Source organism: Arenibacter sp. P308M17 (genome assembly GCF_003426735.1).
Taxonomy (GTDB): domain Bacteria; phylum Bacteroidota; class Bacteroidia; order Flavobacteriales; family Flavobacteriaceae; genus Arenibacter.
On the sequence record NZ_QVON01000001.1, the window covers coordinates 1 to 230,686 of the forward strand.

The 230,686-nt window shown below is 40.3% G+C and carries 199 protein-coding genes and 1 tRNA gene (1 of these 200 cut by a window edge); 111 read left to right on the forward strand and 89 right to left on the reverse strand.

The window, feature by feature from the left end; translation table 11 throughout:
* The 14 genes from D0S24_RS00005 to D0S24_RS00070 form a co-directional block, all read right to left on the reverse strand.
* Window positions 1-888, reverse strand: an 888-nt coding sequence (locus D0S24_RS00005) for a glycosyltransferase (RefSeq protein ID WP_147321411.1), incomplete at its 3' end; no start/stop codon positions are given.
* Window positions 885-2,171: an O-antigen ligase family protein gene (locus D0S24_RS00010; RefSeq protein WP_117017813.1), complete on the reverse strand. Its 1,287-nt coding sequence runs from the start codon at window positions 2,169-2,171 to the stop codon at window positions 885-887. The genes D0S24_RS00010 and D0S24_RS00005, both read right to left, overlap by 4 nt.
* Window positions 2,172-2,174: 3 nt before the next feature.
* Window positions 2,175-3,248: a polysaccharide pyruvyl transferase family protein gene (locus D0S24_RS00015; RefSeq protein WP_117017814.1), complete on the reverse strand. Its 1,074-nt coding sequence runs from the start codon at window positions 3,246-3,248 to the stop codon at window positions 2,175-2,177.
* Window positions 3,249-3,262: 14 nt separating this feature from the next.
* Window positions 3,263-4,399, reverse strand: a complete 1,137-nt coding sequence (gene murB, locus D0S24_RS00020) for a UDP-N-acetylmuramate dehydrogenase (RefSeq protein ID WP_117017815.1) — start codon at window positions 4,397-4,399, stop codon at window positions 3,263-3,265.
* Complete coding sequence (locus D0S24_RS00025; RefSeq protein ID WP_117017816.1) at window positions 4,377-5,720, reverse strand: flippase; 1,344 nt, start codon at window positions 5,718-5,720, stop codon at window positions 4,377-4,379. The genes murB and D0S24_RS00025 overlap by 23 nt, the downstream gene beginning before the upstream one ends.
* A 53-nt stretch (window positions 5,721-5,773) precedes the next feature.
* A complete protein-coding gene (locus D0S24_RS00030) occupies window positions 5,774-6,301 on the reverse strand; it encodes a hypothetical protein (RefSeq protein WP_117017817.1) in 528 nt (175 codons plus the stop codon).
* Window positions 6,298-7,149: a dTDP-4-dehydrorhamnose reductase gene (gene rfbD, locus D0S24_RS00035; protein ID WP_251795663.1), complete on the reverse strand. Its 852-nt coding sequence runs from the start codon at window positions 7,147-7,149 to the stop codon at window positions 6,298-6,300. The genes D0S24_RS00030 and rfbD overlap by 4 nt, the downstream gene beginning before the upstream one ends.
* Before the next feature lie 23 nt (window positions 7,150-7,172).
* Window positions 7,173-7,718 carry a dTDP-4-dehydrorhamnose 3,5-epimerase gene (gene rfbC, locus D0S24_RS00040; protein ID WP_117017819.1) on the reverse strand — a complete coding sequence of 182 codons (546 nt, stop codon included), beginning with the start codon at window positions 7,716-7,718 and terminating at the stop codon, window positions 7,173-7,175.
* Window positions 7,718-8,584 (reverse strand): glucose-1-phosphate thymidylyltransferase RfbA, encoded by an 867-nt coding sequence (rfbA, locus tag D0S24_RS00045; protein ID WP_117017820.1) that lies wholly within the window; start codon window positions 8,582-8,584, stop codon window positions 7,718-7,720. The genes rfbC and rfbA overlap by 1 nt, the downstream gene beginning before the upstream one ends.
* Window positions 8,585-8,740: 156 nt before the next feature.
* Window positions 8,741-9,784 (reverse strand): dTDP-glucose 4,6-dehydratase, encoded by a 1,044-nt coding sequence (gene rfbB, locus D0S24_RS00050; protein ID WP_117017821.1) that lies wholly within the window; start codon window positions 9,782-9,784, stop codon window positions 8,741-8,743.
* A 3-nt stretch (window positions 9,785-9,787) separates the two neighbouring features.
* Window positions 9,788-10,846, reverse strand: a complete 1,059-nt coding sequence (locus tag D0S24_RS00055) for a hypothetical protein (RefSeq protein WP_117017822.1) — start codon at window positions 10,844-10,846, stop codon at window positions 9,788-9,790.
* Window positions 10,847-10,849: 3 nt separating this feature from the next.
* A complete protein-coding gene (locus D0S24_RS00060; RefSeq protein ID WP_117017823.1) occupies window positions 10,850-12,535 on the reverse strand; it encodes a DUF6909 family protein in 1,686 nt (561 codons plus the stop codon).
* A 355-nt stretch (window positions 12,536-12,890) separates the two neighbouring features.
* Window positions 12,891-14,387: a GH3 auxin-responsive promoter family protein gene (locus tag D0S24_RS00065; protein ID WP_117017824.1), complete on the reverse strand. Its 1,497-nt coding sequence runs from the start codon at window positions 14,385-14,387 to the stop codon at window positions 12,891-12,893.
* Between the two features lie 6 nt (window positions 14,388-14,393).
* On the reverse strand, window positions 14,394-15,263 hold the full coding sequence (locus D0S24_RS00070) for a M23 family metallopeptidase (RefSeq protein WP_117017825.1): 870 nt from the start codon (window positions 15,261-15,263) through the stop codon (window positions 14,394-14,396).
* Window positions 15,264-15,462: 199 nt separating this feature from the next.
* Here D0S24_RS00070 and D0S24_RS00075 point away from each other — a divergent pair, with 199 nt between their 5' ends.
* Window positions 15,463-15,648 (forward strand): twin-arginine translocase TatA/TatE family subunit, encoded by a 186-nt coding sequence (locus D0S24_RS00075; RefSeq protein ID WP_117017826.1) that lies wholly within the window; start codon window positions 15,463-15,465, stop codon window positions 15,646-15,648.
* A 577-nt stretch (window positions 15,649-16,225) separates the two neighbouring features.
* Window positions 16,226-18,874, forward strand: coding sequence for an OmpA family protein (locus D0S24_RS00080; RefSeq protein ID WP_117017827.1), 2,649 nt, complete (start codon window positions 16,226-16,228; stop codon window positions 18,872-18,874).
* Between the two features lie 438 nt (window positions 18,875-19,312).
* On the opposite strand, the gene D0S24_RS00085 is transcribed toward D0S24_RS00080, so the two are convergent.
* The 3 genes from D0S24_RS00085 to D0S24_RS00095 form a co-directional block, all read right to left on the reverse strand.
* Window positions 19,313-20,305, reverse strand: a complete 993-nt coding sequence (locus D0S24_RS00085) for a DUF4837 family protein (RefSeq protein WP_117017828.1) — start codon at window positions 20,303-20,305, stop codon at window positions 19,313-19,315.
* A gap of 12 nt (window positions 20,306-20,317) precedes the next feature.
* Window positions 20,318-21,955, reverse strand: a complete 1,638-nt coding sequence (locus D0S24_RS00090; RefSeq protein ID WP_251795664.1) for a lytic transglycosylase domain-containing protein — start codon at window positions 21,953-21,955, stop codon at window positions 20,318-20,320.
* Between the two features lie 115 nt (window positions 21,956-22,070).
* Window positions 22,071-23,261 (reverse strand): phosphoglycerate kinase, encoded by a 1,191-nt coding sequence (locus D0S24_RS00095; protein WP_117017829.1) that lies wholly within the window; start codon window positions 23,259-23,261, stop codon window positions 22,071-22,073.
* A 231-nt stretch (window positions 23,262-23,492) separates the two neighbouring features.
* On the opposite strand from D0S24_RS00095, the gene D0S24_RS00100 reads away from it, so the two are divergent.
* From D0S24_RS00100 to D0S24_RS00110, 3 genes are all read left to right on the forward strand, one after another.
* Window positions 23,493-24,644: an ATP-binding protein gene (locus tag D0S24_RS00100; RefSeq protein ID WP_117017830.1), complete on the forward strand. Its 1,152-nt coding sequence runs from the start codon at window positions 23,493-23,495 to the stop codon at window positions 24,642-24,644.
* A gap of 29 nt (window positions 24,645-24,673) precedes the next feature.
* Window positions 24,674-25,069 (forward strand): DoxX family protein, encoded by a 396-nt coding sequence (locus D0S24_RS00105; RefSeq protein WP_117018532.1) that lies wholly within the window; start codon window positions 24,674-24,676, stop codon window positions 25,067-25,069.
* A 378-nt stretch (window positions 25,070-25,447) separates the two neighbouring features.
* Complete coding sequence (locus tag D0S24_RS00110; protein ID WP_117017831.1) at window positions 25,448-26,233, forward strand: patatin-like phospholipase family protein; 786 nt, start codon at window positions 25,448-25,450, stop codon at window positions 26,231-26,233.
* A gap of 139 nt (window positions 26,234-26,372) precedes the next feature.
* On the opposite strand, the gene D0S24_RS00115 is transcribed toward D0S24_RS00110, so the two are convergent.
* Window positions 26,373-27,422: a ferredoxin--NADP reductase gene (locus D0S24_RS00115; protein WP_117018533.1), complete on the reverse strand. Its 1,050-nt coding sequence runs from the start codon at window positions 27,420-27,422 to the stop codon at window positions 26,373-26,375.
* Window positions 27,423-27,634: 212 nt separating this feature from the next.
* Here D0S24_RS00115 and D0S24_RS00120 point away from each other — a divergent pair, with 212 nt between their 5' ends.
* The 18 genes from D0S24_RS00120 (at window position 27,635) to D0S24_RS00205 (ending at window position 44,985) form a co-directional block, all read left to right on the forward strand.
* Window positions 27,635-29,023: a DUF5687 family protein gene (locus tag D0S24_RS00120; protein WP_309545086.1), complete on the forward strand. Its 1,389-nt coding sequence runs from the start codon at window positions 27,635-27,637 to the stop codon at window positions 29,021-29,023.
* Window positions 29,024-29,034: 11 nt separating this feature from the next.
* The gene (locus D0S24_RS00125) at window positions 29,035-29,730 is read left to right on the forward strand and encodes an ABC transporter ATP-binding protein (RefSeq protein ID WP_117017832.1); all 696 of its coding nucleotides are present in this window, start codon (window positions 29,035-29,037) and stop codon (window positions 29,728-29,730) included.
* 233 nt (window positions 29,731-29,963) lie between these two features.
* Window positions 29,964-32,507, forward strand: coding sequence for a hypothetical protein (locus D0S24_RS00130; RefSeq protein WP_117017833.1), 2,544 nt, complete (start codon window positions 29,964-29,966; stop codon window positions 32,505-32,507).
* Between the two features lie 19 nt (window positions 32,508-32,526).
* A complete protein-coding gene (locus tag D0S24_RS00135) occupies window positions 32,527-32,958 on the forward strand; it encodes a polymer-forming cytoskeletal protein (protein ID WP_117017834.1) in 432 nt (143 codons plus the stop codon).
* Window positions 32,936-33,166 carry an AtpZ/AtpI family protein gene (locus D0S24_RS00140; protein ID WP_117017835.1) on the forward strand — a complete coding sequence of 77 codons (231 nt, stop codon included), beginning with the start codon at window positions 32,936-32,938 and terminating at the stop codon, window positions 33,164-33,166. The genes D0S24_RS00135 and D0S24_RS00140 overlap by 23 nt, the downstream gene beginning before the upstream one ends.
* On the forward strand, window positions 33,166-33,561 hold the full coding sequence (locus D0S24_RS00145) for a DUF6168 family protein (RefSeq protein ID WP_117017836.1): 396 nt from the start codon (window positions 33,166-33,168) through the stop codon (window positions 33,559-33,561). Before D0S24_RS00140 ends, D0S24_RS00145 begins: the two co-directional genes overlap by 1 nt.
* A 123-nt stretch (window positions 33,562-33,684) precedes the next feature.
* Window positions 33,685-34,761, forward strand: coding sequence for a F0F1 ATP synthase subunit A (atpB, locus tag D0S24_RS00150; RefSeq protein WP_117018534.1), 1,077 nt, complete (start codon window positions 33,685-33,687; stop codon window positions 34,759-34,761).
* Window positions 34,762-34,794: 33 nt separating this feature from the next.
* The gene (atpE, locus tag D0S24_RS00155; RefSeq protein WP_031446173.1) at window positions 34,795-34,986 is read left to right on the forward strand and encodes an ATP synthase F0 subunit C; all 192 of its coding nucleotides are present in this window, start codon (window positions 34,795-34,797) and stop codon (window positions 34,984-34,986) included.
* Between the two features lie 89 nt (window positions 34,987-35,075).
* The gene (locus tag D0S24_RS00160; RefSeq protein WP_117017837.1) at window positions 35,076-35,576 is read left to right on the forward strand and encodes a F0F1 ATP synthase subunit B; all 501 of its coding nucleotides are present in this window, start codon (window positions 35,076-35,078) and stop codon (window positions 35,574-35,576) included.
* A gap of 10 nt (window positions 35,577-35,586) precedes the next feature.
* Window positions 35,587-36,126: an ATP synthase F1 subunit delta gene (atpH, locus tag D0S24_RS00165; protein WP_117017838.1), complete on the forward strand. Its 540-nt coding sequence runs from the start codon at window positions 35,587-35,589 to the stop codon at window positions 36,124-36,126.
* Window positions 36,127-36,184: 58 nt separating this feature from the next.
* Complete coding sequence (atpA, locus tag D0S24_RS00170; protein ID WP_117017839.1) at window positions 36,185-37,759, forward strand: F0F1 ATP synthase subunit alpha; 1,575 nt, start codon at window positions 36,185-36,187, stop codon at window positions 37,757-37,759.
* Between the two features lie 105 nt (window positions 37,760-37,864).
* The gene (gene atpG / locus D0S24_RS00175) at window positions 37,865-38,725 is read left to right on the forward strand and encodes an ATP synthase F1 subunit gamma (RefSeq protein ID WP_117017840.1); all 861 of its coding nucleotides are present in this window, start codon (window positions 37,865-37,867) and stop codon (window positions 38,723-38,725) included.
* A 384-nt stretch (window positions 38,726-39,109) separates the two neighbouring features.
* On the forward strand, window positions 39,110-40,573 hold the full coding sequence (locus D0S24_RS00180; RefSeq protein ID WP_117017841.1) for a lipopolysaccharide biosynthesis protein: 1,464 nt from the start codon (window positions 39,110-39,112) through the stop codon (window positions 40,571-40,573).
* Window positions 40,570-41,004: a dUTP diphosphatase gene (dut, locus tag D0S24_RS00185; protein WP_117017842.1), complete on the forward strand. Its 435-nt coding sequence runs from the start codon at window positions 40,570-40,572 to the stop codon at window positions 41,002-41,004. The genes D0S24_RS00180 and dut overlap by 4 nt, the downstream gene beginning before the upstream one ends.
* Before the next feature lie 172 nt (window positions 41,005-41,176).
* Window positions 41,177-42,100 carry a lipopolysaccharide assembly protein LapB gene (locus D0S24_RS00190; RefSeq protein ID WP_117017843.1) on the forward strand — a complete coding sequence of 308 codons (924 nt, stop codon included), beginning with the start codon at window positions 41,177-41,179 and terminating at the stop codon, window positions 42,098-42,100.
* 4 nt (window positions 42,101-42,104) lie between these two features.
* Window positions 42,105-42,890 (forward strand): DUF4292 domain-containing protein, encoded by a 786-nt coding sequence (locus D0S24_RS00195; RefSeq protein ID WP_117017844.1) that lies wholly within the window; start codon window positions 42,105-42,107, stop codon window positions 42,888-42,890.
* 70 nt (window positions 42,891-42,960) lie between these two features.
* A complete protein-coding gene (locus D0S24_RS00200; protein ID WP_251795665.1) occupies window positions 42,961-44,136 on the forward strand; it encodes a murein hydrolase activator EnvC in 1,176 nt (391 codons plus the stop codon).
* A 12-nt stretch (window positions 44,137-44,148) separates the two neighbouring features.
* Complete coding sequence (locus tag D0S24_RS00205; RefSeq protein ID WP_309545087.1) at window positions 44,149-44,985, forward strand: aldo/keto reductase; 837 nt, start codon at window positions 44,149-44,151, stop codon at window positions 44,983-44,985.
* Here the strand turns inward: D0S24_RS00205 and D0S24_RS00210 are convergent.
* Together D0S24_RS00210 and D0S24_RS00215 are read right to left on the reverse strand one after the other, a co-directional pair.
* Entirely contained in the window at window positions 44,982-45,494 is a 513-nt protein-coding gene (locus tag D0S24_RS00210) for an acyl-CoA thioesterase (protein ID WP_117017846.1), read from the reverse strand. The two genes, D0S24_RS00205 and D0S24_RS00210, sit on opposite strands and share 4 nt — an antisense overlap.
* Window positions 45,495-45,789: 295 nt before the next feature.
* Window positions 45,790-46,737, reverse strand: a complete 948-nt coding sequence (locus tag D0S24_RS00215; RefSeq protein WP_117017847.1) for an SPOR domain-containing protein — start codon at window positions 46,735-46,737, stop codon at window positions 45,790-45,792.
* 104 nt (window positions 46,738-46,841) lie between these two features.
* Here D0S24_RS00215 and dprA point away from each other — a divergent pair, with 104 nt between their 5' ends.
* Window positions 46,842-47,945, forward strand: coding sequence for a DNA-processing protein DprA (gene dprA, locus D0S24_RS00220; protein ID WP_117017848.1), 1,104 nt, complete (start codon window positions 46,842-46,844; stop codon window positions 47,943-47,945).
* A gap of 159 nt (window positions 47,946-48,104) precedes the next feature.
* Here dprA and trpS read toward each other — a convergent pair whose 3' ends face one another.
* Complete coding sequence (gene trpS / locus D0S24_RS00225) at window positions 48,105-49,073, reverse strand: tryptophan--tRNA ligase (RefSeq protein ID WP_117017849.1); 969 nt, start codon at window positions 49,071-49,073, stop codon at window positions 48,105-48,107.
* 254 nt (window positions 49,074-49,327) lie between these two features.
* On the opposite strand from trpS, the gene D0S24_RS00230 reads away from it, so the two are divergent.
* Window positions 49,328-50,065: a 1-acyl-sn-glycerol-3-phosphate acyltransferase gene (locus tag D0S24_RS00230; protein ID WP_117018536.1), complete on the forward strand. Its 738-nt coding sequence runs from the start codon at window positions 49,328-49,330 to the stop codon at window positions 50,063-50,065.
* Window positions 50,066-50,118: 53 nt separating this feature from the next.
* Here D0S24_RS00230 and D0S24_RS00235 read toward each other — a convergent pair whose 3' ends face one another.
* From D0S24_RS00235 to recA, 4 genes are all read right to left on the reverse strand, one after another.
* Window positions 50,119-51,618, reverse strand: coding sequence for an outer membrane beta-barrel protein (locus D0S24_RS00235; protein WP_117017850.1), 1,500 nt, complete (start codon window positions 51,616-51,618; stop codon window positions 50,119-50,121).
* A gap of 38 nt (window positions 51,619-51,656) precedes the next feature.
* Entirely contained in the window at window positions 51,657-52,199 is a 543-nt protein-coding gene (locus D0S24_RS00240) for an RNA polymerase sigma factor (RefSeq protein ID WP_117017851.1), read from the reverse strand.
* Between the two features lie 195 nt (window positions 52,200-52,394).
* Complete coding sequence (locus D0S24_RS00245; RefSeq protein WP_117017852.1) at window positions 52,395-52,868, reverse strand: hypothetical protein; 474 nt, start codon at window positions 52,866-52,868, stop codon at window positions 52,395-52,397.
* Between the two features lie 193 nt (window positions 52,869-53,061).
* Entirely contained in the window at window positions 53,062-54,069 is a 1,008-nt protein-coding gene (recA, locus tag D0S24_RS00250; RefSeq protein WP_117018537.1) for a recombinase RecA, read from the reverse strand.
* Between the two features lie 554 nt (window positions 54,070-54,623).
* On the opposite strand from recA, the gene D0S24_RS00255 reads away from it, so the two are divergent.
* From D0S24_RS00255 to D0S24_RS00295, 9 genes are all read left to right on the forward strand, one after another.
* Entirely contained in the window at window positions 54,624-55,655 is a 1,032-nt protein-coding gene (locus tag D0S24_RS00255) for a rhodanese-related sulfurtransferase (RefSeq protein WP_117017853.1), read from the forward strand.
* A 331-nt stretch (window positions 55,656-55,986) separates the two neighbouring features.
* Window positions 55,987-57,156, forward strand: a complete 1,170-nt coding sequence (locus D0S24_RS00260) for a regulatory iron-sulfur-containing complex subunit RicT (protein WP_117017854.1) — start codon at window positions 55,987-55,989, stop codon at window positions 57,154-57,156.
* Complete coding sequence (locus tag D0S24_RS00265; protein ID WP_117017855.1) at window positions 57,149-57,634, forward strand: gliding motility lipoprotein GldH; 486 nt, start codon at window positions 57,149-57,151, stop codon at window positions 57,632-57,634. The genes D0S24_RS00260 and D0S24_RS00265 overlap by 8 nt, the downstream gene beginning before the upstream one ends.
* 4 nt (window positions 57,635-57,638) lie before the next feature.
* The gene (locus D0S24_RS00270; RefSeq protein WP_117017856.1) at window positions 57,639-59,975 is read left to right on the forward strand and encodes a penicillin-binding protein 1A; all 2,337 of its coding nucleotides are present in this window, start codon (window positions 57,639-57,641) and stop codon (window positions 59,973-59,975) included.
* Window positions 59,976-60,098: 123 nt separating this feature from the next.
* The gene (locus tag D0S24_RS00275) at window positions 60,099-60,800 is read left to right on the forward strand and encodes a CoA transferase subunit A (RefSeq protein WP_117017857.1); all 702 of its coding nucleotides are present in this window, start codon (window positions 60,099-60,101) and stop codon (window positions 60,798-60,800) included.
* A gap of 162 nt (window positions 60,801-60,962) precedes the next feature.
* Window positions 60,963-61,313, forward strand: coding sequence for a four helix bundle protein (locus D0S24_RS00280; protein ID WP_117017858.1), 351 nt, complete (start codon window positions 60,963-60,965; stop codon window positions 61,311-61,313).
* 104 nt (window positions 61,314-61,417) lie between these two features.
* Window positions 61,418-62,071: a 3-oxoacid CoA-transferase subunit B gene (locus tag D0S24_RS00285; RefSeq protein WP_117017859.1), complete on the forward strand. Its 654-nt coding sequence runs from the start codon at window positions 61,418-61,420 to the stop codon at window positions 62,069-62,071.
* A 1,316-nt stretch (window positions 62,072-63,387) separates the two neighbouring features.
* Window positions 63,388-63,684 (forward strand): type II toxin-antitoxin system HigB family toxin, encoded by a 297-nt coding sequence (locus D0S24_RS00290; protein ID WP_117017860.1) that lies wholly within the window; start codon window positions 63,388-63,390, stop codon window positions 63,682-63,684.
* A 2-nt stretch (window positions 63,685-63,686) separates the two neighbouring features.
* Complete coding sequence (locus tag D0S24_RS00295) at window positions 63,687-64,046, forward strand: type II toxin-antitoxin system HigA family antitoxin (RefSeq protein WP_117017861.1); 360 nt, start codon at window positions 63,687-63,689, stop codon at window positions 64,044-64,046.
* Between the two features lie 140 nt (window positions 64,047-64,186).
* Here D0S24_RS00295 and D0S24_RS00300 read toward each other — a convergent pair whose 3' ends face one another.
* From D0S24_RS00300 to D0S24_RS00320, 5 genes are all read right to left on the reverse strand, one after another.
* Window positions 64,187-65,344, reverse strand: coding sequence for a methionine aminotransferase (locus D0S24_RS00300; RefSeq protein WP_117017862.1), 1,158 nt, complete (start codon window positions 65,342-65,344; stop codon window positions 64,187-64,189).
* A 31-nt stretch (window positions 65,345-65,375) separates the two neighbouring features.
* Window positions 65,376-65,849, reverse strand: a complete 474-nt coding sequence (locus tag D0S24_RS00305) for a very short patch repair endonuclease (protein WP_117017863.1) — start codon at window positions 65,847-65,849, stop codon at window positions 65,376-65,378.
* A 102-nt stretch (window positions 65,850-65,951) separates the two neighbouring features.
* Entirely contained in the window at window positions 65,952-66,698 is a 747-nt protein-coding gene (locus D0S24_RS00310) for a succinate dehydrogenase/fumarate reductase iron-sulfur subunit (RefSeq protein WP_117017864.1), read from the reverse strand.
* Between the two features lie 56 nt (window positions 66,699-66,754).
* The gene (locus D0S24_RS00315; RefSeq protein WP_117017865.1) at window positions 66,755-68,758 is read right to left on the reverse strand and encodes a fumarate reductase/succinate dehydrogenase flavoprotein subunit; all 2,004 of its coding nucleotides are present in this window, start codon (window positions 68,756-68,758) and stop codon (window positions 66,755-66,757) included.
* A 2-nt stretch (window positions 68,759-68,760) separates the two neighbouring features.
* Complete coding sequence (locus D0S24_RS00320; RefSeq protein ID WP_117017866.1) at window positions 68,761-69,429, reverse strand: succinate dehydrogenase cytochrome b subunit; 669 nt, start codon at window positions 69,427-69,429, stop codon at window positions 68,761-68,763.
* 409 nt (window positions 69,430-69,838) lie between these two features.
* Here D0S24_RS00320 and D0S24_RS00325 point away from each other — a divergent pair, with 409 nt between their 5' ends.
* Window positions 69,839-70,204, forward strand: a complete 366-nt coding sequence (locus D0S24_RS00325; protein WP_117017867.1) for a hypothetical protein — start codon at window positions 69,839-69,841, stop codon at window positions 70,202-70,204.
* 305 nt (window positions 70,205-70,509) lie between these two features.
* The gene (locus D0S24_RS00330) at window positions 70,510-70,725 is read left to right on the forward strand and encodes a hypothetical protein (RefSeq protein ID WP_117017868.1); all 216 of its coding nucleotides are present in this window, start codon (window positions 70,510-70,512) and stop codon (window positions 70,723-70,725) included.
* Between the two features lie 184 nt (window positions 70,726-70,909).
* On the opposite strand, the gene D0S24_RS00335 is transcribed toward D0S24_RS00330, so the two are convergent.
* Complete coding sequence (locus tag D0S24_RS00335) at window positions 70,910-72,631, reverse strand: M28 family peptidase (protein ID WP_117017869.1); 1,722 nt, start codon at window positions 72,629-72,631, stop codon at window positions 70,910-70,912.
* Between the two features lie 393 nt (window positions 72,632-73,024).
* On the opposite strand from D0S24_RS00335, the gene D0S24_RS00340 reads away from it, so the two are divergent.
* Together D0S24_RS00340 and D0S24_RS00345 are read left to right on the forward strand one after the other, a co-directional pair.
* Complete coding sequence (locus D0S24_RS00340) at window positions 73,025-74,323, forward strand: aminopeptidase P family protein (protein WP_117017870.1); 1,299 nt, start codon at window positions 73,025-73,027, stop codon at window positions 74,321-74,323.
* Window positions 74,324-74,939: 616 nt separating this feature from the next.
* Window positions 74,940-75,191 carry a hypothetical protein gene (locus D0S24_RS00345; protein WP_117017871.1) on the forward strand — a complete coding sequence of 84 codons (252 nt, stop codon included), beginning with the start codon at window positions 74,940-74,942 and terminating at the stop codon, window positions 75,189-75,191.
* 181 nt (window positions 75,192-75,372) lie between these two features.
* Here the strand turns inward: D0S24_RS00345 and thiL are convergent, their stop codons facing one another.
* Together thiL and D0S24_RS00355 are read right to left on the reverse strand one after the other, a co-directional pair.
* Window positions 75,373-76,416: a thiamine-phosphate kinase gene (thiL, locus tag D0S24_RS00350; protein ID WP_117018538.1), complete on the reverse strand. Its 1,044-nt coding sequence runs from the start codon at window positions 76,414-76,416 to the stop codon at window positions 75,373-75,375.
* 538 nt (window positions 76,417-76,954) lie between these two features.
* Complete coding sequence (locus tag D0S24_RS00355; RefSeq protein ID WP_117017872.1) at window positions 76,955-78,412, reverse strand: Gfo/Idh/MocA family protein; 1,458 nt, start codon at window positions 78,410-78,412, stop codon at window positions 76,955-76,957.
* 339 nt (window positions 78,413-78,751) lie between these two features.
* On the opposite strand from D0S24_RS00355, the gene D0S24_RS00360 reads away from it, so the two are divergent.
* The 10 genes from D0S24_RS00360 (at window position 78,752) to D0S24_RS00405 (ending at window position 90,046) form a co-directional block, all read left to right on the forward strand.
* On the forward strand, window positions 78,752-81,685 hold the full coding sequence (locus D0S24_RS00360; RefSeq protein WP_117017873.1) for a PA14 domain-containing protein: 2,934 nt from the start codon (window positions 78,752-78,754) through the stop codon (window positions 81,683-81,685).
* A gap of 365 nt (window positions 81,686-82,050) precedes the next feature.
* Complete coding sequence (locus tag D0S24_RS00365) at window positions 82,051-82,380, forward strand: iron-sulfur cluster assembly accessory protein (protein WP_111622857.1); 330 nt, start codon at window positions 82,051-82,053, stop codon at window positions 82,378-82,380.
* A gap of 65 nt (window positions 82,381-82,445) precedes the next feature.
* Window positions 82,446-83,891, forward strand: coding sequence for a Fe-S cluster assembly protein SufB (gene sufB / locus D0S24_RS00370; RefSeq protein WP_117018539.1), 1,446 nt, complete (start codon window positions 82,446-82,448; stop codon window positions 83,889-83,891).
* A 128-nt stretch (window positions 83,892-84,019) separates the two neighbouring features.
* Window positions 84,020-84,772 (forward strand): Fe-S cluster assembly ATPase SufC, encoded by a 753-nt coding sequence (sufC, locus tag D0S24_RS00375; RefSeq protein ID WP_117017874.1) that lies wholly within the window; start codon window positions 84,020-84,022, stop codon window positions 84,770-84,772.
* Between the two features lie 72 nt (window positions 84,773-84,844).
* Window positions 84,845-86,161: a Fe-S cluster assembly protein SufD gene (sufD, locus tag D0S24_RS00380; protein ID WP_117017875.1), complete on the forward strand. Its 1,317-nt coding sequence runs from the start codon at window positions 84,845-84,847 to the stop codon at window positions 86,159-86,161.
* Window positions 86,162-86,199: 38 nt separating this feature from the next.
* Window positions 86,200-87,426, forward strand: a complete 1,227-nt coding sequence (locus D0S24_RS00385) for an aminotransferase class V-fold PLP-dependent enzyme (RefSeq protein WP_117018540.1) — start codon at window positions 86,200-86,202, stop codon at window positions 87,424-87,426.
* Between the two features lie 106 nt (window positions 87,427-87,532).
* Window positions 87,533-87,955 (forward strand): SufE family protein, encoded by a 423-nt coding sequence (locus D0S24_RS00390; RefSeq protein WP_117017876.1) that lies wholly within the window; start codon window positions 87,533-87,535, stop codon window positions 87,953-87,955.
* Between the two features lie 61 nt (window positions 87,956-88,016).
* The gene (locus tag D0S24_RS00395; RefSeq protein WP_117017877.1) at window positions 88,017-88,349 is read left to right on the forward strand and encodes an SUF system Fe-S cluster assembly protein; all 333 of its coding nucleotides are present in this window, start codon (window positions 88,017-88,019) and stop codon (window positions 88,347-88,349) included.
* Between the two features lie 188 nt (window positions 88,350-88,537).
* Entirely contained in the window at window positions 88,538-89,041 is a 504-nt protein-coding gene (locus D0S24_RS00400) for a DUF2480 family protein (protein ID WP_117017879.1), read from the forward strand.
* A 72-nt stretch (window positions 89,042-89,113) separates the two neighbouring features.
* The gene (locus D0S24_RS00405) at window positions 89,114-90,046 is read left to right on the forward strand and encodes a DUF3078 domain-containing protein (protein WP_117017880.1); all 933 of its coding nucleotides are present in this window, start codon (window positions 89,114-89,116) and stop codon (window positions 90,044-90,046) included.
* A gap of 59 nt (window positions 90,047-90,105) precedes the next feature.
* Here the strand turns inward: D0S24_RS00405 and hflX are convergent, their stop codons facing one another.
* Entirely contained in the window at window positions 90,106-91,317 is a 1,212-nt protein-coding gene (gene hflX / locus D0S24_RS00410; RefSeq protein WP_117017882.1) for a GTPase HflX, read from the reverse strand.
* Between the two features lie 77 nt (window positions 91,318-91,394).
* Here hflX and D0S24_RS00415 point away from each other — a divergent pair, with 77 nt between their 5' ends.
* Both D0S24_RS00415 and D0S24_RS00420 read left to right on the forward strand, forming a co-directional pair.
* A complete protein-coding gene (locus D0S24_RS00415; RefSeq protein ID WP_117017883.1) occupies window positions 91,395-92,369 on the forward strand; it encodes an endonuclease/exonuclease/phosphatase family protein in 975 nt (324 codons plus the stop codon).
* A gap of 151 nt (window positions 92,370-92,520) precedes the next feature.
* The gene (locus D0S24_RS00420; protein ID WP_117017884.1) at window positions 92,521-94,725 is read left to right on the forward strand and encodes a S8 family serine peptidase; all 2,205 of its coding nucleotides are present in this window, start codon (window positions 92,521-92,523) and stop codon (window positions 94,723-94,725) included.
* 26 nt (window positions 94,726-94,751) lie between these two features.
* Here D0S24_RS00420 and D0S24_RS00425 read toward each other — a convergent pair whose 3' ends face one another.
* The 15 genes from D0S24_RS00425 to hemA form a co-directional block, all read right to left on the reverse strand.
* Window positions 94,752-95,465 carry a 3'-5' exonuclease gene (locus tag D0S24_RS00425; protein ID WP_117017885.1) on the reverse strand — a complete coding sequence of 238 codons (714 nt, stop codon included), beginning with the start codon at window positions 95,463-95,465 and terminating at the stop codon, window positions 94,752-94,754.
* Between the two features lie 491 nt (window positions 95,466-95,956).
* Window positions 95,957-96,430: a methylated-DNA--[protein]-cysteine S-methyltransferase gene (locus D0S24_RS00435; protein ID WP_117017887.1), complete on the reverse strand. Its 474-nt coding sequence runs from the start codon at window positions 96,428-96,430 to the stop codon at window positions 95,957-95,959.
* Window positions 96,431-97,552, reverse strand: a complete 1,122-nt coding sequence (locus D0S24_RS00440; protein WP_117017889.1) for a CNNM domain-containing protein — start codon at window positions 97,550-97,552, stop codon at window positions 96,431-96,433.
* Window positions 97,553-97,599: 47 nt separating this feature from the next.
* Window positions 97,600-98,919 (reverse strand): serine hydrolase, encoded by a 1,320-nt coding sequence (locus tag D0S24_RS00445; protein ID WP_117017891.1) that lies wholly within the window; start codon window positions 98,917-98,919, stop codon window positions 97,600-97,602.
* Window positions 98,920-99,046: 127 nt separating this feature from the next.
* Window positions 99,047-99,559, reverse strand: a complete 513-nt coding sequence (locus tag D0S24_RS00450; protein WP_117017892.1) for a DinB family protein — start codon at window positions 99,557-99,559, stop codon at window positions 99,047-99,049.
* A 54-nt stretch (window positions 99,560-99,613) separates the two neighbouring features.
* Window positions 99,614-100,588, reverse strand: coding sequence for a porphobilinogen synthase (gene hemB, locus D0S24_RS00455; protein ID WP_117017893.1), 975 nt, complete (start codon window positions 100,586-100,588; stop codon window positions 99,614-99,616).
* Between the two features lie 74 nt (window positions 100,589-100,662).
* Window positions 100,663-101,073, reverse strand: coding sequence for a YchJ family protein (locus D0S24_RS00460; RefSeq protein ID WP_117017895.1), 411 nt, complete (start codon window positions 101,071-101,073; stop codon window positions 100,663-100,665).
* Between the two features lie 33 nt (window positions 101,074-101,106).
* Window positions 101,107-101,274, reverse strand: a complete 168-nt coding sequence (locus tag D0S24_RS20965; RefSeq protein WP_181937996.1) for a hypothetical protein — start codon at window positions 101,272-101,274, stop codon at window positions 101,107-101,109.
* A 16-nt stretch (window positions 101,275-101,290) separates the two neighbouring features.
* The gene (hemF, locus tag D0S24_RS00465; protein WP_117017896.1) at window positions 101,291-102,196 is read right to left on the reverse strand and encodes an oxygen-dependent coproporphyrinogen oxidase; all 906 of its coding nucleotides are present in this window, start codon (window positions 102,194-102,196) and stop codon (window positions 101,291-101,293) included.
* Window positions 102,197-102,288: 92 nt separating this feature from the next.
* Window positions 102,289-102,879 (reverse strand): transposase, encoded by a 591-nt coding sequence (locus tag D0S24_RS00470; protein WP_117017897.1) that lies wholly within the window; start codon window positions 102,877-102,879, stop codon window positions 102,289-102,291.
* Between the two features lie 152 nt (window positions 102,880-103,031).
* On the reverse strand, window positions 103,032-103,781 hold the full coding sequence (locus tag D0S24_RS00475; RefSeq protein WP_117017898.1) for an EI24 domain-containing protein: 750 nt from the start codon (window positions 103,779-103,781) through the stop codon (window positions 103,032-103,034).
* A gap of 158 nt (window positions 103,782-103,939) precedes the next feature.
* The gene (gene hemE / locus D0S24_RS00480) at window positions 103,940-104,971 is read right to left on the reverse strand and encodes a uroporphyrinogen decarboxylase (RefSeq protein WP_117017900.1); all 1,032 of its coding nucleotides are present in this window, start codon (window positions 104,969-104,971) and stop codon (window positions 103,940-103,942) included.
* A gap of 82 nt (window positions 104,972-105,053) precedes the next feature.
* The gene (locus tag D0S24_RS00485; protein ID WP_117018541.1) at window positions 105,054-105,725 is read right to left on the reverse strand and encodes a uroporphyrinogen-III synthase; all 672 of its coding nucleotides are present in this window, start codon (window positions 105,723-105,725) and stop codon (window positions 105,054-105,056) included.
* Between the two features lie 38 nt (window positions 105,726-105,763).
* Window positions 105,764-106,675: a hydroxymethylbilane synthase gene (gene hemC / locus D0S24_RS00490; protein WP_117017901.1), complete on the reverse strand. Its 912-nt coding sequence runs from the start codon at window positions 106,673-106,675 to the stop codon at window positions 105,764-105,766.
* Window positions 106,672-107,928, reverse strand: a complete 1,257-nt coding sequence (gene hemA / locus D0S24_RS00495) for a glutamyl-tRNA reductase (RefSeq protein ID WP_117017903.1) — start codon at window positions 107,926-107,928, stop codon at window positions 106,672-106,674. Before hemA ends, hemC begins: the two co-directional genes overlap by 4 nt.
* Before the next feature lie 204 nt (window positions 107,929-108,132).
* Between hemA and D0S24_RS00500 the strand changes: the two genes are divergently transcribed.
* From D0S24_RS00500 to D0S24_RS00535, 8 genes are all read left to right on the forward strand, one after another.
* Window positions 108,133-109,023 (forward strand): helix-turn-helix transcriptional regulator, encoded by an 891-nt coding sequence (locus D0S24_RS00500; protein WP_117017904.1) that lies wholly within the window; start codon window positions 108,133-108,135, stop codon window positions 109,021-109,023.
* A gap of 206 nt (window positions 109,024-109,229) precedes the next feature.
* A complete protein-coding gene (locus D0S24_RS00505) occupies window positions 109,230-110,039 on the forward strand; it encodes a ThuA domain-containing protein (protein ID WP_251795666.1) in 810 nt (269 codons plus the stop codon).
* 142 nt (window positions 110,040-110,181) lie between these two features.
* Window positions 110,182-110,502: a glycoside hydrolase family 16 protein gene (locus D0S24_RS00510; protein WP_117017907.1), complete on the forward strand. Its 321-nt coding sequence runs from the start codon at window positions 110,182-110,184 to the stop codon at window positions 110,500-110,502.
* Window positions 110,503-110,572: 70 nt separating this feature from the next.
* A complete protein-coding gene (locus tag D0S24_RS00515) occupies window positions 110,573-111,019 on the forward strand; it encodes a GNAT family N-acetyltransferase (RefSeq protein ID WP_117017908.1) in 447 nt (148 codons plus the stop codon).
* A gap of 497 nt (window positions 111,020-111,516) precedes the next feature.
* Complete coding sequence (locus D0S24_RS00520) at window positions 111,517-112,983, forward strand: Gfo/Idh/MocA family protein (RefSeq protein WP_117017910.1); 1,467 nt, start codon at window positions 111,517-111,519, stop codon at window positions 112,981-112,983.
* Window positions 112,984-113,142: 159 nt separating this feature from the next.
* The gene (locus tag D0S24_RS00525) at window positions 113,143-113,604 is read left to right on the forward strand and encodes an FKBP-type peptidyl-prolyl cis-trans isomerase (RefSeq protein ID WP_117017911.1); all 462 of its coding nucleotides are present in this window, start codon (window positions 113,143-113,145) and stop codon (window positions 113,602-113,604) included.
* A 362-nt stretch (window positions 113,605-113,966) separates the two neighbouring features.
* A complete protein-coding gene (locus D0S24_RS00530) occupies window positions 113,967-115,232 on the forward strand; it encodes a chloride channel protein (protein ID WP_117017912.1) in 1,266 nt (421 codons plus the stop codon).
* An 87-nt stretch (window positions 115,233-115,319) separates the two neighbouring features.
* Window positions 115,320-117,107: an SGNH/GDSL hydrolase family protein gene (locus D0S24_RS00535; RefSeq protein ID WP_117017913.1), complete on the forward strand. Its 1,788-nt coding sequence runs from the start codon at window positions 115,320-115,322 to the stop codon at window positions 117,105-117,107.
* 140 nt (window positions 117,108-117,247) lie between these two features.
* Here D0S24_RS00535 and D0S24_RS00540 read toward each other — a convergent pair whose 3' ends face one another.
* Both D0S24_RS00540 and D0S24_RS00545 read right to left on the reverse strand, forming a co-directional pair.
* The gene (locus D0S24_RS00540) at window positions 117,248-118,090 is read right to left on the reverse strand and encodes an N-acetylmuramoyl-L-alanine amidase-like domain-containing protein (protein ID WP_117017915.1); all 843 of its coding nucleotides are present in this window, start codon (window positions 118,088-118,090) and stop codon (window positions 117,248-117,250) included.
* 221 nt (window positions 118,091-118,311) lie between these two features.
* Window positions 118,312-121,848, reverse strand: coding sequence for a TraB/GumN family protein (locus tag D0S24_RS00545; RefSeq protein WP_117017916.1), 3,537 nt, complete (start codon window positions 121,846-121,848; stop codon window positions 118,312-118,314).
* 433 nt (window positions 121,849-122,281) lie between these two features.
* On the opposite strand from D0S24_RS00545, the gene hemH reads away from it, so the two are divergent.
* From hemH to D0S24_RS00590, 8 genes are all read left to right on the forward strand, one after another.
* Window positions 122,282-123,313 (forward strand): ferrochelatase, encoded by a 1,032-nt coding sequence (hemH, locus tag D0S24_RS00550; RefSeq protein WP_117017917.1) that lies wholly within the window; start codon window positions 122,282-122,284, stop codon window positions 123,311-123,313.
* Window positions 123,313-124,695 carry an MATE family efflux transporter gene (locus D0S24_RS00555; protein WP_117017919.1) on the forward strand — a complete coding sequence of 461 codons (1,383 nt, stop codon included), beginning with the start codon at window positions 123,313-123,315 and terminating at the stop codon, window positions 124,693-124,695. Before hemH ends, D0S24_RS00555 begins: the two co-directional genes overlap by 1 nt.
* Window positions 124,696-124,840: 145 nt before the next feature.
* The gene (locus D0S24_RS00560) at window positions 124,841-125,392 is read left to right on the forward strand and encodes a CopD family protein (protein ID WP_117017920.1); all 552 of its coding nucleotides are present in this window, start codon (window positions 124,841-124,843) and stop codon (window positions 125,390-125,392) included.
* A gap of 116 nt (window positions 125,393-125,508) precedes the next feature.
* The gene (locus D0S24_RS00565) at window positions 125,509-126,933 is read left to right on the forward strand and encodes an ATP-binding protein (RefSeq protein ID WP_117017922.1); all 1,425 of its coding nucleotides are present in this window, start codon (window positions 125,509-125,511) and stop codon (window positions 126,931-126,933) included.
* Window positions 126,934-126,999: 66 nt separating this feature from the next.
* Window positions 127,000-127,782 (forward strand): enoyl-CoA hydratase/isomerase family protein, encoded by a 783-nt coding sequence (locus tag D0S24_RS00570; RefSeq protein WP_117017924.1) that lies wholly within the window; start codon window positions 127,000-127,002, stop codon window positions 127,780-127,782.
* A 23-nt stretch (window positions 127,783-127,805) separates the two neighbouring features.
* Window positions 127,806-129,377 carry a hypothetical protein gene (locus D0S24_RS00575; RefSeq protein ID WP_251795668.1) on the forward strand — a complete coding sequence of 524 codons (1,572 nt, stop codon included), beginning with the start codon at window positions 127,806-127,808 and terminating at the stop codon, window positions 129,375-129,377.
* A gap of 477 nt (window positions 129,378-129,854) precedes the next feature.
* Entirely contained in the window at window positions 129,855-130,928 is a 1,074-nt protein-coding gene (locus D0S24_RS00585; protein WP_117017928.1) for a PA0069 family radical SAM protein, read from the forward strand.
* 119 nt (window positions 130,929-131,047) lie between these two features.
* Window positions 131,048-131,251: a hypothetical protein gene (locus D0S24_RS00590; protein WP_117017929.1), complete on the forward strand. Its 204-nt coding sequence runs from the start codon at window positions 131,048-131,050 to the stop codon at window positions 131,249-131,251.
* A 114-nt stretch (window positions 131,252-131,365) separates the two neighbouring features.
* On the opposite strand, the gene D0S24_RS00595 is transcribed toward D0S24_RS00590, so the two are convergent.
* The 3 genes from D0S24_RS00595 to D0S24_RS00605 all read right to left on the reverse strand — a co-directional run bounded on the left by D0S24_RS00595 (window position 131,366) and on the right by D0S24_RS00605 (window position 133,248).
* Window positions 131,366-132,022: an HD domain-containing protein gene (locus tag D0S24_RS00595; protein WP_117017930.1), complete on the reverse strand. Its 657-nt coding sequence runs from the start codon at window positions 132,020-132,022 to the stop codon at window positions 131,366-131,368.
* Window positions 132,019-132,756, reverse strand: coding sequence for a 1-acyl-sn-glycerol-3-phosphate acyltransferase (locus D0S24_RS00600; RefSeq protein WP_117017931.1), 738 nt, complete (start codon window positions 132,754-132,756; stop codon window positions 132,019-132,021). Before D0S24_RS00600 ends, D0S24_RS00595 begins: the two co-directional genes overlap by 4 nt.
* Window positions 132,757-132,837: 81 nt before the next feature.
* Window positions 132,838-133,248: a BrxA/BrxB family bacilliredoxin gene (locus tag D0S24_RS00605; RefSeq protein ID WP_117017932.1), complete on the reverse strand. Its 411-nt coding sequence runs from the start codon at window positions 133,246-133,248 to the stop codon at window positions 132,838-132,840.
* Window positions 133,249-133,384: 136 nt separating this feature from the next.
* On the opposite strand from D0S24_RS00605, the gene D0S24_RS00610 reads away from it, so the two are divergent.
* The 4 genes from D0S24_RS00610 (at window position 133,385) to D0S24_RS00625 (ending at window position 137,015) form a co-directional block, all read left to right on the forward strand.
* Entirely contained in the window at window positions 133,385-134,122 is a 738-nt protein-coding gene (locus D0S24_RS00610; protein ID WP_117017933.1) for a TerB family tellurite resistance protein, read from the forward strand.
* A 36-nt stretch (window positions 134,123-134,158) separates the two neighbouring features.
* Window positions 134,159-134,743 (forward strand): HupE/UreJ family protein, encoded by a 585-nt coding sequence (locus D0S24_RS00615; protein WP_117017934.1) that lies wholly within the window; start codon window positions 134,159-134,161, stop codon window positions 134,741-134,743.
* A 193-nt stretch (window positions 134,744-134,936) separates the two neighbouring features.
* Window positions 134,937-135,371 carry a dCMP deaminase family protein gene (locus tag D0S24_RS00620; RefSeq protein ID WP_117018543.1) on the forward strand — a complete coding sequence of 145 codons (435 nt, stop codon included), beginning with the start codon at window positions 134,937-134,939 and terminating at the stop codon, window positions 135,369-135,371.
* A gap of 18 nt (window positions 135,372-135,389) precedes the next feature.
* A complete protein-coding gene (locus D0S24_RS00625; protein WP_117017935.1) occupies window positions 135,390-137,015 on the forward strand; it encodes a S41 family peptidase in 1,626 nt (541 codons plus the stop codon).
* A gap of 27 nt (window positions 137,016-137,042) precedes the next feature.
* Here D0S24_RS00625 and D0S24_RS00630 read toward each other — a convergent pair whose 3' ends face one another.
* The gene (locus D0S24_RS00630; RefSeq protein WP_117017936.1) at window positions 137,043-137,246 is read right to left on the reverse strand and encodes a hypothetical protein; all 204 of its coding nucleotides are present in this window, start codon (window positions 137,244-137,246) and stop codon (window positions 137,043-137,045) included.
* Between the two features lie 12 nt (window positions 137,247-137,258).
* A complete protein-coding gene (locus D0S24_RS00635; RefSeq protein ID WP_117017937.1) occupies window positions 137,259-137,837 on the reverse strand; it encodes a MarC family protein in 579 nt (192 codons plus the stop codon).
* A 150-nt stretch (window positions 137,838-137,987) separates the two neighbouring features.
* Between D0S24_RS00635 and D0S24_RS00640 the strand changes: the two genes are divergently transcribed.
* Window positions 137,988-138,560 carry a DUF3109 family protein gene (locus D0S24_RS00640; RefSeq protein WP_117017938.1) on the forward strand — a complete coding sequence of 191 codons (573 nt, stop codon included), beginning with the start codon at window positions 137,988-137,990 and terminating at the stop codon, window positions 138,558-138,560.
* Here the strand turns inward: D0S24_RS00640 and D0S24_RS00645 are convergent.
* From D0S24_RS00645 to D0S24_RS00660, 3 genes are all read right to left on the reverse strand, one after another.
* On the reverse strand, window positions 138,550-140,529 hold the full coding sequence (locus D0S24_RS00645; RefSeq protein WP_117017939.1) for a tetratricopeptide repeat protein: 1,980 nt from the start codon (window positions 140,527-140,529) through the stop codon (window positions 138,550-138,552). The genes D0S24_RS00640 and D0S24_RS00645 overlap by 11 nt on opposite strands.
* 9 nt (window positions 140,530-140,538) lie before the next feature.
* On the reverse strand, window positions 140,539-141,273 hold the full coding sequence (locus D0S24_RS00650) for a LytTR family DNA-binding domain-containing protein (RefSeq protein WP_072859978.1): 735 nt from the start codon (window positions 141,271-141,273) through the stop codon (window positions 140,539-140,541).
* Window positions 141,274-141,620: 347 nt separating this feature from the next.
* The gene (locus tag D0S24_RS00660; RefSeq protein ID WP_117017941.1) at window positions 141,621-142,331 is read right to left on the reverse strand and encodes an endonuclease/exonuclease/phosphatase family protein; all 711 of its coding nucleotides are present in this window, start codon (window positions 142,329-142,331) and stop codon (window positions 141,621-141,623) included.
* 506 nt (window positions 142,332-142,837) lie between these two features.
* On the opposite strand from D0S24_RS00660, the gene D0S24_RS20970 reads away from it, so the two are divergent.
* The 3 genes from D0S24_RS20970 (at window position 142,838) to D0S24_RS00670 (ending at window position 147,228) form a co-directional block, all read left to right on the forward strand.
* The gene (locus D0S24_RS20970; RefSeq protein WP_181937997.1) at window positions 142,838-143,005 is read left to right on the forward strand and encodes a hypothetical protein; all 168 of its coding nucleotides are present in this window, start codon (window positions 142,838-142,840) and stop codon (window positions 143,003-143,005) included.
* Window positions 143,006-143,633: 628 nt separating this feature from the next.
* The gene (locus D0S24_RS00665) at window positions 143,634-144,623 is read left to right on the forward strand and encodes a ribonucleotide-diphosphate reductase subunit beta (protein WP_117018544.1); all 990 of its coding nucleotides are present in this window, start codon (window positions 143,634-143,636) and stop codon (window positions 144,621-144,623) included.
* A 133-nt stretch (window positions 144,624-144,756) separates the two neighbouring features.
* Window positions 144,757-147,228 (forward strand): ribonucleoside-diphosphate reductase subunit alpha, encoded by a 2,472-nt coding sequence (locus D0S24_RS00670; RefSeq protein ID WP_117017942.1) that lies wholly within the window; start codon window positions 144,757-144,759, stop codon window positions 147,226-147,228.
* A gap of 610 nt (window positions 147,229-147,838) precedes the next feature.
* Here the strand turns inward: D0S24_RS00670 and D0S24_RS00675 are convergent.
* The 3 genes from D0S24_RS00675 to D0S24_RS00685 all read right to left on the reverse strand — a co-directional run bounded on the left by D0S24_RS00675 (window position 147,839) and on the right by D0S24_RS00685 (window position 151,222).
* A complete protein-coding gene (locus D0S24_RS00675) occupies window positions 147,839-148,756 on the reverse strand; it encodes a hydroxypyruvate isomerase family protein (RefSeq protein ID WP_117017943.1) in 918 nt (305 codons plus the stop codon).
* A 106-nt stretch (window positions 148,757-148,862) separates the two neighbouring features.
* Entirely contained in the window at window positions 148,863-149,510 is a 648-nt protein-coding gene (locus tag D0S24_RS00680) for a gluconate 2-dehydrogenase subunit 3 family protein (RefSeq protein ID WP_117017944.1), read from the reverse strand.
* Window positions 149,510-151,222 (reverse strand): GMC oxidoreductase, encoded by a 1,713-nt coding sequence (locus D0S24_RS00685; RefSeq protein WP_117017945.1) that lies wholly within the window; start codon window positions 151,220-151,222, stop codon window positions 149,510-149,512. Before D0S24_RS00685 ends, D0S24_RS00680 begins: the two co-directional genes overlap by 1 nt.
* Window positions 151,223-151,358: 136 nt before the next feature.
* Here D0S24_RS00685 and D0S24_RS00690 point away from each other — a divergent pair, with 136 nt between their 5' ends.
* The 4 genes from D0S24_RS00690 to D0S24_RS00705 are packed head-to-tail and all read left to right on the forward strand — an operon-like array spanning window position 151,359 to window position 155,202.
* On the forward strand, window positions 151,359-152,348 hold the full coding sequence (locus D0S24_RS00690; RefSeq protein ID WP_117017946.1) for a sugar phosphate isomerase/epimerase: 990 nt from the start codon (window positions 151,359-151,361) through the stop codon (window positions 152,346-152,348).
* An 11-nt stretch (window positions 152,349-152,359) separates the two neighbouring features.
* Entirely contained in the window at window positions 152,360-152,803 is a 444-nt protein-coding gene (locus tag D0S24_RS00695; protein WP_117017947.1) for a DinB family protein, read from the forward strand.
* A 16-nt stretch (window positions 152,804-152,819) separates the two neighbouring features.
* Window positions 152,820-154,049: a nucleoside permease gene (locus D0S24_RS00700; RefSeq protein WP_117017948.1), complete on the forward strand. Its 1,230-nt coding sequence runs from the start codon at window positions 152,820-152,822 to the stop codon at window positions 154,047-154,049.
* Between the two features lie 16 nt (window positions 154,050-154,065).
* Window positions 154,066-155,202: a Gfo/Idh/MocA family protein gene (locus tag D0S24_RS00705; RefSeq protein ID WP_117017949.1), complete on the forward strand. Its 1,137-nt coding sequence runs from the start codon at window positions 154,066-154,068 to the stop codon at window positions 155,200-155,202.
* A gap of 70 nt (window positions 155,203-155,272) precedes the next feature.
* On the opposite strand, the gene D0S24_RS00710 is transcribed toward D0S24_RS00705, so the two are convergent.
* Complete coding sequence (locus tag D0S24_RS00710) at window positions 155,273-155,734, reverse strand: ASCH domain-containing protein (protein WP_117017950.1); 462 nt, start codon at window positions 155,732-155,734, stop codon at window positions 155,273-155,275.
* The gene (locus D0S24_RS00715) at window positions 155,734-156,030 is read right to left on the reverse strand and encodes a hypothetical protein (RefSeq protein WP_117017951.1); all 297 of its coding nucleotides are present in this window, start codon (window positions 156,028-156,030) and stop codon (window positions 155,734-155,736) included. Before D0S24_RS00715 ends, D0S24_RS00710 begins: the two co-directional genes overlap by 1 nt.
* 236 nt (window positions 156,031-156,266) lie before the next feature.
* Here D0S24_RS00715 and D0S24_RS00720 point away from each other — a divergent pair, with 236 nt between their 5' ends.
* From D0S24_RS00720 to nadD, 6 genes are all read left to right on the forward strand, one after another.
* Complete coding sequence (locus tag D0S24_RS00720; protein ID WP_117017952.1) at window positions 156,267-157,319, forward strand: sugar phosphate isomerase/epimerase; 1,053 nt, start codon at window positions 156,267-156,269, stop codon at window positions 157,317-157,319.
* Between the two features lie 16 nt (window positions 157,320-157,335).
* Entirely contained in the window at window positions 157,336-158,112 is a 777-nt protein-coding gene (locus D0S24_RS00725; protein WP_117017953.1) for a DUF1080 domain-containing protein, read from the forward strand.
* Between the two features lie 23 nt (window positions 158,113-158,135).
* Window positions 158,136-158,960 (forward strand): DUF1080 domain-containing protein, encoded by an 825-nt coding sequence (locus D0S24_RS00730; protein ID WP_117018545.1) that lies wholly within the window; start codon window positions 158,136-158,138, stop codon window positions 158,958-158,960.
* Between the two features lie 48 nt (window positions 158,961-159,008).
* Window positions 159,009-159,866 carry a YicC/YloC family endoribonuclease gene (locus D0S24_RS00735; protein ID WP_117017954.1) on the forward strand — a complete coding sequence of 286 codons (858 nt, stop codon included), beginning with the start codon at window positions 159,009-159,011 and terminating at the stop codon, window positions 159,864-159,866.
* Window positions 159,866-160,456, forward strand: a complete 591-nt coding sequence (gene gmk / locus D0S24_RS00740) for a guanylate kinase (protein WP_117017955.1) — start codon at window positions 159,866-159,868, stop codon at window positions 160,454-160,456. The genes D0S24_RS00735 and gmk overlap by 1 nt, the downstream gene beginning before the upstream one ends.
* An 82-nt stretch (window positions 160,457-160,538) precedes the next feature.
* On the forward strand, window positions 160,539-161,126 hold the full coding sequence (gene nadD / locus D0S24_RS00745; protein WP_117017956.1) for a nicotinate (nicotinamide) nucleotide adenylyltransferase: 588 nt from the start codon (window positions 160,539-160,541) through the stop codon (window positions 161,124-161,126).
* Between the two features lie 206 nt (window positions 161,127-161,332).
* On the opposite strand, the gene D0S24_RS00750 is transcribed toward nadD, so the two are convergent.
* Window positions 161,333-163,603 (reverse strand): inorganic phosphate transporter, encoded by a 2,271-nt coding sequence (locus tag D0S24_RS00750; RefSeq protein WP_117017957.1) that lies wholly within the window; start codon window positions 163,601-163,603, stop codon window positions 161,333-161,335.
* 73 nt (window positions 163,604-163,676) lie between these two features.
* A complete protein-coding gene (locus tag D0S24_RS00755; RefSeq protein WP_117017958.1) occupies window positions 163,677-164,882 on the reverse strand; it encodes a porin in 1,206 nt (401 codons plus the stop codon).
* A 320-nt stretch (window positions 164,883-165,202) separates the two neighbouring features.
* On the opposite strand from D0S24_RS00755, the gene dgt reads away from it, so the two are divergent.
* Window positions 165,203-166,546, forward strand: a complete 1,344-nt coding sequence (dgt, locus tag D0S24_RS00760) for a dGTP triphosphohydrolase (protein ID WP_117017959.1) — start codon at window positions 165,203-165,205, stop codon at window positions 166,544-166,546.
* Here dgt and D0S24_RS00765 read toward each other — a convergent pair.
* Window positions 166,543-167,670, reverse strand: a complete 1,128-nt coding sequence (locus D0S24_RS00765; RefSeq protein WP_117017960.1) for a DUF3078 domain-containing protein — start codon at window positions 167,668-167,670, stop codon at window positions 166,543-166,545. The genes dgt and D0S24_RS00765 overlap by 4 nt on opposite strands.
* Window positions 167,660-169,450, reverse strand: a complete 1,791-nt coding sequence (locus tag D0S24_RS00770) for a 1-deoxy-D-xylulose-5-phosphate synthase (protein WP_117017961.1) — start codon at window positions 169,448-169,450, stop codon at window positions 167,660-167,662. Before D0S24_RS00770 ends, D0S24_RS00765 begins: the two co-directional genes overlap by 11 nt.
* A 150-nt stretch (window positions 169,451-169,600) precedes the next feature.
* Here D0S24_RS00770 and D0S24_RS00775 point away from each other — a divergent pair, with 150 nt between their 5' ends.
* Complete coding sequence (locus D0S24_RS00775; protein WP_117017962.1) at window positions 169,601-170,050, forward strand: nucleoside deaminase; 450 nt, start codon at window positions 169,601-169,603, stop codon at window positions 170,048-170,050.
* A 232-nt stretch (window positions 170,051-170,282) separates the two neighbouring features.
* The gene (locus tag D0S24_RS00780) at window positions 170,283-170,702 is read left to right on the forward strand and encodes a hypothetical protein (RefSeq protein WP_117017963.1); all 420 of its coding nucleotides are present in this window, start codon (window positions 170,283-170,285) and stop codon (window positions 170,700-170,702) included.
* A gap of 85 nt (window positions 170,703-170,787) precedes the next feature.
* Here the strand turns inward: D0S24_RS00780 and D0S24_RS00785 are convergent, their stop codons facing one another.
* The 3 genes from D0S24_RS00785 to D0S24_RS00795 form a co-directional block, all read right to left on the reverse strand.
* The gene (locus tag D0S24_RS00785; protein ID WP_031441862.1) at window positions 170,788-170,982 is read right to left on the reverse strand and encodes a cold-shock protein; all 195 of its coding nucleotides are present in this window, start codon (window positions 170,980-170,982) and stop codon (window positions 170,788-170,790) included.
* A gap of 74 nt (window positions 170,983-171,056) precedes the next feature.
* The gene (locus D0S24_RS00790; protein ID WP_117017964.1) at window positions 171,057-171,311 is read right to left on the reverse strand and encodes a hypothetical protein; all 255 of its coding nucleotides are present in this window, start codon (window positions 171,309-171,311) and stop codon (window positions 171,057-171,059) included.
* Between the two features lie 15 nt (window positions 171,312-171,326).
* Complete coding sequence (locus D0S24_RS00795; RefSeq protein ID WP_117017965.1) at window positions 171,327-173,120, reverse strand: chloride channel protein; 1,794 nt, start codon at window positions 173,118-173,120, stop codon at window positions 171,327-171,329.
* A 28-nt stretch (window positions 173,121-173,148) separates the two neighbouring features.
* On the opposite strand from D0S24_RS00795, the gene D0S24_RS20975 reads away from it, so the two are divergent.
* Window positions 173,149-173,295 carry a hypothetical protein gene (locus D0S24_RS20975; RefSeq protein WP_181937998.1) on the forward strand — a complete coding sequence of 49 codons (147 nt, stop codon included), beginning with the start codon at window positions 173,149-173,151 and terminating at the stop codon, window positions 173,293-173,295.
* A gap of 85 nt (window positions 173,296-173,380) precedes the next feature.
* On the opposite strand, the gene aspS is transcribed toward D0S24_RS20975, so the two are convergent.
* On the reverse strand, window positions 173,381-175,129 hold the full coding sequence (aspS, locus tag D0S24_RS00800; protein WP_117017966.1) for an aspartate--tRNA ligase: 1,749 nt from the start codon (window positions 175,127-175,129) through the stop codon (window positions 173,381-173,383).
* Window positions 175,130-175,488: 359 nt separating this feature from the next.
* Here aspS and D0S24_RS00805 point away from each other — a divergent pair, with 359 nt between their 5' ends.
* Complete coding sequence (locus D0S24_RS00805; RefSeq protein WP_117017967.1) at window positions 175,489-175,839, forward strand: toxin-antitoxin system YwqK family antitoxin; 351 nt, start codon at window positions 175,489-175,491, stop codon at window positions 175,837-175,839.
* 544 nt (window positions 175,840-176,383) lie between these two features.
* Here the strand turns inward: D0S24_RS00805 and D0S24_RS00815 are convergent.
* The 4 genes from D0S24_RS00815 to D0S24_RS00830 form a co-directional block, all read right to left on the reverse strand.
* Complete coding sequence (locus tag D0S24_RS00815; protein ID WP_117017969.1) at window positions 176,384-179,872, reverse strand: efflux RND transporter permease subunit; 3,489 nt, start codon at window positions 179,870-179,872, stop codon at window positions 176,384-176,386.
* Between the two features lie 7 nt (window positions 179,873-179,879).
* A complete protein-coding gene (locus tag D0S24_RS00820; protein ID WP_117017970.1) occupies window positions 179,880-181,049 on the reverse strand; it encodes an efflux RND transporter periplasmic adaptor subunit in 1,170 nt (389 codons plus the stop codon).
* A 74-nt stretch (window positions 181,050-181,123) separates the two neighbouring features.
* Entirely contained in the window at window positions 181,124-182,461 is a 1,338-nt protein-coding gene (locus D0S24_RS00825) for a TolC family protein (protein WP_117018546.1), read from the reverse strand.
* Between the two features lie 44 nt (window positions 182,462-182,505).
* Entirely contained in the window at window positions 182,506-183,111 is a 606-nt protein-coding gene (locus D0S24_RS00830; protein WP_117017971.1) for a TetR/AcrR family transcriptional regulator, read from the reverse strand.
* Between the two features lie 150 nt (window positions 183,112-183,261).
* Here D0S24_RS00830 and D0S24_RS00835 point away from each other — a divergent pair, with 150 nt between their 5' ends.
* On the forward strand, window positions 183,262-184,236 hold the full coding sequence (locus D0S24_RS00835) for a polyprenyl synthetase family protein (RefSeq protein WP_117017972.1): 975 nt from the start codon (window positions 183,262-183,264) through the stop codon (window positions 184,234-184,236).
* 43 nt (window positions 184,237-184,279) lie between these two features.
* Here D0S24_RS00835 and D0S24_RS00840 read toward each other — a convergent pair whose 3' ends face one another.
* From D0S24_RS00840 to D0S24_RS00865, 6 genes are all read right to left on the reverse strand, one after another.
* The gene (locus D0S24_RS00840; protein WP_117017973.1) at window positions 184,280-187,690 is read right to left on the reverse strand and encodes a HEAT repeat domain-containing protein; all 3,411 of its coding nucleotides are present in this window, start codon (window positions 187,688-187,690) and stop codon (window positions 184,280-184,282) included.
* A gap of 67 nt (window positions 187,691-187,757) precedes the next feature.
* Window positions 187,758-188,903, reverse strand: a complete 1,146-nt coding sequence (locus tag D0S24_RS00845) for a lycopene cyclase family protein (protein WP_117017974.1) — start codon at window positions 188,901-188,903, stop codon at window positions 187,758-187,760.
* 176 nt (window positions 188,904-189,079) lie between these two features.
* Window positions 189,080-192,304 carry a VCBS repeat-containing protein gene (locus D0S24_RS00850; protein WP_251795670.1) on the reverse strand — a complete coding sequence of 1,075 codons (3,225 nt, stop codon included), beginning with the start codon at window positions 192,302-192,304 and terminating at the stop codon, window positions 189,080-189,082.
* A gap of 197 nt (window positions 192,305-192,501) precedes the next feature.
* Complete coding sequence (locus D0S24_RS00855; RefSeq protein ID WP_117017976.1) at window positions 192,502-194,355, reverse strand: RagB/SusD family nutrient uptake outer membrane protein; 1,854 nt, start codon at window positions 194,353-194,355, stop codon at window positions 192,502-192,504.
* An 11-nt stretch (window positions 194,356-194,366) separates the two neighbouring features.
* The gene (locus tag D0S24_RS00860; RefSeq protein WP_117017977.1) at window positions 194,367-197,549 is read right to left on the reverse strand and encodes a TonB-dependent receptor; all 3,183 of its coding nucleotides are present in this window, start codon (window positions 197,547-197,549) and stop codon (window positions 194,367-194,369) included.
* 369 nt (window positions 197,550-197,918) lie between these two features.
* Window positions 197,919-200,204, reverse strand: a complete 2,286-nt coding sequence (locus D0S24_RS00865) for a TonB-dependent receptor (RefSeq protein ID WP_408912539.1) — start codon at window positions 200,202-200,204, stop codon at window positions 197,919-197,921.
* 82 nt (window positions 200,205-200,286) lie between these two features.
* Between D0S24_RS00865 and D0S24_RS00870 the strand changes: the two genes are divergently transcribed.
* Genes D0S24_RS00870 through D0S24_RS00885 form a run of 4 tightly spaced genes read left to right on the forward strand, consistent with a single transcriptional unit; the run spans window position 200,287 to window position 202,637 of the window.
* A complete protein-coding gene (locus tag D0S24_RS00870; RefSeq protein WP_117017978.1) occupies window positions 200,287-200,946 on the forward strand; it encodes a metal-dependent transcriptional regulator in 660 nt (219 codons plus the stop codon).
* A gap of 4 nt (window positions 200,947-200,950) precedes the next feature.
* Complete coding sequence (locus D0S24_RS00875) at window positions 200,951-201,772, forward strand: ZIP family metal transporter (protein WP_117017979.1); 822 nt, start codon at window positions 200,951-200,953, stop codon at window positions 201,770-201,772.
* A 42-nt stretch (window positions 201,773-201,814) separates the two neighbouring features.
* Window positions 201,815-202,246: a hypothetical protein gene (locus tag D0S24_RS00880; protein WP_117017980.1), complete on the forward strand. Its 432-nt coding sequence runs from the start codon at window positions 201,815-201,817 to the stop codon at window positions 202,244-202,246.
* Between the two features lie 4 nt (window positions 202,247-202,250).
* Window positions 202,251-202,637, forward strand: a complete 387-nt coding sequence (locus tag D0S24_RS00885) for a DUF423 domain-containing protein (RefSeq protein WP_117017981.1) — start codon at window positions 202,251-202,253, stop codon at window positions 202,635-202,637.
* Window positions 202,638-202,640: 3 nt separating this feature from the next.
* On the opposite strand, the gene D0S24_RS00890 is transcribed toward D0S24_RS00885, so the two are convergent.
* The 5 genes from D0S24_RS00890 to D0S24_RS00905 form a co-directional block, all read right to left on the reverse strand.
* Window positions 202,641-204,170, reverse strand: a complete 1,530-nt coding sequence (locus D0S24_RS00890) for a carboxypeptidase-like regulatory domain-containing protein (RefSeq protein WP_117017982.1) — start codon at window positions 204,168-204,170, stop codon at window positions 202,641-202,643.
* A 418-nt stretch (window positions 204,171-204,588) separates the two neighbouring features.
* Window positions 204,589-204,738, reverse strand: coding sequence for a hypothetical protein (locus D0S24_RS20980; RefSeq protein WP_181937999.1), 150 nt, complete (start codon window positions 204,736-204,738; stop codon window positions 204,589-204,591).
* 78 nt (window positions 204,739-204,816) lie between these two features.
* Window positions 204,817-207,054, reverse strand: coding sequence for a ferrous iron transport protein B (gene feoB, locus D0S24_RS00895; protein ID WP_117017983.1), 2,238 nt, complete (start codon window positions 207,052-207,054; stop codon window positions 204,817-204,819).
* Window positions 207,051-207,293: a FeoA family protein gene (locus D0S24_RS00900; RefSeq protein WP_117017984.1), complete on the reverse strand. Its 243-nt coding sequence runs from the start codon at window positions 207,291-207,293 to the stop codon at window positions 207,051-207,053. The genes feoB and D0S24_RS00900 overlap by 4 nt, the downstream gene beginning before the upstream one ends.
* 371 nt (window positions 207,294-207,664) lie before the next feature.
* The gene (locus D0S24_RS00905) at window positions 207,665-208,339 is read right to left on the reverse strand and encodes an SCO family protein (RefSeq protein ID WP_117018548.1); all 675 of its coding nucleotides are present in this window, start codon (window positions 208,337-208,339) and stop codon (window positions 207,665-207,667) included.
* Between the two features lie 161 nt (window positions 208,340-208,500).
* On the opposite strand from D0S24_RS00905, the gene rseP reads away from it, so the two are divergent.
* The 3 genes from rseP (at window position 208,501) to D0S24_RS00920 (ending at window position 211,480) form a co-directional block, all read left to right on the forward strand.
* Window positions 208,501-209,817: an RIP metalloprotease RseP gene (gene rseP / locus D0S24_RS00910; protein WP_117017985.1), complete on the forward strand. Its 1,317-nt coding sequence runs from the start codon at window positions 208,501-208,503 to the stop codon at window positions 209,815-209,817.
* 146 nt (window positions 209,818-209,963) lie between these two features.
* Window positions 209,964-210,037: transfer RNA gene (locus D0S24_RS00915), tRNA-Asn, on the forward strand.
* Window positions 210,038-210,268: 231 nt separating this feature from the next.
* Window positions 210,269-211,480 (forward strand): site-specific integrase, encoded by a 1,212-nt coding sequence (locus D0S24_RS00920; RefSeq protein WP_117017986.1) that lies wholly within the window; start codon window positions 210,269-210,271, stop codon window positions 211,478-211,480.
* Window positions 211,481-211,668: 188 nt separating this feature from the next.
* Here the strand turns inward: D0S24_RS00920 and D0S24_RS00925 are convergent, their stop codons facing one another.
* On the reverse strand, window positions 211,669-213,417 hold the full coding sequence (locus tag D0S24_RS00925) for an ATP-dependent endonuclease (protein ID WP_117017987.1): 1,749 nt from the start codon (window positions 213,415-213,417) through the stop codon (window positions 211,669-211,671).
* Between the two features lie 407 nt (window positions 213,418-213,824).
* Window positions 213,825-214,049, reverse strand: coding sequence for a helix-turn-helix domain-containing protein (locus tag D0S24_RS20985; RefSeq protein WP_258922812.1), 225 nt, complete (start codon window positions 214,047-214,049; stop codon window positions 213,825-213,827).
* A gap of 81 nt (window positions 214,050-214,130) precedes the next feature.
* Here D0S24_RS20985 and D0S24_RS00935 point away from each other — a divergent pair, with 81 nt between their 5' ends.
* From D0S24_RS00935 to D0S24_RS01010, 14 genes are all read left to right on the forward strand, one after another.
* Entirely contained in the window at window positions 214,131-214,616 is a 486-nt protein-coding gene (locus D0S24_RS00935; protein WP_117017989.1) for a hypothetical protein, read from the forward strand.
* 272 nt (window positions 214,617-214,888) lie between these two features.
* Window positions 214,889-215,365: a hypothetical protein gene (locus tag D0S24_RS00945; RefSeq protein ID WP_117017991.1), complete on the forward strand. Its 477-nt coding sequence runs from the start codon at window positions 214,889-214,891 to the stop codon at window positions 215,363-215,365.
* A gap of 152 nt (window positions 215,366-215,517) precedes the next feature.
* Entirely contained in the window at window positions 215,518-215,862 is a 345-nt protein-coding gene (locus D0S24_RS00950) for a hypothetical protein (protein ID WP_117017992.1), read from the forward strand.
* A gap of 169 nt (window positions 215,863-216,031) precedes the next feature.
* Entirely contained in the window at window positions 216,032-216,922 is an 891-nt protein-coding gene (locus tag D0S24_RS00955) for an AAA family ATPase (protein ID WP_117017993.1), read from the forward strand.
* The gene (locus D0S24_RS00960; RefSeq protein WP_117017994.1) at window positions 216,906-217,886 is read left to right on the forward strand and encodes a DUF3871 family protein; all 981 of its coding nucleotides are present in this window, start codon (window positions 216,906-216,908) and stop codon (window positions 217,884-217,886) included. The genes D0S24_RS00955 and D0S24_RS00960 overlap by 17 nt, the downstream gene beginning before the upstream one ends.
* A 736-nt stretch (window positions 217,887-218,622) precedes the next feature.
* Window positions 218,623-219,708 (forward strand): AAA family ATPase, encoded by a 1,086-nt coding sequence (locus tag D0S24_RS00970; RefSeq protein WP_117017996.1) that lies wholly within the window; start codon window positions 218,623-218,625, stop codon window positions 219,706-219,708.
* Window positions 219,692-220,354 carry an NUMOD1 domain-containing DNA-binding protein gene (locus D0S24_RS00975; protein ID WP_117018549.1) on the forward strand — a complete coding sequence of 221 codons (663 nt, stop codon included), beginning with the start codon at window positions 219,692-219,694 and terminating at the stop codon, window positions 220,352-220,354. The genes D0S24_RS00970 and D0S24_RS00975 overlap by 17 nt, the downstream gene beginning before the upstream one ends.
* 166 nt (window positions 220,355-220,520) lie before the next feature.
* Entirely contained in the window at window positions 220,521-221,975 is a 1,455-nt protein-coding gene (locus tag D0S24_RS00980; RefSeq protein WP_117017997.1) for an N-6 DNA methylase, read from the forward strand.
* Window positions 221,976-223,187, forward strand: coding sequence for a restriction endonuclease subunit S (locus tag D0S24_RS00985; protein WP_117017998.1), 1,212 nt, complete (start codon window positions 221,976-221,978; stop codon window positions 223,185-223,187). It begins immediately after the preceding gene.
* Entirely contained in the window at window positions 223,184-224,584 is a 1,401-nt protein-coding gene (locus D0S24_RS00990; RefSeq protein ID WP_117017999.1) for a P-loop NTPase fold protein, read from the forward strand. Before D0S24_RS00985 ends, D0S24_RS00990 begins: the two co-directional genes overlap by 4 nt.
* Before the next feature lie 3 nt (window positions 224,585-224,587).
* The gene (gene hsdR, locus D0S24_RS00995) at window positions 224,588-226,972 is read left to right on the forward strand and encodes an EcoAI/FtnUII family type I restriction enzme subunit R (protein WP_117018000.1); all 2,385 of its coding nucleotides are present in this window, start codon (window positions 224,588-224,590) and stop codon (window positions 226,970-226,972) included.
* Between the two features lie 98 nt (window positions 226,973-227,070).
* Complete coding sequence (locus tag D0S24_RS01000; protein ID WP_117018001.1) at window positions 227,071-227,649, forward strand: hypothetical protein; 579 nt, start codon at window positions 227,071-227,073, stop codon at window positions 227,647-227,649.
* A complete protein-coding gene (locus D0S24_RS01005) occupies window positions 227,642-228,469 on the forward strand; it encodes a hypothetical protein (RefSeq protein WP_147321412.1) in 828 nt (275 codons plus the stop codon). Before D0S24_RS01000 ends, D0S24_RS01005 begins: the two co-directional genes overlap by 8 nt.
* 1,516 nt (window positions 228,470-229,985) lie before the next feature.
* Window positions 229,986-230,686, forward strand: the beginning of a protein-coding gene (locus D0S24_RS01010) for a Fic family protein (RefSeq protein WP_117018003.1). 862 nt of this gene lie beyond the right edge of the window; only the first 701 of its 1,563 coding nucleotides appear in the window; it begins with the start codon at window positions 229,986-229,988; its stop codon lies beyond the right edge, outside the window.

Consider the following 230,686-nt stretch of genomic DNA (forward strand, 5'->3'; position numbering starts at 1 on the left):
CTTATTAAAACTCTTAAATTCAGTAATAGGCAAGCCCCAACTCTCCAGTTTTGAGGGAAATACAAGTCCATCCATCTCCTTATAATATTCATAAACTTGGGCTCTAGATAGAAGGCCAATGAATTTTAGACCTTCAAGATATTTATATTTATTAATAATATAGGACGCATATGAGTTCAAATTTTCATCTAATGTGAGATAAATAATTAATCTATTCTGATATTCTTTTGGCAATATACTATAGGCTTCACATATAACCTCAAAATTTTTAAAAGACCTTGGAAAGCTTGGAAAGAAAATTTTTTTTATTTCACTTTTTATACTTGTCTGTTTATTGTCACCAAGTGGTACATTGGTGATTTTTGGATATGCGACTATTATTTTATCTAAATTGAATCTATTTTTAAATTTTTCCCTTAACCATTCTTGTTGGACAATTACGCCTTTATTTTTTCTAATGTTTATTTTATACAGGTAAATATAAAGAAGGCTAAATAGTGATGCTCGACTACCATAACGCCAATCTTTCCATGTAGGAGTATAATAGGGTGTAGCATTATGGCAATATACGTATTGATTTTCACAAATAATATTAGGAGTGATATCATGCATGGATATCCAATAATCCGGTTTTATTTTTTTAGAAAATTTTTTAAAATAGATGTACTCATAATATATACGATTTAACCAATTCTTTTTTGACTTAGGAAATTCATAATATTCAATATTATCAATATTAAATAATTGACTAGAATTTACAAGTGCTATAATTTTTAAAGAACCATTATTAAACCCAGACAATTCCTTTAAAAAATCTTTCATTATTGATAGTGGACCAGCATCAATGATATTTATACCAGAAATCACAAATATTTTTTGTTTTTTCATATTCCTAAATTATCCTTTATTAGAAGGTCTGCTTTCTTTTTAGTTTGATAAAATACCATTAGCATTAAAATGAAACCTAACATTGTATAATGACCTTGCCGTAATAATCGTAAAATTATCAAAATGAAAATCCCATTGTTTATTATCCATAGATTTTGATATAAATCTTTTGCTTTTGGAATAAATCTCATTTTATTACTATATATAAAATAAAATACTACCAATAAACCCATTAATCCAATTTCTACACTTAGTCTAAAAAAAAGGCTATTGGCATCTTGCCGATTTATACTAAAATTATCTCTCCAATTACTTTTTGGAATGACCTTTTTCAAATAATTGTCATAATTTAATTCATATGTTCCCAATCCAGAACCAAAAAATGGGTTCTTTTTAAAAGATGCTTCGGTTATTTTATAATTGCTATAAAGAGCATACGTGCTTAAATTAGTTTTTGAAATTTCTTTGGAGGTAACATTCTCGGAAGAAAAGAGCTTATAAGTTTCGTTTACCCTCATATTTACCGCAGGAATATGGTAAATAAATAATCCACTAATTATAAATGCAATAAAAGTAGATGTTAGTAAAACAGGTTTTTTATGAAGGGGATAAACAGTTATCCCAATTAATATTAAACTAAGCAGCAATCCAAAAAGACCAATAGAAGATTTAGTCATTATTAAGACAAATATAATAAACACCCCTCTACGAAATGATATTAAATTTCCTATTCCAAAAATTTTTGCTACGCTAATAAATACTACAGGGATAAAAGCATATGCCATAAATGAGGGCTCATAAAACCAAGAATGAAAACGACCCCTGGAAGCATTAAGTAATATGCCTCCGGTATCAAATCCCAAATATGAATAATCAATAAAGGGATTGAAATTAATTTTCATTCCGATATATTGAACAATTACCAATACAGCGGCTATGGTGACTATCCATATATAATCCTTAAAAAACTTTATTACATTGAAGCTATAACTTTTAAGAAACAAAAAGCTAAAAATAAAAGTTATTGTAATAAGTGTTAATTGTTTTAAAACAAGCGAAAAAGATATTGCAGTTAAAATTGTTATAAGTAAAAACAGGAATGATAATATTAATAGGATGAATATTTCTTTTATAGGTATTGATATTTTTTTAGTTTTAAATAAATAAAGTATTATAAACAAAAGCATGACCAGATAATTAAGCCTAAATTCAAATCCTATGTTGAAGGGCAGGAAAATATTATCCCAAAGAATAAAAAGTAAAATTATTCTGTTTAAAGTCATTGTCTATTTTAAAGAATCTAACAGAAATTTTCGTGAATTCTCCACAAGACTATCTATTTCTGATTGGATTTTTTCATATCCCATCTCCTTTAAATGATTTAAAGGATTAAAATCTTCCAGTTTATTTATAAATCTGTCTTCAAGACCAATACTTGAAAGTAATGTTAATTGCCTTCGGTTCAAATCTTTCATTGTTTGTCTGCCAAAAACAGTGAAATTCCTTTTCAAAATAATTGAAAAAGCGGTTCCGTGGAAAGAATTGGTACAAACATAAGTCGCTTTAGAAAACAGACCTAACCATTTTGACGGATGAATATTGGTATAACTAATAGAATCTATTCCTGTATGATAATGACCTAAATTGATTACACGTATACCCAAATTTTCCTGTACTAATTTCACATACTTTCTAAATATATTACTGTTTTCTGTAGTATATACGACCATGTAGGGCTCTTTTGGCACTAAAGTTAAATCGAGCACTTCGGAATAATCACTTAAAATTAAGGTTGGGTCAAGAACGACTTCTGGCTCTAATTTATTCTCGGTTATATCTTCTACTTCATTTTTAGCAAAATCTTCTCTTACCGAAATTTTATGAAACGTAGCAAGTCTACTAGCAATATCTTCCTTATGGTCTAAATTAAACTTAGTGTGGCCAATACTTGCAGCGTAAGCTATTTTTCTACCACTTAAAGGAACAAAATCTAAGAAATATCCTGGATCAATCTTATCATTTGTTAACTTCGCATTCCATACTTGATCACTCCCACACACAAATGCATCTCTCGATATATTGAAATGTTTTTTCAATCCCTTTTCTGAATAGAAAATCTTATCGGTAAGATTAAAATGTTTTTTTCTGAATTTATAAAAATTAATGTTCATAACTATTTTCCTATAGGTTTTCGTGAAACCTTTTGCGGGCCTATATGTTTGAAAAACAAAGTAATATGGTCTATAATCAATTATTTTGGCATCAAATCCCTGATTAATCAAATACTTTGATAATGCATAAGCTTGTAAAACGGCACCATAATTTAGAACATGATGAAAATTAATTATATATACTTTCATAATATCACTTTTGTTTATACTATTACAACTTCTTTCTCCAAAATAATATCAAATTTAGAAAGAACTCCTTTTTCAACTTTATCTGCCAAATTAAGAATATCATTACTCGTGGCTTTTCCATAGTTGACAATCGTTAACGGTAAGTGTTTCAATGTGGCAGCATCCCCAATCCTTTCGCCGCTTAAACCACACTGATCAATAAGCCAGGCGGCCGAAACTTTCATGTAACCCTCAACATAAGGAAACAAAATTACATTTGGGTAATCTCGTTTTAATTTTTCAGATTTTTCTATGGTAATAATTGGGTTTTTAAAAAAGCTTCCTACATTTCCAAGTTTTTCAATATCAGGTAATTTTGATGTTCTTGTTTTAATAACAATACGTCTTTTCAAATCTAAAGATAATAGTCCTGAATCTTCCAATAAGTTCTTTAAAAACCTATAATCTAAAATAGATTTTTTACCAACTGATTTAATATTTACACTTCGGCTTAAATGGTGAATGAATTCCTTCCAAAAAAAGTATTGCTTTTTAAATCCATTGCCTTTATACGAATTAATTTTGGCTTGATATTTCGATATTTTGGAAAGTTTGTACACGATAGAAGTAATAAGCACCCTGTTCTTATATGAATCAGTTTTGAATATAGAATTTCTATATTCAAATTTACAATCTGAATTATGAAGTATTATTTCTTTATTTTCATATAAATCAAATGCCTTTACGTATATAATCAAATCCTTTGCCTCTGTTCCATAGGCTCCGGCATTTTGTACTGCGGTCGCACCAACATTCCCAGGGATAAGAGACATGTTTTCGGTACCATAATATCTATTTTTTACACAATATTTGACAAATGTATCCCAGTTCACGCCTGATCCAACTTCAATAAATATTTCAATATCATTTTCTTCTATCTTTTTGATAAAGTCAATATTTGGATGAAGCACCAATCCAGAATAATTCTTTGAGAAAAGAATATTACTGCCACCTCCTAATATTAGGATTTCATTCAAATCAATTTTGGGATCTTGTATAAAATCTTTAAGTTCATCTATATTTGTAAAGGAAAAATATCTATCTGCTTTTACATCAAGTCCAAAGGTATTTAGCGATTTTAAACTAAAATCATGTTTTATCATTTTTATCATTAATTTTTTTTAAATTATAATAAATATTTAATAGACCATGAGTCAAACTCTTGCTTTGAATAAAAAATATATAGCGATATCTTTTTATAAAATAATGTATTATATATGATGAAATGCCATACGCTAAAAGGGATGCAAATACAGCTCCCATAATCCCATATTTTGGAATCCAAAATATATTTAAAACAATATTTAAAATCCCACCGGAAATACTTTTTAAATATGCAATTTGATGTGTGTTATCTATAATCATTATTTGTGCTGAAACAGCACCCATTGCTATTAAAACTCCCTGCCATGCAAAAACTTTCATGATAGCTATGGATTCATAATATTTAGGCCCGTAAACTATTTGTATAATTATTGGAGAAAGCAGCATTATTATAAAACTAAGAACAATACTTCCCCAAATAATATAATCTGAAAATATCTGTAATCTAATTTTATAATCTTCTGCATTTTTTATAATCTTCATTTGTATTAAATATGGACTAACTGCCTCTGTAATCACGATAGGGATAAATACAATTAAACTAATTATCGAAACTGAAGCACTATATTGACCTACCGAGTACTCGTCTAAGATTTGTTTAATCATTATTTTATCGAACTGTTGAAAAACTACGAGCGCCAAACTAGAGATGACAAGAGGGAAAGAATTTTTGATTAAACCCCAACTAAAATCCCGACTAAATTTCCATTCAAATAAATTCTTATAAATCAGTTGGTAAAAAAATAAAAATAAAATAGAAACTAAAAAGACATCAAAGATCCTCAACAAAATGAATAATAAAACTGAGCCTTTACCAAATCCAAAAAGCAAAGCTAATATAATTACTACAATGCCTACGGTAGTTTCAATCTTAAATATTATATTGTTTTTAAGCTTTGCAATAAATAAAGCTCTTAAAAATCTTAGAGTTTGAAAAAAATAACTTATCCCGAATAGTAAAATAAACCATTGTAAATTTTTGTCCGATTCGAATACGTAAACTAACATTGTTAAGGAAATGTAGCCTAATATCGAAAACATAATACAAGATATAAAAGTCGAGCCTAAGATTAATTCTGTTTTAGCATTTTGCTCAGAAATTTCTCTAATTAGTATATTGTGAAACCTAAACTCTGCAAGTACGGATAGCAATGTTACAAAACTTATTACATAATTGTAGGATCCGAAATCTTCGGGGCCCAAACTTCTTGCTACAATTACTCCAATAACTACAAGTTTAACACCTGAGATTAATTTAGACACTACTGCCCAAAATGTATTAGCAAACTTCTTGCTTTTCCAAATATTATTAATAAATATACTGTTCAACTTATTTAATGAAATTAAAATTTATAAAAGAAAATTACTACTTAAAGTAATTATTAACCACTAAATAAGTCAGAAATAATTTTCGACAAATCTGTACTTAAAAGATATGGATCATATTTTTCATTTATTTTAATCCTGAAATAAATATTGGAATCTGGTTCATTTATTATATAATTATTGATTCTGAAATATTTTTTCAACTCCTTTCCGTGAAATATCTTGAAGTTTTTTCCGGTTGATAATTTTATTTGTTCAATTTCTATTGGCGTTTCATTGTTATTAGCTCCAAGGTCAATTCTTAATTTTAAAGGATAAGTTCTATTAGGTAATTTAAAAACAATATGTTGAAAATCTTCATTTCCTGTTATTGTTGATTTTATTTTATTTTTTGCGGTATAATTGTCTTTAATGTTTTCGGCAAAAAATATTTCAAATATATCATCCTCAAGAATCTTTATTTTTAATATAACCTCCAAATAATTATTAATCATTTCCGTATCATTTTGCATCTTTCTGTTTTTATTTATATTCTTACAGCCAAGAACCAAAATAATTATAGATATAAAAACTATTTTTTTCATATTTCTTTAAGTAAGAATTTCTTTAAACTATAATGCCAATTGCGAGTATTTATGTCAATTATTTGTTTTATTTTTATATTGTTCATCACACTAAAAGCGGGCCTCTTCGCTGGTGTCGGATATGTTTCCGATGGAATCGGATTTACTTTTATGGTCATCCCTTTCATCTCAAATATAGCTTTTGCAAAATCATACCAACTTATAGCCCCTTCGTTACTATAATGGTAGATTCCATAAGTGGTTACTTTAGAACGGATAATTTTCATAATCGCTTCGGCTAAATCTCCAGCATAGGTAGGCGTACCCACTTGATCGTTTACTACGTTAATTTCGTTCCTTTCCGAACCTAGGCGCAACATGGTCTTTATAAAATTATGCCCATATTTAGAATACACCCAAGAGGTACGTATGATAAAATAATCCTCCAACATTTCTTGAACATACTGCTCTCCTTTTAATTTAGATGCTCCATACACATTTATGGGGTTTGGAATATCTTCCTCTGTATAAGGTGTTGTTTTGGTGCCATCAAATACAAAATCCGTAGAGATGTGTATCAAGATTGTATTGGTAGTTTTGCAGGCTTCTGCCAAATACCGCACAGCTTCAGCATTCACTAGAAATGCCTTTTCCTGATCCGTTTCTGCCTTGTCCACTGAAGTATAAGCCGCACAATTAACGCAAAAGTCGAACTTTTCTTGAGCAAATAGACGTTCAATCTCCTTTTTTTTAGTAACATTTAATTTTATGGAAGTTTTAAAATGGAAATCATATTCTTGGTAGGACTTCGCAACATCCTGTAGACATCTTCCCAATTGTCCGTTGGCCCCTGTGATTAACAGTTTCAATTTTTTGTTTTTCACTTTCCCCATTAAAAAAGTGCATTTTCTAAAACAGGCAGCTCCAAATCCTTTTTGGAGACTTTAATTTCATCAACTGCTAATTGCCAATCTATGCTCAAACCTGGATCATTATAGATAATTCCTCCTTCCGAATCTTTGTTATAAAAATTATCACATTTATAAAAGAATTCAGCTGTATCACTTAGAACCGAAAAACCATGTCCGAAGCCTCTTGGAATAAAAAGTTGAATTTTATTTTCGGCTGATAATTCTTGGGTCACATACTGTCCGAATGTGGGAGAGTTTTTTCTTAAGTCTACGGCGACATCCAATACCCTTCCACTTAGGACACGCACCAATTTAGCCTGTGCAAATTCGCCTGTTTGATAATGTATGGCCCGTATCACTCCCCTATATGAATAAGATTGATTGTCTTGTACAAAGTTTATATTTTTTCCTATGGCTTCGTTCAGTTTTTTGGTATTAAAGCTTTCATAAAAAAAACCTCTATCATCTTCAAATACTGCCGGTTCTATAATAAAACAGCCTTTTAGCTTCGTCTCTGTAACTTTCATTAATCCTTATTCAATATTCCCAACAAATTTTTTCCGTAACCACTTTTCATTAGAGGTTCTGCCAAGGTTTTAAACTGATCCTTGCTAATATAACCCATTTCATACGCAGCTCCTTCTATGGCGCCTATTTTAAGTCCCTGTCGCTCTTCTATGACCTCCACAAACTGACTGGCTTGCATCAAGGAGGCAAAAGTACCAGTATCTAACCAAGCAGTTCCCCTATCCAAAATACTTACATTTAATTTATTGCGTTTTAGGTATTCTTTATTTACGTCGGTGATTTCAATTTCTCCTCGGTGACTAGGTGCAATATTTTTAGCTATCTCTACTACATCGTTGTCATAAAAATAAATTCCGGGTACCGCGTAGTTGGATTTAGGGTCTTCTGGTTTTTCCTCTATACTTATGGCCTTTCCTTCCTTATTGAATTCCACCACTCCATAGCGTTCTGGATCATGAACACGGTAGGCATAGATAATTCCACCTTCTGGATCGTTATTGGCCTGTAGTAATTTTGCCAAGCCGGAGCCATAGAAAATATTATCGCCCAATATCAGTGCTACTTTATCTTTTCCAATAAATTTTTCTCCGATAATAAATGCTTCTGCAAGCCCATTTGGTTCTGCTTGTACGGCATATTCAAAACTACAGCCATATTTTTTGCCATCCCCTAATAGTTCCTCAAATAAAGGCAGGTCCTTGGGAGTGGAAATAATCAATATTTCCCTAATACCTGCATACATTAAAGTAGACAGTGGATAATAAATCATAGGCTTGTCATAGATGGGCATCAGTTGTTTGCTTACCGACAAGGTGAGAGGGTGTAAACGAGTTCCAGAGCCTCCTGCGAGAATTATTCCTTTCATAATTGTAGTTAGGTTGTTATCCAGTTATCTTGTAAACGAGTTTCATTTTGATTTCTTCTTAACTAAGTAACTTCATCACTTCATCACTTCGTAACTGAGTTATGCGGTTATCGAGTTATCCAGTTCAATTTTTCTTTACTGTGAAACCCAATCGCATTATTTATACTGCCTCTCATAATACTCCCGATAATCCCCGGAGGTTACATGGGCCAACCATTCTTCATTGGCCAAATACCAGTCAATGGTCCTTGCCAAACCTTCTTCAAAGGTAACGGATGGTTCCCAACCCAATTCGGTATTAATTTTAGTGGCATCTATGGCATAACGCAGGTCGTGCCCTGGCCTGTCTTTGACGTACGTAATTAGTTTTTCACTTTCGCCCGTGGATCTTCCCAATTTTTCGTCCATTTGTTGGCAAAGTAATTTTACAAGGTCTATGTTCTTCCATTCATTGAATCCTCCAATATTATAGGTTTCTGCATTTATCCCCTTATGGAATAATAGGTCTATGGCCCTTGCATGGTCTTCCACATATAACCAATCCCTGGTATAATTTCCATCCCCATATACCGGCAAGGGTTTATTGTGAATAATGTTATTTATGAATAGGGGAATTAATTTTTCCGGAAAGTGGTTGGGACCGTAATTGTTGGAACAATTACTGATTACATACGGCAAGCCATAGGTTTCGCCATAGGCCCTTACAAAATGGTCGGAACTGGCTTTGGATGCCGAATAGGGGGAGTTGGGGTCGTAGGCCGTGGTTTCCGTAAACAATCCTGTTTTCCCTAAGGAACCATAGACCTCATCGGTACTTACATGATAAAACCGTTTGCTATTGTATTTCCCTTTCCATAACTGTTTAAAGGCATTTAACAGGTTTACGGTACCTATTACATTGGTTTTTACAAAAGCCAATGGATCGGTTATAGATCTGTCTACATGGGATTCCGCGGCCAAATGGATTACACCGTCAAATGTGTACTTTAAGAAAAGGGAATCAATACATTCGGCATTCGTAATATCCCCTTTTATAAACGTATAATTTTTAGCATCTTCAATATCCCTAAGATTCTCCAAATTGCCAGCATAGGTCAGGGCATCCAAATTAAAGATGTGATAATTGGGATATGCGTTTACTAGTCTTCTGACAACATGGGAACCAATAAACCCGGCCCCACCCGTAATCAATATTTTCATGTTCTATTCTTTTTTATAGTTCTTTAAATACTTATTTAAATCCAACATGCTCAAAACCAACAACGCAATCCCGATAAATCCTAGTGGGATCCAAAATTTATAACTGCTCAATATTCCTTTTACTTCCACCCCCCTTCTAGGGAAAGCTGAGATGACATTTAATATGCTCGACTTATTGGCACGTTCTTCGTTTAAGAGTACCAAGTTCTCTTTTAGTCGATCTACTTGGTTGATCAAGGCCAATTCCTTGTTTTCCTGGCCTTCGCCTTCACCTAGGTTGATATTGGTGCCCTGCATGGGTTTTTCGGCCTCCTTTACCATGACCCGTTTGTACAACTGTTGCAGGGAGTCCACCTCCATTAACTGCTTTTTGTATAGACTGTCCTGCAAATTTATATTTTGGTCACTGATACTCTGCTGCAACTGGAAATACTCATTTCGGGAAATCGAAATAATAATGGAGGGCTGAATCTTTTTGGCCACGGTATTATTGGACGCAGTCACCGAAATGGTATGGAACCTGGCATCCATGGAGTTGAAGTTCTTTAAATAGTTCTCCATGTCGATGGCTTTTTTGGTGGTAGAATCCAGACTGCGCACAAACTTATCGAACAATTGTACCTTCTGGTTTTCATCCGAATAGGACTCCACTACAAATTCTTTCAGCTTTGATGCTTCAGAAACGCTTACATCCAAGGCTTCTGCCAAGGCGGTAGAATCTTCCGCTTCTGCCAACTCATTGTAAAAATTAACGTTGTTGTACAATTGCTGCACACTGTTAAAATTGGGTTCCACTACCATAGTGGAAATATAAATTGGCTCTTTTACCATATCCAAGTAAATACCCAAGGCCAAACCTACCACGGCAGCAACCACAAATTTTATAAAATGCTTTTGTATAAAAAGCAGGAACAGGATAATGATATGGAAAATACTTTTGAAAATATTCCCTATAAAACGGAAAAATTTCTTGAATCCGTTTCCTATTAATTGAAACAGTTGCCCCAAATCTACTTCTTCTGAAGAAGATGGACTGCTATTTGTTGGTTGTTGATTAGCCATAAACTAGGAATTAAATATTTGTGTTAGTATTTTGTCCGTAATTAAATAAGTGGGTTTTACCCCTGTGGTGCCCAAACCCCCGGAGGCTAATGTGCTACCGGTCTCCAAAGGATTATCGGAGGCGTAGTAGGCATAGCGCACTTTAACGTCTTCCCGTATACTTTTTCTTATTTTGGAAGCAGATTGTATGGCCTTCTGATAATGAACCCCCTCCATTTCCAAGCCAATCACATTCCAAGTGGATTCATGGAAGAATTTTAAGATGTCCCTATTTTGCAATGAAGTTCCCAATACCGTTACCATAGCTCCTTGCAAAACCTTAAGTCCGTTGCCTTCAAAATCCTCTTTTTTTAATTCATTGTTAAAAGGATAATTATCGGCCGTGCCCTCAAAAATATGGGCATCCGGAATCATGATGTCCCCTTTCCCCCCTTCCAGAATACCTGCCTTTCCCATGATATTTATCGATGCCACATTCAAAAATACCTCTTGGTTTTTTTTGATTCGATAAGGCTTTAACAATTCATCTATGGTTTCATAGGCCTGCTCCCCAAAAGCATAATCCATTACAAAGATAACTGGTTTTTCATTTTCCGAAGGGTTTGTTGGCCATTGGTAACAACAGGCGTCTTTCCCCAATTTGGCCATGTCAAAAATTTGTACATCTATATTGGTGCCGGAAACGTCATCAATGGCGATCATCCCGTTCTTTTTGGCTTGGGCAATTACCTTTTCCCTTAAACTGAAATTTTTGGGGATGCTCAAAGCTTCGTAAATTTCCAATTTTGTTTTGCCCGCAAAGGTTTTGGACAATGCTTTTTTGGCGAACAATGAATTCATTACACTGTGCATATTGGCACTAATAATATGGATGGGACGTTCCAATAGACCATGCTCTTGCATTACTTCCTTAATTTTATTTGCCCAGCGCTCCCCATGAATATGATGCCCCAAACGCTCCCGTAACATGGGACTGAAGGTAATGGCCCTTTTGTTCCCTGTGGTTTCTTCTTCAATGGCCAATTTGCCCAACCAAAAGACAATTTTTAAAAAACGTTCTGGCTCGGAAGTAGTCGATAATTTATGGTGGACTCCCATGACCTCAATGAACGGCCTTCCCAAAATATTGGCCACATGGATTAGAGCCACTTCCCTTTCCCTTTGGCCAAGTTCCTCTTTAATGACCGCTTCTTCCAATTTTACCCAATCCCTAATTGTTTTATCCGAATCTTCTAGGAGGACTTTTTTACTAATTTTTTCCGATTCAATGAACAAAAAAGTGAGATGGGTTAGAATATCGTATATATCGGATCTGCCACGGGTGATCTCAATGTTCATCTGTTCCTCGTCTATCCTGTAACAGTTTCTTCTTCTTTTAGGCGGGATTATTGGCTTAAATTGGGACCCGGCATAACCTTCATCGGAAGTGAGGTTAATAAACCTGCACTGTTCTATGCCTTCCGGTAATCTTTCCAATACATACATCAGCCCATTAAGCTCTGCTTTTTCCTCGGCAACGGAACCGTATATTTCCGGGCGCAGTTGCAAAAGGGATTGTCTTAAGGTGGCTCCGGAAACACCAGACGGCTTGTAAAATCCACGGTTAAAAAGATGTCGCATTGTTATGTACAAGCGTTCAATGGCATTGGTGGAATCTTGTGCCCTAGTCGTGTTAACGGATTTGCTCATAAGCAGATTTCGTGCAAAACTACAATTTATATTGTTTATTTTAATTTCTAGGATTTTTTTCTACAATCCTTCAATTGAAGATACAGAAAAGCTGACCCTTACTTCATTTGCTCCTAAAAAGAAAACAAAATCCACCTTCCCTAGCCAAGGAAGGAGTCCACATGGCAGTTTTTGTTAACGAGTTTCATTTTGTTTTCTTCATAACTAGTAACTCCATCAGTTCGTAACTGAGTTATGTTGTTATCTAGTTATGCTGTTATCGAGTTTTCTTTTGTTTTCTTCATCAATATGTAACTCCATCACTTCGCTACCAAGTAGCTCACTTGAACCGTATTAAGTTCAAAACAGTAGGAAACTATACCATAAATTTCCTCAAGGCATCGGCTACTTGCCGGTCATTGGACAAACGCTGCACTTTGTTCTGACCTCCCAGCCTTCCGATAGACTTCATATATTCTTGGAACCCGTCTTTTTTTATCGGCGTAATTTTTAAAGTTTGAAGAATTTTACCTTCTATTAAATCAAAATAATAGGTATTTTGTTCTTGTAATGTCTTATCCAGAATTTTCACGAATTTTATGATGTCAGATGGGGGATGTTCAAATTCGATCAGCCATTCGTGATAGGGAAGTTCCTTTTCTTCCGGATTAATTTGCGGGGCTACCGTAAATTCGTTTATACGGGCATCGGTACCTTCTATGGCCCGTTTCATGGCTTCTTCTACCTCTTTGCCTATTACATGCTCCCCAAAGGCAGAGATAAAATGTTTAATTCTTCCGGAAACAATTATTTTATAAGGCTTCAATGAAATAAACTGAATGGTATCCCCTATATTATATCCCCATAGACCGGCATTGGTAGATATGATCATGACGTAATTTACTCCCATCTCTACATCTATAAGGGTAATTCGCTTGGGGCTTTCACTAAAGAACTCATCTGCCCTGACAAATTCATAAAAGATGCCGGAATTCAATAATAAGAGCATTCCTTTTTCCTTTTGTGAATTTTGATAGGCAAAGAAACCTTCACTGGCCGGGAAGAGTTCTATACTATCTACTCTTCGCCCTATGAGATTTTCAAATTTGGCCCTATAGGGCTCGTAGTTTACCCCACCATAAATGAAGAGTTGAAGATTTTTGAACAGATCTCCTATTTTTTTGTCGGTCCTAATGTTCAGCTTTTCAAAATACATTTGAACCCAGGAAGGGATTCCTGCTATGACCGTCATGTTCTCGTTCACCGTTTCCTCCACAATTTTATTTACCTTGGTGTCCCAATCCTCCAAACAATTGGTCTCCCAGCTTGGCAATCGGTTTTTTTGGAGGTAATTGGGAACATAGTGGGCGGAGATCCCGGATAATCTTCCAATTTTAATCCCATTTTTTTCTTTCATTTCGGGACTTCCCTGAAGAAAAATCATTTTTCCGTTCACAAAATCTGCATTTCCGGTTTCATGAATATAATTCAAAATGGCGTTTCGGGAGGCCTCCACCTGGTATTTAATGGATTCGTGGGTAATGGGAATGTATTTAACACCAGAGGTGGTCCCGGAAGTTTTGGCAAAATAGGCAGGTTTGCCCGGCCACAATACATCTCTCTGGCCGGCTACCACCTTCTCCACATATCCCTTTAATTCTTCATAGTCCCTTATAGGCACGTTTTCAACAAATTGGGAATGGGTTTTTATCTGCGAAAAATTATGGTCCTTGCCAAAGTCGGTGTATTGGGCAATGGATATCAAGGATTGGAATACCTCTTCCTGGGTTTGATGGGGATTATTTACCCATTTGGCAGTTTTCTTCGCGATTTTCTTGGCAAATATTTTTGCTGCAAATGATTTTAAACTCATTGGTAATTATTTAAAATCTATAAAATTTAGCGGATCTATCGGGCTACCATTGCTCCATAGCTCAAAGTGAAGGTGCGGTCCTGTGGTCAATTCCCCAGTATTCCCTACAGAAGCAATTACCTCTCCGGATCGTACCACATCGCCCTGTCCTTTGTTTAAGGACCCATTGTGCTTGTAAACGCTTATTAGGCCGTCCATATGCTCTAAGATGATTACATATCCTGTTTCTGCCGTCCATTCGGCAAAGATTACGGTGCCGTTGGCTACTGCTTTAATGGGACTGTCCGTGGGAGCAACAATATCTACGGCAAAGTGCTCGTTTTCGGCATCAAATTCCTGTGATATAGTGCCGGATAAGGGAGAAAAAAGGACCTGTCCTGTACTATTGATATTTCTTTCGAACAAGTTGTATTTATCCTCCAACGCTACCTGGGCCCTCAGTAAGGAATCCTCCTTGGTGGGGGTTAGATCTATGGTGGAAGGGTCCAATGTGTATTGGTCGAACAGGGAATCCCTATTAATTTCATTATTTTCTATATCGCCCCGAAGTACTTTTCGTATATTATCTAAATACCTATTGGTATAATTTAATGTTGCTACCAATGAATCCGTTCTATAGGTAAGTTCGGTGGCCTGTCGCTTCAGTTTAGTGGAAGAATAGCCTGGAATATATTCCCGCAAGGGGGTAAACGCTATTAATAATATGGTGAACCCGATCAATCCAATAATGAAAAGGGAACCCGTTACAAAAACATTCATTCTGCTAAGTTTAAATGAAATTTTTTCTTCAAAGGTACTTTCATTTAAAATTACCAGACGATATTTATGTAGCAGTTTCTGCTTAATTTCCTTTCTTTTCTTTACCTTTTTAGCCATATTGAACAAAGATAAGCTTAGTATTTCACTTTAATTCCTTTCTTGCAGAATTTGATTTTCCATAATAGTTTCATTGCAAAAATGCCTAAAAGAAAAATAAATTCTAATATTAGAATAATTAAAATATATTATAGCCGTTAAAATTAACAGCAATCTAACATCTTTTTTAGTACATTTGTTGTTCTTAAATTATTATATCATGATAACTTTAAATACATTCTTAGCCATTGGACCAATGCAAATCGCCTTGGTTGTTGCCATTGTCCTACTATTATTTGGAGGAAAAAAAATTCCGGAATTGATGCGTGGACTGGGAAGCGGCATTAAAGAATTTAAAGATGCTTCCAAGGATGAGGATAAATTGGAAGAAAAAAAGGAAAAATAGGTCATTATTTAAATATTTATAAAGAACATCTGCCATTGCGTGGGTGTTTTTTTGTTTAAACAGGGCCACCATTCCCTATAAAAGAAGGTATTGAAGAACCTAATAAGTGCTTGATGTGAGGACCGATATTTCTGCCAAGATGGATAGCTGATCTATGTTGAAAGGAATATTTCTTTTTATAACCACAAAGCACCAATCGAAATATTAATTTTGTTTCCAAGCTATATTTGTAGAAATTGATGGTCATCTATTGTATTTAATATTGCGCCGACAATTGATGAAAATGGAATTGATACAGCACTTACGGCATTATACTCCTATCTGCATTACGGTAATCCTTTCTCCTTTATTGCTGAATAAATTTCTTTAAATGGCCATTACACCAATGAAAAGAAAGTATTCACAACAAATAATTTTTTTGAGGCACTATCCACTTTAGTTTTAGCGTTGAAAATTAAATATATAAGTTATCGGTAATTTCCAAGTAAATAATGAATTTTACCTATGCCATTATATTTTATAAATATTGGACCCTCAAGGTATTGAAGTTTAAATCACTTCATTTAATAAAATAAACATGAAACAACTTCTTACAGCCTGCTTGCTATTCTTTACTTTTATTGGCAGTGCCCAAGGAATTAGTAATAAAGTTGCTTCCAGCATTGACAAGCAGTTTGCGTATGTAGATATAAACACCAATAGGGCATCCAATGTATCTGTTGGTAGGGTTACCCCTGAAATGTTTGGAAAGAGGGCTACGGCAAACCACATTAAAAGCAGAACGTTTAAAAATATTAAAGGGGCCGATGAAGGCTTTTATATCATTGCTGGCGTATTTGCCAATTTGGACAATGCCCAAGATCTGGTACATAAATTAAAGGGAAAGGGTTTTGCTGCGGGAAATATTAGTTATTCAGGGAATGGGCTCAATTATGTTTATTTGAGCAGGTTTGATACATTGGATAACGCTATTGTAGCTTGTAACTCCAAATTGGATGGCAGCTATACCAATCCATTTTGGTTAATGAACATAGATAATGGCGGTAAATCGAAGAAATTGGAAATAAACGGGAACGGCACGGTTTCAAATTTGCCTTTACCCAAAAGCGTATTGGACAGTACTTTGGATCAAGAGGTACGGGATTATCCAAAAACATTTAAAGCTCCTGATCAAGAAGAAAAACCTGGGACGAAGACAAAGAATGCCCCGCCCAAGGTGGGATTATCCGTGGAAGAGGTTACTTATGATATGCTGAGTCCCGTTGGGAAAAATGATCTACCTAAGACAGGGGAAAAGGCAAGTAATACCAATAATAACATCAACGCCAATGCTGCTAGACTTATTAAGAAAGCAGATGAATATTTTAATAAAATGTGGTACGCTGAGGCTGCAGAGCTGTATGAAGAAGCCTTAAAAAAGGATGTCAACAATTATTCCTTAGAAATTCTTCAAAAGGCTGGAGATGCCCACTATTATAATACGAATATGGCGAAAGCCTATTATTATTACAATATCATATTTGAAAGATATGAAGAGGAAGTGTCGGCAGATCAAATTTTTAAATATGCCCATACTTTGAAGGGCAACGGCAAGTATGCCAAGTCCAAGAGAATGATGCGCCTATACGACAAAGAGGTTCAAAAAGGTAATGTAGGCTTTACATCGGATATTAATGCCACCCAAAAAGAAGCCGTCCTGGACAATATTATAAATACGGAACTCAAATACGGCCTTAAAAACCTGGCCATAAACACCAAGTATTCCGAGTTTTCACCCATGTTCTACAACGAGGACGAGATTGTATTTGCATCGGCCAAAGATTCTTCCATTTTTAATACCAGAAGGTATAAATGGAACAATCAACCTTATTTGGACCTATATGTGTCTAAAATAAATAAGGAATCCCAAGACCTTAAGGAGGCAATTAAGTTTTCAAAAAAGATAAATTCCAAGTACCATGAAGCATCGGTAAGCTTTACGCCCGATAATACTACCATGTATTTCACCAGAAATAATTTTGGTAAAAAACTGAGAAGGGACAAGAATGGGATTAACCATTTAAAAATATACACATCCAAAAAAATTGATGGGGAATGGACGGAGGCCGAAGAGGTTCCCTTCAACAGTGATGACTATTCTACGGGACATCCTGCTTTGAGTCCGGATGGGAAAAAACTTTATTTTGTTTCGGATATGCCGGGGACCATAGGGGACACCGATATTTTTGTGGTAGATGTATTGGACAATGGAAGATATTCAGAGCCCAAAAATTTGGGCCCTGGAATAAATACCAAACAGAAGGAAATGTTTCCCTTTATCAATGATGAGAAGTTATATTTCGCTTCCAATGGCCACGTTGGACTTGGGGGACTGGATGTTTACGAAGTTGCTTATGATGGGGAGGGTTTTAAAGAGGTAATCAATATGGGGCAGCCCATAAACAGTAATAAGGACGATTTTTCCTATATCGTTGAAGAAGGGAGCCAAAAAGGATATTTTGCATCCAACAGACGTGGCGGTAAGGGGGATGACGATATTTATTCCTTTGAAAAACTCCAGCTAGAAGAAGTGGTGAAGAATGCCATTTCCGGGGTGGTTACCGAGTTGATTACCGGCGATGTAATGCCCAAGGCCCTGGTTGCCCTCTTGGATGGGAATAATATTAAATTAAAGGAAATGGTTACGGAAGATGACGGTTCCTTTGTCTTTGAAGATTTGGATTCCAATACCAAATACACGATTAAAACAACTAGGAGCGAATTCTTTGAAAATGTGGTTACAGCGGAAACCAAGAAAAATGAGGTGGTAAATGTGGATATTTCCATGAAAAGGCTAAAGGAGCTCATAGTCATAGAAGACGGGATAAAAAAGCTAAAGACCGATATGATTTTCTTCGATTTTGATGCATCCTACATTAGAAAGGATGCATCGCTGGAACTTGATAAATTGGTGGAGGTGATGACCGAGTATAAGGATATGGTGATTAAGATTGAATCCCATACCGATTCCCGGGGGCCGGATGCCTATAATAAATACCTATCGGACAAAAGAGCCAAGTCCACAAGGGCCTATCTTATTTCCAAAGGTATTTCGGCAGACCGTATTGAAAGTGCCATTGGCTACGGGGAGGAACGTTTGATCAATGAATGTGGAAATGGGGTTCGCTGTAGCAGGGAGAAACACGAGCTTAATAGGCGTTCGGAATTTATCATAGTAAAGATGTAATATTTGGACATACACCTTGTCAATAGGGTTATAGGCCGTCTTTCTTTTATGGAATAGGCGATTTATTATGCTTCCAATCCAATAAATATACTGTTTAGTATTGTTATTGATCTACCCAAGTTCCTATCCTGGTGCGAGCGTCATGCTCGTGCCTTTAAATTACGCATCAAAACTTTACTTATTCAGCCCAACAGAAAAAAAGCAGCTTAACATTCGTTGGGAAATCGAAGTATTTTTTGTTCACAGTAGGAGCCTAGCTATCGGCTCACAGACTTATTGCTGAGAATTGTATTAGGGCACGAGCATGACGCTCGCGCCAGCGATTATATTGATGCGTTTTAAGGACATTTGTATTAATTTTCAAGCCGGAATGGGCAAAAAAAAAATAGGGCCTATAAAAGGGCCCCTTTGCAGTTATCTTAATTCATGTCCAAGTAATTATTTTTGGTCCGAGAATTTTACCGTTTTTAAAATGGCTTCCAGTTGGAACATATCGTCCCTTTTTTCTGTAGCCGGAGCAAAAACAAGACCTTCAATGACCACTTTCCTGTTATTTTTGTCATCGTTGATGATATAGGTCAGAAAGGGTCCGGCCATAGGATATCCGCTTATCTCCCATATTCCCCTAACTTCGGCAGCTTTTCTACCAGCAACTTCCACAGGGAAAACATAGGGGGCAAAGGCTTTTTCGGTAATCATATAGGTTATTTTTCCTGGTACATCGGGTCCTGGAATATATCTCTTGCCTATAGAATCCCGCATGGCCACAATATCCTTGACAAAGGTGGAATCGTTTTTAAAATAATCATTGGGAATATCATATGCGATAATATTCATACTCCCTTTTTGAATCTGCCTATCGATCCATATAAAGTTGTTTTCCTGTTTGCCCACCTTATAAATCGAGGGTAGGGACAGGGTAATTCCCAATTTGTCGTTCAAAACCGTTTCCTTGCTAAGTGATTTTAAGAAACGTTTTTGCGATTCTTGTATTTCAACCTCCTTGAATGCCTTGATAATCCCATCGGCTTTGGCATCCAAATTTGAAATAATTTCCTCATCCGTTCTTCCTTTGATGACACCAACTTTTTGGGGAGTGGCATAAACATTTGTTTTAATATGGGCAAGGCTCAACGTATCCTTGGCCACAAAAAGCACCGAACGGGTTTGAATAATGGTACCAGAGAACACTTTTGGGGGCATTTGGTTGATGGTGAATAGGGGTTCTTCCCAAGGAAGGCCCAGAACGGGTGCCGCAAAATGCTGTCTTACATGGTCCCCAACCTGTCCTTGCCATAGTTCGTTCTCTATTACAACGGCCAAAGAATTTATGGCACCCACGGATTCCGGCAGATATTTCTTTTTTTCTTTTTCCCCACAAGAGATAATGATCAAAGAAAGTAATACTACTACTGCACCAATTTTTTTCATATTGTTATTTATTTACGAAGAACAATCGCACAATTTTAACTTTGTGCCCGGTTTTATGTCATTACCACTAATACCGTTCCATTTTCGTAAATTATCTATACTAATTCCAGGATATTTTTTGGAAATAGTCCAGAGGGAGTCCCCACTTTTAACCGTATGTACCTTGACACCCGCCGTCGCCACTGTATTTTCTGAACTTTTAGCTGTGTTTGATGAGCTTATTGATGAAGGAATTTTTCTTGGGTAAATAGTCAATCTTTGCCCTATTCTAAGGTTATTGCTTCGCAGACCGTTCCAATTTTTAATTTGGCTAACACCCACCCCGTATCTTTCTGCAATTTTTCCCAAGAAATCGCCACTACGTACCTTATAGGTTATTTGATCTTGCGATTGTATTATTTGTGGCAAGGGCTCTTCTTTGGATTTCAGTTGATTCTGTACATGGGCATAGATGGCCTCCTCGTTGGCTACAAATTTCCCCAACGCATCCACTGGGAGCCTTAGGGCATAATTTTTGTCCTTGACATAGGGGATTACCTTTAATTTGTATGAAGGATTTAAAAATACCAATTCCTCTTCACTAACGTCTACCAATTCCGAGATTTGATTAAAGGTAATAGTGCTCTTTACATGAACGGTGTCGGTCTCAAAATAGGGACGATCCGTGACCTGCCTTGTAAAACCATGTTCTTCCGCATATTCAAAAATATACATGGTAGCCAAAAATGCAGGTACGTAGCCCGCAGTTTCCCGGGGCAGGTTTCTTCTTATGTTCCAGTAATTTTTATAACCCCCAGATCTTCTTATCGCCTTGTTTACGTTTCCGGGCCCTGAATTATATGCCGCCAGGGCCAAATCCCAATCATTAAAGATATCGTGAAGCTTTTTAAGGTACAAACTTGCCGCTTTGGTTGAATTAATGGGATCGCTTCGCTCATCTACATAACTGCTTACGTCCAAATCGTACATTTTTCCGGTCCCATACATAAATTGCCACAATCCAGTAGCACCTACTCTAGAACGTGCCCTCGGATTAAGTGCAGATTCCACAATGGCCAAATATTTAAGTTCCAAGGGTACATCTTGATTGTCCAATTCCTGTTCGAACAAGGGGAAATAAAACTGGCTAATGGTCAACATTCTGCTCATCATATCCCGTTTACGGGTAAGAAAGTAGCGTATTACATTTTCCAGAGAGGGGTTGTAGACAATATTAAAGGGCGTTTTTTGATTTAGGAGCTTCAATCTGGCCTTTAAGGTGTCCGTGTCTACATTGAAGTGATATACAGAATCTATTTCCAGGGTAGTAATGTCCTGATAAATGGAATCGAATAAGGAGGAGCTGTCGTATAGTTCCTTCATCCAGAGGCTATCGAATTTTGCAGTTTCCGGACGATCCTTTAAATTGTACTTTTTTTGACCTTTCACCAAAAGCAATGGATTGTCCTGAATCCCATCCTTGGCCTCCATTGTTTCCATCTGCTCGACACCTTCCATATCCATGGCGGCAGTATCCACTACAATTTCTTTTGATTTTAAGATTTTATGATCCTGCTTTGCAGTGGGTATGGAATCAAATTCCTGTGCTACGCCTGTAACCCAGAAACCCATAGACAAGACGCCCAATAAGATATATTTGGAAGTATTCATAAGGTTTGTTTTTTTAAGCGGGGCAGACTAAAATCGTGATTTTTTTCTGAACTTTAAAATTTAATTTTTAAAAGTAGATCAAAAACCGTAAGACCCTTTTTAAATAACGGTGTATTTAAGCCAATATTGCTGCTATACCAGGAAGGGTTTTACCTTCTAGGCTTTCCAACATGGCCCCTCCCCCTGTAGACACATAACTTACCTTGTCCTCAAAACCAAACTGCTTTACCGCGGCCACAGAATCTCCGCCACCCACCAATGAAAACGCACCTTTTTTGGTTGCTTCATCAATGAAATTACCAATGGCAATGGTGCCCTTGGCAAAGCTTTCCATTTCAAAAACCCCTATTGGACCATTCCATAGAATGGTTTTCGATTTCAAGATTACTTCCTTGAATATTTCCAAGGTTTTTGGGCCTGCGTCCAAACCTTGCCAGCCATCAGGGATCTCGTTGGAGTTGACCACCTTGGTTTTGGCACTGTTGTTAAAGTCGTCCGCAGCCAAAACGTCTAAAGGAATATGGACTTCTACTCCTTTTTGCTTGGCCTTTTCAAGGATTTCCAAGGCCAATTCCATTTTATCGTCCTCACAGATAGAATCTCCTACCTTTCCTCCTTTGGCCTTAACAAAGGTGTAGGTCATTCCACCACCAATAATCAGATGATCTACTTTATCAAGTATGTTTTCGATGATCGTAATTTTGGAAGATACCTTTGCCCCTCCCAAAATAGCGGTCACTGGCTTTTCCCCAGTTCTCATTACTTTTTCTATGGCTTCAATTTCTTTGGACAACAAAAATCCAAAACATTTTTTGTCAGGAAAAAATTGCGCCACTATCGTGGTCGAGGCATGGGCCCTATGGGCAGTTCCAAAGGCATCATTTACATAAATATCCCCTAATTCGGATAATTTTTCCGCGAAGTTTTTATCCCCTTTTTCCTCTTCAGCATGAAATCGAAGGTTTTCCAATAAAAGAACTTCCCCACTTTTTAATTCGGCAACCGCTTTTTCAGCTATGGGACCAATGCTTTCAGTAGAGAATTTTACCGTTACACCAAGTACTTCGGATACCTTGTTGCAGATGTGTTTTAGGGATAGATCTGGATTTGCTTTTCCATCCGGCCTTCCCAAATGGCTCATTAGTACGGCACTTCCGCCATCTTCCAATATTTTTATTATAGTGGGTTTTGCCGCTTCGATCCTATTGGCGTCGGTTACCTTAAAGTCCGCGTCCAATGGAACATTAAAATCTACCCTTATTAATGCTTTTTTACCTTTAAAATTATAATCGTTGATGGTTTTCATTTGCCATTTATTTTTAGAGAGTGACAAATGTAAAGATTTATGGGTAGTGTATAAAGAGACTATTCCATTTATTTGCGTGGCTTATTGTTCAATGTTGATTATAAAATTGCAATTGGTTGCAAGTCAGACAGCATGTGGACTTGTGTTTTGAAAAGAATAGATGGTTGTCCTTAAAATTTCCAGACATCCGGAAGCAAGTAATTTTAGGATAAAAACTGCTATATTTGAACCATGTTATTCAAGGATATTTTAGGACTTTCCCATATAAAAAAGCATCTGGTATCCAGTGCCGATGCAGGCCGTATACCGCATGCCCAATTATTTGTTGGGCCGGAGGGCTGTGGCACCTTGCCAATAGCGTTGTGTTATGTGCAGTACCTGATCTGTGGCAATAGTGAGGGGGAAAATAACAACGGCAATAATGCCTGCAACACTAAATTTAATGCCTTGGCACATCCGGACGTGCATTTTGCCTTTCCGGTATCCAATTCGGAAAAAGTAAAAAGTCATGCCGTTAGTGACCATTATTTGGAGGAATGGCGCCAGTTTATAAAGGAGCAGCCCTATGGAAATTTATTTGATTGGTATAAATTAATCGGGATAGAAAATAAACAGGGACAGATCGGTGTGGACGAGGCCCAGGATGTGGTAAAGAAACTTTCCCTGAAATCCTACGAAGGGGGATATAAGGCCCTGATTATTTGGATGGCCGACAAAATGAATACCGCTACCGCCAACAAATTGCTGAAATTGATTGAGGAACCGCCGGACAAAACGGTATTGATTTTGATCGCAGAAGATGAAGAACAAATAATTCAGACGATCCGATCTAGGTGCCAAATATTGCATTTTCCTCGGCTGGCTGAAGAAGCTATTTCCCAAGCCCTCATTGAAAGGGGAGTTTCCGAGGAGGACGCCCATAGAATATCGCATGAAGCCAATGGTAATTTTAATAAGGCGCTCGATTTCATGAACAACGATTCCGAGGATTTGGTTTTCGAGAAGTGGTTTGTGCAATGGGTTAGAAGCGCCTTTAAGGCCAAGGGCAACAAAGCGGCGATCCACGATCTTATCTCTTGGAGCGAGGTGGTGGCAAAGACCGGTAGGGAGACCCAGAAAAAGTTCTTGAATTATTGTATGTCCGTAATGAGGCAGGCCCTTATGATCAATTACAACACCCGTGAATTAGCTTTTATGCGGATTCATGTAGAGGGGTTTCAATTGGAAAAGTTTGCCCCATTTGTTCATGAAAACAATATTGTTCACATAGTACAGGAATTGGAGGATGCCATTTATCACATTGAAAGAAATGGGAATTCCAAACTGATCCTCATGGATCTATCCATAAAATTAACCCGATTGCTGCACAAAAAAGCCGCGTAAAGGAATTGTAAAATCTTAAAGTCATGACCATGGACAACCTATTGACCTATCCTACAGAATTACTTCTTCTTCTATTTATGACCATTACCTTTCTTCAAAGTGCAATGGATAAGATCTTGGATTGGAAGGGCAATTTGTCTTGGTTAAAAAGCCATTTTTCCCAAACACCATTTAAAAATATGGTTCCCTTGTTGTTGGGGACGGTTATGGTAACCGAAATTGTGACAGGAGTGTTCTGTACCATAGGATTTTATATGCTCATCGTTCAAGCAGATGGTTCAATGGCCTTTGCCGGTGCTATTCTTGCCTGTCTGGCCTTGTTGATGTTACTACTTGGCCAGCGGGTGGCGAAGGATTACGATGGGGCAAGGACCATAGCCATTTATTTTATACCGGCTATTTTCTTGGTGTATTTATTGCACTAGAATTATTGGCCATTGCGATTTCTTTTTGGCCCAGATCAACAAAAGCATATCAATTGAGAGGGAGCTGTATTCCCTTTCGCTTACGTAAAAGTAAGCAATGGTAACTTTTTAGCCGAACATACTGTACGGTCGGTTTTTTACACACAAACCCGGAAGGGATCAAATTAAAAATCCGATTTATGGAACTAATGGGCCGATTATCGGTTAAAATCTGTCAAAAGTGGCTTGGCCGGAGTCGGCCTACCAACCATGTAGTTTGTAGCTGCCTGTTTATTTCTAATCGGATATTTTAAAGTTAAAGGGGATATTGGTAATTTAGGGCTAGTGTTTGGCGGTTATTTTCTTGCTGTAAGGCAGCTATAATATACTAGGGCTGAAATGGATTTATCGGAAATAAAATCAAAATCGGTTGGATTGGTGTTGTCCGGTGGGGGTGTTAAAGGTATGGCGCATATAGGAATGATCCAGGCCCTTAACGAATTTGGAATTAATACTAGGACCGTTTCTGGTACCAGTGTAGGGGCTTTGATAGGAGCATTATATGCCAACGGCAATCCTGTTTCGGAAATGCTTCAATTCTTTAAGGAAACGCCACTTTTCCGCTATCATTTTATGACGATATTAAAACCAGGCCTTTTGGATACGGACCGGTATTTTGATCTTTTGGCGAGATATTTTCCGGAAAATTCCTTTGAATCCTTGCAGCGCAAGCTTTATGTAGTAGCTACCGACTTGCAGAAAGGGGATGAAAAAGTATTTTCCAAGGGGGAATTGATTAAGCCCTTGTTGGCTTCTGCGGCATTGCCGCCAGTCTTTAGTCCGGTGGCTATCAATGGACGCCTATATGCAGATGGGGGTATTATGAACAATTTTCCCTATGATGAGGTTGCCGTTTCATCAGATTTTGTCATTGGGAGCAATGTCTCCGGAATCAAGGAAATTCCCAAAGAAAAAATAAGATCGTCCTTGCAGTTGGCGAATAGGACTACCTCTTTAATGGTTTATGCCATTAACAGAAACAAAGTCAATAAATGTGACCTATTATTTGAGCCCAAGGCTTTGGAACTTATCGGGATACTGGACAAAAAAGGAATTGAAAAAGCCTATGCCATTGGTTACGAACATGCTGTAAGGCTAATGCAACAAACTTTTAGCACCTCTTAAATTTAAAGGTACTTCTCTATTTTAGGAAAAATAAGTTTATGGGGAGATAAAAAGAAGGGGTTTTAAACCTGATTTACCAATATAAAACCTTACTTATTTTTTTGTTTAGGTTTTATTTTCATTTTTTGTCTACTGCCATTTACACATCATCATAATCCACCGTAAGCGTTGGGGTTGTGGGATGTGCCTGGCAGGTAAGGATCAATCCTTCCGCTATTTCGCTATCCGTTAAAATTTGGTTTTTTACCATGTTGGCCTTTCCTTCCTTGATTCGGGCAATGCAACTGCTGCATACGCCACCTTGACAGGAATAGGGGGCATCTATATTCTCTTTTAGAACGGCATCCAATACCAAGCCACCCTTGTCCATGGATAGGGAAAACTCCTCATCGTCCAAAATAACCGTAAGTTGGGTCTTGCCTTCCAATCTTTCAGGAAGCTCATCCTTTATCTCCGTAGCGGTAAACAATTCAAAATGGATCTTATCTTCGGAAATGCCCTTGTCCTTAAGGTTTTCGGTCACCAACTGTATCATTGCCTCGGGGCCACATAGATAGTAATCGTTAAATTCTAGATTTTTATGTTTGTTTTTAAGTATATAGTTCACCGTTGAGGTCTCTATACGGCCAAAAATGGATTCGTCCTCTTGGGTCTGACTCAATATAAAATAGATATGAAACCTATTGGTATATTCTAGCTGGAGCTTTACCAAATCGGTATAGAACATGGTTTCCTTATATGATTTATTCCCATAAACCAGCACAAAATTGTTTTTGGCATTGGATTCCAATACGGTTTTGGCGATACTCATAATTGGGGTAATACCGCTGCCTGCCGCAAAGGCAGCTATGTTTTTTGGGCTTGGGGAAGGTTTAAAAATAAACCGGCCCTCCGGGGGCATTACTTCCAATACATCACCTTCCTTAAGTTTGTTATGTGCAAAATCCGAGAATCCACCCTTGTCCACTTTCTTGACGCCAATGGTAATGCCCGCACATTTAGGGGAGGAACTAATAGAATAGGCCCTGCGCAATTCCTTGCCCTTTATTTCCTTTTTAATGGTGATGTACTGACCTGCCGTAAAGGAAAATGTCTGGATCAGTTCTTTGGGAATGGCAAAGGTTATCGCCACTGAGTTTGGGGTAAGTGGTTTAATTTTTTGAACGGTAAGCGAATGAAAGTGGGCCATATTAAATCTTTGGTGCAAAATTAAGCAAAGCAGGGAGGATTTAAAACGGGAAATTAAAAAAATACCGGCAGTTTGTAACAAATACCCTAAATTGGGCACTAATCTATCAGGTTTAACTCTCCAATGCATGTTAAAGCAATTTCTTACACTAGAATGGAAATCCTTTTATAGATCTGCCTCGTTTAAAGCCAATCTCGCCATTAAAGATTTTTATGGTCTTGGGAGTATTCTATTTTATGGCCGTATTTCTGGGCCTTGGAATAGGGGCTTTTTATATCATTGAAAAGCAAGGTTGGGGAGATCCGCTCTTGGTAGTGAATCGGTTCATAGTCTATTATTTGGTGGGTGACCTTTATGTGAGGTATATGCTTCAGAAAATGCCCATTACCAATATAAAGCCTTTGCTCTACATTCCTATTGACAAAAGTAGGATAGTGTGGTATTCCTTGGGGAAAACGGTAGTCTCATTTTTTAATTGGTCACATGCCTTTTTCTTTATACCCTTTTCCATAGTACTATTGATGGAGGGCTACCCACCTTTGGGGGTCATTGGTTGGCATTTGGGAATCATGGCACTGTTTTTCTGCAATAATTTTATAAACGTACTGGTAAATAATAAGGACAATGTTTTTTACGTATTGCTAGGCCTATTTACGGTTCTGGGTATTTGTCAGTATTCTGAACTATTTAATATAACGGTCTATAGCGCACCATTTTTTAATGCACTTTACGAGTTACCCTGGATGGCTCTTTTAATATGTGGATTGCTAATAGCATTGGTATTTTCCGCTTTTTCCTATTTTAAAAGGCATATGTATCTGGATGCGGGGTTAATAGGAAAGAAATCGATGGCAAAAACGGAGGACTATGCCTGGTTGAACCGTTTTGGGAATTTGGGTACTTTTTTAAAGAACGATATAAAATTGATAAGGAGGAACAAGAGATCAAAAACCGCCGTAATAATGAGTTTTTTCTTTATTTTTTATGGACTGTTCTTCTTTACCGGTGCCGTAGAGGCATATGACGGTCCTGTTTGGAAAATATTTGCCGGGATTTTTATTTCCGGAGGCTTCTTGTTCAGTTTTGGTCAGTTCGTGCCCAGTTGGGACAGTTCGTACTATCCCTTAATGATGAGTCAGAATATTAGGTATAGGGAATATTTAACTTCCAAATGGTATTTGATAATTATAGCTACGGTAGTAAGTACCATTCTTGCCTCCTTCTATATATACTTTGGCTGGGATACCTATTTGGCGGTTATAGTAGGGGCCATTTATAATATTGGTATCAATTCCTATATGGTACTATGGGCCGGTGCCTATATTAAGACACCCATTGAACTAACATCCAATAAAAAGGCATTTGGGGATAAGCAGGCCTTTAATGCAAAAACCCTGTTATTGACGTTGCCCAAACTAATTTTACCCTTGGGAGTCTATGCCCTGGGACATTATTCTATTGGCCCGACCGCGGGCTATATTTTTGTAGGTATGGCCGGGGTTATCGGATTCGGCTTTAGAAATAAGGCATTTGCCATGATTGAGTCCATCTACAAAAAGGAAAAGTATAAGACGCTTGCGGCCTACAAACAAAAAGCATAAAAGGAATATATATGATTTCAGTCCAAAATTTAACAAAAAAGTATGGGGAATCCATTGTTTTGAATATTGAAAATTTGGAAATCCCGAAAGGACAGAGTTTTGGTCTGGTGGGCAATAATGGAGCAGGAAAGACTACCTTTTTTAGTTTGATGCTGGATTTAATCCAGCCCACTACCGGACATATCGCAAATAATGGTGTTCAAGTAGATTCCAGTGAGGCATGGAAACCATTTACTTCGGCATTTATTGATGAAACTTTTTTAATAGGATACTTAACTCCGGAGGAATACTTCTATTTTATCGGGGAACTGAGGGGCCGTAACAAGGCCGATATAGATAACCTCTTGGACGGGTTCGAAGATTTTTTTCACGATGAAATTTTGGGCCAGAAAAAATACTTGAGGGATTTGTCCAAAGGAAATCAGAAGAAGGCAGGTATTGTTGCTTCCTTCATTGGGGATCCCGAAGTAATTATTTTGGACGAACCATTTGCCAACTTGGACCCAACTACACAAATAAAACTTAAAGGGATTATCAAGGATTTGGCGGCCAATAAGGGAGTTACCGTTTTGGTTTCCAGTCATGATCTTATTCATGTTACCGAGGTTTGTGAGCGGATCGTTGTACTCAATAAGGGCGAGTTGGTAAAGGATATCAGTACCTCTACGGAGACGCTTAAGGAATTGGAAGTTTTTTTCGGAGGATAAATTGTCCTGTAGCCAATAATGGCATTGTCATCCAAGGATATTTTCGCCCGCTCCCTTCAATGTGGTTTTGTATCCTTTAAAGGATAGGTAATGGTAAGTTTCATTTTTTGCTGCGGATATGGTCCCTTATCATTTTCTTTGTCCAATCACTAAAAATAATGCTGTTTTTGTCGACCAACTACATAATAATCCGGCCGTTTTTAAGTTAAGGTTAGGTACGAATACATAGAATTTTGAAGCTTCGCAATACACTTATACTTTCAATTGTTTTTGGAGGATTGGCCTTTAATGCCTGTTCTACCAAGAAAGACGCCCTTTTAAACCGTAATTGGCATGCATTAAATACCAAGTACAATACCTTGTACAATGGTAATATTGCCTTCGAGGCAGGGCGTGAAGGTCTCAATGCCGTATATCAGGACAACTATTGGGAAGTATTGCCAGTGGAAAGACTGGAGGTCACCGAAGACATAAAATTGGATTCCGAAGACAACAACCCCAGTTTCCTTCTTGCCGAGGAAAAGGCTACCAAGGCCATACAAAAGCACAGTATGGACATACAGGACGAGGAGCGAAACCCCCAGACCGATGAGGCCTTTTTACTTTTGGGCAAGGCCCGGTATTTTGATCAGCGGTATATGCCCGCTTTGGAATCTTTCAACTATATCCTAAATAAATATACCCAGAGCGATAAACTTAATGAAGCAACCATTTGGAGGGAAAAGGTGAATATTCGTTTAGAAAATGAAGAGCTTGCCCTGAAGAATTTAAAGCGTTTAATAAAACAGGAATATTTAAGTGATCAGGAATATGCCGATGCCCGTTCCATGATGGGTCAGGCCTACATCAATCTAAAAATTCCGGATACGGCCATCCAGCAATTAAAGATTGCCTCGGTCTATACCAAAAAGAATCCTGAAAAAGGGCGCTACTTATACATTATTGGCCAATTGTACAATCAATTGGGTTATAGGGACAGCGCCAATTATGCCTTTGATAAGGTGATCGATCTCAACAGGAAATCGCCCAGGGTATATATGATCAATGCGCATTTGCAAAAAATTCAGAATACCGAACTTACGGATGACAACAGGGAGGAATTGTACGGGTATCTTACGGAATTGGAGGAAGACCGGGAAAATAGGCCCTTCCTGAACAAGATATACCGTCAGATAGCGGAATTCCATTTAGCAAATAAATCCGATAGTTTGGCGCTGTTATATTATAACAAATCCTTAAGGGCCACCCAAAATATGCCCCAATTGAACGCCCTCAACTATGAAAATTTGGCGATCTATAATTTTGACCGGAATGAATACAAACCTTCCGGGGCCTATTATGACAGTGTATTGCAGAACCTCAATGAAAACACCAAGAAATACAGGGAGGTTAAAAAGAAACTGGACAATTTGGAGGATGTTATTAAGTATGAGGAGGTGGTACAGTATACGGATAGTGTAATTACCTTATACGAGCTTCCAATTAAAGATAGGATAAGCTATTTCGAGGGCCATATTGCCCAATTAAAGGAGGTGGCCGAAAAGGACAGAAAGAAAGAGGAAAGTATGGCCAATGCCGGTTTTGCCGCCTTTGGTAAAACCAAGGGGGGAAAGGAGAACAAGGGCAAGTTTTATTTTTATAACATTACTACCTTGGGTTATGGCAAGAACGATTTTAAGACCAGATGGGGGAAGAGGAGCCTAGAGGACGATTGGCGTTGGTCCAATAAATCAAAAGGGCAAAATCAGGAGGTTAATGGAGAAAACCCGTCCAATACGTCATCGAATTATGTTGCAGCAATAGGGGAAGAGGAAAAATACAATGTTGACTTCTACTTGGGTAAAATACCTACGGACCCAAAGCTGGTAGATAGCTTAAGGACCGAGCGCAATTTTGCCAATTATCAATTAGGGTTGATCTATAAGGAAAAATTTAAGGAAAACCTTTTGGCCGCGGGCAAATTGGAGAGCGTTCTAAAATCCAATCCGGAGGAAAGGTTGATAATCCCATCCAAATACAACCTATACAAGATATACGAAGAGTCCGGAAGTGCGTTGGCAACGGATATGAAATATGATATCATTAAAAACCATCCCGAATCCAGATATGCGGAAATTCTTTTAAATCCACAGGCCATTTTAACGGGAAGTGCAGATAGTCCGGATGCCAAATATCAACGCCTGTACAAGCTGTTCCAAAATCAGGGGTTTTTACAAGTAATTACAGGGGCCGAAGAAAATATAAGTAAATATACCGGGGACCCTATTGTTCCAAAATTTGAAATGTTAAAGGCCAACGCCATTGGTAGGTTACAAGGGTTTGAAGAGTACAGGGAGGCATTGAATTATGTGGCCCTAAATTATCCCAATAGTCCGGAAGGGAAAAAAGCACAGAGCATGGTGGCGGAACAATTACCAAAGTTGGAACCTAAAGATTTTTCCAACGAAACAGAATCTACAGGTTCCGGTAATTGGAAGTTGGTATTTCCGCTTAAAATTAAGGATGATAAAAAGGCCCTAAGGCTCAAGGAACTTTTGGAAAAATCCATTAAGGAACTGAACTATAAGAATATGGTCTCAAAGGATATCTATAATCTTGAGGATCAATTTGTAGTGGTTCACGGTTTTAAATCCAAGGACTTTGCCCTTGGCTACGCAGAATTGATAAAAAACAATAAGGATTACCGGATCGATGATGAGAATTTCGTAATTTTATCCAACAACTATAAAATAATTCAAGTACATAAGAACATAGCAGATTATAGAGCCCAGCAATAAACCCCAAAACCTTAGCAAAATGTTTTCAGATAACAAAAAACCCCGTGTTATGACAGAATTAGGCGGACAACCAAATAGAATTGAGAAAAACACCAAAATCAAAGGGGATATTGTCTCCGAGGCCGATTTTAGGATCGATGGAAAATTGGATGGCAATGTAAAGACCTCAGGAAAAGTGGTCATAGGAATAGATGGTTATATCCATGGTAAAGTGGAGTGTGTCAATGCCGATATTGAAGGTAATTTTAACGGAGAGCTAATTGTGTCCGATCTCTTGACCTTAAAGTCTTCCGCTGTAATTGAGGGTACCGTTATAGTGTCCAAATTGGCGGTCGATCCAGGTGCTACCTTCAATGCGTCCTGTACCATGAAGGGCAGGGAGGGGAAAGGTGCAGTAAATAGCCCAATGAAACAGTCAGCAACCACCAATGAGCCAGCCAAAGCGTCCTAAAGATAACAATGGTTTAAAAAATGCGGCAATCCTTACAGGGATTGCCATAGAAATGGGAGGCATCATTTTTTTGGCCGCCCAGGGAGGAAAGTGGTTGGATGGATATTTTGAAATGGAATCCAAAACCTTTGTTATTATACTTACCCTACTGGGAGTGGCTGTTGCCATTTATTTGGTTTTGCAGCAATTGAAACGCATAAAGTATTAATGTCCAATAATAACCGGAATCCACTTTTATTTACTTTTTACCTTTGCTTGGTATTGTTGAGCCTTTTGGTTTTTTGCCTGCATCTTCTCATACTTTATTTATTCGGATTTCCTTTGTTGGACCATATGATCGTTTTGGCGTATCTGCTCAATGTGGTGTTGGCCCTGATCATATTTTCGGTGCTTTACTTGTTTCGGGAGAAATGGAGGGATCAGATCGGATTTCTTTTTTTAGGGGGCAGTATGCTCAAGTTTTTATTTTTCTTTCTCGTTTTTTATCCTTTCTACAACACAGATGGGAATATGGAATCTTTGGAGTTTACTACTTTTTTTATTCCCTATTTGCTGTGCCTACTTTTGGAGACGTTCTTTACTGCCAGAATGCTAAATAGTTAGCTTCAATTTTGTTTTCCAAATTACTTTTAAGTAAGGTCCAAAATAAACCGATTAATGCTTTTTTCTTTTTGAGATAAAAGCGTACATTTGCACGGATTTTTTGAGACCGATATTTTAAGCGATATGCAAAAACCATTTTACGTCAAATTTCTTTTTGTTGCTACACTTCTTCTGGGTATCAATGCTTTCGCACAAGAAAAGGGCCACTCGTCCAGTGGGGAAAAAGGAAGCCTAAAAACCGAAATCAAGGAATTTATTGGACATCACTTGTTGGATTCCCATGATTTTACCCTTTTTACCATAGATGAGGAAAAAAATGAACATGTGGGTTTTCCACTGCCCGTAATTTTGTGGGATAACGGTCTAAAGGTGTTCTCATCGTCCAAATTTCACCATGGGGAATCTGTGGCGGAAGTGGATGGGAATTATTACGCCCTTTACCATGGAAAAATAGTGAAGACCGATGCCGAGGGGACCATCAACTACGATGAGGACCATCATGCGACCAATGTAAAACCGTTGGATTTTTCCATTACCAAAAATGTTGTTTTTATATTTTTGGTATCGGCCTTGATGCTGTTTATGTTTGGCAGAATGGCCAAATCCTACAAAACCAGTGCCATGCCAAAAGGCATAGGTCGCTTATTGGAGCCAATTATTCTTTATATAAGGGACGACATTGCTATTCCCAATATTGGAAAGAAGCATTACAAGAAATATATGGGTTATTTGTTAACGGTATTTTTCTTTATATGGATTATAAACCTTTTGGGACTTACGCCATTGGGGGTAAATGTTACCAATAATATTGCGGTAACTTTTGCTTTGGCCATCCTGACCTATTTGATCACTACGTTTACCGCCAATAAGAATTACTGGAAGCATATTTTTTGGATGCCGGATGTACCCGTCTTTATGAAAGTTGTTTTGGCCCCGATCGAGCTTTTGGGAACCATTATCAAGCCTTTCTCCTTAATGATTCGTTTGTATGCGAACATTACCGCGGGCCACGTGGTCTTAATGAGTATATTGGGAATGATGTTTATTTTCAAAAACTGGATAGGGAGTCCATTGTCCTTTGGTTTGGCCTTTGCACTTTCTTTACTGGAGTTGTTGGTAGCGGCCTTGCAGGCCTACATATTTACGATGTTGTCCGCCCTGTATTTCGGTTCGGCCGTTGAGGAGCATCACGATCACTAAAAGTAGAATGTTTAATAATTAATTTTATATATTATGGAAATCCCAACTATTGTAGGAGCTGGATTGATCGTTATCGGTGCTGGTTTAGGTATTGGTAAAATTGGTGGTTCCGCTATGGATGCCATCGCTCGTCAGCCAGAGGCTTCAGGTAAGATTCAAACAGCAATGTTGATTGCTGCTGCACTTATCGAAGGTATTGGTTTTGCTGCGCTTTTCGCATCTTAGTCAAACAAATTAAAGAACAGTTATAACGGTTGGTTATAGCTGTTCTTTTACAATTAAAAATTAAACGTTTACATTTCATAAATTAGGACATGGAAAAATTAATAGAGCAGTTTTCATTTGGATTGTTTTTTTGGCAATTGTTATTGTTTATAGCAGTGCTTATCTTGTTGCGTAAATTTGCGTGGAAACCCATACTGGATGCCGTTGAGGATCGTGAATCCGGTATTAAGGACGCATTGGCCGCAGCAGAAAACGCCAAAAAGGAAATGCAAAATGTTACTGCCGATAGCGAACGTCTTTTACAGGAAGCGAGGGTAGAACGTGAGGCTATGATAAAAGAGGCGCGTGAAATGAAGGAGAAAATCGTTGCCGATGCCAAGGAATTGGCACAGGCGGAGGCCGATAAAATGATCAAGCAGGCGCAACTTGCTATTGAAAGTGAAAAGAAAGCGGCCGTTGCCGATATAAAGAACGAAGTGGCCACCCTATCCTTGGAGATTGCCGAAAAGGTCATAAGGGAACAGTTTTCCGATAAGGCCAAGCAAATGAAGTTGGTAGAGGAAATGATTGGGGATATCAAGCTAAATTAGGAACAGGGATATGAACGAAGCTAGAGCAGCCGTACGTTACGCAAAAGCAATATTGGATCTGGCGGTAGAGAACAAGGCTACCGAACAGGTGGAGAAGGATTTTCGTAAGATATTATCCACTATAGTTGATAGTACCGAACTTCAGGAGATGTTGGGAAGTCCCGTATTAAAGAGTGAGCTTAAGAAGAACGCATTATTGGAAATCTTCAAGGGTTGCGACGCTGTTACGAATGGACTAATTTCCACTTTGGTGGACAATAAACGTATTTCAATTTTGGGCGATGTTGCCGAGAAGTTCATTATTTTAAATGAAGCCCGTAAAGGTCAGGGTGTAGCATATGTAACCACTGCGGTTCCTTTAAGCACCGATTTGGAGAAACAGATATTGAGCAAAGTAGTCGAGCTTACAGGTAATGAAACCACTATAGAGAACAAAGTGGACGAGCGTATTATAGGAGGTTTTATTCTGCGCGTTGGAGATTTGCAATATGACGCAAGTATTGCCAATAAATTAAGTAATTTGAAAAGAGAGTTTACAAATAGTCTATAAATAATTTTTTTGGACGGACTTGGGTTTCAAGGGTGTCCTAATCTTATATCTATAACAAATGGCAGGAGTAAAAGCCGCTGAAGTATCAGCAATATTAAAGAAGCAGTTGTCGGGATTTGAAGCATCAGCTTCATTAAACGAGGTAGGTACCGTTCTACAAGTTGGTGATGGTATCGCTAGGGTTTATGGATTATCTAATGTCCAATATGGGGAATTGGTTGAATTTGAAGGGGGACTTCAGGGGATCGTTCTTAACTTGGAAGAAGATAACGTTGGTGTTGTATTGTTGAGCCCCTCAAGAAATGTAAAGGAAGGTTCTGTTGTAAAACGCACCCAGACCATTGCCTCCATTAAAGTAGGTGAAGGCATTGTGGGCCGTGTTGTAGATACACTGGGATCTCCCATTGATGGCAAGGGACCGATAACCGGGGATTTATATGAGCTGCCATTGGAGCGTAAGGCACCAGGGGTTATTTTCCGTCAGCCGGTGAATGAGCCATTGCAGACCGGGATTAAGGCCATAGATGCCATGATTCCTGTGGGCAGGGGCCAACGTGAGTTGGTTATCGGCGACCGTCAGACCGGTAAGACAACCGTTTGTGTGGATACCATCTTAAATCAGAAAGAGTTTTACGAAGCAGGTAAACCTGTATATTGTATCTATGTTGCCATAGGGCAAAAAGCCTCTACGGTGGCAAATATTGCCAAAACATTGGAAGACGCCGGGGCTTTGGCCTATACCACAATTGTGGCGGCAAATGCTTCCGATCCTGCTTCCATGCAGGTGTATGCACCATTTGCCGGCGCGGCAATTGGAGAATATTTCAGGGACACCGGCAGACCCGCTTTGATTATATACGATGATTTGTCAAAACAGGCAGTTGCCTACCGTGAGATATCGTTATTGTTAAGACGCCCACCAGGACGTGAGGCCTATCCCGGGGATGTATTTTACCTTCACTCCAGATTATTGGAGCGTGCCGCAAAGGTTATCGCGGACGATAAGATTGCCGCAAACATGAACGATTTACCGGACGTACTTAAACCAATGGTAAAAGGTGGGGGATCATTAACGGCTTTGCCCATTATTGAAACCCAGGCAGGGGATGTTTCGGCCTATATTCCTACCAACGTAATCTCTATTACGGACGGACAGATTTTCTTGACCCAGGATCTTTTCAACCAAGGGGTACGTCCGGCGATCAACGTAGGAATTTCAGTATCACGTGTTGGAGGTAACGCCCAAATAAAATCAATGAAAAAGGTGGCCGGTACCTTAAAATTGGATCAGGCACAGTTCCGTGAGTTGGAAGCTTTCGCCAAATTTGGTTCGGATCTGGATGGCGCTACCTTGAATGTTATTGAAAAAGGACGTAGAAATGTTGAGATTCTTAAACAAGCACAGAACGATCCCTTTACAGTAGAAGATCAGGTAGCTATAATTTATGCCGGTTCCAAGAACTTGTTGAGCAAAGTTCCTGTGGAGAAGGTAAAGGAGTTTGAGAGGGACTATCTGGAGTTTTTGAATGCTAAGCACAGGGATGTTCTGGATCAGCTTAAGGCAGGAAAGTTGACAGATGAGGTGATAGATGTTTTAACTTCTGTGGCCAAAGATCTATCCGCTAAATATTAAGAGAGTATTTCTTTCCGTCTTCTTGGACAAAGTAAGATAGGAAAAAGTGAATAAATGAATGTCTAACACAGTATTCCTCTCCTTGGGAGAGCTTAAGTGGAGCCTATGGCCAATTTAAAAGAAATACGTAATAGGATTGCTTCGGTATCTTCAACGATGCAGATTACCAGTGCCATGAAAATGGTATCTGCTGCCAAGTTGAAGAAGGCCCAGGATGCCATTACCGCAATGCGCCCATATTCCGATAAATTATCGGAACTTTTGCAAAACCTTAGTGCTAGTTTGGATGCGGATTCCGGGAGCAAGTTTGCCGATAATCGTCCAGTGAAAAAGGTTTTGATCGTGGCCATAACCTCTAACCGGGGTTTATGCGGTGCATTTAACACGAATATCCTAAAGCAAAGTGCGCTGCTGGCAAGGGAGACCTATGCGGACAAACAGGTAGATTTTGTTGCCATTGGAAAGAAGGCCAACGATATTTTAAAGAAAAAGAACAAGGTTATCGCCAACCACAGTTCAGTTTATGACGACCTAACGTTCGATAATGTGGCGGTCATTGCCGAGGAGTTGATGGATCTGTTTACCACAGGGGCATATGACAAGATCGAAATTGTTTATAACAAATTCAAGAATGCGGCCACACAAATCGTTATGACAGAGCAATTCTTGCCCATAGTTCCTGTAGAGGGGGAGGCCAATTTGGCAGCTGATTATATTTTTGAGCCCTCTAAGGCGGGGATTGTAGAACAATTGATTCCAAAATCATTAAAGACCCAGTTGTATAAAGGAGTGCGCGATTCGTTTGCCAGTGAACATGGGGCACGTATGACCGCTATGCACAAGGCAACGGACAATGCGACCGATTTAAGAAATCAGTTGAAACTTACCTATAACAAAGCAAGACAAGCTGCCATCACCGGCGAGATTTTAGAAATTGTTGGTGGTGCCGAAGCACTGAACAATTAGGCGGAGCGGTAGCGGAGCCAAATTTTCCCAGCAACTGAAGCACTGAACAATTAGGCGGAGCGGTAGCGGAGCCAAATTTTCCCAGCAACTGAAGCACTGAACAATTAGGCGGAGCGGTAGCGGAGCCAAATTTTCCTGGGAGCGGAGGCTTTGAACAATTAAAAAGCCGCCAGGGTTTCAAATTGTTAATTGCTAAGCACTGAACAATTGGGTACATTTTAATTTAGCTGACCCTATTGTAGAATTATAATAATAAGCCTCACAGGAATGTGGGGCTTTTATATTTTTAAAGATATTGGGATGGTTAATTACCGAACAAGCTAATTTACTAACTTTGCGGGCATCGATTAAATGCCTAATTTTAGAGCTAATTCATAGATTTCTTTGAATCCACTTAAAAAACTATTTAAACAGACGTTTATCTATGGTTTGGCTACGGTCTTGCCCCGGATGTTATCGTTTCTTTTAACCCCCTTATATGTCACTGTGCTACCCACGGATGGATACGGGGAAGTTTCCATTATTTTTGCGTGGTTTGCTATTTTTAATGTGTTATTGGCCTATGGTATGGAAACGGCCTTTTTCCGTTTTTACAACGATACATCCCTAAATAAGAAAACGGTTGTTACCACTTCATTGATTTCCATTGGGGCCTCTTCCTTTATTTTCCTGCTCCTGGCTTTTATGTTTAAAGAGGCTATATCATCAATAAGTGATATAGATCCACAATTTATTTCTTATGCGATATTGATTCTTGTTTTGGATGCTTTGGTGATCATTCCGTTTTCCTGGTTAAGAGCCAATGAAAAACCAATGAGATATGCCTTGGTCAAGATTGCCAATGTAATAATCAACCTAGGACTCAATTGTTTTTTCTTATTAATTCTTCCAATATTGGTGAAAAGCAATCCAGATGCGTTATTAAGCAGTCTTTACAAGCCTAACTTTGAAATCTCCTATATATTCATCTCTATGTTGATTGCCAGTGGCACCACTCTCCTTTTGATGTTGCGCCTATATTTAAGAAGGCCCTACGTCTTCGACAGGTTTATATGGAGCAGCATGATGAAATATGCTGCCCCTGTTTTAGTGGCTGGTATTGCCTTTACCGTCAATGAGGTGTTTGATCGAATTATGTTGGATTGGCTATTGCCAAACGATATTGCCGAGAGTGAGATTGGGAAATATTCTGCCTGCTACAAGCTTACCTTATTCATGACGTTATTTGCAACGGCCTTTAGGATGGGAATAGAACCCTTTTTCTTTAGTCACTCCAAAAGTGATAATCCGCAAAGGGCCTATGCACAGATTACCAATTATTTTGTAATCTTGGGAAGTGTTATTTTACTTTCCGTTGTGGTCTATGCCGATGTCCTTAAACTATTCATTGTTCCCAATTCGGATTATTGGGAGGCCATGTCTGTAGTGCCCATAATTATTTTGGCCAGTTTTTGCCTGGGAATTTACCACAACCTATCGGTGTGGTACAAAGTAACGGACCGTACAAAATTTGGGGCTTATATTTCCCTCATAGGGGCAGTCCTAACAATAATTATCAATTTTGCCTTTATTCCCTATTTTGGATATGTGGCCTCTGCCGTGGCAACTTTGGTAGCCTATGCCTCTATGGTAATATTGTCCTTCTTTTTTGGCAGAATGTATTACCCGATTCCTTATAACCATAGAAAAATTGTTTTTTACCTAGTGGTTTCAATCTTATTTTCCATGCTATCTTTTTACGTTTTCAATCGTAATTTGATTATTGGGAGTATATTTTTCATTATATTCTTGGGGATGGTATACAGGCTTGAAAGCGATAAATTAAAACAAATATTTCTTAGAAAATGACCATAAAAATTATCAATAAATCCGTTCATCCCTTACCCGATTATGAAACATTGGCTTCCGCCGGGATGGATTTAAGGGCCAATCTCACAGCATCCGTTTTGTTGCAACCTATGGAAAGAACTATAATAAAGACGGGTCTTTTCCTGGAGCTTCCAATTGGTTATGAGGCACAGGTTAGACCGCGAAGCGGGTTGGCGGCGAAAAAAGGGATCACCGTTCTAAATGCTCCTGGCACGGTCGATGCCGATTATAGGGGGGAAGTAGGGGTAATACTGATTAATCTGTCGACCGAGGCCTTTACCATAGAGAATGGGGAGCGTATCGCCCAATTGGTCATTGCCAAGCATGAAAGGGCAGAGTGGCACTCGGTGGAGGAGCTTTCGGAAACTTCGAGGGGAGCAGGAGGATTTGGCAGTACCGGGGTGAAATAAAACCCTGGGAGAACAGGGTGGGTTCTGGCATTATCACTAATTTTATGGAGGCGTAGGATTGTCTGCTTATTAACTTGCGGGAAACTGTCCAAATAAAAGTAATTAAGGGCCGTCCAATCCTGGGTTTAAGTGGATCATGGCTTTAGGGATGTTTGTTTAGAAGAGCTTGCAAATGGGAAGGAGGATACACATATTTATTTTTGCCTTGGGGTTGGTGTTAATTCCAAGGACTGGTTGTGCCCAAGACAATGAAATTAAGGAAGAAGGGAGTGCCGATATGTTTTTGGAAGAGTATACCGATGAGTTTCAGGAAAAATTCTTTGAGGCATTAAAGCAAAAAGGCATTGAAAACTACGATAGGGCAATACATCTCTTCTTGGAATGTAAACGCCTGGATCCGGACAATTCCGTTTTGGACTATGAACTGGCCAAGGCCTACTTGGCATCCAAACAGTTTGATTTGGCCAAGCAATACGGTATTGCTGCCTTGAATGCAAGGCCTGATAATTTTTGGGTGTTGAATAGCCTGGTAGATATTGCGCAGCGACAGGGGTTGGACTTGGACGCGGCAAAAGATAGGATTCCTTATAATAATACCAAACTCCAGGAAAATCTCGCTACCATCTATTTTAAGCGGGAAAACTATGAAAGTGCCTTAAAGATTCTTAATGGCATGCAGGTTTCTGCATTTTCCAAGGATCTAACCTCAAGAATAAACAGTTCTATTGAGAGCAAGGAAAATACTAAGGATACAATTGTGGTAGCGGTTGAAAAGGAAAGCCCTATGGATGTTTATGTATCCAATATTTCTGGTTATTTGACAAAAGGCGATTTTAATAATGCAGTATCCGCTAGTGGGGAGGCCTTAGAGAATTTTCCGGCGCAACCCTATTTTTATTACACTTACGGACTTAGTTTAAATAAGGTAAAGAAGTACAAGGAGGCCATTGACATATTGGAGTCGGGGTTGGATTATTTATTGGACGATGTTGATCTTGCCAATAAAATGTACAAAGAATTAGTGGATGCTAACAATGCTTTGGGAAATTCTTCCAAAGCAAATATGTATCTTAGTAAATTAAAATCCGGGTCGTAAATCTATGATATACTTTATTAAGAGACTTCAAAAATGGGCCATACTTTGCATTTTTGTGGTATTGGTGTTTTCTTGCAAGTCTACAAGCCTAATTAAAAGCGGTTCGGTAGATGGGAATTTGACCGCCAAGGCGGTCATTAGAAACCACTATTATTCCCATTTTAATTTTAAAACCCTAAGTGGAAAAATGAAGATAGATTATTCTGATGGGGAAAGCAGTCAAAGCGTAAGTGTTAGTTTTAGGATGGAAAAGGATAAGGCCATTTGGTTAAGTGCCCCCTTAGGAATCGTAAAAGCATACATTACACCGGAAAGGGTATCGTTTTATAACAAGTTGGACAATGAATATTTTGACGGGAATTTTTCCTATTTGAGTCAATTATTGGGAACCGACCTTAACTTTCAAAAGGTACAAAATCTTCTTTTGGGAGAACCTCTTTTCGATTTAAGGGATGAAAAGTATATGGTGGAAATCGCCAACGAAAATTATCAGTTGAAACCAAAAAAAGCTGGAGAGCTATTTAAAACACTGTTTCAAATTGAACCCTTGAATTATAAAATGGCTGTGCAGCAGTTGTCGCAACCATGGGAGAAACGACTACTGGAAATCAATTATAAGGATTATCAAAAGGTTAATAAATGGACTTTGCCCGGGGAGATAGCTATTTTGGCAGTTGATGGGGATAATACCAATAATATTACCTTGGAGTTTCGGAACATGGAATTTAATAAGACGTTGAATTTTCCTTACAATATACCAAATGGTTTTAAGGAAATTGTATTAAATTAATATGAGAAGTAATCCCTCTTATATAGTTTATTTTCTTTTAGTTGTGTTTTTTCTTTTTAGTCATATAACAATGGCTCAGACGAATGAACAGAAGGCCTTGGAATCCAAACGGGAGCAACTCCAAAAGGAAATATCCGAAATTAACCGATTGTTGTTCGCAGAAAAAAAGGAAAAGGGAAATGTCCTGGAACAGATGGAGGCCATGGACCAAAAGATTAATGTGCGCCAACAGTTGATCCGGGTCACCAATCAGCAGTCCAATTTACTTAATAGACAGATAAACACCAATGTGCGGAACATTGGAAAACTGCGCAATGATTTGGCTTTTCTAAAGGAAGAATACGGGAATATGATTCAAAAGTCCTATCAGAATAAATCCGGACAGAGTAGGTTGATGTTTCTTTTGTCCTCCGAGAATTTTTTACAAGCTTTTAAGCGCTTCCAGTATATGAAGCAATATACCCAATACAGAAAAGAGCAGGGAGAGCAAATTGTGGGCAAGACAAATGAGCTTACCCAATTGAATAGGGACCTTTCGGAACAACGTAAGGAAAAAGACAGACTGGTAGCTGAAAATACCCAGATCAAAGATCAGCTGTTCAAGGAAATCCAGTCCCAAAAGGAATTGCTTAAGAGTATAAGGAAGAACGAAAGCAAATATGCTGTGGCCATTGAAAATAAAAAGAAGGAGGCCAAGAGGATCGATGAACAAATTGAAAGATTAATACGCAGTGCTATTGCAGCCTCCAATAGAGAGGCGAGTAAGTCCAGCAGTACAACCGCTACAAGTAGTAGTAAGTTTGTATTGACTCCAGAGGCCACCATTGTGGCCAATAATTTCTCGGCCAACAAGGGAAAATTGATCTGGCCTGTAGAAAAAGGGATCAAAAGGCAGGGGTTCGGGGTTTATAGTGACGCCGTGTATCCCGGAATTAAGCACGAAAGTAATGGGGTGATCATTGCCACTGATGAGGGATCCAAAGCCAGGGCCATCTTTGAAGGGGAGGTTATAGCCATCCTGTCCGTTCCAGGAGGAAACAAGGGGGTACAGATTAAACATGGTAACTATATAAGTACCTATTACAACCTTTCCCGGGTTTATGTAAAGAAGGGAGATAAGGTAAACACCAAGTCGGATTTGGGGGATATTTACACCAGCAAATCCAGCGGCACTACCCAGTTGAAATTTTATCTTTACAAGGATACTACCCGTCTTAATCCTGAGGAATGGATATATCAACTATAAAATAATTTGAAATTGAAGAATTTAACGGATTTGAAGGGAACCTTTACGCTGCACAATGGCGTGGAGATGCCCTATTTTGGTTTAGGGGTGTATTTGTCCAAAGATGGAAAGGAGGTTGTCAATGTCGTAAAATGGGCGTTGCAGGATGGTTACCGCCATATAGACACTGCTTCTGTATATATGAATGAAGAGGGGGTGGGACAAGGGATCAAGGAAAGTGCCGTAGATCGTAAAGATATATTTGTAGTGAGCAAGGTTTGGAATAGCGATCAAGGCTATGAAAGTACTATTAAGTCATACGAGGCCAGTTTAAAGCGATTGAATCTGGACTATTTGGACCTTTACTTGGTACATTGGCCGGTAAAGGGGAAATATAGGGAGACTTGGCGTGCAATGGAATATTTGTACAAGCATAAAGGGGTAAGGGCCATTGGAGTAAGTAATTTTATGCAGCACCACTTAGAAGATCTTATTTCTTCCTCGGAAATTGTCCCCATGGTAAACCAAATGGAATTTCACCCTTATTTGGTGCAACAGGATTTGATCGATTTTTGCAACAAAAATACCATTCAGTATGAAGCATGGTCCCCATTGATGCAAGGGCATATCTTTGAATTGGATATGATGAAGGAAATGGCTGCAAAATACAATAAGACCATTGCCCAAATTGTATTGCGCTGGGATTTACAAAAGGGGGTTGTCACCATTCCAAAATCTGCAAAAAAGGAACGGATTAGGGCCAATGCCAATATTTTTGATTTTGAACTTGCTGCCGGGGATGTTAAAAAATTAGAGCAATTGGACTGTGGAAAAAGATTTGGTCCCGATCCCAATAATTTCGATTTTTAATCCATAAACAAGGCCTTCAGTTCGGTGGCATCCTTGGGCCTCATCTTGCCTGCAAGCACCAAACTGAGTTGTTTTCTGCGCAGGGCGGCCTCAAACCGTTCTATCTCCAGATCTGTTTCTGGCCTTAATTCGGGTACGGTAGTGGGTTTTCCACTATCGTCTACGGCTACAAAAGTGTAAATGGCCTCGTTAACCTTGGATCTCTCGCCATTAAAACGGTCTTCCATCCAAACATCTATAAATACTTCCATGGAGGTCCTGAAGGCCCTGGAAACGGCTGCCTCTACCGAAACAACGCTTCCTACCGGAACCGCTTGGTTAAAGGCTACATGGTTTACGGAAGCGGTAACGGTTATACGTCTGCTGTGGCGTCTGGCGGCTATACTTGCAGCACGGTCCATTCTAGCCAATAATTCACCTCCGAACAAGTTGTTCAAAGGATTGGTTTCACTTGGAAGGACCATATCGGTCATCAAGGTACGCGATTCACTGGGCGTCTTTGGCTCCATATTTATTATCCAGTTATAAGTTAAAACCCCGCCTGAAAGTAGTGGGGCTGGCCTGCTTTTTCCGGCCTGTTCCCAATAGTTACTGGGATTAATTTTTATACATTTCGGGCGTCCATAGTTGACAGTGGCGGTGGACAGTGAAATTTTTTTTTGCCAACTGGAAACTGCACACTTAGCTTACAGTCCTTGTCAAGGAAATTTATCCCGTTCCAAAACTTATGTAATACCATTGCATAGTTTCGTCCGGGCAAAGATATATACATTGGTAATATTACGCTAAAAAGGGGAATGGGGATTATTTTACGGATCGCAACCAGGCTTCGGGAGATTCGGACTGCTTTATTTTCCTCAAATAATGTAAGGCTTCCTTGGCATCGTCAAAACTGCCATAGGCAACCATATGCAATCCATATTGGTTAATACCAAGATAAGAGGCATCGTATCCTTTTTCTTTAAGTTGAAGGACTTTCTTTTCGGCATTTTCCTGAATTCTAAAAGCACCTGCAATAACTTGGTGAACACCACTTTTTTTGTTGGTGATGACATTTAAGGATACCGCAGGCAATTCCAGGGGAGCGGTATTGAAAAAGGTGGCTTCCTGTATATTTTTGGAAACTTGTTGCTGCGCTTCCTGTCTCACCAGTTCTTGGTCATAGACCCTCTCATTATAAAGGCGATAACCGGTAAAACCAGTGGCAACGGCCAATAGTATTACGGCTGCATATTTTAAATAAGGCCTAAGGGTGGCTTCCTTCCTGGCCTCAGGAGTAATCATAAACGGAATTTTTTCTTCCAACTCAACCACTTCCTCTTTTAGAACTTCCCTAGAGACCGGAGTAGCCACAAATGTGGATAACCCAAAGGAGGAAGTTAGATAATTGGTCTGGTACGATGGTTGAAACTGGGTTTTTCCTTCCTTGTTCAACCACAACTCGCCTATATTGGGAAGATGCAATCTATTTCCTTCTTTTAAAAGATTCTTCCACTTAAGGGAAACGGCGGCTATTTGCTTTTGCATGTCCTCGTAGGACATTTTTTCGGCATCGGCCATATAGGACACCAACAGTCCGTCATTGGAAGTCAGTTGTTCGTTAAAGGAAATTACTTTTGAAGGTGGGTAGAACGAATTCGTTGCATTATTGATAACGGCCGATTTAAGCTGTGTCAAAAAAGCACCAAATTCGGGCACCATTACACAATTGTATCTATAAAGTAGCTCCGCTATGTAATGTTCGGTTCCCATAGGGACAAAGATTGGAAAAAATTAACAAGTTCAAAACTCTGCACATAACTTTTTATTAACATTATATTTTGTGTATTTTGTGAACAACTAAGCTGGTTCCATAAATGTCTAGAGATGAAATAATTGCTATTCTTAGGTTGCAGAACGTACCTAATATTGGTGACATAACGGCCAAAAAATTAATAAGCGGTTGCGGGAGTCCTTTGGCCATCTTTGAAGAAAAAATGTCTCGGTTGTTAAAGTTGGACGGCATTGGTTCCGCTACCCTGAAGGGACTTATGGACAGGGAACATTTGGAGGCCGCCCGGATGGAGTATGAATTTATTATAAGTCAGGAAATAAACCTTCATTATTTTATGGAGGACAACTATCCGGCCTATTTAAAACACTGTATAGATAGCCCTATTTTACTTTTTAGTGAGGGGAATATAGATTTGAACCGTCAAAAGATCATAAGTATTGTAGGTACCAGAAATATTACCGGTTATGGCACTGCATTCTGTGAACAGTTCATTGAGGAATTGGCTCCCCTGAACCCGGTTATTGTGAGTGGGTTTGCCTATGGCGTGGATATTTGTGTACAAAGGGCAGCGGTAAAACATGGTTTGCAGACTATAGGATGTTTGGCCCATGGCTTAAATCAGATTTACCCAAAATTACATGAAAAGTATGTGCCCGAGGTTAATAAAAATGGGGGATTCTTCACGGAATTTTGGAGTACGAGTCAACCTGATAGGGAAAATTTCTTAAAGAGAAATCGGGTTATAGCAGGTATGGGCGAGGCCACCATTGTAGTGGAATCCGCGGAAAAAGGGGGTAGTCTGGTTACTGCGGATATCGCCAACAGTTATAATCGCGATGTTTTTGCCGTACCTGGAAGAACCCAGGATAAATACAGCAGTGGGTGCAATAATCTCATTAAACAGCAGAAGGCGCAAATGCTTACGTCGGCCGCCGATCTCATCTATATGTTGGGCTGGGAGCTGGAGGAAAAGGAACCCGCCACCATTCAAAAGCAACTATTTGTAGCGCTGGACGATACCGAGCAGGAAATCTATGCTTATTTGCAACAGGGAGGCAAAAAAATGTTGGACCACATTGCCCTGGATTGTAAATTGCCCATATTTAAGGTCTCCTCTACCTTATTGAATATGGAAATGAAGGGTGTAGTGAGGCCGCTTCCGGGGAAATTGTTCGAAGCCATTTGAAATTAACGGACCAATTGGTTTGGGAAAGTGCGTTTTTAAATGAAGAATGGGGCTATTTGGTATTACACGGAACATAAACTACCGTTCAACCCAATTATTTTTTTGGGAAGATATCATAGAACAGTGTAAACCGACCAATAGGTATATTTTTTAAAAAAATCAATAACCTACCTTGATCCTAACCCTTTCCAAAACCTCATCGGCCACCTTCTTGGCTTTTTCGGCACCAAAGGCCAAGGCTTCATCCAGTTCATTTAAGTTGCTCATATAATAATCGAACTTTTCCCTGGCTTCGCCAAATTGCTCCAGGACCACTTCATACAACGCTTGTTTGGCATGGCCGTAGCCGTAGTTGCCGTTTATATAATTGGACCGCATTTCGGCAACTTGATTTTCTGTAGCCAATATTTTATATAGGGCAAATACATTATCCGTATCAGGATCTTTAGGGGCCTCCATAGGGGTACTGTCCGTTTGAATGCCCATAATCTGTTTGCGTAATTGTTTATCGGTCTGAAAAAGGCTTATTAAATTTCCTTTGCTCTTGCTCATTTTGGAGCCATCCGTGCCTGGAATATACATGGTCTCCTCCTGTACCTTTCCTTCTGGCATTACAAAGGTTTCCCCCAATTGGGCATGGAACCTTGAGGCTACGTCCCGGGTCATTTCCAAATGCTGCATTTGGTCCTTGCCAACAGGGACTATCTCGGCATCGTATAAAAGTATATCCGCAGCCATTAGCATGGGATAGAAGAACAAACCTGCATTTACATCGTCCAGTCTGTCCGCCTTATCCTTAAAAGAGTGTGCAAGCGTTAGTCTTTGGTAGGGAAAAAAACAGCTGAGGTACCAGGCCAGTTCCGCGGTCTGGGGGATATCGCTCTGCCTATAAAAGGCGGTTTTGTTAATGTCCAGCCCAAAGGCCAACCAAGTAGCGGCCACCGCATAAGTATTGTTCCGCAGGACTTCCCCATTTTTTATTTGGGTAAGTGAGTGCATATCCGCAATAAATAGGAAGGAGTCGTTTGCTGGATCGTTTGCCATTGCTATCGCTGGGATGATCGCTCCCAAAATATTCCCTAAATGTGGGGTTCCCGTACTTTGTATACCGGTTAAGATTCTTGCCATTATTTAATTTTCAAAGAAGGACAAAGGTAAAAGAAATTCTAAAGAAGGACTAAGAGACTGCCCAAGTTTATCCTTTGGTTCTTTTATGCCTCTTTTTCCGCCATAAATCAGCTATTTTTCGGTCCGTAGCTATGGCTATGAACCTCAAAATACCTTCGTCTGGCAAAAACCTGCCTGCCGGAAGGCAGGAATACACTATAAAATATTCCAAAAACAAAATTCGGACAGTCTCTAAAATTATTACTTTTGAAGACATGCTATCATACCTAAAAAAAATAGGCCATACGCTTTACCGGATCTGGTTCTATATTTTAGTGGTTTTGCCCATTTTGATAATGTTTCCTTTCTTGGTTCTTTTTACCATTTCCGAGAGGACCTATCCACAATTCTTTTGGATGGCCCGTAATATTTGGGCCAACGTTATTCTTTATGGAATGGGGTGTTTTCCCATAATTAAATGGGAACAAAGGCTTAAAAAGGGAGAAAGTTATATGTTGGTGTCCAATCATACCAGTATGTTGGATATTATGTTGATGCTCAAAGTCAGTAAAAATCCTTTTGTTTTTATCGGGAAGAAGGAATTGGAGACCATACCCTTGTTTGGGTTCTTCTATAGAAGGGTATGTATCTTGGTAGATAGGGATAGTGCCAAAAGTAGGACTTCGGTTTATAGAAGAGCGCAAAAAAGATTACAACAGGGCTTGAGTATTTGTATTTTTCCGGAGGGCGGGGTGCCCGAGGAACACATTATTTTGGACGATTTTAAGGACGGGGCTTTTAAAATGGCTATTGCGCATAAAATTCCAGTGGTACCCATGACATTTTATGACAATAAAAGGCGGTTTTCCTTTACTTTTTATAGTGGAGGTCCGGGAAGGCTGCGTGTTAAGGTGCATCCATTTTTTGCCACCCATGATCTTAGAGAGGCAGACAAGACAATGCTGCGGGAATCCGTCAGGGAGATCATATTGAAGGAGCTTGAACCATCCTGATAGACCTACAATTTTCCTTGGCACTATTTCGGTTACAGCAACTTGCTTTAGGGTTAAAATTTTAAAGTAAATCCACTGTAAACACCTAAGGAATATGGGTTAAAATTACCAGAGGTATTTGAAAAGGTATTCAGTTGATATTTAAAAACCGGCTCTACATTAAATTTGAGCTTAGGGGTAAACTTATAATCCAGCCCAAGCCCAAGATTAGTACTAAAATTAACGGAATTCACATTGTTCGCCTCCCCAAATTCTGTTGTCTGTCCACTGGATTCCAGGACTACCGAATTATCGGTTAGAAAAAGGGAACTTACCCCTCCTATTATGTTGACGCCAAATTTACGGTCCAATAAGGCATAATTCAGTTCCAGGGGTACTTCCAGATATGCCATTTGTTGCCCCATTGTTCCTAAGCGGGTAGGGTTTTTGCCGGTAACGTCCATAGCAAATACGGATCCGGGTTTGGGAATTACATTTTCACTTTTCGGGTTGTTCAAAATTATGGATTGGGAGTCGTTGGAATAATTAATATTACGTATCTGATTGCCCGTTGAAGCGTTAAAAGAGGATGTAAAGGAGACGTCGTTGGTATCATAACCATAATCTACTTTGTGGATACCGGAACGCACACTTAATTTCTTGGAAATTTCATAGGCTACGGTAATACCGTAACTTAGGGTTACCCCTCCCGTTTTGCTATTGGAGGCAAGAATGGAGTTGATCGGGGACCCCTCACCCATACCGTTAAAGTAAACCGGGGCAATACTGGGACCTGCAGACCACTTTCCATTAGTTGTTTTTTCAACTTCGACCACTTCATTTTCTTCGATGGCCTCTAAAATTGATTTTTTGTTTGATGGAAGGTCCTCAGGGGCCACCTCCGAATTATTCCCAACGGGTTTGTTTCTCGTATTGTTTTCCTCATGTGCAATGGCTTCCTCAACGGGAATAGACTGTTCCTTGGAGGGGAATGTGTAGTCTATTTGCCCTGGATGTACAGAATGGGCCGGGTCTTGTTCTGCTTTATTATCAATGCTCTTCGTACCGGAAACATTTTCGGCCAGTTCTTTGGAGACCGTGTGGGCAGTAATGGCAATCTTCGGACCATTTGTGGCGTCATTGTTTTTTCCGTTGCCTTCGGCAACAGTACTTTCATTGTTTGGCGGGGGATCAATAATTTTGTCCCCACTGGTTTGCCGGGTAGTTTCTGTTCCAATTTCCTCGGTATTCTTCCCTTCGATACCGGTGATGCCTGTGGCTTTGGAGGGCGATTCCTCAAAGATGTCGGAATCCTTGCCATCCTTAGTCTTATGTTCCACATCCGTTATGATGGGTGCTACAGGGTCGGATGTGGAAAAAGGATCGATCGCGAAGAATAGGACGGCAAGTATTGCTGCCGCTCCACCAACTTTCCACCAAAGGGGAACGAGCATACGGGATCGTTTCTTGTTATCCAAGGAAGCGGCTATGGAATTCCAAACTTTTTCGTCGGGAATTTCTTGGAAGTCGGCCAACTTCTCTTGAAATAATTTGTCTAAATTATTTTCACTCATGTCTTAAATTGTTCAGCAGGAATTATAATCAGGAAGGTTTAACCTTCCATTATTATTCCGGCGTTATTTGCCTCAATTTTTTCTTTTAATATCATTCTTGCCCTGGCAAGATTGGATTTGGAAGTCCCTAGGGACGTCCCCAGCATTTCACTGATCTCTTTGTGGCTATAGCCATCCAGTACATAAAGGTTAAAGGTTAAGCGGTATTTATTGGGAAGCTCTTGCACATAGTTTAGCAAGGTGGCCAAATCCAGGTTTAAATAGCCAGAATCTTCTGGCATTTCATCCTCAATATTATCGGTAACCAGCGTTAAGGTTTCTTCCTTTCTATATTTTTGAAGTACTGTGTTTACGGTAATACGTTTGATCCAGCCTTCAAAAGAACCTTGGTGCTTAAATTGTTCAATTTTGCTATAGATAGTCATAAAACTATCATGTAGATTGTCTTCCGCCTCCGTTTTGTTGCGCGAATATTTGAGACAGATACCGAACAGTATTCGGGAATACTCCCTGTATAGCTGTTCTTGCGCCTGTCTGTTCCCTTTTTTGCAATTATTTATGAGCTCTACCGGATTACTCAAAATATGGATTGGGTTATTTACTCACCAAGTGAGATTTAATCCCGACAACTATCGGGAGCCCGATACTTGTCCGTTCGTTCGTTCAGGAGGGCCTGACGGTCCGATAAAGACAGGTACCGAAATGTTTTTCAATTTTTCCATTAATGCCTCGGGGCCTATCCGACTTTGTTGCCGGACAGGCCCCGAGGTAATTTACTAATTTTTTAAATGGGTTGTACCCAATTTACTTTCCGATGCCATTATGGCCGAAGTATCTTCGTTGACTGGCACGGTAATTTCCAAATATGTTGGCTCCCCATTGGCGTCCTCACCTGTCCAATACCTAAATATATACGGCTCATCATACAATACCTCAAAGTTAAAGGTTGCCACTAGGTCCTCCCCAGTGCCGGAACAATCGTCTTCATCATCAATAACGGTACCAATGGTAACCACCTTTCTAGTTGTTAAATCTTCCTTTACTACATCAAATCCTTCGAAAAAGGTACAATTATTCGGTCTAAAGTAAGTAACTTTTATATTATAGATTTCACCATAATCAAATGCCTCCGGCATTTCTACAGATTTCACCTGTAAAGCTTCAAAATGATAGTTTACATCATCATCTATATCACAAGATGTGAATAGTGTAAAAGAGGCAACAAGCAGCAAAAAGAATACTCGTTTCATGTTCTTAATTTTTAATTTGTTTTATAATGGTTTTGGAAACCTTTTCCTTTTTATGACTTAAAATATGAACAGGCATATTTTAAATATGGGGGCAAGCCGGTTTCATAACAATTGCTTTTGTTATATAGATGTAAAGTGGAAACAAAGGTTGCGTGTAGAAATAAAAAATCCCGATCTAACGGGATTTTCGAGTTTATGATTTTACTGTTTTGATGGCTTCCTTAATTTTGGCTTCCAGTTCTTCAAGTAGTTCCGGATTATCCAGCAGCAGACTTTTAACGGCATCCCTGCCTTGGCCCAGCTTGGTGTCGCCATAACTAAACCATGATCCACTTTTCTTTATAATTTCAAATTCAACCCCTAAGTCTATTATTTCCCCTACCTTGGAAATACCTTCCCCGTACATAATGTCGAATTCGGCGGTCCTGAATGGAGGGGCAACCTTGTTCTTTACCACTTTCACCCGGGTCTTGTTTCCTTGTACATCCCCATCGGTATCCTTGATCTGGGTAGATCTTCTAATATCCAAACGTACTGAAGCGTAGAATTTAAGGGCATTACCACCGGTAGTAGTTTCCGGATTACCGAACATCACCCCAATTTTATCACGTAATTGGTTTATGAAGATTACGGTACAATTTGTTTTGCTGATAGAACCTGTAAGTTTTCGTAATGCCTGCGACATTAATCGGGCATGAAGTCCCATCTTTGAGTCGCCCATTTCTCCTTCAATTTCACTTTTAGGGGTCAATGCGGCAACGGAGTCGATCACTACAATGTCGATGGCACCGGAGCGAATTAGATTATCGGCAATCTCTAAAGCCTGTTCCCCATGATCGGGCTGGGAAATGATAAGGTTATCAATATCCACCCCAAGTTTTTGGGCATAAAAACGGTCGAATGCATGTTCCGCATCTATAAAAGCGGCAATGCCTCCATTTTTTTGGGCCTCTGCCATGGCGTGGAGGGTAAGGGTGGTCTTACCGGAAGATTCGGGTCCGTAGATTTCAATTACCCTCCCTCGCGGATATCCTCCAACACCCAGGGCCACGTCCAATCCCAAAGAACCCGAAGATATCACTTCTACGTCCTGTACTATACTATCGCCCATCTTCATTACGGCACCCTTGCCGTAAGTTTTATCCAGTTTATCCAGGGTTAGTTTAAGTGCTTTTAATTTTGCGTCTTTTTCGGAACTCATTTTCATATCATATTAGGGATGCTAAAATACCAATTCTTTTTGCATAATACCACCTATGGCAAGGATTTTATATGAAGAAATTGGAGTATTATTTTATTTTAATCGATATTATTTATAGGCTTTATTTCTTGGGAAACTGCTGAATTTACGGTCCGTAACGGATTATGCCCTGCCAATTTACACAGTGTGCACGTAATTATTTTCAATTTTGTGCCACCTTGGACGCAACCTTTTTGTAACTGCATCATCTGAAAAAGAACTAACTCAAATTAGGTTGCTTATTGTTCTGGTAAAACAATAAGGGTTGTGGGTCAATATTTTATTGTAATTCTATGAAAAAGAAAAAACAATATTGACCTTAAAAAGGGTCTTGATATTTTCAGGACCCTTTTTTATTTGGGGGCTAAACATTAAATCCCCCAAGCACAATGCCCCCTTCCTTAAAAAACAAGCATTTATCCTTTAGATGCTGCGGATAAATCTTAATTTTGCATTCGTAAATTATCTTTAACCTGTCTGCCGACAGGCAGGCTTAAAATTAATATTGGTATAGCATGCAACTGTACAATACCTTAAGTGCAAAGGAGAGGGAAGCCCTTATAGAGGAGGCGGGATTGGAACGTCTTACCATTTCTTTCTATCAATATGCACGTATTGGCAATCCGTCAATTTTTCGAAACCATTTATTTATCCATTGGAACGAATTGGATGTTTTGGGCCGTATTTATGTAGCCCGTGAAGGCATTAACGCCCAATTATCGGTGCCTGCCGAAAATTTCAGCAGCCTTAAGGCCCATTTGGACAGCATCACCTTTTTGGAAAATGTGAGGTTGAATATCGCCATAGAGCAGGATAACAAATCATTTTTAAAATTAAAGGTCAAGGTCCGGGATAAGATTGTAGCCGACGGATTAAATGATGACTCCTTTGATGTTACCAATAAGGGAATTCATGTGGATGCCGTAAAGTTTAACGAACTTATCGAGGATTCGGATACCATTTTGGTAGATATGCGCAATCACTATGAAAGTGAAATAGGACATTTTGAAAATGCAATTACCCCGGATGTGGATACGTTTAGGGATTCGTTGGATATCATTGAAAAGGATTTGGCGGACCATAAGGAGGATAAAAAGTTGGTGATGTACTGTACCGGTGGCATTAGATGCGAAAAGGCCAGCGCCTATTACAAACACAAGGGATTTAAAAATGTATATCAGCTGGAAGGCGGTATTATTGAATATACGCGTCAGGTTAAAAACCTGAATTTGGAAAACAAATTTTTGGGCAAGAATTTTGTTTTTGATCACCGTAGGGGGGAGCGGATTACAGATGACGTCATCGCCAATTGCCATCAATGTGGCAGCCCATGTGATAATCATGTGAATTGTGCCAATGAAGCATGCCATCTCTTATTTATTCAGTGCGATGCCTGTGCAGCGGCCATGAACAGCTGTTGTTCGGTAGATTGCAAGGAAGTTCATGAACTGCCCTATGAGGAGCAGAAAAAGTTGAGAAAAGGAAAAGTGGTAAGCAATAAGATTTTTAAGAAGGGACGTTCCGAGGTATTAAAGTACAAGAAGTAAATCCCTAATTCTCCGTTTCCTGGATCGTTCCTTTATAGCCCTTGTTTCCAAAATGTCGATATTGGTTTATTTGGGTAACGAAATGGGCTTTGGAAAGTAGTTCCCAACACCAAACTCCTTATTACTGGTTAGGATAGTTTGTGTTTTTAAGGCAAAGAGGATGTTAAAATCCCTTGCTTGGGACAATTTTACCCAACTTTAATGGTGCATTGGACCTACAACGAAACTCTTTCTTTTTATCACATTAAAAAAACACTATCTTTACGTTTAATAATTTTATGAACCTTTTTTAGTAAAAGTGTTACATTTTTACTAAACCAAGATACGAAATATGGGTTGTAGCAGTTGTTCAACCGGTAAGGACGGACAGCCTAAGGGATGCAAGAACAATGGTACTTGTGGCACCGATGGCTGTAATAAATTGACGGTATTTGATTGGCTTTCCAATATGTCACTTCCAAATGGGGAAAAACCATTTGATTGTGTGGAAGTCCGTTTTAAAAATAGTAGAAAGGAATTTTTTAGAAATTCCGAAAATCTTTCACTTTCCATTGGTGATATTGTGGCTACACAGTCCACCTCTGGCCATGACGTGGGCATGGTTACCCTTACGGGAGAATTGGTAAGGGTGCAAATGAAAAAGAAGAAGGAAGATTATAAAAGTCCGGAACTACCCAAAATTTACCGGAAGGCATCCCAAAAGGATATTGACATTTGGCAAAAATGTAGGGATAGGGAAGAGGAAATTAAGAAGAGGGCCAGGGAAATCGCCATTGTATTAAAATTGCAGATGAAGATCTCCGATGTGGAGTTTCAGGGAGATGGTTCCAAGGCTACCTTCTATTACACCGCGGAAGAACGGATAGATTTCCGCCAGCTGATCAAGGACATGGCCAAGGCTTTTGGTATCCGAATAGAAATGAGGCAAATTGGCTATCGCCAGGAAGCCCAGCGTTTGGGAGGAATAGGTTCTTGCGGAAGGGAATTGTGCTGCTCTACTTGGCTAACGGATTTCAGGTCCGTAAGCACTTCGGCGGCCCGGTATCAGCAGCTTTCGCTCAATCCACAAAAATTGGCGGGACAATGTGGGAAACTTAAATGTTGTCTTAATTACGAGCTGGACGTTTATTTGGATGCCCTAAAGGATTTTCCGGGGCAGGACACCAAGCTGTTTACGGAAAAAGGGATGGCTTTTTGCCAGAAGGTAGATATTTTTAAAGCCTCACTCTGGTTTTCCTATAAGGATGAACCTGCCAATTGGCACGTCCTGTCCAAAGAGCAGGTTTTGGAAGTGATGGAAAAAAATAAAAAGAGGGAAAAGGTAGCCAGTTTGGAGGAATATGCGGTGGACAATGTCCAGGAAGTTGAAAAGGTATTTGAGAATGTGGTAGGGCAGGATAGCCTAACACGATTCGATACCCCCAAGAAAAGAAGGTCCAACAGGAATAACAAGAAAAAGAAACGGAGCAATCATAAAAAGAGGCCTACCAACAATGCATAGGGGTTTAGGGATATTTTTATTGGTAATTTTTATGGTTTCCTGTGATGGGAAAACCGTAAAGTCCGATTATAGTCCAACACATAACGGACGATGGAACAAGGATAGTGTAGCAAAATTCTCCTTTAAGGAACTGGATACCCTTCAAAAATATAATATGTTCATCAATCTAAGAAATGATGGAACATACCCCTATAGCAACCTTTTTTTAATAGCGGAGCTAAAGTTTCCCAATGGCGATGTAGTGCGGGATACCTTGGAATATGAGATGGCAAAACCGGATGGACAGTGGTTGGGTGCCGGTCATGGTAGCTTAAAGGAAAACAAATTATGGTATAAAGAAAACGTCGTTTTCCCGTCTTCGGGCGTATATACCTTGGAAATTTCCCATGCCATGCGCAAGAATGGCCAAGTAGATGGAATTGTCGAATTGGAAGGTATCACCGATGTGGGTTACCTAATCGAAAAAAGTAATCATTAGGCTTATGGCAACAGCTACCAAAAAGAAAAAAAGCAACAACAATTTTTTTAAGTTCATTAAATGGTTTTGGATACTGTTTTTTATAGGTTTTTTTTCCGGGGTTATGATTTTCCTTTTAGCTTCCTGGGGTGCCTTTGGAGCCATGCCGGAATATGAGCGTTTGGAGAATCCGCAGACCAATTTGGCCAGTGAAATTATTTCTTCGGATGGGGAGACTTTGGGCAAATTCTATTTGGACGATAATAGGACCGATGTAGCCTATGAAGAGTTGCCCAAAACCTTGGTACAGGCCTTAATAGCTACGGAAGACGCCCGGTACTATGAACATTCTGGAATTGATGCCAGGGGAACGCTTAGGGCTTTTGTTTATCTGGGTAAAAAGGGAGGGGCAAGTACCATATCCCAACAATTGGCAAGACAATTGTTTGTAGGGGTACGCTCCAAGAATATTTTCGAGACCATTACCCAAAAAATAAAGGAATGGGTGCTGGCCATCAGGTTGGAGCGCAGCTATACCAAGGAAGAAATCATTAAGATGTATCTTAACATTTACGATTTTAATTATAATGCCGATGGGATTAGATCCGCTTCGCGTATTTATTTCGGAAAAGAGCCCAAAAATCTGAAAATTGAAGAATCCGCAGTTTTGGTGGGGATGCTTAAAAATTCTTCATATTACAACCCCATCCGGCGGGAAGAATTGGTCCTTAACAGGAGAAATACCGTCTTGTCCCAAATGGCAAAATATGATTTTATAACCGAAAAACAAAAAGATTCCTTACAGGCCTTAAAGATGGATATTAATTTTAGTCCTGAATCACATAGAGAGGGATTGGCCACCTATTTTAGGATGTATCTACAGGGCTTTATGCGCAAATGGATAGAAAAAAATCCCAAACCGGCCTTAAAGGGGGAGAGCGATAAGTACAATCTCTTTTTGGATGGACTTAGAATATACACTACTATAGATTCCCGAATGCAAAAAAATGCGGAGGATGCCGTTGCAGAGCACATGAAAAGATTGCAGGCCGAATTTTTTCATCAGAACACCCCTGACCGTAATAAAACGGCTCCTTTTATAGAAGAAGTTCCGGGGGAAATAGCAGGAATTATGGAGAGGGCCATAAAATCCTCGCACAGGTGGCACAACCTTAAGGATCTGGGAAAGAGTGAAAAGGAAATAAGGGCTTCCTTTAACGAGCCGGTAGAGATGACGGTTTTTGATTGGAACAGCGATACCAAGGAAAAGGATACGGTAATGACCCCTATGGATTCCATCAGGTATTATAAATCCTTCCTCAAGACCGCTATGATGTCCATGGAACCAGAAACAGGCCATGTAAAGGCCTGGGTAGGGGGCATAGATTATAAGCATTTTCAATATGACAACGTTATCCAAGGGGCCAGGCAGGTAGGATCTACTTTTAAGCCCTTTGTATATGCGGCCGCCATAGATCAATTGCGACTCTCGCCCTGCGATATGCTTCCTGATAATCTATATTGTATAGAGGCCAATAAACACGGGAACCCGGAACATTGGTGCCCAAAGAATTCCGATGGCAAGTATTCCGGGGAAATGCTTACCCTTAAGAACGCTTTGGCCAATTCGGTAAATTCCATTACTGCACAGTTGATAGATAGGGTGGGTCCCAAGGCGGTGGTATCCATAGCCAAAAATCTGGGAATAACCGGGAATATACCAGAGGTACCTTCCATTGCCCTGGGTACCGCAGACCTCAATGTGTATGAAATGGTGGGGGCCTATGGTACCTTTGCCAATCAAGGGGTTTATGTGAAACCGGTCATGGTAACCAGGATCGAGGACAAGAATGGTACCGTATTGTACGAGTATGTGCCCGAAACTCGGGATGTGCTGAGCAAGGATGTTGCATATGCCATGTTGGACCTTATGTCCGGGGTAACCCAAGGAGGTTCCGGTACACGGTTAAGGGGCAATTACGCTAAAGATCAAACCGTATATAAAGAAATTATAACCGGTTATCCGTATGAATTTAAAAACCCTATTGCCGGTAAAACAGGTACTACCCAGAACCAAAGTGATGGTTGGTTTATGGGGATGGTTCCCAACCTCGTAACCGGAGTATGGGTAGGAGGAGATGACAAAGCGGTGCATTTTAAAACTATTACTTACGGACAGGGAGCTTCCATGGCTTTGCCTATTTGGGGCTTGTATATGAAAAAGAACTATGCCAACAAGGAATTGGGTATTTCCGATGGAGAATTTGAAAAACCGGAGGAACTCTCCATTAATGTGGATTGCTCCAAGGCATCTATGGAAGAGGATAACAAAATAGATGTAGAAGACGATTTGGATTTTTAACGCCATATAAAATAACAGTCCTAAGTGCCCTTGCTTTTATTCAAAAGTTAAGGGCATTTTTCGTTTAAAACGTGTATTTTAGAGAGAACTAGGAAATAAAAGGTCTAATTAAACAGGTTTTATATGATACGAAAAACAGTGGCCAACGTGGAGGAGGCATTAGAGGGGGTAAAGGATGGTATGACACTAATGCTTGGAGGATTTGGATTATGCGGTATTCCTGAAAATGCGATTGCGGCATTGGTGAAGAAAGGGGTCAAGGATTTGACCTGTATTTCCAATAATGCCGGAGTGGACAATTTTGGTCTTGGCCTATTGTTGCACAAAAGACAGATAAAGAAAATGATCTCTTCCTATGTGGGGGAAAATGATGAATTTGAACGGCAAATGTTGAGCGGCGAATTGGAGGTGGAGTTAACCCCACAAGGAACTTTGGCCGAGAAATGTAGGGCCGCACAGGCCGGTTTCCCCGCCTTTTATACTCCAGCCGGATATGGTACCGAAGTGGCCGAAGGCAAAGAGACAAGGGAGTTCAATGGTAAGATGTATGTGCTGGAAGAGGCTTATAAGGCCGATTATTCCTTTGTAAAGGCCTGGAAAGGCGATGAGGCCGGGAATTTAATATTCAAGGGCACCGCCCGTAATTTTAATCCGGCCATGTGCGGCGCTGCCAGGATAACCGTGGCAGAAGTAGAGGAACTGGTGCCTGCGGGTACCTTGGATCCCAATCAGATCCATGTTCCTGGTATTTTTGTACAACGCATCTTTCAAGGTAAAAACTATGAGAAAAGAATTGAGCAGTTAACGGTACAGAAGGTCAATTGATTAATTGTTTAATGTAACAATGTATCAATGTATCAATGTAACAATGTAACAATGTAACAATGTAACAATGTAACAATGTAACAATTTCTTGTTTTAATACTTTGATATTGATTGGAATCAGGATAAATAAAGGGTAGACAAATTTAGTACAAACAAAACACGATGATAAAGAAAAATGCTGTCGTTGAAAAATCCATCGAATTTGCCATTAGGATTGTTGAATTTTGTGAAGTATTGGAGGAGCGAAGAAAATATGTTGTTGCAACACAGTTGTTAAAGGCAGGTACAAGTATTGGGGCAAATATTCATGAAGCTCAAAACGCTGAAAGTAAGGCCGACTTCATCCATAAAATGAAAATTGCGGTTAAGGAGCTTGAGGAAGCCAAATATTGGCTGGTGATCTGCGAACGGTCAAAATCGTATCCTTATGAAATTCATTTAAAGGAAAGCATTGATGAATTAGGGTTAATTTTATATAAAATTATTAGTACCGCTAAGAGGCATTCAAGATAGAAATCTCGGAACAATGAATTAATAAATTATTTAATTGATACATTGATACATTGATACATTGATACATTGATACATTGATACATTGATACATTATAACATTAATTATGTTGGATAAAAACGGAATAGCAAAGCGTATTGCAAAGGAAGTCAAGGACGGATATTATGTGAACCTGGGAATAGGGATACCAACTTTGGTGGCCAATTTTGTACGGGACGATATCAGTGTGGAATTTCAAAGTGAAAACGGGGTATTGGGAATGGGCCCCTTCCCTTTTGAAGGGGAAGAGGATGCCGATATCATCAATGCAGGCAAACAGACTATAACCACACTCCCGGGAGCCTCGTTTTTCGACTCTGTAACCAGCTTTGGGATGATTCGGGGGCAACATGTAGACCTGACCATTTTGGGTGCCATGGAGGTGGCTGAAAACGGGGATATTGCCAATTGGAAAATTCCGGGCAAAATGGTAAAGGGAATGGGCGGGGCCATGGACCTGGTGGCTTCTGCCGAGAACATCATTGTGGCCATGATGCATACCAATAGGGCCGGCGAATCCAAATTGTTGAAACAGTGCACATTGCCATTGACGGGAGTGGGCTGTGTAAAAAAGATTGTGACCAATTTGGCGGTACTTGATGTAACTCCAGAAGGGTTTAAATTGCTGGAAAGGGCTCCTGGTGTCAGCGTTGATGATATAGTGATTGCTACGGAGGGTAATTTAATCGTTGAGGGCGACATCCCTGAGATGGATATTTAGTCGGGATGTTCAATCAGGAGTGGTATAGATTTTTGATTTCCAATTAATAATTAAAACCCTATAAGTTTCGGGGATACACCGTGGGCAGTGGCAGTTTACAGTTGGCAAAAAAATGGATTTGAAAACTGCTTATTGCCAACATCTTATAGCTTACTGCCCATTTATCATCCAATCCTTGACAAGAAATTCTAGTCAATTCCAAACCCCTGCACGCCTTTGCTGGCAGTCAGGGGTGTAATTCCGCTGTATATGGCTTAGTCCAATGCACTTCAATAAACAGCCTCTATTTAACATTTTGAAGCGGTAAAATATTGATCAATTTAATTATTTTTATTCCCATACAACAATTAATGAATGTTTCACAACAATTTTTTAAATATTGCGTTAATCTGAATTATATTGCAATCAACAACAGAAGTTAAACCCCAAATTTAACAACTACTAAACCTTAATCACTATGGAAGCCCAAATTAACCAGACACGTGCACAAAAAGAGATTCAAGTGTATCGAAACGACTTTTTTACAGGCATTGTAAGATTGACGAAAAAATTATTTATGCTGTAACAGATAGCATAGAATCAATTATTTTAAAAGGGAGCGGTATTTTGGAATACGGCTCCCTTTTTTTAGGCACTTTCGGGAGTAAGTCCATTTGGGATCATGACTAATAGTTGTGTTTATGCAAAAATTGGGATAATTTGAACAGACGTTCTCTTTGATTGTTCGTTTAAATTATTGGAAATTATACAATAAAAATAATGATGATATTATTCTTTCATTTTACTCAATTGGTTTCTATTGTTTTTTAACGGTTTTCGTGAATCTTCGATTTCTTTGCTTGTCCAAAGAAACCGGCGCAGGAGGTTCATGAGTACCTTATTATAAAATAGACAGGCAATGAATAAAACGAAACAAAAGAAGACCCTTCTTCGCTAGGGGGTCCCTAAAATCTCCGGATTTTAAGGACCGATGCCATGGCCTAAATTATTTCCAAGGCTTCAATAATTTTTTACGGCCATACCATCTCCACTACGGAAGAAGATGAACACAACATCGGGCCTTGCAGACAATTTTCAAAAGGAATATCATAACGGCCAAAGGTTGACGGAATCAAGGAACAGAACACGAATTTGGGATATAATATTCTATCTTTTATCTATTCACACATAACTTTTGATACGGATCCAATACCTTGCGTATATTGAGATTTTATACTAAAATATCTTGACTATTTTTAAATTCTATTTTACGAAATAATATTTTGTATTTCAAAATACGGTATTATCTTTGTTTGATAATAATTGAAGTTTGACCGATGCGAATAGTTACCTATAAAAGAATAATGGAGTTTTCAAAAAAGTATGCAGATGCCGAAAACCCTTTAAACTTTTGGTATTATACCGTAACATCTAAAGAATGGAAAGACCTGAACGAAATAAAACAAACCTTTAATTCTGTGGATTACGTTGGTAATAACCGCTATGTATTCAACATTAAAGGGAACGATTACAGACTGGTAGCTATTATTTCATTCAATGCCAAAAAAGTTTACATTCGATTTATAGGAACACATTCGGAATATGACAAGATTAAGGACATTAAAAACATTTAGTTATGATACAAACGGAAAAGGAATATAATGCCATTGTAGCGCGTATTGAAGTGCTTTTATATGATACTAACAATATCGAGAATACCGAAGCAAAAGGTTATATTGAGTTAAACCTTTTATCCGATCTTGTAGCAGATTATGAGGAGCGCACCTATCCAGTTACAAAACCCTCATTGGTTGAGGTTATAAAAATGCGAATGGCTGAAATGGGATTGAATCAAAAACGTTTATCCGAACTTTTGGGAGTAAGTACATCAAGAGTAAGTGAGTACCTCAACGGTAAAAGTGAACCCACTTTAAAAGTGGCAAGGGATATAAGCGTAAAGCTCGGTATCGATGCTTCAATAGTTTTAGGCGTTTAAACCAAAAATTATTTAGGCTGTAACATAAAGCATAAAACCAATCATTTTAAAAGGGGAGCGGTATTTTGGAATATGGCTCCCTTTTTTCAGTCCCATTCGTAAGAAAGATGAAGAGGGCAACCCCACAGGGCAAATGATTCCTATAACCTACAAAGGATTTCTGCAGCCTTTTCCAAAGTTTCGTCGGTTTTTGCGAAACAGAATCTCAATAAGTGTTCGTCTGTCCCTTTGGTGTTGAATCCGGAGATGGGAATGCTGGCAATTTTGTGCTCTTTTACCAGGCGTTCGGCAAAGACTTGGTCCGGTTCTTGGGAAATATCGCCATAATCCACTAATTGAAAATAGGTTCCTTGGGAAGGTTTTATTTTAAACCTGGAAGTGGATAGTGCATCAAGGAACAAATCCCGCTTTTTCTGATAAAACTGGTTTAGGCCCAAATAATGTTGAGGTTCTTTTAAATAGCTGGCCAAAGCCTTTTGAACGGCATGGTCCGCACTGAACACATTGAACTGATGGGTTTTTCGAAATTCGTGCATCAGTTCTGCCGGACCGGCGCAATACCCCATTTTCCACCCGGTAATATGAAATGTTTTTCCAAAGGAACCGCACACAAAAGTGCGGGAAGCAAGGCCTTCGTATTTTGAAGCACTTTCATGCTTATGGCCATCAAAGGTGATATGTTCGTATACTTCATCGCTTATAATAATTATATTGGTATTTTCAAGTGATTTTTGCAATTCAAGCATATCAGCCTTGGAGAAAATGATGCCGCTGGGGTTGTGTGGAGTGTTTATAATGACCATTTTGGTCCTAGGGGTAATTTTGGAACGGAAAAGTGCCCAGTCCAACTTAAAATCGGTATTGTTAAGTTGTACAAAAACGGGAATGCCACCGTTAACTTCAATGGCAGGTTCATAACAGTCATACGCCGGTTTAATGACTATGACCTCATCACCCTTCCCAATAAAGGCGGTAATGATGGTAAAAATGGCCTGTGTGGCACCAATGGTCACGGTCATCTCTTTGTCCGGATGATAGTGCCTACTATAGAGCTGTTCAATTTTTTCCGAGATCATTTCGCGAAGTTCCATTACCCCTGCCATAGGGGCATATTGGTTATAACCTTGTTTCATAGCTTTGGTTACCAAATCTATCAAGGAAGGATCGGGCTCAAAATTGGGGAAGCCTTGGGAAAGATTTATAGCCTTGTGTTCATGTGCCAATTGCCCTATAACGGTAAATATGGTCGTTTTTATATTGGGAAGCTTGGAGTTTATTTTGTGGTTATACAGGGGCATTTATTGGCGGTTAAATGGGTTATAATTAACATTAGGATTGCTGTGATTCCAAATGGCGAATTACTAAATTAAGACATAGGTCGAGTTCTTTTTTGATTTCCCGTTCCCAAAATCTAAAAACGGTATAGCCTAATTGTTGCAACTCTTTAGTCACTTCCTTATCCCGCTGAATATTGCGTTCAATCTTGGGGATCCAGAACTCTTTGTTGGTCTTGATCTTTGGTTTCCTTTCTTCCCAATTATATCCGTGCCAATATTCCCCGTCTATAAAAATGACGGTTTTGTATTTTTTTAGGACGATATCGGGTTTGCCGATCAACTTCTTGTAGTCTATCCTATACCGGTATCCCGCAGCCCAAAGTGCCTTTCTGAATTTCAATTCGGGGATGGTGTTTTTGCCCAGGATCCTGCCCATAATCCTGGAGCGTTCCGGCGTGGTATAAAAACCGGACTCTTCGTTAAAACGTGGAACGATTATCCGCTCTTCCTTATATTCTTTTGGCATGCTTAAAGATACTGGAATTTTGGGACCTGGGTAAAGAAAAACCCCATTCCGTAAAGGATGGGGTTTGTTTAATTGGGATGTAAATTATGCTTTATAAAGAAATTATCCCTTGACTTTTGCACTTAGATATTCCCTATTCATTCTGGCGATGTTTTCCAAGGAAATTCCTTTGGGACATTCCACTTCGCAGGCACCGGTATTGGTACAGTTTCCAAATCCTTCCAGATCCATTTGACGCACCATATTTTGAACTCTTTCCACAGCTTCAATACGTCCCTGTGGCAGCAAGGCATATTGGGAAACTTTGGCCGAGGTAAACAACATGGCGCTGGCATTCTTACAGGCAGCCACACATGCGCCACAACCAATACAGGCTGCGGCGTAGAAGCTATCGTCCGCATCCTCCTTATTGATGGGAATGGCATTGGCATCCACGGTATGTCCGGAGGTATTCACAGAAATATAACCTCCCGCCTGTTGAATACGGTCAAAAGCCGTCCTATCCACGATCAAATCCTTGATAACTGGAAACGCTTTGGCCCTGAATGGTTCAATTACAATAGTGTCATTATCCTTGAATTTTCTCATGTGCAATTGGCAGGTGGTTACCATACGATCAGGGCCATGGGGCTCTCCATTGATTTGGAGGGAACAGGATCCACAAATACCCTCCCTGCAATCGTGGTCAAATTCCACTGGTTCTTCTCCTTTGGCAATAAGATCCTCGTTGAGAACATCCATCATTTCCAGAAAGGACATGTCACCATCGATACCGTCAATAGGATATTCCTTGATTTGGCCTTTTGTGTTGGCATCTTTTTGACGCCATATTTTTAGATTCAGCTTCATAGCTTTTGCTTTGTTTTAATAGCCTGGCCATTGTACATCTGGCCAACAACAGTAATCTATTTGTAACTTCTTGTTTTCAGTTCAATGTTTTCGTATACCAAATCTTCCTTGTGAAGAACGGCATCCTTAGGCTCACCATTATATTCCCAGGCCGATACAAACTTAAAGTTTTTGTCGTCCCTTAGCGCTTCCCCCTCTGGAGTTTGATACTCCTCGCGGAAATGCCCCCCACAGGATTCGTTTCTCGTTAGGGCATCTTTGGCGAACAACTCTCCCAACTCCAAGAAATCGGCTACCCTACCGGCTTTTTCCAGTTCCTGGTTTTTGGTGTCCGGACTACCTGGTACATTGACATTTTCCCAGAAATCGGCACGTAGGGCTGAAATTTCGTCTATGGCCTCCTGAAGTTCCTTGGCATTACGGGACATGCCACATTTGTTCCACATAATCTTACCCAATTTTTTGTGGTAATAATCAACGGAATGGATGCCTTTACCGGTTTTTAATTTTGCTATTCTATCGCGAACTTCTTTTTCAACGGCATCAAACTCTGGTGAATCGGTAGGAATTTTTCCTGTTCTGATATCCTTGGAGAGGTAATCCCCAATAGTATAAGGTAGTACAAAGTATCCGTCAGCCAATCCCTGCATCAATGCGGAAGCTCCCAATCTGTTGGCCCCGTGATCACTAAAGTTGGCTTCCCCTGCGGAATAACAACCTTCAATGGTGGTCTGCAGATTGTAATCAACCCAAAGTCCGCCCATAGTATAATGCACGGCAGGGTATATTTTCATAGGTGTTTTGTATGGATTTTCATCCACTATTTTTTCATACATCTGGAATAGATTGCCGTACTTGGCCTCTATAACCTCTTCCCCTAGTTTGCGGATGGTGTGGTCATCCACATCCTTCAATCCGGAGGTCAATGCTTTTTCCTTGCCATATCTCATTATGGCGGAGGCAAAATCCAGATAAACGGCTTCTCCTGTTTTGTTTACCCCAAAACCGGCATCGCAACGTTCTTTGGCCGCTCTAGAGGCTACGTCACGCGGAACTAGGTTTCCAAAGGCCGGATACCTGCGTTCCAAATAGTAATCCCTATCCTCCTCTTTAAGTTGGGTAGGTTTTAGTTGGCCATTTCGTATGGCCTCGGCATCTTTCAAATTTTTAGGCACCCAGATCCTTCCATCATTACGCAAGGATTCCGACATCAAGGTCAATTTCGACTGATGTTCTCCGGACACAGGGATACAGGTAGGGTGTATCTGTGTGAAACACGGATTGGCAAAGAAAGCCCCTCTTTTGTGAGCCCTCCAGGCCGCCATTACGTTACTGCCCATGGCATTGGTAGAAAGGAAAAATACGTTTCCATAACCGCCGGTCGCCAAAACTACGGCGTGGGCGGAGTGACGTTCAATTTCACCGGTAACCAAATTCCTGGCAATAATTCCACGGGCCTTACCATCTATTTTTACAAGATCCATCATTTCATGACGGTTAAAGGATTGGATCTTACCTCTATTGATCTGCCTGTTCATGGCCGAATAGGCTCCTAACAACAACTGCTGTCCGGTTTGCCCTTTGGCGTAAAAAGTACGGGAAACCAATACTCCACCAAAAGAACGGTTATCCAACAAGCCGCCATATTCACGGGCAAAAGGCACCCCCTGTGCCACACATTGGTCTATAATGTTCCCGGAAACTTCTGCTAAGCGGTAAACATTGGCTTCACGTGACCGGTAATCACCACCTTTAATGGTATCGTAAAATAGACGATAGTTGCTATCACCATCTCCCTGATAGTTCTTGGCCGCATTGATACCTCCTTGGGCAGCAATAGAGTGAGCCCTTCTGGGAGAATCCTGATAGCAGAAAGTTTTTACGTTATAACCAAGCTCGGCCAAGGTTGCTGCTGCAGATCCTCCTGCAAGCCCCGTTCCCACTACAATAATATCTATGTTTCGCTTGTTGGCAGGGTTAACAAGATTAATGTCGTTTTTATGTTTTGTCCATTTATCGGCCAAAGGACCAGATGGAATTTTAGAATCCAATATTCCCATAATTAATGTGTAATTGGGTTAAAATGATGATAAATTGCAATGATGGCAAACCCCAAGGGGATGGCAATAGCATAAATCCTAGCGAATTTTTTTATACCTGGGGTATATTTATTATTGACTCCCATGGATTGAAAGGAAGAAGCAAAACCATGTAACAAATGCAGGGCCAATAGGACAAAAGATATTACGTACAATACCGTGCGCCATACAGGTTCAAATTTTTCTACCGTCTCCGCATAATATCTTGTAGGGTCCTCGGGGTTGCTTTCTATATACTTATAGGTCATTTCATGTACCCAGAAATCATAGAAGTGCAGGGCAAGAAAAGCCAGGATTACAGCACCTGAAATAATCATGTTTCGCGATACCCATGGCGCATTGGCTCCTCCGTTATACTTTACGTACTTTATTACTCTAGCTTTGTTGTTTTGGATCTCCAATACAAAACCCATTACAAAATGTACCACAACGCCAGCGATGAGTATCGGCTGGAGGAGGTATTGGACCAAGGGATTGTAGCCCATAAAATGCGACCATTCATTAAAAGTATCGGGGGCTATTACTGAAGTAATGTTGATTGTAAAATGTTGCCCAAGAAATAAGACCAAAAAAAGGCCAGATAAAGCCATTACTACTTTTCTGGCGATAGATGATTTCGTCAAACCACTCATTAGTTATTTGTTTTGATTGCAAATTTACTCTACAAACGAGTTATTAACAAACTTTGTTGAATTTATGTACGGTATTTAGAACCAATTTAAAGAGTTCTAATTTTTTTTTTTGCATAAGGTATAAGGCAATGGGGATGTAGTATTGGGTAATGATGAAATAAGAAATGTTGATTTCAGCCTATGGCATACCCTAATATTATAGGGTGCTACTTTAGAATGCCCTGAGATTTATTGGTTTAGGTAATCACAATGGTGATTTGGACAAAAATAGATGGTCATTTTTGGATAGAACTATAATATATTTTGAAAGTTTTTTCTTGTTAAATTATTAAATATCGTATGATGATTTTATACTTTTATTGATTTCTGTGCGTTAGAAACTAACCGAAATATAAATTGGGATAGCTGGATGGTATTCTGGAAAAACTGGTCCTTTAATATTAAATTCTCCTTAATTGCGTTTTTCATAACTGCAATAGCCGGACTCCTCAGTATGGGAGTGCTGGGAGAAATGCTGTATTACCCTGTTTCCTTCTTGTTTACATCCTATCCCACTTTAAAAGATTGGATTGGCGATTGGGTATGGTCCAGTGTTATGATGGTAGGGATGTTATGGTCCTTTGGTTTTGTTTTTGCAGCGGTGGCCTGGTTCTATATCCAAAAAATAACCCGTTCCAAAGTACTGCTTATTGCCGCATATCTGCTTATACTATGGTTATGGGCGGCACTGCTCTGGTGCTGGATGATTAAACGCAATTTAGATCAACTGATATAAAAGCAATAAGATTGGAGTTGGAGGATGGTTGGAACCCAGCCGTTATGCAATTTTATTGTTCGCGATAGATTATCGGGATTAGTTTCTATAAATTTTGGGTATCCAAAGTTGACGATGGCAGTGGGCTGTGAAATCTGTTTTTGCCAACTGCTTATTGCTTAAAGCTTACTTTTTGTTTCAATATCAAAAGATGTCTGTGAATTGGAAAAGATAGTATTTTATATTCCAATTCGTGTTCTGTTCATTTTTGCATCGCCCAAATGCAGCGCATTCATGAATACCAATAAAAAACAATAGACAAACTGATGAATAAAAAACGACCAGGGCCGAACAACCAAGCTACAGTGTACCTTGGCTTGGAGGAGCCGGCAGTAGCCAGGGCCAACTTTGCAACACTTATAATTAAAAGAGCCGAACAACCGCCGCACCGTCCAGACCACTATCACTTGGGTGAAATGCTCTTTGGACGCCTGCCTGGCGGACAGACAGGGCTTCCATTGCCCAATGTGGAAACCACTTGATTTAAGACGAAATCGAAGATTCACGAAAACCGTTAAAAAACAATAGAAACCAATTGAGTAAAATGAAAGAATAATTTGATCATAAGTACCACTCCATTGTTCCCTCTAAAAAAACACAAGAATTGTTCTTGATCCTACTTTTTACTACCAACTTGTAAAGGAGTTTATTCCTATTCCGTACGGTTTATTTTTCCAATTCAGCAATAAACACTTTTGACTGGGACTCGATAATGGCCTGGGCCTCTAATATTGCTTTGTCCAAAATAACCATATTATCTGGGGAAGCCAAGTCTTTTGTAGATGAAATGGCCTTTATATACCAATTTTCCCATGCTCTAATTATGGCTGTTTCACTATCCACAGGGTTTCCGGCCTTAACGGATTTCTCGCTGAGCAAAAATTCCTCCGAAAAACGCTTTGCTGCAGCATCCCGGACTATTTTAACGATATCCATGGCTGTATAGGAATCGGCATTAACTAAGGTCAGGGCACTTGCCAAGGCTGCAATGCCTACATTTTTAAGGGTTTCTTGGGAAACCTTATCCAATCTATCAAGATCGGTATGATAAAACTGATCTGTAAAATGCCAAAGCAATAATGCGGGAATATTGTTGTCCAAGAATGGAGTATGGTCACTGCCGCCTTCATAAGGATTGGTATTTACTTCCCATTGGGCAACTTTCCCCTGCTTCAAAAAATTATGGATCATAAAGTCATTTAAATAATGGGGCCTCATATCTTCCAAGGTAAGCAATCGGCCACCCCATTCCGTATGGGTATCCTTTCCCCTAGTCCATATGGCACTTGGATCCGGCATTTTTTCCAATAAAAACGAACCTCCAGTAATAGCCGTGTTTTCCCCCACCATATCCAAACTAAGTCCCCACTTTATACCCTTGGCCCTTTTCTCATTTTCTTGGAGGTATCTTTTTGTAGATATAATTTCATCGCCCCAAATAAAGGTAATGCTTCGTTGGGCATCAATACGTTCGCTCCCTATTAGTTTGGCGGCAAGGGTTGCCATTTCAACTTGGAGGCCTACCCCACTGGCATTATCGTTGGCACCTGGTTCCTGCAGATGGGCACTGGACACTAGGCGTTCCTCCGGGATTTCGGAGCCTTTTATATCGGCAACCAAGGTTAGTTCCTCGGAAGGATATATTTTACTGGAAATAATTACCTTGGCATATACTTTTCCTTTTTCCAATGCAGTCTTTAATTTTTCTTTAGCCTGATAGGAAAGGGCAATTCCCCAAGTGTTTTTGGGATCATAGGTCAAGCTTCGAAATTGGATGGAATTTACATTTTTTTCGGGGTTTATATAGTCTGGATTATCATAGGTAACGATACCCAAGGCACCTTTTTTTAGAACACCTTCCACATAAATTTCAGGGCCATTTTTTTCTGTAAAAATAATCTTCCCCTTTACGGCAATTTTTTGAAGATCATCCAGATCCTTAATATAAATAACTTCTGAGGTAGTTCCATTGCTCGGGGTCGAAATTGAATTTAAATAAACCATATTCCTATTGGAGGTGTAGGATAGCAATGGGGTATTTTCCCCAACCAGGGTAATTTTTGCACCTAAAATTTCCCATGTAGGATGTTCCAAAGGCCTTTTTTCTATTCTATAGGTAAACCGGTTCCTTGGGGTTGCCTTTTCTTCCAAAACATAGCCCGCAGCTTCCAAGGATGTGGCCACCTTGCGGATGCTCTTATTATAGCCATCATTGCCTACCACCCGCCAAAATTGTTCTATGTATGCCGTGGTTTCATAGGCCTGTTCCCCACTAAGGTTGTTTCTAAGAATATTTAAATAATCGTCCGTGGTAACTGCGGAATTCTTTGTTTGTGCCCAGCTGAGGCTAACTAGGCCAAAAAATAAAAAGACAGGAAATTTAATCATAACAATGGACAGATTTTAAAGACCATATAAATAAAGGGATGTGTCTCTTATTCCCTATGTAAAGGAAGGGCGAAGATATAATAATTTGGAGTTATTGTCCGTGGAAAGAGCGGTTTTTAAATTTCATTTAACGGTTAGTGGGTAAAGCGTTTCCTAATGAATTGATTTGACCTTTTTGGATTGTAGCGAACCCGCCCGATCCGGTACGGGCAGGAATTAGCGATTTTGTGAGCAGTTGAAGGCTTTTTTAAGTTGCATAGCAGGGCTACGGAAGGAAAACCTGCCTACCGGCAGGCAGGAAAGTCAAAAAATGGGTGCAAAAGGGCAATTTTTTAGCCAATTGAAAAAGTTTAAACCACTTCAATCATTAAATTTGATGTCAAAAGCAAAAAAATGAAATATCAGCAAATAGATCACAGCTTGTTTATAAAGAACCGTAAGAAGTTTATGGCCAGAATGAAGCCAAAAAGTATTGCCGTATTTAATTCCAATGATGTTTACCCCATTGGAGCCGACAGCACCATGCCTTTTGAACAGAATAGGGATCTGTTTTATTTAAGCGGAGCCGACCAAGAGGAAACCATTTTGCTGTTGTTCCCGGATGCTATCGAGAAAAAGCACAGGGAGGTCTTGTTCGTAAGGGAGACCAATGCGCATATTGCGGTTTGGGAAGGCGAAAAGTTGACCAAAGAAAAAGCCACTGAGGTATCCGGTATTGAAACCATTTATTGGTTGACCGATTTTGATAAGATCTTTTTTGACCTAATGACGGAAGTGGAAACGGTTTATTTTAATACCAACGAGCATTACCGTCAGGCGGTGGAGACCCAAACCAGGGAAGATCGGTTTATATTAAAATGCAAACAGGATTATCCTGCGCACCAATGGGCCAAAAGCAGCCCAATTTTACAAGAAATAAGGGGAGTGAAGGAACCAGAGGAAATTGCTATTATGCAAACGGCATGCAATATTACCGAGAAAGGATTTAGGCGCCTATTGGGTTTTGTACAGCCCGGGGTTATGGAATATGAGATTGAAGCCGAGCTATTGCACGAATTTATTCGCAATAGGTCCAAAGGCTTTGCCTATACGCCAATTATTGCTTCGGGCAATAATGCCAATGTATTGCATTATATAGAAAATAATCGTGAGTGCAGGGATGGGGATATGTTATTGATGGATGTAGCGGCCGAGTACGCCAACTATTCCAGCGACCTTACCCGCACCATTCCTGTAAACGGCAGGTTTACCCCAAGACAGAAAACGGTTTATGAGGCAGTGCTGCGGGTGAAAAATGATGCCACTGCCATGTTGGTGCCGGGAACCATGTGGGCCGACTATCATAAGGAAGTAGGGAAACTTATGACCTCAGAGCTGTTGGGACTGGGTCTCCTGGATAAGGCCGATGTACAAAATGAGGATAAGGACTGGCCTGCCTACAAAAAATACTTTATGCACGGTACCAGCCATCACATTGGGCTTAACACCCATGATTACGGGGTACTTAAAACGCCTATGGTGGCCAATATGGTCTATACCGTAGAGCCCGGAATTTATATTCCGGAGGAAAAAATGGGGATTCGTTTGGAAGACGACGTAGTTATCCAAGAAAATGGGGCTCCCTTTAACCTCATGGCCAATATTCCTATTGAGGTGGAGGAGATTGAAGAGTTGATGAATGCCGGGAAGTAGGTTTTGTAAATATTAAGTTTGTAAATGATTAATTGATGATTTTGTTTTGAGCCTTCAATACCTCTCCTTGGGACAGTCCGCCCGGTTTGTTCGGACGGTCCTGCCTTTGCCGGTAGACAGGGTCGGAACTGCCTTTTCGGGCAGTTTCGGGTGAGGTGAAATAGAGGGCTTAATTATTGAAAATGATATTAAAAGAATCATCCGCATTGTGTCGACTGCCTTAGTTAGACGAAAAAGAACTTTTAATTCTGGATATCCCGTTAAAAAATTCATTTTTAGAGGCAAACTATCCAACGTCCCAGAAAATCCGTGATACTAAAAGCAAGGGTCCTATAGCCGCGCCCCTTGGCGAACAGCTCAATTATTGCCGAAAACCATATACGGACCAATCGGTTTAAATGGGGATATAAACGCCCAATAGGTGCAATTCGTCGAAAAAATCAAATTTTTCTAAAAAAGAACGAAAAAAATACATTGGATACCCAATAAAAAGAAGGGGGTCGGCGTTAATTATCTGAAAGTCATTTAATAAGTACTTTCAACTGTTAACCTAAATTTTAATTTTTGCATTTTACGGTCCCCTAAGCCTTACCAATGCCACCTAAAAACCTGCATTATGAAGAAAGTTATGACAGACTATGGAACAAAGCTCAGCGCTATTTGCTGCAGCATTTTTGGACACCACTACATTGTATCCAAGAAGGTTACCTTACACATCAAGGAATACAAATGTGTTCATTGTAATAAAGAGGTGACTACGGATGTAAGTGGAAATCTATCCATCTTGACCCCGGAATTGCAGGATATCAACAATACTTTACAAGATATTTATCAGAAAAGACATAGGGCCTCCCAACAGGTAGCCTAAACCATGCTTGGCTACTGAATTCCGACCTTAAGCGGTATCGGAGTTTTTTAAAGTTATTCCCGTAAATTAGAAGTACGCCCATGTTCTTGGTTGTTTTGCGCCCCACGACAGTTAAGAAAGGAACGTCCTTGGTTTTCGGGAATTCTTTTTTCCTTAATAAATACTAATAGCCCCCTTTCTTTTATGAAAAGGAATTCCATCCTTGGGCGGTAATAGGAATTTTGGTGCTGCTCCTGGAAATTAAATGAACCCCTTCGTTCTTATCCGTCATATGGCCCACTACGGTAAAATGTGGATTGCCCTTTATTTTGGGAAAGTCCTTTTGGTCTATGGTAAACAATAGTTCATAATCCTCCCCTCCACTTAAGGCTACCAATGTACTGTCCATTTTAAATTCTTCACAGGCAGAAATCACTGTGGGATCCAACGGAATTTTATCCTCGAACAAATTACAGCCAACCTCACTTTTATCGCAAATATGTAAAATTTCGGAGGAAAGTCCGTCACTGATATCGATCATGGAAGTAGGGAGAATCCCCAACTTCTCCAACAGCCCTTTTACATCCTTTCTAGCTTCTGGCTTTAATTGACGCTCCACAATATAGGTATAAGGCGATAGGTCTGGCTGGTTGTTCGGATTTACCTTGAAAACTTCCTTTTCCCTTTCCAAAACCTGTAGACCACAGTAGGCACCACCCAAATCCCCGGAAACCACTAATAGATCATTGGGTTTGGCCCCACTTCGGTACACTATATCTTCTTTTTTGGCTTCCCCTATGGCGGTAACACTGACCAACATTCCTTTGGTAGAGGAAGTAGTATCCCCTCCCACTAGGTCTACCTTGTAGATATCACAGGCCAGGGCAACCCCGCTATAAAATTCTTCCAAGGCTTCCAAAGGAAATCTATTGGAAACGGCGATGGAAACCGTTATTTGTGTGGCTGTGGCGTTCATGGCATAGATATCCGATAAATTTACCATGACCGACTTATACCCCAAGTGTTTTAGGGGCATATAGCTGAGGTCGAAATGCACTCCCTCTATCAAAAGATCCGTAGATATTACGGCCTGCTTGTCCTTAAAATCCAATACGGCGGCATCATCGCCTATACCTTTTATGGAGGAGGAATGCTGTAAGGTGAAATTCTTGGTAAGATGTTTGATCAATTCAAACTCTCCCAGTTGATCCAAACCGGTCCTTTCTTGATTCTTGTCTTCTATCATACTGCAAAAATAAGCAGTAAATCCATTATATCCCTTTTTTGTAATAACTAAACTAATACGCAATGACATTACATAGCTGCTTGGGCGGCATGGACATACCTGCCTAAAGGTTGGAAGACAGGGGTTTTGGAACGGAATTCCTTGGCAAGTACTAACAGATGAGTGGGCAGTAGCAGTTTATAGTTGTCAAAAAAAATTTCCTTGCCCACTGTCAACAGTGGATACCCAAAGTGTACAAAACCTAAATTAACTGCAATGAATTACAGGCCGGCAAATACAGGGTATAACCTTAGAACTAGATAATAAAGGCTTGGAATTGGTCGATCCAATGATTTTTCGACCCTTCCGGTCGGACCTGCCTGTTCGTCAGACAGGGTTTCTAATTTTACCTCTCCTTTGGTGAGGTCAGAACTGCGTTTTTTAGCAGTCCCGATAGCTATCGGGATGGGTGAGGTAAAATAAAAAAACCGGACCAAAGTAAGTATTCTATACAATACTTAATTGGTCCGGCTTATTTACTTCAAGTTGTAAAGATGATCTATCCCAAAGAATATCCTGCCCTATAGTTACGTTTTACGTATTTGTTGGCAGGTTCAAAGTTGGTGACCTTCATGTTTTCTGCATCCCATAGCAATCGTTTTCTGCCATGATACTGCGATCCACCGCTCCAAAAACCTTTGTTTTCTGCATTGGGGTCAACTTCAAAATAAGCTTTAAGTGCCAAGTTACCTATAAGGATACTTTCGGTAAACGGACCGGCATAATCGAATGAAGAACTGGTTTCGGCATTACCATAACCGGCTATACAGGCGTTTACCCATTGTAGGTAGTGACCTTCCGGAACTCTGGCAATGGTTTCCGCAACTTCAAATTGTTCATTCAACGACAGCGGAAGCAATCTTGGATTGGCGCCATAACAGTCGGCCAATAATTTACCTTTTGTACCAATAAATAGTACACCACCGTCCCAGTTGCCCAAAGCTTCATCGTCTCCCATTTCATCCGGTCTTTCAGGCAGGAGTCCACCATCCATCCAAGTTACTTTTATATTCCCTTTGCCATCGGTTCTTGGATAGCTGAGGTGTATTTTACTGGAATTGGGGAAACTCTTCGGATAATCAGCTGTTTCAAATTTGCCCTTAAAGGAATCCGAAACACTGCATTCCACTTGGTTAGGATATAGAATGGGTAGAATTCTGTATACTGGATCCATAATATGGCAGGCCATATCACCTAATGCACCTGTACCAAAATCGGACCAGCCTCTCCAATCAAATGGAAGATAAGCATCGTTATAATCGCGCATTTCGGCGGTGCCCAACCACAGGTCCCAATTTAACTCCTTTGGTATTTTGTCTTTTTTGGTGGGCGTTTGTAAGGCTTGTGGCCAAATGGCCCTATTGGTCCAACATTTTACAGTATGTACATCGCCTATGATACCCGTGTCATAAAGTTCTTTCATTTTTCTTACTCCATCACCAGAGCCCCCTTGGTTTCCCATTTGGGTCACCACCTTGAATTTTTTTGCTGCTTCCGTAAGCATTCTGGCTTCCCAGATATCATGGGTAAGTGGCTTTTGCACATAGACATGCTTGCCCATAGACATTGCCATATAGGCTGCAACGGCGTGATTGTGATCTGGAGTCGATACCGAAACGGCATCGATATTGTCCTTTTCAGTTTCCAACATTTTCCTAAAATCGGCATAGTATTTTGCCTTTGGGAACGATTTTCTGGACTCAACGGACTGTCTGTCATCTACATCGCAAAGCCCTACAATATTAACATTGGGACTTTCTGCGAAGGAAGCAATATCACTCCTGCCTTTACCACCGGCACCAATACCGGCAATATTTAGTTTGTCACTTGGGGCAACATAACCTGGACCTCCCAATACGTGTCTTGGAACGATCATAAATCCGGCAGTTGCCAAGCCGGTACCTTTAATAAAATCTCTTCGCGAATTGGTATTAAACGCAGTTTTTTTTTTGGACATAATTTTTGAAAGTTTTTCTATTTTTTTAAAATGGATTTGAATTTAAATTAATTTTTTGTATTCCGCATAATGATGTTTTAATAAATTTCTATATTTTTTGTTAATTTATCAGTTGTGCTCTCAAAACTATTTCAAGTTAGAAGGGTTTTTATAGTGTTTAGGCTTGACTAGGCACTAATATAAATAGAGGCGTAACTTAATGATATATGGATCGGGAATACCTGGGGGGGTGCATAAATTTATTTATATTTTTTATCGTTTAAGCAGGTATCGTTTTATTTACAAACTTATTATATCTTGTAATCTTAATTTTTATTTAAAAAGTTTTATAGCAAAGAAATGAATTGTACTACCTTCCTCCGCCTGCCCATTTTCCTGTTTTTTACAATTCTTAATTTTTCCTGTGAGCAAAAAGTGGCCTATGATCGGCCCATTGATACCTGGGTATTCAGATCGGTCATGGATAAACAGCCACGGATGTTGACGGTAGCCCTGAATAAGGATTTGTATACCTGCTACAACTTGCAATCCGGAAATTTATACAAAGTATGGAAGGGTGGGGTCAATTATGAGGGTGCCGTTTATACCACGGCACATGGAATACAACCCACAAGTTTTGGTTTTGCTTATGTTCAGGATGATTCCCAACAAACACAATGGAGGTTAAGAAGTGAAGCGGGAGAGGAAATTCCGGATATCAATTATTTGGGTTATTCCTTCATTGACGGTCAAGTTGGGATAAACTTGGAATTGATCTCAAAAACGGGAAAATCGGTTAAGATCCGTGAAATTCCAGAATATGCCTTTGACAAAGGTCGTTCAGGATTGGTGAGGGCCTTTACTATTCTTGAAGGCGCGTCCAATGACTTGGTGCCCGTTTTGAATTATGGCACTGACCAAAAATTGATATACAAGGAAATCCTGAAAGGGGGGGAAAGGGAGGAAAATGGTCTTGGAGTGCTACTTTCGGAAAATACGGTGGTCAAGACGTATTTTAATCCGGTTCCGGCAGATTGGGCAGCTCCAATTGCAGATGATACCGGTATGATAGCCAATGGAAAGAAAATGGTTGAAGGGAGCGATTGTAGCGCATGCCATCTTAAAAAAGAAAATTTGGTGGGCCCCGCATATGATTCCATTGCTAGGAGATACCCTTTTGATTGGGCCACGGTTGATGTCCTGGCAGACAAAATTAGACTCGGTGGAACCGGGAATTGGGGTACTACCCCCATGTCGGCACATCCTGATATATCAAGGTCGGACGCACAGACTATGGCCTATTACATTTTGTCTTTGGACGCTGAACCTGAGCCCCAGGAAAGGGTTGTGGATATAGCATTGAATACACCGGACATCACTTTTGATCTGGACAATGAAGACAGAAGGGGAGGCGATAAAAAGGATAGGCAGTCCGGGGCGGCAGTAAGTTTGTATTTGGTCAATGACAGTGGGGATCTGTACGAGAATCTTACCAAAAGCACATTGCCCATCCTAAACGGCATTGCACCTGCCATCCATCTACCTACTTCAGGGGTGTTGGGAGAAATCAATGAGCATTTCTATATGGAGTTTAAAGGTTATATAAAATCTGATGAAAAGGTAAACAAAACCTTTAGACTAATTAGTGATGATGGTTCGGTGATGAAACTTAACGGTTCCGAAATAATCGATAACAGGGGAGATCATGGTGCTGTGGCCGTAGACGCTAAGGTAGGATTGGAAAAGGGATGGAATGAGTTCTTGCTGCAGTTTCAACAAGGCGGCGGAGGTTACGGTCTTTCGCTTCAATGGTCCGATGATGGGAAGCAGTTTACAGTGGTCCCCGACTCCGTATTTTATCACGACTCCAGTGCTTTTAGAAAACTATTGCCGTATGTGGCAAAAAAGGTAAGCACCGTTCCCGGAGACCAGATGCCCTTGAATGCGGTGCACCCTTCATTTGATATGTTCCAGGCCAAACCCTCGGAATTTCATCCTAGGATAGGCGGGATAGATTTTATAGATAAGGACAAAATGGTCATATGTACCTGGGATGCCACTGGCGCGGTGTATATTTTGAAAAACTACAATACCGAAGACCCCGAATCTATAGAAGTAAAGCAAATAGCCAAAGGATTGGCCGAGCCTTTAGGAATCAAAATGGTAGATGGGGAACTGTACGTACTGCAAAAACAGGAACTGACCAAATTGGTGGATACCGATGGGGACGAGATAATAGACGAGTACCAAAAAGTATGCGATTCTTGGAACGTTACCTCCCATTATCACGAGTTTGCTTTTGGATTGGTGTATAAGGAAGGTAGTTTTTACGCTACCCTGGCAACAGATCTGGGCTCGGAGTTTAAAGAAGTAAAGGATAGGGGAAAGGTAGTGAGAATTAGCAAGGACGGAAGTGAGGTCGAGGTTATTGCCGAAGGCTTTAGGACCCCCAATGGTATAGCGGAAGGACCGGACGGCGCCTTGTATGTGGCGGACAATCAAGGAAATTGGATCCCCACAAGTAAAATTGTGAGAGTGGAAAAAGGAAAATTTTACGGCTTTAAACATGCGGATTGGGAACGGGTAAAGGATTATAAGGAAGATCCTCCTTTGGTTTGGCTACCCCATGTCGAAATTAGCAATAGCCCCAGTCAGCCCGCTATTCTTAATTTAGGACCCTACAAAGATCAAATGATTCATGGCGATGTTACCCATGGCGGTATTAAAAGGGTATTTATCGATGAGGTGGACGGTGTAAAACAGGGGGCTGTTTTTCGTTTTATTCAAGGATTGGACGCCGGAATAAACAGGACGGTCTGGGGCCCAGATGGCAATCTGTACGCCGGCGGAGTAGGATCTGGTGGCAATTGGAGGCATGAGGGGAGACTATGGTATGCCCTGCACCGTTTTAAGTACAATGAAAAATCTACCTTTGAAATGTTGGCGGTCCGGGCAAAAAGCAATGGTATGGAAATTGAATTTACCGAGCCGATAGCTTCAGGTGAATTGGTGAACATCGATGCTTTTGAGGTGCAACAATATTATTATGAGGCCACTGAGGACTATGGGGGGCCTAAATTGGGAGTGGAAGGGCTTAAGATCAAATCGGTGAACCTTTCCACGGATAGGAAAAAGGTATTTTTGGAGATTGATGGAATCCAAGAAAACAGGGTGGTTTATATCCATATTAAAAAACCTATTAAAAGTGATGAGGACCAATCCCTTTGGTCAACGGAAACCTGGTATACCATGACCAAAAAACCTGTGGATCGCCCAGGAGTTGTAAATCCTTAAATTTTCGTCCCAAAGATGTAAGGGTATAGGATTCGCAGGGAACGTGGGCCCTATAGGCTTTGACTAAAGCTGTGGAATGCGTTTTATTTTTGGTATAAAAGACAATCCGCTTAGATGTGTATGGGATTTTTCAATGTGTTGCCTTTACCAGGTTTTATGGTTTGGGCAGCCATGGAGTGTATAGTTCCATCAATAACCAAGCGTTTTTTTATTAGAGATCCGCTGGAAACAATTGCGACCTAGTAATTCTCCTTTCACCCATAAGAAATATTGATTTCCCTATTCGTTATATTAATGTTAGGAAATATGGTAAAACCCTACTAATGTAGTATATTTGTAAACTATTTAGATTAAATCCAATTAGTATGATTAAAGTATCTGAAACAGCTAAGCAGAGGGTAATGGCCCTAATGGCCGAAGGAGGCTTTGATGCCAGCAAGGATTACGTGCGGGTAGGAGTTAAGAGCGGAGGTTGCAGTGGATTGTCCTATGAGCTTGATTTTGATAAAAAGACCACCGAAACCGATAAAATTTTTGAGGATAACGCAGTGCGTATCGTGGTGGATAAAAAAAGTTTTCTTTATCTGGTCGGTACCGTACTGGAATATTCCGGTGGACTTAACGGCAAAGGGTTTGTATTTAATAATCCCAATGCCCAAAGGACTTGCGGATGTGGAGAGAGTTTCTCATTATAATTTGGGGATTTGACAATTCGATAATTAGCTAATTGACAAATTTTCAAATTGATAAATTGAAAAAAATGGCATATACAGAGGAAGAATTAAAGAAAGAACTGGAGACCAAGGAGTACGAATATGGTTTCTATACGGATATAGAATCGGATACGTTTCCCAATGGTTTAAATGAGGAAATCGTAATAGCTATTTCCAAAAAGAAGCAGGAACCGGAATGGATGACCTTGTGGAGATTGGAATCCTTTAAAATCTGGAAGGAAATGGTGGAACCCGAATGGGCAAATGTGAAGTACAAAAAACCTGATTTCCAGGCTATTTCCTACTATTCCGCCCCTAATAAGAAACCGAAGTACGACAGCCTGGACGAGGTAGATCCCGAATTGTTGGACACCTTCAAAAAATTGGGCATTTCTTTGGACGAACAAAAGAAGTTGGCAGGAGTGGCCGTGGATATCGTAATGGATTCGGTATCGGTCGCTACCACCTTTAAAAAGACACTTGCCGAAAAGGGAATCATATTTTGTTCCATTTCAGAAGCCATTAAGGAACACCCGGAACTGGTCAAAAAATATATAGGTTCCGTTGTTCCGCAAAAGGACAATTTTTATGCCGCTTTAAACTCGGCCGTTTTTTCTGATGGTTCCTTCTGTTATATTCCAAAGGGCGTTCGCTGCCCTATGGAACTTTCCACCTATTTTAGGATCAATCAGGCCGGAACCGGACAGTTCGAAAGGACACTCGTTATTGCCGATGAGGGCAGTTATGTAAGTTATTTGGAAGGATGTACCGCTCCTTCACGTGATGAAAATCAATTGCATGCCGCAGTGGTAGAGCTGATCGCTCTGGATAATGCCGAAATAAAGTATTCCACAGTGCAAAACTGGTTCCCTGGAAATAAAGATGGTAAAGGCGGTGTTTACAACTTTGTAACCAAAAGGGGATTGTGCGAAAAGAATGCAAAAATTTCCTGGACACAGGTAGAAACCGGTTCGGCAATTACATGGAAATACCCATCCTGTATTCTTAAAGGGGACAATTCCATTGGGGAATTCTATTCCATAGCGGTAACCAATAATTACCAACAGGCGGATACCGGTACAAAAATGATCCATTTAGGGAAAAACACCAAGAGCACTATCATTTCCAAGGGCATCTCGGCCGGGAAGTCGCAAAACAGTTACCGTGGATTGGTACAGGTAAATAGCAGGGCAGAAAATGCCAGAAATTTTTCCCAATGTGATTCCTTGCTTATGGGGAACGAATGTGGGGCACATACTTTTCCCTATATAGAAGTAAAGAACAAGTCCGCCCAAATAGAACACGAGGCAACAACTAGTAAGATCGGGGAGGATCAGATATTCTACTGTAATCAGCGGGGAATAAATACAGAAAAGGCCATTGCCCTGATCGTTAACGGTTTTAGTAAGGAAGTGCTGAACAAATTACCCATGGAGTTTGCGGTGGAAGCCCAAAAATTATTGGAAATAAGTTTAGAGGGATCCGTAGGGTAAGGAAAATATACAAACACGGGGACCTTTAAACAGATAGAAAACACTACTATTTTTTTAATAATTGAAAAATAGATTTTAATAACATGCCGAAGGCGCCCAATTATTTTAAATAATTAGAATTAAGAACAATGCTGAAAATCAATAATTTATACGCTAGAGTAGACGATAAGGAGATATTAAAGGGGATAAACCTAACTGTTAATGCAGGGGAAGTGCATGCCATTATGGGTCCAAACGGTTCGGGGAAAAGTACCTTGGCGGCCGTAATTGCAGGGAAGGAAGAGTTTGAAGTTACCGAAGGAGAGGTATTTTTGGAAGGCGAAAACCTGGAGGACACCTCGCCCGAAGATAGGGCGCACAAGGGAATATTTCTATCCTTTCAATACCCAATTGAAATTCCGGGAGTATCGGTGACCAACTTTATGAAAACGGCGATCAATGAGTCCAGAAAGGCCAAAGGACTGGAAGAAATGCCGGCCAAGGATATGTTGAAATTGATCCGTGAGAAATCGGAAATGTTGGAAATCGATAGAAAATTTTTGTCCCGTTCACTGAATGAAGGCTTTTCCGGAGGGGAGAAAAAGCGTAACGAGATTTTTCAAATGGCCATGTTGGAGCCTAAATTGGCCATTTTGGATGAAACGGATTCCGGTTTGGATATCGATGCCCTGCGTATTGTAGCCAATGGGGTAAATAAACTAAAAAGTAAGGATAACGCCGTCATAGTTATTACCCACTACCAACGTTTGCTGGAATATATTGTACCCGATTTTGTACACGTATTGCACAATGGAAGGATCGTTAAATCAGGGACTAAGGACCTTGCATTGGAATTGGAAGAAAAAGGATATGATTGGTTGAAACAGGAAACTGTTTTATAAATAAGTTGGCAGTATTCACTGCACAGTTGGCAAAGCTGAATACTGAATACTGAATACTGAATACTGAAAAAGATGGATTTAAAAGAAAAATTGGTTTCCTCATTCTTGGCTTTTGAAAATGGTGTGGATGTAGATCATCCGGTACACGATATACGCTCGGAGGCCATTAAGAATTTTGAGACAAAGGGGTTTCCTACCAAAAAAGAGGAGGCCTGGAAATATACCTCCTTAAATACGTTACAAAAAATTGACTTCAGCATATTTCCAAAGAAGGAGAGCATGTTGGAATATAGGGATGTTAAAAAGTACTTTCTTCATGAAATAGATACTTTCAAAATTGTTTTCGTAGATGGGGTATACAGTTCCTTTTTATCAGAGACCACCCATGATGGTGTAGATGTATGTTTAATGAGCTCTGCCTTGAACAAACCTATGTTCAAGCAGATAATAGATGTTTATTTCAATAAAATAGCATCAAAGGATGATTCCTTGACCTCCTTAAATACCGCATTCTGCCGAGAAGGAGCCTATATCTATATCCCCAAGAATAAGATTCCAAAAAAGCCAATAGAGATTGTTCATTTTTCCACTGGCAATGAAGCTGCACTTTTGTTACAGCCTAGAAATTTGATCATTGCAGAGGAAAATGCGGAAATGCAGATTATAGAACGTCATCAGAGTCTTACGGCCAATGAAGTGTTTACCAATTCGGTAACCGAGATTTTCGCTGCCAAAAATGCCCATGTGGACTATTACAAGGTGCAGAACGATTTAACTACCGCCTCGTTGATAGATAACACGTATATTGACCAGAAAGACGCGAGTGTTGTAAATGTACATACCTTTTCATTTGGCGGTAAATTGACCAGAAACAATCTTAATTTCTATCAAAACGGGGAGCGTATAGATTCTACCATGAAGGGGGTTACCATTATTGAGGAAAAGCAGCATGTGGACCACCATACATTGGTACACCACATACAGCCCAACTGTGAAAGCCATCAGGATTATAAAGGTATTTATGGAGAAAATGCTACAGGGGTTTTCAACGGGAAGATTATTGTGGATAAGATTGCCCAAAAGACCAATGCATTTCAGCAGAACAATAATATTTTGGTTAGCGATAAGGCTACGATCAATACCAAACCTCAGTTGGAGATTTTTGCAGACGATGTAAAGTGTTCCCATGGTTGTACCATAGGACAGTTGGATGAAGAGGCCCTATTTTACCTTCAGTCCAGAGGGATTCCAAAAAAGGAGGCCAGGGCCTTGCTCATGTATGCCTTTGCCAACAACGTTCTGGAAAGTGTCCGGATCCCGGAATTAAAGGCAAGGATTAATAAGCTGATCGCCAACAAATTGGGGGTTCGTTTGGGGTTTGACCTATAGAATTGCTGTTCAATCCTATTACCATCACTGAATTTATCATGATACACACTGTTTTGGATATATTAAGTATAAGAAAGGACTTTCCAATACTGAATAGAAAGGTAAATGGGTATCCCTTGGTGTATCTGGACAATGCCGCTACCTCCCAGACACCTCAAAAGGTGATAGATACCATTGTAGATTATTACAGTAGGTACAATGCAAATATCCACAGGGGGGTTCATACCCTCTCGCAAGAGGCAACGGACGTTTATGAACAGGCCAGGCAAAAAGTACGCAAGCATTTTAATGCCGCCAAGTCCCATGAAATAATTTTTACCTCAGGGACAACCCATGGTATAAATTTGGTAGCCAATGGCTTTGCCCCGTTTTTAAATAAAGGCGATGAAATTATGGTGTCCGCATTGGAGCACCATTCCAATATAGTGCCTTGGCAAATGCTCTGTGAGCGTACCGGAGCTGTATTAAAGGTGATTCCCATGGGTTTGGAGGGGAAGTTGATTATGGAGGAATACCATAAATTATTGTCTCCCCGGACCAAATTGGTTTTTTGCAATCACGTTTCCAATGCCTTGGGAACCATAAATCCCATTGAAGAAATTATAGCGGCCGCCCATAAAGTGGGTGCTGCGGTCTTGATAGATGGTGCCCAGGCAGCACCACACCTAAAAGCGGATGTTCAGAAATTGGATGTGGACTTCTATGTGGTTTCCGCCCATAAAATGTGCGGTCCCACCGGAGTGGGAATGCTATATGGCAAAGAGGAGTGGTTAAATAAATTACCCCCTTACCAAGGTGGGGGCGAAATGATTGCGGAGGTAACTTTTGAAAAGACTACCTATGCAGATCTTCCCCATAAATTTGAGGCAGGCACCCCCAATATTTGTGGTGGAATTGCCTTTGGAGCCGCATTGGACTATATGAACGGCATCGGGTTTGATGCCATTGCACAATATGAGCACGAGTTATTGGAATATGCAACCAAAGAACTTTTGGCAATAGACGGATTAAAGATTTACGGGGATTTAAAGGAAAAGACGGCCGTGATATCCTTTAATATTGAAGGGCTTCACCCCTATGATATTGGAAGTATTTTGGATAAACTGGGGGTGGCCGTAAGAACAGGGCACCACTGCGCGCAACCCATTATGGATTTTTATAAAATACCGGGTACGGTTAGGGTAAGTTTTAGTTTTTACAACACTAAGGAAGAAGTGGATATCTTGGTGGCCGGCGTACAAAAGGCCAAAGCCATGCTTTCTTAAGTTTATTGGATTGGTTTTCAATCTTTTAAATTGTTGATAAGCAAAATTACTTGTTGTATTTTTGTCTGGAATGCTTACTATTATTTAATAGGCACAAAATTTAGATATGACTATAAAGGAAATACAGGAAGAAATCGTAGATGAATTTTCCATGTTCGAGGATTGGATGCAGCGCTATGAATATATGATAGAGCTTGGAAAATCGCTTCCGATGATCAAGGAACAATATAAGACAGAGGATAACATAATCAAGGGCTGTCAGAGCAAGGTATGGGTCCATGCCGAATTGGAAGACGATAAATTGATTTTTACCGCCGATAGTGATGCCATCATTACCAAGGGTATCATTGCTATTTTGGTAAGGGCCTTCAGCAATCAAAGACCTAAGGATATTATAGATGCGGACACTGATTTTATTGATGAAATTGGTCTTAAGGAACATTTATCGCCTACCAGGGCCAATGGCTTGGTAAGTATGATAAAACAATTGAAGTTATATGCCGTTGCCTATCAAACACAATTAAATTGATTTCCATTATTTGGAAAATTATTGAACATAGCCTTTGTGCAAAACATAAAGATTTAAACTAATGAGCGAAGAATTGGAAATTATGGACACCCAGGAATTGGGCGAAAAAATAGTAAGGGTACTAAAAACTATTTATGACCCTGAAATACCTGTGGATATATATGAATTGGGGTTGATCTACGATGTTTTCGTCAATGAGGATTATGAAGTCAAGATCTTAATGACACTTACCTCTCCCAATTGTCCGGTTGCGGAGTCGCTTCCAATGGAAGTGGAAGAAAAGGTTAAATCCATTGACGAACTAAAGGATGTAGAGGTGGAAATTACTTTTGACCCGCCTTGGACACAGGAATTGATGAGTGAGGAGGCCAAATTGGAACTTGGAATGCTGTAAGGTAGTATTGGGATATGAGTATTGAGTATTGAGTACAGAGTAAAATAGTGGGAAAAAGTCCAGCCCCCTCCTTTGGAGTGGGTTGGGGGAGGACAAGCTCAAAGTCGTGAGACTTTGCGCAGCGGGTCATTTTCAAAGTAGTACATGGTTGAATTGCTGCTTTAACCCATTGTTACAATTATAAAAGTATGTCTGAAATTATAAATCGTGTCTCCCAAAGTAAATTGGTAACCTTTAATCTTGAGGATTATTATCCCAAGGGAAACAGGGTGGTTCTGGATATTAAGGAATGGTTGTTCGAGGGATTAATTCTTAGGGAAAAGGATTTTAGGGCCCAATTGGAGGAATGTGATTGGAGTAAATACCAAGATTGTTATGTGGCAGTACGCTGTTCTACGGATGCCATTATACCAGGCTGGGCGTATATGCTTATTGCTACTAAATTACAGCCATACGTGCGGAAGATCATTATTGGGGACCTGGAAATGTTGGAGTCCTCGCTCTATCAGTCCGTATTGGAAAATTTGGATGTATCCGAATTTTCCGATAAGCCCGTCATAATCAAAGGTTGTTCCAACAAACCTGTTCCGGCCAATGCCTATTTATGGGCAACCACCAAGATTCAATCGGTAGCAAAAAGTGTAATGTACGGGGAAGCCTGTTCTTCGGTCCCCTTGTTCAAGGCCAAATAATGGGCTATTTCAATTAAAAATTCTGACCACTTTCCTTATTTTTGCTGTTTAATAAATAAAACACTAACTATAATGAAGAAAATTGTTTTAGGAATAGTCGCGTTGTTGGCTATAAACATTACTGTTGCCCAAAGCCTTGAAGAATTAAAGGCCGAGAAAGCCAGTAAACAGGATTCCATTTCTGCCATTCAAGGAAGGGTAGACGCCATACAGGGGAAAATAGATGCCATTCCCGGGTGGAAAATGGGTGCTTTTGGAACCATTGGCACCAGTCTTTCCGGATTTAATAATTGGTATTCCAAGGGCGCTCCCAATTCCAGTGCAGGGAATATTGGAATTACCACAAATGCCTTCGCCAATCTGAGCCGGCCAAAATTTTTCTGGCGAAATTCGTTGAACATCAACCTTGGCTGGGTAAAAATTGACGATAAGGATATTGATACCGACGATGATAGCTTTCGTTCCGCTACGGATGTTTTTAATATAACCTCTTTATACGGTCAGAAACTGAGCGATAAATTGGCTATTTCTACCCTGGGGGAATATAGGACAACAATCATTGATAATTTTAACGACCCTGGGTATTTGGATTTGGGGGTTGGGGCAACTTGGACCCCAATTACGGATCTGGTAGTGGTTATACATCCGTTGAACTACAATTTTGTTTTTAGCAATGAGGATACCGTTTTTGAATCTTCATTGGGAGCTAAAATAGTGGCGGATTATACCAAGAAATTGGGCAAGGTAAATTTTAAGACCAATTTGTCCATGTTTCAAAGTTATAAAAGTTCGGATTATTCCAACTGGACCTGGACCAACTCCTTTGGATATACCTTTTGGAAGGGGATAGGCCTAGGGTTTGAATTTGGCCTAAGGGACAACAAGCAGGAAGCTTTGAGCTATGCTATTGACAATCTTGATGTGGGGGATCCTACCCCTACTTTCGATTCCATAGACAATGATCTGCAGACCTATTGGCTGTTCGGATTGAATTATTCGTTCTAAATACCGAATCGATAATTAATATAAATGCAAAGGCCCTACTTAAGGGCCTTTTTATATGCTTAATACTCATCCAAATGTTCCGGATATAGAAAGTTGTTATATGGAAATCGGGTAATGTGTATGTCCCGTACCTCATCATAAACGCGTTTTTTAAACTCTTCCAGATTTTCTTTGTTCAGGGCCGAAATGAAGAGGGCCCTATCGCCAACACGTCGCATCCAGGTATTCTTCCATTCTTCAATAGTGAAGTGTTTGCTGGTTTTTTCCGTAATTAGATCGTCATCATCGATACTCTTATGTTCGTATTGATCTATCTTGTTAAAGACCATGATGGTTTTTTTATCCGAACTCTTTATTTCGGTAAGAATTTGGTTTACCGAATCTATATGCTCTTCAAAATTTGGATGGGAAATATCAACTATATGTAACAACAGATCCGCTTCACGTACTTCATCCAAAGTGCTTTTAAAGCTTTCCACCAATTGTGTGGGCAGTTTTCTGATGAATCCCACAGTATCGCTCAATAAAAAGGGGAGGTTGCCTATCACCACCTTCCGAACCGTGGTATCCAAGGTGGCGAACAGTTTGTTTTCGGCAAAGACATCACTTTTGCTAATAACGTTCATCAGTGTGGATTTCCCAACATTGGTATACCCTACCAAGGCTACACGTACAAGGGCACCGCGATTGCCCCTTTGTGTTTCCATTTGTTTATCTACCTTCAACAACTTTTTCTTAAGGAGTGAAATTCGATCACGAACAATACGTCTATCGGTTTCTATCTCCGTTTCACCGGGTCCGCGCATTCCAATACCCCCCTTTTGTCGTTCCAAGTGCGTCCAAAGGCCGGTTAGTCTGGGAAGTAAATATTCGTACTGGGCCAGTTCCACTTGGGTCCGTGCATAACTGGTCTGTGCCCTTTGGGCAAAAATATCCAGGATTAAACTGGTACGGTCCAAGATTTTACATTTTAATTGCCTTTCAATGTTTCGCTGTTGTCCCGGTGTAAGCTCATCATCAAAAATTACGGATCCTATATCATTGCTCTTAACATAGGCCTCCACTTCCAACATTTTTCCGCTTCCAATATAAGTTTTAGGGTTGGGCAGGTCTATACGTTGTACAAAACGCTTACAAACCTCTCCCCCTGCCGTATAGGTAAGAAATTCCAGTTCATCCAAATATTCCTTTACCTTTTCCTCATTTTGGTCCTTGTTCATCACCCCTATGAGTACCGCTTTTTCATATTCTATGGTCTTCTTCTCTAGCATATATTTATTTATAGTACAAATCTAGTCAATACTTACCAAGGGTTTTTAGTAATTTAGCAATCGATTATATATTTTGGATGAAATTTTCAATTTTTAAGAAAAAATCGATCAATTCCCTGCATACGGTAGCTTTTTATAATCTAGAGAATCTTTTCGATGCTAAAAATGCCTACAATACGTTGGATAGTGATTTTACCCCCAATGGATCTAAAAAGTGGACCCCTGTCCGCTATCAAAGTAAGTTGTCAAAACTGGCCAATACTATAAGCCGAATTGGTCGGGAATCCGCAGGGTTTCCTCCGGTCTTGGTCGGTGTTGCAGAGGTTGAGAATGGGAAGGTAGTTCAGGACCTATTGTCAACGGACCCCTTAAGCAAATACAATTATGGTTTTGTTCACCACAATTCCCCTGATGAGAGGGGAATAGACAACGCCTTGTTATATAACATGGATAATTTTCAAGTGATAGGTTCGGAAGCCATTCCTTTGATGATACAAAATGATAATGGCCAACGCGATACTACTAGGGATATTCTGTACGTAAAAGGAGTTCTAAATACCGAGGAGGTCCATATTTTTGTGAACCATTGGCCTTCCAGAAGGAATGGAGGGGTTGAAACCGATTATAAGCGTATTGCTGCAGCAAGAACCATTATTGGTTTTATGGAACAGCTGGAGCGAGATTTTAATAATCCCAATTATATAGTAATGGGCGACTTTAATGACGGTCCTTCATCTGCCAGCCTCCAGACCTTGATGAGCAGGAATAGTTTGCATAACCCTATGGAGAAATTAAAATCTCCGGATCGTGGAAGTGCCAATTATAAAAGGTCTTGGAATCTTTTTGATCAAATTATCGTATCCCATAATTTTTTTAATTATGAAAGGGGCACCCACAGTTTTGCCGAGGCCAATATCTTTGATGAGGCCTTTCTTGCGGAATACCGTGGAAAGTATAAAGGTTATCCGCGTAGAACCTATGTAGGAAGTCGATATATGGGAGGTTTTAGCGATCATTTTCCCGTTTATGTACAATTTAAGTTCCATAGATAAACTTTTCTTTCCTTAAAGGGAACCATCTCATGTCGATTTTTTGACGGTTCACAACAAAATAGCGTGTTTCATCGAATAAAACGGGGCGTTAATCGATAATATTTGCCCATTGTGGTATATTTGTAATACAAATCTTACTATAAACTTTATCATGGCCTACGCAAACCCTACTTTGTTAAAGATTGGCAAGAGATTACTTCCAGTTGCTTTCTGTCTTGCTACCTATGGCTCGTTTGCACAAACCGAGAAGCAAATCCATATGATCAAGGAGATGTATCGCAGTTCAAAATTAGGCGTGTTTACCAATGACCTTAAAAAGAATTTTGACAAGGAGAACAGTACCTTGTTGCGAACCGCTAAGGCAAATGGTTGGAAATTGACGGAACGCTTGGCAGATGGAAATTTTAGTGAGCTTACTTCTATTGGTGATGACGGTACCCCTCTTTATTACAGTACCTTCAGTGCAGAACTGAATACCGCTACCAGGGCCAACGCCTTGCACGATGATGGATTATTGGACCTAGGCATAAATGGGGAGAACATGTTGGTAGGGGTATGGGACGCGGGAGCCGTTTTAACAAACCATAATGAATTTGGTAATAGGGTATCAACTTTGGACCAGAGTGAAATTGTGGATTCCCATGCCACAAGGGTTACCGGAATTTTGGTTGCAGAAGGTTTGGATAAAAGGTCTAAAGGAGTAGCCTACAAGGCAAAAGCCGTTTCAAATGACTGGAAAAGGGATAAAATTGAAGTCGCGGAAATGGCGGCAAATGGCTTGTTGTTATCCAACCATTCCTACGGTATCATGTCCGATCGTGTTCCGGATTGGTATTTTGGATCCTATATCCAAGTGTCTAGGGATTGGGATAAAATTATGTATAATGCACCGTATTATTTAATGGTGACCGCGGCAGGGAATTCCCAAAAAAGCAAGGATAACGAGGCCCCTATTTTTGGTTCCGCCTCCAAGGGTTTTGATTTGATGTTGGGATTTGCAACCTCCAAAAATGGGGTTACCGTTGCTGCGGCAGATATAGAGACCAATGATCAAGGGCAATTGTTAAGGGCATCGGTAACTTCCTATTCCAGTTTTGGGCCTGTTGACGATGGCCGCATCAAGCCGGACATTGCGGCATATGGCACCAATATTTATACAACCGGTATTGCAAACCAAAACAAGTATGAGACCGCTAATGGAACATCGGTAGCTGCACCGGGGGTAACCGGATCCATGCTTTTGATCCAAGAATATTACGAACAAATGGAAGATAGTTTTATGAGGGCGGCCACTTTAAAGGGATTGGTACTGCATACTGCAGACGATGTTGATGCCCTAGGTCCCGATTACAAAATGGGATGGGGGGTTATCAATTCAAAATCGGCTGTTGAGGTAATAGCAAGCAAAGGATTCTCTTCCATGATTTTGGAAGAAACGCTTACGGAAGGAGAAACCAAAGCCTATACGGTTGCTTCAAATGGAACAGCACCTTTGTCGGCCTCCATTTCTTGGACAGACCCTGCAACGGGAAAGGTAAATTCAGGAACTTTAAACGATATGTCGGCTGCCTTGGTCAACGATTTGGATATCCGAATTACCAAGGAAGGCCAAACCTTTTTGCCTTGGAAACTTAATGCGGCCCAGGCAGATTCTCCAGCAGTTAACGGAGACAATAGAGTGGATCCCTTTGAAAAAATTGATATCCAGAATGCGATGGGCGATTATACCATTACGGTAACCCATAAAAATACGCTTCAACAAGGGCCACAGCATTTTTCCATCATTGTTACAGGGATTGCCCTTACCGATTGTGTGCTTGTTACCCCTATAGATGTTGAACTGACCGCTTCCAATGAAACTGGGGTAGGGCTAGAATGGACCGCCAATACGGATGCACTTTTCCAAATTGAATATAAAACGAAAGCAGATGGCATATGGAAGGTGGAAACAACCTTCGATAACTTTATTGGTTTGGAGAATTTAGTTGAGGGAATGGATTATAGTCTTAGGATAAAGACATTTTGTTCCGAAAATATAAGTTCCGAATACAGTGATGAGTATAAATTTACGTTTAAGGGAAGCGAAACCGAAATTTTGGATTATACGGAATATGAAACCTTGACTTTGGAAGTACAGTTTTCCATTTTCCCCAATCCGGTGCAGACTTCAATGACCATTACCGGCAATGTCTCCGAAGATGCCATGTACAAGATAGTTGCCCTTAATGGTGTTGTAGTAAAATCCGGTAGGGCAGAGCAGAAGCAGATTTATATTGATGATCTAACATCCGGCCTTTATGTGCTTACATTGGCAGATCTGGAAGGATCAAAATCGATCAAGTTCTATAAGTCCTAAACCTAAAATTATCTAGTACAACTGTTTTAAACCCGTTTAATTTCACTGTCTTCCAATAGCTCATCATTTCGCAAGCGTAAAAATACCTGGGCCGTGGTGACCACGTCCAATTCACAATACTTTACAATGCGGTCCAGGTCATTATCCTCATAATAAACGGTCTTTACCATGCTTCCCTCTATATCCTCCTTTGGAGAGGGAATGCCTAGGATATTGGCCATTAACTTAAGGGAAGTGTAATGCTTGTAGTCTCCAAATTTCCACAGCTCCATCGTGTCCAAATGAGTTATTTCCCAGGGCTTTTTGCCATAAAGGTTCAACTTGTTGGGTAAATCTATCTTGTTGATGATCATGCGTCTGGCGATATATGGAAAATCGAATTCCTTCCCATTGTGTCCGCACAATAGGTGATGGGGACGATTGAAATGGGTATCCAATAAATTCTTAAAATCTTTCAGGATTTTAGGTTCTTCCCCATAAAATGAAGTAACCCTAAACGTCCGCTGGGATCCTTTATAGTTAAAATAGCCAACGGAAATAGTGATGATCTTTCCAAATTCTGCCCAAATTCCGGCCCGATCATAGTATTCTTCGGCTGTAAATTCATCTTTTCGCTGGTAGTACGATTTATGTTCCCAAAGTTCTTTTTTGGTGTCGTCCAGCTTATTAAAATGCGCTTCTTCAGGAACTGTTTCTATGTCCAAAAAGAGTATATGCTCCAAGTTGATTTTATGTAACATCCAAAGTTAATTAAGGCATTAGAGCTTGATTCCAATTTTGATAAACGAACCGGTAATTATAAAGATACAAACAAATTTATAAGTGCGGGGAAGGGGGCTTTACCATTTTGGTGGGGTCAATTCTTTATATGGCCGTTTAAATGGGCAACTAGGCATTAAAGGGCCAGATGGTTTGTAAACAAACCCGAATCACGGATACAGATCCGGGATACTTCCATGAAGAGCACCCCTTTATTGATGTAATACAGCAATGGTTCGGAAATAGGGTTCCAAGGGATGCACTACAAACCGCAGGGTCAGTAAATTACCTCGGGGCAAGTCTGTCTGCCGACAAAGGCAGGTCCACGAGGCATTGAAAGGAAATTTAAGTTTGATTTCGACGCCCGCCTGAACGGCACGGGCGGGCCCGTCCGAACGGCACGGGCGGGCAAGCGTCGGAGCACCTGCCTGCCGCAGGCAGGCAGGTTTAAATCTCGATTATCGAGTAAAAATTAAAAAAGCGTTTGTTGCTTTACGGGACTTTCATGTTCCAAAAGCCATTTTTTGCGATGTAGCCCCCCGGCATATCCCGTTAAGGAACCGTCGCTGCCTATGACCCGATGGCATGGCACAACGATCCATAACGGATTTTGGCCATTGGCCGAAGCCACTGCCCTAATAGCTTTGACATCGCCTAAGGTTTTGGACAGCTCCATGTAGGAAACTGTTTTGCCATACGGTATTTGTTGAAGTGCCTGCCAAACCTTTTTTTGAAAATCTGTACCTTCGGGGTTGAGCGTTAGGCTAAATTCCATTCTAGTACCTTCAAAATATTCCCTAAGTTGATATACTGCATCTTCAAGTAATTCAGGAACAATATCCGATACCTGTTCCTCACTATCAAAGACACTGATGCAGGTTAATCCCCTTTCATCGCCTTCAATCTTAGCGATGCCTAGCGGTGTATTTATGAATACGGTTTCCACTTATTTGTCTTTCCTTTTTTCTTCTATAATTCCCAAACGTTTGGCGCGCTCTTTCCAATTTTTACGGGCCAAATGCTGTAAATTTTCAACACTATCGCTTTCGTCCATGATTTCGAGGCCCAATAAGGTCTCCAATATGTCTTCCATGGTTACCACCCCGCTGATGGAACCGTATTCATCCACAACAAGGGCAATATGCTCCCTTTTGGAAATAAAGGTTTCAAATAATTCAGGAATCGGGGTTTGCCGGTGGCTTACCAATATTTCTCTTTTTATACTGGAGAGCGGTGCGTTGCCATTTTTATTTATTATCTCCTCCAAGATCATGTCCTTAAGGACGAATCCTGTGATATTATCCATTTTTTTACTGAATACGGGAATTCTGGAATACGGCATTTTGGGGTTGGCATTATAAAACTCCTTGATGGTAGCGGATTCTGAGGCAATTTTTACCACTGCCCTTGGGGTCATGATGTCCTTTACATTAATTTCATTAAAGTGTAGCAGGTTTCTAATTATGGTGGATTCCGATTCTTGGAATACACCTTCCTCGTGGGCGATATCGGTCATGGCACTAAAATCTTCCCGGCTAAATACACTGCCATGAACTCCTTTTTTCCCGACCAGTCTGGTGAATAGCTGCAGCAGCCAGAGAATTCCTGACCAACGCAGGGTCCACACCATTATTTTCAAGGCCGTTGTAGAGGCTTGCGCCAATTGTTTCCAGTAGGTAGCCCCTATGGTCTTTGGTATTATTTCCGAGGTCACCAAGATTAGAATGGTCATGATGGTCGAAACCAATCCTACCATAGCGGCCTCTGTAAACTGAATTCCAAGAAGCGTTTTTTCGGTATCGCCATATAGTTCGGAGTACGCCACTTTAGCTTGAACCCCCACCAAAATGGCACCAACGGTATGGGCTATGGTATTTAAGGTAAGAATTGCTATAAGAGGCTTGTCCACATCTTTTTTTAACACTTCCAATTCCAAGGCAAAGGTTTTGCCTTCCTTTTTCTTCAGATTGATAAAGGTTTGCGGAACACTCAACAATACCGCTTCCAAAATGGAACAAAGAAAGGATACGAGGATGGATATGAGTGCATAAAATAAAAGTAACCCCATAAAAAGTATAAAATACTAATGTACTAATAATATAGGAAATCCTAGTATCATTTAACAATAGCGTCGTAAAACACCTGCTGTACCGCGGAACGAATATGTAACTTGTAAATATTGGAATGGGTCCTGTTGGGATAAACGCGATTGGATAGAAAAATATATACCAATTGGGTTTTCGGATCCGCCCACACAAATGTTCCTGTAAACCCGCTATGCCCAAAACTTTCGGGACTGGCACCAGGGGCAGGATAGGAATCGGCCAGGGTCAGATCTTGGTTATTTAGTTCCGGTTTATCAAATATGAGACCCCTTCTGTTTTCATTTTCTGGATACTGTACGTTGATAAATTCCTTTACCGTGGCCTCGGACAAATATCGCTTGCCTCCATAACTACCATAATTCATGTACATCTGCATCATTTTTGCCAAATCCGTGGCCGAGGCAAATAGGCCGGCATTTCCGGATACCCCACCCATTAGGGCCGCGTTTTCGTCATGTACCCAATCCTTGGTGAGTTCATGTCTGAACAAGGTGTCGATTTCTGTGGGGACTATTTTATTTGGATAGTTTTTGGTTTTGGGATTGAATCCCATAGTGGTGGCCCCCAATGGGGCATAAAAGTTCATGGTTAAATAGGTTTCATAATCGGTATGGGTAAATCTGGATATGATCTCGGGATACAACAAAAAAGTAAGTCCGGAATATTTGTATTTTTTTATGTCCGATACTTCTGATCTGTTGATATGGCGGTATATTTTGTTTTTAAACCTATCCCTGATATAGATATTCCCATAGGCCCTGCTGTTAAACCGATGATTAGGCAGGGGTCTTACAAAACGCTTTTTTACGGCACCATTCTTTTTCATCACCTCTTGAAGGAAAATAATATAAGGTACCAAGCCTGCTTGATGGGCAAAAACTTCCCTTATCGTAATGTCCTTTTTATCCTTTCTGTTCTTCCATTTGGGCCATAAGGTGCTAAATGGCGCATCCAGATCGAATTTTCCTTCATCATGCAGTTTCATCAGCGCTGGAAGGGGGCCCATAATTTTGGTCACTGATGCCAGGTCATATAAATCCGTGGGGTCTACGGGCTGAACACTGTCATAGGTATGGAACCCATAGGCCTTGTGAAAGATGATCTTATTGTCCTTGGCCACTAAAACCGTTGCTCCCGGGAACGCCTCTTCCTTAATGGCAAAGGTCATTATGGAATCTACCTTGGAGTGGATAAATATAGAATCCATTCCTACAGCGGACGGATCGTCGTATACAAGTACTTCCGGATCGGTTTGTTGCGAAACCAAAACCTGGGAAATAAAAAGGACGCTAAAAAGTATAACAATTGGTATAAAAGTTCTTTTTTTCATATGTAGATATATACTGTTTTTTAGTGGTCATATGTAATTCGCATATCTTCATTTGAGTTTGCCCGCCAGAATGAATCTTTCGGGCTGGCGACCAAATTTTGGTCATGCTCATTTCATAATGGATCCGTTACCAACCTACGTATTTTGGAGGTTCAATATTATTGAGGTTTAAATATACGATTAATTGTCCCCGGTGATGGGTTACATGGTCCTGTAAGAGATTTAATATTTGCAATTTGATTTTATCACCGGCGAAGAATGCCACTTTTTCCTTAAGTACCGTAGTAGGGGTATTTTTTAATGCGGTACTTACCATGTCAAATCCTTCAGCCAAGAGTTGTATGGTTTCTTCCTTCGTTAATTTGGATTTATCGTCCCTTTTCCCTTTATATTCTTGGGCGTTGAAATAGGTGGTGCCCAGCCATACCATATTGTTTTTTATATGTAGCAATTGGTCTTGAAAACCCATTTGTCTTTCAGTAGGTCTAAAATCATATTGCTCTGGCGGCATGGCTTCCGCAATGGCCACCAAATAGCTTTTGGAGTTTTCCCATTTTTCCAAAAAGGCGGGAATAACCAGGTCTTGGGATTGTACCGGCCACATACAAAGTATAAGGATTAAAGAAATTACTGTTTTCATTTTTGATATCAAATAAATATAATGGGTAGTTTATGGTCTAATCGAGAATAGGGATCAACCCAATAGGCGTACCACGTCCTTGGCAAAATAGCTGGCAATGATATTGGCCCCTGCCCTTTTAATGGCGGTCAACTGTTCCATCATAACGGCATCGTGGTCTAGCCATCCTTTTTCGGCGGCGGCCTTCACCATGGCATATTCCCCGGAAACCTGGTAAACGGCAACAGGAACATCCACTTCGTTTTTTATTTCCCTTACAATATCCAAATAGCAAAGCCCAGGTTTTATCATAACGATATCCGCGCCCTCATCAATGTCCATTTCTGTTTCCTTAATGGCTTCAAACCTATTGGCATAATCCATTTGATAGGTCTTTTTATCGCCAAAGCCTGGGGCGGAATCCAAAGCATCCCTGAAGGGCCCGTAAAAGGCACTGGCGTATTTGGCACTATAGCTCATAATTCCGGTATCAATAAATCCTTCATCTTCCAAGGCTTCCCTAATGCTCAATATCCTACCGTCCATCATATCGCTGGGCGCTACAAAATCGGCTCCTGCCTGTGCATGGCTCACACTCATGTTGGCCAATACCTCTACGGTATCGTCGTTGACGATCTGTCCGTCCGCCACTATACCGTCATGGCCATAGGAGGAATAAGGGTCCAAGGCAACATCGGTCATTACCAACATCTCGGGACAGGCATTTTTGACCGTTTTAATGGCCCTTTGCATTAGGCCCTTGGGATTTACCGCTTCCTTACCTTCATTGTCCTTTAAATGGTCCGGGACCTTAACAAATAGAAGTACAGCTTTTAGGCCCATTGCCCATAGGTCTTTGACCTCTTTTTCCAATAAGTCCAGGCTAAAGCGATAGTAATTGGGCATGGAGGCAATTTCTTCCTTTACCCCTTGGCCTTCCACAATAAAAAGTGGCACTAGAAAGTCGTTCGGCGAGATAATGGTTTCACGAACCAGTGATCTAATAGATTCATTGGTGCGCAGTCTTCTATTTCTTCTTAATGGGTACATTTTCTGTTTATTTTGAAATTCAAAGATAAAGGAACAAGTCCAAAATTTTATAAATTGAATTGGTTATCCTTTCATTATTTTGCTAGGCCCAAATACATCCAAAGTCCGTTTTCCTTTACGAATTCCGACTTTTCATGAATAACATCCACCTTGCCGTTTTCAAAAAAGTAAGCGTTAAAAGTAACGGTACCCTTGTGGTCGTTAGCTCCTCCTTTTTTACGGTCCAAGATTTCCAACCTTATCCAGCTTACGGATTTTGCCCAAGCTACTATCGATTTCCTTTCCTCAATGCGTCTGGTAGAGGAGTGGTGACTAACCATTAAATAATTTCCATTGCCCAACACAAAGGCGGAATAACGGGAACGCATCAATTGTTCGGCGGTTGTTACGGCTGAGAGGTTTTGATGTGCCTTCCCGCAGCAATCGGAATAAGTTTTATGGGATCCACAGGGGCAGTTCGTAATCTTTTGATTTTTGTTTTCCATTTTATAGCAAGGGCTCTGGGCGCCGTATAATGACTAATCCTTATCCTCCTTCTTCTCCTGTTCCCGATGTTTTGTTATAATTGCTTTAAGTCGCTCTTTACGGGTTTCCTTTTCTTTTTTACGCTTGTTTTTCTTTCTATTGAGGAGTTTGGTGTGTTTTGCCTTGTTGGCCGTATTTTTTTCTTTACCTTTTTTACCCATAATTCCATGATTAGGTTTAATATACCCATTCTTTAGGTTTGGCAAGTACCTCCAATAAACGCCCTTCCTCACTTCCCTTTTCTGGATGATGATCATACACCCATTGTACATGGGGGGGTAAGCTCATAAGGATACTTTCTATTCTCCCATTGGTCTTTAGTCCGAACAAGGTGCCCTTGTCATGTACCAGATTAAATTCTACATAACGGCCACGACGGATTTCCTGCCAATTCCGCTGTTCTTTGGTATAGGGCAGATCCTTTCTTTTTTCAACGATAGGAATGTAGGCCTCCAAGAAGCTATTGCCCACTTCGGTTTCAAAATTGTACCAATCTTCCATATCCATATTATCGGTGGCTTTACAATAATCGTAAAATAAGCCTCCAACACCACGCGCCTCGTTCCTATGGGTGTTCCAGAAATAATCGTCGCACTTTGCCTTATAGGTTTTATAGAAATCAGGATTATGTTTGTCGCACGCCTGCTTGCAAACCTTATGAAAGTGTTCGGCATCCTCATCAAAAAGGTAGTAGGGGGTGAGGTCCTGCCCGCCACCAAACCATTGGTCTACCATATTACCATGCTTATCGTACATTTCAAAATACCGCCAGTTGGCATGCACAGTGGGGACCATGGGGTTTTTTGGGTGAATGACGAGACTTAGGCCACAGGCAAAAAAATCGACATCCTTTACACCAAAATAGTTTTGCATACTTTTTGGCAGGGCTCCATGAACGGCAGAGATGTTTACACCGCCTTTTTCAAATACCGCTCCATTCTCTATGATTCTGGATCGCCCTCCCCCGCCTTCAGGTCTTTCCCATTGGTCTTCTTTGAACGCGGCTTTACCGTCCACCTTTTCCAATTTTGCGGTAATCCTATCCTGTAGGAGTTGTATGTATGCGTAAAATTTATCTTTCATGTTTTTTCCGTTTTTCTGTGCTTAGACCTACAAGGTTTTTGGAAACCTTGCAGGTCTTGGGTTTTTTCAAACCTTGCAGGTCATGCCGCTGCCTAACCTTGCAGGTCTTGCCAATCAAGATCTAATGAGGTTAAATCCAAATCCAAATTCCTTTTTTGTTGATGCAAATATTCAAAATTCTCAATATCCTCAAAAAGATTTATCACTTCTTCTTTTGCAATCGGCACTAATACCGGGCCGTTAGAATTGGAAACAGTATTCTGATAAGATGAATATTCGTATGTTTTATAATCTTTAATTACTCTGTGATATTCCGGATTCGTATTTATATAGATAATAAGATTCCGTAAATAAAGAGTGTCTTGAACTCTAATTCTTTTAAAATGCTTTTCAAAAAGGCTGCCCGTCCTATTGTACATCTTATTGAAAGCTTTGGCATAAGCATTGAAAAGATTGGAAAATGATTGCACTACTTTTTTGTCTTCCTCTATTACCTGAATTGCCATATGGTAATGGTTATCCATTAAACAATAAGCAAGAATAGAAACCTTGTCCGATAGATATTTGTTGATTAGTCTTAGAAAGTAGCTTTTATTCTCATTGGACCTAAAGATATGTCCACTGTTAATTCCTCGGTTATAAATATGATAATAACCATCCTTTTCGAGTTTTTCCAGTTTCATTTTGTTTCTTTTCTGTTGGTCAAATTTTTCTCATCTTAGACCTACAAGGTTTTGGAAACCTTGCAGGTCTTGCCGCCCGCTCCATCTTGCAGGTCCTGGGGTTTTGGAAACCTTGGAGGTCTTGCCGCCCGCTCAACCTTGCAGGTCCTGGGTCATCCAATTTGTTTTTCCAATTTCAATAGTTCTACCGTCTTAACAGTGGCCGCCGTTACGGATAAAGGTAAGACCATAATAACACCTATTACCGGGATAAAGAGAAATAGCGTAAATATGATGCCGTTGCCTATGGCCGCCCCTTTGTGTCTTCTTACAAAATTTATGCTTTCATTATATTTAAAATGTCGTTCCAAGGTATAGTCCATATTGCCAAACCCTGCATAATACCCTTGAACCAGAAACAGGAGGATGCTGGATAGCAGCCCTATCACGGGTATCAGCCCTATTAAAATGATGGGGAGGGTAAGCAAAATCTCCATACTTAAATTTCTTAGGTTGATACGGATTCCGCGCCAGAGTTGTTCCATAAAGATAGTGTCTCTAGGGTTGGGTGTTCGTTTTCCTAATAGATGGGCTTCAATTTTTTCGGAGACCGGGCCCATAAAAGGTGCCGATAACGCCATAACTATGTGTTTGTACAAGATAAAGCCCAATAGAATAATTAGGATTCCGCCTACGACACTACTAAGGCTATCTACGGTGTTTTTTCCCCAATCCCAAACCCACCATTGCGAAAGAAATTGGCCAATATTATCGGATAGGGCATAGGCCGAAGTAAAAATGAGGGTGGCGGTTATTAAACTGATAAGGACGGGAATCCAAAAATATTTCCAGAGCCCCAAATTAGCGATAATCTTAAAAGTGCCTGAATAGGCTTTGATACCACTAAGTATATTCTTGATCATACCTTTGGTTTTGCGTAAGCGATTGCAGTGACATCCTTTTATTTTTGTGGACCGCAGTTAAGATTTTTAAATAAACCATTCCACAGTTCCATAAAAATAAAAGATATAACGGAAAGCGCGACCCTTTTTCTCTGAAAAGAGGGAGAAAGGGATACGCCCTAATTTAGTCTATACTCCTTTACCGCATCTATAAAGGCCTTGGCATTGTCCAAGGGAACATTGGGCAAGATGCCATGGCCAAGATTTACTATATATTTATCCTTTCCAAATTCATTGATCATTTGCCCGACCATTTTTTTAATTACCGCGGGGGGCGACAATAATCTAGCAGGGTCGAAGTTACCTTGCAGCGTAATTTGGCCACCGGAAAGATAGCGTGCATTTCTGGCGGAGCAGGTCCAATCCACTCCCAGTGCCGAAGCGCCCGATTTGGCCATTTCTCCAAGGGCAAACCAACATCCCTTGCCAAAGACGATTACCGGGGCCTCCTCTTTGAGGGCATCTATAATTTGCTGGATATAATTAAATGAGAATTCCTGATAATCCATTGGTGATAACATACCTCCCCAAGAATCGAAAACCTGCAAGGCATTTACACCGGCCTTTACCTTGGCTTTGAGATATGCAATGGTGGTATCGGTGATTTTTTGAAGAAGCTGATGGGCGGCCACGGGATTGGTAAAGCAAAACTCCTTGGCCTTGTCAAAGGTCTTGCTTCCCTGTCCTTGAACCACATAGCAAAGGATGGTCCATGGGGAGCCTGCAAATCCGATCAAGGGGATGTCGTTGTCCAGCAGCTCTTTGGTGGCCTTTATGGCCTGCATTACATAACCCAATTCCACATTCACGTCCGGGACTATAACTTCATCCACCCCTTTTTGATCCTGTACGGGCTTTGGCAGGTACGGTCCAAAATTGGATTTCATTTGTACCTCTATATTCATGGCCTGGGGGATCACCAAAATATCACTGAATAAAATAGCGGCATCCATACCATATCTGCGTATGGGCTGAACCGTAATTTCACTGGCCAGTTCCGGAGTCCTACAGCGGGTAAAGAAGTCGTATTTCTCCCGAATGGCCATAAATTCCGGTAAATATCTACCTGCTTGACGCATCATCCAGACCGGTGGGCGCTCTACGGTTTCCCCTTTTAAGGCTCTTAAGAACAAATCGTTTTTTATACTCATAATTCAATGCTGTAATTAGTGCCAAATATAAACGTTTTCCGTGCCATTATTTCACTATGGATATCCGTTAAAATGGCCATATTTAGATCTTGTTGGACTCACTATATTCTACCGCTTTTTCCAAGACACTTTCTACCGTTGGTTTTTCGGCAATGATAATCTTTTTGGTGTGCTTTTGCGCTTCGGAGGCCGTGGTGGTGCCAATGCAAAAGGCTACACTGTTCCTCATCTTATTTTTGGTGGTAAAGCTTGCAATGCCACTGGGACTAAAAAACAGTATACCGTCAAAATGGGTTATAAAGGTAATGGGATTTGGATTATTTTGGTATATTATCTGCTCCTTAAATTCCACATTATGTTTTGTTAGAAAGGTGGGAATTTCATTCCGGCGCTTATCACCGCACAGGAACAGAAAAGATTCATTTTGGTATTTAGTAGCTAGTATTTTGGCCAATTCTGCTCCATAATGGTTCATTTCCAAGACTTTAATACCGTTATTTTCCAAGGCGGACTTTGTTTTTTCACCTACGCAAAAGCCAGCATAAGTATTGTTTTTAAGGTTTTTAGGACCCATTATTTTTAGAAAGGCCTTTACGGTATTCTGGCTAGTGAAAATAATATTTTTGAAATTGGGGTCTATTTGTACCCTTAGGTAGTTGATCTTAATGGCATCATAATCTTCAAGCTGTATGTCGGCTTGGGCCAGCATGGATTTTTGGGAGGAGGTCAGGATTTTTGTGGATAGAATGGTCATGCCCATTGTGCTTTGGTTTCTAGATGTTGAGCAGGGGGTTAAGCCAGGTCCTTTTTTATTTTTATCATTATTTCCAATCCACCATTGTTCAAAATTTCCTGGGCGCACAACTTTCCAAAACCGATATAATTTTGGAAGGGAATGGATTTTTTGACCGATAATTTCTGTGTCCCGTCCAAGGATAACAATATTCCCTCAAAATGCAGCTTATCTTTTTCTATATGGGCCAGGGCACCAATGGGTGCGGTGCAGCCCCCTTCCAATACCTGTAGAAATTCCCGTTCTACATGGGTACATATATCCGTAGCGGCATGGTTCAATTTGCGGACTGCTTCCGTTGTAACCGGATCGTTTTCCATACTAACGACTACCATGGCCCCTTGTGCCGGTGCCGGAACCATCCAATCCAGGTCCAGATGGTTATGGGGCAGGACTTTTATACGTTCCAAACCGGCCTTTGCAAATATGGCCCCGTTCCATGGGCCGTCCTGAAGTTTTTGGAGTCGGGTGTTTACATTTCCCCTGAGGTCTACCACCTTATGGGAAGGGTATTTGTTCAACCATTGTGCCTGTCTGCGCAGGCTTCCGGTAGCAATAGTACCGCTGGATTTTAAAAAATCCAGATCTTTATAGACCAGAATATCTTCCGTACTTGCCCTGGGCAAAACGGCGCTTTGAACAATGCCTTTAGGAAGTCTCGTTGGTACATCCTTCATGGAATGAACCGCAATGTCCACCCTGCCATTGATCATTGCGATATCCAAGGTTTTGGTAAAGATTCCGGTGATACCCAGCTCGTACAAGGGCTTGTCCAACAATAGATCTCCGGTAGATTTTACAGAAATGATCTGGGTGCTATGGCCAAGGCTTTCCAATTGGTCCCGAACCTTATGTGCTTGCCAGAGGGCCAACTCACTATCTCGGGTGCCAATGCGAATTTTTTTACTCATTTAGACTCCACTTCTAGTTGAAAGACCCGTTGAATAAGCTCTAAACTGGTATCGGAGTCTATTTCCGCATCCTTGAGATGATTGGCAAATTGTTTGGTGATTTTCTGAATAATGCGTTCAGAAACAATATCGGCCTGTAAAGAATTGAAATTGGAAAGCTTTTTGCTTTGGAAATCCAATTCCTCGTCCTTCATGGTCTTTAATTTTTTCTTAAGGGCCTTAATAACCGGGGCAAACTTCCTAGTGTCCAGCCATTTTATAAATTCGTCCTTTACTTCTTCGATAATTGCTTCTGCCCGGGGGATGGATTCCTTTCTTTTTTCCAGGGTGTCGTCCGTCATTTGGGATAGATGGTCCAAATGTATTACGGTCACATTTTCCAAATCCGTTACATTGTCCGATACATTTTTTGGAATGGAAAGGTCCAGGATCAATAAAGGCTTTTTAGTGTAGATCAACTCTTTGGAAATGGTGGGCGATTGTGCCCCGGTAGCTACTATAAGTACATCGGTGTTTCTGATTTCGGTCTGTAGGTCCCCGTAATTCTTGACTATCAAATTAAATTTACCCGCTATTTGCTCGGCCTTGTCCTTGGTACGGTTAATGAGGGTAATGTGCGAATTTTTGGTGTGCTTTATTAAATTCTCGCATGTATTTCTGCCTATTTTTCCCGTTCCGAACAATAGTATGTTTTTTTCGGATATGTCCGGAATATTATTTATGATATATTGTACCGAGGCAAAGGCTACGGATGTGGCACCCGAAGAAATATTGGTTTCGTTCTTTATTCTTTTACTGGCCTGGATCACGGAGTTGCACAAACGCTCTAAAAATGGGTTGGCTATTTGCTGTTTTTTTGATCGATTGAAGCTTTGACGCAATTGACTGATAATTTCGAAATCGCCTAAAATTTGGCTATCCAAGCCCGTTCCCATCCTGAAAAGGTGATTTATGGCGTCATTATTTTTATACACATAGGCTACTTCTTGGAACTCTTCTACTGTGCCATGCGTATTATCGCACAATAATTTTATAAGCTGGTAGGGATGCTGGGCAAATCCATGCAATTCGGTACGGTTGCAGGTTGAGGTTACCAAGAGACCGTCCATCCCTATATGCTTGGCCTGTTCCAGTATGCGATCCAAGGCATTTTCATCCAAGCTAAATTTACCACGCACTTGTGCATCTGCCTTTTTGTAGTTAAGGCCAATGGTATACAGTGAATTATGTTTGTAAATAGGATAATCTTTCATATGTACTCTTGAGAGCGCGACAAAAATAAGAGCAACTTACTTATAAAAATAACGCTAGAAGAACAATTAATATCGTTTGTGGTTTTTTAACGCTATTTTGGGTGTTAAAACCCTTGGAATGGTATATTTTAGCGGTGTTGGGGGAATTCCAATTAAAGATAATTTAGAATCTTTCTAAATAGATAACTTTAAAATAATCTGGACATGGAGGAAGAAAATATCGCTCAAGGGTCTTTCGAGGAAGTATTGATCGAAGACGGGTTCTATGTGTTGAAAATTCAGAATGATGGTATTCATAACGAGAGGGTTGCCAGAGAAATAGATAGTTCCTTTATTCAGTTTCATTTCTGTTTAAAGGGCAGTGCAAAGTTCGTATTCAATGAAGGAAGGTATGCCTTGGATGTTAATGAGGATAACTCCCTCCTTTTGTATAATACCCAGTTGGATCTGCCTCTTAACCTTGTTTTAAATGCCAATTCCTGGATGGTCTCTATCATTATGACCATCCGAAAATTCCATTCCCTGTTTTCCAAGGAAGCGGATTATATACCTTTTTTGAGCCAGGAAAATAAAGATAAAAAGTACTATTCCCAGGAGGCGGTATCTCCTGCCATAGCCGTTGTATTGAGTCAGGTTATGAATTACAACCTTCATCGTTCCATAAAGGAGCTATATATAAAGGGGAAGGTCTATGAACTAATTTCGCTCTATTTTAACAAGAGCCAGGATGCCGATATGGAACAATGTCCTTTTTTGGTGGACGAGGATAACGTTAAGCGCATTAGAAAGGCCAAGGAAATAATTATTACCAGAATGGCAGAACCACCCAGTCTACAAGATCTGTCGGAAGAAATTGGGCTTAGCCTCAAGAAGTTGAAGGAAGGCTTTAAGCAAATTTATGGGGACTCTGTTTACAGTTTTCTGTTCGATTATAAAATGGAATACTCCCGTAAAATGTTGGAATCCGGCAAGCACAACGTCAATGAGGTAGGCTTAAAAGTGGGTTATAGTACGTCAAGTCACTTTATAGCGGCTTTCAAGAAAAAATACAGTACCACTCCAAAAAAATATTTAATGTCCTTGGCCAATGGGTAATTTGGCCGTAATTTGTTGCACCTCATGCCACGATATTCCCGTTTTCCGCTCTATGGTGTTCCCTAAACAACAGGGATTTTTATTTCTAACAAGTTGGTGTGATATTGTGGGAACTATGGTTTATTTTATAAATTATATTAATTTTTGTGTTATGTTGCAGTAAATTTTAGATATTTAGTACTTTAAATTGATAATCCAAAATTTTTATGCTCTTAAATAAATGTACTATTGCTTTAATTCCTCTTTTGGTCATGATTGGATGTGGTAGCACCAAAATTCAGGAAGAAGTTACGTTAAATCCCAATTTGCACAATAGTCCGGTAGAAGTGCCAGAAAAAATCATTTCTTCCAACATCTTGGCCAAGGATCGGGTATTGGTATTTTCCAAAACCAATGGTTTCCGTCATAAGTCAATAGAAAAAGGGGTAGCCACCTTTGTAAAATTAGGGGTAGCCAATAATTTTGCAGTAACCCATACCGAGGATTCACTTCAATTTAATAATGAAAATCTGAAAAAATTTAAATTGGTGGTTTTTTTAAATACCACTATGGATGTATTGGGCGACGAGCAACAATCGGCCTTTGAAAAATACATACAGGAGGGCGGTAGTTTTATGGGAGTTCATGCTGCGGCGGACACGGAATATGAATGGCCATGGTACAACAAATTAGTGGGGGCATATTTCTTGAGCCACCCCAAACAACAAACGGCGACGATAGACGTAGTTGACCGCAAGCATGCATCAACCAAACATTTGGCCGATATTTGGACACATTTCGATGAATGGTACAATTATAAAAATATTAATCCGGAAGTTCATGTTCTTATGAAACTGGATGAAAGCTCTTATGAGGGTGGTAAGAACGGGGATAACCACCCCATTGCCTGGTACCATGAGTATGATGGCGGCCGTGCCTTTTATACGGGATTAGGACATACGGAAGAAGCTTTCGACGACCTTAATTTCCGTCAACATTTGGTCGGCGGAATCGAATATTGCCTGAAGAGGGATTGATTCTAGTATAGTGTCAATGCTACTAGGGCATGTACAAGACAAAGTTTTATACCAATACTTTGTATTTTTAATAACCACCAACCTTTAATGTAGTCCTGCAAGGTTTTATCGACACCCAATCAACCAACACCAAATTTATTAAGTGTCGGTAATAATCTTGCAGGACTTTTTTTGTGCATTACCATTTCAACAATCTACCAAGGGAATGCAGAGTTATAGCAAAGGGGTGAGTTTGGGGTTTCATACTTTTGGTCTGGAATGGTTCCCTGACAAATATATTTTTTATGTGGATGGGCATAAGTATTATGAGGTTACGGCCGGAATCTCCAATATTGAGGAATATATGATCTTGAGCATGGAATATCCCGGCAAAAGGGAGGAGATATTAAAAACGATTTTTCCGGATGTTTTTATGGTCGACTATGTAAAGGGTTACCAAAAGACAAAAGGGTATTGGGAATAACTGGATAAGTTTAATTAAATTTGTAAATAGTAGCTCCGAAATTTTGGAGGTTGTAGCTTTAAGAAAGCCCATGAAAATAGCTTTATTACAAGAGTCCGATATCAACCCGGATATGGAACAACAGCTAGCCGGATTGTTCCGCCAATTGAATGCCGATATAAAACAGATCAATCTGAAACAGGTACTCGACCCAGAAAATCCTATATGCCTAGTATATTGCAAGGAAGGTGATAAGGTCTTGGGAATGGCCTTAATGTGCACCTATACGGTAATATCCGGAATCAAGGGTTGGGTTGAGGATGTGATAGTGGATGTGGCACATAGGGGTCAAGGGATTGGCAGAAAACTTATGGAAAAATTGGTGGAATTGGGAAAGGAGAAGGGCCTTACCGAAATACTTCTTTTTAGCGCAGATAAACGAATAGAGGCCATTAATCTATATAAAAGTTTAGGTTTTAAGGAAAAAGAGAGTCGCATTTACGTGCTTAAAACCAAAGCTTTGATTAAAAAGGGCTAAAATGTTATATCCATATAAAATAGACAGCAACCTTGCCTCCTGATGTAAGGGATAACTCCTGATCCGATACATATCCATTACATTTGCCGGATATGCCCCAAAATGGGGAATGATTTGTTTTTGGGCGATGTAGGGTTGAGGCGGGATCCAAATAGTTTACGAATAATATGCAGCACGAATAACCCGGACCGATCGTGATGGAGGGGTTCCTTTTAATTAAAAGGTTACAGGATCGGGCTTTTTTGGGAGGGTTAAAATTTTGGTAGTTTTTGAGAGAATCTCAGGGAATATGTCTATCAATATGTCTTATCTTGCTGTTTCCCAATAGATTTAATTAGGGGTTTGGAGCAATATGGAATGTTTGGGATTGGATGCAATATGGGTAAAGCTATGAAAGGACAGCCTGCCGAAGGCAATGGATGTAAGAGGGGATAAAAGGAATATTCTTAATTGGAAATGCATTGGATAAATAATATGAACTGTAATAATCAACAATTATGAAGAAAGAAAAACCCAATACATCTGCGGATTCACGCAGATCATTTATTAAAAAAGGAGCTATGGCCTCTTCCATCTTTTTTGTGCCCAGGCATGTATTGGGGGGAGTTGGGTATACCGCTCCCAGTGACCGATTGAACATAGCGGCCATAGGGGCCGGAGGAAAAGGTGCCAGTGATATTCGTAATGCCTCTGTAGGGGGTAGGGAAAAAGTAGTTGCTTTATGTGATGTGGATTTCTCGGGATCGGCAAAAAAATCTGTTGAACTTTTCCCAAAAGCAAAGCTTTATGCCGATTTTAGGGAGATGTTGGACAAGGAAAAAGGGATCGATGCCGTTACCATATCCACTCCGGACCATGTTCATGGGCCAGCTGCCGCATATGCCATGGAGCGTGGGGTCCATGTGTATGTGCAAAAGCCTATGACGCATAATATACGGGAGGCAAGAATGCTGACCGAGATGGCCAGGAGCAAGAAAATAGTGACCCAAATGGGAAACCAGGGAGGTTCCAACCCACTATTGGGCATGGTCCAAAAATGGGTAGATTCTGGAGTAATGGGCAAGATATCCAAGGTACAGGTGTGGACCAATAGGCCTGTTTGGCCGCAAGGGGGCGCATTCCCTAAGCCGGATCCCAGTGCCAAACCCAAAGACCTAAACTGGGATCTATGGTTGGGACCTTCTGAATTTAAACCTTACACTCCCAATTTACATCCCTTCGGATGGAGAGGTTGGTGGGAGTATGGTACCGGGGCGCTAGGTGATGTAGGCTGCCACTTGATCGACATTCCTTTTAGGACCTTGGGACTTAAATACCCAACGGATGCGGAATGTAGCGTGGGAGCGGTTTATACCAATATGTGGAACGCGGACTACCATCCGGAGGGCTGTCCTGCTTCCTCCTTCATTACCCTACATTTTGGGGCAACCGAAAAGAGCAAATCATCTATTGAGATGACCTGGAGCGATGGAGGTATACGGCCTGCACATCCGGAAATTATTCCGGCCGACCATGAAATTGGGGGACATGGAAGTCAAAATGGGGTGTTGATGATAGGAGAAAAAGGAATTATTTCTACCAATATCAACGATAGTTCCCCTTTGATGCCAAAGTTATATATGAACGATGGCTCTACGGATTTTGGACCGGAAGTGGAACCAAATGAGGAACCGGAATATGGACATCAACGTTTATGGATAGATGCCTGTAAGGCCGGTTTTGGCAGTAAGGAACATCTTGGCCTAACATCTTCCTTTGACTATGCAGGACCTATGACAGAGACCGTTCTAATGGGGAACCTTGCCATTCGCAGCTATTTGTTGCAAAGAGAAAATGAGAAGGGAAAAATGGAGTTCTTTGCCCGTAAAAAATTACTTTGGGACGGAGAAAACATGCGCATTACCAATCTTGAGGAAGCAAATCAGTTTGTAACAAGAAATTACAGGCCAGGGTTTGTTGTATAAATAATATATTCTATATAGCGGAACACCCTTAAAGACTTTTTAATAAGGTTTTAAGGGTGTTTTTGTTTTTAAACAATAGGTAATTTATAAAACTTTTAGGGCTAAGGTCCTTAGGCGGTCTTTGGTATTTTGTTATATTCGGCACTTAAAAAAATAACTATGAAGAATACATTTTTTGCCTTGGCCCTAGTGCTTTTTATTTCTTGTGATAACGATAAAAAAACGGAGGAGGACATTGATTATGTTGCCAAGAACGAAGCCGATATACAGGCGTATGTTGAGAGCAATAACTTAAGCGCCGTACGAAGCAGTTCAGGACTTTATTACGTAATTGAAGAAGAAGGGACAGGAACACAGGCAGTGGCCACTTCCAATGTAACGGTAGCCTATAAAGGTTATTTTCTCAATGGATCGGTCTTTGATCAAAGTGGTGCAGAGGGGATAACTTTTAGTTTGAATGGGGTTATAGCAGGTTGGACAGAGGGTATTACCTATTTTAAGGAAGGTGGGAGCGGAATACTTTTGGTGCCCGCACATTTGGGATATGGAAGCAGGGACTATAGAGGAATCCCTGGAGGTTCGGTACTTATTTTTGAGGTCTCCTTAATTTCAGTGAATTAAAAACACTTTATTTTAACTCTTTTTTTGGCTTATGCCCATTTGTAAGCAGACAAACAATAGACCAACCTTTCGGTTGGTTTTTGCTTTTGGTCCATTTTGGAATACGAATTAAATACCAGACTTTGTGTACAATTCATCGGCCATATACCAACCCGGGCACTTTAAACGGCACAATAGCATCTTTTACAGACCATAGGGTTTGTAATGGAACCCTGGAAATCAATAATTTTTTTGGCACAAATTTCCATTATCACGTTTACTTCCCTAAAATTCTTCTTCATTATCCATCAAGTGCCTATATTTAAAGTTTCAAAATAATGTTTGGATGATCAAAGCATCCCTTTGTAAAAAATTATCGAATAGTGAAGCTAAAACGAAGAAGAAAGCTGATTACCTATCTGAATATCCTGGACCAACCCATTCGGTTCAATCCCTTTGTGTTCAGTCGCACTTTTTTGTTGTGGGCCATTCTTGGTTTGGTAGGCGGATTCATTGCCGGTTTATATTGGATCGTTTTGGAGTTCCTTACGCACAAATTGGCTTATTTTGAAGGGTGGCAGGTTATACCCCTTATGTCGATTGCAGGTTTATTGGCGGGCCTTATAATTCATTTTATCGGAGATCCCGGCGAAATACATCTTATTGTAAACAACATTCGTTTCAATAAGGGAAAGTTGGACCCCAAGAACAATCCTTCCATGATATTATCCTCGCTGCTATGTGTGGCCTCAGGGGGTAGCCTAGGTCCTGAAGCACCTTTGGTACAGGTCACAGGATCAACAGGAAGTTGGCTCGGAAAAATATTTCGGTTAAAAGGGGAGGAACTGAGATCCCTTAGTATAGCTGGGATGGCTTCGGGTTTTACGGCCTTGTTCGGAGCTCCCCTGGGAGGAAGTTTGTTTTCCTTGGAAATACTTCACCACAAGCATGCCGTAGAGTATTATAAGGCCATTATTCCTGCTTTGGTGGCCAGTAGTTTTAGTTATGTGGTATTTGCAATGATCATCCATTTGGGGATAGGTCCTATCTGGAATTTATCGGAATATGAATATGCTGGTGTCTTCGATTTCCTATATGCCGTAATATTTGCTACTGTAGGTACACTTGTGGCCTGGGGATTTATTTACTGTACCAAATTCTTTAAATTGATTTTTGAAAAGAGACCTATTCCCATTTATGTAAAAACCTTGATAGGAGGATTTCTTTTAGGGCTCATAGCTTATTATTTTCCCTTGACGAGATATTTTGGCCATCATGAAATTAACACATTGCTTGCACAGGATTTATCATTAAATGCACTTGTTGCCATCTTGTTTTTTAAGGTATTGGCCATAGCCATTACGGTGACATCCGGTTGGCGCGGCGGATTTATAATTCCTTTATTTTTTGTTGGGGTTAGCTTGGGGTCCATATTGTATGTATTGTTCCCTACAATTAACCTTACCCTGGCCATAATAAGTTGTATGGCCGCCATAAATGCCTGTGTTACAAGAACACCTATGAGTACCACAATTCTTTTGGCCACTTTAACAGGGTTTGGTTATTTTATCCCTATTTTGTTTGCCAGTCTTACGGGCTATTTTTTAGCTCCTAAAATTCCTTTTATTAGTTCCCAAATGGAAAAATAGTATCCAATGATCATGATTGTTAAGAGGCTAGGTAAGGGAGTGAAGGCCGGAATGTCTATTAAAAGTAAGAGTTAATTATATGTTCATATGGATAAAAAGTCGCTTTTAAGTTTTTGGGCAATAGTTATGCTATTTCAAGTTACAATGGCCCAGGAAGACAGCCTTATTTCTTGGTGGAATCCTGCAGAATCCAATTCGTTGGGCGTGGAAGGCCGGGCATGGCCCGATGGGGAAGCTTCTATATACCACCGTTTGCCAAAACAGGCCGAAGGGGTGGTCCGCGAAGCGGTCTGGAACCTGTCCAAACATGCAGCAGGGCTCTCCATAAGGTTTTGGAGCGATGCAAAATCGATCACGGTGCGCTACAAAGTGAAAGGGAAGTATGCCATGCCCCATATGCCGGCAACTGGAGTCAGCGGCGTGGATCTCTATGCCAAGACCAGTGATGGGGAATGGAGGTGGTATAGAGGGAACTATTCCTTTGCGGACACCATTAGTTACCGATACTCCAACATCGACCCCAATGGGAAATACCACGATAAGGGAAGGGAGTACCAATTGTACCTGCCATTGTACAATGAGGTGGAGTGGTTGGAAATCGGTGTGCCGGAAGGTACGGTTTTGGAGCCATTACCTTTACGGCAGGAGAAACCCATAGTGGTCTATGGCACCTCTATAGCACAAGGAGCCTGCGCTTCGCGCCCTGGAATGGCATGGACCTCTATTTTGGGGAGAAAATTGGATAGGCCCCTTATAAATTTGGCATTTTCCGGAAATGGGAGACTGGAAGGGGAAGTGATTAATTATATTACGGATATAGATGCTAAAATCTTTGTACTGGATTGCTTGCCAAATTTGGGCGCCACCAAGGACCGGTCGTTGGATGAGGTACGGCAGCTTATTATTTCCGGGATAGAACAGATAAGGGCAAGGCGTCCCAAAACGCCAATTTTGTTGGTGGAACACGACGGATATTCCGATGGGGCCGTGGATACCGATCGTTACAAAACCTTCACGGACTTGAATAGAATTGCCAAGGAGGCCTTGGCCCAATTGCAATCTGAAGGGGTAAGGGACATTTATTTATTGACCAAGGAAGAACTGAATCTGTCCATGGAAAGTTTTGTAGACGGCACCCATCCTACGGATTTGGGGATGATGGAATATGCCTTGGCCTATGAAATGGCCTTGCGCAAAATATTGAAGGAGCCTATTGGGGATGTAGCAACGACCATTCCGGTAACCCAGGCCAGGGAGCCGGGAATGTACCATTGGGAGGGCCGCCATCAGGAACTGCTAAAAATGAACCGGGAGTCGGCCCCAAAAATATGTTTTTTAGGAAATAGTATCACCCATTATTGGGGCGGTTCACCAAAAGCCATTTTAAGCAATGGAGCCGATTCCTGGAAGGCCAATTTTGACAAATTGCAGCTAAGGAATTTTGGGTTTGGATGGGATAGGGTAGAAAATGTACTATGGCGTATATATCATGATGAATTGGATGGGTTTGAAGCGGAGCAAATTGTACTTATGATAGGCACCAACAACGAACATCTCAATACCAACGGGGAGATATTGCAGGGACTGGAAATGCTTGTCAATGCCATTAAGGTAAGACAGCCCAAGGCCAGGGTGCTATTACTAGGGTTGTTTCCCAGGGAAGAAAAAGAGGAGCGTATGATGGATTTAAATACTGGAATAGCCTCCTTGGCAAACTCAAAGAATTTGGACTATGTGGATATTGGCGGTGCACTATTGGGCAAGGACCAAAAAATTGATGCCGGCCTTTTTTCGGATGGCCTGCACCCCAACGCCAAGGGGTACCGTAAGTTGGGCAAGCTCTTAAGGCTTGCTTTGGAGATGGGTAAAAACTAGAGGTAATGTCCTGTCCTATTTAGAATTGAGGGGGATAATTTAAAGGTCTTATAAGCCTTCCAATGCTACTGTTTGTCGGCAGGAATAAGGCAGGGCATATCGTTTAAAAAGTTTTTAATAGAAGAAAACGGTTCATAGACCTATTGCGGGCGTACCACTATTATTCCAATATTGTTCTTGACGCTTTTTAGGTAATCGGTCAAAGGCAGTTTCGACACTTCTACCTCCATAGATCCAGTGGAAGCATGTAACAAATGTATCCTCCCATCGGCTTCCCTCGTAGCGATGCCGGTATGGGTAATGTCCAATCCTTTTATGGAGGTGGCCAAGGCAATGATATCCCCGGATTTAATGAGATGCTCTTGTGCTTCGATCTGATCCTGGGCCAGGATGCAAATGGACTGCCTTCGCAAAAATTCTTCGGAGGCTTTAATTTTGATGTAATTGTCCGAGTCTTTTAAAAATGGATACAATTCCCGATGCGTACTCATAAAATTGATGTCCTTTTTACTTTCCATGCCTCCTATTTCGGAAGTCACATCTTTTAAAAGGCCTTTTTGTTCATTGTTGGCGATCCATTCCGAAAAATAGTGTAGTCTTGAGGCATAGCCATTGAGTTTGCCATCTTTGTACCGAATGGTTTCCAAATTCTGGGTATAGGAATCGAAATCTGTTTTATGGCTTTTTAACATCAGTCCAAAGGCCAATACATTTTCTACAAAAGTGGTACAATCCAGGCCCTGCAAATTAATGACCAAAGATTCCGTTTCCCCAACTTCCAGGGTTTTGGCTACATAGGGAATTCCCATAAACGATTTTCCAACGGTTACCATATGGGCGCCAATGTCTTCCGTATCCAAAGTTGAAATAAATTCCATTTTGGAATGGAACGCTTCCTTGTCCTGCGGGGAGCAAATAAGGTTTTGGGCAGATACAATAGGAATAAAGTAGAGGAGTAGGAGATATAGGAGTATGGTTTTCATTTTAATTAAAAGATTAATGTTTACTTATTATATATCTGTTTATAAATTGGTTATAATTTTAATATATATATTTAATACTTATTAGTATTTTATATTTTACTCCTTCCGGGAAATCAGACTAGTGAAGCACTATTTCCCTGTTGTGATTTTTTTGGATGTGATTTGTAAATATACCAAAGCCTTTGCCAATAAACATTGGCTCAACTTATGTTATGTACGATCTAGTGGGAAAATCCGGGATACGCCGACGGATTGTTCACTATGGCACGTTCCCTGTCCTTTAAATTATACTCTTCGGTAGTTAATTCCAGTACCTCATCTTCCGTATTAATATCGGCTATGGTAAAACCTTTGTTAATATAGTAGGGTTTGTGTTGAATGTGTTCAGCATTTTGAAACACTAACATATAGATTTTTATGTTATTGGTATAGTTATCCTTTTCCTTTACTTTAAAGAAGTAGCTCTGATAATCCGTAGACGGATAGTACATTTTTTGGGTGCTAATATATTCAATGGAGTGCTGTTCAGGGCTTAGTTTTTGGGTATTGTATAGAATGGATTCTGCTATGGCCTTTTGGCTTCTATAGTGGGAAGGGAAATAATTCAGTTTCCCTATGTGTTGTAGTTTTTCAAACAGCAGTAAGCGGGTATCTGCATTTTCTGCCAAGGACATTATTAGACTTTTTGGTATTTTATTTTTTCCGTCGAAAGGATTTTCCTCATTCTTTACCAGTAGGGAGATGTATGAAATTTGGATTTGTGGGTCGTTTACCGTTGAAAGGCGTTGAAAAAAAAGGGCTACTTCGGTTTCTTTGATAAAGGGGTAAAGCAATACCGCATAGTTTTCCAGGATATCATAATTATTGTCACGGGGACTACTACTGGACGACTCCTCATTCAATTGGTCCATAGAAAGGCCCAACTGTCTTTTTAATTGGATCTTGGCGTCATTTAAGATCTGATTCTTATATTTCTTGTAGCTTTTGGGTTTTATCAGTCCGCGGGCGTTAAGCTTCGCAAGCATTGAAAAAATGGGGGATTTGTATTCCTCTATGGCACTGTAGTCCAGAATTTCTGGAAATAGCTTGCGGGCCAGGGGCAGACTATCCAGATAGGGCTGGAAAATATTTTGAATCTCCTGCTTGCTGGATACCAAGGGCAGATCTTTGGACATAAGGCTTAGGAGAAGTTCCAGTGAGGCTTCATTCTGATTTTTGCTTATGGCCTGTAGGATCTTTGTTTGTGCCTTGGAGTTGCTGTAAGACCTCGCATAGTAGTTCTCAAAAAATCGGGTAACATCTACGTCCGGCATTTCGGCCAGTTTTTGTATCAAATGGGCCTGAAGGTATTTCTGATTGTCCTTAAAGTTGAATTCCGATATATAGTATTTGAGGGAATCCACGTGCTTTTTATTGAACTTTAAAAACGTGTACCCGTCATGAACAATACTGTCGTTCTGTCTAATAGCTCTAAAGAAATCGTGGGTTTTATCGCTTAGGATAGAGGAGCCAACAAGCGTATCCAAAGGGGTGAAATTGTTAAAAAAATCCGTAACGAATTTACTTGGGGGCTTAATGGTATCTATCAATGCCTTCACTTCGTACAGTAGGCCGCCCTTAACGATGTTCTTTATCATTATTCCCCTGGTACTGGCCGTATCTGTCAGCGTTAGGTTTATTTCATGGTATTTGTCATTGTATTCCGGACGTTCTTCCCGAATTATATTAAAGGTGTTTTGGCGGTACAACTTTCTCCGTAGTTGCCATACCGAGTCTATATTGGGAAACATTAGGAAATCATGGGCCTTGTTTACCGTAACCAAAATGGCCTCATTATTTTTATTCTGATATACGGATTTCTTGGTATAGGCGCTGTAGGGTTTTGGCTTTTTATGGCGTTCGAAGTAATTATTGCTGTTTTCTACAAATTTTTGGGGTTCAATGGGGCTATAGGTAGTAAAAAATAAAGCGGTATCCCTAATTTTTTTAAACTCTTCGGTATAATTTGGTTTTCGGACCTTAAAAGACCTGAAATACTGCATTGCTCCGGTGCTATCCCTGGTTACACTGCCCAACAAATAGTAGTTGTTTCCCCAGATAATGGTCTTTAAATAAAGTTTTTTTAAACCGCCGGAATCAAACTTGGCGGAGGAAGTTAGGCTTTGGTCATCAAATGGACCATATTCCGGCTCCAATTTCAGATCTTGATAAAATCTGGTTTGGATTTGTTTTAGTTCAAAGGTGTCCTGCTCAATAAAATTAAAATCGTTGAGAGTGGCTTTTTTCAGAAAGAAATAGGAGGAGGTTTCCGGGTCCACTGCCTCAATAAAGCGATTGCCATTTCTATGGCGATTGGTAAAATTGTAAATGGAGGGCATTTCAACTTCAAAGTCATCGAATTCCGAAGAAAGTACCGTTCGTTTTTTTTCTAAATCTTTGAATTTGATGCTGTTAAAAATCGTATCGGAATGTTGTACTACATAATCCCCCTGCCCGCTCATTTTAAAAATAAGTATTTCCAAGGGGGTGATGTAGATATGATATCGTTGAAAATCACCATTTTTTATTTGGTTTTTTATATCCAGACCTGGATATACCCCGTGTTCAATTTTCGTCTTTTCAAGGATCTTACCCGGAATATTCTCGAACAGTAGTTTATCCACATCGTCCAGGGAGTAGGTAAATTCTTTTTTTAAATAACTAAAAGTAGGAATGCGATTTACCATAATATAGCTGCCATTGGCCAAATCTGGTGAAATATAAGTGGTATTGGTATATTCTACTATGGGATATAGCTTGTTGGGCAGAAGAAGGCTAAAGAGCCCGTCATCAGGAGTCCTTGTACGATATTCATTGCTGAGAATTTTGGCTTCCAAGGAATCTTTTAGGCCCCGTCCTTTATAGGTAAATCTGGAGCTTAGCGGTTTAACTTGGTATCCCATATCGTCAAGGAGCTGTATAACCCCCTTTTTCCCGGGAAGATGGGCAGCCCCTATTGCAGCAAATACTTTTGCGGTATGCATTAAGGAATCCAACCTTTTTACCATATTCCTGTTGCGGGCGTAGAGCATATTCTGCAAATAGTACTCCGTATACATGGCCTGATCTAGGGAATCTATAAGATTTATATTGCGTTCCCTATAAGCGTCCTGCAAAAGCGACATTACATCCTGGGTCTGCATTTTTTTCTGAAGCCATTCGTCCGGTTTGGGTTTCATGGCATTCATATTGGCCCTACCTACCAAGGCAGTGGATTCCTCTAAATCTTCCAAGGCCTTTATTGGCTTGGAATACTTTTTCCCTGCCTGATAAATGAACATGTCCAGATAGGTTTCTTCCTCAAAGTTTTGGGAACTTTCATTGGTCCTGTATAAAATATTGTTCACAAGACGATCGTCCAACGCAAGATAGGAGGAGACCATTTCCTTATTTGGGTTTTTAATGGAAAACGGGTAGATGTAGAAGCCCTTGGATACAAATCCAGTGCCATAACCTAGGCCATTGCTACGTATGGTCCCATAATCTTCCAGCCAGGTATCCGGGTCCGATTCCAATGCCACAATTTCACTCTTGTCCAAGGCTTCATAAAAAACATCGTCCAGCCTAAAGGCAATTTTTTGACTTACGTGCATGGTTCCGTACAAATAGGACGATTCTTTCAGACCATTCCCCGAAATTTCCCAAAGAAGGCTGTTTTCTTCCTGGGCCACAATTCCCTGGGAAATCATTAGAAAAAGAAAACCTAAGTAAATACGCATACCAGAATTCAAATTTTAGATAAAAATGCTTCAAAAATCATTAGGAATAAAAGCATAGGGCATAATTAACGTTTTATTTGTAACCAAGCACCATGTTTCATGCCATACTTAAATTTAAGGCGCCTATTTATTGGTAAGTTCCGAATAAAATATGGTCCTTCGAACTTACGTTAAAATTGGGTGCCGGCATATTGCCCATTACTCTTAACCATTTTCCAATGGTACTTATTAAACGCTGGATGGTGGCCGATTCGTATATAAAATGGGGCGTTCAAATAAAATACTTAATGGTATTAAAGATGGACATCCTTTAGCCAGGCCCCATAGATTGTTCCTATCCATTTCAGTATGGATAAACTATTTATTGGATTTAAATTATAGTTGCTCCGCATGTGTTATTTTTGTTGCATCGATAAATTGATAAAAAGGAAAAATGAAAGGAGTTTTGTTGGTAAACTTAGGTTCCCCGGATAGTCCCACACCTAAGGACGTTAAGCCTTATTTGGATGAATTCTTAATGGATGAAAGGGTGATAGATGTCCCCAATTGGTTAAGGAATATTATAGTCCGCGGAATTATTCTGCAGACCAGACCTAAAAAGTCGGCCGAAGCCTATCAAAAGATATGGTGGGATGAGGGATCGCCCCTGGTAGTGATCTCTGAACGATTTACCGATAAGGTAAAGGCCCAAAGTGAAATTCCGATAGCCCTGGGGATGCGTTATGGAAGTATGACGATCAAGAACGCCTTGGGGCAACTGTCCGAAAAAGGGGTAGATGAGGTGCTGCTGGTTCCATTATATCCGCATTATGCCATGTCCTCCTATGAAACCGTGGTGGTAAAGACCATGCAGGTCAAGGACGGGTTTTTTCCCAAGATGAAAATAACAACCCTTCCGGCCTTCTATAATAACAAAGATTATATTGAGGTACTTTCTGATAGTATTGCCACAGGGTTAAATGGTTTTGAATACGATCATATTTTATTTTCGTACCACGGGATACCCGAAAGGCATATAAGGAAGTCCGACCCAACAAAATTTCATTGCAAGATAGATGAAAGTTGCTGTAAGACCAATTCGGTCTCCCACCATACCTGCTATCGCCACCAGTGTTATGAAATGACGCGGTTGGTAAAGGAGAAACTCAACCTATCCGATGATAGGGTAAGTCTTTCCTTTCAGTCCAGATTGCCCAATGATCCCTGGTTAAAGCCTTATACCGACTTTGAATTTGAGCGATTTGGGAAAGAGGGGATTAAGCGTTTGGCAGTAATTACCCCGGCCTTTGTTGCCGATTGTTTGGAAACCTTGGAGGAGATTGCCATGGAAGGGAAACATCAGTTCCAGGAAGCAGGAGGGGAAGATTACAAGCATATACCTTGCCTTAACGATAAGGAGGAATGGGTAAATTTAATGGTGAAGTGGATCGGGGATTGGCAGACTAAAGAAATACTTCCCCTGTAATGGCCCATGTTTCCTCAGGACAGTTGGGCAGTGAACCTATAGGAAAGTTGCTGGTAAAACAGGCAGTACCGGCTTCAATAGGTATTTTGGTCATGTCCTTGAACGTACTGGTCGACTCTATTTTTGTTGGCAACTGGATCGGTTCCATTGCCATTGCAGCCATCAATGTGGTGCTGCCGGTCTCCTTTTTTATCGGGGCCCTCGGAATGGCTATTGGGATCGGGGGTTCCAGTATTATTTCACGTGCCTTAGGGGAAAATAACAGGGAGAAGGCCTTAAAGACTTTTGGGAACCAAATAGCCCTAACGCTTTTGGTCACCATTGTTATGGTGGTTTTGGGGCTGTATTATGTAAATAGCCTTATTCCGGCCTTTGGTGGTAAAGGGGATATTTTTGGGCCGGCAAAGATCTATTATATCATTGTTCTTTATGGGGTTCCGTTTTTGGCCTTATGCATGATGGGGAATACCGTAATTAGGGCCGAGGGCAAGCCCAGGTTTGCCATGAATGCCATGATCATTCCCTCGGTGGGGAACCTATTGATGGATTATATTTTTATCTATGTCCTTGACTGGGGAATGGAAGGGGCGGCCTGGGCAACGACTATTGGCTATTTTCTTTGTTTTGCCTATATCCTCTATTTTTTTCTTTCCAAGAATTCCGAACTTAAACTAAAATGGTCCCATTTTGGATTTCATGGTCCCATCTTAAGGGAAATAGGTGCTTTGGGTTTTGTTACCTTATCCAGGCAGGCCGTAATTAGCCTGATCTATTTATTGATGAACAACATCCTCTTTGGTCTGGGAGGAGAGGCAATGATTGCCGTCTATGCCATTATAGGTAGGATGCTCATGTTTGCCCTGTTCCCTGTTTTTGGGGTTACACAGGGATTTCTGCCCATTGCAGGATTTAATTATGGAGCAAAAAAATACCAAAGGGTACGGGAGTCGATCAATACCGCCATCCTATACGCTGCCGGCCTGGCATTTGTGGTGTTTGTAGGGCTCATGATATTCCCTGCTGAGATTGCCGCCCTGTTTTTGAGCAACCGGCCGGATATGTCGGCCTCCGAACTGGCTATGAATTCCTATGTTTTGGAACACACCCCCTCGGCCATGCGATGGGTCTTTGCGGCGACCCCCATTATAGCCATTCAGTTGATCGGGGCGGCTTATTTTCAGGCCATAGGGAAGGCCGTACCGGCATTATTATTGACCTTAAGCCGGCAGGGCTTCTTTTTTATACCGATCATTTTAATTTTACCCAATTACTTGGGAGAGCTGGGCGTTTGGATCTCCTTCCCCATTGCCGATGTCCTGGCCACCCTTGTTACCGGTTATTTTTTGAGGAAAGAGGTGAGGAAAGAGTTGGTTCCGGAATAAAGTTATGAACATTACCGAAAAATCCAGCGCTGGTACGCGTGTCGCGCCCGTACCCTGTTAGACCATACCCGTTCTATAGTAAGATGAGCTTTATATTAGTTTTTCAGAAATCCGTCCATTATCTTTACGGAACAAGAGACATGGCATGAGCGACTATTATAATTATATAAAATCCTTGCACCTCATTTTTGTGGTAACCTGGTTTGCGGGATTGTTCTATATACCCCGCTTGTTCATATATCATATAGAAGCGGATAAAAAACCTTCGCCGGAAAGGGAAATCCTTACCAATCAACTAAAGTTGATGGCCAAGAGATTGTGGTTTATCATTACATGGCCATCCGCGGTCTTGGCCACCTTCTTTGCGGTATGGTTGTTGGTTTTGTATCCTGCCTGGCTGCAACAGCCGTGGATGCATATAAAACTTGTCTTTGTACTGTTACTGATAGCCTACCATCTAAAAAATCACCGGATCTTTAAGCAGTTGCAGCGCGATGAGGTAAATTATACCTCCAAATTTATGCGGGTATGGAACGAAGGGGCTACCTTGATTTTGTTTGCAGTGGTTTTCTTGGTGATTTTGAAAGGTACCTTCAATTGGATTTTTGGGGTTGTCGGTATTATTGTCCTAGGAGTACTTTTAATGCTTGGTATCCGGCTTTACAAGCGGATCCGCGAAAAAAATCCGGAAGCCTAAGCGCTTCTTGCCCTTAAATCGGTATCTGTTTTGGCCTGATAATTGTTACCTTTAAGATTTAAAATAGATTTCAATTGTTCAGAATCTTTTCCTTACGTTCCCGGATTTTTATCTCCATGATTTTTTGGGTGGTGATTGCGTTTGTTCTAATTGCATCCGTAACTATATACCAATACAGTGAGCAAAATAGGGATTACCATTCGGAACGTATGGAACGAAAGGAGGAGCAGGTCAAACAGAGCATAGATTTAGTGCTTCAAAAGACCACCTATCCCGTAACAACAGAAAATCTCGGCCATATTTTTAGGGATGAAATCTATGAGATTGCCTTGGTACAGAATATTAACTTTAATATTTATGATCTTCAGGGCCAGTTAATTAAGAGTTCCAGACCCAAGTTTGAAGTAGACTCTATTTCCACATGTTTGGATGCGGAAGTGTTGAATAAATTGGCCGTTGCCCCCACAAATAGGTACGTGGAAAAGAAATCGGCATCTGGCTATAGTTATCAGGCGTCCTATTCCTACATAAACGACAAAAGGTTTAAACATGTGGGGATTTTAAACCTTCCCTATTTTGAGGATAATTCTTTTAATGACAAGGAATTAAGGGAAATACTGTTGAGGCTTACTGGAGCCTATTTACTTTTGATGCTCTTGGCTATTGGACTTGCCTATTTTATTTCCAAATATATCACCAGGTCCTTACAGACCATTTCGGACAGATTAAACAAGACCGACCTCACCAAGAGGAACGAAAAGATTATTGTGGAGAACCCTAGCGAGGAAATTGGGAAGTTGATTACCTCCTATAACGCAATGATAGACGAGCTGGAGATAAGTGCGGCCAAACTGGCCAAAGGGGAAAGGGAACAGGCATGGCGCGAAATGGCAAAACAGGTGGCCCATGAAATTAAAAATCCGCTTACCCCTATGCGTCTAAGCGTGCAGAGTTTTGAACGAAAGTTCGACCCCGATGATCCGGATATTGCAAAAAAAGTTTCGGAGTTTTCAAAAACACTGATTCAGCAGATTGATACCATGAGCAGTATAGCTTCTGCATTTTCCAACTTTGCCAATATGCCCGCCCAGCAGAACGAGACCTTAAATGTGGTGGAGATCGTAAAAATGGCGGTGGATATTTTTGATGAAAACTATATTCATTTTTCTTCCGATGAAGAGGAAATAATAGCCAAATTGGATCGTACACAATTAATTAGAGTAGTTACCAACCTGGTTAAAAATGCTACCCAGGCGATTGTTAATGTCGATACTCCCCATATTTTGGTAACCGTCTCCAGAGAGGGGGATTTTGTGAAAATGACCGTGAAAGACAATGGTATGGGAATCTCCATGGAGTCCAAGGAAAGGGTGTTCGAACCTAAATTTACCACCAAGACAAGTGGTATGGGCCTTGGTCTTGGGATGGTCAAAAATATTGTGGAAACTTATAAAGGAAGCATCAGTTTTGTTTCCGAACCGGCTAAGGGAACCGTTTTTACAGTGCGGTTTCCCATCGCAAAAGTAGGTACACATAGATAAATCCATATAGGCAAGAAAGCAAATAGGCAATGTTTAGACAATATGAAATGAAAATTAATTTGAGCTATGAAATTTGAAAACGTACTTATTACTACAGACAGGGAGGTGGCCATTATCACCATAAATAGGCCTACCAAATTAAATGCACTTAATAAGGCCACTATTGAAGAACTGCACCATGCATTTAAAGATTTGGAGAAGGATAAAAATGTAAAGGTGATTATTTTAACGGGAAGTGGCGAGAAGGCGTTTGTGGCAGGGGCCGATATTTCCGAGTTTGCCCATTTCTCGGAGAAGGAAGGGGGAAAACTGGCCTCAAAAGGACAAAAGAAATTGTTCGATTTTGTAGAGAACCTATCCACGCCGGTCATAGCCGCTGTAAACGGATTCGCCTTGGGAGGTGGCCTAGAATTGGCTATGGCCTGTCATTTCAGGGTGGCCAGCCATAATGCCAGAATGGGACTTCCCGAAGTTTCCCTAGGCGTTATACCAGGTTATGGGGGAACACAGCGCCTACCACAACTTATTGGGAGGGGCAGGGCCATGGAAATGATCTTAACAGGGGGCATGATCGATGCTGCCAAAGCCCTTGGGTTCGGCTTGGTCAACTATGTGGTAGAGCAGGAACATCTTATGGACCTATGTATGAAATTTGCAGGTAAGATATCGAATAATTCTCCTGTGGCCATTAGTTATGCAATAAAAGCGATAAATGCTGGTTTTAACAATAGTATTAACGGGTATAAGGTAGAAATAGAGGCTTTTGGCAGTTGTTTTGGTACTTCGGATTTTAAGGAGGGAACCACTGCTTTCAGGGAAAAAAGAAAGGCCAATTTTCCGGGTGCTTAAAAACAACCCTTAAATTATTTGTTATGGATGTTGGGAAAAAATTGATGTTGCCATGTTTCCTTTTATGCTTTTTTTTTCTGTCTCGGGCACAACAGTTGCCCGTTGAATATAGTTTTGGAGAAAAATATAACGATAGGTATAAATATTCCAACCTTCTAGAAATTTTAAATGATGGAATGGGAGGTTCCATATTGGTGCGTTCCTATTATACCGGTATCATCCTGAAGCCGAAAGGATATTTTATTGAACATTATAACAAAGAACTGCAGCTGATAGGGGAACACAATTACAAGCTAAAGGGCCCCGATTTTGTAAATGCATTTGTTAGGAACGGACAACTTAATATTTTGTTCCTGAACTACGATCTTCGCAAGGGTGCCTATGATTACGTGGTACATAGCAGTCCAATGGACAATTTTAATTTTACGGAAGAGACCATTCTTTCCATACCCTCCCAACAGGTAAACCAGCCTTTGGACCACAATTACTACAAGAGGAATTTTTCATCAGGGTTTTCTACTACAACTTTTTTCAATGAGGACAAATCCGCTTTTGCCATCAGTACCCACTATAAGAAAGGGAAAGATGAGAAACATTTTGTTTATCTATTTAACAGTAGCCTGAACAAACTCATGGAGTATGATTTTTCTGCGGAAATAGAGGAAAAGAACTATGCCTTTGAAAATATGGTTACTTCAAAAGATTTAAACCAGGTATACCTGGTTGGTAAAGCCTATTATAAAAAGAAGCGCTTCGCGGCCACGGAACGCAGATTTCAATACGAATTGTTAAAGGTGGCCAAGGACGGTGCCCTTACACAGACTTTTGACGACCCCGGTAAATTTTCAGAGGCCCTAAAGCCCATCATCCTAAATGATAAATTGATCTGTATTGGTTTTTATGCGGACAGAAAGGACAATAGGTATAATGGGTTGGCCTATTTTGAACTGGATAGGAACTCCCTGGATGTCAAGGCAAAGAAATACAATGCGTTTTCCCAACAGTTTATGGAGGATAAGTTTGGTAGGGAAGAGGATACGGAAATTAAAAATTTAATTTTTAAGAACGTAAGCGTTACAAAGGATAATTCCATTCTTTTTAATGCAGAGGAGTACTTCGTTACTTCCAGTGTACAGCAGGATCCAACCGGTTCCAGGGTGCAGATCGAAAGGTTTCATTACAATGATATTGTCAGCGCCAAATTAAATCCGGAAGGAGAGATCATATGGGCAAGAAATATCAACAAGTCGGAGGTGACCCAGGGAGACGGGGCATATGCCTCATACAGTTCTTGTGCCAGTGGCGACAATACGTATTATTTGATCAGCACGGCAGCGGAAAACCCACAATTGTTAAGTGGGGAAAGGCTGATTTTTAAACAGGGCCTTAGCCGCAACAGAAATGTGTTTATGATCCAATTGGACAGGGAGGGAAAGATAAGTTATGAAAAGGTAATAGATGATCATGAAGCGCGACTCCCCTTAATGGTTTCCATGCCATTAATAGATAAGGAAAACAGCAATATGCTGTTTTATGCCAAAAGGGGATCCAAAAAGCAATTGGTAAGAGTGGATATTAATGGCTCCAATAACTAAACCAATATGCAATAAATTTTTAGTACATGACAAAATTCCATATCGCAAGATTTTCCTCAATTTTGACCCCAACCCAAAAGCCCGCCTGTCCGCCCGTTCCGGTACGGACGGGAACGAAGTAGTCGGGCAGGGGAGAAATCAAGGAAAATCAGGCTCCCCTGCCTACCGGACAGGCAGGCTTTAGGGTTTGGGGTAAAGCGGATTTTCCGATGAACCTTGTTAAGACGATTTTGTCATGTACTTAGCAATGAAATAAAATTATATATCTGCGGGCAAGGACCGGATGATAAGTAGGCAGTAAGTGGTAAGCCCTAAGCAATTGGCAATAAGCACAATGGCAAAAATTGCCTACTGAAAACTGTTTACTGAACACTGCCCACTGCCTCGTGCCTTTACTCAAAGATAGGTCTGTTATTTAACAAATGTAAATGATAAAATATTGGAAATAATCCATAATTTTGGATTAAATCCTATATTTTGAAAGAACAAGAATATATTAAGGGCCGCGGTGCCCAAAAAAATACGAACAATAGATTTTCCGAATTTTCGAACGAATTAAGGGACGATTTCCTTGAATTCTGTCGCGTGGAAGGGGAAATATCGGATCGCAACAAGACACAATATCTTCCCATTTTCCCAAAGACCATTGTAAATAAGGTGGATAGTCCCGATGTGGGTATGGGTTATTCCATGAATCCTTATCAGGGTTGCGAGCACGGATGTATTTATTGCTATGCTAGAAATTCCCATGAATATTGGGGCTATAGTGCCGGACTCGATTTTGAACGCAAAATTTTGGTTAAAAAGGATGCCCCTGTCCTATTGGAAGCCAAATTGAAAAGTAAGAGTTGGAAGGCCGCTACCATTGTCCTATCCGGGAATACGGACTGTTACCAGCCTGCGGAACATCAATTTGGGATTACTAGGGCATGCTTGGAAGTATTTCTAAGGTATCGTCATCCTGTAGGGATAATTACCAAAAATGCACTGATAATAAGGGATCTGGATATCCTGACCCAATTGGCTCGGGAAAATTTGATAGGGGTGAATATATCCGTAACCACTTTGTGCGAAGACACCCGGCGCATCCTGGAACCTAGGACGGCCACCATTAAAAAACGATTGGAGACCATTCGGCAATTGTCCGAGAGCAATATTCCGGTAAATGCCATGTTGGCCCCTATAATACCGGGGATAAACAGTCATGAAATACTTAATTTGGCCAACGCCGTATCCCAGGCCGGAGCGCTTTCCTTTGGGTTTACCGTGGTTAGGCTTAATGGTGCCATAGGCCAAATATTTGAGGATTGGATAAGAAAGACCCTGCCCGACAGGGCCAATAAAGTATTGCAGCAGATAAAGGACTGCCATGGGGGCTCCCTAAACGACAGTCGCTTTGGGACCCGTAGCAGAGGTGAGGGCAAAATAGCCCAACAAATTAAGGATGTGGCCCATTTGGCGCGACAAAAGTATTTCAAGGACAAAGTCTTTCCAAAACTCAATACGGAGCTGTACGAAACCTATAAGGGAGGGCAGTTGAAGTTATTTTAACACCAGGTTTTAATAATCTTGGTTTAGTACATGAGAAAAATCGTCTTAATAAGGTTGCTTTAGTCCCGATAGCGGAAGGAGGAATGAGGTTAGTGCCTTTGGATATAGCATAAAGTTATATGGGGAAACAGAATCTCCCCATCCAACAAGTTGGCCACCCCTCTTTGGTAAAGAGGGGAGCTGAAAAAATGCTCCTCCCTTTTTCAAAGGGAGGTGTCCCGCCAAGGGGGGACGGAGGGATCAGGGAAAAAGTTTACAAAAAATCCCTTTCCGATAGTCCCTATCGGGAGGGGCAAGAATTGAGCAGAATTTTAGGGAATTAAATTTTGTCATGTACTATGTAATCTTGGAGGGATTATTAAAAATAAGTTTGGGAATAGGCAAATATCCCCTAAGCAGGCGATTTAAATTATATCAAAAGGTATTTGTTTTGAATATCAAGCATTCCCGTTCCATTCCTTATAGAACTGTTTTAAGTATTCCAGCATAAATTGGTGCCTTTTTTTAGCTAGTTCCTTGCCGGTTTCCGTATTCATTTTGTCTTTTAGGAGCAGTAATTTTTCATAAAAATGGTTTATGGTGGGTGCCTTTGATGCTTTGTACTCCTCCTTGGTCATTTGTAGGTTGGGGGCAATTTCCGGGTTATAAAGTTCCCTATTCCTAAACCCGCCGTAGTTGAAGGCACGTGCAATTCCAAGGGCACCAATGGCATCCAAGCGATCGGCATCCTGTACCACCTGCAGTTCTTTGGAAGTAAATAGTTTCTTTGTACCCAAACTGGATTTATAGGAGATATTTTCAATAATTTTTACCACATGTTCCACAATTTTTTTCTTTACCCCTAAGGAAGTCAAAAATTCGGATGCCATTTTAGGCCCCACGGTTTCGTCCCCATTATTAAACTTTGCATCCGCTATATCGTGCAGCAAAGCCCCAAGGCTAACGACCAGTACATCTACCTTTTCATCTTTTGCAATAAGAAGGGTATTCTTAAAGACGCGTTGTATATGGAACCAATCGTGTCCTCCTTCGGCTCCCTTCAACGTTTCTTTAACAAAAGCAATAGTTTCTTCAACGATTTGGGTATTGGTCATGCAGATTTAATTAAGGCCTTGGTAATTGTTTTTTCAATGTTTCCTATAAGTTCTTCCACCTCTCCCGTGTTTTCCCATGGCCTGTGCACTTCAAAGCTAATGTGATTACCAAGTCCGTAGGGAAATTTGCCATATTTCAGCATCTTCCAGGAATTATGGATACTAATGGGGATGATTATGGCCGAAGGGGCCTTTTTTAATAGGATCTTTAGGCCGGTAGTGTGGAATTTTTTGGGATGTCCGGTCTTACTTCTGGTGCCTTCGGGAAAAATTACCGCGGAACGATTGTGTTTTTCAATATAGCTGCCCAGTTTTGCAATTTGCGCCAGGGACTGTCTACTATCCTTTCTATTTATGAGTACAGACCCCCCATGCCTTAGGTTATAGGAAACACTCGGTATTCCTTTGCCCAATTCCATTTTACTTACAAATTTGGGATGATGTTTTCGCATATACCAAATAATAGGGGGAATATCGTGCATACTCTGATGGTTGAGCACAATAATGGCAGGCCTATCAGTTGGTATATTTTGTGGATTGTTAAAGGAATAACGTGTGCCAAGTACATGGGTGCAGCGCAACAGGCAGAGGTTCAGCAGGGCAACACTTTTTCTGTGTGCATTATAGCCGAACCAATTGAAGCAGATCCATTGAACTGGATGGAACAGCAGCAATGTGGACCCAAACAATATGAGGTAAAGGGCAGACAAGGGAAATGCCAATACTTTTTGCATACTACAAAAATAAAAAACCGCCCTTTTACAAAGCGGTTTCGGTCAAGAATATTTATGGAATATTAATGGGGAAATGCCGCATTAACAAAATTCATTGTAAGCCTCCATTAAATTCTCCGCAATCACCTCTGCAGGCCTACCTTCTATATGGTGACGCTCTATCATATGCACCAGTTCCCCGTCCTTGAACAAGGCCATGCTTGGCGAAGATGGCGGAAAAGGAACCATGGCGTTCCTAGCGGCATTAACGGCCTCGGTGTCCACCCCGGCAAAAACGGTTACCAAATGGTTTGGTTTTTTTGCATTCTGAAGACTCATTTTTGCTGCGGGTCTTGCATTGGCAGCAGCGCAACCACAAACGGAATTGACCACTACCAAAGTAGTCCCTTCTTTTTCAAGGGCACTTGCAACCGCATCGGCCGTATATAGTTCTTCAAAACCGGCAATTGCCAAATCTTGTCTCATAGGTTTTATTAATTCTGCAGGATACATACGTATATTTTTTATTTGATTAAAGATAAAGTTTTCAAAGATAACAATTTAAAATATCCCAACTATATACCTTAACTTTTCATTAGACCTTCTATTGTACCTTAAAATTATATCTTTGCCAAAATTTAAAACAAATATGATTAAATGGTTTGCCGCAATATTGGGGTATTATGTCTTTAGGTTCCCTGGGGCTATACTGGGATTTGTTATTGGTAGCTTTTTCGATAATTTGAAAAGCTCTGGGAGTGGTGGGGGACGTTCTGTTTTTAGGGATATTGCCCAGCAAAATGTATCTCCTGCCGATTTTGAGATCAATTTGCTTTCCCTATGTTCCATTGTCATTAAGGCCGATGGGTCCGTTACCCAGACCGAGATGGATTATGTAAGGCGATATTTTGTAAGTACTTATGGCAAGGACAAGGCCAATGCTATTTTCAGGACCTTTAATGAGGTTGTTAAAAAAAGGGAAGTCTCTGCCGAGCGTATATGCAACTATCTAAACCAACGTACCAGATATGAGGTAAGGCTTCAACTATTGCATTTTTTGTTCGGGATAGCCCAGGCGGATGGTACCTTGCGTCCGGCAGAAATCGATAAGATTTCAGAAATAGCAGGATATTTCAGGGTAAGCCAGATCGATTTTGAAAGTATTAAGGCCATGTTCGTCAAATCTGCCGATAATGCTTACAAAATATTGGAAATTGAAAAATCGGTGACCAATGAGGAAGTTAAAAAGGCCTATAGGACTATGGCCAAAAAGTATCATCCGGATAGGGTAAATACTGAAAACGAAGCTATTAAGAGAGGGGCCGAAGAAAAGTTTAAAGAGGTTCAAAAGGCCTATGAGATCATTCAACAGGAAAGAGGTCTTTAGGACACCAATAAATTAATCTAAATTTTATTCTGGACAATGGAAAATTTTTGGTTTTATATTCAGATGGGATTGGAACATGTTTTGGATTTGGAAGCCTATGACCATATTTTGTTCCTGGCAGCCCTGTCCGTTCCGTTTACCTTTTCGAACTGGAAAAAAATTGTGCTACTGGCTACTATTTTTACAATTGCGCATTGCGCCTCCCTGGCACTCTCGGTCTTTGGGATATTGGTCGTTGATGTTGGGTTGATCGAGTTTTTGATACCCATAACTATTTTTTTTACTGCCGTACACAACATCATCCAATCCACTAAACCTGCGGAGCATAGGAATATGGTCCTATATAGTGTAGCCACCGGATTTTTTGGCCTTGTTCATGGTTTCGGGTTTTCCAATTACTTTAAGATGTTGATGGCTGGGGAAGTTGAAAAGATATCCCCTTTATTGGGATTTGCCACAGGAATAGAATTTTCCCAAATATTGATCCTTCTAGCAGTATTGTGTCTTAATTATATGGCTAGGGCCTTATTAGCGGTAAAACAACCCTTATTTGCCCAAGTAATGTCGATTATTATTCTCTTCATTACAATACCAATGTTGATTGCAACGTTTCCCTGGTAGGGTTTGGCTACATTGTAACTTTTTAGGGGGGGATGGGTTATAGGGAGTTATATTCTTGATAAGGAAAAGTTTTTTATTCCCCATTCCCTAATATTTTCAACAAAAAGTTCACTTACCTTTGTAAAGGTGATCCAATGGGGCCTAGAACATTTTATAAGGGGAATAGGGATCCGAATTAATGGGAAAATTACGGATGAAGGAACGTAAACAGGAAAAGTACGATAAGGCATATCTACGAATGGCCAGTGAATGGGGCAAACTGTCTTTTTGCAAGCGCAAGCAGGTAGGGGCAATAATTGTAAAGGATAGGATGATTATCTCGGATGGTTACAATGGGACTCCAACAGGCTTTGAGAATATTTGTGAGGATGAAGATGGATATACCAAATGGTATGTACTTCATGCCGAAGCCAATGCCATATCCAAGGTGGCCTCCTCCACCCAATCCTGTGAGGGTGCCACCTTGTATATAACACTATCCCCTTGCAAGGAATGTAGTAAATTAATACATCAGTCTGGCATAAAACGTGTAGTATATCAGACAGCTTATAAGGATAACTCCGGCTTGCAATTTCTTGAAAAAGCTGGAGTACAGCTCGTTCACCTGCCCATTATTGTAAATGGGTAAACTGCATTTTGAATCATTATGAAGAGAAATAATTCTTATATATGGCCCACAATAATTGCCCTGGCTTTGGCCGTGGGTATATTTGTGGGCGGAAAATTGAATTTTAATGATTCTCCAGAGAGGCTGTTCACTACCAATTCAAAAAAGGACAAACTAAATAGATTAATAGATTATATAGACTACGAATATGTAGATGATATAAATACGGATAGTATTGTAGATGTTACCGTAAACAATATTTTGGAAAAATTGGACCCACATTCGGTGTATATCCCCAAACAGGAAATGGATAAGGTCTCGGAAAACATGAAGGGGGATTTTGTGGGGATAGGGGTTAGTTTTCATATGTATAAAGATACCTTATCAGTAATCAGGACCATTGAGGGGGGGCCAAGCGACCGGAAAGGACTTCAGTCCGGAGATAAAATTCTTATGGCTGACGGGGATACCCTATTTGGCCAAAATATTGGAAATGATGTTATTGTAAATAAACTAAAAGGGGAAAAAGGATCTCCGGTAAAATTACAGGTGTACAGAAAGGATGACAATAGGACCTTTAGCGTAAATATTAAACGGGATGTGGTTCCCATAAAAAGTGTTGACGCCTACTTTATGCTTACCAAGGATATGGGCTATATCAAGGTAAATCGTTTTGCCGAATCAACCTATAAGGAATTTAAGGCGGCATTAAGGAAATTGGAGGCCCAAGGGGCAAAGAAATTGACCTTGGACCTAAGGGACAACCCTGGTGGATATCTGGGGATTGCCGAACAAATGGCGGATGAATTTCTGGCAGATGGGAAATTGATTTTGTTTACCAAAAACAAAAGGGGAAAGATAGATAAGGTCTTTGCCACCAAAAAAGGGGATTTTGAGGATAAACCCGTGTATGTATTGATCAATGAGCGCTCGGCCTCGGCCAGCGAGATCATAGCAGGTTCCCTACAGGATAATGATATAGGTACCATAGTAGGACGACGGTCCTTTGGCAAGGGTTTGGTACAGCGTGAAATGGATCTGGGGGATGGTTCTGCCGTGCGTTTGACCGTATCCCGATATTACACCCCTACGGGACGTTCCATTCAGAAATCCTACGATAAGGGGAACAAGGACTATTATCAGAAATTTACCGATCGTTATCATAACGGGGAACTAATTTCCGTTGACAGTATTAAAGTGGCCGATTCACTAAAGTTTAAAACCCCCAATGGCAAAGTGGTCTATGGGGGAGGGGGTATTATCCCGGATGTTTTTGTTCCCATTGGCTCCAATGAATCGGAATATTTGGAGAGCATGGAAAGTATGGGCTTTTTGTCCTATTTCGTGTTTGAGCATTTGGATGGCAACAGGGCCCAATATAAAGGCTATACCAAGGAAGAATTTATCAATACCTTTAGGGTGGATGATATTCTTTTCGAGGCATTTATAGATTATTGTCTGGCGAATACCATTAAACTGGACTTCTATGCTTTCGAGGAAAGGATAAAACTATATATTAAGGCAACCTTGGCAGAACAGTTGTTCGATCCCAATGTCTATGCCAAAATAAAAAGTGGGGGGGACGATATGTTAAAGAAAGTGCTGGAACTGGATACACCTACCATCAAACAACAGGCGGCAGATAAAATCGAAGCTACTAACTAGTAGAATGGACAGGAAACTGGGCCCCGATCAATCCTGTTCAATTTTTTTCTGGATTTTTTTGGAAGTACTGTAAATCAGTAAAAGGGCTATGGCACAAAGGGCGGCCATTATTCCTATCAACGCAATTATACTGTTTCCCTGAAAAGGGGCCTTAAAATCCACCAGGGTTACATTATAGGCTATTAAACCCAACCCAAGTACTATGAGTATTACGATTACAATTTTGTTCATTGTTCGGCTAGTTTAAAATAACTGGTTGATATTCGAGGTAAAAAGCTTTACGGCGATGGCCAAAAGAATAACACCAAATATTTTTCGGATTACATTGAGTCCGTTTTTACCCAAAATACGCTCTATACGTCTGGAGGACTTTAGGACCAAGTATACAAAAATAACATTTATTATAATGGCAACTATAATATTCTCTACGTGGTATTCGGCCCTTAATGAAAGTAAGGTGGTTACCGTACCCGCCCCGGCAATTAAGGGGAAGGCAATGGGTACTATGGAGGCGCTTTCGGGCTGATCATCCCTATATAGGGTGATTCCCAAAATCATTTCTATGGCCAAAAAGAAGATTATAAAAGACCCGGCAACGGCAAAAGAGTTGACATCAATGCCTATTAAGTTTAGGATCTCCTCCCCAACAAACAAAAAGGCCACCATGATACAAGCGGAAACAATGGACGCTTTACCGGATTGGATATGCCCTACCTTGTTCCTTAAGGATATGATGATCGGAATACTCCCTATGATATCTATTACTGCAAAAAGTACCATACTGGCAGTAACTATTTCCCGAAAATTAAAATGGAATTCCATAATTAAAAAATATACCCCTGGTTTCTAACTGAATGGTTTCACATTTCTGTACCAAGATGCGGCAAATTTACGTTTAATTAGGGGCATTTGGATTTATTTAAAAGAAAATATATCCCTTAAAGAATTATATTTGTTGCCTAATAGAGCGGTATGTTCCAACTTGGAAAAACAATAGTATCGGAGGAAATTATAGAGAACGATTTCGTCTGTAATTTAAATGCCTGTAAAGGCGCGTGTTGTGTAGATGGGGAAGCCGGAGCGCCCTTGGAGGATAGGGAAACGGAGATTTTGGTAGATATCTATAGTAGGGTAAAACCCTTTTTAAGGCCTGAAGGCATTGCTGAAATAGAAAAACAAGGGGCCTTTATTCGCGGGGAGGATGGTGAGTGGGAAACACCCCTGGTAAATGGAAGTGAATGTGCCTATGTAATTTTTGATGACAAAGGTATTACAAAATGCGGGCTGGAGGAGGCTTATAATCAAGGCGCCACTAAATGGAAAAAGCCAGTTTCCTGTCATTTATACCCCATTCGTGTACGTGAGTATTCGGAACTTACCGCAGTGAACTATCATAAATGGGAAATTTGCGACCCCGCATGTTCTTTGGGCCAGGAACTTAAGGTGCCAATTTATAAATTTGTAAAGGAAGCCTTGATTCGCAAGTTTGGAAAGAAATGGTATTCCGAATTGGAACAGATTGCCTTGGAGCATACTAGTAGGTAGGTAGGTGCAGGACCACTTTGGTACCCAAAGCCACATTATTGGAATCATACAAATCTATTATTTCCACCTGAAAGGAATTTTCGTAGTCTTTGGAGAAATTGGCCAGCCTTTCCTTGGTAATATCGATGCCAATGGACTTTCGCTTCAAAATTTTACTTTCCTTTATTCTTTCCGAGGCTTCCCGCCCTACCCCGTTATCGGTGATGCTTATTAGAATAAATTTTTCATTTTCCCTGCTTACGTGCAATTGGATTTTCTTTTCCCCCTCTTTTGAGGATAGTCCGTGCCAGAGCGCATTTTCCAGAAAAGGTTGTAGGATCAACGATGGGATCTTAACGGTATGCTCATCAATGGATTCGTCTACCCGTATTGAAAAATTTATCTCGTGTGAAAACCTAATATTTTCAATATTCATGTAAAGTTCAATGGTCTCCAATTCATCGGCCAAGGAAATTTCCTTTAAAGAGGAGGCTTCTAGAATTTTGCGGACCAATTTGGAAAATTTATTAAGGTAGTGTACCGCATTCTTCTTTTCATTATTAATAATATATAGTTTGATCGAATTTAGGGAATTGAACAAAAAATGGGGGTTCATCTGGCTGCGCAACATACTTTGCTCCAACGTTAGGATCTGTTTTTCATTTTTTAGTTCTTTTTGCCTATATAGTATGTATAGGATAAAAGTTAAAAGGGCCATCCCCAATGCGCCAATGATCAGAGTATTCGTTTTCTTGCGAAGCCGCAGGTTCATGAATTCGTTTTCCCTGGCCAGGGCGTCTATCTGACTGGTTTTTTTTTCGGTTTCGTATTTGATGATCAAATCGTTGATATAACGGCGGTTGACCTCACTATTGATTTCTTCGTTAAATTTCTCTGCCATTTGGTAGTATTCCAAGGCATTTTTGTATTCCCCCTTATAGGTATGTAATTTTGATAAGTAATTATAGGCATTGGCAATATAACTTGGTAAATGGTGTTTTTTGGACATTTCCAGTCCGGTCACCAGGTATTTTTCGGATTCCGTATATTGTTTCAACTCCATTAATGCCCATCCAAGGTTAATGTTTATGGCAGCTATGATGGTCATATCGCCCATGGTCTCAGCAGCCATCAGGTTGGGCTCAAGGATATCCAATGCCTGTTTTAATTTGTTTTGCTTAATATAGATCTGGGCAATACTATTTTTACATATAACCCTGCCCTTATCGCTATCAATTTCGTTATTGTAGTCCAAGGAGGTTTTGTAGTAGTGTAGTGCCTCTTCCAATTCGCCCTTATATTCCAGACATTCCCCAATATTTTGATAGTTTATGGCCAGGCCCAACTTATTGCCCAGCTCTTTTTCCAATGCCATCGATTTTTTAAATTGGGCAATGGCAATATCGTATTGTTTCAGGATGGAATACAGGTTCCCTATGCTGTTCAGGGAAACATTTATACTTCGTTTTAGTCCGTCCGAAGGATTCTCTTCGGACTCCGCCAATTCCAAGGCCTCCTGGTTGTAATCCAAGGCTATTTTAATGGCATCGCTTCTTCTATAGACCACGCCCAACATATTTAAACTGTATACCCGGAATTCCAGGTTGTTGGCGTCCACGGCGGCTTGCAATGCCTTTTTATGGAGTACAATGGCCTTGGAATAATTGGAAATATCCCTGTATTTTCTTCCAAGCTGGTTTAAGGCGTAGGATTCCCCCACGAAATATTTTTTCCTGGCAGATTCAATGTCAAAAAAGCGCATGTAAGTAGTGTCACTTCTTTTTGGCTTCAATACGGAATCCAATTCTTGATAGGTTATCGGGGTGGCCTTTATAAGGCTATCCGCTATCCTTTTAAATTCTTCGGAAACTTCCTGGGCATTGGTCCTGGAAATTGAAAGGGTGGTAAAAACTAAAAAAAAAAAGAAGCTGCCTATTTTAAAGAATGGAAGTCGAGCAAAGATAGAAAGAATGAAGGAGGGAAAATGCATAGGGTTAGATTATATTAAATCTAGAAAGTCCGACTTTTTCTGTCTTGAAACAGGTATTTTATGGTTGGATTGTAAAATGACATACCCATCTGTTTTAAGGAATTCCTTTATTTTATTTAGGTTGATGATAAAGGAATTGTGAATTCTAAAAAAGGTATCCTTGGGCAGTATCTGGTTTACTTCCTTTAATTTTTTGGTAAGTAAAATTTTTTGTCCGTCACTTAAAAATAAGGTACTGTAATTGCCGTCGGATTCTGCAAAAAGAATTTCATCGCTTTGTAGGAACAACAATTTTCCGTCCGTATTTATGGTAATCTTTTTTTGAAGGGAATCGGAATTGAACTTCAACAAAATTTTCTCTAGTTTTTCGGCGGTATAATTTTTGCTGTTGAACTTCTTTATTTTGGCAATAGTAGCATTTAAATCGTCCGTATCTATTGGCTTTAGAAGATAATCTATGGCCTCGTTCTTTAGGGCTTTTATGGCGTATTGGTTATAGGCAGTGGTAATGACGACCGGAAATTCCTTGTTCTGTAATTTCTGAATAAATTGAAATCCGTCCATAGTGGGCATTTCTATGTCCAGGAACAAACAATCCGGAGGGTATTGTTCCAAATATTTTAAAGCCTCAAAAGGATCTGTGAAGGAGGCGACCACTTTAATTTCATCGCTAAAGTTGGTCAGCTCCCAGGAAAGGCTCTGCAGGGCTTTAATTTCGTCGTCTACTAAAACTGCTTCTAACATAGTTCAGGAAAGATAGTCAAAATTAGAAATATTGTTCGTTATGGGTTTCATATTTTGTGTCAATGGAATTGAATTGAGTATAGTTGGCGGATATTGGATTAAGATTGACCTCCCCCCAGCCCCCTCCCAAGGAGGGGGAGCTAGATGGGCCCCAAAATTCAATAAGCAAGTTCATATTGACGTGACTAAAGCTCCTTCCCTTGGCAAGGGAAGGTGGCTTCTCCGACCCAAGGAGGAGAAGACGGAAGGGATTGAAACCAATGGCAAGCTAGTGCCTACCTAAGGTTCTTTGAGAGGTTTAGGGGTGAGATTCCCCTTTGCCTACTCGACTTGCTGCTTTTCAATTGTCAAAGTTCAAATTTCACTGTCAAGGGTTTGTGGTCGCTATGCTTTATCCAACTTTCATAATTACCAATTTCCACATATTCCATTTTGTCAATTAGGTCATTTGAAGCAAAGCAAAAATCAATATGATATGGTCTTTCTAATTTTTTATGCATAAATAAAGTCGGTGCAGTTTCTTCTCCTTGTTCTTCATTATTAAAAGTATGGTAAGTGCTCCTAATATTTTTGTTTTTCAAAAAGTCAACAAGGTTTGAATGATTATAAACCCTATTCGGTTTGTCCCAAATTGAACTGCTGTTAAAATCTCCGATAAGAATAATATTATCGTTGTCCAATAGTTCGTTGTAAAAATGTACAGCATTCCAAACTTGCTCTGTATAACAGTCGTGTTTTTCAGGCTTCTGTGCCCAAATTGCAAAGATTGTAAAGTTGATTTTGTGGTTGCTCACTGACAGTGGTAATACATATCTAAAATCAGGATTATGAATACTCAAAAGTTCAATTTTAAAATCTGAATATGAAAAAACGCCAATTCCCTTGTTTAGGTTCTTCCCATACCAAAATAAGTCAGAGGGTTTGGTGACTTCATTTTTGAAAATCAATTTATCGGGGCTTTCACATTCAGGAACAATTAGAATATCAAGCTGTTCCGTCAGAATAAATTCCGCTTTTTTACGGAAAGCCATATTGCAATTCCAAGTGATTATTTTCATTCAGTCTTTGTTGTTGTGTCGTCCACAGTTATAGCCAACACACGAATACAATAACTCGTACCCAATATACCTGTTTTATGTATGGTTCATCAGCACCTTGTAGCGTACTTTACATTCTGTTGATCATTAAAAATTTTCGCGGGTGTGCAACGGGGGAGTACTACAACCAAAAGTTGGTCATTGACCTTCTAAGTTAGGAAATATTGGCTTTCGGGATCGGGGATTCGTTAAAATCCCAAAATCATCGGTGAAAGACGCGATATACAAGGTTCAAGGCATCAGGTTCAAGGTTCAAAGTCTGTTGTGATAGGGATAAGAAGTATAATGATTTACGGAATCGGATCCCCCCAGAATTTGACATATGTCATTTATACAGGAATTTTTACCATTTACACATTTGGGGGGCATGGGCGCTTGCATTTCATATACATTTGATTCAACGGTTACCTAATGATATAGGGGGATGATGTTTAACCTAATAGCGTGTAGTGCCAAAACCCAAGGTGATGAATAAATGTATAGCTTTTTTTATTGTTTTAGTTGTAGTCCTTACCATAGCTGTTGTTACGGACAATAAGGCAGTAACTTCCCAAGAAAACAATTTGGTGGAACACCAGGGGGATGCCAATAGGTCCTTAGTGGATAATAAGACCGTGACAGGCAGGAGGTATTGAGGGGGTAGTATTGTTCCTCTGTCAGGAATCTATACGTAGTATTTAATAATCAAGTGTATTCAATGACCATAACTATAAATAAGTAAAAATAACTACCAAAAAAAGTGCGGTCCTTTAGGATTTTTTATGCCAGCATGTTATTGTTGCAAAATTTTCCGAAGGATGTTGATGTAAATTTGAAAAACGCAATCAACTTGTAGGTTTTGGAATTCAGACAATCTTTAGGTTTCGGGGGAACTACCTAAAGTCATGGTTCCGATTCCAGTAATTCACAAACTCATTGCATCTGTAGGATCGCACCCTTTGGTAGTTGTTTTTTATCTTGATAGGGCTTTTGTAGTAAAGAAATTTCATAAACCAAAGAGTATGTTTTTTATATACTTTTTGGTTTATTTTTTTGGGATAAAATTTCCAGGGAAGCCGTTCGTATTTTTTTCCTTTTGCTTTGTTCCATAAAGGTAATGAACATCACTTGCGAAGCAACATTTCAACATTTTGTGTTAAAAACTTTGTGGTTAATAATGCGTATTGGGCTTTAGTTATTGGGGGTATTTTGCAATCTTTGTTATCTCCTATCGAGGGCAAATTTTCGCCTAAGTTTAAGAAACCCTATAAATCTAAAAAAGATATGTCAGCAGCTATAGAGCCGATTCTGAAAGAAAACCTTAACCGATTTGTTATTTTTCCTATTAAGCACCATGATTTGTGGGATTGGTACAAAAAATGTGAGGCCAGTTTTTGGACTGCTGAGGAGATAGACCTGCATACCGATCTCAATGACTGGAACAACAAGTTGAACAGTGATGAACGTTATTTCATAAAGCATATCCTGGCATTTTTTGCTGCTTCGGATGGTATTGTAAATGAGAATTTAGCGGAAAATTTCGTAAGTGAGGTTCAATATGCCGAGGCAAAGTTCTTCTACGGTTTTCAAATTATGATGGAAAATATCCATTCCGAAACCTATTCCCTTTTAATAGATACCTACGTAAAGGATGAAAAGGAAAAGGATCTGCTTTTTAATGCCATAGAGAATTTTCCGGCAATAAAGAAAAAGGCGGATTGGGCTTTAAAGTGGATAGAGTCCCCAAGTTTTGCAGAGCGTCTTATCGCCTTTGCCGCAGTTGAGGGTATTTTCTTTTCCGGGGCATTTTGCTCCATATTTTGGCTTAAGAAAAGAGGGCTGATGCCGGGGCTTACCTTTTCCAATGAGCTGATATCCAGGGATGAGGGGATGCACTGTGATTATGCGGTACACCTTCACAACAACCATCTTATAAACAAGGTTCCCAAAGCCCGGATTACCGAAATTTTGGTTGATGCCTTGAATATTGAAAGGGAATTCATCACGGAATCCCTACCCGCTAGTTTAATAGGAATGAACTCCAAGTTGATGACACAGTACCTAGAGTTTGTAACGGACCGTTTGTTGGTGGAGTTGGAATGCGATAAAGTATATAACTCTACCAACCCTTTCGATTTTATGGACATGATTTCCTTACAGGGCAAAACCAATTTCTTTGAAAAAAGAGTGGCCGAATATCAGAAGGCCGGGGTTTCCAACAATAAGGATAAGGACGGTGATTCCCAAAAAATCAGCTTCGACGCCGATTTTTAGAATATAATAGTGTTTTAAAAAATCCCCTTTGGGTTATAAGGGGATTTTTATGCGACGAATACGATATGTTAATGTTTTTAACATATTGCCCCATAACCAAAACTTATGTATCATTTAAAAAAATTGTAGCGACATGTATGTAGTAAAAAGAGACGGAAGAAAAGAGCTGATGATGTTCGACAAGATCACGGCCAGAGTAAGAAAATTGTGTTACGGACTTAACGACCTGGTAGACCCGCTAAAGGTGGCTATGCGGGTAATTGAAGGATTGTATGATGGGGTAACTACTTCGGAGCTGGACAATCTAGCTGCCGAGATTGCGGCTACAATGACCACCTCCCATCCTGATTATGCGAAATTGGCTGCCCGTATTTCTGTTTCCAACCTACATAAGAACACCAAGAAATCCTTTTCGGAAACGATGAAGGACCTTTATGAATATGTAAATCCCAGAACGGGCAAAAAGGCCCCTTTGTTATCCGATGAGGTTTACGAGGTTATTGCGGGGAATGCCGATAGGCTGGATTCTACCATAATTTATAACCGGGATTTTGGCTACGATTATTTCGGATTTAAGACTTTGGAACGCTCCTATCTGTTGAAACTGAACGGGAAGATTGTCGAAAGGCCACAGCATATGCTTATGAGGGTATCTATCGGGATTCACCTGAACGATCTGGATTCGGCCTTGGAGACCTATGAGCTGATGTCCAAAAAGTACTTTACCCATGCTACACCTACCTTGTTCAATTCCGGGACCCCAAAGCCCCAAATGTCCTCCTGCTTCCTTTTGGCAATGAAGGACGATAGTATTGACGGGATTTATGATACGCTGAAACAAACGGCAAAAATTTCCCAATCCGCCGGGGGAATTGGTCTTTCTATACACAATGTACGGGCTACAGGTTCTTATATTGCCGGTACCAACGGGACTTCCAATGGTATTGTACCCATGCTGCAGGTTTTTAACGATACCGCACGCTACGTAGACCAGGGCGGTGGAAAGCGTAAGGGCAGTTTTGCGATCTATGTGGAACCATGGCATGCGGATATATATGATTTCTTGGATCTAAAGAAAAATCACGGAAAGGAAGAGATGAGGGCCAGAGACCTTTTCTATGCCATGTGGATTCCGGATCTGTTCATGAAAAGAGTGGAGGCCAATGAAAATTGGACCCTAATGTGTCCCAATGAATGCCCCGGGCTCTTTAACCATCACAGTGAGGAATTTGAGCAGTTGTATATCAAATATGAAGCGGAAGGCAAAGGGCGAAAAACCGTCAAGGCCCGTGAGCTTTGGGAGAAGATTCTGGAATCCCAGATAGAGACGGGAACCCCTTATATGCTGTACAAGGATGCCGCCAATAGGAAGAGCAACCAACAGAATTTGGGTACTATTCGTTCGTCCAACCTTTGTACGGAAATATTGGAGTATACCTCCCCTGATGAGGTGGCCGTATGTAATTTGGCTTCCATTGCCCTTCCCATGTTCGTCAAGAACGGGGAGTTTGATCATAAGGAGTTGTTTCGGGTCACAAAACGGGTTACCAAAAATTTAAACAGGGTAATAGATAGAAATTATTATCCTATCCCGGAGGCCGAGAATTCCAATATGAGACATAGACCGATCGGTTTGGGTGTCCAAGGTTTGGCGGATGCCTTTATTATGTTGAGATTGCCCTTTACCAGCGATGCTGCCAAGGAATTGAACCAAGAGATTTTTGAAACCTTATATTTTGCAGCGGTTACCGCTTCCATGGAAATGGCAAAAGAGGAAGGCGTTTACTCTTCCTATGAAGGTTCGCCCATATCCAAAGGAGAGTTCCAGCACAATTTGTGGGGCATTAAGGATGAAGAGTTGTCCGGTAGATGGGATTGGGCAAAATTGCGCAAAGAAGTAAAAAAGAGCGGGGTTCGCAATTCCTTATTGGTAGCACCAATGCCTACGGCCTCCACCTCGCAAATATTGGGTAACAATGAGTGCTTTGAACCCTACACCTCCAACATTTACACCCGTAGGGTTTTGTCCGGGGAGTTCATCGTGGTGAACAAGCACTTGTTGGAAGATTTGGTGAGCCTTGGACTATGGAACGAAAATATGAAACAGGAATTGATGCGAGCCAATGGCTCCGTTCAGCATATTGAAAATATCCCTGCAGATATTAAAGAGTTGTACAAAACGGTTTGGGAATTGAGTATGAAAGATATTATCGATATGTCCAGACAACGTGGGTATTTCATAGACCAAAGTCAGTCCCTAAATCTGTTTATGGAAAACGCAAATTATTCAAAATTGACCTCAATGCATTTCTATGCCTGGAAGAGCGGACTTAAAACGGGAATGTATTACCTAAGGACCAAAGCGGCGGCAGATGCCATTAAATTTACTTTGGACAACAGCAAGAAGCAGGAAGTGCCCGAGATTGCAGAACTAGAAACTACTGTGGTGGCCCCTACGGTTGCTAAGACCATTAAGGTGGAGGCTACTTCCACCAATCCCTTGGAAGTGGACGTCCAGCCTATGACAGCCGCTGAGATGAAGGAATTGATCGCCAAGGCAAAGGAGGGTCAGGCAGATGACGATTGTTTAATGTGCGGCTCCTAATGGAACTATAGGACATAGTTGATAAACAAAAATCCCCGAAGAATAACTCTTCGGGGATTTTTTTGTTTATATCAAAAGGGGGGGTTGGTAAATGACAAAAATAGTTTTTCGTCATCGCGAGGTACGAAGCGATCTACCGCCTATTGGGTAGATTGCTTCACTTTGTTCGCAATGACGCATTTTTATGCTCTAATCGGTTTTTGTCATTTACTGTTCAAAAGGGTAACAACTATAGATCGGGATACTTCCTATCTATTGAATATATAGGGTTTTAGAACAAACGCACAAAGGAATCCAATACAATAGATGGCCAGTACCGTGATGTAATTATCCATTTTGCACCCAATTAAATTAGCTTATAATTTAATATACGGGGGTAAATAATAAATGGATTATAGTGACCTTAAAAACAAGGGTATAGCCTACTATACCATTTTCATTTTTTAAAATGATGTTGATATATTATCCGCCCTAGGAGAAATAATATAAGGTATATCGCTATGGTGTAAAAATAAAGTTCCATCTTGTTCCTTTGACGTTGGAACAGGATGGAAACTTTCTAAATGCTACGTTAAATGAATGGCCTAAAGGCCTTAACAAGTAATTTGGGCTACAAAAAATTATCTTCTGATTTATAGGCGTTTATTACTGCCATTTCTCCTTCCTTGTCCGGTCTGGAATTGCCGTGTTCCATGCCCAAAACACCATTAAATCCTTTACTGTGGATATATTTGAATACATTTTTGTAATTAATTTCTCCCGTAGTAGGCTCTTTTCTGCCCGGATTGTCCCCTATTTGGATATAGTCGATCTCATCCCAGGTAAGTTCCATATTGTGTATCAGATGACCTTCCGTTTTCTGCATATGGTAGATGTCGAACAATATTTTGCAGGACGGACTGCCCACACCTTTGCAGATCATATAGGTCTGATCGGAATTCTGCAGATACAGGTCGGGAGAGTCGGACAAAGGTTCAAGCACCATTACCAAACCGTGGGGTTCCAATATCCCCGCACCTCTTTTTAAGGCCTCTATAACATTGCCGTCCTGAATACCGATAGGCAGGTTCCTTTCAAATCCACCGGGCACAACGGTCATCCATTTGGCATTGACTCGCTTGGCCACTTCTACCGCTCTTCTACATCCGTCCAAAAAGATATCGATATACTCCTGTTTACCTGCAGCCAAGGTATTGGCCATGTTGCCCCCCTTGTCTATTACAAAAACGCCCATGGTCATATTTCGTTTTGCCAAGGCTTCCCCTATTTTGGTTTGGGTGGCCACATCCCTGCCCATCATACCGTTATCTTCCAATGCCGTAAACCCTTGGTCGGCCATAAAGTTTATTTGGTCAATGAGGTCATTGCCGGCATGCTTCTCGAACATTCCAAAATGCGGGGCATACTTTAGGTTGAACTTATGCTTCATGTCCATATTATTAATGTTGGTTCCATAAGCTAAGGAACCTCCTAAAGTTACGGCACTGCTGGTTAGGGCGGTTTTTTGAATAAAATCTCTTCTTCTCATTTTTTTTGATAGGGTTGGAAATTAATATAACAATGCCAAAAGAACCGAACGGCCATTGGCTGTTCCGGTCCTTTTAGCTTTTTTCAATTTTTTAGATCATAATTATTTATAACGACCACGCTTTTCCCCCGCTCAGTTCCTGAAGGTCACCACAGGCGATAAATTCGCCCGGTACAGGTAAATACGGCAATACATTTTCCCCTACAAACTCGGATGACTTATAGCCCAAGATGACCAAGCCCCTCAAATTATTGGCAAAGGCAAATCTTGATATATCATCTTCCAAGGAGGCCGTTTGGCCATTTTTGACCGCTTCGGTATAGGTGTTTATGACCTTAAAGTTTTTGGCCTGGTCCGCTTTGGAAATTTTGAGGGCATTGGCCAGTACCGGTTCCAAATCTTCGGGGGTTAGGTCGGCAATTTCCTTCTTGCCGCTATCCTGAAGGGCCTTATCCATAAATTTTCCCATGGTCATCTTTAATAGGTCCTGTTGTTCCTTTTCCATTACCTGATCGGCAAAACGGTCAATAAAGATATGTACCTGTACTTCGGAAGCGGAAGGCGTATCCGTCTTGGGCATTATAATATCTACCAAATGGGTCAGCACGGATCCTTCGGCGGATGTTAAAAAATCCGGGGTCCATAAAACGGCAGCATCTTTTTTACAGCTCTGTACGATGCTGATCAAGGTGGGGGTTGCCACAGTATAGCCCAGTGCCAGCCCCATATTTTTTAGCGCTTTTCTTCTATCCATTATATATTGCCTTTTTTAAGTTCTTTAACCGCATGATCGGCGGCCCTGGCGGTGAAGGCCATGTAGGTCAGTGATGGGTTAACACAACTGGCCGAGGTCATAAACGACCCATCGGTAACATATACATTGGGTACATCGTGGATTTGATTGTTACCGTTCAGGACCGATGTTTTTCTGTTGCGTCCCATTCTGGCGGTACCCATTTCATGGATGCCCAGACCTAGACCGGTAGGGCCATCATGTCCTTTAACATCACGCAACCCGGCCTTTTCCAACATTTCCACTGCGGATTCCTGCATATCCTTGCGCATGTTGAACTCGTTTTCCTGTAAATCGGCATCAAAGGTTACCGTTGGTAATCCCCAGTTATCCAATTTGTCGTAATCCAAGGTCATTCTGTTATCTTCATAAGGGAGTACTTCGCCAAAACCACCAATACCCATTCTCCAACCTCCAGGTTTCAAAATACTATCCTTAAAGTCTTTGCCGTAAGAGAGCTCCGCAACCGTTTCTTCCCAATTGCCCCTACTGGCCCCCCCTTGATAGCCGAAACCACGTTTGTAATCTTTTCTATCCGAAGCACCCCCTAGGTTCCTGAATCTGGGAATATATATTCCATTGGGTCTTCGTCCTTTGTAATACTTGTCCTCGAAACCATCAAATTTACCGGAAGCCCCTACCCCCAGATGGTGGTCCATAATATTGCGTCCCAATTGATCCGAGTCGTTGCCCATACCATTGGGGAAACGATCGGATTTGGATTGCATTAAAATAGAGGTAGACGCTATGGCCGAGGCACATAGGAAAATGACCTTTGCCTTAAATTCATGTGTTTCCTTGGTTAGCCGGTCTATTACCTTTACCCCTGTGGCCTTTTTGGTATCGGGATCGTACATTACTTCATGGACAATGGAGTCTGTACGCAGGGTCATATTTCCTGTTGCTTCCGCAGCGGGGAGGGTAGAGGACAAACTACTAAAATAGCCTCCAAAAGGGCATCCCCTGATACATCTATTTCGATATTGACATTTGGTACGACCGTCAAAATTTTTGGTCCCGGTAATATGGGCAACCCTACCTATGGTAACGGCCCGGTCGTCAAAACCTTCTGTTACTTTATTTTTAAAATGTTCCTCCACACAATTCATTTCCATGGCCGGCAGAAAATCACTATCGGGCAACTGGGGCAGGTTAAGGGCCTCCCCACTTACCCCTATATAGTTTTCCACCTTTGAATACCACGGGGCAATATCTTTATAGCGCACAGGCCAATCCACGGCAATCCCATCCTTTAGGTTGGCGGTAAAATCGATATCGCTCCAACGGTAACTTTGACGTCCCCATTGTAGGGAACGCCCTCCCAAGTGGTACCCTCTCATCCAATCAAATCGTCTTATTTCATTATATGGATGTTCCAAATCATTTACGAACCACATTTTACTTGCTGCATTTGTGGTATATCCCGTTCTGTTCTGTTTGGGCTGTTTTTCAATATCTTCCCTTGTAGGTTCGCCGGCATTCGGAAAATCCCAAGGGTCCAGATTGGCCGTCTCGTAGTCTTCGATGTGTTTCACCATCCTTCCACGTTCCAGTACCAGGGTTTTGAGTCCTTTTTCACATAATTCTTTGGCGGCCCATCCTCCGCTAATGCCAGTACCCACGACAATGGCATCATATGAATCCTGCATTTCAGACGTATTGAACTTGCTCATTTATAAAATTGTTTATTTAATAAATTTATTAAATATAAAATTAATTTTTTACATTTAAACCCTATATTTATTAATACTATGGCACTATAACGTTATAGTATTTGTTAATTCTTGGATTTAATCTCAAAACTTGAAAATGAAGCAAAAAAATTTAAAAACAAAAGGGATCAATGTAGTTTTGGCAGCCATGTTAATGGGTGTACTGTCTTGTAAGGAAGCTCCCAAGGAGCAGCCCAAAGATGTGGAGACTTCGGAAGTATCCATGAAGGCCGAAGAGCCTTTTTTTAAATTGTCATTGGCCCAGTGGTCTATGCATAGAATGGTACGCGAAGATGGCGTGGATCCCTATACCTTTGCGGAGAAGGCCAAGAATTGGGGTTTTACAGGCCTGGAGTATGTGAGCGCCCTGTACTATAAGGAATTGGAGGCCGCTAATTTTTCCGAGGAAGCTATGGCCGCCTTTGTGGAAAAGTGTAATGCGGAAAGTAAAAAGCATGGGATGCAAAATGTCCTGATCATGATAGACGGTCAAGGAGATCTTGCTACGGCCGACGCAAATAAAAGAAAGGAAGCTGTTGAAAATCACTATAAATGGGTAGATGCGGCTGCCGCCATGGGCTGCCATGCCATTAGGGTAAACCTGTCCGGGAGCAAGGTTCCAGAGGAATGGGTGGCCAGTTCTGTGGACGGTCTAACCCAGTTGGCTACCTATGCCAAGGGGAAAAACATTGAAGTTTTGGTAGAGAACCACGGGGGGCTATCGTCCAACGCCGTTAAATTGGCCGAGGTCATGACCAAGGTAGGTATGGATAATTGTGGCACCCTTCCCGATTTTGGTAACTTTTGTATAGAAAGAACCAAGGACGGATGTGCCGAGGAATATGACATTTACAAAGGTATTGCCGAATTAATGCCGCACGCCTTGGCCGTTAGTGCCAAGTCCTATGATTTTGATGCCGAGGGCAATGAAACCAAATTGGACTACCCCAGAATTCTTAAAATAGTCAAAGATGCCGGTTATACAGGCTTTATAGGCGTGGAATACGAAGGCAGCGTTCTAAGTGAGGAGGAAGGAATTATCGCTACCAGGGATCTATTGATAAAGGCCGGCAAGGAACTTAATTAGTATTGGAATGTATGAAGGCTTTTTTCAATCAGCTGTTCGATTATAACTTTTACTGCAATAAGAAATTGATTGAAGAGTGCCAAAAGTTGGAAAATGTTCCGGAAAGGACTTCGGAACTCTTCAGTCATATATTAAATGCCCACCATATTTGGAATGCCAGAATTCTCGGTAAAAATGTGGAATTCGGGGTATTTCAATTGCATTCCTTAAAAGATTGGGGAGATCTGCATTATGAAAATCAAAGAAGTTCCTTTGAAATTGTCACCAATGTGGATAGTTTTGAAAAGCGGGTGGATTATGAGAATACCCAGGGGAGGTTGTTTACCAATACCATCCAGGATATGTTATTTCATATCATAAACCATTCCACCCATCACAGGGCCCAGATTTCTGTCGATTTTAGAAACAACTCTATAGAACCCTTGGTCTTTGATTATTCAACTTATAAGCGATAAAAACACCTGTTAACAAGTGAATGTAAAGACCAAAGTTCAATTATCGTTAATGATGTTCCTCGAATTTTTTATTTGGGGAGGGTGGTTTGTAACGCTCGGCACTTTTTTGGGACAGAACCTTCAGGCCACCGGAGCCGAATCGGCAATGGCCTATTCAACCCAATCCTGGGGAGCCATAATTGCTCCCTTTATTATAGGTTTAATAGCGGACAGATACTTTAATGCAGAGCGGATTTTGGGGGTATTGCACCTCTTGGGTGCTGTAATGATGTATCAGATGTATATGGCGGTGGACTTTGCCGGTTTTTACCCCTATGTATTGGGGTACATGGTGCTTTATATGCCAACCTTGGCCTTGGTGAATTCAATTTCCTTTGGCCAAATGAAAAATCCTGCCAAGGAATTTTCATTTGTGAGGGTGTTTGGTACTATAGGTTGGATAGTGGCCGGACTAATAATTAGTTTTGTTTTTCTATGGGATTCCGAAACCTCCAGGGAACAGGGCCTTTTGAAGAATACGTTTTTAATGGTGGCAATTGCATCCGCTGCTTTGGGGATTTTTAGTTTTACCTTGCCCAAAACACCTCCAAAGGTAAAAACGGATGAAAAGGTATCCATATCGGGAATATTGGGATTGGATGCCCTAAAACTGCTAAAGGATAGGAATTTTTTTATTTTCTTTCTCTCGTCCATTCTAATTTGTATTCCCTTGGCCTTTTATTACCAAAATGCAAATCCATTTTTGTCGGAGATCGGAATGGAAAATCCCACGGGGAAAATGACCATTGGGCAAGGTTCGGAAGTTTTATTTATGTTGTTGTTGCCTTATTTCTTCAAGAAATTTGGATTTAAAAATACCCTGATTGCCGGAATGCTGGCATGGACCATAAGGTACCTTCTGTTTGCTTACGGAAATGCCGGGGATTTGGCCTTTATGCTTTTATTGGGCATTGCCCTTCACGGTATTTGCTATGATTTTTTCTTTGTTTCCGGACAGATCTATACGGATTCGAAGGCAGGTGATCAATTTAAAAGTGCGGCACAGGGATTGATAACCCTGGCCACCTATGGTGTTGGCATGTTGATCGGTTTTTGGGTGGCAGGAAAAATTACGGATAGTTATATAATAAGCGATGGCGTTCACAGCTGGACGGATATTTGGACATTTCCCGCTATTTTTGCCCTAGGGGCGATGGTGCTGTTCGCCATATTTTTTAAGAACGAGGAAGTAGCATATAAAGAATAATTTAGGAATATATATTATGAGCAAGAAAATTAGATTAGGAATTTTAGGGGGTGGAGGAGACTCCCTTATAGGGGTGCTGCACCGGGTAGCATCACAGATTAATGATAATTACGAAATTGTGGGAGCGGTCTTCAACCCGGATTTTGAGGCAAATGTTGCTTTTGCCAAGGAAATAGATGTACCCACCAATAGGATCTATAAGGATTTTGATACCTTGGTGGAAGAGGAGTTGAAATTGCCAAAAGAGGAACGTATCCAGGTGTGTTCGGTACTTACCCCTAACTTCCTGCATTTTCCCATGGCCAAAAAATTGTTGGAAAATGGGTTTCACGTAATTTGTGAAAAGCCCATGACCACCACTTATGAGGAGGCCAAAATACTGCAGGCCACTTTGGACAAGGCCAAGACCGTATTTGCCGTTACCCATACCTACACAGGGTATCCCATGGTTAGGCAAATGAGGGAAATGATAAAGGCCGGCGCTATCGGGAAAATACATAAGGTGGACGCACAATATTATCAAGGGTGGATCAATTCCATTATCCACGACAAGGCCAAGCGTTCAACAGTTTGGAGATTGGACCCCAAAAAGGCCGGGATCAGTTCCTGTATGGGAGATATAGGGGTTCATGCCTTTAATATGATAGAATATACCACTGGATTGACCGTAAAATCCATTTTGGCAGATTTCAATTATTTGTACGAGGACAACCAAATGGATGTAGACGGTACGGTATTGATCCGTATGGGCAGTCATGTAAAAGGGGTTATCCGTTCCAGTCAGGTGGCTACCGGGGAGGAAAACGGACTATCGATCGCCATATATGGGGAGAAAGGTGGACTAAGATGGGAGCAGGAAAATCCCAACTATCTTTATGTACTAAGTGATGACAAGCCGCTTCAGGTGTACAAGCCGGGCCATGCCTATAATTCCAAATTGTCCCTGGACGGAACCAAATTGCCCGCAGGACATCCCGAAGGTATTTTTGATTCTATGGCCAATATTTATTTGGGCGTAGCAAGGGCCATTCGCGGGGAAAAATATAACGATGGCGAATTCCCTACCATGTTGGACGGGGTACGCGGGCTCGATTTTATTGAGAGTTCCGTTGAGTCCAATAAAAAAGGAAACGTTTGGGTAAATTTGAGATAAAACAGAATTTAGTCGATGTAAAAAGGGCCGCAATTGCGGCCCTTTTCTATGGAGTTTGTTTAAGTTGTTATTATCCGTAGACCTTTTCAAACCCTACACAGACCACGATCATACTATCGCGGGGAACACGGTTAAAAGGGGCCAGTTCACGGGAGAAATAGTCCCAATGGAATTTTTTCCAATGTTCCAAACTTTTATCCCCTAGGCCGTCCAGTTGGGCGTATTCTTTGGTAATACTAAAAAATGGCTTCAGTTTTACGGCGGTTGTCCTAACAATACATTTGGCCTTGCCGCTCCAATCCGTAAGCACAATAAAGGCTCCGATTTTGGGGAGTGGCTCTTTTCTATGTTGTAGGCCCAAAAGGGAAAAGCTGGTCGCTTTCTTAAGGTTTTTGATGATCAGATCCACCCCTAGGTCCGCATCCCTTTCATTGTCGCCAAAATGCATCACTTTAGGCGCATCTTCAAAAGCAAATTCTAGGTGGGCGTCCAAAAAATCACCCCACATATTTCTGGCTGAGCTATTTTCCATTAAGAAAGTTTACCTGAATTAATTTGTTGGGCAGTGAATATATCCGCCCCTATCCTATTGTGGACACTGCTTAATGAAACGTTGGCGTATTGGGTTAATTGTACGGCAGCTCCTATATTTTTACCGATAAAGGATGATGCCCCCAATGGTTTCCCCGTTATTGCGCAGCTATCTGTTCCAATTCTATAATGCCCTAAGGCAAATGGGGCCATAAACAGTCCGTATTTTAATCCAGGAACTATTCCTGGGATTGGTAACCGGGCCATGATGCTGCCAAAAATTGATGGTTGATTCATGGTTTATTATTCTGATAATTCTTTTGTTATTCCTATATTTATCACTTGGCTATAAAAATAACAACATCTAATTTATAGCCTAAATATAGGATTTAATTATTAATATTATTACTATAGCCAAGTTTGTCCAAAAAATGATATTTCAATCGTTCCAAATGGCCAATTACATTCTGGGATTATTTAATTTAGCTTTAGTTCAATACCGTACACAATTATATAACAATAAATAGAAATACATGAAAACAATTAAGGGGCCAGCCGTTTTTCTGGCACAGTTTGTCGATGAAAAAGCACCATTCAATTCTCTGGACGGAATATGCAAATGGGCATCCGATCTGGGATATAAGGGAATACAGATACCCACTTGGGTCGATTTTCTGATCGACTTGGATAAGGCTGCCGAGAGTCAGACATACTGTGATGAGTTAAAGGGAAAGATAAATTCCTATGGTTTGGAAATAACCGAACTTTCCACACATTTACAGGGGCAATTGGTGGCGGTAAACCCGGCATATGATTTAATGTTCGATAATTTTGCACCGGACAAGGTAAAGAATAATCCAAAGGCAAGAACCGAATGGGCCGTAGATGTAGTTAAAAAAGGGGCCACTGCCAGTCGCAGGCTGGGACTTAAGGCACACGCCACTTTCTCTGGCTCCCTACTTTGGCACACTGCCCACCCTTGGCCACAAAGGCCTGCGGGATTGGTGGAAATGGGCTTCGAGGAGCTGGCAAAGAGATGGTTGCCCATCCTTAATCATTTTGATAAGGAAGGGGTGGACGTATGCTACGAAATCCATCCGGGAGAGGACCTTCATGATGGGGATACCTTTGAGCGTTTCCTGGCCGCTACCGGGAACCATAAACGGGTGAATATTTTGTACGATCCAAGTCATTTTGTACTTCAGCAATTGGATTATATTGCCTATATAGACCATTATCACGAATTCATAAAGTCTTTTCACGTTAAGGATTCCGAATTCAATCCAACGGGGAAAAAGGGGGCCTTTGGAGGCTTTAATGATTGGGGCGACCGTGCCGGTAGGTACCGTTCCCTTGGTGATGGACAGATAGATTTCAAATCCATCTTCTCCAAATTGACCCAATACGGCTGTGATGTTTGGGCGGTTATGGAATGGGAATGCTGTATTAAGAGTCCGGAACAGGGTGCCAGGGAAGGGGCCAAGTTTATTCAGGACCATATTATAGAAGCCACCGAAAAGACCTTCGACGATTTTGCCGGGGCGGCCATAGATAAAACAGTATTAAAGAAAATATTAGGACTATAAAATCAATTAAAGAGAAATGAAAAAATTAATTTTTAGTGCCCTTATAGCTGTCATGGTTATGGGATGTAAAGAGAAGACAGATAAAAAAGACATGGACGTGGATTCGGATCCCAATCCAATGGCAAATTCGGATGAAATGGCTCCAGAGGTAATTGAAGAAGGCGAATGGCAGGTGTTATTTGACGGCACCAATTTCGATGCCTGGAAAAGGTATTTGGAAGATGGTGTTGGGGATGCATGGAAAATAGAGGATGGGGCCATGGTATACTATCCGCCCAAAGAGCGCAAGAAAGGGGAGAAATATAATTTAGTGACCAAAGAGGACTTTACCAATTTTGTATTGTCTATAGACTGGAAAATTTCGGAAGGCGGCAATAGCGGTATTTTTTGGGGCGTTAAAGAGGTGGAAAGCCTGCCCGAGGCCTATCATTCCGGACCTGAAATCCAGGTTTTGGACAATGATAAACACCCTGACGCAAAAAATGGACCAGTAAGACAGGCTGGGGCCTTGTACGATATGGTGGGTCCCAGTGAGGACGTTACCAAACCTGTGGGGGAATGGAATACCTGCGTAATTACCGTAGACCACAACACCAACAAGGGAAATGTGGTGCTGAACGGTACGGAAGTAGCTTCTTTCCCGGTTCATGGAGAGGAATGGGACGCCATGGTCTCCAAGTCCAAATTTAAGGGATCGGAACATTTTGGAAAATATAGGACGGGAAAAATAGGCCTGCAAGATCATGGGAATATTGTGTCCTTTAAAAACATCAAGATAAAAAAGTTGGATTAAACTACATATAGGGGGTTATGGGAATGAAATATATTTATATACCGTTGGTCTTGCTATTGATAGTAGCCTGTAAGGAAAAAGTGAAGGTAGACCCTTTGGAGCCAAGGGACACCACCCAAATAGGAGAGGAAATAATAGTCCACGAAGAGTATGCGGGACCTGAGCCTACCACTCCCGAAGGGACTGAATTTTATAAACCCGTACCCCCTGTGGTCAATCCCAATGACCCTGTAAAAAAGGCTCCCAGTGATGCCATTGTTCTTTTTAATGGGGATAATTTGGACAATTGGATATCCTCCAAGGACAGCACGGCGGCAAAATGGATGGTGAACAAGGATGGCAGTATGACGGTCAGCAATAAAACCGGTGATATACAGACCGTGCAGAATTTTGGTAGTATACAATTGCATTTGGAATGGAAATCTCCCGAAGAAGTTCAGGGAGAAAACCAAAGTAGGGGCAATAGCGGGGTATTTCTAAATGGGCTGTACGAGGTCCAGATACTGGACAACAATAACAACGACACCTATGTTAACGGACAAGTGGCTTCCATATACAAGCAACATGTACCGCTTGCCAAGGCATCCGTGCCCACTGGGGAATGGAATACCTATGACATTATTTATCACGCTCCGGAGTTCAATGATGAAGGGGGCAAGATTAAATCCGGGACCATTACCGTTTTGCATAATGGGGTACTGGTGCAGGATCATGTTGAAATAAAGGGAACCACCCCCTATATAGGCTGGCCCAAAAACCCTGCACACGGGAAAGGCCCTTTAAAGCTCCAGGATCACGGGGACAATAGTAGGGTAAGTTACAGGAATATTTGGGTAAGGGAACTTTAAGTTGAAAACCCACTTTTATTTACCTTTGACAAATTCTAAAAACAATTTATGATCCAATCTATGACAGGGTTTGGGAAGCATGTAATACAGCTTCCTTCGAAAAAAATTACCATTGAAATTAAATCGCTGAACAGCAAAAGCCTCGATTTAAATGCCAGAATACCTTCTGCCTACAGGGAAAAGGAATTGGAATTGCGCAGGACCATTGCAGGCTCCTTGGTAAGGGGCAAGGTAGATTTTGGATTATACATTGAAAATACAGGTGCAGAATGCGCTTCGGAGGTCAACGAAATAGTGGTGAGGCAATATATGAAACAGTTGGGACATATTGTTTCCGGAAATGAAATGGGGCTGTTGGAAATTGCCATGCGCATGCCGGACACCATGAAAACGGAACGGGAGGATATTGATGAGGAAGAATATAACATCATAAAGGAATCTTTGGAGGAAGCCTTAAAGGAAATAAATATTTTTAGGGATGAGGAGGGAAAGGTTTTGGAAGCCGATTTTGAGGCCAGAATAAGCGTTTTGAAGAGTTTGTTGGAACAAGTGGCACAAATGGACCCCGATAGGCTTTTAAAGATAAGGGAACGTCTGGAAAAGGCCGTGGCGGACCTAAAGGCCGATCTTGACACCAACCGTTTTGAACAGGAGCTTATCTATTATTTGGAGAAATATGATATTACGGAAGAAAAGGTCCGCTTGCTGAATCATTTGGATTATTTTTCGGCCACCCTTAAGTCGGACGACTCCAACGGTAAGAAGCTGGGCTTCATTAGTCAGGAAATAGGAAGGGAAATCAATACAATTGGTTCCAAGGCAAATTTTGCCCCTATGCAACAGTTGGTGGTGCAGATGAAGGATGAATTGGAAAAGATCAAGGAACAAATGCTCAACGTTTTATAATGAGAGGAGGAAAGCTAATTATATTTTCTGCCCCTTCCGGCAGTGGAAAAACTACCATCGTCAAACATTTATTAAATCAGCCGGAGCTTAATCTGGCTTTTTCCATTTCTGCGACTTCCAGGCCCAGACGGGGCAAGGAAAAGCACGGGGAACATTATTATTTTATGACCCTGTCCGAATTTAAGAGGCATATTAAGGACGATGATTTTTTGGAATGGGAAGAGGTGTATAGGGACAATTTTTACGGCACCTTGAAAAAAGAGGTAGACCGGTTATGGGCAGAGGGCAAGAACGTAATTTTTGATATAGATGTAGTCGGGGGCCTGCGTATAAAGAAGAAGTTTCCCGATCAGACCCTTGCCGTCTTTGTGAAGCCACCCAGTGTTGATGAACTTAAAATTAGGTTGAAGAAGCGCAGTACGGAATCTGATGATAAAATAAATATGCGGATCGCCAAAGCTTCTGTAGAGTTGGCCACTGCCCCACAGTTCGACGCGGTCATTAAAAATTATGATTTGCAGACCGCCTTGGACGAGGCACATAAATTGGTGGCGGAGTATATAGGTGTTGAAATTAAGGGTAAAAAATAGCAAAGTAGGACCTGCTCTGGATTGGTCCGTCCCTTTATATCCGAAGTAGTTTATTGAAAAATGATACTGAATCAAGTCTCGTATGAAAAAAAAAATTGGACTATATTTTGGCACCTTCAATCCGATCCATATAGGGCATATGGTGATTGCCAATCATATGGTAGAGTTTTCCGATCTGGACGAGGTCTGGTTTGTGGTTACTCCACAAAGTCCGTTTAAAACCAAAAAAAGCCTGCTGGACAATCATCATCGTTATCAGTTGGTAACAGAAGCTACCTTGGATTACCCCAAATTGAAACCGAGCAAAATAGAGTTTGATCTGCCCCAGCCCAATTATACCGTAAATACCCTTGCCCATTTACTGGAAAAATATGGGGACAAACACAATTTCAGTTTGATAATGGGGGAGGATAATTTAAAGGGACTGCATAAATGGAAGAATTTTGAGGTAATTCTTGAAAACCATTACATTTATGTCTATCCAAGGATTTCCGAAGGTGAAGTGGAGCATCGTTTTAGGGATCACGAAAAGATTCAACACGTGGCAGCCCCGATCATGGAAATTTCCTCTACTTTTATTAGGAAACAACATAAATTAGGTAAAAATGTGAGACCTCTGCTTCCGGAAAGGGTCTGGAAATATATGGATGAAATGAATTTTTATAGATAATCCAGAGTCGATCCGGCTTACAACTACATCCCTTTTGGAATTTTCAAGAAAACCATAGACCCACCTTTAGGGTAAAGCCAATCCATGGTGCCATAATATTTACCATATCCCAATCCAGGAATTAACTTAGGTCAAAACTCTTTTAGTATGATCAAAGAATACCATTAAACTGTATTTACGCGGACTTGAAATTGTTATACACCCCTCTATTGCAATTCAAGTTTGGCAGGTATTACCGTACTATCGTGCTCGTTGTAATAGAGTTCCAAAAGGTTCATGGTGGCATTAATAAAATCCTTTGTCTCCAAAAGAAAGGTAAAGTACAAAGTAGTATTTTTTGGACTGGATTCTTCGGTACGTGTCCTAGCGATCTGTTTTTCTATTTTTTGGGAAACCATATCCAGAAGTTCCTGCTTGCTGGCAAAAATTACGCCAATACGTTCAAAAGATCGAGTTTCAAAGGTGGTCTTTGTTGCACTCAACAATTTCTGTAATTCAAGCTCTATTTCCTTTAATTCTTTGATTTGGTTGTATTTCAGCTTTTTATGGTTGTTGTGAATGTGTTTATGGCTTATCTTGTTCAGGTATTCCAAGGATTGGGCCATATCCTGTAAATACCCTAATATGTTGATATAAAGATTACTGGCTCCAACACTGGCCTCGTCCAAATTTTTGATAAAATAAAATATATGATCTCTTAATTCATCAATTTCCTCAGAAAGTTTAACAACTTGTTTCTTGTTCTTTTTAAGAAGCTCCAAATCCTGTTTGGCAAGTCCGTCGATAATGTGGGTATAAATTTTGTTACTTCTTTTAGCCACATTGGAAATATTGTCCGCACTTTCTTCTATCACCCCTTGTATGGAGCTGCTTTCGGCCTTTCTTAAACTGTCCTCGGCCCTTATTTCCTTGGATTTTTTATTATGTGAAATATAGTTCCTTACAAGCAAAAGGACGGCCAATAACAACAGAACGGCCACCATAGAGGGGACGTGTATATTGATAAGGCTAACAATTACAGCGGCAGAAACAAAGGCGATAATGGCGGTAAAGAACCAACCTCCGATAACATTCAATACCCCTGCAACACGGTATACGGCACTTTCCGCTCCCCATGCCCTATCTGCCAAAGAGGAACCCATTGCCACCATAAAGGTAACATATGTGGTGGATAATGGCAATTTGTAGGAGGTAGCCAAGGATATTAGCACCCCGGCCACCATTAAGTTCACGGAAGCCCTTACCATATCAAAGGCCGGCATTTCAAAAGTCTTATCCTTGGAAAGGGGGATAACGGGCTTTTTAAATTTGACGTCTATTTTGTCCTGTAAGGTTTTAGGGATAAGGGCAGTGGTAACCGTAGATAGCATCATGGCCGATCTTACGATGCCCCTGGATAGAAAATTGGGCTGAAAGCGTTCCTTGGATTCCCCTTCCCTGGATAGGTTTATTTCTGTTTGGGTTACATAACGTGCCTTTTTGGAAAACCATAGGGTAAGAACCATTACCATCCCGGCTACAAAGAGCAAGATGGTGGGAGTAGGAACCTTGTCTGCCAGCACGGTCATGCTAAATTCGGTTGCGGGAATCCCGGAAGCTTGCCATGCCTCAAAGGACTGCCAAGCGGCGATGGGGACTCCGATAAAGTTGACAAGGTCGTTCCCGGCGAAGGCCAGGGCCAGGGCAAACGTACCCACTATAATAATCAGTTTGTAAACATCATATTTAAAAACTATCGAAACAATATAGGAAAGTAACGTCCAAAGTACGAGGCTTCCAATGATAATGGTGTTGGTATTGTTTTTTATATAATCTAAGACATCATCGCTCACAAAAGTGGCCCCTTTTAATCCCTTGATAAGGATGAAATAGGTGATTGCCGTAAGGGCAATACCCCCAAAAATGGCCCCGAGTATTTTCGCCTTTTTTTGAAACTCGAAAGAAAGTAGAATCCGGGAGAGATATTGGACAAAGGCCCCGACAGAAAAGGCAATGACAACGGACAGCAAGATGCCCATAATAATTTCAGTGGCTTTGGAAGTGTTTATGTAATCATAAATATCCATGTAATTGCCGCCTTCTCCGGCAATTTTAATAAAGGACATGGCTACGGAAGCACCCAAAAGTTCAAAAACAATGGATACCGTGGTGGAAGTGGGCATCCCAACTGTATTAAAAAAATCCAACAACAGGATATCGGTAATCATAACCGCCATGAATATGATCATGATTTCGCTGAACATGAATTCTCCAGGGTGAAAGATTCCCTTTCGGGCTACCTCCATCATACCACTGGAAAAAATGGCACCTATGGCAATACCCAAGCTGGCCACGATCATAATGGTCTTGAACGAAATGGCCTTGGATCCAATGGCGGAATTTAAAAAGTTAACTGCGTCATTACTAACCCCGACCACTAAATCTGCAATTGCCAGGAAGGCAAGGGCAATGATCATCAATAAATATAAATTGTCCATTATCTTGTAGAAATAGTGTGCAAATATCTAAAGTCTCCATATTGGTAACGTTATCTTAACGTTATGTTTTTAGCTAAAAATGCACATCCAATTGTAGCCGGTACATTAATTCATCGGAGCCGTTAACAACGGATAGATAACTAAGGTCTGTCTGTACCTTCAATTTATGGCCTACAACATATTTGGAAAGCCCTAAGGTATATTGATCTTCCAGGTTTTCTCCGGTAATATTTTCATCCAGCGCTACATTGGTATATCTTCCGGAAATCTCCCAATTGTTATTAAAAAGATAACCGGTTAGCAGATTTAATCCATGCCCCACCTGAACGACTTCTCCGGTCAGGGAGCCGTCCATATTCCTGGCAAAGGGGTCTTCGGCATCCCTATGTGCGAATTCACCCATGAAAGAAAATCCATTATATTTAAAGACCGCATCGAGGAACAAAGTGTTGATATTGGTTTGATGAAATCCGAAATCGGTTATCATATACGTTCCCTGATTGCTTCTTGTTTTTACGGCCTTGTGGTTAAAGTCGTAGGTGGCGGCCAACATTAGTTTTGGTGTTTTTTCCCTTTTTAAATCACTTCCGCTATATTCGGAATCGTTGATAAACTCTCCAAAAGGGAGTAGTTCCAATCGCCCCGTATACTGATGCCCACCAAGATTTCCGGTAGTAATATTCCTTCCTTCTCCCTGTGAAACGGCTATTTTTTCCCTTATTAGAAATTTGTTGTTTAAGAAAAAATGATGTCTGATCTGTATGCCAATATCGCGATCTATATTAAATTGTCTATTTAACATGGAGCGATCTACCAACTGCAAATCCCCAGAGGAAATTACCCGCTCCAAGTTGCCAGGGAGCTTGGTCTGTCCGGCCCAAAGCACAAAATTTTTGTAAAAGTTCCACATAATTACAGCATCATACATAAATCTGGGCGTGTTGTTGGTGTATGGGGAGGCTCCGGACATATCCCTGTTGGACAAGCCCAGTTCTATCTTGTACTGGAGTTTGGGCGAATGGGCAAACCCGTCAAATTTCAATCTGGCGCGCCTGATCAGCGCATTAAAATCGGGGTCCGTATAATTGCCGTTGGTGTTTTCTGTCCAAGTGGTGTTACTTAATAGTTGCATCCTGATGGCAATTTTGGCACTCCAGCTACTGTCCTTGCCCATCAAATTAAAAAGGCCTTTGCCAAATTCCGGGGCATTGGGTTCTTGTGAATAGGAGATAAAAAGTGAGCATAATGCAAGCCCTAGGGCCAAGCATCTTATTTTCATAATGTATTAGTTTTTGTCGGGGTGCAAAATACCAACATAATTGCGAATGGGGAAATATTTTTTACAAAATGAAAAAGCTACCTTGAAAAAGGTAGCTTCAGATTTCATATTAATAGTCGACAAAAACTAATTTATAAAATGAAACCAAAATAAAAATCGAAAGCTTTAAGCTAATTTCCACAATTGTAGAAAACTGGAGGTAAGCTTAAGTTTATCTTATTGTTAAGTTGGAATGTCCTTACAATTTGGGGCTATGGGAAAAAGGATTTATTATGTGTTGATATGTTAAAAATGTATCTTGCGGCCATTAATATTAGATTATGAATTGGGAGCAACTTCTATCTTTAAAGCGTTTTGGGGACACCCATAAGCGATTAAGAAAGGAACAGGACGAAACCCGCTTGGGTTTTGAAGTGGATTACGACAGGGTGATATTTTCAGCTGCCTTTAGGAGCTTGCAGGACAAGACCCAGGTGATACCCCTGTCCAAAACCGATTTTGTCCATACCCGCCTTACCCATAGTTTGGAGGTCTCCGTGGTAGGGAGAAGCCTTGGAAGGATCGCCGGGAAGAAAATTTTGGAAAAACACCCACATTTGGGTGTTGTGCACGGTTATAGTTTTAACGATTTTGGGGCCATCGTGGCTGCCGCGGCCCTAGCGCATGATATTGGGAACCCACCATTTGGGCATAGTGGGGAGAAGGCTATAGGGGAATATTTTAAAACCGGGAGGGGCAAGCAATTTGAAGCGGTTTTGACGGCAAAGGAGTTTCAGGACATTATAGATTTCGAAGGCAATGCCAATGGATATAGATTATTGACCGAATCCCGACAGGGTGTTGAGGGAGGATTGCGACTTAGTTATGCCACCTTGGGCGCTTTTATGAAGTACCCCAAGGAATCCTTGCCCAAGAGGCCTACCCAGCATATAGCCGACAAGAAATTTGGATTTTTTCAGCAGGATGTGGCTTCCTTTAGGGAAGTGGCCACCGAACTGGGACTGGACGCTAGGGGAGAGGGCGATCATATTGGTTATTGCAGACACCCGCTTGCCTTTCTGGTAGAGGCTGCGGATGATATTTGTTATACCATTATCGATTTTGAGGACGGAATCAATTTAGGCCTTATTCCAGAAGATTACGCTTTGGAATATCTAATAAAGTTGGTCAAGGACCGTATCAATATAAAAAAGTACAATAATTTGATTTATATGGAAGATCGTCTGAGCTATTTAAGGGCTTTGGCGATCAACACCTTGATTTCCGATGCCATTGCTGTTTTTATTGATAGCGAGGACACTATCCTTAAAGGGGAATTTTCGGTTTCCTTAATGGATAGGAGCAGGTTCAAGGCCCAGATCGAGGATATCATTACATTGAGTGTGCAGAAGGTCTACCGGTCCCATGAGGTATTGGAAAAGGAAATTGCGGGCTATAGGATTATTTCGGACATTTTGGATGTGTATACCACGGCATTGATCAGGAACAAGGAAGGGAACAGTTCCAATTATGACCGTCTAATAATTTCAACTTTGCCCGAAGCTTATAGGGAAACTAAAGGTACTATATACAACATACTTTTAAGCACCTGCTGTTATGTTGCCAGTTTATCCGATAGTGCTGCTGTACATATCCATAATAAGATTATGGGAAAACAGCTTTAAAAATCATATACAAGGCCAACGCCCAGTAATTGTTTAAATTGTACCTTACGTTTTCCTGGGGTAGTGACCGTACCATCCTCAGCTTTTACCTCATCGAAAATAATATCATGGTCATATAAAACATGGGTGCCAACGGAGGCCCTTATATATTTGTTTACGGTAAGATCCACATTTACTTCCCAGTCCACATCAATATTTCCGAAATTCTTTACATAATCCGAGTAAAGTTGTAACCTGTGATTTAGTTTGATATTTTCATATACCATGGTCTCCCAGGTATTAGACACCAAAAAACCAAATTCCAGATACACGTTTTCACCTTCCTCTATGATGTTGCCATCGGCATCCACGAGCGCTTTTTGTACTCCAAAGGCACCGCTGTTAGCCAGCGTTTGGTCTAGCACAAAGGTAGATTTGAAGGTAAGGGGAGCCAAACGGAGATCGAATTTCTTCCCCTCCGGGATAAAGGAGGTACCAGCACCCAAAAGGGCATATCCAGGGGCCATAAATCTGGAAATGGGTTTATCCCTATCGGGGTATTTGTACCCATTGGAGAACTGGGTCCTAAATTCGGCACTGGCGGAATAGTACCAATTGCTTATGGTGTCCCTTCTAAAAGCAAAAGTGGATGAAAACCGCAATGCATCGTCGGTTTTTCTTAATTTAAAGCCTTCTTGGGCATTTAGGCCATACCGAATATCCAAATTGTTGTTCAATTGAACATAACGAAATTTATAATTTCGTTCAAATTTGGCACTGGCCAGTCCCGAAATGGAGTTGTTGCCCCCGGCGTTCCAGTTTACAAAGGCCACTTCACTGAAATTAAACCCAAGTTTATTTACTTTTGTCCAGAATGAGGGAATCCTAAAACGTCTGTATTTTTCTTCCAGAGGCTTGGTTCGCTTAAAGGAAACAACGGGATTGGTCAGGTCCGCACCACGTGGAATGTACTTTATTTTGTCCTGTAGGGTCCGTATTACTATGGTATCTATACGCATGGAGTCTACACGCATAGAATCGACCTGAGTGGAATCCCGGGTCTGTGGAACAGGAATGGTATCTTGCGAGAACAGAAAATTAAAGTTTAGGAAAAGAAGTACAATAATGAAGATTTTAACGTTCATGCCAATCAGTATTCAAAAGGTTGTTAATATAATTTTTTAAGGTAGATATATCTATTTTTGCCATTTTATGGAGCTCTTCAACGGTTCCTTGCTCTATAAAAACATCATCAATGCCAAAAATCCGTATAGGGACAAAACTATGAATCTCATTGGCATATTCCAAAATGGCACTTCCAAATCCCCCCATTTTGCAACCATCCTCAACGGTAATCACGTTCTCATAGGTGGAGAATATTTGCTGCAGCGCAATGGTATCCAAAGGTTTTACAAAACGCATATTGTAGTGGCCAATTTGGTTGCTGTTATGGAGGTTCGTTATTACATCAGCGACCATATTCCCAATATGGCCGATTGAAAGCACAGCAATTTTCGTTCCTTTTTTTAGTTCCTGCGATTTTCCTATCGGAATTTTGCTAAATTTTTGTTTCCAATCCAAGGTTACCCCCCTTCCCCTGGGATATCTAATGGCTATGGGTTGCCCTAATCCCAATTGTGCCGTGAACATGATATTCCTAAGTTCAATTTCATTTAATGGTGCAAAAATAATAAGATTTGGAATACACCGTAAATAGGCCATGTCATAAATTCCGTGATGGGTGGCACCGTCCTGCCCCACCAAACCAGCCCGATCCAAACAAAAAATAACGGGAAGATGTTGTAGTGCCACATCATGTATGATCTGGTCATAGGCACGTTGTAAGAAAGTAGAATAGATATTGCAGAACGGGACCAGGCCTTCTGCGGCCATTCCACCGGCCATGGTTACCGCATGTTGCTCTGCAATTCCCACATCGAACGCCCTTTCAGGGAGTTGTTCCATCATATATTTTAGGGAACTTCCAGTAGGCATGGCCGGAGTTATCCCCACAATATTTTCATTGTTTTTGGCCAGTTCCACTAGGGTGTGCCCAAATACATCCTGATATCTTGGAGGTTGCATTTCGGAAGTTTTGGGCCAAAGGTCGCCCGTTTCCTTATCAAATCGTCCAGGGGCGTGGTACACCACCTGGTTCTCCTCCGCTTTTTTGAGCCCTTTGCCCTTAGTGGTTATGATATGTAGCAATTTAGGCCCTTCTATATTCTTTAGTCTCTTTAATTCCTTGATCAAGCCCTCCAGATCGTGCCCATCCATGGGGCCTGAATAATTAAAATTTAAACATTCAAATATGTTCTCGTCCTTGGCTATGCCTTTTTTAACATTGGTAAGGTATTTTTTCAATGCCCCTACACTGGGGTCGATCCCTATAGCATTGTCATTTAGGACTATAAGAATGTTGGCGTTGGTGTCCCCTGCATGATTAAGTCCTTCAAAGGCCATGCCGCTGGCAATGGAGGCATCACCTATGACCGCTATATGCTCCGTATTTTTTAACCCCTTTATTTGTGAGGCCAGGGCCATTCCAAGGATTGCTGAAATGGAGGTGGAACTATGTCCGGTACCAAAATCGTCATATGGACTTTCCGATCGTTTTGGAAAGCCGCTTATTCCTCCCAATTGCCTATTGGTGTTAAATATATCCCTGCGTCCCGTTAATATTTTATGACCGTAGGCCTGATGTCCAACATCCCATATCAGTTTGTCCTTTGGGGTGTTAAATACATAGTGAAGTGCGATCGTTAGTTCCACTACACCCAGACTGGCCCCTAAATGTCCCTCTTTGGTAGCTACAATGTCTATGATAAACTCCCTCAATTCTTGGGCAAGTTGTAACAAATGAACTATTTCCAGGGTTCGAATATCCTTGGGGTCGTTAATATGTTGGAGAATTCCCTTGGGCATACTTTAAATGTTAGGCAAAATTAATGTATTTAAACATTGAATGGCATGATTTTTAGTATTTGATTCACGGTTTTTTGGGATATTATAAACAAAAGGTATTTTTTTGACCCTTCATCAATATTGTTTACTATTGTGTCTTAATTGTTGGCTATGATAACCCCTTTTGACGATACCTATTTTATGAAGAAAGCCTTGCAGGAAGCGGAAGCCGCTTTTGAAATAGGAGAGGTACCCGTGGGGGCCGTTATCGTTGTTGGGAATAGGATTATTGCCAAGGCACACAATTTGACCGAGCGCTTGAACGATGTAACCGCGCATGCCGAAATGCAGGCTATCACTGCAGCAGCCAACTATCTGGGAGGGAAATATCTTCACCATTGTACCCTATATGTAACCCTGGAACCCTGCCAAATGTGCGCAGGAGCCCTGTACTGGAGCCAAATTTCCAAAATTGTCTATGCTGCAAAGGACACGGATAGGGGCTTTGTGACTATGGGAACCAAAATACACCCAAAGACCGAATTGGTGAGCGGGGTCTTGGAAGAGGAGGCATCGGCAATTTTGAAACGCTTTTTTATTCAGAAACGCAATTTGAATTAGGGCCTGTTAATTGCGCAACCCATCAACAGATATTGCATCTATTTATTGGTTCAACAATCTTGGATAATATGAAATATCCATTGGCAAAATTTTCAAACTCACCGAAAATAATTACTTGGATATTACACCCGGCTGTCCGCCCGTTCCGAAACTGACGGGAATGAAGAGGTCGGGCAGGTCTGATCAATAAAAAACCTTGTCTGCCGAACAGGCAGGCAATAAATATAAACAGATGAAAGTTTATGCAATAATACCGTTATTGGGGTTGATTTTTGCCTTAAACGGATGTTCCACGGACGGGACGGCTGAAAATAGTGATAAGCTTAATGGAACTTGGAGCCTGATCAATGTTAGTGGAGGATTCGCAGGGGTTGATGAAGACTTTGAAAAAGGGAGAATTATTTGGAAATTTGATGCTGGTGAAGGAACATTGGCGGTTTCCAACAATTACGGGTCCAATGACAATTATTATGGTCTGCCAATAGGAACCTATACGTATTCCCTTTTGGAGGTGGAAGGCCAATATTATTTGCAGTTGAACGACAAGGAGGTAGGAGAGGTCGTTGTTGCCAGATCAAAATTTCTCCTTGACCAAAATAGTACTACTTCGGGAAGTGGAGCCGATGGTTTTTTATTGGTATTGGTTAGATGATCAGGGCAGGTAGTGATAGGTTGGTTAAAAACAAAACCCCTAGCGGTCATCAAGGGGTTATAATTTTTTTCAAAATAAAATAGTATTAGCCAATTACCTGCACTTTTGCAGCGACTATTCCCTTGCGTCCTTCTTCTTCCTGGTATTCTACTTTGTCTCCTTCGTTAAGTTCGGTTCCGTTTAATGCAGTGGCATGAACAAAAATATCCTTACCAGTGTCATCGTTGGTAATGAAGCCGTATCCCTTGGATTCATTAAAAAATTTTACTGTTCCAGTCATTCCGATTAAATTAAAATAATAAATGTTTAGATTACTAATTTATGTTTTTTTGGTCAATTTAAAAAATATCAAAATTACTGCTTCCTGTCTGTCGTTTCCTTTTCCTTTCCCTGCATTTTCCTGATGTTTTCTTCAGTGAGCATATAATCCTTCATTTTCTTGCCCTTACTGACCTTGATAAGAAATAGCGGCATGGCTACCAGAAATATTCCGACCGTACCAAAGCCAATGTACTTATTGGACAGGGCTATATTTTCTTCATTAATGCTAAAACCATAAATGATTGAGGCGAGGGAAGCCAGGAGTATTAAGAAAATAAGATATTTCATTCCCAAATAAAGATGTTAAGAGGTTAAATTTATTAATTTTCTTCTATAAACGGTCAAAAGTTTGGATTTGGAAATGAAACCAATATATTTTTCATTCTTGATAACGGGTAGGTTCCAAGCGCCGCTATTTTGAAATTTCTCCATAATATCCGTCATTTTATCCTTGTCCAATTCAATAATATCAGGAGGGGTGTTCATAATGTCGGATGCCATGACTTCCTTGTACAATTTTTGATCGAACATTATGGGCCGTATGTCGTCCAATAAAATAATCCCCAAAAGGGTATTGTCCTCCTTGTCTATTACAGGGAAAATATTTCTATTGGATTTAACCACGGCCTGGTGTACAATATTCCCTAAGTTCATCTCAGGATATATTGGTACAAAATTATCTTCTATAACCTTGTCTATATCCATTAAGGTTAAAACGGCGTGGTCCTTATCATGGGTAATCAACTCTCCCTTTCTGCCCAATTCCATGTTGTATACAGAATGCGGGTGCACGTATTTGGTAATGGAAAATGAGATTGCCGCGGTAATCATTAACGGAATAAATAATTCATAGCCTCCTGTAACCTCGGCTATAAGGAATATTGCAGTTAGTGGGGCGTGGAGCACCCCGGCCATTAGACCGGCCATGCCGACCAAAGTAAAATTACTTTCGGAAATTTGGTTTGGAAAGATTCCTATACCGTTAATTGCCTTGGCAATGCAATGGCCCATTATACTTCCCATAAATAGTGTTGGTGCAAAGATACCCCCAACCCCACCTGCACCAAAAGTCAGGGCACAGGCAATAATTTTAAAAAATACCAGTCCGGCAAGTAGGCCTATTACCAACCAAACATTGGATAGGTCCAATTGAAAAATGTTGTTTTCCAATACATTTTCGGGCTTGCCTATGATGAGGTTGTTGATAACATCAAAACCCTCACCATATAAAGGAGGGACCAAATAAACCAATATTCCTATGGCAATTCCTCCATAGAGCAGCCTTTTAACTGGGGAATCAATTTTGTTGAATAGCTTTTGGATCCGCTCATATACTTCGGTAAAATATATGGAAGTCAGGCCCGAAAATAGCCCTAGGACCAGGTAAAAGGGAATGTCGGACATTATAAAGTCATCTTCTATTTTAAAGGGTAAAAGAATATCATTCCCAAAGAAAAAATAGGAGGTAATAATCCCTGAAAGGGAAGCTAAAAGTAAGGGCAGCATGGAGGCAATGGTAAGGTCCAGGCTAAACACCTCTATAGCAAAAATAATGGCCGCAACCGGGGCCTTGAATATGGAAGACAATGCTCCCGCTGCCGCACATCCGATGAGTAAGTTCCTCGTGGTCTGGTTTACGTGAAACATTCGGGATATATTGGAGCTTATTGCGGCTCCCGTGGCTACGGTTGGGCCTTCCAATCCAACCGAACCTCCAAAACCTACAGTAATGGGTGCGGTAAGAATGGAGCCGAACATCTGATATTTCCTCATGATTCCCTTTTTTTTGGATATGGCGAAAAGGGTAGAGGGTATACCATGGCTCACTTTGTTTCGGATTACATATTTAATGATCAGATAAACAATGGTGAGTCCTATTAAGGGAAATATGAAATAAAAGGCCTGGTGATAATACCTTACCAAATTGCCTTCCAATAAATGTTGAAAAAAATGGGTCAGATTTTTAAGGATAACCGCACCGATGCCAGAAGTAAAACCTACCAAAATACTTAGCAGGTATGTAAACTGCCTTTGGGAAATATGTTTTGCGCGCCAAACCAAAAAGTTGGTAAGCCAAGATTTTTTTAGTGCCGTCATTATTAGGAGCTCATTTAAACGTTTTCAATTGGCTAAAACCCGCCTGACCATCGACGGGCAGGAATCGCTTTTTTTCACCCACTTTTCACCTTTCCTGCCTGCCGGCAGGCAAGTTTTCTTCCGTAGCGATGCTATGCAACTCAAAAAAGCTTTCAACTGGGTAAAAAATGTCTAATTTTCGCTTCAATCCAAAAAGTTTAAATGAGTTCCATTAAAAAAATCCTGCCGGTTACTGGACCGGCAGGATTTTAAAGATATGATTATAAATCCAATTTCAGGTGAAGCTCCTTTAACTGTAGATCGTCAATCGGGGCGGGGGCATCGATCATGACATCGCGGCCGCTGTTATTTTTTGGAAAAGCAATAAAATCGCGAATGGTTTCCTGTCCACCCAAAATGGCCACTAACCTATCCAGGCCAAATGCCAGCCCACCATGGGGAGGCGCCCCATATTGAAAGGCATCCATTAAAAACCCAAATTGTGCCTTGGCTTCCTCCGGGCTAAAGCCAAGATGTCTAAACATTGTGGCCTGTATTTGCTTGTCATGAATACGTATGGAACCCCCTCCAATTTCATTTCCATTTAATACGAGGTCATAGGCATTGGCCTTTACCGCTCCTGGATCTGTATCCAACAACTCCATTTGTCCAGGTTTGGGCGAGGTAAACGGATGGTGCATGGCATGGTAATGTCCGGTTTCTTCGTCCAGTTCCAATAAAGGAAAATCTATTACCCACAGGGGGGCAAACTCATTATTTTTACGTAATCCAAGACGTTGTGCAATTTCCATTCTAAGTGCACTTAATTGCGTCCTGGTTTTGTTGGCGTTCCCGGATAGGACGCAGATGAGGTCGCCCGCCTTTGCTCCGGTGGCACCTGCCCATTTGGCAAGATCTTCCTGATCGTAAAATTTGTCTACCGAAGACTTGAAGGAGCCATCCTCATTACATCTGGCATAGACCATGCCTTTGGCCCCTATTTGTGGTCTGCGCACCCAATCTACAAGGGCATCTATTTCCTTTCTGGTATAGGCCGCACCGCCAGGGATGGCAATACCTACTACCAATTCGGCCTCATTGAATATTCCAAAGTCCTTGTGCTGTGCAATGGCATTAAGTTCCCCGAATTCCATACCAAAACGGATATCCGGTTTGTCATTGCCATATTTTTTCATGGCCTCGTCATAGGTCATCCTTGGAAACTGGTCTATGGAGACCCCTTTTATTTCTTTTAACAAATGTCTAGTGAGTCCCTCAAAAACATTTAAAATATCTTCTTGTTCCACAAAGGCCATTTCGCAGTCTATTTGCGTAAATTCCGGTTGCCTGTCCGCTCTCAGGTCTTCATCCCTGAAGCATTTAACGATCTGGAAATATTTATCCATTCCCCCTACCATCAATAACTGTTTAAATGTTTGGGGAGATTGTGGCAAGGCGTAAAACTGGCCTTCGTTCATTCTGCTGGGCACTACAAAATCTCTCGCACCCTCAGGGGTAGATTTTATTAAATAGGGCGTTTCAACCTCAATAAAACCGTGGTCTGAGAGATATTTTCTAACCTCTATGGCCACTTTATGTCTAAAAATGAGGTTGTTCTTAACGGGATTTCTACGAATGTCCAAATATCGATATTTCATTCTAATATCTTCGCCTCCGTCGGTCCGGTCTTCAATGGTGAAGGGGGGGACCAGGGATTTGTTGAGTATCTTGATCTCTGATACCAATACTTCCACATTTCCGGTAGGGATGTTTGGGTTTTTTGAAGCTCTTTCAATAACGGTTCCTTTCACCTGTACCACAAATTCGCGACCTAAGGATTTTGCAATTTCCATAATCTCTTTTGAGGAACGTTCCCCATCAAAAATGAGCTGGGTAATTCCATATCGGTCGCGCAGATCGGCCCAAACCACAAAACCTTTGTCCCTTATAGTTTGTACCCATCCTGATAAGGTTACCTGGGTCTGTTGATGGGTTTCCCTTAATTCACCGCAATTATGACTTCTATACATCTTTTATATCATCTAAGAAAAGGCAAATGTAAGAAGTAATAGGGTAAGCTGAAAAAAATATCCTCAATTGGGAAAATATTGGTGTTGGCTGCAAGAATTTGTCCTATTTATGCCTCATGAGCCTGTCTATATCAGACCAAACAGGCTTTTTATGAGGTGATTGACGATATAGTATCCCAAATCATCGATTAAAGATCTCACTCTCAGATAGAGGAATATTTTAAATTTTGTAAATAACTTAAAAACAGATATTTAGTGTTTCAATGTAAATTTAATGTTAATTAAAGGTTTATTTTTCGTAAAATATATGTACCTTTATTTCGTTAGGAGATTATGGATGAACTTAAAATTCAAAATAAATGAAAGCAATAACATTAATTTTCACACTGCTATTTTCTGTTGTAAGCAATGCACAAGAAATAAAACCTGTTTTTCAACAAGATGGTGAAATGTTAAAGGCCACTTATTTTCATGATAACGGAACGGTTTCCCAAGAGGGACATTTTTTAAAGGGAAAGCTTCATGGGGAATGGAAGATGTATAGTGAAGATGGTAAGAAAATTGCCATGGGGGAATATACCGAAGGAAAGAAAACAGGAAAATGGTTCTTTTGGGATGCCAAAAAATTAAAGGAAGTAGATTTTGTTGACAGTAAAATTGCCAATGTTACCGAATGGGACAATGCAGGTCAATTAGCGGTCAATAAATAATTGAATATTTTTATAATGGGAAACCCGGCGATGTTCGTCGGGTTTTTTGTTTTTAAATTTTGCTAGATAATCGAGATTTATACCTGTTCGTCCGTATCCAGGATCAATAACAATTGCTGTGTTTATGCAAATATTCTTATGAAAAAAAATAGCTTTATAACGACACTGTTTTTTGGCGTTGTTTTCCGCAAGGGATCCCGGAGCGTATTTTGCCGTGTCCATGAAAGGTAAAAAGTGCCTTGGAACGGAGCTATTTTAGCGTGCCAAAAAAGGGTGGATCCAGCCTGTTTTTTACCTATTTGCATATACGGACTAACTATGGACTATCTATGGAGTATCTATGGAGTATCTATGGAGTTGACCCGTCCTTTCATAAATGCGCTGCATTTGGGCGATGCAAAAAATGAACAGGATATGAATTTGGTATAGAAAATTCTATCTTTGACCAATTCACACACAACTTTTGATACTGATCCGGCATAATACAAAAAAGGAGGCGGTCTTTTTAGACCGCCTCCTCCATATCAGTTGGGTTGCAAACAACCTAAGAAGTTACCATTTCCTTAGTTTTTGCCTTACCGCTGCCCCTTAGGGCTATTTTAATCCTGTAGGTAATATTGAACAGTACAGGTACAATGATCAATGTTAGGAAGGTGGCCACGATCAACCCAAAGATTACGGTCCAGGCCAAGGGCCCCCAGAATACAACGTTATCGCCCCCTATATAAATATTAGGATTAAAGGATGCAAAAAGGGAAAAGAAATCGATATTAAGGCCAATAGCCAAGGGTATAAGCCCAAGTACGGTGGTAATAGCGGTTAGAATTACAGGGCGTAATCTGGCTTTTCCTCCTTTAATAATTACATCTGTAACGTCCGCTTTGGACAACAAATCTTTTTCATCAACATCCAATTTCACTTTTTTCCGGTCAATTAGAATTTGGATATAATCCAGGAGTACCACGCCATTGTTTACCACGATACCTGCCAAAGAGATGATTCCCATCATGGACATCATGATGACAAAGGACCACCCGGTAAGCATTAACCCGCCAAAGACTCCGATAAAACTTAGGAATATGGCGATCATTATGATCAAGGGCTTGGAAATGCCCCCAAATTGAAATATCAGGATAAGCATGATCAGCCCCAAGCCGGAGAAAAAAGCACCCACAAGAAACATCATCTGCTTGTTTTGTTCCTCAATTTGGCCCGTGTAATCTATTTTTATGTCCTCGGGAAGGTTTTCAAAATTTTCCATTTCTTCCTGAATTTCCGCAACAATGGCAGCTGCATCCGTAAATCCGGGTTTAAGGCCGGAGTATACGGTAACAACACGTTTTCCATCCCGATGTTTAATAGCGCTAAAGGCAGAGGTGTTCTTTTCAGTAGCTATGGCAGAGACCGGAATCTCTTTAATCTGCCCGTTAGCCGGATCTCGAAATACAATATTTTGGTTGAATAGCGCGCTTCTATTATATCTTAAATCTTCACTAAACCTGATGTTGATATCAAAATCATCCCCATCTTCCTTGTACACTCCGGCTTTTTCCCCGAACAAAGAACGACGCAATTGATTCCCTACCTGCCCTGAGGAAACACCCAATCTACCTGCTTTTTCCCTGTCTACAACCACTTGCATGGAAGGCTTGCTCTTGTTTACATCTATTTTTATCTCTTCAATACCCGCAATATTCTTGGTGTTGATAAAATTTCGAATGTCCTCGGCGGTATTAATGAGCTGGTCGTAGTCTCTTCCTGCCAGCTCAATATTAATGGGATAGCCTGCCGGGGGACCATTGGCTTCTTTTTCAACCGATATGGTAACACCAGGAAAGACCCCGCTTACGGCATTTTGTACCTTGGCCCGAATATCCTCGGTATTAATTCCGTTCCTGTATTTGTATTCGCTAAAGTTCACCGTCAGCTTTCCACGGTGCGGCATTTCGGCAGAAGAACCTCCATCTGTTAAAGGATTCCCCGCACCTTCACCCACCTGGGAAACTGCGGAGGCAACCATAAAGTTCTGGCCATTTTTCATGTAAGCGGGGTCATTGACTACCTCATATACCTTTTTCTCTACCTCTAAAGTAATGGCATTGGTTCTTTCTATATCCGTACCCTCAGGATATTCTATGTACACATAGATTTCGTTGGGTTTATTATCCGGAAAAAATTCGATTTTTGTTCTTCCACTGCCTACAGACATGCCAAATAGCATGAAAACAATAATGAGCAGACCAAAAGTAACTCCTGTATACCAATATACATTGCTGCCCCTTAGTGCATGCACCAGCCGTCTTTCATACCAATTTTCAAATCGGGACATGGTATTTCTCTGGAAATTAAGTGCCCATCTTTTAAGGAAATATTTATAGATCCAGAACATGGCAGCTGTGACGATCATCACCGTTCCCATACCTTTCATAGCCCCTCCAAAAAGCAGGATCAATAGACCGAAACCACCGAGTACAATACTTAATCGGATGAGTTGTTTTAGCTTTAATTCCTTTTCCCCGACCTCCATAAAACTTGAAACCAGCATGGAGTTCATAAAAATCGCCACAAAGAGGGAGGATCCCAGCACCACAGAAAGCGTAATAGGAAAAAATTTCATAAACTGCCCAAAAATTCCGGGCCAAAGGCCTAAAGGAACAAAAGCGGCAACGGTTGTGGCGGTCGAGATAATAATAGGAACCGCAATTTCCCCAATTCCCTTTTTGGCAGCTTCTATGCGCGGCATCCCTTCATCCATAAGGCGGTATACATTCTCCACTACCACGATACCATTATCCACGAGCATTCCCAGACCCATTATCATCCCAAAAAGGATCATGGTGTTCAGGGTATATCCTAATAAGGACAGGATCATAAAGGACATAAACATGGACATAGGAATGGCAAACCCAACGAAAAGGGCATTTCGGAAGCCCAAAAAGAACATAAGCACCCCAACTACCAGAATAATCCCAAAAATAATGTTATTCACCAAATCGTCTACCTGATTCAGGGTTCTGCTGGAAGAGTCATTGGCAATGGAGATGTGCAGGTCACTTGGAAAGTACTCTGCCTGTTCCTGTTTTATAATCTCCCTGATCTGATCTGCTGCGGATATGGCATTACGGCCGGCCCGTTTTTTTACATCCAGCATCACCACATTTTCTCCAAATTCCCGTGCATAGGTGGTTTTGTCTTTTTCAGTAAAATGGACCTCCGCAATATCCTTTAAATAAACAGCGCCATTTTCGGATTTTACTACAAAATCATTCAATTGGCCGGGCTTTTCAATTTCTCCCAGAATACGTATGGTGCGCCGTTGACCGCTGGTTTTAAAATTTCCTGCGGACATGGTCATATTGCCATTATTAATTGCCCCAAGAATGTCGTCAAAACTTACCTTGGCGGCCATCATTTTATAAACATCTACGGCTACCTCCACCTCTTTTTCCTGTGCCCCGCGAATATCGGCCTTCTTAACTTCAGGGAGATCTTCAATAATATCCTGTAGGTGTTCGGCAAAATCCTTTAATTTTTCTACTGGATAATCCCCTGTAAAATTAACATTCATGATGGGGACCTCTTCCGAAAAGTTCAGATCAAAGACATTGGGTTCTACTTTGGCACCGTTAAATGTGGGCCAATCCTCGCTTGCTTTTTCACTATCAACTTCATCCTTTACCTTCTGTTTGGCAGCTTCTACCGTTATTTCTTCATCAAACTCGACCGTAATAATGGCATAATCTTCCTGGGAAGTGGAGATGATCTCAACTACATTGCTAATGTTCTTTAGCTTATCTTCCAAAGGGTCGGTTATCAGCCTTTCAATATCTTCAGCGGTATTACCGGGGTAAGGCGTACTGATATAAATTTTGGTTTCAATAATTTCAGGAAAATCTTCCCGGGGCATGGCCATATAGGAGTTGAAGCCAATCCATAGGAATAGACCTATCATCACATAGATTACCGACGGGTTATCTATGGCCCAGGATGACAAACTAAATTCCTTATCTGCGTTTTTTTTGTGTTTGCTCATGGATCGTTTAGTTTACAATTTTTACTTTTTGACCCTCCTTTACACTACGGGCTCCCTCTTTTATGATATGATTTCCATCTACTATACCGGATACAATTTCTACCATCCCGTTTTGTGTTTTTCCTGTGGTGACAATGACCCTTTTGGCAATGGCCACCCCTTCACTGTCCGGGTTTTCTGCGATATAGGTATATTGTTGTCCGTCAGAGTTCTCAGAGATGATACTTTGCGGTACCAAGATGGCTTTTTCATTGGTATAGTCGTTTAACCTAACCTTTGCGCTTAAGTTTGGTTTAATAAGTTCATTCTTGTTGGGAACGGCCACTTCTACACCAAAAGATCTATTTCCCGGCTTTATATAGTTACTGGTTTGGCGAATCTTTGAAATGACGGTATCCCCCAAAACAGGGAAATAGACCTGCGCTTCCTTCCCCACCGAAATACTGCCCAAATAGGTTTCTGGAACCTCTACATCAATATACATATCGGAAAGATTTACAATTCTGAAGATTTCAGATCCCGAGCCAGGAGCAACCACCGTTCCCTGATCTTTAATAACATCATCAATAATACCGCTAAAGGGAGCTCTGATGGAAGATTTTTCCAACTGGCTCTCTAACTGATTTACTGTATTTTCCTGGGCTTCGTAATTCGCCTTTGCCTGTAAATATTGAATTTCAGAACCAATTTTTTGATCCCATAAGCGCTTTTGACGCTCAAAGGTGGTTTTTGCCAATTGGGCCTGTGTTTTTAACTGTTGTAGTTGACTGCTAAGTCCACCGTCATCTATAGTGGCCAAAAGTTGTCCTTTGCTGACCGCCTGGCCTTCTTTGACATATACCTTCACAAGGGTTCCCTGCATTTCAGGATAGATAAGAACGTTCTGTTTTGTCATTACATCACCTTGCAATTCCAAATAGTGAACAAATGCTTCCTGTTCGGCGGTAATCGTGGTCACTAATGGTAAACGTTCATTTTTGTCCAAAATAGCTATGGTAGAATCCAGAAGCTTTATTTGGCTTTCCAACTCTTTTTGTTTTTCGGAAAGTTCATTTTTTTTAGCCCTTATAGTGGTCAGATCGGCTTCCGCAATAATGCTGTCAATAGATTTATCTGCTCCGCCACCACAAGAAGATAGGACAAGGGCCAGAAGGAGAATGGAGGTTAATTTTTTCATTATGTTCGTATTTCGGGTTGATAATGTTGGGCTTAATGGTCTATTTGTAACTATGTTTAGTTTGTTGGACATGGCTAATTTTCATTTAGTATGGTTTCAAGTTCCGTTTTTCTATTGATAACATCTACCATGGATTGCAGGTATTGCTGTTGTGCATCGTAGAGCTGTGTTTGTGCCTGTCTTAGTTCAAAGCTGCTGGCAAGACCTTCTGTATATTTAATTTGATTTTTATTTTCTATTCGTTCCGCAAGGGCAAGATTTTCCTGTGCGGTATTATATTCTTCTATGGAAAACAGATAATTGCTTTTTGCCGTTTTGTGTTGAAGGCGTATGTTCTGTTCTGTCTCCGATAATTGTGTACGGGCCTTTTCAAGGGCAATTTTTGCCCTAGCGGTCTTGGCACTTCTTCCCAGGGAGCTAAATATAGGGATATGCAGGTCCAATCCCAGCACGGAGGAATCAAACCAATCCGTATCATTACTTAGAAAATTGAATTTATCGCTGTAGGAAGTACTGCCGTAGTTTACGAATGCGTTCAGGGTAGGTAGCGCCAAGCTTTTTTGAAGTTTTAGCTCCAATTCCCGCTGCTGGGTCAAGTTGGTCCCTATTTTAAAATCGATATTGTTGTCCATTACCATATCTTCCTCCAAAAGGTCCAAGCTTATTTGTTTCTGGGCCAGATCGGATAGATTTTCCTTGAGTTGGGTAGGGGAATCCACATCCAGGCCCATTATTAGATTCAACATCTGTAAGGTGATCGACTTAAGACGTATTGCATTTTTTAGGTTATTCTCAACCGATGATAAAGTAATTTGTAATTGTTCTACACTCTCCTCATCCCCTAATCCGTTTTCGAAGAGTTTTTGTGTTTCAAAAAGATTTTTTTCCAAATTGATTTTGTTTTTTTCCAATATGGCTACACTTTCTTGGGATAATAGGACATTGCCATAGGATTCCACCACAGATTTTCGAATCTCCAATTCGGTCTTTTCCTTGTTGTTGTTGCTATAAGCTATAAATGTTTTGGCCGCTTGGATACCTACTAGATAGGATCCGTCAAAAATCTGCTGCTTTAAGGTAGCTGTAGCACTTGCGGTCTGTGGTTGTCCAAAAACTATGGGGATAAAAGTACCTGGTTCTCCACCGGCCAATTCTCCGGGTAAAAGGGAAACTGGCTGCTTCAATTGATTTTGATAGCTTACGGCACCGTCTATTTGGGGCAGTCCGGTAGCAATGGTTTCCCATTTTTGTTTTTGGGCGTCCAATAGGTCTCTGTCCGCATTAATGGCCCCATAATTATTTTCAAGGGCGTAATTAATGGCTTCCTCCAAGGTGAAACTATAGGTTTGTTCCTGGGCGTAGGACCAAGTAGTCGTAAATAGCATCAATAATGCTAAAAAACTGTTTCTCATAAAATTGGCTTTAAAGTTTTTAGATAAGGTCATTCAGCTGTTGTTTATTCATAAGTGGCATCAATAATATCATTTAGTATCTTTCTGCCTTTGGGTGTTACAATACCGCGCAAGTGATATTCAAGAAAATAGTCCTGTAAATCCTTGGGCGAGAAATTTCCCTCCGGAAAGAAGCGTTCGTCCTTGATACTGGCTACGCCGGAAATATAGATTCGGGATACAAATTCCACATTTAAATTTTCCCTGTAGATACCCAGTTCCAAACCTTTTTTAACATTATTGATCGTGCATTCCTGCATAAGTTCAAATTGCTTTTTCCTTAGGTTGGAAAAGATTTTGGGGTAGTATTTCTGCAATTGGTATTGGGGGGAAGATTTCTCATCTTTCAAATGTGAAATGACAAACTTTTTAATTTCGTACAATTCCTCAATAGGATTCTTGCCAGTTGTACAGATATAGTCTATTCCAGCATTAATTTGGTTAAAAAGACTAAACGTACATTCCTGTACCAATCTGGTCTTATTTTCAAAATGGGTGTAGATCGTTTTTTTTGATATCCCCATTTCGTTTGCCAAATCATCCATAGTAACACTTTTGAACCCAAGGTTCAAAAACATATCCGTCGCTTTTTCTAATATTTTTTCTTTCATACAGGCTGCAAATATAACCTAGGAAACTTTAAAAACAAAAAAAGTTTCCCAGGTTTTATGATTTCTTAACATGAAGGAGGATCTATCGGCCCGAAAGGTTCCATTTGATGGTGCCATGTTTTAGTGTATTTTTGAAAGAAAATTTCCTTTATGTATAAGCTCGAACAATACAGGTCGGATTTTATGGTCCATTTGGGAGCCAAAATAAAAATTAAGGAACCTGTTAATTTATATGAGCCCTTTACTTATATTTTAAACTTGGGCGGAAAACGTTTGCGACCTATTTTAACCTTAATGACGGCCGATCTCTTCGGGGCAGCGCCTAAAAATGCCCTGGATGCCGCATTGGCGATAGAGGTGTTCCACAATTTCTCATTGGTTCATGATGACATTATGGATGAGGCTCCTCTAAGGCGGGGAAAGATGACATTGCACAAAAAATGGAACCTGAACACCGGAATTTTGTCCGGAGATGCCATGTTGATCTACAGTTATCAGCTTTTGGAAAGTTACCCTGCACCCATTTTTAAGGAATTGATGCAATTGTTCACTAAAACGGCATTAGAGGTTTGTGAGGGGCAGCAGTACGATATGGATTTTGAGAAGAGGGAAGATGTAAGTATTCCGGAGTATTTGTTAATGGTTCGGAATAAAACCGCCGTTTTGGTAGCTTCGGCCATGAAAATGGGGGCTATAATTGCCAATAGGCCGGACGAAGAACAGAATTTAATCTATGATTTTGGAAAGGATCTTGGCATTGCCTTTCAGTTGCAGGACGATTATTTGGATGCTTTTGGGGATCCCAAGAGTTTTGGCAAGCAGCTTGGGGGCGATATTATTGAAAACAAAAAGACCTATCTGTATTTGAAGGCCATGGAAATGGGAACCTTGGCCCAGGCACAGGCGTTGGAGCATTTATATTCCATTAAACCTATGGACCCAAAGGAGAAAATAAGCAGTGTTAAGGAGCTGTTTGAGGAAACCGGAGCGGTAGCCAGGACCATTGAAGAAATTAAATGGTATACCGATAATGCCTTTAAAACCTTGGAAATGCTGCAGCTAGAACCCGCAAAAAAAGCAGTATTAAGGCAGTTTGGTACTGCCTTAATGAATCGCGAGGTTTAGGTGTTATCAAGGTCATTTGGGACCTAAACAGTTGTTAGGAAGATTATTCCTTTTTCATATTGGCCAAAAATTCGATTACGTCCCTTATTTCCCTTTTGGACATTATAGTGCCCATTGCGGGCATCCCTGAAGCCATATTTTGTCTTTTGTCTATTCTGGTCAGGGCTATTTCCATAGGTTCCGCATCCGAGGTTTTCAGAATTAGCTCATCCTCGGTTTCCTCTTCCAATATTCCTGTAACCGTTTGTCCGTCCTTCAAGGTAACGGTAACCACTCCATATCCGGGAGACAAACGTGCACTGGGATTGATCAGGGCCTCCAGGAGCTGTTCCCTGCTCAATATGTTCCCTATATTGTCCAAGGCCGGACCCACTGCACCACCGGCACCGCCTACGGCATGGCATCTAACACACTGTCCGGCGGAATTGGTATTGAAATATTGATAGCCTTGCCTTCTGTCCCCTCCGTTTAGGGTTTCTGCATAGGCATCCAAACCATCTCCATGGGCTTTTAGACTACTTAATTGGCCAATGAGTTCTTCGGATTTCGTTGCCTCAACGGCTTCCGTTAAATCTAAAATAACACCATTGGAAAGTTTTTTACCAATCCCCTGTTTTATAAGGGAGATTAAAACGTCCCTACTTTTTTCCAGGGGCATTTCTCCAAGAACGCCCAACATCTTCTGTTGCTCCACAATGGAACCGCTTTTAAATATGGGTTCCACAATGGCGGGAAGCTTTTCTTTAGGCAGGTCCAGTTGGGTTACCAAACCTACGGCCACGGTACGGACATCCCGATCCCTGTCCGCCATGCCTATCTTCATGGCTTCCTCTATTTTGGTGTAATTTAGATCCCCTAGTGCCGCTAGCATGGCAGAGCGTACTTCGGCTGAGGCATTTTGCTTCATAATCCGGGCCAGTTGGGCATTATATCCTTCTATCTTCAATGTGCTTATAGCTTTGGATGCAGCCACCAAAATATCCGGATTTTTATCTTTTAGGAAATCGGGAATATATTTTTCGATCTTCTGTCTTACCATATGGGCATCCCTGTTGATCTCGCCCCTGTAGCGGCCATCTACCCTGTCCAATACGGATGGGGAGGCCCAAGTGCCAATGGCTGCCAAGGCTTCGCTCCTAAGAACGCTTGAAACGGATTCCCTTTTTGCAAAGTTGACTAGTAGGTCCAGTTCCCTCTCGCCACCAACCCTAAGGGCGGCATTTATGCTTCTTCTCAATAAAGGTTCGGATGTAAATTTTTCCTCTTTTAGCAAGGAGGCCAATGCGGGCAGCGCGGGTTCAATGGACCAATCGTCATTGATGGCCCTGGCCGCCTCGGTTACAATAAATTCATCCTTATCCTGTAAAAATAGGGCCAATTGTTCATTTTGTAGGCGTCTCAGTACCAGGACGGCGGCAATTCTCAGACTTCTGCTTTCGTGCTTAGCCAAGGCAACAATTGGTGCCACCTCCCCAATTCTGGCAAGGGCCAATACCCCGGCATGTCTTAAATATAGGTCTTCATCATTATTCGCTTCCAGCATGGTAAGCAAGGGTTGGACGGCGTTCTTATCCTTGATTCTTCCCAAGGCCTGGGCGGCAAAGAAACGGACCCTGGCATTGTTATGCCTAAGTAAGGGAATTAAATCCTTGGCCGCATCGCCATATTTAACATCTCCCAAGGTTTTTGCCGCTTGCGACACTATTTCCGCATCGCGTTCCTTTAAGAGGTTCAATAAAGGTTCGGCCCTGTCCAATTTAAGTCTTGCCAATTGCCCAATGCCCCATATGCCATGTATCCGGGCCATTTGATTGCCTCCGGCTGCAATGGCCTTGTTAAAGGCATTAAAACCTTTGTTGTCCCTATTTGCCAGTTCAAACTGGGCTTTTTGGCGTATTCGCATATCGGGATAGGAAAGGAGTTGGATCAATTGGTCTATACGTTGATCTGTGTAATCCAGGGTCATGAGTCGCTCCGTTTCCTTTCTCTCCGCCTCTAGGTTATTCTTATTCGGGGCCACATCCAATTTCCAGACCCGGCCGTAATTTTTGGTATCCCAGCCGTTTATCCAATCGGCAATATACAATGCCCCGTCTGGGGCGAAACGGATGCCCGTAGGTAGAATTCCGCTCAGTATATCTTGTTCCTTATTTAATTCAAAAGAGGCGCCTTTTGGTTTTAGGTCGAAGCTCCATATGTGGGATCTACTTGGGTTGCCCACAAACTCCACCAGAAAAAATTTGTTACGCCATTCTTTTCCTAGGGCAGTTCCGGGATTGTATGCCATTCCGGTGGGACCATTATGAAAGTTCATCAGGGGAGGGATAATATAGGCAGCCTGCCCTTCCCAATGTGGCACATATAGTTTTTCGTCCATCCAAACATTATAGCCATTGTTTTTGGGGTCCGTATATTTGCCATATTGCCAGTTGGAGCGCCATCCTGCGTCGGAGCCTTCTACAATATATACCAGTCGTTCGCTCTCCCCACGGTGATCCCCATCATTATCTGCCGTAATAATATTACCGTATTCATCAAAGACAAATTCGTGGGTATTCCTGACCCCTGCTGCAAAAACTTCAAAATCACTTCCGTCCGGATTGGATCTGACTATAACACCTTGGTTGGGATATTTATGCTGTGTTCCGTCCGTGGTGGTAATATTCGCCCCAATATCGCCAATACCCCAATAGATTCTACCGTCTGGGCCTTCAACAGCTCCGGACATTCCATGGCCCCCAAAACCGATATGCACCCCATAACCATGGGAAATGGAGGTTTTATGGTTCATAATGCCATCCCCGTCCTCATCGGTAATTCTCCACATATCTGGGGCGATACCCACGAACATGTCATTTTTTCTGACCAGTAAGGCTCCGGCCACGTCGGATGTTTCTTCATGAAAATTGTTCAGAATTCTTGTAGCAACATTGGCCATGCCATTGCCGTCCTGGTCTTCCAGTTTCCAAATTTCCTCCTTTTGAACCGCAAGGTCCCTCCAATCATGGATACTGTCCCTATTGAGGTCCTTTAGCCATTCGTTTTCCGAACTTTTTTCGGTTGCAAAGGTTTCGTGCAGGAAGTTCTTTCGGTCTGCCACGGATTGCAAGGCAATGGAAGGGGTCATCCAATGCCTAAATCCCCTGATATCAAATTCTGAATTTTTTTGGCGATTGGTCCTGGTCAGGTATATGTTGCCCTGGTCATCTACGGACATGGCCACCGGATCTGGAGCCAAAGAATCCGAAGCCCATAAGGACAGCGTTAGTCCATCGGCAACTTGTGCGGGAACACTTTCCCTAATTTCCTTAAATCTGGACCGGACAGTTGTCGTATCCTCTTTAATGACCAACAGAGGTTCCTGTGGTTGCTTCGGCTTTTTATCGCAGGACATGGTTAAAATGCCAAAAAGAGTAACTATGAGGGCAATTCTGAAGGAAAGGTTGTTTCGCATGTGTTTACATTGGTCTTAAAAGGCGCAAAATATACGTGTATATATCAGCATTATAAAATATTGCTTGTTAAATTAGAAATAGCCTACGTAAAAAGGCTCGGATAAATTCTTTTTTGGGGCAGGCCAAAATGATACTTAGGTCTTGCCATATGGTAGATTTTTCATCCAAAAAGGCAAAGATTTTTTGTGGACTGCGATTTTTGAACAATTGTCCAAAAATGAGTCGCCCTTTACTATTATCCCTAGAAAGAATGTCCAACAAAAGGAGGTCATAAAACCAAAAGCGGTCCTTTTTATGAAAGGTATTTAGGGGTCTATTCTCTTTTAAAAAGGGTATTAGGGCCATTGTTTTTTGGTGTGTCCGCATAAAAGTAAAGCCGGAACTTGGCTTGGCCCATCCGCCCGCAACCCCAATATGCATAAGGTGCTTACTGTTGTGAATATTAAAATCGTAACAGCTCATAGGAATGTTTCCCTTTTCCCTATCCAATATTTCGTAATGGTGGCAGGCCAGATTATTTTTAATATAGTTGCTTATTGCTTCTTCATACTCTTGGGTAGAAAGTAGATTTTTGGAGAATAGGGTATACTCCACCAAGGCTTCCGTTTCAGAAAGGGGAAGTACGTACATAAATCGGGTGTTTCCGATCTGGGGGATGGAAAAATCCATAAAAGTAGCCTGTTCACTGTCAAAAATGGGACTGGCCGATTTAATAAACCACCCAATAAAATGCTGCTGTAGTACCGGATATTTTTTTTGCTGTAACAGGGGTTTGTAGTCGAAAATACTATTGAACACTTTTTTGCCAACAAATGTAAGGGAATCCGTGGATACTATTATTTGATTGTCCCTTTCCTCAATGCCGACAACTTTCCCTTTTAAAAAAGTGATGTTGGGGCACCCATTTATTGCTGTACGGGAGGTATTGTAAAAATCCTTGGCCCTGATCATCTTGTATTTGTAGGGATCAATGGCCATCCGTTTGGAATAACTGCCATCCGCCACCAAAATATGGTCCCAGGTTTTGTGTAGAATGGCATCAAATTCCCCTTTGCCCTTTTCCCAAAAGCACCAGGTACGATCATTGGGCTTGTCCAAATCCTTATCCAATAAAAGAATTGATCTTTCCGCAAAGAAACTATCCTTTCCCATGGCATTGGCCAATAGCAGACCTGAGGCACCTGCACCAATAATAATGTAATCGTATGTCATTCTAGAAGCGAAAAACGTTACTCGATAATCGAGATTTAAACCTGCCTACCGCAGGCAGGTGCTCCGACACTTGCCCGCCCGTGCCGTTCGGACGGGCCCGCCCGTCCCGTTCATTCGGGCGTCGGAATCAAACTTGAATTTCCTTTCAATGCCTCGTGGGATTGCCCCGAGGTAGTTTACTTTGAGAGCTTGTAGGTTTTTAATAAGTCACCGGACATCCCCAAAAATAAGGTATTATCGATAGTAATAGCACTTTGCACATTTCCGGAAACATTTAAACCTGATTCTTTTTGTTCAATATAATTAAATGTTCCGTTACCATTCCCCATGAACAAGGTACCATAATTAGCGTCAAATTTCCCTATTCTCAACTTAAAATTATTGCTGTTTCCCAACAAAATAAGATCTTCCTTGCCATCTGTATCAAAATCGGATACCACCAAGGTTTGTACCGGTGCATACTGGGCCTGTTCCGGGAGCTCCATAACTTTAAAAATGCGATCTTCATTACTTAAAAACAAAGTTGTTTCCATGTGGTTTGCGGTTAATCTACCCGCCTTTGATAATACTTTGGGAGCAATTATATCGGTTATTGTGGCGTTGGCATAGCTTTCATAACTTGTAAAGGTAGAGCGAAGACCACCAAGTTGCCCCAAAAGCTCATCCCTCGTAAGATAAGGGTAACTTTTACCTTGTATATAGTAACAAAACAAGGGATCTACAGAGCCATTTTCATCAAAATCCTTATAATAGAGTTCCGCTGGCTCCTCATCGGTTGGTTTAAATTGGGTATTTGTACCTAAATTACCAATAATAAGATCGGGTTTTCCATCCTTGTTAAAATCACCTGTTTCTATGGTGTTCCACCATCCACTATACGGCTTGTCAAAATAGAGGTCTGTTTCTTTCTGTAGTTTGCCGGAACTAATTTTGAATACGGTTATGGGCATCCAGTGCCCTACAACTACTAATTCCTTATTGTTATCCCTATCGAGATCGATCCAAATGGCATCCGTTATCATGCCTAAATATTCCAGTTCCGGTGCTATGGATCCTATTTGATTTTTAAAATTACCTTTCCCATCGTTTACAAGGAGGTAAGTTTTTGGTGTTTCTGGATATCTGCCGGGAATTATCCTACTTCCTACAAAGAGGTCAGGGTGGCCATCTTGGTTAACATCCAGAACAGTAACAGCTCCTTTGCTTGTCCACATTTGCGGCAAGCTTGCTTCGTTTAGGCTAAAGTTTCCGTGCCCGTCCCCAAAATACAATCGGTCCTGTAATTTGGAATCGTTTTCCAAATAATCGTGATAACCTCCGCTGGCAACATAAATATCCGGATTACCATCGCCATTGGCATCAAATATTACGGCTTCTGCGTCATGGCTCCCTTTTGAAGTTTCAAAAATGGCATTTTTCATTTTAATAAAATTTCCATCCTTTTTCTGAATAAACAGACTTGCTCCCATGCCTTTTTCACCACCTATAAAAATATCCTCCAAACCATCTTTATCAACATCCCATTTGACCATTGGAGGTCCGGAATGGGAGAATTGTTCAATCAACAAGGATTGTCGTTTGAAATCATTAAAATTGGACAAGTTATTTTTGTAGGATATTGGGGGTACCATGTCCTTAAAAATAGATACCGGTTTTATTTCGGTTGTTTTAAATGGTTCCGCATTTTTTTCATCGATCTCTAAAGTTTGATCTGAAACCACATCGACCAAGCTTTGTCTTTTCCCGTTGTTCCAATTTATAACTACCGAATCGATCCGGGAAACTTTTCCCAGACCAAAGTGAAGCACGGGAGAAACGTTTGATAAATAGCCTTTAGAGGGGAATTGTTCCACGGTTTGGTGTCTTTTTCCCTGGTATAAAGTTACTTTTGTACCAATACCTTGTGTATTCAGTTTTGTTCCTTTTAGTTTGACTTGTAAAAAATGGTTTCCGTGAAGCTGGGATTCGTTTTGATGAATGAACGCTGGTTGGTTGATGTTGTTCACAATTAAATCCAAATCTCCGTCGTTGTCCAGATCTGCATAGGCGGCACCGTTACTATTGGCGGGCAAATCTAGTCCAAAAGATTTTGTGGTGTTGGAAAAACCGGTACCACCGAGGTTTGAAAACATATAGTTGGAAACATCCGAGGCCGGCATTTTCTTGATTATTTCCAAAATATCTTCCTTTTTAAGCCGCTCTTTGGATTGCGTATAAGAATCCATATAATTGATAAAATCGAGATTGGTATAATCACGGAAGTAACCATTGGTCACAAAAAGGTCTTTCCACCCATCATTGTCATAATCTGCCAGCAATGCCGCCCAACTCCAGTCCGTGTTGGATATTCCTGCAAATTGGCCTATTTCGCTAAATGTTCCATTGCCGTTGTTGAGCTGTAGCATATTGCGCATATATTGATAATGAAAACCACTGCGCAAATTCAAATCAAATTTTTCATATTTGTCCGGAGCCAATAAAAGTTTTTGTCTTTTATTATTCTCGGGCAGCATGTCCAGCGTGAAAATATCCGTCCACCCGTCATTATTTATATCTGCGATGTCATTTCCCATGGAGAAATGACTGATATGGCCCATTTTTTCTTTTAATTTATTGGTAAAGGTTCCGTCCTTATTGTTCATATAAAGATAATCGGGAACCGAATAGTCGTTTGAAATATAAACATCTTCCCACCCATCGTTGTCCAAATCACTAATACCTATTCCTAAACCATAGGTTAGGGCAGAACCACTTATCCCTGCATATACGGTAACATCTTCAAATTTGCCCTTGGTTTGCCGAAATAGGCGTACTCCTTGTAGGGAATCGTCTTTCTTTAGTAAATTTGCCGTGCTCAACTCGTTGAGAATAGGAAGGGATTTTGGATTATGGTTTAGCAAAAGCATATCCAAATCTCCGTCATGGTCGTAGTCAAAAAAATAGGCCTGATTACTAAATGCAGTGCTTGCTAAACCGTATTCCTGTGATTTTTCCTCAAAAATAGGAATACCCTTAGCGTCATTGCCAAGATTGATAAATAATTGATTGGCCCTTTTTTCTTCCGGCATTGTTCCTGAATAGCATAAGTATAGATCTAGTTTATGATCTCCATTGATATCCACAGCAGTCACTCCTGTCTTCCACGGCCCCGTTCTTCCTTGAATTTTAGATATCCGGGTAACATCTTCAAATCGCATCCCGCCTTTATTGATGTAAAACTTATTTTCTCCCATATTGGAAGTAAAATAGAGGTCGATAAATCCATCATTATTGAAATCGCCTGTTGCCACACCGCCACCATTGTACATGTATTCGTACAACAATACATTGGCATTTAGAGTTTCTTTGAGCTGATTTTGAAAGGTAATGTTGGTCTTTTCCGGAGATAATAAAGTGAACATAGCGGGGCTGGATTTTTCTATATCTTCATTGCTACTGGAATTTTTATTGTCCTCCGAATTTTTACAGCTATAGTTAGTAAAGACCAGGACAGTCGAAAGATAAAAAAAACAGGGTAGGAAGGTCTTTCTCATATACTTACAAAAATACAGATTCCATCCCTTTTAAGGGGATGGAATCAAATTTTAATCTAATTATGTTAGTCGTAACCCGGATTTTGGATCAAAGCCGTATTTGCATTAATTTCTGCTATCCTTATAGGTACAAAATAGGATTTGTCCAACCAAAGTCGGTTTTCGAATCCTGGATCTACTACGGTGGGGACATAAGAATAATCATAATTGGAAGGATCGTATTTGTATAAAGAAACATTGGCCCCTGGCTTGAGTGCACCTGTAATTTGTATTCCCACAGCAGGCGCTCCGCTTGTTGTTGGGGCAATCATCCATCGGCGTACATCATGATATCTATGTTCTTCATAGGCAAGTTCCAGGCGTCTTTCATTTCTGTAAGCCTCGACCAGATCTTCCCCAGAGGCTACAATAGCCGGAAGACCAACTCTATACCGAATTTGGTTTAGCCAGGTAAGGGCTTCTGCTTCCTCGTCTGTTTCCAGTAGGGTCTCTACATAGTTCAATACTAGCTCTGTTTGCCTAAAGAAAGGCCAGGGAATGGTCTGAAAATCCGTTTGATCCACAAATGCGGGATCTGGCTCTGTGAATTTTTTAAAGTAATAACCGCTTCGGGTACCGTTCCAATCCTCTATTGGGCTTTGACGGGTGTCCAAACCAAAGTGTGTTGTAACACTTCCGGAACCGTTCACCTCATATTGCCCGGTCTGTATTTGATTGGCCGGATCCCTATCGGCGGAAGCTGCGGGTCTTGGTTTCCAATCGGCTCCATCGTAAAGAATGGTAGCATAAAAACGGGGTTCTCTATTTTCATAAGGGCTACTGGCATGGGTAGGGTTGTCCCAGTCAAATTTGGAACCATCCATCATGGCATAATCGTCCACTAGGTTTTGAAGCGGGGTATTACCGGCCCAGTTTTGATAGCCATTGGGTCCGTTAAAGAGGCCAATTCGCCTTCCGGGGCCTTCTTGCGCTACATACTGCCGCTCCCAAATAATATCACTTTCACCTCCGTTTCTGGCCAAGGACATATTCAAATAATTTTGCTCTCCTTCATCGAAGGGGACGGGGGAGGTAAGCCCCAATTTATATCCGGCACTGGAATAGTCGAGCGCGGCCTTAACCGCATCCCGTGCCCTTATCCAGCGTTGCTCCTGACTACCTTCCGTATAGGCGATCAATTCAGGGTTGGTATACGTGGATAGTAGGGAAGAATTGGCCGACGCTGTGGGAAAATCGTGAAAATCACTGGCGGCGTATAGTAATACCCTTGCCTTTAAAGCCAGTGCTGCAGTGGCGTTGGCACGGCCGGAAGCCATACTCTTACCGTTTAACAATTCAAAGGCCCGTTCACAGTCGGCAATAATAAATTCTACACATTCACTGTATGTGTTTCGTGGAATATTGTAGTCGGAATCCAATTCCAAAGGCTCGTCTATCAAAGGCACTCCACCATAAAACCGAAGTAATTGTTGGTAGTAGTAGGCCCTCATAAAATGGGCTTCCCCTAAAAGTCTATCAACAAGTTCGGCATCGTCAAGGCCTCCGTTTCCCAAATTGGCAATGGCCAAATTGGCATCCCGGAGATGGGCGTACATATTGTTCCAATCCCAATTGGCGTGAATCCATCCGGTTTCATCTGAATTGGAACGGGATTCGTTAACCGTGTTGATACCCCTACCGGTATGTGTAAAAATAGCCTCATCGGACAAGGAAGCCAACATTTGCTCGTCCAGCCCCCCTGGTCCAAGACCAAGATATATTCCGCTAACTGCGGCCTCCGCAAGACCCGGGTCGGACCATACACTTGCTCCTGAAACTTCGCTTAATGGGGTAATATTGGTAAAGTCATCGTTGCAGGCAGTAATAAAGCCCAACATCAAGACCGTACCCAATGCTATAAATGATTTTTTGATATTCATAATATTTCTTTTTAGAATGATAGGGAAAATCCAACACTTAAGATTCTTGATACGGGGTAGTCCCGTCCACTGGTATTAAGCCCTTCGGGGTCGAAGATGGCATCGGTCCAGGTAAACAGGTTTGCTCCGTTAATGTAGAACCTTAAAGCACTAAGGCCAACACGGGAAGTTACCTCTTCGGGCATGTTATAGCCCAGTTCAAAATTCTTCAACCTCATGTAGTCCGTATCCTGTCTCCAGTAAGTATTGCCATTACTGTAATATTGATCGGCCCTGTTGGTTATTCTGGGGTGTACGCTACTTGGATTATTGACAGACCATCTATTATTGTAATCTCGTTCCAAATAATTGCCTATGGTGCCGGCTTCATTAAAGTTAAAAAATAATTCACCTCCCCAGGCTCCTTGAAATAGAACGGCCAAGTCAAAATTTTTGTAGCCTAAAGTTAGGTTTACACCTCCTTGTAAAGTAGGGTAGATATTTTTGTCTGTTCTATAACGATCTTCCGGTGTTATTCGGTCATCTCCATTATAATCGACAATTCTCATGTCGCCGGGTCTTAGATTGTTGACGATACCCGAATAATCCAAGGTTTCGGCATCTATCTCGGCTTGGGTAGCGAATATACCATCATACCCATAGACCAAGGGAGCGTTTATCATACGTCCAGTTGCCCTTTGCCATTCGGGAGCTCCTTCAGCTTCGTCATTAAAGATAATCTTGTTCTTGGCATATCCTGCGTTCAAGGTGATACCATAGCTAAATTCATCACCAATAAAATCATTGTAGCCCAGAATAAAGTCGAATCCCTTGTTCTCTACCTCCCCAAAGTTCTGTCGAGGGGGGGTAATTCCCGATAATGCGGGCAAAGAGGCCGATGGGGTGGTTAGTATATCCGTTCTTTTGTTGAGGAACCAATCAAACTCAAGGTTCATCTTGTTCTTTAGGAAGCGGGTATCAAGGCCCACATTGATGTTTGTCGCAATTTCCCAGGTAATACCAGGATTTGGCACCCTTGATTCTGCTAGGGTCGTTATTAAGGAATTGTTCATGACATAGGTGCCAAAACCATAACTGGCCAAAAACTGATTGGCTGGAAATTCGTCATCGTTAAAGGCATCATTACCCAATTGCCCCCATGAGGCGCGTAGTTTCAGGTGATTTAAAAAAGAGTCACTGTTCATTTCATCAAACCAAGACTCTTTGGTTACGACCCAACCTGCCGAAAAGCCAGGAAAGAAACCATAACGGGTATCCTCCGGAAAAAGATAGGAACCATCATAGCGCCACAGGAACTCCATCAGGTATTTTTCGTTAAAGTCATAAGATACCCGTCCAAAATAATTTAAACGTGATGCTTTGTTAGAGGAACCGGTATTGAATTGCTGGTCGTTGCCCCCGGCAAATAAATCTTGAATAACGGGGGAGATAAAGAACCGTCGATAAGCCTCAATACCCTCATAGGTTTTGGTTTCCTTATTGGTCCCTGCCATTAGCAGTAAGTTATGGTTGCCAAAGGATTTTTGATATTGAAGATTGGCTCCCAGTAAGATGCTCAGGCGGTTTTGTGAAAATTGTCTGAGGTTGGGTTCCGCAGGTCCCCTTTGAACAGCTGAAAGTCCGGATTCATCTCTGTTGACTCCGTCCCAAGAATATAAAAACCAAGGGGTTCTCCATACCTTTCGATTAAGAAAACTTTTGTCTATGGCTCCTGTAGTCTGCAATGTTAATCCGTCTATCCAGGGAATTTTAATGTCCACGGTGGCATTGGATTGAAAGTAGTCCCTAGTGTCGCGGTCATATCCTGTATCGTTGGTAGTAATTACAACCGGATTCTGCCCGTTTTCAATATCCGGTCCGGGAAATCCATTGGGCCAATAGGCCGGTTCCGTAGGCCTTCCCCTTGTTAACATTCTAAAGATGGAACCTGCCGATTCTGTAGGGAAATACCGTAACTCTTCCCTTCCCAATAGGCCCAATTTTACAGTTATGGCATCGCTGATCTTGGCATCAAGATTTATACGAATGTCATATTGTTCATAGCCGGTAGCAGAGTTTTTGTAATAGGCATCCTGCTTTAGATACCCCAAGGAACTAAAATAGTTAAAATTTTCACTGCCCCCTGTAAGCTGCATAGTGTGCTTTTCCTGTGATGAACCTCTTTTGAAGGTTTCCCCGAACCAGTCAGTATCCGGGTGCCCCCAAGGGTCTTGTCCGTTTCTAAAAAGTTCTATGTCCTCAGGGGTATATATGGCATCCCTTTGTGAATTATCGGGTCTTGTGTAGCTTCCTGTGGAAGCAAAGCCGTTAGTAGCATCTTGCCATTCAGCTACGGGCAGGTTGTATACTTCCAGTTCATTTCTTAATTCGGCATATTGTGCGGCATTTGCCATCTCGGGAATGACCGTTGGTCTGGCCCAGCCCTGCATGGAGGAGTAGGTAATTTTTGGTTTTCCCGATTTACCTCTTTTGGTGGTGACCAAAATAACTCCATTAGCAGCTCTAGCCCCATAAATAGCTGCCGAGGCGTCTTTAAGTACCGAAATACTTTCTATATCTGCCGGATTGATCCTGGACAATCCACCATCCCTATCGGGGATTCCATCTACCACTACCAAGGCGCCAGTATTATTATAAGTATTGGTACCTCTAATTCTAATGGAAGCATCGTCATACCCGGGTTCGGCACTCGCTTGCTGTACAAATAGACCCGCTACCCTACCTGAAAGGGAATTGGTAAGGTTTACCGTAGGCGATTTGGTCAGTTCCTCTCCTTTTACCGAGGCTACAGCTCCCGATACGGTAGCTCTTTTCTGGGTACCATAACCAACCACTACCACTTCATCCAAGCTGGCAATATCTTCTTGCATGGTAAGGTTTAAAGTGGTTTGGTTATTAACTGCCGATACGGTAGTTTTAAAACCAATGGAGCTAAAGCGCAAGCTAGTAGTTCCGGAAGTCAACGAGATGGCATAATTTCCATCAAAATCTGAAATAACTCCCTTGCTGGAATCATTTACATCCACAATAGAGACACCGGGAAGCGGCAACCCATCTGATGCGGAGGTTATTGTTCCTGATACTGTAATTCCCTGCGCTTGTGCATTTGAAATGCCCATAAGGAATACAAATAATGCAAAAGCAACAAAATTGCGAATATCGCAAATCTTGCCAATCTTTAATTGGTTGTTCATAAATATTGAGTGTTTAGTTAGCTATTATTCAAAAATATAAATTTTTTTAATATATAATTAACATTTGGAAGAAAAAACTGATGCATTTAACACAGTAGATTACAATGGCCTATTTTAGCACATATTAAACCATTGATTATTGAATGTTTACATTTTATCATTGCCAAAATGAATTGTATTTATCCTTGATGGGCTCCTTTTTACTTTTTTGATATGGGAAAAGGAAAAATGGAGGATGATCGGTAGTCTCTAAATTTTAAAATAACTGTACGCCAGGGCATTTTAATGTCTGTTAAAATTGATTTTTTAGAGTAGAAAATAGGAAGGTTATGAAATTAAAGAGAAGAAAAACCTGTTAATGGCCAAGCATCAATTTATGGTATACCGCAATCCCAAAAATCCCCTTATGCCCTGATTTGGACCGTAAACATAGGTTGGGTCAAAGGTGAGGGCGTACGGATTGTTGGGCGTGGCAAGCACATTTCCGTTAGGGTCAAAAACAACATCCTTATCAAAAGGGTCATTGGCACGTGCAATAATAAACGGGTTTCCTCTGTTGGGTGTCCAATCCAACAGGTTTTTGATCCCTGTGTAGAGTTCAAAATTGTTAAAGCCTTTGTAGGTAAATTGTATGTTCTGGATACTCCAGGTGGGGGAATACTCCCTTCTGGGATCCAAATTGCCCAACAAAGGTAATCGCATGGGGCCATAGAGATTTCCTGTATAGTCGATGGCGAGATGTAAGGAAGGAATGGGATAGGAAATGTTCCAGGTTCCGGAAAATTTTTCGGTAAGAATCTGCCGTGTGGTAACCTCCTTTTCGGTGACACTTACATCTAGGTAGGTACCCCCCAATATAAGCTTTAAACCACTGGGAAAAGCCATATCCACATTGGCACTAAATCCTTTGGAAACCGATTTTCCATCCAAATTGGCATATCTGATTTTATTGGGATCGGCGTCATAATCCGGTAGAATCCGATTGCTAAAATGGGTATAGAACAGGGAGGCATCCAATCCGATAAAAGTACCATTGTCGGCATATATTTTCTTTAGATAATTCAGATTGATATTGGAGGAACGCTCGGGCTTTAACTCCTCGGCAATAACAACTTCTCTAGCCCCGGTAAGGGCTGCATGTTCTTCTGTGAAGAGGTTTACCACCCTAAAACCGGTACCCGCATTTACTCGAAAAATATCATTATCCGTTATTTTCCATTTATAAGCCGCCCGGGGGGTAAAAATTGAACCATGTCGGCTATCATAGTCATATCGCAGCCCCATAAGCAGGGAGTGTTCTTCTGCCACGGCAATTTCGTTCTGTGCGAAAAGACTGGGAATCCATACCTTATCCGGTTCATTTCCCTCCCCTCCGGAAGTGGCCGGAGTACTGTCGTCATAATAATTGTAGCGAACGGAGGTTCCAAATAGTAAATCATTTTTACCCCAGGTTTTATCCCATGTAAGTTGTCCAAAACCAATACGCTGTTTTGCCAGATAAGGAACATCGCCATAGACCGAGTTCTGGTCATGATCATTGTAGGAAAAAGAAAACAGCATATTTTCGTTCCAGGGGAGTTGGTATTTGCCCAAAACCTCCCAACGCCTGGTATAAATACTTTCCCCGTACACCTCATTACCACCTCTAAACTCTGGTGTCCATTGCATTTCACCCCCCCAACGGTCTTCATAGAAAAAACGGCCTGCAACGGAAAACAAACGGGAATAGGCCCTCTTAAAATTCCACTTTTGAAAGACCGATATCCTATCCTGTAAAGTGAGGTCCGTAAAGTTGTCGCCATTTTGGTCAACCGGATTATCATAAGTAAAGTAGTTTACCCCTAGAAGTACATCGGTTTTATCGCCTAGCTTCAACTTGCCTCCCAAATCCATATTGTATTCCCCCCAACTGTTTGTAAAGCCATCTGCTACAAATTTGGGGGCGGTTAAGGTGTTTTTGGTAATAATGTTAATTAATCCTCCCACAGCCTCACTACCATATAAACTGGAAGCCGGTCCTTTAATAATTTCTATCTGTTCTATTAAGGAATTTGGAATTCCGGTAAGCCCGTAAACCGTTCCCAAACCGCTAACTATGGGCATTCCGTCTATAAGCACCAAGGTATATGGCCCTTCAAGGCCGTTGATATGGATATCGCCCGTATTGCAAACATTACAGTTGATCTGTGGCCGAACCCCATTCACATTTTGTAAGGCTTCAAAAATACTGGCGGTCGGATTTTTTTTGAAAAAGGTAGGGGAGTAGACCTCCACTGGGACAGGACTCTCCAAGCGACTAACCGGTTTTAAGGTACCCGTAACCACCATTTCTTCCAAAGACTCCATAGAGGGCTGCAAGGAAATATCCAGAATAACAGGTTCATTTTTTCCGAGGTTGATTTTGGTTTGGTAGGGGACATATCCTAAGGCAGAAACCACTAAGGTATTACTACCGCTCTCTGGAACACTAATTTCATAATAGCCATCTTCGTTGGAAGGAGTGCCTATGTCCGTATTCTTAAGGTATATGTTTGCAAAAGGGACAGCCTGTCCGTTATAGGTTACAGTGCCTTTAATTTCAAAGTTTTGAGCCTGACCGGGAGCGAAGGAAAAAATTACTACTAAAAATGCGAACAAGATCTTCATTGTATTCATTGTAAAACTAAATATATTTTTAGACAAAACTAAAAATTTGTTTTTACAAATAAAAATGTATTTTTGCTTAAATAAGTATTTCATGACACGTTCAGAGGAAAACTATATTAAAACAATTTTTCATTTAGGAAGAAAGGGGACCCGGGAAGTGGCCACAAACGCTATTGCCGAGTTAATGGAGACCAAACCTTCTTCGGTGACGGATATGATAAAGAGATTGTCCGAAAAGGATTTGGTGAACTACAAGCGTTACCAAGGGGTTTCATTGACCGCCCTGGGAAACAAAACGGCACTGGGCATTATTAGAAAACATAGGCTTTGGGAGGTATTCTTAGTGGAGAAGCTGGATTTTTCCTGGGATGAGGTGCACGAAGTGGCGGAGCAGTTGGAGCATATTAAAAGTGATAAACTAATAGATAGCCTTGATAGGCTGTTGGCATATCCAAAGTTTGACCCACATGGCGATCCCATCCCGGACAAGAATGGAGGATTCAAGGAAAGGGACCGGGAGTTACTGAGCGAGGTGCCCAAAAATTCCGTTGGGGTATGTGTTGGGGTCAAGGATTCCTCCGCTACTTTTTTAAAATTCCTGGATAAGAATGGTATAGCTCTGGGGAACCAGATACGGGTAATGGAGATAGAAGAGTTTGACGGGTCGTTAAATATTGAGATCGACGGCAGAAAAATGCAAATTTCCCATGTCATCGCCTCTAATCTGTATATTAAAGTTAATAATGATTAAATAAATGAATGAAGTTATCCATTATTTCGAGACAATAGACCCTATTTTGGCCGCTTTTTATGCCACCTTGTTTACTTGGGGGCTAACAGCCCTGGGAGCTTCCCTGGTCTTTTTCTTTAAGACCATGAACCGAGCGGTATTGGACGGGATGTTAGGTTTTACGGGAGGGGTTATGGTAGCCGCCAGCTTTTGGAGTCTTTTGGCACCGGGAATTGAAATGAGCCCGGGGGAGGGATTTATAAAAGTAATTCCTGCGGCAGTCGGTTTTTTATTGGGGGCATTGTTTCTTTTTGGACTGGATAAGGTCTTGCCGCATTTACACCTCAACTTTAAAGAGAATGAAAAGGAAGGTATAAAAACGCCATGGCATAAAACCACTTTATTGACATTGGCGATCACTTTGCACAATATTCCTGAGGGACTTGCCGTTGGGGTATTGTTCGGAGGGGTGGCCGCAGGTTTTGACGGGGCCACAATTGGTGGGGCAGTGGCCTTGGCCTTGGGAATAGGACTCCAAAATTTTCCCGAGGGTTTTGCTGTTGCCATGCCATTAAGAAGGCAAGGGCTAAGCAGAAGAAAGAGCTTTATGTTTGGTCAGGCTTCTGCCCTGGTAGAACCCATTGCCGCAGTTTTGGGGGCCTGGGCCGTTCTTACGTTTCAGCCCATTTTGCCCTATGCACTTGCTTTTGCGGCCGGGGCAATGATATTTGTGGTCGTGGAAGAGGTGATTCCGGAAACCCAACAGGATAAACATACGGACATAGCCACCATGGGTTTTATAGGGGGGTTTATTATTATGATGGTATTGGACGTGGGACTTAGTTGAAATGTTCCATTATTTATAAATTAATAGGCTATCTTCACTAATATGGGAAAAACAGAAAAAAGGCATTGGATGCTCAACGTACTTATTGTGGTCACAATAATTGTTGTGGTCTTGGCTTTTACGGCACATTACAAAAATTGGGTAAAGACGGAAAAGGAAGGCTTGGAAATATTGTCGGGAATATATTTCGTAGAAATTCCTTATGCCGATATGGATAGTGTTAGCATGGTGGAAAAGATACCTTCCATGGAGCGCATCAACGGTTTTTCCGTTAAGGAAAGGGAAAAAGGTGTTTTTAAGGAGGATAGTCTAAGCAACAATAAGGTATATGTTTATGTGGATAAACTATCCCAACAAAAGATCAGGTTGGTCTATCGGGATTCCATGAAATTATTTCTGAATATGACCGATAGTACGGAAACCGAGCTGATGTATCAGTTTTTGTCCAATAAGATCAACCCACCTAAGGAATAGAACTATGGTACTAATAGCTCATATAATGGGTTCCCTTTACGGGCTTTTGGCGGTAGTTTTTGGTGCCTTTGGTGCGCACGCCTTAAAAAAGACCTTAAATGAACAACAGTTAAAAAGTTTTGAAACCGGGGTCAAATATCAAATGTACCATGCCATTCTGTTGCTGGTATTGGGATTTAATCTTAATCTGGACTCTAGCTTGGAAAGATATATGGTGTATAGTTTTATAATTGGGACATTTCTTTTTTCCTTTAGTATCTATGGCCTTTCCATTAGTGCGGCAAAGGGGAGGAAAATCAAGGCTCTGGGACCTATTACCCCCTTGGGCGGATTATTGTTGGTATTGGGCTGGGCATTATTGCTCTATTCCTTTGTCCAAAATTTAGTGTAGTGGTCAATCGATCTCCACTTGGGCCGTAAAATCCTTAATGGCCTGGTTGGGCTCCAAAATGTTATACCCCTTCCAAAATTCCGGATCATAATTGGGCATATAGGTAGGAAGTATGGTATTGTTTTCCTTAATGGAATTGAGTTCCTTTTCTGTGATTACCTCCGTATCAAAAAGGATAAGTTCGTGCTTGTTTACCCCATTGCTGGCCATATCCAATTTTAAGTAAAGCTCATTTTGCTTGTTCCTTCCCTTTACCCTTTTATTTTTTTCAATTATCTTTAATGGTCTTTTAATACCGACCCTGGCCCCCAATTCTTCTTCCAAATAGCGTAAATAATAAAAGCCATCCTTATTTTTGGAGAAGATCATTTTGCCCCTGTCCAAATACTGGTCCAAGGAAATCCCTAAAAGGTTAAAGGTCCTTAATGATTTAACATTGTTGTAATCCAAACGGATAATAGCAAAATCATCGGCATTTATATACAGCCGTCCCTTATAGTCCTCTCCTCTTTTGGGCTCAAAATCCAATATATAAACGGCATCATCGCCCCAATAGGTAAAAGCTACCATTTTAAAATCATAGCGGTTATTTTTGTTGATGAAGTTGAGGTCGGAATCGTCCAGAAAGAACTGTTTCTCCATAATTTTCCCTAAACTGCTTTTTTTAAAGGTGGCAAAATTCTTCTTACGGTCTTCCTCCTTTTTTTTCTTTTCCAGCAGTTCCTTTTTTAGGGCCTCGGCATCGGTGGAATCGGTTTTAAAGCTCATAAATTCGTCCGCATCCACCTTGGTGCCAAATAGGCCCGATTTTATTTTGAAATAGGAGTCGGGTTTAATATTTTTCCTGAGGATGTCATTGAATTTTTCCTCCAATGAGGTGAGGTCCAGTTCGCTTTGTTTATCATATAGGTCAGAAGCTTTTATGAGGTCCAGTTTTTGGTTGTCCTTTTCAAAATTGCCATAAAAGTCGCCAAGGATCTCTGTGTAGCGACTTGATTTTTTTGGGATGGAATTTAGAACACTGTCCAAGAACCTTTTGTTTAGGGCAGCTATTGTAGATTCCTTGAACGTATAGTTGTCCTTGGTAAGGGTCTGATGGTAGGAATCCCGAAAAAACACTCTTTTTTTTGTGAGTTTGGTACCATAATTTCTGTCGATATTTATTTTCACCTGCTCAATAAGCTCTTCCGCCGTATATTGTTTATTGCTTACAATTACCGGATTCAACTCTATGGGTTTCGCTTTTAAAAGAATAACACTCTCCTTAAATTGGTTCAAGGGCCTGCCCAAGGTTTCATATCCCATGCAGGAAATGAAAAGGGAATCGGTTTCCTTGGTTCCTGGATCCAACAGTAGACTAAAACGCCCTTCCTCATTGGTAATTACCCCTTTCTTGTTTATTTGTACCGTGGCGTAGGGAACGGGATGTTGTGTAATGGAATCCACGATCTTGGAGCTTATATTTTGGGCACTGAGGGAGGAAAAATAAAAAGAGAGGATCAGGGCCAAAAACCAATATATAATTTTTTGCATGGTGGTAGTTCGTTTTGTAGCAACAAACTAAAGAAAAGAAGCTTACATCGTATTGGATTTTCTATTTTCTTTATGATAGATTTAGTCTTTCTTTAGGAATTCCTGTTTTTAGCTTATAAAGTATTTTTGCCATAAGGCATAAGGCATAAGGCATAAGGCATAAGCCGTGGGCGATGAACATGAGTATACGGCAGGCAGTGTTGAAAAATTTTCCTCTTGAGAGCGCCTGTCCCGCTTTTTTGTAAGAGGATGGGGGTTTGTATTAATGGAGATGGAGCCATCCCGATTGCTTTTGAGAGAGACCTTTTTACAGGAGTTGGCAGGTTCAAAGGCAAGTTTGAATGTGGAAAGTAGAAAAGTTAGCATCTAATGAAAGATTTATACTCAATACTCACTTCTAAATGCTCATATCCAAAGACTAATGACAGCCACAATCGCCATCACTGCAACCTTTGGAGTTCTTTCTTTTTCCTGCAAACAGGGATTTTGGCAAAAGGAATTTCTTTATGAGATACCCCAAGGCTACTGCCACGGTAATATAGACCAGAATGTGTTGAAGAATATGCATTTTTTTAAGATAATAGAACATAGAAAAAAGATAATAGAAAAGAGAATACAGATGATAGACTGTCTCTTCTCTATTTTCTCATTTAAGCACCTGATAGGCGATCAATGCTACAATATACGCAAAAAGACTCATAAAAACCAGCTGTGCAGCAGGCCATTTCCAAGAATTGGTCTCCCTTTTTACTATGGCCAGGGTACTCATACATTGCATGGCAAAGGCATAGAAAAGCAAAAGGGATATCCCTGAGGCCAGATTAAATAATGGTCTTTTTGTTTTGTGATCCATTTCGGCCGCCATCCTGTTCTTTATGGTGTCCTCCTCATCGCTGCCCACACTATAGATGGTGGCCAAGGTACCCACAAAGACCTCTCTTGCGGCAAAGGAAGTAAGTACGGCAATGCCAATTTTCCAATCATATCCCAACGGGTGTACGACGGGTTCTATGGCTTTTCCCATATATCCCATATAGGAGTTTTCCAATTTATAACTTGCAATTTCCTGGTTGATGGCCTTTTCGTTTAGGGCCATTTCCTTGGTTTTTAGCGAGTCGTTCAATGCTGTTTTGTCCAAGGCGTAAACTTTGTTGTTGATACTATCCTGTAATGCCAATTTATAGCTGGCCATTGTACTTTCTATATTGGATTGGTTGAAGTCCGAGAAGCCTTTATTTTTTATCTGTTCGGTAACGATCGCCTCTGCATTTTCAAAATCATCGGAAAAGCCATTGGAACCCAAAAACCATAGGATAATGGAGATGGCCAAAATTATTTTACCCGCACCTATAACAAAACTTTTGGTCTTTTCCCAAACCGTGTACACCACATTCTTGACCAGTGGCAGCTTATAATTGGGCATTTCCATGACAAAAAAGGTCTTGCTCTTGATCTTCATGATCTTGTTCAGGATCATTGCAGAAAATATGGCCGCCCCAAATCCCATAAGATACAGGAGCATTAAGGTCAGTGCCTGATAGCTTAAGCCCATAAATCTTCCTTCCGGGATTACGAGGGCAATAATGATAAGATAAACCGGTAAGCGCGCAGAACATGTGGTAAAGGGGGTTACCAAAATAGTAATGAGTCGCTCCTTCCAATTTTCAATGGTCCTGGTGGCCATAATGGCCGGAATGGCACAGGCCGTTCCCGAGATCAAAGGCACTACACTCTTTCCACTTAGGCCAAACGGTCGCATAAGTTTGTCCATTAAAAAAACAACCCTGCTCATATAGCCAGACTCCTCCAAGAGGGCAATAAAAAAGAACAAAAAGGCAATTTGCGGAATGAAAATGACAATTCCACCTATCCCTGCTAGGATTCCCTCGGCTATTAAATTGGTAAATACGCCTGGGGGCAAAGTGTCCTTTACCCATTCGCTGGCAGATGCAAAGGATTCATCTATAAAATCCATTGGATAGCTGCTCCAGTCATATATGGCCTGAAAAATGGTCAACAGAATTAGGAAAAAGATAGCGTACCCGAATATTTTGTGGGTCAAAATCTTGTCCAAGGTTGCCCTGAGTCCCTTGGCGGCATTTATATCCACTTTATAGGCCTGTTTTAGGATACCGTTTATAAATTGATACCTAAGAATGGTTTCTTTCTGTTGTAGGCGTTTTAGTTCTGGTTTGGATTTAATATCGAAAGAAGTTGGAATGTTGATCGGATTTTTTTCAATGGGCATAAAATTTACATCCTGGGTAATTACCAACCATAGTTTATAAAGATCTTCTTTTGGAAATGTGGTTTTTAATTTTTCAAAATACTCGGGTGCAATTACCGTAGTATCGACATTGGGGGATATGGAAAGATTTTTATAATCGGCGATCAATTCCTTAATACGGTCTATGCCCGTTCCTTTTCTGGTACTTACCAAGGCAATTTTGGTATCTAATTTTTCTTCCAATAAATCAATGTCCAGTGAGATGCCGGTCCTGGACATACGATCGGCCATATTGATGACCAAGATCGCCGGAATTTTAAGATCCTTGATCTGTGTAAAAAGCAGCAGGTTCCTCTTGAGGTTTTCTACATCGCTGATGACGACGGCAACATCCGGGAAATCCTTGTCGTTTTTGTTGAGCAGTAGCTCTACGACCACACTCTCGTCCAAGGAAGTGGTGTTAAGACTATAGGTACCTGGTAAATCCAATATATGGGCCTTTACTCCTCTGGGCAATTTACAGACCCCTTCCTTTTTCTCGACTGTAATGCCAGGGTAATTGCCCACTTTTTGTTTTAACCCGGTAAGTTGGTTAAAAACCGAAGTTTTACCGGTATTGGGATTGCCTATAAGCGCAACCTTGATCTGTTTGCTCATAGTGGGGTATCTTCAATAATTTCCAACTCTATTAAGGCGGCCATGGAACGCCTAATAGCGATGTGGGTACCGTTAACGTTGATGTATATGGGGTCTTTAAGAGGGGCTACCTGCACCAATTCTATTTCATTGCCCGGGAGACAACCCAGTTCCAATAGTTTAATGGGAAGAATTCCATCGGCGAATTCTTTGATGATTCCTTTTTGCCCTCGTCTTAAATGTGCTACCGTTGTAATCAATTTTTATTTAGATTGATTTTAATTAAGCGCAAATTTAAAAGAAAAAGATGAAGTAAACAGCTAAAACCATAAAAAGTTGACCCCATTGGAAAGGGGGCTGCTTTTGCATGGGGAGCGGATGGGCCATTTTTGGCTAGTGTCCTGTCAACCCTACTTTAGCCATCCCAAGTCTTATTCTTTTTCACCTGGCCTTCGTTAAAAAACAGTTCCGTAGCTACGGCTATGCAACATTTTTTTGCCTTGCCCAGATAAAAAATAACGGCGACTTAAACGACAAAGTAGCATTGACACGACACTTGGACAAAATACGTTTGGATGAATGGGGTATTGCGTTATTGCTTTGAATTGTTACGCAATAAAAGCCAATATTATCATTCCTTATAGGAAGATTTCAATATTTCAAGGTCGCCCAACAACTTTTCCATTTCCTCAGAGTCCGTACCGTCATAGAAACCCCTTATCCTACGTTCCTTATCTACCAGAATAAAGTTTTCGGTATGGATCATATCGTACGGGCCGCCATCGCCATCGGTCTTTACTGCCATATAGGATTTTCTGGCCAGTTCATAGATCTGCTGTTTGTTGCCGGTAACCAGGTTCCACTTGTTGTCCACTACCCCTTTTTCCAGGGCATATTTTTTTAGTTGGGGTACGGAGTCTATGTCCGGGGTCACCGAATGTGAAAGTAACATCACCTCTTCATCGTTCAAGATTTCATCCTGGATGGCGGCCATATTTTTGGTCATAATGGGACAAATGGTGGGGCAGGTGGTAAAGAAGAAATCGGCAATATATATTTTATTACGGTAATCATTTTGAGTCACCAATTTCCCGTTCTGATTGGTCAGGGCGAAATCGGCTATAGTGTGGTATTTTTTTACATGCTGCAGGGTGCTGTCTACCAATTCAAAATTTACCATGGCCGGTTGGTAAACGGGCAGTATTTCCTTGGGCTGCAAGGCATTGTAAAATAGGGAAATGATTACTGCCGAAACTACCAGCAGTACGATGCCGAAGAATTTGAATTTGGCAAAAAACGAACGCATTTTTTTGGTAAAGGTAGGGTAGATTGCTATAAATTTCAAGTAAGTAATCGGGGATGGCTACTAAATCTTTCTTAAAAAAAACCCTTGTGGGGAATAGTTTTTTTTTAAGACCGTGTAATAATGTACTTTTGTGCGCTTTTATAGTTTAAAAAATTTACTTAATGACGTTAGCCATACAGATCGTACAGTTTGTACTTATCATCTCCATTTTGGTGATCCTCCACGAATTGGGTCATTTTCTTCCCGCAAAATACTTTAAGACCAAGGTAGAAAAGTTCTATTTATTTTTTGATGTGAAGTTTTCCCTCTTCAAGAAGAAAATCGGGGATACGGAATATGGCATTGGTTGGTTGCCCTTGGGCGGTTATGTAAAAATAGCCGGGATGATCGATGAGAGCATGGATACCGAGCAGCTGAAGCAGGAGCCGCAACCATGGGAGTTCCGTTCCAAACCGGCATGGCAGCGATTGATCATTATGACCGGAGGGGTAATCGTCAACTTTTTGTTGGCCTGGGTGATCTATACGGTGATGTTGGCAAGCAATGGGGATACCTATATTCCTTCGGATAGTTTAAAATACGGTATTGTAGTAGATTCCATTGGGGAGCAATTGGGATTGAAGACTGGCGATCAGATCTTGATGGTGGACGATAAGAAGACCAAAAAATTCAATGAAGCCGTATTGGACATTATTTTGGGCGATGAGGTAACGGTTAAAAGGGATGGCATGGAAATTACAGTGCCTTTGTCCGATGAAGGAAAGGAAACCGTTTTTTCAACTCAAGGTAAAAACTTCCTAGGGTATAGATCGAAAGCCATAATTGCAAAGGTACAGCCCAATTCTGTAGCCGAAAAGGCGGGCCTATTGCCGGGAGATGAAATTATTGGGGTAAATGGGGAATCAACCGAGTTTTGGGATGAATTTAGAAGTAAGATCGGCACTTCCGCCAACCAAGAATTGGACATCAGTGTTTTAAGGAACGGTACTACCGAACATTTGGGATTGACTGTTCCCGATGAAGCTATAATAGGAATAGAGTTGGATATTACCGACCTTAGGGTTACCGATAATTATAGTTTTCTTGAAGCCATCCCTGCAGGTTATAAGCGAACCATTCAGGTATTGACGGATCAAATTAGGCAATTTAAGGTGATCTTTAACACTAAAACGGGCGCCTACAAGCAGGTAAAGGGACCTATCGGAATTGTTGAATTGATGCCTGAAAAATGGAATTGGACTTTCTTTTGGAATTTTATGGCCATGTTCTCGGTATGGTTGGCATTTTTAAATATTCTGCCTATTCCGGCCTTGGATGGCGGACATGTCATGTTTTTGTTATACGAAATGATCTCAGGTAGAAAACCCAGTGAAAAGGTATTGGAAACGGGTCAAATAATTGGTTTTGTACTACTTATGGGGCTTATGGCAGTGGTGTTTGGAAACGATATCTGGAATATCATCAAGAAGTTTTTATAGGGGAAATAAATATTTTTGGGAATTAGGGGTAAATCAGCCATTTTTTGTTTGGCAAATTTGAAAAAACATTTATCTTTGCACCCGCCTACGGAACACCGATGGCGTCCCTTCGGCGGGCAGGCCCGCCATAGGTTATAAAAATACACTCCTCCTTAGCTCAGTTGGTTAGAGCATCTGACTGTTAATCAGAGGGTCCTTGGTTCGAGCCCAAGAGGGGGAGCTTTTTATAAAAATCCAATCTATTTGTTTAGGTTGGATTTTTTGTTTTTGGTCGGTAAACATTGAGATTACCTTTATTTAAGACCATAAGTACACTTTCCAACAAAAAGTCAACTTGCCAAGTTATTAATGGATATTTGGTGTCCCTCTAGGTGTCCCTTCAAAATTCCTAGGTGTCTCATTTTTAAATCCGAATTGCATGCCAATTGTTAAACATTAAAATCAATTGGTTATGAATCAACTATCAATCTCAGTTTTGTTTTACTTAAATAAATCGAAACTAAATCAAAAAGGACTATGTCCAATTAAATGTAGAATCACCTATCAGAAAAAACGAAAGGAATTTTCTACAGGTCTATTTGTAAGTCCAGAGTATTGGAATGCGAAAAGACAAATAGTACTTGACACTGACTTGGAAGGTAAATCCAAAAATGGACATCTATCAATAATAAGTCAGAAACTCAATAATGCTTTTCTCTCATTGGAACTAGCCTCTGACGATTATGATATTAATGACATTTTTGATAAATACGCAGGTAGGGTAGTCCAGAAAGAGGACAACGTGGTGAACTATTTTAGGAGGTTCCTAGTTAAAAAATCCCAACTAGTAGATAAGGATATAAAGGAAGCTACTTATAAAAAATTTGAGTATGTGTGCAATGACCTTGAGGCTTTTATATTATCGGAATATAAAAAGAAGGACTTTCCACTGAACAAACTTAACCCTCAATTTTTAGATGATTTAGAGCATTATTTAAAGATAGTAAAGGGTCAGAAGCAAGTTACCATAAACAAGGCTATCCAACGCTTCAGAAAACCTATTAAGGTGGCTGTAGCCGAAGGATATTTGGATAAAGACCCATTCACACAACATAAACCAGGACGGGTCTTAAAAGAGGTTGTTTTCCTTTCTACAGAAGAGTTGGAAAAACTTGAGAAACACCAGTTCACCCAACCTAGACTTCAATTGGTAAAGGATTTATTCATTTTTTGTTGTTATACTGGATTGGCATACCATGAGATGTCCAATTTAAAAAAAGAGCACATAATAAAGGGATTTGATGGTAACCTATGGATCAAAATGAAAAGGGAGAAAACAAGTAAAATGATATCTGTTCCATTATTGCCAAAAGCCAAGGTCCTCCTAGATAAATATAACAATACGGTTGAGGGCTTTGCACTACCTAAATTTAGCAACCAAAAAATCAACTCCTATCTAAAGGAAATATCTGGAATAGTAGGAATAAATAAATCTATAAGCCATCATGTGGCTCGAAAAACTTTTGCATCTACTGTGCTCCTTTACAATGATGTTCCCATGGAAATCGTGAGTGAATTGTTAGGTCATTCCAGCATGAAGATTACGCAGGAGTATTACGGAAAGATTGTTCAGAAGAGGGTTAGTGAGGAGATGTATAGGGTATCAAAAAAACTGATTCAGTAAGGCACATGGTTAAATCCCTTCTTGTTAAGCCATAGTGAGGATTTAATGAATTTTCTCATTTTAATATTGATAAAATTACCCAGTACGAGACCCATATGTACGGTGGTGTGAGAGGTGCAGTCCGTTTCTATTTAGGGGCGGAACCCTCTACTCGATTGGGAACAGTTTTCATATATTCAATTGCCGTCCTAAAATTCTTTAAGTTTCTTTTTTAACTCTGATATAAATTTTGAATAATCAGATTCAATTTTGCTTTTAGTAAGTTTCATAATCAAGTTTTTCTTTATAGTTTGTTTATTGTCTTTGTCATTTGAAGTGGCTTTGTCAATATTTTGAATTGCATTTTTTGATAAGTCGTAAGTGAAATCTGCATGCCCACTTTCTTTGATTGTTGTATTAATGTAACTTTGGGTCAGGAAATCTTCCATTGTCGAAACCTTACTTTCTACGTCTCCATATGACAGCCAATAGTTCTTGTATTCGGGGTAGTATTTTTCAAAATCTTTGCGTTTGTCATTAGAGGTTTTATCGGAATCTGCCACTATTAAAAATTTCTTGTTAGCCAGAATTAAAAGCTGAACTAAAACCTCGAGTCCTGAAATCCCTCTTAGAAATACCTTACCATATTCGTCAAAAGATTTATCCCTATTGAATACACAATATTTTTCAAACAATTGTTTATCAAGCCAGCCCTCAAAAATGATATTGATAGGTTGTAAACATTCGAAAATACTCGAGCCGATTGCGTTTCTTAATAACTCGTCATCGCTAAAAGGCGCATTAGAATCTTGTGCTTTCAGAGTAGTAATGTCATCTATTTTTTCAACGATTAGATGACGATCTATACACCTAGAATCAATCATATATTGCGAGTGTGTTGTGTATATAACTAGAGCCTTTTCAGCAATTTTCAGCAATTCATCTCGTAGGTAACGTACGCTAGTCGGGTACAAGCTCTGATCAGGTTCATCAATGAGAATGATATCATGACTATCAAATTTATTGCTTCTGGATTGTGTACTTAACATTAGTAAAATACTAATGAATTTTTTGAAACCATCGCTGCGATCTTCAAATGAGTAGTTTGTCTTATTGACCACTTTAATTAATATTTCTTCTTTCCCATTCGGAATCAAAGCAAGACGAGTTTGCTTAAAATCTTTCCAAATACTGTGGAATACTTTCGTAGTTGCTTTTGAGATCTGTTCCAGTAAATTGGTATAATCACCATCTTCTTCGATGGCATCCTCAAATTCTTGCTTTACATCGGCTCTATTGCATAAGGTAAAAATATTCTCAAGAGCTTTTTGGGAACCTGGATCCTTTACGAATTCATCAATAGAAACAGTACCTGGTAAAAGAAAGTCCTCTTTATATTGCCAATAATTACAATTAATAGGTTGTTCAGTATAAACTTCCTTTACGTATTCAAATAACTTAAATTTAAGGTTAAAATCTGTATCACCTTCAAGACTCAATGTGTTATTCTTTATAAAGACCTTTTTAGTAGTTCCCCAATCATTATCATTGATTTGCCAATAGCTAAAAAAAGGACTTGAATCATTTTTAGTGTCAATCTGAATAATTAGCTCATGAAATTTCGTTTTTATCAAGTCTTGGATTGATTTTTTATTTTTTAATTCAATCAACTCAGTCTTCTCAATCATATTAAATCTTTGAAAAACTTCATCTATATCTGTCTGATCAAGTTTGACAATTGCTCGAACAAAATACTCATCGATTTTTTCGTTATCAATTCTCTTTCTTCGATCCTTTGTAGAAACGGAATACTCACCGAAAACGGAGGCAATTGCCTTTAAGACATTACTTTTGCCCGCTTCATTCTTTCCAACTAAAATTTTGCAGTTTTGATCAAGATGAATTGTCTCATCTTTAATTGATCTGAAATTTTTGATGCGTATTCTATCTAGTTTCATTGTATTTATTTCATTATAATTTACCGTAACTTTATTTAATTGTGCCCAAAGTTGTATATAATTACTAGTGTATATATTTCTATTTTGTCAACACCACTAATCTAGTGGATTTTTAATGTTTTTAAAAGTATTTGTGGGAACATATGTATTATATGCATTGTATTGCCTGGACGGAGCCCTAATGGCAGCCGTATCTGTCTAAGTACAACAACTTAATATTTTCAGGCACACTATTTTTATGTTATAAGATAAGGTGTATTGCATCCATGGTGTTGATTTATAGCGACATTCCTATGGAGACTGTCAGTGAGCTTTTAGGTCATTCAAGTATTAGTATAACATAGGAATGCTTTAGGAAGGTTGTTTAGAAAAAAATAGGTAAAGTAATGGAACAGCGATCTAAACGATTACCAATCAAATAATTCAGATACTTTTATATCAAGGACTGTAGCAATTCGAGAGGCGTTGGCAATAGAGGTATTTATTATTCCCCTCTCTATTCTACTAATTTGTGAGATTTCAACGCCTAATTCGTTGGCAAGGAATTCTTGAGTGAAACCTTTAGATTTTCTCAATCTTCTGAGGTTTTTCCCGAAGCTTAATAAAAATGCATTTTCGTCAATTAAATCCACACAATAAAAATGGTGGAGAAAAAATGTTTTTATATAGGCATATATGCCTATTTTTAATTAACCATAATTCAACTATACCAAATGAAAAATTTTAGATTATCATTTATATTCCTGTTGCTATATCAGTTTGGAATTGCGCAATGTGATATTAAAACAACGGAAAAACCAGATGGAAATTTAATTAAATATTTTAATCCCAAGCCAGTTGTAAGGCAATCGGATTACGAAATTGGAGTATCCATTTATAAGAACATTACAACGGATGTTGTAATGGTGAATACATCTATTCTTTTTAAAGGTAAAGCGCCACAAAAATTAACAGGTAAACTTGTCATTCAGACAGCAGGTCAAAAAGGAATTTCCTTGGAACCTTTAGTCTCTGAATTGATTAAAATGAATGGTAGAGATGTGGCTATTGGTCTTTATGAAATAGATAAATCATCGTTATTAGAACTGTTAAACTATGATTTGAAAAGTATTTTTGTTTATGTTGGTGAGAACCTAGTTGGTTCGACTATCACTGAGAATAAGGGAACATTGCGACTTAATTTAGGTTGTTTTAAATAAAGTAAGATTCTGAAACTGAATTTTGTAATGTTATGGAAAAAGATAATAGCAAGGAAGATAGCAAAAATGGGTCTAACAAAGGGTGTTCAATTTTTGGACTAATTGTATTCATCTGTTTATTATGGTTTATTGATGGGTTTCTTGGATCTAAATTTGACGTTGACTCGGGAGTCGAAAATGTACTTAGCAATATAATGTTATTGATAACTTTTGGAATTGTAGCAGCCATTGTGATTAGTATAATGAAAGATATAAATAAATAGAATGGAGTAATGACTTCTCAAGTAAAGGAGAAATTGTATATCGATGGTAAAGAGTACGGGATGGCAACAGAACCATTAAAACCTTATTTGGAAAAATTGGATAATAAACCCAAATTTTCAATTCTAAATACAGGATGTTGGAGGGGATATGTCGGAAAATGGGAATTGCTCAATAACCATCTATATATAATAGATTTTTTTAGTCAAATAGAAATAAGAAATGAAATTGTAGAGGTTGGACTGGACTATTTATTTCCAGATAAAGAAAAGGTATTTGCGAATTGGTTTAGTGGCTCAATAAGCCTTCCTCATGGAAAAATCACAAAGTATGTCCACGCAGGTTATGCAACAGAGTATGAAAAACTACTATTTTTAGAATTTAATAATGGGGTACTAATCAACTATAAAATAAAGGACGATCCAAATCCACCAATAGTTGCGAAACAAGGATTTTGGAACAAAATGATTTCAATATTCAGAACCTAAAAAAAATCTACATTTCAAAAATTTTTTTCTAAAATTTTTTCTGACACTTCCTTCACGCAAGAGCAGACTAACCGAAAGCTCACCCCCCGCCCTTTTTGGATTTTACGGGATACCCCCGTGCTTTAATTGTTTAATCTTAAATTAAAAAGACCATGGTAAAAATAATTGGTTACAAGACCTATTCAAAAGAGGATGGAACTGAATTTTGTACATTAATTGTACACGGAGGACTGGAAACAGTCAAAAGTAAAGAAACTGGCAAAACCTATCTTACCGTTAGGAAAGCTCATGTGCCCTGTACCTTTGACAGCAACGTTTGCGAAAGTCTAATTGGTAACGAACTGGCAGGAAACATTAAGAAAGTTAAGGTTGACCCTTACGAGTACACCAATCCGGAAACAGGAGAAATCATGTCCTTGTCGCATAGGTATGAATTTATTGGTCCAGATGAGGAAATCTTGGATAATCATATAGTGGAGGAGGAATTGGTTTCTTAGAAAAATAACCTACATAATTATAAAGGGCTTCAGAAATGGAGCTCTTTTTTTATGTTTTTTTTTCAGTTGGGAGCTTCTTAATTAAGTTTATGATAACCTCAAAAATTTAATTATGATCTAATTAAAAATATTATCGAATACATATATCACCTAAACAAAAATAGAAATCATGAAATTACAAACTGCACAACGGCACCAGGTAAAACTGAGGCTTGGATTGAGTGGAGCAAGTGGATTTGGCAAAAGCTATTCCGCTTTATTATTGGCTCATGGAATAACCAATGATTGGTCCAAGATTGCCATAATAGATACAGAAAATAACAGTGCCAGCCTTTATTCCCATTTGGGCAATTTTAGTGTTTTATCACTCGATGAACCCTATAGTCCAGAAAGATACATAGAAGCCATTAAAACTTGTGAGAATGCGTCTATGGAGGTCATTATTATCGATAGCATAACCCATGAATGGCAGGGTAAGGGAGGATGTCTCCAAATCCATGAGCAATTGGGAGGCAGGTTTCAGGATTGGAGTAAAGTATCTCCACGGCACCAGGCTTTTATAGATGCCATTTTGCAATCCAGATGTCACATGGTAACCACGGTCAGGAGCAAGATTGACTATTCCCTGGATAGTGACCAAAATGGAAAGACCAAGGTTGTCAAACATGGTACAAAAGAGATTACGCGTGAGGGCTATGAGTATGAGCTTACTGTGAATTTTGAACTTATCAATGACAAGCATCTTTGTAAGGCATCAAAAGATCGCACAGGACTTTTTATGGATAAACCAGAATTTATAATAAACCAAGCCACAGGTAAAAAACTGATTCATTGGTGCAATGAAGGATTATCTGTAGAACAAGCCAAAACAGAAATAGCCAAATGTACTACAATTGAGGGTTTGCGCCATTTATATCAAAAATATCAAGGACTTAAAAAGGAAGTTTATCCAATGATTTTAAATCGCAAATCCGTTTTGGAAACCGTTACAGGTCAAATTGTGTCATCAGAAACCATTATTAACCCTCTAAAAACAAAAGAACATGGAACTAATAACTAATCCTCGTCCACAATCGATGATTCAGGACACAATGGAAATTAAAAACAATCATTCCAGTAGTTTTATAGAAGCCAATACACAGAAGGTGTCATTGGAACATCTACAGAAAGATTGTATTATACCAGTTTGGTCAAAGGATAATGAAACAACCATTAGCCACGGACAGTTTATTGGCAATACCATGGAGATAGTTCAAAATCTATTTCCTGAATTGCAGGTCAATTCACCTGACATTAGGGTAAGCCATGTGGTCAAGGGAAGGATACCATCTGCCATAGGCAAGCCAGTTAAGGAGCTAAAGGAACATGAGAAGACCATTTATTATGAAAGATGTGGTTTTCTAATTGACCTACCCAACATAGTAGAGGTAATCAATGGAAACGAACTGAGTCTTAGTGTAGGTGGGGTCCGTGCCTATAATCAAGAAAACTTGTACAGCAGAAAATCCTTGGAGAAATTCAAGGTTTTTATTGGCTTTAAAAATAAGGTTTGTACAAATCTGTGCATTTCAACAGATGGATTTTCCAATGAAATACGCATTGGGTCAATAGATGAACTGGGCAAACAGATGGAGAATTTATTTCAATCCTATAATCGGGAAAGACATTTGGAACTGATGCAGAGAATGTCCAGATATAGATTTACGGAGAAGCAATTTGCCCATTTTTTGGGGAGACTTAGGATGTACCATCACATGACCAAGTCGGAACAGCTTCAGGTATTCCCTATCCATCTAAACGATAGTCAGGTAAGTGTGTTGGTCAAGAATTATTATAACTGCCCAAACTTTGGAAGAAATAAGGATGGTTCCATAGACTTCTGGAAATTGTTCAATTTGCTAACCGAAGCCAACAAGTCATCTTATATCGATACGAACTTGGAACGCAATGTAAATGCATACGAGTTGATCAACAACCTAGGAAATTCCATGGAAAACGGAATTTTAAATTGGTACACTCAATAATAAATATAGCTATTAGGCGCTTGACTGCAAATAAACCAGCTAGTGGAATAACTTATAAATTGGCAATATGGATGAGGAGAAATTAGCGGAATTACTTAAATATAGCTCGCCTAAAGAACTATACATAATAACCTGGAACAACTTGTTAAAAATACTTTTTTGTCCGTTTAAGGTTCGGGTACTACAGGGAGTAGGCAATTTAAAAAAAGGCAGTATTGTCTGGGTAGAAGAAGTCAAAGTTACTAGGGATTTGGTAACGGTGTACATAATTAAGGGAGAAGCCTATTACTATAATAGATTCGACATAATCTTATAAAAAAAAGGAGTCATGCTGTATTTTGGATAACCAAGCTTTTGAGACGGTTCCTCCTTTAACAAAGAACCACTGAAAATGATTTGAGCTCAAAATGGGTGATGAAAACTAGAAATAGTATAGTTGCCCATTTACAACAAAAAATTGATATAAAAAAATATATATTGTTAAAAATTAGGAAAATTCAATAATTTTACGTATATTCGTAGCTGTTTTTGGATTTTAGATGAAGGAGATTGATGAAAGTGATTAAGCAAAAAAACAAAAAAATAAAGTTATTTGGGCGCTCGCCATATTCTTCATTTAAAATAACTATTCCAAAATTTTATTAAAACTGTCGGCTTAAATAGTTGCCGAAACTTTAATCAGACTACTCGGACTATCCTGACTGGGATATTTCGTTAGTTATAATATTAATATAGAATGGAAGAAACTAATCATGTTTCAAATGAAGAAGGTAGAATAGTTGTTGTCAAGGCTATTGACCTTATTAACAAGGTAAAAGAAGAACCAGAACCAAGTTTTTTGTGGAAAGGAATACCAGAGGGCTCAACAGGATTGATAACTGGTGTGGGAAAGACAGGTAAAACTACATTTGCCGAAAACCTGGCAATTAGCCTAAGTGTTGGTAAAAAGGAATTTTTTGGATTTCCAATGGATGGAGTTCCTAGAAAATCACTGTTCATTAACTTAGAGGAAAGTTATAGAGTTAAAAGCCGAAGAAATATAAGACAGATTGCAAGTTTAACCCCTGCAGAGTTGGATCTTTTCGCTAGTAATTATTTAAGTACTCCTTTGGATTTTCCTCAATATTTGAATACCGAGAATGACTGGGAACTAATGCGAAATTATATAATTGCGTCTGAGGCGGAAGTTGTGTTTATTGATAGTTTAGGTCATATGTGCATTGGGGAAATTGAAAAGAGTCTTATAGCACAAAATTTTACTAAGACATTTAAAGAGTATTTAGGGAATCTTAATAAAACATTGATTATAGTGCATCATATGACAAAAGGCAGTGATAAGCCAATTGACCAAGATTCAATCGCTGGTAGCCGATTTATTGCCCAAGAATTTGACTATGCATATGGCTTAGCACATGTGCCAAGAGCGACGGGTGGAAGTTATGCATGTTTATTATACAATAAATATATTGAAAAGGATGATACCACCTCTTATTTATATAAAATGTCCAATGATGGATGGGTAGAGTATTTATCGACGGAAAATAAGTATAATTTGTATAAAGACAGTCGTATTGACGGTAGGGCAAATTCTACCAATAATGATCTTATATATAAATATGTTAAGAGTAAGGCTAGTCAGGGTAGTCAGACTATAACGTCTCAGGAGTTCATGGAAAATTTCGTTTCTAATAATACAATGTCGAAGGATACCCTGTATAAAAAAATTGGACATCAAATTCAAGATGGTTTAATTGAAAGGAAAGAGGGTAATGAGGGAGTTTATAAAATTAACTTGGGGACTGGAAATGGAGAAAGAAAATAGTAATTATATAATATATAAGGCGGTCAATTTCCAATCTGGTGGTGTGTACATTGGTGCGACGGGTAAAAGTTTGGAAGAGCGTATGCAGGACCATATACAAAAATCCAATAAAGGATTAGGAGGTTATTTTCAGGAAGCTATCGGGACTTATGGTCCGGAGGCTTTTACTTGGGAGCAAATAGATACTGCCAATGATGTCAATGAGATGGCTAGCAAGGAGAAAAAATACATTTTGAAATATAAAAGTAACAAAGATGGCTATAATTCCGATTGTGGAGGTGGAGTTCAAAAGAATGTTTACCAATATAGTGTGGATGAAGGAAGATTGGTTGGGACTTATGATTCATTAGAACATGCTGCTAAGGCGGTTAATTCATCTAGGAAATCTATAAGCAATGCATGCCTTGGCTATAATAAATCCTGTAGAGGGTTCTATTGGAGTTATGATTGTTCAGAGCCATTTATACCAGAAATGGATAAAAGGAAGAAGGAAGTTTACCAAATATCCCTTCAGAATCAATTTGTAGCTAAATATGTATCTGTTTCAGAAGCATCAAAGCAAACAGGAATATCCAAAACCTGTATCTCTAGATGTTGTAGAGGTGAAAGGGATCGCAGTGGAGGATATATATGGAAATACATTTAGAAAGAAAGGGCAGCAGATATGTTGCCCTTTTTATTTATATATTTAAAGTTTCATGGCAAGCAATTTTGAAAATTAGTGCAATCATGGAAATATAAACGGAAATAAAATAATAAAGGTCGTTTAATAGCTGCTTTTTTTATTTTTAGAGACAAATTCAAAATGACCGATGTTCGAACAAACTTTTAAAAATATTGACGACCTTTTATACAAAGATGCAGGTGCAGATAGTGAATTGGACTATATAGGACAGACCTCGTGGGTTATGTTCCTTAAATACCTGGACGAACTGGAGCAAGACAAAGCAGATGAAGCAGAGCTAAAAGACGAATACTACCAATACATATTAGACCCAGAATACCGTTGGCCAATTTGGGCGATGCCTAAAGGGGCAGATGGCAAATTGGACCATCACATTGCAATGACAGGACCGGATCTTATCCAATTTGTGGACCAGAAGCTATTTCCATATTTGGCTGGATTTAAACTTACGGCAGACAACCCCCAGACCATAGAATATAAAATAGGTGAGATTTTTTCAGAGTTAAAAAATAAAATTCAAAGTGGATACATTTTAAGGGATATTTTAGATTATGCCGACGAGCTTCCCTTTAGGTCATCAACAGATAAGCATGAGCTGAGCGAGTTGTACGAAACCAAGATTAAGAATATGGGTAATGCTGGTCGTAATGGGGGGCAATATTACACTCCCAGGCCACTCATTAGGGCCATGATAAATGTAGTGGACCCAAAGATAGGCGAGAAGGTTTACGATGGAGCGGCAGGCTCCTGTGGCTTCCTATGTGAGGCTTATGAGTATATGTATGACCGCATGGAAAAAACCACGGATAATCTCCAGACCCTTCAGGAAAGAACATTTTATGGAAAGGAGAAAAAGAACCTGGCTTATGTGATTGGAATTATGAATATGATTTTGCACGGGATAGAAGCCCCTAACATTATCCATACCAATACCTTGGGGGAAAACATAAGGGACATCCAAGAGAAAAACCGTTACCATGTCATTCTGGCCAATCCACCCTTTGGCGGAAAGGAACGTAAAGAGGTACAACAGAACTTTGATATTAAAACAGGGGAAACCGCTTTTCTGTTTTTACAACACTTTATAAAAACCTTAAAAACTGGAGGTCGTGCTGCTATAGTCATAAAGAATACTTTTTTAAGTAATACCGATAATGCCTCTGTTGCCTTACGCCAATATTTATTGGAGAGTTGTAATCTACATACAGTATTAGATATGCCCGGGGGAACCTTTTTAGGTGCTGGAGTAAAAACTGTGGTGTTATTTTTCGAGAAAGGTGAAACAACTAAAAATATCTGGTATTATCAACTGGACCCAGGGCGAAACATGGGTAAGACCAATCCTTTAAATGATAAGGATTTAGCGGAGTTTATAAAATTACAAGAAACCAAACCTGAAACGGAGCAATCGTGGAATGTAAAAGTGGCAACAATAGATGAAAAAACCTATGACCTGATTGTTAAAAACCCAAATATTCCAAAGGAAGCAGCATTACGAAGCCCAAAGGACTTATTAGCGGAAATGGAATCATTAGATGATGAAACTAATGCAATTTTACAATCGATTAAAGAGTTAATTTAAATGATGGTATTAAAAAAGTTCGGTGAAGTTTGTGATTTTGTAAGAGGTCCATTTGGTGGTAGTCTAAAGAAAAGTGGTTTTGTCGAGGATGGATATGCAGTCTATGAACAGCAGCATGCCATTTATGATCAATTTACTGAGATACGATATTTTGTTGATGAGGAAAAGTTCAATGAAATGAAAAGATTCGAGCTTAAGCCTAACGATTTAATAATGAGTTGTTCCGGAACAATGGGGAAAGTTGCAATTGTACCACAAAGTATAAAGAAAGGGATAATTAATCAAGCACTTTTGAAGCTTACACCAAAAAAGTTTTTGGATGTTGAATATCTAAGGTATTGGATGACCAGTCCAGACTTTGATGCAAGAATAGAAGAGAACACAGTTGGAGCAGCCATAAAAAACGTAGCATCTGTTAAAATTTTAAAGCAAATTGATGTTCCCACACCACCTCTTCCTGAACAACAACAAATCGTTGCCCTATTGGACGAGGCCTTTGAGGCCATAGACCAAGCTAAAGCTAATATTGAGAAAAACATTGAAAATGCAAAGGAGCTGTTCCAGTCCAAACTCAACGATATCTTTAGTCAAAAAGGTGAGGGTTGGGAGGAAAGGACTTTGGGCAAAGTTTGTATGAAAACAAAAAATATTAGGTGGCAAGACCATATAAATGAAGAATATCAGTACGTTGATTTAAGTTCAGTTTCGAGAGAAACTTTAAAAGTGACAGAAACAGCAATAGTTAATGACAAGAATGCACCAAGCCGAGCAAAAAAAATTATTGAAAAAGGCGATGTAATATTTGCTACTACAAGACCAACACTAAAAAGAGCAACTATTATTGATGAAGAACTAGATGGTCAAATTTGTAGTACTGGTTATGTAGTGTTAAGACCAAATGAAAAGATTAGTACAGATTGGATATTTTTCTATCTTTTGACTTCAACATTCATAGATAGAATGGAGTCCTTACAACGGGGAGCAAGTTATCCCGCTGTAACTGATAGCGATGTAAAAGGTTCAATATTGTCGATTCCAACATCAAAAATTATTGAGGGCAAATATATTAGCGTAATGCATCAATTACGAGAAGGTACGAGTGAACTTATTATTCAATATCTGGAAAAATTAAATTCACTCGAAGAACTCAAAAAATCTATCCTTCAAATGGCGTTCACAGGGGAGTTAACAGATAAAGCTGTTGAGGTATGAAAATTAAGCATAATGACATAGTAATACCTGAAAACAACCCTTTTGTAAATTGTAAATTAGGTAGGGAACAGTATGCTGATGTGTTGACTAGTATTACTGAAAATTATTCAGATGGTTTTGTATTGGCTATAGATAACAAATGGGGTCAAGGCAAGACCACTTTTATAAATATGTGGCGGCAAAAACTGAAAAATATAGGATTCAGCACCCTCTACTTCAACGCATGGGAGAATGATTTTCATGATGATGTTATCCTATCATTAATAGCTGAGCTCGAGGAGCTTAGGGAGAAGTCATATGAAAATTTCGATAGTTTAATTAGTAAAACAGCAAAGTTCATGAAAAAGGCTGCGCCCGAATTAGTTAAAGGAGCCGTTGGAAAATTTGTGGGTAATGAAGCTGTTACTATAGTAGCAGAGGCTGCTGTAGAGTTTACTACGGACGAAATAGAAAGCAGTTTAAAAGAGATAAAGGAGAGAAAAAAAGGAATTCTTGAGTTCAGACAAAGTCTTGAAAAATTCGTTGAATCAGTGGACAATAAAAGACCTATTGTGTTTTTTATTGATGAATTGGATAGGTGTAGACCAAATTACAGCGTGCAAATTTTAGAAAAGGTAAAGCATTTTTTCAACGTTCCAGGTATTGTTTTTGTTTTGTCCATTGACAAAAGCCAGTTGTGCCATGCAATTAAAGGTGCATATGGCAGCGAAAATTTTGATTCGAAGGAATATCTAAAAAGGTTCATTGATTTGGAATATAGTATTCCAAATCCCGATGCAGAAAAAGTAGTTGACTATTACTTTGAATATTTCGGAATAGAGGAATTTTATAAAAAACAAACTAGATTACATAGTCGTGGTTTAAATGTTGAGTTCGCAAATTTTTTAGAAACTTTTATCGTTTTGATTTTAAATAAAACTCTTAATTTGAGGGCAATTGAAAAAATAATCGCCCATTTCAAAATTGTTCTTTCATCATTTTCCTCAAACCAGTATACCTTCCCTGAAATTATTCTTTTAATTATCCTTTTGAAGAAATACAATGAAGATTTTATTAGAGAAATAGTTGATAAGGCATATACTCCACAAGAATTGGTAAATAAATTAGAAATGGAATTTAAGGTTAACAAGGGTGATGAGGAAAGACAGAAAAGAGTTCTGAGTTTTATGTTCGCCACTTTTATTTATGCTTATTGTAATTACATTAAGGGTGATTTTTATGCTAAAAAATACCTGGAAAGTGTAGAAGGAAAAAGCAAATTGATATTAACTACTAATTATGACCAAAAAAAATTTGAAAATATATTTATACTCCGGAATAACGATATGAATATAAGTGATGTGGACTTAGATTGGTTAATAGGAAGAATTGATTTTATAGAAAAAATGGTTGGTTAAATAATGAATGAAGCCCAAACAGAATTTGAATACATTGATCCTGCACTTAGGAAAGCCGGCTGGGGAACAGTAGAGGGTTCACGGGTATTCAAACAATTTCCTATCACCAATAAAGAAAAACCTGGGGTGCGTAATTATTCTCAACTAAGAGCAGATTATGTACTTATATATAAGAATAGAAACCTCGCCGTCATTGAGGCCAAAAAACGAGACCAGTACTATACGACAGGCGTTGGGCAAGCTAAGGATTATGCTGAGCGGCTGAATATTAGATATTCCTATGCTACCAATGGACTTCAAATATATGGTGTGGACATGGATGAAGGAACTGAAGGTGATGTGAGTAAGTATCCTTCACCAGATGAACTTTGGGAGATGACCTTTCCAACACCTAAGGAGGAGTATAAGGTGGAAATAGCAGATTGGAAAGAGCGTTTGTTTTCTGTTCTGTATGAAGATAGGGGTGGCACATGGCAACCGCGCTACTATCAAAATAACGCCATTACAAAGGTATTAGAGGCCGTTGCAGATAAAAAGGACAGAATCTTACTTACTCTTGCTACGGGAACAGGAAAAACAGCAATTGCGTTTCAAATAGCTTGGAAGTTATTCAATGCTAAATGGAATTTAAGACGTGATGGACAACGAAGTCCTAGAATATTGTTTTTAGCGGATAGAAATATTTTGGCAGACCAAGCATTTAACTCATTCAATGCCTTTGAAGAAGATGCCTTAGTGCGCATTGCGCCAGATGAAATAAGAAAACGTGGTAAAGTACCCCAGAATGGTAATATCTTCTTTACCATTTTTCAGACCTTCATGTCTGGACCATATGAAACACCGAACTTTGGCGAATACCCTAAAGACTTTTTTGACTTTATTATTATAGATGAGTGCCACCGTGGAGGTGCCAATGATGAAAGTACATGGCGCGCTATTATGGAATATTTTAGTCCAGCTGTCCAATTGGGGCTTACAGCCACACCAAGACGAGACGTTAACGGTGACACTTATAAGTATTTTGGTGATCCAGTATATATCTATTCCCTAAAAGAAGGTATCAACGATGGTTTTTTGACCCCTTTCAAGGTGAAAGAAATTAGTACTACCATAGACGAATATGAATATACTGGGGATGATGATGTAGAAACAGGTGAGATTGAAACCAACAAAAAATATACGGAAGCTGACTTTAATCGAATTATAGAAATCAAGGCCCGTGAGGAATATAGGGTAAAGATATTTATGGATATTATTAACCAGAACCAGAAGACCTTGGTGTTCTGTGCCACCCAAGTGCATGCTGCTGCCATTAGGGATCTGATCAATCAATATTCGAAGAGCAAAAATACCAATTACTGTCATAGGGTAACTGCGGATGATAACAAGGTAGGGGAAAAGCATTTAAGGGATTTTCAGGATAATGAAAAAAATATCCCTACCATTTTGACCACTTCCAGGAAGTTGAGTACGGGGGTAGATGCACCAGAGATTAGAAATATAGTATTGCTAAGGCCTGTAAAGTCTATGGTGGAGTTTAAGCAGATTGTGGGTAGAGGCACTCGTTTATTTGATGGAAAGGAATATTTCACAGTATTCGATTTTGTAAATGCTCACGACCATTTTAAAGACCCTGAATGGGATGGTGAGCCATTGGAACCAGAACCTTATGAAAAAGGCAAACGAGGTAAAGGTGACTGTAAAGTATGTGGACAACCAAAACCATGTGCTTGCGTTAATGAACCACCCCCAATCTGTGAGGTCTGTAAAAATGACCCTTGTGTTTGTGATGTCCCTACTAAGAAAATGATAAAGATAAGGTTGTCTGACACTAAGGTTCGTGAAATAGATTCCATGGTTAAAACTTCTTTCTGGAGCCCTTCAGGCATGCCTATTTCAGCCAAAGAGTTTATAGAACAACTGTTCGGGGACTTGCCCTCATTCTTTAAAAATGAAGAAGAACTGAGAAGGATTTGGAGCTTGCCCACTACAAGAAAGAAGTTGTTGGAAGAGCTGAATGAAAAGGGCTATACCAATTCGCAATTGGAAGATCTACGTAATTTGGTTCATGGCGAAAATAGTGACCTCTTTGATGTTTTAAACTATGTGGCCTATCATAAGGACTTGGTTCCGCGTTTAGAAAGGGCAGAGAAGGCAAAGGTTCAATTAGGAGATTACAATCCCAAGCAGCAGGATTTCCTAAATTTTGTATTGGATCAGTATGTAAAAGAAGGTGTGGACGAACTCGACGATGCTAAACTGCCCGATTTACTGGAATTGAAATACAAGGCTATTGCCGATGCAAAACGTGAGTTAGGGGCTATTAAAACCATTAGAGAATCGTTTATAGGATTTCAAAGTTATTTGTATGGTGGTGCGGCCGGTTGAAAAATGAAAGATGAATTCTTTTTGAAATTTTTAGTAGTGAATTAATGTAGTTGCAGGGATATAGGATATTATTAATAAAGATTTGTAAACACTAATTTATGGAAAAACCAGTTAAAGAAATTCGGGAAAATTACAAAAGGTATGAAGAATTAATTGGTGAGATTAAGAATACTTCTATTCAAACAATAACACTTGATGAACTAAAGGGAAACCATCAAAATACAAGAGTTAAAAAAGTAAATGTTGAACATGTATCTGTTCCTGAAAAGCTAGAATTAATTATAGAGTCCAGAATAGAAAACAAAAAAGATTTTAAATTCAAATTAAGAGCTCCAGAATACACTGGAATTCCATTTTTTAGATTTGACTCCGACGGTGTAGCACATTACAATAGAGTTCCAGATGTAGAACTTCCAAATCAAAAAGTAGAAACGCCCCATTTCCATAAATTTGATTCCGATGGTAGAAACATTGCATATAAAACTGCCCCACTAGAGAAAGCCACGGAATGTGATGCTTTACTCAATGATATAAGTCTGTGTATGGCACATTACTGTGATGAGTCTAGGACATATTACAAAAATGAATATTATGTTGAAATAATTCAAACACCTCCTACTGAATTAGATTTCGATAGTCATAAAGATAACCCTACAGAAGGTGTACAATATGAATAATCTAGAAAAAATAGCAATTAATGTCCGAGAAAGCTTTGACCAGTTATGGTCCTTTAAGCTGAGAGGAAAAGATACCATAGAAATAAGTACACCCTATTCAACAACTACGAGTAAGTTTGTTTCAATTTATGTAACGGAGCGTGGTGGAAAATATATTGTTTCTGATGGTGGTCTATTGAATTCTGAGGCTTACGAATCTGAGATTGATTATGAAAATCAATGCCTGTTAAAGATTCTTTATCATTTTGAAGCTTATTATGAAGTTAAAAGAACAGAGGATAAACAAGGCATTAAACATTATTATAAAACAACTACAAAGGCGAACTTAATCCCCAACATGGTTTATGAAATGGCTCAGTTTGTTTCTATGTGTGCATCTGCTGCAACAGTTCAATTTGAAGATGCAAAAGAAATAGAGGAAAGAAATACGTTTAGGACTAAGGCAAATACTTATATAGGTTCAAACCTTAAGGAATATAATCCCATTTTTCAAGCTAGTCTAGATAGGGATGAATATCGTTCAGTCAGGTTTAGCGCATTGATCGAAAGAAGGAATAGATTAAGCCTTGTGAGTTTTGTAACAGGTTCAAATCCTTCCAATTTTAGAAATTGTATAGCAAGAACTAATATGAATTTCGAAATTGCGGCTTCTTCTAAATATAAAGATCATATAGATAATAAGCTTGTGTTGGTTAATAATACTGCTGATGGATTTGAGTATAATCAAATTTCCAAACAACTTTTCATTCTTGAGGAACACACAGGACAGGAAGCCATATTTTGGACAGAAAGAGAAAAATTAGTAGCAATTTTAAAATAATAAATTTAGTAGAAAAGGCATACAATTCGGTTGCCCATTAAGTTGGCAAGTTGTCAAATAGTTGGATTACAAAAAGTTACTCTCCTTGGTTCGAGCCCAAGAGGGGGAGCTACTTGTAGCAAAGGCTTCGCAGAAATGCGAGGCCTTTCTTTTTTTAAGGGGGACAACATAGGGACAACTAAATGAGTCCCCTCTTCTTATTTTCTTTCATTTTACTCAATTGGTTTTTATTGCCTGCCTGTTCGGCAGACAGGTTTTTTATCGGTTTTCGTGAATCTTCGATTTAGTTCATTATTTTTTATTTCAAGGTATTCATGAATCTTCGATTTCTTTGCTTGTCCAAAGAAACCGACGCAGGAGGTTCATGAATACCTTTTTCCAAAATAGACAGGCAATGAATAAAACGAAACAAAAGAAAAGACCCTTCTTCACTAGGTGGTCCCTAAAATCTCAGGATTTTAAGGACCGATGCCATGGCCTAAATTATTTCCAAGGCTTCAATAATTCTTTACGGCAATGGCATCTCCACTACGGAAGAAGATGGGCCGGATAAGTAACTTCTAAGACCATTTATTGTGCTATGTAATAACGGTCAATGATTTTTCGGCACCATAGGTTCACGGCATTAAGGAACGGCCTATTTTCGAAGTCTGTGTTGAGAGAGGCGGGAGGAAAAAAGGTAAGGGTCAATGCGTAAAGGTTTTGGAATTAAGAGGCTGCACCGTCGATTTTCAAATTTAAGCATTGCTTTATGGTTACATAAGGCACAATAACCCTGATAATAGCTTCATAAAGACACTGCATTTTGGCTTCGTTTTCCGCAAAGGATCCCGGAGCGTATTTTGCAGTCCATGAAGGGTAATAAGTGCCTTGAAACGGAGCTATTTTACCCCGTCAAAAAGGGGCGGACCTAGCCTATTTTCATATACATCCTAACTATGGACTAACTATGGAGTATCTATGGAGTATCTATGGACTAACTATGGAGTATCTATGGAGTATCTATGGAGTATCTATGGAGTATCTATGAAAGGTAAAATTAACAAATCTAAAGGAACACTACAAAAATCGGACAGCATCCATGCGCAGGTAAGTTATGGTAAGATTCGGGTTTAAATGTTAAAGATTGATGTAAAATAAGGATACGATAGATTAATACTAGTTCTTAAAACTTGAATGTTTTTTGTTGGATAATTGGTTCCGAATGCGTTTAAAAATTTGATCAACATTAATGGCAAGGGAACTATTGTACCTGTTTCAATACCAATGGGTCATCTCTGTTAGAACGACTGGAGAAAACGTTTCCTCAATGGTTTCAAGAAGAAACTTGAAGTGGGACGTATTGACCAAGTTGAGCCATTATGTTTTGTGTTTCGAAAATACATCAACATGCATTTACTAATTTTAACACGGTTATATTTGCTAATTTCAGTACATTTGTTTTTACTAAGATTAACACGATATAAAAAACTAATTTTAGCCCGAAAACAAAGATTAAAAAAATAAATTCAACAACATGGCAACCCCCAGAGAACGATTCGCAGAAGCCCTTAGCTTTCTGAAAGGGTTACAGGACCAGGGTATAGTAGGAATTCATACCGATGATATTCCTAATGTAAAACACCGTCAATTGCTTGTCAAAAATGGATTTTTACAGGAAGTCACCAAAGGATGGTATATTGCCACAGACCCCAATGGGAAAGATGGTGAAACCACAGCGTGGTATAGTTCATATTGGGAATTTATAGCACGGTTTCTTAACCGAAAATATGGAGACGATTGGTCGCTTTCGGCAGACCAATCCTTATTGCTCCATGCCGGGAACCGGTCGGTGCCGCAGCAATTGCATATACGGTCGCCCAAGGGCAATAATAAGCCTACTCCGTTACCCTATAACACCTCCCTGTTCAATTTGAAGACCGATATACCTACTTCGGAACAGACCATAATAGAAGAAGGCATCCGCATGTATAGTTTACAGGCCTCCCTCATTTATGCAGGGGTGTCGGTGTATACAAGCAATGCCATTGATGCGCGTACCACGCTGTCGTTGATACGGGATGCTTCGGAATTATTGCCCATACTATTGGAAAACGGGCATACCACATTGGCTGGTCGATTGGCCGGGGCTTTTCGTAACATCCAACGTAACAGAATAGCCAACCAGATTATGGAAACCTTCAAACAGGCCGATTATGACATCCGGGAGGAAGATCC

Bases quoted from the DNA above. Each gene is read 5' to 3' on its own strand.
- D0S24_RS00115 (WP_117018533.1), bottom strand. From the start codon at position 27,422: ATGGCCCACTTTCATTCGCTTACCGTTCAAAAAATTAAACCACTTACC.
- D0S24_RS00450 (WP_117017892.1), bottom strand. From the start codon at position 99,559: ATGAAAACAGTAATTTCTTTAATCCTTATACTTTGTATGTGGCCGGTA.
- D0S24_RS00950 (WP_117017992.1), top strand. From the start codon at position 215,518: ATGGTAAAAATAATTGGTTACAAGACCTATTCAAAAGAGGATGGAACT.
- D0S24_RS00925 (WP_117017987.1), bottom strand. From the start codon at position 213,417: ATGAAACTAGATAGAATACGCATCAAAAATTTCAGATCAATTAAAGAT.
- D0S24_RS00030 (WP_117017817.1), bottom strand. From the start codon at position 6,301: ATGAAAAAAATAGTTTTTATATCTATAATTATTTTGGTTCTTGGCTGT.
- D0S24_RS00200 (WP_251795665.1), top strand. From the start codon at position 42,961: ATGGCTCAGACGAATGAACAGAAGGCCTTGGAATCCAAACGGGAGCAA.
- D0S24_RS00415 (WP_117017883.1), top strand. From the start codon at position 91,395: ATGAAATTTTCAATTTTTAAGAAAAAATCGATCAATTCCCTGCATACG.
- D0S24_RS00560 (WP_117017920.1), top strand. From the start codon at position 124,841: ATGAGCGACTATTATAATTATATAAAATCCTTGCACCTCATTTTTGTG.
- nadD (WP_117017956.1), top strand. From the start codon at position 160,539: ATGAAAAAAAAAATTGGACTATATTTTGGCACCTTCAATCCGATCCAT.
- D0S24_RS00765 (WP_117017960.1), bottom strand. From the start codon at position 167,670: ATGAACGTTAAAATCTTCATTATTGTACTTCTTTTCCTAAACTTTAAT.
- D0S24_RS00630 (WP_117017936.1), bottom strand. From the start codon at position 137,246: ATGAACAAAATTGTAATCGTAATACTCATAGTACTTGGGTTGGGTTTA.
- hemH (WP_117017917.1), top strand. From the start codon at position 122,282: ATGAAAGGAGTTTTGTTGGTAAACTTAGGTTCCCCGGATAGTCCCACA.
- D0S24_RS00210 (WP_117017846.1), bottom strand. From the start codon at position 45,494: ATGGAGCCAAAGACGCCCAGTGAATCGCGTACCTTGATGACCGATATG.
- D0S24_RS00875 (WP_117017979.1), top strand. From the start codon at position 200,951: ATGAATGAAGTTATCCATTATTTCGAGACAATAGACCCTATTTTGGCC.
- D0S24_RS00935 (WP_117017989.1), top strand. From the start codon at position 214,131: ATGAAAAATTTTAGATTATCATTTATATTCCTGTTGCTATATCAGTTT.
- D0S24_RS00545 (WP_117017916.1), bottom strand. From the start codon at position 121,848: ATGCGTATTTACTTAGGTTTTCTTTTTCTAATGATTTCCCAGGGAATT.
- D0S24_RS00555 (WP_117017919.1), top strand. From the start codon at position 123,313: ATGGCCCATGTTTCCTCAGGACAGTTGGGCAGTGAACCTATAGGAAAG.
- D0S24_RS00125 (WP_117017832.1), top strand. From the start codon at position 29,035: ATGATTTCAGTCCAAAATTTAACAAAAAAGTATGGGGAATCCATTGTT.
- D0S24_RS00695 (WP_117017947.1), top strand. From the start codon at position 152,360: ATGAAGGCTTTTTTCAATCAGCTGTTCGATTATAACTTTTACTGCAAT.
- D0S24_RS00265 (WP_117017855.1), top strand. From the start codon at position 57,149: ATGCATAGGGGTTTAGGGATATTTTTATTGGTAATTTTTATGGTTTCC.
- D0S24_RS00320 (WP_117017866.1), bottom strand. From the start codon at position 69,429: ATGAGTGGTTTGACGAAATCATCTATCGCCAGAAAAGTAGTAATGGCT.
- D0S24_RS00730 (WP_117018545.1), top strand. From the start codon at position 158,136: ATGAAATATATTTATATACCGTTGGTCTTGCTATTGATAGTAGCCTGT.
- D0S24_RS00850 (WP_251795670.1), bottom strand. From the start codon at position 192,304: ATGTTCACTTTATTATCTCCGGAAAAGACCAACATTACCTTTCAAAAT.
- D0S24_RS00235 (WP_117017850.1), bottom strand. From the start codon at position 51,618: ATGAGTGAAAATAATTTAGACAAATTATTTCAAGAGAAGTTGGCCGAC.
- D0S24_RS00665 (WP_117018544.1), top strand. From the start codon at position 143,634: ATGTCAGCAGCTATAGAGCCGATTCTGAAAGAAAACCTTAACCGATTT.
- hemB (WP_117017893.1), bottom strand. From the start codon at position 100,588: ATGTACCCATTAAGAAGAAATAGAAGACTGCGCACCAATGAATCTATT.
- D0S24_RS00090 (WP_251795664.1), bottom strand. From the start codon at position 21,955: ATGAATACTTCCAAATATATCTTATTGGGCGTCTTGTCTATGGGTTTC.
- D0S24_RS00300 (WP_117017862.1), bottom strand. From the start codon at position 65,344: ATGCCCCTGTATAACCACAAAATAAACTCCAAGCTTCCCAATATAAAA.
- D0S24_RS00780 (WP_117017963.1), top strand. From the start codon at position 170,283: ATGAAAGTTTATGCAATAATACCGTTATTGGGGTTGATTTTTGCCTTA.
- D0S24_RS00145 (WP_117017836.1), top strand. From the start codon at position 33,166: ATGTCCAATAATAACCGGAATCCACTTTTATTTACTTTTTACCTTTGC.
- dgt (WP_117017959.1), top strand. From the start codon at position 165,203: ATGAATTGGGAGCAACTTCTATCTTTAAAGCGTTTTGGGGACACCCAT.
- D0S24_RS00785 (WP_031441862.1), bottom strand. From the start codon at position 170,982: ATGACTGGAACAGTAAAATTTTTTAATGAATCCAAGGGATACGGCTTC.
- D0S24_RS00920 (WP_117017986.1), top strand. From the start codon at position 210,269: ATGAATCAACTATCAATCTCAGTTTTGTTTTACTTAAATAAATCGAAA.
- D0S24_RS00885 (WP_117017981.1), top strand. From the start codon at position 202,251: ATGGTACTAATAGCTCATATAATGGGTTCCCTTTACGGGCTTTTGGCG.
- recA (WP_117018537.1), bottom strand. From the start codon at position 54,069: ATGAGTTCCGAAAAAGACGCAAAATTAAAAGCACTTAAACTAACCCTG.
- D0S24_RS00590 (WP_117017929.1), top strand. From the start codon at position 131,048: ATGGGGAAACAGAATCTCCCCATCCAACAAGTTGGCCACCCCTCTTTG.
- trpS (WP_117017849.1), bottom strand. From the start codon at position 49,073: ATGGCAAGAATCTTAACCGGTATACAAAGTACGGGAACCCCACATTTA.
- D0S24_RS00445 (WP_117017891.1), bottom strand. From the start codon at position 98,919: ATGAAAAAAAGAACTTTTATACCAATTGTTATACTTTTTAGCGTCCTT.
- D0S24_RS00725 (WP_117017953.1), top strand. From the start codon at position 157,336: ATGAAAAAATTAATTTTTAGTGCCCTTATAGCTGTCATGGTTATGGGA.
- D0S24_RS00720 (WP_117017952.1), top strand. From the start codon at position 156,267: ATGAAAACAATTAAGGGGCCAGCCGTTTTTCTGGCACAGTTTGTCGAT.
- D0S24_RS00075 (WP_117017826.1), top strand. From the start codon at position 15,463: ATGATAACTTTAAATACATTCTTAGCCATTGGACCAATGCAAATCGCC.
- D0S24_RS00820 (WP_117017970.1), bottom strand. From the start codon at position 181,049: ATGAAAAAATTAACCTCCATTCTCCTTCTGGCCCTTGTCCTATCTTCT.
- D0S24_RS00705 (WP_117017949.1), top strand. From the start codon at position 154,066: ATGAGCAAGAAAATTAGATTAGGAATTTTAGGGGGTGGAGGAGACTCC.
- D0S24_RS00260 (WP_117017854.1), top strand. From the start codon at position 55,987: ATGGGTTGTAGCAGTTGTTCAACCGGTAAGGACGGACAGCCTAAGGGA.
- D0S24_RS00420 (WP_117017884.1), top strand. From the start codon at position 92,521: ATGGCCTACGCAAACCCTACTTTGTTAAAGATTGGCAAGAGATTACTT.
- D0S24_RS00790 (WP_117017964.1), bottom strand. From the start codon at position 171,311: ATGAAATATCTTATTTTCTTAATACTCCTGGCTTCCCTCGCCTCAATC.
- D0S24_RS00500 (WP_117017904.1), top strand. From the start codon at position 108,133: ATGGAGGAAGAAAATATCGCTCAAGGGTCTTTCGAGGAAGTATTGATC.
- D0S24_RS00595 (WP_117017930.1), bottom strand. From the start codon at position 132,022: ATGACCAATACCCAAATCGTTGAAGAAACTATTGCTTTTGTTAAAGAA.
- D0S24_RS00275 (WP_117017857.1), top strand. From the start codon at position 60,099: ATGATACGAAAAACAGTGGCCAACGTGGAGGAGGCATTAGAGGGGGTA.
- sufC (WP_117017874.1), top strand. From the start codon at position 84,020: ATGCTGAAAATCAATAATTTATACGCTAGAGTAGACGATAAGGAGATA.
- D0S24_RS00600 (WP_117017931.1), bottom strand. From the start codon at position 132,756: ATGCAAAAAGTATTGGCATTTCCCTTGTCTGCCCTTTACCTCATATTG.
- D0S24_RS00635 (WP_117017937.1), bottom strand. From the start codon at position 137,837: ATGGAATTCCATTTTAATTTTCGGGAAATAGTTACTGCCAGTATGGTA.
- D0S24_RS00280 (WP_117017858.1), top strand. From the start codon at position 60,963: ATGATAAAGAAAAATGCTGTCGTTGAAAAATCCATCGAATTTGCCATT.
- D0S24_RS00970 (WP_117017996.1), top strand. From the start codon at position 218,623: ATGGAAGAAACTAATCATGTTTCAAATGAAGAAGGTAGAATAGTTGTT.
- D0S24_RS00535 (WP_117017913.1), top strand. From the start codon at position 115,320: ATGGATAAAAAGTCGCTTTTAAGTTTTTGGGCAATAGTTATGCTATTT.
- D0S24_RS00845 (WP_117017974.1), bottom strand. From the start codon at position 188,903: ATGACATACGATTACATTATTATTGGTGCAGGTGCCTCAGGTCTGCTA.
- D0S24_RS00395 (WP_117017877.1), top strand. From the start codon at position 88,017: ATGAGCGAAGAATTGGAAATTATGGACACCCAGGAATTGGGCGAAAAA.
- D0S24_RS00645 (WP_117017939.1), bottom strand. From the start codon at position 140,529: ATGCATTTTCCCTCCTTCATTCTTTCTATCTTTGCTCGACTTCCATTC.
- D0S24_RS00160 (WP_117017837.1), top strand. From the start codon at position 35,076: ATGGAAAAATTAATAGAGCAGTTTTCATTTGGATTGTTTTTTTGGCAA.
- D0S24_RS00570 (WP_117017924.1), top strand. From the start codon at position 127,000: ATGAAATTTGAAAACGTACTTATTACTACAGACAGGGAGGTGGCCATT.
- D0S24_RS00095 (WP_117017829.1), bottom strand. From the start codon at position 23,261: ATGAAAACCATCAACGATTATAATTTTAAAGGTAAAAAAGCATTAATA.
- hemC (WP_117017901.1), bottom strand. From the start codon at position 106,675: ATGAGTAAAAAAATTCGCATTGGCACCCGAGATAGTGAGTTGGCCCTC.
- rfbA (WP_117017820.1), bottom strand. From the start codon at position 8,584: ATGAAAGGAATAATTCTCGCAGGAGGCTCTGGAACTCGTTTACACCCT.
- D0S24_RS00985 (WP_117017998.1), top strand. From the start codon at position 221,976: ATGATGGTATTAAAAAAGTTCGGTGAAGTTTGTGATTTTGTAAGAGGT.
- D0S24_RS00750 (WP_117017957.1), bottom strand. From the start codon at position 163,603: ATGGACAATTTATATTTATTGATGATCATTGCCCTTGCCTTCCTGGCA.
- D0S24_RS00855 (WP_117017976.1), bottom strand. From the start codon at position 194,355: ATGAATATCAAAAAATCATTTATAGCATTGGGTACGGTCTTGATGTTG.
- D0S24_RS00330 (WP_117017868.1), top strand. From the start codon at position 70,510: ATGAATAAAAAACGACCAGGGCCGAACAACCAAGCTACAGTGTACCTT.
- D0S24_RS00065 (WP_117017824.1), bottom strand. From the start codon at position 14,387: ATGAGTTTAAAATCATTTGCAGCAAAAATATTTGCCAAGAAAATCGCG.
- D0S24_RS00960 (WP_117017994.1), top strand. From the start codon at position 216,906: ATGGAACTAATAACTAATCCTCGTCCACAATCGATGATTCAGGACACA.
- D0S24_RS00335 (WP_117017869.1), bottom strand. From the start codon at position 72,631: ATGATTAAATTTCCTGTCTTTTTATTTTTTGGCCTAGTTAGCCTCAGC.
- hemE (WP_117017900.1), bottom strand. From the start codon at position 104,971: ATGAGTATAAAAAACGATTTGTTCTTAAGAGCCTTAAAAGGGGAAACC.
- D0S24_RS00505 (WP_251795666.1), top strand. From the start codon at position 109,230: ATGCTCTTAAATAAATGTACTATTGCTTTAATTCCTCTTTTGGTCATG.
- sufB (WP_117018539.1), top strand. From the start codon at position 82,446: ATGGCATATACAGAGGAAGAATTAAAGAAAGAACTGGAGACCAAGGAG.
- D0S24_RS00440 (WP_117017889.1), bottom strand. From the start codon at position 97,552: ATGGGGTTACTTTTATTTTATGCACTCATATCCATCCTCGTATCCTTT.
- rseP (WP_117017985.1), top strand. From the start codon at position 208,501: ATGACGTTAGCCATACAGATCGTACAGTTTGTACTTATCATCTCCATT.
- D0S24_RS00755 (WP_117017958.1), bottom strand. From the start codon at position 164,882: ATGAAAATAAGATGCTTGGCCCTAGGGCTTGCATTATGCTCACTTTTT.
- D0S24_RS00710 (WP_117017950.1), bottom strand. From the start codon at position 155,734: ATGGAAAATAGCTCAGCCAGAAATATGTGGGGTGATTTTTTGGACGCC.
- D0S24_RS00055 (WP_117017822.1), bottom strand. From the start codon at position 10,846: ATGGCTAATCAACAACCAACAAATAGCAGTCCATCTTCTTCAGAAGAA.
- D0S24_RS00685 (WP_117017945.1), bottom strand. From the start codon at position 151,222: ATGAGCAAGTTCAATACGTCTGAAATGCAGGATTCATATGATGCCATT.
- rfbB (WP_117017821.1), bottom strand. From the start codon at position 9,784: ATGAAAATATTGATTACGGGTGGGGCCGGGTTTATTGGTTCCCATGTT.
- D0S24_RS00660 (WP_117017941.1), bottom strand. From the start codon at position 142,331: ATGAAAATAATCACTTGGAATTGCAATATGGCTTTCCGTAAAAAAGCG.
- D0S24_RS00625 (WP_117017935.1), top strand. From the start codon at position 135,390: ATGAAGAGAAATAATTCTTATATATGGCCCACAATAATTGCCCTGGCT.
- D0S24_RS00805 (WP_117017967.1), top strand. From the start codon at position 175,489: ATGAAAGCAATAACATTAATTTTCACACTGCTATTTTCTGTTGTAAGC.
- D0S24_RS00070 (WP_117017825.1), bottom strand. From the start codon at position 15,263: ATGGCTAAAAAGGTAAAGAAAAGAAAGGAAATTAAGCAGAAACTGCTA.
- D0S24_RS00870 (WP_117017978.1), top strand. From the start codon at position 200,287: ATGACACGTTCAGAGGAAAACTATATTAAAACAATTTTTCATTTAGGA.
- D0S24_RS00195 (WP_117017844.1), top strand. From the start codon at position 42,105: ATGATATACTTTATTAAGAGACTTCAAAAATGGGCCATACTTTGCATT.
- D0S24_RS01000 (WP_117018001.1), top strand. From the start codon at position 227,071: ATGGAAAAACCAGTTAAAGAAATTCGGGAAAATTACAAAAGGTATGAA.
- D0S24_RS00315 (WP_117017865.1), bottom strand. From the start codon at position 68,758: ATGGGAATATTGGATTCTAAAATTCCATCTGGTCCTTTGGCCGATAAA.
- D0S24_RS00245 (WP_117017852.1), bottom strand. From the start codon at position 52,868: ATGAAACGAGTATTCTTTTTGCTGCTTGTTGCCTCTTTTACACTATTC.
- D0S24_RS00310 (WP_117017864.1), bottom strand. From the start codon at position 66,698: ATGAAGCTGAATCTAAAAATATGGCGTCAAAAAGATGCCAACACAAAA.
- D0S24_RS00340 (WP_117017870.1), top strand. From the start codon at position 73,025: ATGAAATATCAGCAAATAGATCACAGCTTGTTTATAAAGAACCGTAAG.
- D0S24_RS00615 (WP_117017934.1), top strand. From the start codon at position 134,159: ATGGAAAATTTTTGGTTTTATATTCAGATGGGATTGGAACATGTTTTG.
- D0S24_RS00345 (WP_117017871.1), top strand. From the start codon at position 74,940: ATGAAGAAAGTTATGACAGACTATGGAACAAAGCTCAGCGCTATTTGC.
- rfbC (WP_117017819.1), bottom strand. From the start codon at position 7,718: ATGAAAGTTACAGAGACGAAGCTAAAAGGCTGTTTTATTATAGAACCG.
- D0S24_RS00825 (WP_117018546.1), bottom strand. From the start codon at position 182,461: ATGAGAAACAGTTTTTTAGCATTATTGATGCTATTTACGACTACTTGG.
- D0S24_RS00605 (WP_117017932.1), bottom strand. From the start codon at position 133,248: ATGTATCCTGCAGAATTAATAAAACCTATGAGACAAGATTTGGCAATT.
- aspS (WP_117017966.1), bottom strand. From the start codon at position 175,129: ATGTATAGAAGTCATAATTGCGGTGAATTAAGGGAAACCCATCAACAG.
- murB (WP_117017815.1), bottom strand. From the start codon at position 4,399: ATGATAAAAATGATAAAACATGATTTTAGTTTAAAATCGCTAAATACC.
- dprA (WP_117017848.1), top strand. From the start codon at position 46,842: ATGTCTAGAGATGAAATAATTGCTATTCTTAGGTTGCAGAACGTACCT.
- D0S24_RS00975 (WP_117018549.1), top strand. From the start codon at position 219,692: ATGGAGAAAGAAAATAGTAATTATATAATATATAAGGCGGTCAATTTC.
- D0S24_RS00610 (WP_117017933.1), top strand. From the start codon at position 133,385: ATGATTAAATGGTTTGCCGCAATATTGGGGTATTATGTCTTTAGGTTC.
- D0S24_RS00305 (WP_117017863.1), bottom strand. From the start codon at position 65,849: ATGCCAAAAGAATATAAGGAAGAGCGGATAATCGTTCCACGTTTTAAC.
- D0S24_RS00120 (WP_309545086.1), top strand. From the start codon at position 27,635: ATGGTCTTGGGAGTATTCTATTTTATGGCCGTATTTCTGGGCCTTGGA.
- D0S24_RS20965 (WP_181937996.1), bottom strand. From the start codon at position 101,274: ATGGGTAAAAAAGGTAAAGAAAAAAATACGGCCAACAAGGCAAAACAC.
- D0S24_RS00865 (WP_408912539.1), bottom strand. From the start codon at position 200,204: ATGAATACAATGAAGATCTTGTTCGCATTTTTAGTAGTAATTTTTTCC.
- D0S24_RS00365 (WP_111622857.1), top strand. From the start codon at position 82,051: ATGATTAAAGTATCTGAAACAGCTAAGCAGAGGGTAATGGCCCTAATG.
- D0S24_RS01005 (WP_147321412.1), top strand. From the start codon at position 227,642: ATGAATAATCTAGAAAAAATAGCAATTAATGTCCGAGAAAGCTTTGAC.
- D0S24_RS00190 (WP_117017843.1), top strand. From the start codon at position 41,177: ATGGGAAGGAGGATACACATATTTATTTTTGCCTTGGGGTTGGTGTTA.
- D0S24_RS00620 (WP_117018543.1), top strand. From the start codon at position 134,937: ATGAAGGAACGTAAACAGGAAAAGTACGATAAGGCATATCTACGAATG.
- D0S24_RS00880 (WP_117017980.1), top strand. From the start codon at position 201,815: ATGGGAAAAACAGAAAAAAGGCATTGGATGCTCAACGTACTTATTGTG.
- D0S24_RS00830 (WP_117017971.1), bottom strand. From the start codon at position 183,111: ATGAAAGAAAAAATATTAGAAAAAGCGACGGATATGTTTTTGAACCTT.
- hflX (WP_117017882.1), bottom strand. From the start codon at position 91,317: ATGCTAGAGAAGAAGACCATAGAATATGAAAAAGCGGTACTCATAGGG.
- D0S24_RS00835 (WP_117017972.1), top strand. From the start codon at position 183,262: ATGTATAAGCTCGAACAATACAGGTCGGATTTTATGGTCCATTTGGGA.
- D0S24_RS00135 (WP_117017834.1), top strand. From the start codon at position 32,527: ATGTTTTCAGATAACAAAAAACCCCGTGTTATGACAGAATTAGGCGGA.
- D0S24_RS00945 (WP_117017991.1), top strand. From the start codon at position 214,889: ATGACTTCTCAAGTAAAGGAGAAATTGTATATCGATGGTAAAGAGTAC.
- D0S24_RS00670 (WP_117017942.1), top strand. From the start codon at position 144,757: ATGTATGTAGTAAAAAGAGACGGAAGAAAAGAGCTGATGATGTTCGAC.
- D0S24_RS00080 (WP_117017827.1), top strand. From the start codon at position 16,226: ATGAAACAACTTCTTACAGCCTGCTTGCTATTCTTTACTTTTATTGGC.
- D0S24_RS00385 (WP_117018540.1), top strand. From the start codon at position 86,200: ATGATACACACTGTTTTGGATATATTAAGTATAAGAAAGGACTTTCCA.
- D0S24_RS00715 (WP_117017951.1), bottom strand. From the start codon at position 156,030: ATGAATCAACCATCAATTTTTGGCAGCATCATGGCCCGGTTACCAATC.
- D0S24_RS00270 (WP_117017856.1), top strand. From the start codon at position 57,639: ATGGCAACAGCTACCAAAAAGAAAAAAAGCAACAACAATTTTTTTAAG.
- D0S24_RS00650 (WP_072859978.1), bottom strand. From the start codon at position 141,273: ATGTTAGAAGCAGTTTTAGTAGACGACGAAATTAAAGCCCTGCAGAGC.
- D0S24_RS00770 (WP_117017961.1), bottom strand. From the start codon at position 169,450: ATGCCCAAGGGAATTCTCCAACATATTAACGACCCCAAGGATATTCGA.
- D0S24_RS00470 (WP_117017897.1), bottom strand. From the start codon at position 102,879: ATGAAACTGGAAAAACTCGAAAAGGATGGTTATTATCATATTTATAAC.
- D0S24_RS00540 (WP_117017915.1), bottom strand. From the start codon at position 118,090: ATGAAAACCATACTCCTATATCTCCTACTCCTCTACTTTATTCCTATT.
- D0S24_RS00325 (WP_117017867.1), top strand. From the start codon at position 69,839: ATGGTATTCTGGAAAAACTGGTCCTTTAATATTAAATTCTCCTTAATT.
- D0S24_RS00565 (WP_117017922.1), top strand. From the start codon at position 125,509: ATGATTTTTTGGGTGGTGATTGCGTTTGTTCTAATTGCATCCGTAACT.
- D0S24_RS00860 (WP_117017977.1), bottom strand. From the start codon at position 197,549: ATGAACAACCAATTAAAGATTGGCAAGATTTGCGATATTCGCAATTTT.
- D0S24_RS00675 (WP_117017943.1), bottom strand. From the start codon at position 148,756: ATGAGAAGAAGAGATTTTATTCAAAAAACCGCCCTAACCAGCAGTGCC.
- D0S24_RS00795 (WP_117017965.1), bottom strand. From the start codon at position 173,120: ATGACGGCACTAAAAAAATCTTGGCTTACCAACTTTTTGGTTTGGCGC.
- D0S24_RS00405 (WP_117017880.1), top strand. From the start codon at position 89,114: ATGAAGAAAATTGTTTTAGGAATAGTCGCGTTGTTGGCTATAAACATT.
- D0S24_RS00515 (WP_117017908.1), top strand. From the start codon at position 110,573: ATGAAAATAGCTTTATTACAAGAGTCCGATATCAACCCGGATATGGAA.
- D0S24_RS00775 (WP_117017962.1), top strand. From the start codon at position 169,601: ATGATAACCCCTTTTGACGATACCTATTTTATGAAGAAAGCCTTGCAG.
- D0S24_RS20980 (WP_181937999.1), bottom strand. From the start codon at position 204,738: ATGCATATTCTTCAACACATTCTGGTCTATATTACCGTGGCAGTAGCC.
- D0S24_RS00680 (WP_117017944.1), bottom strand. From the start codon at position 149,510: ATGGATAGAAGAAAAGCGCTAAAAAATATGGGGCTGGCACTGGGCTAT.
- D0S24_RS00460 (WP_117017895.1), bottom strand. From the start codon at position 101,073: ATGGAAAACAAAAATCAAAAGATTACGAACTGCCCCTGTGGATCCCAT.
- hemF (WP_117017896.1), bottom strand. From the start codon at position 102,196: ATGAAAGATAAATTTTACGCATACATACAACTCCTACAGGATAGGATT.
- D0S24_RS00140 (WP_117017835.1), top strand. From the start codon at position 32,936: ATGAGCCAGCCAAAGCGTCCTAAAGATAACAATGGTTTAAAAAATGCG.
- D0S24_RS00085 (WP_117017828.1), bottom strand. From the start codon at position 20,305: ATGAAAAAAATTGGTGCAGTAGTAGTATTACTTTCTTTGATCATTATC.
- gmk (WP_117017955.1), top strand. From the start codon at position 159,866: ATGAGAGGAGGAAAGCTAATTATATTTTCTGCCCCTTCCGGCAGTGGA.
- D0S24_RS00520 (WP_117017910.1), top strand. From the start codon at position 111,517: ATGAAGAAAGAAAAACCCAATACATCTGCGGATTCACGCAGATCATTT.
- D0S24_RS00230 (WP_117018536.1), top strand. From the start codon at position 49,328: ATGCTATCATACCTAAAAAAAATAGGCCATACGCTTTACCGGATCTGG.
- atpH (WP_117017838.1), top strand. From the start codon at position 35,587: ATGAACGAAGCTAGAGCAGCCGTACGTTACGCAAAAGCAATATTGGAT.
- hemA (WP_117017903.1), bottom strand. From the start codon at position 107,928: ATGAAAGATTATCCTATTTACAAACATAATTCACTGTATACCATTGGC.
- D0S24_RS00255 (WP_117017853.1), top strand. From the start codon at position 54,624: ATGCAACTGTACAATACCTTAAGTGCAAAGGAGAGGGAAGCCCTTATA.
- D0S24_RS00475 (WP_117017898.1), bottom strand. From the start codon at position 103,781: ATGATCAAGAATATACTTAGTGGTATCAAAGCCTATTCAGGCACTTTT.
- D0S24_RS00360 (WP_117017873.1), top strand. From the start codon at position 78,752: ATGAATTGTACTACCTTCCTCCGCCTGCCCATTTTCCTGTTTTTTACA.
- D0S24_RS00955 (WP_117017993.1), top strand. From the start codon at position 216,032: ATGAAATTACAAACTGCACAACGGCACCAGGTAAAACTGAGGCTTGGA.
- D0S24_RS00400 (WP_117017879.1), top strand. From the start codon at position 88,538: ATGTCTGAAATTATAAATCGTGTCTCCCAAAGTAAATTGGTAACCTTT.
- D0S24_RS00355 (WP_117017872.1), bottom strand. From the start codon at position 78,412: ATGTCCAAAAAAAAAACTGCGTTTAATACCAATTCGCGAAGAGATTTT.
- D0S24_RS00060 (WP_117017823.1), bottom strand. From the start codon at position 12,535: ATGAGCAAATCCGTTAACACGACTAGGGCACAAGATTCCACCAATGCC.
- hsdR (WP_117018000.1), top strand. From the start codon at position 224,588: ATGAATGAAGCCCAAACAGAATTTGAATACATTGATCCTGCACTTAGG.
- D0S24_RS00295 (WP_117017861.1), top strand. From the start codon at position 63,687: ATGATACAAACGGAAAAGGAATATAATGCCATTGTAGCGCGTATTGAA.
- D0S24_RS00980 (WP_117017997.1), top strand. From the start codon at position 220,521: ATGTTCGAACAAACTTTTAAAAATATTGACGACCTTTTATACAAAGAT.
- dut (WP_117017842.1), top strand. From the start codon at position 40,570: ATGACCATAAAAATTATCAATAAATCCGTTCATCCCTTACCCGATTAT.
- D0S24_RS00690 (WP_117017946.1), top strand. From the start codon at position 151,359: ATGAAGCAAAAAAATTTAAAAACAAAAGGGATCAATGTAGTTTTGGCA.
- thiL (WP_117018538.1), bottom strand. From the start codon at position 76,416: ATGATAGAAGACAAGAATCAAGAAAGGACCGGTTTGGATCAACTGGGA.
- D0S24_RS00110 (WP_117017831.1), top strand. From the start codon at position 25,448: ATGGATTTATCGGAAATAAAATCAAAATCGGTTGGATTGGTGTTGTCC.
- D0S24_RS20970 (WP_181937997.1), top strand. From the start codon at position 142,838: ATGAATAAATGTATAGCTTTTTTTATTGTTTTAGTTGTAGTCCTTACC.
- atpG (WP_117017840.1), top strand. From the start codon at position 37,865: ATGGCCAATTTAAAAGAAATACGTAATAGGATTGCTTCGGTATCTTCA.
- D0S24_RS00640 (WP_117017938.1), top strand. From the start codon at position 137,988: ATGTTCCAACTTGGAAAAACAATAGTATCGGAGGAAATTATAGAGAAC.
- sufD (WP_117017875.1), top strand. From the start codon at position 84,845: ATGGATTTAAAAGAAAAATTGGTTTCCTCATTCTTGGCTTTTGAAAAT.
- D0S24_RS00015 (WP_117017814.1), bottom strand. From the start codon at position 3,248: ATGAAAGTATATATAATTAATTTTCATCATGTTCTAAATTATGGTGCC.
- D0S24_RS00100 (WP_117017830.1), top strand. From the start codon at position 23,493: ATGTTATTCAAGGATATTTTAGGACTTTCCCATATAAAAAAGCATCTG.
- D0S24_RS00815 (WP_117017969.1), bottom strand. From the start codon at position 179,872: ATGAGCAAACACAAAAAAAACGCAGATAAGGAATTTAGTTTGTCATCC.
- D0S24_RS00840 (WP_117017973.1), bottom strand. From the start codon at position 187,690: ATGCGAAACAACCTTTCCTTCAGAATTGCCCTCATAGTTACTCTTTTT.
- D0S24_RS00425 (WP_117017885.1), bottom strand. From the start codon at position 95,465: ATGTTACATAAAATCAACTTGGAGCATATACTCTTTTTGGACATAGAA.
- D0S24_RS00285 (WP_117017859.1), top strand. From the start codon at position 61,418: ATGTTGGATAAAAACGGAATAGCAAAGCGTATTGCAAAGGAAGTCAAG.
- D0S24_RS00010 (WP_117017813.1), bottom strand. From the start codon at position 2,171: ATGACTTTAAACAGAATAATTTTACTTTTTATTCTTTGGGATAATATT.
- D0S24_RS00525 (WP_117017911.1), top strand. From the start codon at position 113,143: ATGAAGAATACATTTTTTGCCTTGGCCCTAGTGCTTTTTATTTCTTGT.
- atpA (WP_117017839.1), top strand. From the start codon at position 36,185: ATGGCAGGAGTAAAAGCCGCTGAAGTATCAGCAATATTAAAGAAGCAG.
- atpE (WP_031446173.1), top strand. From the start codon at position 34,795: ATGGAAATCCCAACTATTGTAGGAGCTGGATTGATCGTTATCGGTGCT.
- D0S24_RS00890 (WP_117017982.1), bottom strand. From the start codon at position 204,170: ATGCAAAAAATTATATATTGGTTTTTGGCCCTGATCCTCTCTTTTTAT.
- D0S24_RS00105 (WP_117018532.1), top strand. From the start codon at position 24,674: ATGGACAACCTATTGACCTATCCTACAGAATTACTTCTTCTTCTATTT.
- atpB (WP_117018534.1), top strand. From the start codon at position 33,685: ATGCAAAAACCATTTTACGTCAAATTTCTTTTTGTTGCTACACTTCTT.
- D0S24_RS00215 (WP_117017847.1), bottom strand. From the start codon at position 46,737: ATGGGAACCGAACATTACATAGCGGAGCTACTTTATAGATACAATTGT.
- feoB (WP_117017983.1), bottom strand. From the start codon at position 207,054: ATGAGCAAACAGATCAAGGTTGCGCTTATAGGCAATCCCAATACCGGT.
- D0S24_RS00290 (WP_117017860.1), top strand. From the start codon at position 63,388: ATGCGAATAGTTACCTATAAAAGAATAATGGAGTTTTCAAAAAAGTAT.
- D0S24_RS00905 (WP_117018548.1), bottom strand. From the start codon at position 208,339: ATGCGTTCGTTTTTTGCCAAATTCAAATTCTTCGGCATCGTACTGCTG.
- D0S24_RS00990 (WP_117017999.1), top strand. From the start codon at position 223,184: ATGAAAATTAAGCATAATGACATAGTAATACCTGAAAACAACCCTTTT.
- D0S24_RS00485 (WP_117018541.1), bottom strand. From the start codon at position 105,725: ATGACCATTCTATCCACAAAAATCCTGACCTCCTCCCAAAAATCCATG.
- D0S24_RS00390 (WP_117017876.1), top strand. From the start codon at position 87,533: ATGACTATAAAGGAAATACAGGAAGAAATCGTAGATGAATTTTCCATG.
- D0S24_RS00735 (WP_117017954.1), top strand. From the start codon at position 159,009: ATGATCCAATCTATGACAGGGTTTGGGAAGCATGTAATACAGCTTCCT.
- D0S24_RS00575 (WP_251795668.1), top strand. From the start codon at position 127,806: ATGGATGTTGGGAAAAAATTGATGTTGCCATGTTTCCTTTTATGCTTT.